The following is a 229,229-nucleotide window of genomic DNA, read 5'->3' as shown; positions in this document are numbered from 1 at the left end:
ACAGTGCCGCTGTCGCGCAAAATCTTCGAGGTGCCGACCGAATATTACAAGGCCGGCATCGTCTTCATGGCATGGCTGAACGGCCACCAGGAGCATTTTTCGATGATCGGCGGCATGCAATCGGCGCGCGGCATCCGTCACTATTCCGATGTCTTTCGCCTTGCCGACCAGGCAGGGTTGCTGGCCGACCCCGAGCTTGCCATTGCCAGAATGACAAGCCTCTGCGCGGTAGCGGGCGTCTGATCGCGAGCGCTACAGCGTCCGATCCAAAGGTTGCTTCGGGTGGCTTGCGATTTGCCTTGTCTGGGCAAATCTGTATGCGGTATGCGTCCGGCAACAGAGAAGCCGATCCGGCGCTCCGCCGGCCAACTGGCATAGCTGCCGTTCTGCATTGGGGTAAGCTGATGACCTTCGACCTTCAGGGCAAGCGCGTTTTCGTGGCCGGACATCGCGGCATGGTCGGCTCGGCCATCTTGCGCAGATTGGCCGACGAGGATTGCGAGGTTATGACCGCCTCGCGCGCCGAGCTCGATCTTCTCGACCAGGCCGGCGTGCGGCGCTGGATGGCCGACCGCAAGCCGGATGCAGTGGTGATGGCGGCGGCCAAGGTCGGCGGTATCCTGGCCAACAACAGGCTTCCCGTCGATTTCCTGCAGGACAATCTCGTCATGCAGAACAATGTCATCGACAGCGCCTTCCGCAACGAGGTGCAGAAGCTGCTGTTTCTCGGCTCATCCTGCATCTATCCCAAATTCGCGGCGCAGCCGATCTCCGAGGACGCCTTGCTGACCGGGCCGCTCGAACCCACCAACGAATGGTATGCGATCGCCAAGATCGCCGGGCTGAAACTGTGCCAGGCCTATCGGCGCCAGTACGGCGTCGACTACATCTCGGCGATGCCGACCAATCTCTACGGTCCGGGCGACAATTTCGACCTCAATTCCAGCCATGTCGTGCCCGCTCTGATGCGCAAGGCGCACGAGGCCAGGCGCGCCGGCCGCAAGAGCCTGGAGGTGTGGGGATCAGGCACGCCGATGCGCGAATTCCTGCATGTCGACGACGCCGCCGACGCGCTGGTCTGGTTGCTGAAGAATTATTCGGGCGACAGCCACATCAATGTCGGCTCGGGAGAAGACATCACCATTGCCGATCTTGCCCGCACCATCGTGTCGGTCGCCGGCGCCGATGCTGCGATAACGTTCGATGCGACGAAGCCGGACGGCACGCCGCGCAAGCTGATGGACGTGTCGCGTCTGTTCGCCACCGGCTGGCGCCCGCGCTACTCGCTGCGCAGCGGATTGGAACAGACCTATGCCTGGTTTCTGGAGCACGTCGAGACCGGCGATCTGCGCCTCGGTGCGGCCTGAGGCCGGTATAGGCCGGCAACGTCAGTCGACGAAAAATACCGACGGCCAATTGAGGGATTGTCTGGATGGTGGGCGTGACAGGGATTGAACCTGTGACCCCTGCAATGTCAATGCAGTGCTCTCCCGCTGAGCTACACGCCCATCCGAAGCCGCGCATACACCATTTTTGGTTCGGCACGTCAATAGCGGGAAAAGCGAAAGAATGGCTGGCTTGCCGGGTCGGTCAAGACGCGACAAAAAACGCGTCAGGCGGCCTGCAGCATCTTTTCGACTTCGTTGACGAGGTCGCGCAGGTGGAACGGCTTCGATAGCACCTTGGCGTCTTTCGGCGCCTTGGAATCAGGGTTCAGCGCGACGGCGGCGAAGCCGGTGATGAACATCACCTTGAGGTCGGGATCGATCTCCGTGGCGCGACGGGCGAGCTCGATGCCATCCATCTCGGGCATGACGATGTCGGTCAAAAGTAGCGAAAAAGGTTCCTCGCGCAGCCGCTCATAGGCACTGGCGCCATTGTCGAAATCGCTGACCTGATAACCGGCGCGCTCCAGCGCCTTGACGAGGAACCGGCGCATGTCGTCATCGTCTTCCGCCAGCAGAATGCGTGCCATCTTGTCCCGTCCGAATCACCCAACCGACAATGCCGTGCGGCAAGCCCGTTAACCATGCTGTATATGAGGAGGTGACGGTAAACATCAAGTGAACGTTGGCCGCACAATCCTGATTTGGCTGGCGCTTCGGCGGCTGGACATGCGGGCGGCGAGGTGGCACTTTCCTATCATGATGCATTGGTATTCCCGGGTTCGTTCAAATTGAAAACGGCAGCCGAGGATTTTTCGGTCGTTCCTCCCTTCGAAATCCGATCGGGCGCCGAACAGCGCGTTCCCTTCCTCTTCAACTCGCCGCATAGCGGCCGCTACTATCCGGAGCGGTTCATGGCGATGGCCAAGCTGGACCGCAACGCCATCCGCCGCTCAGAGGACTGCTATGTCGAGGAATTGTTCGGCGGCGCCGTCGCGCTCGGTGCGCCGATGCTGGCGGCAAACTTCCCGCGCGCCTATCTCGACGTCAACCGGGAGCCGTGGGAACTCGACCCGCGCATGTTCGCCGAACCGGTGCCGTCATTCTGCAACATCCGCTCGGCGCGGGTGGCCGGCGGGCTCGGCACCGTGCCCAAGCTGGTCGGCGAGGGGCTCGACATCTATTCCGGCCGCTTGCCGCTGGCGGAAGCCGTGGCGCGCATCGAAGCGGTCTACAAGCCCTATCACGAGACGCTGAAACGGCTTTTGACCAGAACCCACGCGCGCTTCGGCTACGCCGTGCTGATTGACTGCCACTCGATGCCGGCAAGCATAAGGGTCGGCGACAGCGGATTGCGGCCTGACTTCATCGTCGGCGACCGCTTTGGCATTTCCGCCGCGGCGGCGTTGACCGAGACGGCGATCGGCCTGCTCACCGGCATGGGCTACAGCGTCGCCCACAACAAGCCCTACGCCGGAGGCTTCATTACCGAGCACTATGGCCGCCCCGTGCGCCATCTGCATGCGCTGCAGATCGAGGTCAATCGCGGGCTCTACATGAATGAGCGGACGTTCCAGAGATCGGCTGGTTTCGACGCACTGGCCGACGATCTGGCGCGGTTTTCGGCCGAACTGATGGCGATGCCCGATCACAATTTCATGGATCTGCCGCTGGCCGCCGAATAGCCGCGGAATCGCGGCACTCGCCGCTCATGCGGCAGCGTAAAAAAAGACCGCATCGTTTGCACGACACGGTCGAAGTCTAGGGAGGAAACGCCCAAGGAGGGCATGGACAGGAACCCCTATCCGAGAACAAACGTATTGTGCGCTGCACAAATGTCAAGGCGCGTTCCGGCTTTTTTAATTCACTGTGAAGTGGAAACTGCATTTCCATGACGGCGGCGTTGCATTCGAGCAACAGTTGGCACCATGCGAAAGGCTCCGAACGCCTTTGTTTCGGCATAAATCCGTAGGCAAACGGGTATCTCCAAACATGCTGGAGCGGGAGAATCAGTTGGACATCAGCATCGAGTTCATGCGGCGCATTGCGCGTGCCGCCGCAGCCGAGACCTTGCCGCGCTTCCGCAACCAGGGCGCGGTCACCAACAAGGAGCGCGGCAGCTTCGACCCGGTCACCGAGGCCGACCGCGAGGCCGAGCGCGCCATCCGGGCGCTGATATCAGCGCAATACCCCGATCACGGCATTCTCGGCGAGGAACATGGCAGCGAAAACATCTCCAGCCGGCATGTCTGGGTGATCGATCCGATCGACGGCACGCGCGCCTTCATTTCCGGCCTGCCGGTATGGGGCACGCTGGTCGGACTGACGGTCGACGGCGATGCCGTGGCCGGCATGATGTCGCAGCCCTTCACCGGCGAGTTGTTCTACGCCAATGCTTCCGGCTCGCATTATGAAGGTCCCGGTGGCCCCCGAAAACTCGCAACGCGCAAGACGACGAATCTCACCGAGGCGACGCTGTTCACCACCACGCCGGCGCTGTTCAAGGGAGACGCGCGCCTGCGCTACGACCTGTTCGAGCAACAGGTCCAGCTCGCCCGTTACGGCACCGACTGCTATGCCTTTGCCATGGTGGCGGCGGGCAGCGTCGATATCGTTGCCGATCCCGGATTGAAACCGTACGACATCGTCGCGCTGATCCCGATCATCGAGAAGGCAGGCGGCGTTGTCACCACCTTCGAAGGCGGACCGGCGGAAAAGGGCGGCGACATTTTGGCGGCGGCGACACCGGAACTGCACGCGGCGGCGATGGCGGCGCTGCGCGGCTGAGATTGGGCATACTGCCCAGGCGAGATCGTTGCCATACCTCCTGACAGGATGATGTCAGTTGGCATGCGCTATGAAACGCTGTCAGCCGGGAGGATCATAGATGCCGACGCAGCCAGCAGCCAGCCATTCCGATGCTCCGGCGGACGGGCGGGCCGATTTCGATTTCTTCTTCGGGCGCTGGACCGTCGGCCATCGAAGATTGCAGAAGCGGCTGCAGGGCGACGGCAACTGGGATGTGTTTGGCGGCACGTGTGACGTGCGGCCGATCCTTGGCGGCCTCGGCAATATCGACGACAATTGGATTGAATTGCCCGGCGGGCCCTATCGCGCCGCCACCTTGCGGACCTTCGACCCGGCGGCGAGGCAATGGTCGATCTGGTGGATCGACGGCCGCAATCCGTCGACCATCGATGTTCCGATGCGCGGCACTTTCGTGGCGGGCGTCGGCACGTTCCTGTGCGAAGACGTCTTCGACGGCCAGCCGATCCAGGTTCGCTTCCTGTGGTCGCGGATCACGGACAGGTCGGCACGCTGGGAGCAGGCTTTTTCGCCGGACGGCGGCAAGACATGGGAGACCAACTGGATCATGGATTTTGCCCGCGTGAGCTGAAGCCGGACAGGTATGCGGCTCAGACGTCACCGGTTCCTGGGATGAAGGCATCGAATGCCGCAAGCAGTTGCTCGCGATAGAGGTCGGCTTCCTGGAGGATCTCATGGCGGGCGCCGTCGATCATCACCAGCGAGCCGACGCGCAGACGTCTCGCATAGGCCTCGACTGCCCTGGTCGAGACGACCTGGTCGGCGCCGGCGGCGATCATCAGCAAGGGCACGTGGATCTTGGCCATGAAATCCGGGTCGCTGACGATCAAGGACGCCTCCGTCGCCGCCTTCAGCCAGCGGATCGTCGGTCCGCCGAGCGCCAGCTGCGGATAGGTTTCGTAGATCAGCGTATTGCGCCGATAGCGTTCCGGGTCGCTGGTCAGCTTGTTCATGGCGAAGGGCACCGATTCCTTGGGCCGCGGCCCCCATGCGGCATAGAGTCGGCCAAGGCCGAGAAGGCTGAACAGCGAACAGATGCGGCGGACGGTTTTTACCGAAACCGGCAGGTCCGGCACGGTGAAGAACGGTGCGATCAGCACCATGCGGCGCACGCGGTTCGCCATCGAGGGCGCGGCGAGCAGCGCAATCACCGCGCCGGCCGAGTGGGCCAGTATGTAGTAGGGTCCTCGGCAATCGGGCAGCACGATCTCCTCGAAGAACTGCTCCAGATCACTGGTGTAGTCGAAGAAGCTCCGGACGAAGCCGCGCTGTCGGTCGCCGATCAGCCGGTCGGAAGCGCCCTGGCCGCGCCAGTCGAGGGTTGCCACGCCGAAGCCCCGGTCGGTAAGGTTGCGAATGGTCTCGAAATACTTCTCGATGCACTCGTTGCGGCCGGTCAGGACGACGACGGTGCCCTTCATCGGGCGGGCAACCGCGGCAAACAGCCCATAGCGGATCTTCTTGCCGTCGCGCGTGGTGAAGAAGCCGCCGGCCGTGTTTTCCGGCAGCGGATTGCCCGGAGTTTCGTGGAAGAGAGGGGGCTGGTGGAGAAGATCGGTCATACGGTGTTTGGTTGGTGTCGGTGCCGGCGTGGGCGCAAGTCAGGCATAAACGCCCATGCGCCAAAAGCAAAGGAATTTGGGACGCCGGGGAGGTCGACCGCCAGGCAGCGAACAAGTAAGGCCGGAAGCAGCCTTGGCGTGCTTCCGGCCTCTGTCGACCGGGAGGAAGGGACGTTACACCCGGTTCGGCCTCGTCGTGTCGCCTTCCCGGCGACCTGTTCGTGATCTCGAGAACAGTTTTAGTGCCGCCTGGCTGAACGCTCGCCGAAGCCACGGTTCATCTGCCGTTCATCGGCATCGGGACGTGGGCCGGGACCGGTCCCGTTTGGACGCGGGAAAATCTTGAAATGCCGTCGCCGGCTTCCCAAATTTGTCATGCGGTCGCCAATGTCGGGGCCGCTGGCCCATCCGGAACGCCGTCACGGGTTTCGCACCGGCCATACGCAACCTTGTTGCTCAACAGGAGAACACACCATGCGTCACGTTGATTTTTCCCCGCTCTACCGTTCGACCGTCGGTTTTGACCGGTTGTTCACCATGCTCGATTCGCTTGCGCAGCCGGAAGGCCAGACGTATCCGCCTTACAACATCGAGCGCACGGGCGAGGATGCCTATCGCATCTCGATGGCTGTGGCCGGCTTCTCGGAAGATGAGATTTCGATCGAAGCTCACCGCAATGTGCTGACCGTCAAGGGTGAGCGCAAGGAGGAAGGCAATGGCGAAGGCTCCGAACTGCTCTATCGCGGTATCGCCAGTCGAGCCTTCGAGCGCCGCTTCCAGCTTGCCGATCACGTCGAGGTTGTCGGCGCCGCGCTGAAGAACGGCCTGCTCTTCGTCGACCTCAAGCGCAACATCCCCGAAGAGCTGAAGCCGCGCAAGATCGCGATCACCTCGGCTCCGGCCAAGGCCAAGCAGATCGAGGCCAAGACTGCCGCCTAAGCCAGGCAGCTAAACTCCGGGACGCCAACTCCCCGGGAAGAAAGGGCGGTGCAGCAATGCGCCGCTCTTTTGCTGGTGGGCAAGGCTTGCTATCCGGCGAGCAGGTAGCCGAAACGGTCGACCTCGTCGGGCGTGGTCGCGAAGCTGGTGACAAAGCGATAGAGCGCTTCGTCTTCGCCAATGTAGCCGTCGTAGCTGAGCGGCCTGTGCCAGTCGTGGAAGGCCGCCCCTGCCGCTTGCATTCTTTCGGCCTCGGCCTTTTTCATGACTGCGAAGACCTCGTTCGCCTGCGGCAGCCAGGCCAGCCGGGCCGAAGGGGAATCTTCTATCGCCGCGGCAAGCCGTGCCGCCATCGCATTGGCGTGCCGTGCTGTGTCGAGCCATAGCCCACCCCTGAAATAAGCATCGAATTGCGCGGCGATGAAGCGCGATTTCGAGAACAGCTGGGCCGCGCGCTTGCGCAAAAAGGCCAATTCCTTGGCTCGCTCGAGGTCGAACAGCACGATCGCCTCGGCGCACCAACAGCCATTCTTGGTGCCGCCAAAGGAGAGGATGTCGACACCGTGCTTCCAGGTCATTTCGGCCGGCGTCGTTTCCAGCGCGACGAGCGCATTGGCAAAGCGGGCCCCATCCATGTGCAGCGGCAATCCGTGCTGCTTTGCGATCGCCGAAATCCTGGCGATTTCGTTCAGCGTGTAGACGGTGCCGACTTCGGTCGACTGGGTGATCGAAACGGCAACCGGCCGCCCGGAATGGACGTTTTCGGGTGCGAAACGGTCCACCGCCCGTTCCAGATTGCCGGCATCGATCCTGCCGAGTGCGCCTTCGACTGTATAAAGCCGCGAACCGCCGGTGAAATATTCCGGTGCACCGCATTCGTCCTCGATGACGTGCGATTCGCGATGGCAGAAGGAAATGCCGCCTGGCTTGTTATAGGTAGTCAGCGACAGCGAATTGGCAGCGGTGCCGGTGGCGACGAAAAACACCGCGACCTCGCATTCGAAGATTTCATTGAAGCGCTGGTAAACGGCCTTGTCGAGGGCACCGTCGCCATAGGCGGTGGAGAAGCCGTCGGCATGGCCCGACAGGCCGGCAGCGATACGGGGATGGGCGCCTGCCCAATTGTCGGAAGCGAAAATCATGCGTCTGCCTATGCTGGGGAAATCGATGCGAGCTTGGCCGCTTTCGCATGCCGGCCGCAAGTGGCAGATGCCGAAAATCCGCTAAAGCCAGCGAAACGCATGAGCGTAGATGCAGCGACTGAAGGCTACGCTGACACGGCGTTCCGCGCAATTTTCTGTCGCGAAAGCCTCAAGAATTTTGTGAATCGGTCTTGTGTGCATCCAAAATTTCTGTCATAAAAATTTAGGACAGTAGTGCTGTCTTATTTTGTCGCACAAAACTGGCCGCATTGGCATATGATTGCGCCTCTGCGGCATTGCCGCGAGCGACAGCTAGACAGCCTGGCTCCAGCCTGTACGAATACCATATGCGAACGATGCGGAAAGCCGCACGGTCGGCAAGAATTTCGCAAGACGTGCCGCAAGATTGAAAGGGGAGCCACGCGCTTCCCGACGGAAACCAGCGCCCGAAGGGGACGGAACGGAGGACAGGACGATGACGGACATGACGCCATCTGCGACGAAGGCCGCGCAGACGACAGCGGCAGCCGTCAAAAATCCGTCCCTGACCAATATTCGGCGAACCAGCACCGGCTATGCTGCGCACGGCCTCTATGATCCGCGCAACGAGCATGATGCCTGCGGCGTCGGCTTCATCGTCAACATGAAGGGCGTGAAGTCGCACCAGATCGTCGAGGACGGCCTTGCCGTGCTCGAAAACCTGACGCATCGCGGCGCGGTCGGCGCCGATCCGCTGATGGGGGACGGCGCCGGCGTGCTGGTGCAGCTGCCGGACCGCTTCTTCCGCGAGGAGATGGCCAAGCAAGGGGTCGAACTGCCGAAGCCCGGCCACTACGCCGTCGGCCACGTGTTCATGCCGCGCGACCCGGAGCTGCAGGCGCATATCGAAGGCATCATCGCCGAGGTGGCGCAGCTCGAGGGCCAGCCGCTGCTCGGCTTTCGCGACGTGCCGGTCGACAATTCGTCGCTGTCGAAGGCGCCCGACATAGCCGCTTCCGAGCCGGTGCACCGGCAGGTGTTCCTGGGCCGCGGCGCCGAGATCGAGAACGACGACGATTACGAGCGGCGGCTCTACATCCTGCGCAAGGTCATTTCCGGCCGTATCCACGAAGAGACCAAAGGCGTCGACAACGGCTTCTATGTCGTCTCGATGTCGTCGCGGACCATCGTCTACAAGGGCATGTTCCTGGCCTATCAGGTCGGCGCCTACTACAAGGATCTCACCGACCCGCGTTTCGAGACGGCGCTGATCCTGGTTCACCAGCGCTTCTCGACCAACACGTTCCCGTCGTGGAAGCTGGCGCATCCCTACCGCATGGTCGCCCACAATGGCGAGATCAACACCCTGCGCGGCAACGTCAACTGGATGGCGGCGCGGCAGGCTTCGGTCGATTCCGAACTGTTCGGCAACGACATCTCGAAGCTGTGGCCGATCTCCTATGAAGGGCAGTCGGACACCGCCTGCTTCGACAATGCGCTCGAATTCCTGACGCAGGGCGGCTATTCGCTCGCCCACGCCATGATGATGCTGATCCCGGAAGCCTGGGCCGGCAACAAGCTGATGGGTCAGGACCGCAAGGCCTTCTACGAGTATCACGCAGCCCTGATGGAGCCGTGGGACGGGCCAGCGGCGGTTGCCTTCACCGACGGCCGCCAGATCGGTGCTACGCTCGACCGCAACGGGCTGCGGCCGGCGCGCTACATCGTCACCGATGACGACCGCGTCATCATGGCCTCGGAAGCCGGCGTGCTGCCGGTGCCGGAGGAAAGGATCGTCAAGAAGTGGCGGCTGCAGCCCGGCCGCATGCTGCTGATCGACCTGGACAAGGGCCGCATCGTTTCCGACGAGGAGATCAAGTCGGAGATCGCGACCAGGCATCCCTACAAGAGCTGGCTCGCCAACACACAGCTCATCCTCGAGGATCTGAACCCGGTCGAGCCGCGCGCCCTGCGCAGGGATGTCTCACTGCTCGACCGCCAGCAGGCGTTTGGCTACACCCAGGAGGACACCAAGCTGTTGATGTCGCCGATGGCGACCACCGGCCAGGAAGCCGTCGGCTCGATGGGTACCGACACGCCGATTTCGGCAATGTCGGACAGATCGAAGCTGCTCTACACCTATTTCAAGCAGAATTTCGCACAGGTCACCAATCCGCCGATCGACCCGATCCGCGAGGAGCTGGTGATGAGCCTGGTGTCCTTCATCGGGCCGCGGCCCAACATCTTCGATCTTGTCGGCAATTCGCGCCGCAAGCGGCTCGAAGTGCGCCAACCGATCCTGACGAACGGCGATCTGGAGAAGCTGCGCTCCGTCGGCCACACCGAAGACCGTTTCGACACCAAGACGATCGACATCACTTACGGTTCGAATGAAGGCGCGGCCGGCATGCAGGGCGCCATCGACCGGCTGTGCGAGCGCGCCGAGGCGGCGGTCGCCGGCGGCTACAACATCATCATCCTGTCGGACCGTCAGCTCGGGCCGGATCGCATTGCCATTCCGGCGCTGCTGGCAACGGCGGCCGTGCACCATCATTTGATCCGCAAGGGATTGCGCACCTCGGTTGGGCTCGTCGTGGAATCCGGCGAGCCGCGCGAGGTGCATCATTTCTGCTGTCTCGCCGGCTACGGCGCCGAGGCGATCAATCCCTATCTCGCTTTCGACACGCTGCTCGACATGCACAAGCGTGGCGAATTGCCAGCGGAGGTCGATGCCTACGAAGTCGTCTCCCGTTACATCAAGTCGATCGGCAAGGGCATCCTGAAGGTGATGTCCAAGATGGGCATCTCCACTTACCAGTCCTATTGCGGCGCGCAGATATTCGACGCCATCGGGCTCAAGTCGGACTTCGTGCAGAAGTACTTCACCGGCACGGCGACGCTGATCGAAGGCGTCGGGCTGGACGAGATCGCCGCCGAAACGGTCAGCCGCCACACCGACGGCTTCGGCAACGACCCGGTGCTGCGCAACAGCCTCGAGGTCGGCGGCGAATACATGTTCCGCATGCGCGGCGAGGCCCATATCTGGTCGCCCGACGCCGTGGCGACCTTGCAGCACGCCGTGCGCCAAGGCTCGTGGGAGACGTTCAAGGACTATTCCGCCCAGATCGACAGCGAGACGGCGCAGGCGCAGACCATTCGCGGCCTGTTCAAGATCAAGCTTGCGCAAGAGACCGGGCGTAAGAAGGTCAAGCTCGACGAGGTGATGCCGGCGGCCGATATCGTCAAGCGCTTCTCGACCGGGGCGATGTCCTTCGGCTCGATCTCAAGGGAAGCGCACACGACACTGGCGCGCGCCATGAACGCCATCGGCGGCAAGTCGAACACCGGCGAGGGCGGCGAAGAGGCCGACCGCTATCTGCCACTGCCGGGCGGCGGCAAGAACCCCGAACGCTCGGCAATCAAGCAGGTCGCTTCGGGACGCTTTGGCGTCACGGCGGAATATCTGGTCAATTCCGACATGATGCAGATCAAGGTCGCGCAAGGGGCGAAGCCCGGCGAGGGCGGCCAGCTGCCGGGCCACAAGGTCGATGCGACCATAGCAAAGGTCAGGCACTCGACGCCGGGCGTCGGCCTGATCTCGCCGCCGCCGCATCACGACATCTATTCGATCGAGGATCTGGCGCAGCTCATCTACGACCTGAAGAACGTCAATCCGGCGGCCGACGTATCGGTCAAGCTGGTCTCGGAAGTCGGCGTCGGCACGGTTGCGGCCGGCGTCGCCAAGGCGCGTGCCGACCACATCACCATATCAGGCTATGACGGCGGCACCGGTGCCTCGCCGCTGACCTCGCTCAAGCATGCCGGCAGCCCGTGGGAGATGGGCCTTGCCGAGACGCACCAGACGCTGGTGCTCAACGGCCTCAGGTCGCGCGTCGCGCTGCAGGTCGATGGCGGCCTGCGCACCGGGCGTGACGTCATTATCGGCGCACTGCTCGGCGCCGACGAGTTCGGCTTTTCGACCGCGCCGTTGATCGCGGCCGGCTGCATCATGATGCGCAAGTGCCATCTCAACACCTGCCCCGTCGGCGTCGCGACACAGGACCCGGTGCTGCGCAAGCGCTTCAAGGGCACGCCCGAGCACGTCATCAACTTCTTCTTCTATGTGGCGGAAGAGGTGCGGGCGCTGCTTGCCGAGATGGGCTACACCCATCTCGACCAGATCATCGGCGACACCGACCTTCTGGAAAAGCGCGAGCTGATCCAGCACTGGAAGGCACGCGGGCTCGACTTCAGCAAGATGTTCTACAAGCCCGATGCGCCGCACGAGGCGGTGCACTGGACCGAGCGGCAGAAGCATCCGATCGACGACGTGCTCGACCGCAAGCTGATCGAACTCGCAAAGCCGGCGCTCGAAGCCAGGCAGCCGGTCAGTGTCGAACTGCCGATCCGCAACGTCGACCGTTCGACCGGCGCCATGCTGTCGGGCGAGGTGGCAAAGCGCTTCAAGCACAAGGGCCTGCGCGAGGACACGATCTCGGTCAAGCTCACCGGCACGGCCGGCCAGTCCTTTGGCGCCTTCCTGGCGCGCGGTGTCTCCTTCGAACTGGTGGGCGCTGCCAACGACTATGTCGGCAAGGGCCTGTCGGGTGGCCGCATTGTCATCCGCCCGCCGGAGAACACGAAAATCGTTGCTGCCGAGTCCATTATTGTCGGCAATACCGTGCTCTACGGCGCAACCGAGGGCGAGGCCTATTTCTGCGGCGTTGCCGGCGAGCGTTTTGCCGTGCGCAATTCGGGTGTCGCCGCCGTCGTTGAAGGCGTCGGCGACCATGGTTGCGAATACATGACCGGCGGTATCGTCGTCGTCATCGGCCAGACCGGCCGCAACTTCGCCGCCGGCATGTCGGGCGGCGTCGCCTATGTGCTCGACGAGGCGGGTGATTTCGCCGAACGCTGCAACATGGCGATGGTCGAGCTGGAGCCGGTTCCGGAAGAGGACGACCTGATGGAAAAGCTGCTCCACCATGGCGGCGATCTCGACCATAAGGGCCGTGTCGACGTATCCGGCGATATGACCAGCCATGACGAGGAGCGGCTCTATCAGCTGATCTCCAACCACGTCCACTACACCGGCTCGGTACGAGGTCGCGAAATCCTCGACGACTGGGCGACTTTCCGGCCGAAATTCCGGAAGATCATGCCGGTCGAATACCGCCGCGCGCTGATCGAGATGGAGCGGATGCGCATGAACGTGGCGGCGGAATAGATTTGGAAATTGCCGGGAGGCCATGCGTCCTGGCAACCATCTTCATCAACAATCCTGACCTCGGACTGAAGGTTGCCACGGCTGCCTTATGAGGTTAACGGGTGCGTCGCCAGGCGTGCCTTCCGGACAGCAGGGACTGGACTATGGGCAAGGTAACAGGGTTTCTCGAGATCGACCGGCAGGTGCACAAGTACCAGCCGGCTTCCGACCGCATCCGGCATTTCCGCGAGTTCACGCTGCCGATGTCGGACAAGGAGGTCGAGAAACAGGCCGCGCGGTGCATGGATTGCGGCATTCCGTATTGCCATGGACCGACCGGCTGCCCGATCCACAACCAGATCCCGGACTGGAACGACCTCGTCTACAATGGCGACTGGGAAAACGCGATCCGCAACCTGCATTCGACCAACAATTTTCCGGAATTTACCGGCCGCATCTGCCCCGCACCTTGCGAGGAAGCCTGCACGCTGAACCTCGAGGATATTCCGGTCGCCATCAAGACGATCGAGCAGGCGATTGCCGACAAAGCCTATGAAACCGGCCATATCCGGCCCTATCCGCCGGAACGGAAGACCGGCAAGCGCGTCGCGATCATCGGCTCGGGGCCGGCAGGCATGGCGGCTGCCCAGCAACTCGGCCGCGCAGGCCATGACGTTCACGTCTATGAGCGCGAGAGCCGGCCGGGCGGGCTGATGCGCTACGGCATCCCCGATTTCAAGATCGAGAAGCATTATATCGACCGGCGCATCGAGCAGATGCAGGGCGAAGGTGTCAGCTTCCATTGCGGCGTCAATGTCGGCGTCGACAAGCCGGTCGCCGAACTGCTCGCCGAATATGATGCCGTGCTCTATTGCGGCGGTTCCGAAACGCCGCGCCCGGCCAACATCCCGGGCGACGATCTCGACGGCGTGCACGACGCCATGCCGTATCTGGTGCAGCAGAACAAGCGTATCGGCGGCGAGCCGATCCAGTCGGTGGCATGGCCGTCGCGCCCGATCGTCGCCGGCGGCCAGCATGTCGTCGTCGTCGGCGGCGGCGACACTGCCTCAGACTGCGTCGGCACCGCCTTCCGCCAGGGCGCGGTGCGCGTCACCCAGCTCGACATCCGGCCGCAGCCGCCGGAAAAGGAAGACAAGCTGTCGGTCTGGCCCTACTGGGCGACCAAGATGCGCACGTCATCGTCGCAGGCCGAAGGCGCCGAGCGCGAATTCCAGGTGGCGACGCTTGAATTCATCGGCGAGGACGGCCAGCTGACCGGGGTCAAATGCTGCGAGGTCGACGAAAAGCGCAAGCCAATCGCCGGCACCGAATTCGTCATCCGCGCCGATCTCGCGTTCATCGCCATCGGCTTTGCCGGGCCAGCCGCTCGCGGGCCGGTCTCGGAACTCGACGGGCAGATGAAGATCGTCACCGACAGCCGCCGTTCGAAGAATGTCGAGGCCAATGACCGGGACTACAGGACCAGCGTCGAAAGGCTCTATGCGGCGGGCGACGTGCGGCGCGGCCAGTCGCTGGTCGTCTGGGCGATCCGCGAGGGCCGCCAGGCGGCGCGCGCCATCGACGAGGCGCTGATGGGATCGAGCGTGCTGCCGCGCTGAGCCAGTTCCGAAGAGGTTCTGTTTACTGGCGGATCGCCGTCGTCGTATCGGATGCGGCCGCCGTCGCAGGTTGTGTCTTGGGCGGCCAGGAGAAGTCATCGGCGCGGCCCGGTGAGGCGTCGGGCGCCTTGCCCTCGACGATCAGCCTTTCGCCCGGCAAATTCTTGTCAGCTTTTGCCGGCGGGGCGGCGCCGAGAAGTTCCGAGCCGCCGTCCAGCGCCGGATCGCTGAGCAGCATCGGCGCGGTGCGATCGACAGCTATCGGTGCGGCAGCAGGTGACGGCGCCTCGACGGGAGCGCCGGCCGGGGCAGACGCTGTCACCACGCTTCCCGGCGCGGCCAGCCCAAGGATCTTCATCAGCGGCTTTTCGGTATAGAAGGCGAGCTTGCGCTTGCCGGCCTTCGACATGTTGATGCCGTCGTCGGAGCGCAGGCGCACCGATTGGCCGTTGATGTCCGGTCCGCTGGTGATGAAGGCGCCGTTCTCGTCGACGAACCCGTCCCAGACGTCGACGAATTCGCCGCCGTGGCTTTCGGCGGACGAGCGGAAGATGTCGTTGAAGGCCAGCATGTCGGAGGTCATTTTCGAGACCCGGAAGGCCGGCATGCCAACCCACAGATACGGCACCTTGGTTGCTGCGATGGCCTTGCCGAACGCTTCGGTCCGGCGCTCGTATTCCTTGGTCCAGTTTTCGGATCGCGGCTGCTCGCGCACATCGCCGACGCGCATCTGCTGCCGGTCGTTGGATCCGAGCATGACGACAACGGCTGCCGGTTTTTCGGCGGCGATCAGCGACTTGACCTGGCCTGGCCAGTTGTAGACATCGTCACGCACGAAGCCGGACGATCCGTTGGCACGGACGACGATCCTGACGCCGGTGTTCTCGGCAAAGGCGGCGTCGAGCCCCTCAGCCAGCCCAGACGCCATGAAATCGCCGACCACCAGAACGACGCGTGCATCCGGCGCCTTCTCGGCCACCGGGGTTGTCGGCTCGGCCGGCGGCGGCCGGCGAACTGACCGGGGCTTTCTCAGCTTGGGCCTGGGCTTTGTTCTCTGGAATTCTCTCTGGAATTCGGGCGGCGGCTGCTCAAACCGCTCGCTTCTGCGCGGAAACAACAGGTCGCGCAGCGACCAGCCACGACTTTCCGGCTCCTGCGCCATGGCCGAGGTATGAAAGGCACTGGCTGCGCCGACTGCCAGAACGGCGATCGCCAGAACCAGGATCGGCACGCGACGAACGATTAACCGGATGCGCGCAGCCGAAACCAATCACCCTCTCCATCCCGCAACCGGCTCTAGTTCTGCCTGAGCCATTTGAGCACTTCCTTGCTCGGATACCCGTCCTGGGTCAAGCCAGCCTTTGCCTGGAAGGCCATGATGGCGGTTTTCGATCCGTCACCGATCTTGCCGTCGAACTTGCCGTCGTAATAGCCGTGCTCGGAAAGTCGCTTCTGAAGCTCCTGCCTTTCCTCGAAGGAGAGCTTGGTAAACGGGCGCTTCCAGTCCTGCACAAGCCCGCCATAGCCGGCGATTTCGTCGGCAAGAAGGCCCACGGCGAGCGCATATTTGTCGGCATTGTTGTAACGCTTGATGACGGAGAAATTCTTGATCATCAGGAAGGCTGGCCCGCCGCGGCCGCCGGGCAGCTTCAAAGTCGCCTTGTCCGCACCGTTCTTGAACGGCTTGCCGTTGGCACGGGTGACGCCCAGCGCCTGCCATTGCGACAGCGACTTCGAGCCTCCGGGCAGCTTCTTGCCGTCCGGAAGGCTGACCTCATAACCCCAGGTCTTGCCTGCCTGCCAGCCGTTCTTCCTCAGCAAATTGGCGGCTGTCGCCAGAGCGTCGGGAATCGAATTCCAGATGTCGCGCTTGCCGTTGCCGTCCATATCGACCGCATAGGACTGGTAGCTGGTGGGGATGAACTGGGTATGGCCCATCGCGCCGGCCCATGAGCCGCTGAGATGGCTTTCGTCGATGTCGCCGGTCTGCAGGATCTTCAGCGCCGCGATCAGTTGGGTGCGGGCAAATTTCGCTCGCTTCGGGTCGGCATAACCAAGCGTCGCCAGCGAACGCACCACATTGCGCATGATATCATCGCGCTTGAGGGTTTCGCCGTAATTAGATTCCATAGACCAGATGGCCAGCAGGATGTAGCGGTCGACGCCGTATCTTGCCTCGATCCTGTCCAGCCAAGGCTTCCATTTCCTTGCCATCTGCTGGCCGACGGCGACCGACTGGTCATGGACGCGGTTGTCGAAATAATCCCAAGCGGGTGCGGTGAATTCGGGTTGAGTACGGGCCTTTTCCAGCACCACCGGGTCAGCATCGTTGATGCCCTTGAATGCCTGGTCGTAGACGGAGCCGGAAACGCCGCTCGCCACGGCGGTAGCACGGAAGCTGGCGACCCATTGGCGGAAGCCGGCATCGGCAAAAGCCGACCCGCTGGGCATGAGCAAGGCAAGCGAGAGGCTGGCGGCCGTCAGGACGCTGGTGAAGCGCCTTGCGGCGTTGCGAACGGACATCTTTTCCTCCTTCTTCATCTCAGGAAGACTATTCATCGCCGAACCCGGTTAGCATTTGGTTTACCATAGGTGCCGTCCGGGGTGAAAAGATGCGTCAATGCTTTACCAGCTGAGATTTCTGACCCGCCGTTCAGTAATCCTCGATTTCGGCATGAAAATGTCTCGAATCGGGATTGCCGAACAGGCATGCAAATGGATAATTGGCACATGAAGAGAGTTCGCAAGGCAGTGTTCCCGGTTGCCGGTCTCGGCACGCGCTTTCTCCCCGCCACCAAGGCCATTCCCAAGGAAATGCTGACGGTCGTCGACAGGCCGGTCATCCAGTATGTGGTCGATGAGGCGCGCGAAGCCGGGATCGAGCATTTCATCTTTGTGACCGGCCGCAACAAGACGGTCATCGAGGATCACTTCGATGTCCAATTCGAGCTCTACGACACGCTTGCGCAGCGCGGCAAGGACGACCAGCTCGCCCGCCTGCAGCGGCTGCAGCCGGCGCCGGGGCAGACCAGCTTCACCCGCCAGCAGGTACCGCTCGGCCTTGGTCACGCCGTCTGGTGCGCGCGCGAGCTCGTCGGCGACGAGCCCTTTGCGCTGCTGTTGCCCGACATGATCATGCAGTCGGAAAAAAGCTGCATGAAGGACATGGTCGAGCTTTACGCCGAGACCGGCAACAACATCGTCGCCGTGCAGGAATGCGATCCGGCCGAGGCGCACAAATACGGCATTGTCGGCCGCGGCGAGGCCGCGCATCACGGTTTCCGCATCTCCGGCATGGTGGAAAAGCCGAAGACCGGCACGGCGCCGTCGAACCTCTACATCAACGGGCGCTATATCCTGCAGCCGGAGATATTCAAGATACTCGAAGGTCAGGAAAAAGGCGCCGGCAACGAGATCCAGCTCACCGATGCAATGCTGAAGCTGCAGAAGCAACAGCCCTTCTACGGCTACCACTACCGCGGGCGAACGTTCGACTGCGGCTCGCCCGAAGGCTTCGTCGAGGCCAACGTTGCCTTCGCACTGTGGCGCAGAGACATGAATGCCAGCATGGCCGGTGTCATTCGCACGCTTCTCGACGAACTCGCGCCGTCAGAACGCCGCGGCGTAGCCTTGTAGTTTCAACACCGGTTGCCGCGCTGATCGGCTAAAGCGCGCCGCGTTCGACCGGCCTCATGCGACGCGCTTTAGGTTCTTGTTTTACGCAAGTCGTTATCGCAAAACCGCTGCAAACTTTTGCGCGACATGCATTTAGCGCTGCAACTTCAAGCCGACGAAGATACTGTTGGCCGTGTAGTCGCGCCCAACCAGGTTGCTGGTCAGTTTTTCAGTCCTGGCGCGGGTGGTGAGCCCGGTGTAGCGGTTCAGCCACCACGTCAGCCCAGCCTCGGCGCTCAGCGTCAAATCATGATCGTCGGAGCCGGTATAGTCGCGCCATTCAAGGCCGAGAGCGGCATTTCCGGTCAGGTTGGCGCGGATCTGCCGCTCGCCGGTGAGGCTGCCGGAATAGAGCATGTCGCCGCTTTCGCCCGCATTCGTCGTGTTCTCGGCGGTCGTCTGTGCGGTGAGCCCGATCGTGGTGCCGCGTTCCGGCGACCATTTGAGATCGGCATTGACCGTCGCGCCCGAAATAGCCGGCAGGGCATCGTCGTCGATAGCTTCGCGCAGCCAGCCGACCGAGAACTCGCCGGTAAGCTTCTCGCGGAGATCGAGCTCGACGCCGGCCCGTGCGCCAAGCCTGGTCGAGGAGCGCTGGAAGCCGTTTGGATCGACGCGCAAATCATAAGCGCGCCGGCCGATCTCGATTTCGGTGAACGGGGTGATGGCAGGCGAGATCTCGTAACCGGTACGCAAAATGGCCGTGTAGAGCGTCGAGTCGCGGCCCTTCTGCGACAGCGATCCGCCCGACGAAAGCTTGGCGTCGCCAAAGATGTCGTGCTCGACCGCGCCGGTCAGCGCGAAGCGCATCTTGCCGGCATCCTTCTCGACGGCGAGACTGCCGTTCACGGTCTGGCGCACCGGCTGGCCAACGGCGCCGACGACCGCGTCCGGCGCCGAGGCCGATTCGGGCAAGGCCTCATAGCCCAGCTTGGCGATGGCGCGCAGATCATTGTCGAGATCGATGTTGAGTGTGCCGTCGACGCGGCCTTGCGCCTCGTGAATGTCATAGCCGGACAAGGTTTCGCGGAAGATGCCATAGCCCTCAACCGTCGCCGAATTCTCCCGCCAGTCGGAGACGGCGTTGAAGCGCAGCGTCGTTTCCGACAGCAAGGCCGGCTTGCCGAGGCTGCTCGAATCGGCGTTTGTCGAAGACGTCAGGCCTTGCTCGAGCGTCGGCCGGATCACGAAGGAGCCGAGCTTGATGCCGGTGGCGGCGAACGGGTCGTCCTCGTTCTTCTTGTCCTGGCCTTCGATGGCTTCGGTGCGCTCGGCGCCGGGGTCGAGCTTGAGCCTCTCGGCGGAATCGATGGTGACGGCACGGCGGTTGACCGTATCCTGCTCGTCTATGGCGGCGGTATCGGTGTCATCGGTCGCCGCCGCGGCTGCAGTCGCGGTTCTCTTGCGCTTCTGGCTGTCAGCGGTCTCGTCTTCGGCGTTGGCCGCATTGGCGGCGCGTTGCGTCGCGCTTGGCCGCCGTCGGGGGGGCGGAGCAGGGTTGTCGGGAAATGGGTCGCCGCTGGCCGCTGGTTGATCGAAAGTGCCGCCGGTTGTGGCCGCCTCGCCCGTGCCGTCGTCAGGCAACGCCCCTTGGCTGGCCGGGCGATAGGTAGGCAGCGGCGTATTGTCGTTGGCGGTTGCAGCAGCCTGCGCGGCTTGGGTTCCGGCTATGCTCGATTGCCTGATCTTGTACTGCTGGTCGTCCAGGATTGTCGATTCCGAAACCTCGCCGCGCAGCTCGGTTTCCTGGGCGCAAAGCAGTGCCGGCCGCGACAACGCAAAGACACTGGTTGCCAGCAGCAAAGCGCAGACCGCCTTGCCCTTTCGTCCCATTTTGTTTTGAGGCTGAAACCCGGACATCGGCACCACTGCTTGCGCGGCGCACGCGCGCCATACTTACGAAACCGTAAATGGGGATGGTTAACGGAGCGTTGAGGCATGGCCCGTCAGGAGGTTCGGGACGGCAATTCCGTTGGACAGGCGCGCGCCGAAGCGCTAATCGCATCGTCCATGGACGTGAAATCCCCAGACAGGAAGCGGCATGACGGGCAGGCCGCGATTGCCTCGGCGCTGAGAACCGTGGCGACGGAGCAGGCCGGCGTCGCGGCACTGGCAGACGCTCTCGAAAACGGGCTGGCCGAGCCGTTCGCACGAGCCGTCGGCATGGTGTCGCAGATCGATGGCCGCGTCATCGTCACCGGGGTCGGCAAAAGCGGCCATATCGGCTCGAAGATCGCCGCAACGCTCGCCTCGACCGGCACGCCGGCCTTCTTCGTTCACCCTGCCGAAGCCAATCACGGCGACCTCGGCATGATCGCCAGGAACGACGCCATCATCGCGCTGTCGTGGTCGGGGGAAAGCCTCGAGCTCAAGGGCATCATCGCCTATTCGAGGCGCTTCTCGATCCCGCTGGTCGCGGTCACCGCGGGCGAAAAATCGGCGCTGGCGCGCGCGGCCGACGTGGTGCTTCTGCTGCCGCGAGCACCGGAAGCCTGTCCGCACGGGCTTGCGCCGACGACCTCGACGCTGCTGCAAATGGTGATGGGCGATGCGCTGGCCATAGCGCTGCTCGAGGCACGCGGCTTCACCCCGGACCATTTCCGCACGTTCCATCCCGGCGGCCAGCTCGGAGCCAACCTGACGCAGATCCGCGAGATCATGCATGTCGGCGACAGGCTGCCGCTGGTATCGTCAGGTACCGGCATGCGCGAGGCAATCCTCGAATTGTCGCGCAAGGGGTTTGGCTGCGTGGCCGTGACTGCCGCGGACGGCAAGCTGATCGGCATCATCACCGATGGCGACATCAGGCGCCATATCGGCAGCGATCTCCTGGCAATGAGCGTCGATCAGGTGATGACCAGAGAGCCGAAAATGGCCGCGCCCGACACGCTTGTTGCGACGGCGCTGCAGACGATCAACGACTCGGCTATCACCAGCCTGATGGTGGTCGAAGGCAGGCGGCCGATCGGGCTCGTCCATCTGCACGACCTGCTGCGCATCGGTGCTGCCTAGCGGGCTTCTAGACCGCCTCGACCGTCAGTTCCAGGTCGGTATCAGCGGCGCCCGTCACGCGCACTTGCGTGCCGGCCGGCAGGTCAGGGCCGGAGACGCGCCACAACGTGTCGCCCAGCTTTACGCGGCCGCGCCCGTCCTTGATCGGCTCGGCAAGGGTCGCCGTCCGGCCGACCATCTGTGCGCCGCGACGGTTGAGCAGGGGCTGGTCGGTTTCATCATGGCGCCCGCCCACCAGCCGCTTGCCGACATAGGCCGAGACCAGCGACAGCGCGAGGAAGGCGAGGACCTGGACTTGCCAGGTCCAGAAACCGGCATCCCAGATGAGCAGTGAGACGACGCCGATCAACAGCGCGGCAATGCCGATCCACAGCATGAAAATGCCCGGCGCGATGACCTCCATTACCAGCAGGACGAAGCCGAGGACCATCCAGCTCCACGGGCCGAGTTCGGAAACAATGCGGTCGAGCATGGCTGTGGCCTCAGGTTTCGCTCGGACGAACGACCGGCGGGCGGGCAGCCTGTCGTGCGGCACCGGCGGTGCCTTCGCTTCGGAAAACTTCCTTGGCGATTTCGCCAATACCGCCGAGCGTGCCGATCAGCGATGAGGCCTCCATCGGCATCAGCACGAGCTTGCTATTTGTCGCTGAGCCGATCTTGGTCAGCGCTTCGGTGTATTTCAGCGCGACGAAGTAGTTGAGCGCCTGCACGTCGCCTTTGGAAATCGCCTCCGACACCACCTGCGTGGCGCGTGCTTCAGCCTCGGCCGAGCGCTCGCGCGCCTCGGCGTCGCGGAAGGCGGCTTCCTTGCGCCCTTCGGCCTCCAGGATCTGCGATTGCTTGAGGCCTTCGGCGGCGAGGATCTGCGCGCGCTTATTGCGCTCGGCCATCATCTGTCGGCCCATCGATTCGACGAGATTGGCCGGCGGGTTGATGTCCTTGATCTCGACACGAGTGATCTTGATGCCCCAGGGATGCGCCGCCTCGTCAACGACGCGCAGCAGGCGCTCGTTGATGGCGTCGCGGTTCGACAAAAGTTCGTCGAGGTCCATCGAGCCCATCACGGTGCGGATGTTGGTCATCGTGAGATTGAGAATCGCATTCTGCAGGCCGGAGACCTGGTAGGCGGCCTGCGCCGCGTTGAGCACCTGATAGAAGGCGATGCCATCGACGGCAACGGTGGCATTGTCGCGGGTGATGATCTCCTGCGTCGGAACGTCGAGCACCTGCTCCATCATGTTCATCTTGGCGCCGACACGGTCGACGAAAGGCACGATCAGGTTGAGGCCTGGGTTCAATGTCTTGGTGTAACGGCCAAAACGTTCGACGGTATAATTATAGCCTTGCGGAATTGTTCGGAAGCCCTTGATAAGCACCAGCACGACAAGGGCGACAAGAACAAGAAGCGCGATATCAAAACCACTGAAACCCATTTGGCTCTCCCCTCAAAGGCCGGCCATGTTGGATATTCCACGCGACCGATTCCCATCAAACACTTAAGTGTGTTTCAGCAATGTTACAATCAGGTGATCACGGATTGCGGGTGCATAGACGGGTGATCTGTTCAGGCCCAGCCGGACAGCTCGCGCCGCACCATCGCCTCGATCACCGCCATGCCCTCGGCACTGTCGTTGAGGCAAGGGATGTGTGCGAACTTTTCGCCGCCGGCATGATGGAAGGTCTCGGACGCTTCCCTGCCGATCTCGTCCAGCGTCTCGATGCAGTCGACGGAAAATCCTGGATTGACGATGGCGACCGATTTCACGCCTTCGCGCCCTAGTCTTTCGACCGTCTTGTCGGTGTAGGGCTGCAGCCACTCCTGCGCGCCGAAGCGCGACTGGAAGGTGGTAATCAGCTTGTTTTCATCCCAGCCGAGCTTTTCGCGCAGCAGTCGGGTCGTCTCGAGGCAATGGGCGTGGTAGGGGTCGCCCTTGTCGGAATAGGGTTTCGGAATGCCGTGATAGGAAGCGATGACAATTTCCGGTTCGAAGTCGAGGCTCGCCAGATGCTTTTCGATCGAACGGGTGAGCGCCTCGATATAGGCCGGCTCGTTGTAATAGGGTGGCACGCTGCGAATGGCCGGGGCGCGGCGCATCTTCATCAGGGCGCGAAACAGCTGGTCGTTGGCAGTCGCAGTCGTCGTCGCCGAATATTGCGGATAGAGCGGGAAAGACAGGATGCGGTCGCAGCCTTGCTCGACCAGTCTCTCGGCCACGCTCTCGGTCGAAGGGTTGCCGTAGCGCATCGCCCAGTCGACGACGACATTGGGTAGCTCGCCGAGCGCGAGCCCGAGCTTCTCGGCCTGGGCGCGGGTGTAGGTTCGCAGCGGCGACTCGTTGCGCTCCCGGTTCCATATCCTGGCATAGTTGGCCCCTGATTTCTTCGGCCGGGTGGTGAGGACCACGCCGTAGAGGATCGGATACCAGATCGCCTTGTTGAGCTCGATGACGCGCGGATCGGACAGGAACTCCCGGAGGTAGCGCCACATCGGCTTGAAGCCGGTGCCGTCCGGGGTGCCGAGATTGATCAGCATGACACCGACCTTGCCGGTCCTGACCAGAGGGCGCCCTGCCGACGGCGAGGCGGCAGTCTTCTCGGCTTTGATTTCAGCAGGGTTGGCAAGCGCCATGAGGTTCTCCAACACCGCGAACCAACGGTGCCGCGGCGAAAGTAGCGATGCCGCGCTGGTTTTCAAATGCTGCGTCTGGCCGCACCTTATTCCAGAAATGCAACACCCGCCCGGTCTGCCGGGCGGGTGCATTGCGTTCCTGCGGCCGGATTACTTCGAGGCCGCCGGGATCGTCAAGGTTGCGCCGACCGGAAGGCGGCGTGGCTCGTAGGCTTTGTTGGCATCGGAGATTATTTTCCATTTGGTGCCGTCGCCATAAGCCTTCACCGCGAGATCCCAATAGGTATCGCCGGCGACGATCACATGGCTGCTTTCGGCCGGTGCCGGCTCAGCCGGAACAGGGGTCGCCGGAGCCGGTGTGGCCGGAGCCGCAGGTGCCGCCGGCTGGGCCGGCTCGGCGGGTGCGGGTGCCGGCGCTGTTTCAGCCGGGACGGCCGGCGGCGTCTTGGAAATGTCGCCGGAGCCGGCCGGCATTTCGGGCATTGCCGGCTCAACGGGCTTTGCCGGCGCAGCCTCGGCAGGTTTTGGCGGTTCGGCAGGGTTGGCAGGTTCTGCGGCCGGGGCTACGGTCGCGGCGATCTCGGTGATGCGGCCGTCGAGCTTCGGCGTATAGGGCCGGTGCGCGCCTAGGTAGTCGGCGACGACCTGTTCCAGCCCCGGGCCGTAATCATAGGCGTTCTTGGCCTTCTCGGCGAACACCTTGTAGCCGTCGCCGCCCTGGCGGACATAGTTGTTGGTGGCGACCAGGTAATCCTTGTCCGGCTTAATCGGCGTCCAGGCGCCGCCTTCCATGACCTCGACCGATTTGACGCGTCCGTTAGGCGGCGCCGATTTGTCGAACGCATATTTCAGGCCGGCAACTTGCGGGAAGCGCCCGGCGCCGTCCTCGACCTGGCTGAGGCCGCTTTCGAGGCCGGCAACCAAATCCTTGCCGGAGATCTGGAAGGTCGCCAGAGTATTCTGAAACGGCAGGACGGTGAGAACCTCGCCCATGGTGACGGTGCCCTGGTCGATGGAGGCGCGCAAGCCGCCGCCATTCGAGATGACGATCTCGACACCTTGGCCCTTGACCCGGTCGAGGACGGCGTCGGAGACCAGATTGCCCATCTCGCATTCGCGGGCGCGGCAGTTTTCGCGACTGCCGTCGATCGCCTTGGTGGTCTCGGCGACTTCCTTGTTCTTCAAGGCCTCGATCGGCGCGCCGAGTTCCTTGATGCGGGCAAGCACGGCGGGGTCGGGCGTGATCGATTTGTCGAGATGGATGGGATCGCCGCTTGCCTCCTTGACGACGCCGTTGTCGTCGAACACGACCTTGAATTCGCCGAGATATTTCGAATAGGACGCCGCCTGCACGACCGGCACTTTGTAACCGTCCGGATTGTCGACCATCGTCGGATATGGGCCTTCCGCCTTGGGGTCGGTGTTGGACAGCAGCGAATGGCTGTGGCCGCCGACCACCACGTCGACGCCCGGGATCTTGGCGATCACGTCGCGCTCGCGCTTGTAGCCGATATGGGTGACCGCGATGATCTTGTTGACGCCCTCTCGCTTCAGTTTCTCGACCTCAGCGGTGATCGACTTGACGTCGTCTTCGATGGCAATATTCGGGCCAGGGGTGGCAAGCTCCGGCGTGTCGTTGGTGACCGCGCCGACGATGCCGATCTTCTGGCCGCCGACCTCGACCACGATCGACGGCTTGACGCGGTCGCCGAGCTTGGATTGCGCATTGGCCTTCACATTGGCGCCGAGCACCGGAAACTCGATCATGTCGAGAAACGGCGCCAGCGCCGACTCGCCATCGTCGAACTCATGGTTGCCGAGAGCCTCGGCATCGAATTTCATCTGGTTGAGGAATTCGCCTTCGGTCTTGCCTTTGTAGGTCGTGTAGAAGAGCGAGCCCTGGAAATTGTCGCCGGCGCTGAGCAGCAGCACGTTCTGGCCTTCCAGCTTCTTGCGCTCCTGCGCGATCGCGGTGACCAGGCGGCCGGCGCCGCCGACGCATTCGCCCTTGGTCTCCTCCTCGGCCGAGCAGGTCGATTCGTACTTGTTGTTGCTCTCGATGCGGCTATGCCAGTCGTTAATGTGCAGGATGTTGAGCGTGTAGTCGGCAAAGGATACCCCTGCCGACAGGCCAAGCGCCGATGCCGACAGCGCGGCGATGGCAGCAATCTTCTTCATTCTCGTCTCCCGGATAACTTGAGTACAGCGCCGCGCGTCATTTGGGACGCGCAAAGGACGCTGTACCAATTTTTATTTTGCGCATGATCCTTTCCGAAAATCGACTCCGATTTTCGGGGTCATGCGCAGAGGCGTTTAACGCTCTTGTTTGACTGGGATGTAACAGCCCTCTTGGGCTATGTTCACATCGCGTTTCAGTCGATGCAAGCGGAAATCGGCATCAGCTTTGCCGGCGCAAGAAGACGGCGGCTTGAAACCGCCGTCCTTGTGCAAAGTAAATTCGGAATCGGATTTCAGGTGCGCCTGGTCAGCACAAAATTCTGCCCGCTCGCGCTGGTGCAATTGAGCTGGCTGGTGGAGACCATCAGGCAGTTGAAGCTGATCGGCGTCTGGCGGATCAGCGAAGTGCCATGAATCTCGACCGAGGTGCCGCCGGTCATGGTGTAGCTGCCATCGGCAAGCTTCTGGCCGGTGTCGGTTGCGACGGTCGCGAAGCTGCCGCCCTTGAAGGTGGACAAGCCCGTGCCCTGCGCGTCGATCCAGGAGCCTTCAACCCCCTTGGCCGTGATCACCGGCGGCTCGCCTGGGCCGGTTGTCGTGCAGGCCGCCAACGCGACCGTAGCGGCCGCGGCAATGCCAGCCGAAAGCAGTCTTTGCGCAATCGTCATCTTCAAGATCCTCTCCTCTCGCATCGGCCCGAAAATCGATCCGATTTTCGGAAAGCACGATGCGCACATTCAAAGTGCTAGAGCGTACTTTGTGCGTGCAAATGGACGCACGTGGCTCTAGGCCGCCCCTCTTCAATCGCCCGATTTCCGGGCGATTGCAAGCTGGCCGAGTGTCGAGGCAACGCTGCTATCGAACGAGGATGTTGCGGAATTGCCACGGGTCTTTGGTATCGAGATCCTCGGGAAACAGACCAGGCCGATTGTCGAGCGGTGTCCAGTCGGTATAATAGCTCCTGACCGGCCCGAGATAGGGGCCCTGCACGTCGAGGCAGCGCTTGTAATCCATCTCGTCGGCCTCGACGATGCCGGCCTCGGGATTTTCCAGCGCCCAGACCATGCCGGCCAGCACCGCCGACGTGACCTGCATGCCGGTGGCGTTCTGATAGGGCGCCAGCTTGCGCGCCTCGGCCAGCGACAGCTGCGAGCCGTACCAGTAGGCGTTCTTGGCGTGGCCGTAGAGCAGCACGCCGAGTTCGTCGACGCCATCGACCAGTTCATTTTCGTCGAGCACGTGATGCACGGGCTGAGCCTTGCCGGCGACACCGAACATCTCGTGCAGCGACAGCACTGCGTCGTTGCAGGGATGATAGGCGTAATGGCAGGTCGGCCGGTATTGCACCTTGCCCTTCTTGCCGCGCAAGGTGAAAAAATCGGCGATCGAGATCGCTTCGTTGTGTGTCACCAGGAAACCGTATTGCGGGCCGGGCGTCGGACACCATGTGCGCACGCGTGTATTGGCGCCGGGCTGCTCCAGATAGATCGCGGCCTTCGAACCGTTCTTGTGGCTTTTGGCGTTCTTCGGCATCCACGCCTCATGCGTGCCCCAGCCGAGCTCGGCCGGCTGCAGCCCTTCCGAAATGAAGCCTTCGACCGACCAGGTGTTCCAGAACACGTTCATCGGCTTGGGCTTCTTGGTGCGCTGGGTGTCGCGCTCGGCGATATGGATGCCCTTGACGCCGGCCTTCTTCATCAGCCTGGCCCAGCCTTCGCGATCGTGCTGCGCGGGTTCCGAGAAGTCGAGGCCAAGATCTGTGGCGAGGTTGACCAGTGCCTGCTTGACGAACCATGAGACCATGCCGGGATTGGCGCCGCAGCACGAGATCGCAGTGGTGCCGCCCGGGTTCTTCGCGATTTCAGTACGTACGGTCTCGCGCAGCGCATAGTTGGTGCGTGAGGCGTTGTCGGCCTTCTCGTCGAAATAAAAGCCGAGCCAGGGTTCGACCACCGTGTCGATATAGAGGACGCCAAGCTTGCGGCAGAGCTTCATCAGCTCAAGCGAGGAAGTGTCGACCGACAGGTTGACGCAAAAGCCCTGGCCGCCGCCATTGGTCAAAAGCGGTGTCAGCAGCTTCTTGTAGTTGTTTTTGGTCACCGCATCCTGCATGAAGGTGATGCCGCGCTCGTCGAGCAATTTGCGGTCGGTGTCGCGCGGGTCGATGACCGTCATGCGCGACTTGTCGAATTTGAAATGGCGCTCGATCAGCGGCAGCGTTCCCCGTCCGATCGAGCCGAAGCCGATCATCACTACAGGGCCGGTGATCTCACCGTAAACGGGCCAGTTTTCATTCGCCATTTATCGATTACTCCCTCAAAAAACGCTTCGGAACAGCGGCTTGGCCGCGGCGCGACAAACCATAGATCATTGTCACAATAAAGCGAAAAGCGGACGGCCGGCCTCACGCCGCGCCATCCCGGCTACGGCTCGACCAGTCTTGCGAATGCAGGCTTGAAGAGGTCATGTGCCTCGGAGACCGGCAGTTCCAGCAGATCGTCGGCGCAGGCCTCGGCTCCGCCTCAGCTGCTATCGACAGTACCAGGATCGCGGCCATGAACGTGACCGGCCTGCCAAGATGCTGGATCATTGTGCCCCCAAGCCACAAGTTACAGTTGTCTTCCGCCGACAGTCACGGTCGGCTGTCAGGCCCTTATAGTCAAGGTGTGCCCCGTTCAGTGCCAGACGCTGCTCAGCGAAAAGACGCTGCCAGCGCCGCCCCGATGCGGATGGCGCATCCGCGCGTTTCAGCGGATTTTTGCCCTCGGCCCGGCTGTGGAGGCTCGAACCACCAGTTCTACCGGCAGAACGACCTGGCGGGGGGCTTCATTGTCAATAACCATTCGGGCGGCAAGCCTGCCTTTTCCGATCACGTCTTGCGCCACAGTGGTCATCGGAGGCGTGGTGCGTGCGGATTCAGCAGTGCCATCGAAGCCAACGACCGATACGTGGCCCGGCACGCCGATGCCGCGGCGAACCGCCTCGTCCAGTATTGTGATCGCCTGCCAATCCGACATGGTCAGGATCGCGGTTGCTTCAGGCGCCCTGTCGAACACCACTGCTCCGGCAGATGGCTCGCCTGGGATCGTCTCGAGGATCGGGACATCGTCGATCGACAAATTCGCCTCCGCCAAACCCTGTTTGAAACCGTCGAGCCTTTCATCGTCGAGCGGGAAGCCGGCCAGAAGCGGGCGCGTTGCCTGTCCGGGCATGTGGACAATCGGTGGGCCGGGAGTCCGTCGCGCCGAAAGGATGGCAAAATGCCGGTGCCCCAGCCCGGTCAAATGCCGGACGGCAGCTACCGCGCCGCTCCAGCCGTCGATCTTTATCGAATTGATGTCGGGACCCGCGTCGCTTTCGAGAATGACGAAGGGCAGACGCCGTCTCTGGACCGAAATTATGAGACCAATATCGGCGCTGTGACCAAGGATCTTCAACGCCACACATGCCACCAATCCGTTGTGGACCCCACACGCCCGGTTTCATGTCGTCTGGCAGGTGCTGAGCTACACCGGTGTGGCGCTGATTGCGCTCGGACTTATCTGGATCGAGGGACAACTCGAAGCCGAGCGGCTCGATCTCGCCGGGGGATTGGCCGCGGCTATGTATGGAGCATTCTTCGCGGCCATGCTCTCGCGGCCGATCTATGGCGGCGTGCTGTATGACGAGAACGGCTATCCGCCGTTCCGGCCGCCGTTTGGACCGGCGGGCTGGCGGTGGGATGTCAACGTCACCGTCTTTACCGCGATGTCCGCGATCCTGCTGCTGGGCCTGGCTGCGATTTAGGGCAATTCCAGGAAAGGTGTGAAACGGTTTTCCGTCCGGGATTGCGCAGAAACAAAGAGATAGAGCGGTTCGGCGTTTCCGTGAGACGATGAACTGCTCTAGGACAGCGCCAGCGCCCTGAGCCACGCGACCAGCCGGTTACGGTCGGCGGTCATCCCCTTGTAGTCGAGCTGTGCCTCGTCCAGCGCCAGAAGTTGTTCGGCCAAGGACGCCGCGAGCGCCGCGCGGTCGGGGTGGCGTTCCAGCACGGCGAGCGGGTCGAGATGGATGCGGATGGTGAAGAGTACGTCGCCCGAAACGGGGAGCTTTCTCAGCGTTTGCCGCTCGACGCGGATAAAGGCATGGGCGTCGATGTCGCCATCCGGGAATCTCGACGGGCGACTGCTGGCGCGGTCGATGCGTTCGAGGTTGGAGAGCGGGTGGTAGAGTGCGTCGCCCGCCTGGATCGACCAGTTGTAGCGCTCGACGGCTTGGCCCTGGAGTCCGTCGAACATGCGGTTGATGAGCTCGGCCGGGCGTGTGCCTGGACCGAAACCCGGTACCGGTGCGTGGATCTGCTGCAGCGGCTTGCCGAATTTTTCGATCAGCGACCATGACGAGGGGAAGCAGAGCGAGCCGGCGGCCAGACGCCAGCCGCTGTCGTCGCGGCGCATCAGGATCAAATCCTCCTGGACGAGCAGCGAGGCGGCGATAAGCGGCGCATCGCTGAAAGAAGCTGGGGTGCCCGAGCCCTCGAGATTGTCGGTGCCGTCGATCACCTCGATCGCATTGTCGGTACGCCTGTGGGTCTCCGGAAAGTTCGCCGCCAGATGCGCACCGAGCAGATCGAGCACTTCGCGCTGGGCGTCGCGCGTTGCTTGCTCCTCGACAAAGACCTTGTCGGGAATTTCCGCGTAAAGCCGGCGTTTCTCGGCAAGGTAGGGCAGCAGATATTCGTCGACCTCGATCCAGCTATCGAGATTGAGCGGCTTCAGCCCGATGGTGAACAGTTTCGACGAGCCGTCATAGGGTGTGTGGGTCGGCGGGCGGAAACTCATGCCTCTTTGTAGGCTTCCAGTGCGGCGGCGGCCATTCTCGCCGTGAATTCGGTGATTTCGTAATCGGCGGCACCTGCCTTGGCGAAGGGATCGTCCGCCAGTCTGGCATCGAGCACCTCGCGTGGACCGCGCGCGATGATGATGCCGCCGGTCCTTGGCCGCTTTGGCCCGGAGGCGACAAAGATACCTTGCGCATAGCAGGCCTTCAGCCACTCGACATGCGCTTGCTGCAAGCGGTCGATCTCGGTCAGCGGCACCTTGTAGTTCAGCGAAACCACGAACATTGTTGTCTCCCGATGCTTCAGCCCAGCCGCGCCGGGATCAATCCGCGCAGCGAGTTGCCGACGAACAGCGCCTTGGCCGATTTCAGTTCGTTCCACGTGTAGACCGCTTCACCGGCGCGGCCTTGATCCAGCAGTTCGCCGCGCAGGACGCCAGGCAGCAGGCCGCAATCGAGCCGCGGCGTGGCCAGCACGCCGTCGCCGAAATCGGCAAAGACGTTGGTGATCGTGCCCTCGCAGATTTCGCCGCGCTCATTGGCGAGCAGCACCTCGTCGGCGCGGCTGGCGAGATATTCGGCGCGGGCGCGCGTATAGGGTTGTCGGCGGCTGGTCTTGTGACGCAGCAGCGTGTCGCTCGAATCAAGCCGCACCCGTGCCAGTTGAAGTGTCCAGACCTTGTCTGCGGCGAGCGGCTCGTAAGGCTGCGCCGAAACCGCGACTTCGCCCTTGCGCGACAGGACGAGGCGTGTGCGCAACGCGATCTGTTGGTGGCCGACCGCATTCATCAGCGCTTCGCCGACCCTTTGCGGATCGCAGGCGAAACCGAGTTCGCTTGCCGAGCCGTAGAGCCGCGCGAGATGGCGGTCGAAACGGAGGAAACTCGAGCCGGGTTCCCAGCGCATTGTTTCGATCAGTTCGAAATCGGCAGTGTTCCCGTCGCGAAACGGGCTTTCAGCAGACACTCCTGGTACTCCTCTTCGGCTGTCGAATCGAAGACGACGCCACCGCCGACATTGTAGACCGCCTCGCCATTGGCAAAGAGCGAGATGGTGCGGATCGCCACGGAAAAACGCATCCGGCCGCCGGGCGCGATCCAGCCTATGGCGCCGCAATAGACATCGCGCGGGCCACTTTCCAGCTCGCGCAGAATTTCCATAGCGCGGATCTTCGGTGCGCCGGTAATCGAGCCGCAGGGGAACAGCGCGGCGAAAATCTGGCGGATGGCGAGGCCGGGCAAGAGTTTCGCCCGCACGCGGCTCACCATCTGGTGGACGGTCGGGTAGCTCTCGATGCGGAAAAGCTCCGGCACATCGAGCGTGCCAACCTCGCTGATCAGTGAAATGTCGTTGCGCAGGAGATCGACAATCATCCGGTTCTCGGCCTGGTTCTTCTCGTCGTTGCGCAAGAACGCTTTCAGGCGATCGTCCTCGGCTTTTGTTGCCCCGCGCGGCGCGGTGCCCTTCATCGGATGCGTCTCGATCATGCCTTCCGCGTCCACCTCGAAGAACAGTTCGGGCGAACGCGACAAGACGATCGGATCGCCGAGCGCGACCAGGGCCCCATACTTCACCGGCTGGCGTTCGGTCAGCGCGTTGAAGGCGACCAGCGGATCGCCCGACCATTGCGCATGGACCGGAAAGGTCAGATTGCCCTGGTAGCAGTCGCCCTTGCGGATGTGGTCATGCAGCCTGGCAAAGCGTTTGGCGTAGTCGTCCGAAGACCAGGCTGCCTTGGCGTCGAAGATTGGGCCGTTGCTAGCCGGCAGATCGCCTGGCGCGACCGTCTCCTCGACCGGCGCATCGAACACGCCGAGGCAGAAAAGCGGGGCGCGGCGGCCGGCCGGCAGTAGCGGAACGAGCTTGGGTTCGAGCAGGTAACCGGCCTCGTAGGAGAAATAACCGGCCAGCCATTTGCCGCCGTCATGTGCAGCCTGCGCGGCTTCCAGCGCCGGCAAAAAATCCGCCTCGCCATGCGCTGCGATTATCTCGGCCGGCCAGTCGAAAACGAGCTGCCGCGCGGTCTCGTCGTTCCTGAAAATTGCAAAGGGCAGGGGCATAAGGCTCGGATGCTGCGGTCGCCAGCGATCGATCTATATGGGGGCTCGACCGTGCGCAATCGAGGGAACGGCGTCTCAAGACGCAAAGGCGCGGCGGCAAAAACAAAAGCGGCGCCAGAGAGCGCCGCCTTGTTCCAGATGCCGCCTGCGGTGGATCAGGTGTTGCTGGCTTCTCCCGCGGTCGGGAAGCGGCGCGCAAATTCCTTTTCGTCGCCGGCGGCAAGCAGTTTCGCCTGCTCAATCCAGCGTTCACGTTCGATACGGCCGTCGAAATTCAACGTCGCCTCGATCCGCTTGACGTCGTCGGGCGTCCAGGCGGCGATCTGGGCATAGGTCGTGACCCCAAGCCCTTTGAGCAGCCGCTCGTTGGTCGGGCCGATGCCGATCAGGCGACGCAGATCGTTGGCGTTGCCTGCTGCCGCGGCTGTTGCCTTGCCGGTCGCGGCTTTCTTTGCCGCTGGCGCGGTCTTGCTTGCCGCCGGCGCAGCCTTGCTTGCCACTGGCACAGTCTTGGGCGCGGTGGTCGCTTTCGATGCGGCCGGTTTCGGCGTTGCCGGTTTAGCGGCAGTTGCGCGCGGCGCAGCCGCGGCTTTGGCCGTTGCAGATTTCTTCGGCGCCGGTTTGGCCGGTGCGGATGTCGACATCAGCCTTGACGGCGCCTGCATCGCGGCTTTGGTCGCGCCGGTCTTGGCGGCTGGCGCCTTGGCTGTTGCCGCCTTCGCGGTTGGCGCCTGGTTGGTTTTCGCCTCGCCCAGCCGGCGTTCGAGATCGGCGCGGGCGCGGCCGCATGCATCCAACTCACCGGTCAGACGGTCGCTATCGGCCCGCAATCTGTCGCGTTCGCTGCGCGTGCGGTCTAGATCGCCGCGCAAACTGTCGAGTTCGCCACGCAGGCGTCCCCAAATGAACCAGCCAACCAACACACCTACCAGGAACGCCAGGAGCATGTAGAAAAAAGTGCCCATTGTCTTTCTCTCTCCAGTCCGATCCGTCCGCCCTGGCCTGTAGAGCCATGACCTCGGCGAAGGACCATTCGATGGTGGTTCCGCAATTTGCAGAACAGCCGGCTTCGATCGAGCCGTCGGCGACCGGTTTGCCCCTGGCCAACAGCCGTTGTCGCATCCGCCGACACGCCATGACCGGTCGGGATTTTCCGACCTGACCCATTCATGCCCGGCTGAGCTTGAGGGCGGACGCTATCATACAGCTTACGGGAATCTAACGGAAAACTTCCATGGAAAGTTATTTAAGAACAAATATCCAAGACAAGAATAGAACCATCGCCAATATGCATTGCAGCTAAACTGTTCTGGAAAACCCGGTCACCCGGTGTTGCGCATCACCCAGTGTTGCGCATCAATTGTCCAGTGCTTCCAGCTCGTCGATCAGTCCGCTGATCACGCCAAGCCCGATCTGCCAGAAGGCAGGGTCGGCCGCGTCGAGGCCGAACGGCGCCAGAAGCTCGGAATGATGCTTGGTGCCGCCGGCGCGCAGCATGGCAAAATATTTCTCCTGAAAGCCGCGCTCGGCGTTCTGGTAGACCGCGTAGAGCGAGTTCACCAGGCAATCGCCGAATGCGTAGGCATAGACGTAGAAAGGCGAGTGGATGAAGTGCGGGATATAGGTCCAGAAAATCTCGTATCCTTCGCGCAGCTTGATCGCCGGCCCGAGGCTTTCCGCCTGCACTTCCAACCAGAACTGGCCGAGCTTGTCGGAGGTCAGTTCGCCGCTCCTGCGCTCGGCATGCACTTTGCGCTCGAACTCGTAGAAGGCGATCTGGCGCACGACCGTGTTGATCATGTCCTCGACCTTCTGGGCGAGCATGGCCTTGCGTTCGCGCTTGTCGGTGGTCTGCTCGAGCAGCGAGCGGAAGGTCAGCATTTCGCCGAACACCGATGCGGTTTCGGCCAGCGTCAGCGGCGTCGATGCCATCAAGGCGCCCTGGCCGCCGGCCAGCACCTGGTGCACGCCGTGGCCGAGCTCGTGCGCCAGCGTCATCACGTCGCGCGGCTTGCCCATGTAGTTGAGCAGCACATAGGGATGCGCCGAAGGCACGGTCGGATGCGCGAAGGCGCCAGGCGACTTGCCGGGTCTCACCGGTGCATCGATCCAGTTGCGGTCGAAGAAAGTTCTGGCGATCTCCGCCATGTCGGGCGAAAAGCGCTGGTAGGCGGAAAGCACGGTGTTCTTGGCCTCGTCCCAGCCGATGACCGCCTGCGGGGTCTCCGGCAGGGGCGCATTGCGGTCCCAGTGGTTCATCACCTCCATGCCGAGCCAGCGCGCCTTCATCGCGTAATAGCGATGCGACAGGCGTGGATAGGCGTCGCGAACCGCGGCGGCGAGTGCATCCACCACGCTGCTTTCGACGCGGTTGGCGAGGTGGCGGGAATCGGCAATGTCCTCGAAGCCGCGCCAGCGGTCGGAAATCTCCTTGTCCTTGGCCAGCGTGTTGGTGACCAGCGTGAAGACGCGCAAATTCTTGCGGAAGGTCGTGGCCAGCGCCTCGGATGCCCGGCGGCGCACCTCGCCGTCGGCATCCTGAAGGCGATTGAGTGCCGGCTCCAGCGTCAGCTCCTCGCCGTCGACGTCGAAGCGCAAATCGGTCATCGTCTCGTCGAACAGGCGGTTCCAGGCCCCGCGCCCGGTGATCGATTTTTCATGGAAGAGCTGCTCGATGCGGTCTTCGAGCTGATAGGGCTTGTCCTTGCGCAGATCGAGCACCCAGGGCCGGTAATGGGCGAAGGCCGGATCGGCGGCGAGTGCGGTTTCGATCGCGCTATCGTCGATGAGATTCAGCTCGAGCGCGAAAAACAGCAGGTGCGCGCTGGCATCGGTCATCTTTTCCTGGATGTCGCCATAGAGCTTGGCGCGCTGCGGATCCGACGTGTTGCCGGCATAGACAAGCCCGGCATAGGAGACGATGCGGCCGATCAGCTCCTCCAGCGCTTCATAGGCCTGAAGCGCCTCGCCAAGCCTGCCGGCGCTGCCACGCCCGGCCTCGGCGGCGAGCGTGCCTTTCCAACGGCTCTCGAAGGCGAAGGCATCGACGGCGGCCTTGGCGATGTCGCGCTTCAACTCGGGCGCTTCCATGCCCGAATAGAGATCGGCCAGATTCCATTCCGGCAGGTCGCCAAGCTCCGCCACGCCCTGACCGGGCGCCGCCGCCAGCTTTCGAGCAAAAACCATGCGCATTGCCGATCCTTCCAGACACAAAAATTCGAGGAAACGAGAAGCCGGTCAAATCCTAAGGAATTCATTCACCGGGTTTTTTGAAAGCTTATTTAGAACCCTGTGCCAAGATGATCCATAGGGCGCATTCTCGGGCGGGCACGGTCGGATCAGTCATGGCAGCTTCCATACTCATAGTCGATGACGATCCCGTGCAGCGCAGGCTGCTCGAGGCGGCGGTGACGAAATTCGGCCACACCGCGATCGTCGCCGATGGCGGCGAGGCGGGTCTCGAGTTTGTCGACGGACCCAATGCGCGCGACGTGTCGGTGGTCATCCTAGACCTTATGATGCCCGGGCTCGACGGCATCGGCGTGCTGAAGGCGATGCGCGAGCGTGGCATCCACATTCCCGTCATCGTGCAGACCGCGCAGGGCGGCATCGAAACCGTCGTTTCGGCAATGCGTCACGGCGCCTTCGACTTCGTCGTCAAGCCGGCCTCTCCCGACAGGCTGCAGGCGTCGATCGGCAACGCCCTCAAGGTCGAAGCGCTCGAAGGCGAAGTGAAGCGCTCGTCACGACAGCGTGGCGGCCATCTGACATTCAAGGACATGATCACCCACAGTCCGGCGATGGATCGGGTGATCCGGCTCGGCCGCAAGGCGGCGGCGTCCAACATTCCGATCCTGATCGAAGGTGAATCCGGCGTCGGCAAGGAACTGGTGGCGCGCGCCGTCCAGGGCAGCGGCGACCGCCGCTCGAAACCCTTCGTCACCGTCAATTGCGGCGCCATCCCCGACAATCTGGTCGAATCGATCCTGTTCGGGCACGAGAAGGGCTCGTTCACCGGCGCCACCGAAAAACATACCGGCAAGTTCGTCGAAGCGCACACCGGCACGCTGTTCCTTGACGAAATCGGCGACCTGCCGCTCGACGTGCAGGTCAAGCTGTTGCGCGCCGTACAGGACGGCGAGGTCGATCCGGTCGGCGGGCGCTCGGCCGTCAGGGTCGACATCAGGCTGATCTCGGCAACCCATCGCAACCTGCTGCAGCAGGTCAAGGACGGCAAGTTCCGCGAGGACCTGTTCTATCGGCTGAACGTCTATCCAATCTTCGTGCCGCCATTGCGCGACCGTCGCGACGACATCCCCTATCTGGTGGAGCATTTCATGGAGAAGGTGGCGCCCGCCGATCCGCGCCACCGCCTGCGAGGCATCTCGGCTGCGGCGCTTGCCATGCTGCAGGCCTATGACTGGCCGGGCAACATAAGGCAGCTCGAAAACGCCGTCTTCCGGGCTTCGGTGCTCGCCGACGGCGACATGCTGACCGAAGAAGAATTCCCGCAGATCCGGACGCAAATCGAGGGCACGGTCAATCTCGATTCGGGTATTGCCTTGCCAGCTCCAGGGTGGCCAGCTTCAGGGGGGCCAACTCCAGGGTGGCCAGCTTCCGGAGTGGCTTCGGGCAGCCAGCCGCGCGACAACATATCCGCCGCTGGCGGCATCGCAGCCGCCGACGCCGATGCACCAGCCAAGCCTCGTTTCGGCACGCTGCGGGCGCTCGACGAGCGCGGCAATGTGCGTGCGCTGGCCGACGTCGAACTCGAAATGATCAAGCTCGCCATCGATCACTACAACGGCCAGATGAGCGAAGTCGCCCGCCGCCTCGGCATCGGCCGGTCGACGCTCTACCGCAAGCTCAAGGAATACGGCATCGACCCGGAAACCGGCCGCGTCGAACGGCTCGCTTCCTGAGTCACAGGGCCAGGCCGGTTCTCATCCGGACATCATTCCACGCAACTGCGCGTCGAAATGATGTGTTCGCCACAGTGTTCACGTATTAAGGCGGACGGTAACAGATCGTGTTTCGAGCTGGCGCCAAAACATGATCTAAACCAGCGGTTTACCAAGATATCCTGCGCAATATTTTTGGCGGGATATCGCCACCGTGTTACCGCATTTCGGCTTCAATAAGCGATGATTAACCATTAGGATCGATATTCGGATGCACACACCACGCATCCGTTTGGTCAAATCCGGGGACAAAACGGCAGCCTGCAAGGCCTTTTGATTTGAACAGAATCGAACGACACAAAAACGGGCGGCATTATCACATGAGCGTCTGGCCGAGATGGCTGGCAGCGGTGATTGTTGCCGTCGGGTTCCTTGCAGCGGCGGCAACCGGCGCCAGCGCCGAGACACGTTCGCTGAAGCTCTATCATCTCCACACGCATGAAAAGGCGGAGATCGTCTATAAGCGCAACGGGCGCTACGACCAGGCGGGCTTGCGAAAGATCAACATCATCCTGCGCGACTGGCGTCGCAACGAGCCGACCAAGATGGATCCGCGCCTGCTGGACCTGGTCTGGGAGGCCTATCGGGAGAGCGGCGCCACCGATTACATCCAGGTCGTCTGCGGCTATCGTTCGCCGGCCACGAATTCGATGCTGCGCAGCCGCAGCAGGGGCGTCGCCGAGAAGAGCCAGCACATGCTCGGCAGGGCGATGGATTTCTATATTCCCGGCGTGCCGCTGAAGAAGCTGCGCGACGTCGGCCTCAGGATGCAGGGCGGCGGCGTCGGCTACTATCCCAGCTCCGGCTCGCCCTTCGTGCATATGGATGTCGGCAATGTACGCCACTGGCCCGGCATCAGCCGCCAGGAACTGGCGCGCGTGTTCCCCAACGGCAAGACGCTGCATGTGCCGAGCGACGGCAAGCCGCTGCCTGGCTATCAACAGGCCCTCGCCTCCTACAAAGCCCGCAAGGGCGCCGGCGCGCCGGCCATCGAACTCGCCAGCGCAAGCGGCGGTGCCAAAAAATCCCGTGGGTTCCTGGCAGCCCTCTTCGGCGGTGGCGACGACGAGGCGGACGACAGCGCCGACGTGGCGATGGCCGAGCCGGCGCCAAAGCCCCGTAACGTGAAGCCGGCGCCGTCCGCCAAGAGCAGCAACCTGCCTGGCATTGCCATCGTGGCGCCTCAGGATGCCAAGCGCGCTCAGATTCCGGAAGTCGCCGATGCTCCGGCGCCTGCGCCTGAACCGGAGAACGACACGCCGGAGACGATCATCGCGGCATTGCCTGCGCGCAGCATCCCGCTGCCGGATTTTGCTCCGCGCCCGAAGACGGACGTCGGCGCCCAGCCGCCTGAGAACGTTCCGTTCGGCGTGGCGGATGCGGCTGGATCGACTGAACAGGCGGTGGCGACCGCGCAAGCGCCGGCAAGTGTGGCGCCGGCAAATGTTCCGTTCGGCATAGCAGACCCGTCTGCTGCGGCCGGCCCGGCGCAGGTCGCTGCAAACAACATTCCCGTGCCGAGCTGGCGGCCCGATCATTCGCTGCCGGCCGATCTTTCGCCGGCGGGTCTTGCGCCGCAGGACAAGCAAGTGTTGCTGGCGCTGGCGAGTGCGGCCGAGCGGAGCAACACCGCCACCGACGCATTCTCGGTATTGCCGTCGGCGCGGCCCGACAGTTCAGAGCCCGACGAGGTCAAGGCCGTTCTGGAAAGGGTCAGCGCGACCGACGAATACAAGGTCGCGTCGCTTTCCGAGCAAGCATCGGTGTTCGAGGAACCGGCGAGCGACGACGGGGCATCGAGCGACGGGGCATCGCCGCGCGAGGCCATCGTTGCCCGCCGGGCAGGCTCCGATCCGGCGGCCGTCATCGGAGCGGGCGTGAAGACCACACGCAAGGAACCCAGGGCCACCGCCCGCGACCTGAAGCCCGGCCCCAAGCCGGTGGTGGTCGCCGCCGCGCCGCAGGCCGCCCGTTGGGCGCTGCACAGCGGTGAGTATGTCGCAACCGTTTCAGATGCGACAACGGCGCCGCGCTACGCCTACGACTTCGTCCGTACGGCACCGAGCGAGGTCTATACGATAGGCTTCCAACCGGGCAACGAGATGGCCGACGCAAACCGGTTCACCGGCAAAGCCGTCAAGTTCATGTCGGTTGCCCGCTTCAAGACCGAGTAGGCCGCGCTGGGCAAATATCGTAAAGGCTGCGCTGGCACCCCGCGCGGCCTCCACCGCCGGCACTGGCTTCCTTCATCCAGGGATGCTAACCACTGGTCGGCATTCTCCCGCTTCGTCTAATGGTAGGACAGCGCCCTTTGAAGGCGTGAATCGTGGTTCGAGCCCATGAGCGGGAACCAGCCTGCGAACCAGATCGGCCAGATCGGCGGCGACTTTTGATGCAGAAGATGCTAGCGCCCGAGCTTGCTTGCCGCGCGCGCCAAGGCTTCGATCTCGTCCCATTTGCCGGCCTTGACCAGCTCGTCCGGCGCCACCCAGGAACCGCCGACGCAGATGACGTTGGGCAGGCTGAGGTAGTCGGCGGCGTTCTTGCCGGTGATACCGCCGGTCGGGCAGAATTTCACGTCGGCAAGCGGCGAGGCGAAAGCCTTGAGCGAGGCAATGCCGCCCGACTGTTCGGCCGGGAAGAATTTCAGAAAGCGCAGACCGGCTTCGCGGGCGGCCATGACCTCTCCCGGCGTGATGGCACCGGGCAGCAACGGCACGTCGCTGTCCTTGGCTGCCGCGAGAAGCTCGCGGGTGATGCCGGGGCTGACGATGAACTTCGAGCCGGCGGCCGCCGCCTCGCCGAACTGCCGGGCGTCCAGGATGGTGCCGGCGCCGACGACGGCGTCTTCGACCTCGCCTGCCACCCGGCGGATCGCCTCCAGCGCGTCGGCGGTGCGCAGCGTGATCTCGATCACCGGCAGGCCACCGCTGGCCAGCGCCCGGGCCAGCGGCACCGCGTCGGCGGGATTGGCGATCTTCAGCACCGGTATGACCGGCTGGCCGTTGAGGAGCGACAGGAGCTTTTCGGTCGTGCTGGGCATTCGTCGTCTCTCCTCTGTTGATCAAGTCGACCGGTTAGCAGAAGGCGGTTTTTCTGTCCACGAAACGCGGCGTGTCGCGATGTCACGCGTGGTGTTCGAAACCTTCCGCGATCAGACCGCACCCGGCTCTGCCTTGATCCGGCTGTCGTGAGCGTTTAGTGGCTTGGTGATGACACTGCCCAGCCAAGCCTTCCGCGTTGCCGCGCTTTACCGCTTCGCCCGGCTCGACACCTTCGAGGCGCTGCGCGCGCCGCTCGCCGCCTTCTGCTGCGCACGCGGCATCAAAGGCACGCTGCTGTTGGCGCGTGAGGGCATCAACGGCACGGTCGCCGGCAGTGAAACGGCAATCGCCGCGCTCATCGATCATTTCGAATCCATCGACGGTCTCGCCGGCCTCGAGATCAAATACAGCAGCGCCGCAACGATGCCGTTCCACCGCATGAAGGTGCGGTTGAAGCGCGAGATCGTCACCGTGGGCGTGGAGAATATCGATCCGGCGGCAGGTGCAGGCACCTATGTCGCGCCGGCCGACTGGAATGCACTGATCTCGGATACGGGTACCATCGTCATCGACACGCGCAACGCCTACGAGGTGTCGCTCGGCACCTTCAAGGGCGCTGTCGATCCCGCCACCAACAGCTTCCGCGAATTCCCGGCCTGGGTCGAGCGGCATCGGCACGAGCTCGACGGGCGCAAGGTCGCCATGTTCTGCACCGGCGGCATACGCTGCGAGAAGGCGACGGCCTATGTGAAGTCGCTCGGTTTGGAGGATGTGTTCCACCTCAAGGGCGGCATTCTGAAATATCTCGAGGACGTGCCCGCCGAACAGAGCCTCTGGCAAGGCGAATGCTTCGTCTTCGACGAGCGCGTTTCGGTATCGCACGGGCTGGTCGAAGGCGAGGCCGAACTCTGCCGCGCCTGTCGGCATCCGCTAGCCGCGGAAGACCGGCTGTCGCCGCAATATGCTACCGGCGTTTCATGCCCGCATTGCTTCGATGCCCGCTCGGACGAAGATCGCGCCCGCTACGCCGAGCGCCAGCACCAGGTCGAGCTGGCGCAAGCACGCGGCGACCGCCACATCGGAAGTTAGCTTCACGTTAAGCAACTTAACGTCAAGCAACAGAGAAGCGGTCGATGACCCACAGCCATGTCCCGTCGCTCTGCCGGCGCGCGACCTCGGTGGTGATGGTGCCGTCGGGAAGCCGGGTCGAGGTGAGCGCCAGGTCGCCATTGACGACAGCCGGGCGCTGATCTCCGGACTGAAATTTTCGGCCGGTTGCGGTGATCTCCGCGAACAGCCCCCGGATGGCTTCGCGGCCGAACGTCAGTTGTCCGCCACCGCTGTCGATGACGGCATGCTGCTCGAAAAGCGCTGCCATGCCGTCAATGTCTCCGACCCATTGCCGTGAAATCAACAGGCGCTCCAGTTCCTGGGGGTCGCGTGCCGGCTGGCGGTCTGTCTCATCGGTCATGCCAGGCTCCTCCCAAGCGACATGCCGCGACATTAGTCGGGGGCGGTTTCGACACGTCCAATGTCCACAGCGCCGCGCGTTTTTTGACGCGGATGGAGGCTGCAGCACTATAATTTCCGCGTGAAATCCCAGCAGATGTCGGTGCAACGTCATGCGTGGCAGCGGGCAAAAGGATGCACCGCGTCATTGTAATGTCAAACTGCGGGACCTAGGTCTTCGACGTGCAAACCCTGCCCGCGCGCCTTTGGCCGGGCCAATTCTGGAGGCATTGATGTTCGATCCCAAGAAGCTCCTCGACGATCTGCTCGGCTCGCAAGTTCCCGGCACCGGATCAACCGTCCGCGACAAGGCCGGGCAGGCGGTGCAGATGGCCAAGGACAATCCGCTTGCCGCCGGTGCGCTGGCTGCGGTGCTGCTCGGAACCGGCCCCGGCCGCCAGGTCACCGGTGCGGCGGTGAAGCTTGGTGGGTTGGCTGCGATCGGCGGCCTCGCCTACAAGGCCTACCAGAACTACAAGAACGGCAACGCGCCGGCCGAGACGCAAGCTGCAGGCGAACCGGAATTGCTGCCGCCGCCGGCCGATACCGCCTTCCATCCGTCGCAAGCGCCGCAGGGCGAAGACGAATTCACGCTGACGCTGGTCAGGGCGATGATCTCGGCGGCGAAGGCCGACGGTCACGTCGATGACGAAGAGCGGCAGAAGATCGCCGGCAAGCTCAGCCTCGCCGGCGTCGGCGCCGAAGCGGAGAAATTCCTGATGTCGGAACTGGAGGCGCCGCTCGATCTGGATGTGCTGATCGCCGGGGCCAAGACCGATGCGCAAAAGCTGGAACTCTACACCGCCTCGCGTCTTGCCATCGATCCGGACACGCGGGCCGAACGCGGCTATCTCGACCTGCTTGCCGGCCGTCTCGGCCTGCCGGATGCGCTGGTCGACCATGTCGAGGCGACGGTGACGGCGGCGAAGGTGCCGGCAGCGGGCAGCACGGCCAAGCCGGTCGCAGGCTCGCGCTGGTAGCTCGAAGAGGAAGCCTCGGAGCTCAGCGCCGTTGGCGTTAGCTTCTCGTTAATCCGGTGAGCGCATGATTTCAGTCAGTCGGATCGGCTTTCCTCCTCCCATGCCCGGTTCGGATCAGGGGCGGTCGCCAACGGCCGCCCTTTTTGTGAGCACAGGCTTTGGGCCGGCTTGCCATGGTTCCCGTCATTTGCGATGCCTCATCCCTTTCAGGGAGTACAGCCATGACCGACTATAAAACCGCCATCGTCACCGGCGCCGGCACGGGCATCGGCAAAAGCGTCGCCACGGCGCTGCTCAAGGCCGGCTGGGATACGGTCTTCTGCGGTCGCCGCAAGCCGGTGCTGGAGGATGCGATCGCCGCGGCCGGGCCGACGCAGGCCAAGGCATTGGCCTTCGCCTGCGACATCAGCAAGGCCGATCAGGTCGACGATCTGTTCGAGACGGTGGCGGCGGCTTTCGGGCGCGTCGACCTGCTCTTCAACAATGCCGGCACGAGCTACAAATCGACATTGATCGACGACATCCCGGTCGACGTGTGGAACGACATCGTCGGGGTCAATCTCACCGGCTCGTTCCTGTGTGCTCGCGCCGCGTTCGGCGCCATGCGCAGGCAGCAGCCGATGGGCGGCCGCATCATCAACAACGGCTCGGTGTCGGCCTATGCGCCACGGCCGGGCTCGGTGCCCTATACGGCGACCAAGCACGCCATCACCGGGCTGACCAAGACGCTGGCGCTGGACGGCAGGCCCTTCGACATTGCTTGCGGTCAGATCGACATCGGCAACGCGCTGACCGACATGGCGCAGGCGATGACGGTCGGCGTGCCGCAAGCCAACGGCACCATTGCCGCCGAAGCGGTGATGGATGTCGAGCGCGTCGCCGATGCGGTCCTCCATATGGCCAGCCTGCCGCTCGACGCCAACGTGCTGTTCATGACCGTGATGGCGACGAAGATGCCGTTTGTCGGGCGAGGCTAAATTAATCTCAACCCGGTCCTAAATCAGGGCCGGGTGACCGGAAGCGGCACGCCGGGAAGATAGAGCGAAATCGGGCGGATTTCGTAGACGGCGGTCGGATTGACGCGGCGAAGGTCGCGCGCAATGTCGATAGCGGCGTCACGGTTGGCGCAGTCGACGACATAGAGCCCCAGCAATTGTTCCTTGGTCTCGGCAAAGGGGCCGTCGATAACCATTCCGGTGCCTGGCCCGCGCAAGGTGCAGGCGTCTTGTGTCGCGCCGAGCCGGGCCGCCGGCCCAAGGGTGCCTTGCCGGTAGAGCCGATCGTTGATCTGGAGAAGATCGGTCATCAGCGCCGCATCCTGCTCAGGCGTCAGTGCCGTGATCGCTGCTTCCTCGTGATAGGCAAGAATGGCATAGAACATCTGGCGTCTCCTTTCGTCGTCCTCACTTCGCCAGGAACGCCTCGATCCGCTCCAGCGCGCGCAGGATGTTCTCTTCGGAATTCGCGTAGGACAGCCTGACATAGCCTTCGCCGAGAATGCCGAAATCGGGGCCGCCGATCAGCGCCACGCCGGCATCCTCGAGCAGCGCCGAGGCGAGCTTCTTGGCCTTCCAGCCGGTCTTGGAAACATTGGGGAAGGCATAGAAGGCGCCTTTCGGCGTAATGCAGGAAACGCCGGGCAAGGCATTCAACCCCTCGACCACGACCTTCCTGCGGCGGTCGAAGGCGCGCATCATCTTGTCGACATCGTCCTGCGGGCCGTCGATGGCGGCAATGCCGGCATACTGGCTCGGCGCGTTGACACAGGACCAGCAATTGACCGCTAGCTTGCGCACCTTGTCGTAGAGATGCGCGCCCTTGTCGCCATTCGGCCAGATCGACCAGCCCATGCGCCAACCGGTCATCGCCCAGGTCTTCGACCAGCCGTTGAGCACGATCAGCCGGTCGCGGATTTCGGGGAAGGCGAGCAGCGAGCAGTGCGTCTCGCCGTCATAGGTCATCACGTCGTAGATCTCGTCGGAGAGGATGGCGACGTCCGGGTGCGCTTGCAGCCCCTTGACCAGCTTCTCGATCTCGGCGCGCGGCGTGACGCCGCCGGTCGGATTGGCCGGCGAGTTGAGAATCAGCAGCCTGGTCTTCGGCGTGATCAGCGCCAGCGTCTCCTCGGCCGAAAAGGCAAAGCCGTTCTCCTCGCGCATCGGCACCGGGATGGGGGCAGCGCCGGTGAACTCGATCATCGAGCGGTAGATCGGAAAGCCGGGATCGGGATAGAGGATTTCGGCACCCGGCTCGCCGAACATCAGGATCGCCGCGAACATGGTCGGCTTGCCGCCGGGCAGGATCATCACCGCTTCCGGCGAGACTTCGACGCCGGTAGTGGCCAGCGTGCGGCGGACCACCGCTTCGCGGGTCGCCAGCAGGCCGTTGGCCGGCGTATAGCCGTGATGGCCGTCGCGCAGCGCCTTGATCGCGGCCTCGACGATGTGCTGCGGCGTCTTGAAGTCGGGCTGGCCGATGCCGAGATTGACAATGTCGCGGCCCTGATGGGCAAGTGCCGTGGCGCGCGCCAGCACTGCGAACGCATTTTCCTCGCCGAGGCGGTCGAAGGCCGAAATCGTGTGGAGCATTTTTCCTGTCCGTGTGGTTCTTTCAGCGAGCGTGCGTTTTTGTGAGCGTCCGCCCGCAAAAGTCAAACGGATTGGAGTTTTCGGTGTCGGAAAATCTCAAGAATTGGCAACCGCGCCCGCGGCCCGAACGCAAGGTGCTGGAGGGGCGAACTGTCAGGCTGGAGCCGCTCAACGCCGAAAAGCACGGCGACGGCCTGTTTGAGGCCTCGTCGGTGGCCGATGTCGACGGCCGCTTTGCCTGGCTGCCAGACTACCCGCCGGAGAGCCGTGCCGCCTTCCAGCCATGGCTGGACAAGGCGGAAGCCAGCGAAGACCCGCTGTTCTTCACGGTCATCGACAAGGCCAGCGGCAAGGTCGCCGGGCGCCAGACGCTGATGCGCATCGACGCCACCTATGGCGTCATTGAGATCGGCAACATCTATTGGGGCCGGCTGATCTCGCGAAAGCCGGCGGCGACGGAAGCGCAGTTCCTGTTCATGAAGTATGTCTTCGACGAGCTTGGCTACCGCCGCTACGAATGGAAATGCAATAACCGTAACGAGCCGTCGAAGCGCGCGGCGGAACGTTTCGGCTTCAAGTTCGAAGGCATTTTCCGTCAGCATCTTGTGGTCAAGGGCGAAAACCGCGATACCGCGTGGTATTCGATCATCGACAGGGAATGGCCTGATCTGCGCAGAGCCTATGAGGCGTGGCTGGATCCGGCTAATTTCGACAGCGATGGCCAGCAGAGGCGGCGGCTCGAGGATTTTCGCGCTGAGTTCGGCGCCTGACCATGATCCCGAAAAGTGGAATTCGATTTTTCGGGTAAGATCATGGTTAAAAAGATAGAGCCTCCATCCCGATTCTGCCGGGATGGATCAGGCTCTAGCAGGAGCTCATAGATGGCGCATACCCACGACCATGCTGTGCAGGGCCACGACCAAAGTCACCGTGCCGGGCATGTGCATGGCTCGACCGACAAGAAGCGCGTGCTGATCGCGGCCTGCCTGACCGCCGGCTTCATGGTCGTCGAAGCGCTTGGCGGTCTCTTGACGGGATCGCTGGCGCTGCTGGCGGATGCCGGCCACATGCTTGCCGATTGCATTGCGCTCGGCCTTGCCTGGTATGCCTTCCATCTCGCGGGCCGGCCGGCAACCGTGCGCCTCACCTATGGTTTCGGCCGGGTCAAGACATTGGTCGCCTACACCAACGGCATCGCCATCTTCGCCATCGCGCTGTGGATCATCTACGAGGCCTGGGGGCGTTTGCTGACGCCTGAGCCCGTGCTCGGCGGGCCGATGCTGGTCGTTGCCATCGCCGGCCTTGCGGTCAATATCGGCTCTTTCTTCGTGCTGCATGGCGGCGACCGCGATAGCCTGAACATGCGTGGCGCCATCCTGCACGTGCTCGGCGATCTGCTTGGCTCGGCGGCGGCGATCGTGGCGGCGCTGGTGATCCTGGCGACGGGCTGGACACCTATCGATCCGATCCTGTCGGTGCTTGTCGCGCTGCTGATCCTGTCCACGGCCTGGTCGCTGATGCGCGAAGCCGCCCACGTCCTGCTCGAAGGCGTGCCGGCAAGCCTCGACCGCGACCTGATCGCCAGGGACATCGAGGCGACAGTCAAGGGCGTGCGCGAGGTGCATCACATGCATGTCTGGTCGATCGACGGTTCCAGCAACATGGCGACGTTGCATGCCTGCCTCAATGACGGCGTCGACGCGCATATGGCGGTCAGCGCGATCAAGAAGCGGCTTACGGCGGAACATGGCATAGCCCATGCCACGGTCGAACCGGAATTCGGCCGATGTGCGGACAGCCATGAGCATGATGACGAGCACGAGCATGCGCATGACACGGCACCGCACCGCGGCCATTATCACTGACTTCGGGAGTTCTGGGCATTGGCAACGATCGACATGAACTCTCGCCACCCTGGCGCCGCGTGATGGACCGCGACACCCGCAATGCGGCGATCGGCGCCGCCTGGGTTTTGCTGCTGTTCGGCATCGCAGCCTATTATCTTCCAGCAGTGATGCTGGCGGTCGGCAAGGTCTCGACGGTGCTTGCCGGTGTCGTCGCGGCGATCTTCATGGTGGCAATCTTCGTCGTGTTTTGGCTGCGTAGCCGCAGCCAGCGCAAAAAGGGAAAGTGACATGCGCATTCTGATTACCGGCGCGGCAGGCATGGTCGGCCGCAAACTCATCGCCAGGTTGGCCAAGGACGGGACGCTCGGCGGCCGCAAGATCGCCGCGCTCGATCTTCACGATATCGTGCCGCCGCAAGCGCCGGTGCTCGAAGGTGTCAGCATTACCCTCCACACCGGCGACCTTGCCGCACCGGGAGCGACCGCAAATCTGGTCGCGCCGCGCCCCGACGTGATCTTCCATCTCGCCGGCGTGGTGTCGGGTGAGGCGGAGGCCAATTTCGATCTCGGCTATCGCGTCAATCTCGACGGCACAAGGGCGCTGTTCGATGCCATCCGCTTGGCCGCCTATACGCCACGCGTCGTCTTCACCTCGTCGATCGCCGTGTTCGGCGCACCGTTTCCCGAGATCATTCCGGACGAGTTCCACCCGACGCCGCTGACCTCGTACGGCACGCAGAAGCTGATCGGCGAGGCGCTGCTTGCCGACTATACGCGCCGCGGTTTCTTCGACGGCATCGGCATCAGGCTGCCGACCATCTGCGTCAGGCCGGGAAAGCCGAACAAGGCGGCCTCAGGGTTCTTCTCCGGTATCATCCGCGAGCCGCTGAGCGGCCATGAAGCGATCCTGCCGGTGCCGCGCTCGGTCGTCCACACACACGCCAGCCCGCGTTCGGCGGTGAATTTCCTGATCCATGCGGCTCAGATCGAGGGCAGTGCCGTCGGCCCGCGCCGCAACCTGACGATGCCGGGCGTCGCCGTCACCGTCGGCGAGCAGATCGAGGCGCTGGAACGTGTCGCCGGCGCCAAGGCGGTGAAACTGATCCGCGAGGAGCCCGACGAGACGATCTGGGCGATCGTGAAGGGCTGGCCGACGCGCTTCGAGGCGCGGCGCTCGAGGGAGCTTGGCTTTGCCGCCGAAACGAGCTTCGACGAGATCATCCGCGTCCATATCGAGGACGAGTTGGGGGGCAATATCCCTAGTTAAAGCGCCCCGATCGGACGCAACGAGGTCAGGCGCCAGTCAGGCTGGCCGAGAGCAGCAGCAGGCCGAACAGGAAGACGAAGGCGGCGCCGCCGATCTCGACGAAGGAATGGATGCGGTTGCCCATGCGGCCGTCGCCGGCGAAATACACCGCCCAGTTCTTCGCGGTCACCGCAAGCGTCGCCAAGGCCGAGACGGTGATTGCGGTGCCGAGCGCGATGGCCAGCACCGAAAGGATGCCGCCGAACCACAGCCCGTTCAGCAAGGCGAAGCTCAGCACGATCAGCGCGCCTGAACAGGGGCGGATACCGACGGCAGCCACCGCCGACCAGGCCGTGCGCCAATCGAAGCGATCACCGGAAAGCAGCGCCGGGTCGGGCGCATGCGAGTGCCCGCAGGTCTCGCAGACCTCGCCCGCCGCATGGCTGTGGTGATCGTGCGCAGCATGGGCGTGGTGGTGGTCGTGGGCGCCGTGATCGTGATGGTCATGCGCATGATCGTGGTGGTCATGTGCATGAAGCGCGTGGGAATGTGCCGCATGGGCATGCGCGGAATGCGCATGGCCGGCATGTGAATGGCCGGCATGGGCAGCCGAGAGGCTGTAGCCCGGATTTGCGCCGAACAGGCGAAGGATGGCCGGGCCTGCCTTGCGCCAAAGCAGCCAGGCGCCGAACAGAGTGACGAAGACATAGCTCATGATTTCGAGGAACCATGCGGCGTCTGTCATCGAGACAGCAGTGCCGCGCAGCAAGAAATAGGCGACCAGCATCACCACGATCGCGGTCAGCGCCTGCAGCAGGGCCGAGACGAAGGACAGCATGATGCCGCGCCGGAGCGCCACTTCATTGGCCACCATGTAGGACGAGATCACCGCCTTGCCGTGACCGGGGCCGGCGGCGTGGAAAATGCCATAGGCAAAGGACAGGCCGATGAGCAGCCACAACTTGCTACCGTCCTGGCGCATCGCCTTCATTGCGCCGGCAAGCGCATGATAGAATTCCTGCTGGCGCAGATTGATCCACATCAGGATGTGGGCGAACGGGCCGGTGGCGGTTGGAGCCATGCCGTCATTGGTGCCGATGCCGAGCGAGCTCTGGGCGTGGGCGGAGCCGAGGAAGTGCGTCATCACAAAGGCGACGGCCAGAAGGCCGATGGCCAAACGCAGGGACGGTTTCGTCACTGGATCTATCCTTCCGGCTGACAGGTCAGTTCGAGCTTGGTGGCGAAGATCTTGCTCATGTCGGTGCCCGTCGGATCATTGAAGAAGGCATCGGTCAGGGTCTTCTGGTTCTCGGCGATCGCCTCGTCCGGGTTTGGGCGGACAACCTTGCTGGTGCAGGTCGGCGGCAACCCATCGACCTGCAGATTAGCATCCTCGGTGAAATCGATCGCGGTGTAGAAGGTCGGGTCGTAGACGCCGATATCTATCTTGCCGCTCAGTTTGATCGGCACCTTCGGTTCAGATTCAAACAGGATGATCAACTGGTCATTGTCGAAATTGGCCATCAAATGCGGCGGCGGAGTCATTGCCACGTCCTTGCCGTCGACGGTGACGAGCTGGAAATAGTTGAATTCGGCAAGCGAGGCATGGACGGTATCGGCGACATCCTTCAGCTCCTTGTCGTCGAGTTTCAGGTCGGAATTCTTGTCGAACTCCATCATCACCGTGCTCGAAAACAAATCATCGAAGCGCCAGACATGGCGCAATGCCTTCACAGTTTGGTGATCCGGGCCGAGGACCACTTCGAGGCGGGCTTCAGCGAAGACGTGGGGATGCACCTCAGCCGGTCCGACGGCGGCAAACGTCGCGGTCAAGGCCGAAGCCAGCATCATTGCTTGCCGTTTCAGGTGCATTCTCGGTCGCGATTCAATCGGCTTCGGTGAATTGCCGACAGTTACCAGAAAGCGGGCGAAAATGGGACCGCAACGCGGCTGAAAGCTCATGCGTTGTCCAGCGCCTTGAACCACTGCACCAGGAAGTCGACGAAAACGCGAACTTTTGCAGGCAGATAGCGCCGGTGCGGATAGACGGCAAAAATGCCGCCGCCGGGCAGAATGCGGTCATCCAGCGCAGTCACCAGCTTGCCGCTTTCGATGTCGGGCGCGGCGATGAAATCCGGCAGGATGGAAAATCCCAATCCAGCCACGGCGGCCGCCCTCGCCGCCATCGGGCTGTTGACCTCGATCGGGCCAGAGACCGAAACACTCACCGTATCGGCACCGTCGCCCTTGAACGGCCAATTGGTCAGCCAGCGGCCGTTGGTGTCGATGATGCAGGGCACGCGGGCAAGGTCTTGCGCCCTGACCGGCATGCCGTGCTTGGCGATCAGTTCGGGAGACGCGCAAAGCCGTACCGAAAATGGCGCCAGGCGCCTGGCGATCAGCGAGGAATTTTCCAGCCGCGAAATTCGCACCGCCAGATCGAAGCCCTCCTCGACCAGATCGACGAAACGGTCGTCGAGATGGATGTCGAGGACGATGTCGGGATGCTGCTTGGCGAAATCGATCAGCGACTGGCCGATCGGCGCGTCGGCAAACGTACGCGGCGCCGACAGCTTGATCCTGCCGCGCACGTCGCCGGAGGATTCGCGCACCGCATCGGCAAGGCTGTCGACCTCGCGCACGATCTCCGAGGCGCGCCGGTAGTAGGTGTGGCCGGCCTCGGTCAGGGAGAACTGCCTGGTGGTCCGATTGAGCAGCAGCGCGCCGAGTTCGTCCTCCAGCTCGCGCACATATTTCGACAATAGCGCCTTGGAGCGGCCGATCTTGCGCGCCGCCGCCGAAAATCCTTCGGCCTCGACCACGTCGATGAAGGCGCGCATGCGGGTCAGCGTATCCATGTCATGCGCCTCCTTGGTGGGCCGAAAGGATGCGGGCGGCCAGCGCAATCAGCTGCCGGTCGCTGTTCTTCGGGCCGAGCAGCGAAAGACCGAACGGCGCCCCGCCGGTCTTGCCGAGCGGCAGCGTGATTTGCGGAAAACCGGACAGGCCGGAAAGGCAGAGCAGTCTCAGCGCCCGCTCGCGATAGGTCTGCAAATCGTCGAATGATGCGGCCTTGAGCGGCGCGGCACCGGGAACGGTCGGAAGCACAAGAACGCCGTCCTCGCCAAGCAGATCGGCAAGCTCGAGGCGAAACGAAACGCGACGTTCCGTTTCGTGCTGCGCGGTTGCCGCGTCGACAGTCGCGCCGTGCTCGAAACGCTCCTTGACACCGGGTCCCAGCATGCGGTCGCCGCCGGCGATCCAGGCGCCGTGACTTTGCCAGGCTTCATAGCCTTGCAGCTTGCGGAAGCACCAATAGAGATCGTCGGTCGAATGCGACAGCGGCCCGACGCTGCGCTGTGCGCCCAGCACCGAAGCGACACTGCGGAGCATGGCGCGATATTCGTCGGCCTCGTGCGGGCCGAGCACGAGGCCGTCCAGCGCAGCGAGAGTGACGGGGCGTCTCAGTTCGTGGGAATGCGGATCGTCGCCGAGCAGCACCGTGCCGACCTTTTCGTAGATGACTATGTCGCTTGCGAACCAGCCGAACGTGTCCAGCGAAGGCGCCAGCGGCATGGTGCCGTCGAGCGGGATGCGGCCATGCGTCGTCCTGAGGCCGACCAGGCCGCAGAAGCTTGCCGGCGCACGGATCGAGCCGCCGGTGTCGGAGCCGGTGGCGATGTCGGCCAGCCCGCCGGCAACCGCCGCGGCGGAACCGGAGGACGAGCCGCCGGTGACGCGGTCGGGTGCTGCCGGATTGATCGGCGACGGGAAATGCGCGTTCAGCCCCAGCAGGGAAAACGCCAGTTCATCAGTCTGCGTCTTGCCGACGAAGCGGGCGCCCGAATCAAGCAGCGCCTGGACGGCCGGCGCGGTGGCCATGGCCGGTGAAGCGTCCCGGTACTTCTGCGGATTGCCGCAGCCGGTGCGGTAGCCGGCGACGTCGAAGATGTCCTTTACGGCAAGCCGCAAGCCGGCAAGCGGGCCGGATTTCGCATTGGCTACAGGGGTTTGATCAAGGTCGAGAAAAGCGTTCAGCGGGCCGCGAGTGCCTGTCATGCGTTCGATATCCGGATGTGCTTGCCGCAGCATTGTTCTTCTGGTTGCCGCAGCATTGTTCGATGCCACAAATTTTACAACCTGCCATACGATTTTTATTGATTGTGAAATCTTTCGATCTTATATCGCGCTTGCCCAAAGTCGCACGTGCCTGTGGGTGTCCGCCGATCCTCGAATGGTGAGGGTAATCGGTAAGGTAACTGGAGCCAACCCCTCCAGTCGGTTTAGCGGCCAACCGCCAACCGAGGACACCTTGAAGCAACGACGGTGCGGGCCTTTCTGGTGTTCTGCCGGTCGTCCAAAGACCGGGGTTACTGAAGAGGCACACCTTCATTGCCGGCAGTGCGGACGGGTCTCCCATCCAAGCCAAGGCAGACAAAGCGAACCGAGGCCGGGCAAGGCCAAGGTTCACCGCCGCGAGACGGCGCTTCATGGTTCCGGGGTCTCCACCGGCTGGTTCCATGGATTTCCGTCCCGCCTTTGTCCACCGCGTGTTCGCGAGGCCGAGAGCCCGCGTCCGCAAGCCTTTGTGCGCGCCGAAAGGCGCTGATGGAGAGACCCGATGGCTACCCAGCGCATCCTTGACTTTCTCGCCACCCGACGTCCGAACGGCCCGTGCCTAGTCGTCGACCTCGATGTCGTGCGTGACAATTTCCGCGCCTTCGAGAAGGCGCTTCCCGATTCCAAGATCTACTATGCGGTGAAAGCAAATCCGGCGCCGGAAATCCTGCGCCTGCTTGCTGCGATGGGCTCGTCCTTCGACACCGCTTCCGTTGCCGAAGTCGAGATGGCGATGGACGCCGGTGCGCCGGCGGACCGCATCTCCTTCGGCAACACCATCAAGAAGGAGCGCGACATCCAGCGCGCCTACCAACTCGGCATCAAGCTGTTTGCGGTGGACTGCGTCGAAGAAGTCGAGAAGATCGCTCGCGTCGCTCCCGGCACCCGTGTGTTCTGCCGCGTCCTGACCGACGGCGAGGGCGCCGAATGGCCGCTGTCGCGCAAGTTCGGCTGTGTGCCGGCGATGGCGGTCGACGTGCTGCGCCATGCCAGGGCGCTCGGCCTCGACGCCCATGGCGTGTCGTTCCATGTCGGCTCGCAGCAGACCGACCTGACCGCCTGGGACCGTGCGCTGGCCGACGCCAAGAAGGTGTTCGCGACGCTGGCCGACGAAGGCATCGTGCTGAAGATGGTCAATATGGGCGGCGGCTTCCCGACCCGCTATCTCAGGGATGTGCCGGTGGCGCAGGCCTACGGCCAGGCGATCTTCTCGGCGCTCAGGAAGCATTTCGGCAACGCCATCCCAGAGACGATTATCGAGCCGGGCCGCGGCATGGTCGGCAATGCCGGGGTGATCAAGTCGGAGGTCGTGCTGATCTCGAAGAAGGCCGATAACGACAATGTGCGCTGGGTGTTCCTCGACATCGGCAAGTTCGGCGGTCTCGCCGAGACGATGGACGAGGCGATCCGCTATCCGATCGTCACCGCGCATGACGGCAGCGAGACCGCGCCTTGCGTGCTCGCCGGACCGACCTGCGATTCGGCCGACGTGATGTACGAAAAGACGCCGTACCCGCTGCCCTTGTCGCTGACCATCGGCGACGAGGTGCTGATCGAGGGCACCGGCGCCTACACGACGACCTACGCCTCGGTCGCCTTCAACGGCTTCGAGCCTCTCCGATCCTACGTGATCTGAGGGCTCGCAAGAGTTGCTCAGATCATCCCCGGTGGGCGCCTGTCGCCCGCCCCGGGCTCGCCTGTGGAACAATCCGCTTGTGAAGGATCGCGGAAATGAACATTGCAGATCTCATCGTTGAAGGCGTGGGAATCTCCCCCCTCGAGGGGGAGATGGCCGCGAGGCGGCCAGAGGGGGTCGGTTCGACTGGACTCGGCCTCCTGCCGGAGATGGAGGCCGGCGCTTCACGCGCGACAACCCCCTCTGTCGCCTTCGGCGACATCTCCCCCTCGAGGGGGGAGATTGCGGTCGTCGCCGAAACCGCCGCCGACGTCCCGGCGCGCGAGGCTTTGCTCGATCGCGCCATGGGGCCGAAGCGCCGGAAGAAGTCGTCGGAAAAGCTACGGCGCGGCCGCCGGCCTTCCGAGGGCCTGGCCTTTGTCGCGCGCGACGCGTCGGGCACTGTTGCCGGCACGGTGCGGCTGTGGGACGTGGTGCTGGGCGAGGGCGGCAAGGCAGCGCTGCTGCTCGGCCCGCTTGCGGTCGACCCGGCGCTGAAAAATGCCGGCATCGGCTCGGCGCTGATGCGCCATGCGGTCACTGAGGCCGAGCGGCTTGGCCATGCGGCGATCCTGCTGGTCGGCGACGCGCCCTATTACGAGCGCTTCGGGTTTTCGGCCGCAAAGACCGGCTCGCTGGCCATGCCGGGGCCTTACGAGCGGCACCGCCTGCTGGCGCGGGAACTGGTCGTCGGCGCGCTCGACGGCGCGCAAGGCACGCTGAAGGCGGCAGGGCGCAAACTGAAGGCACAGAGGCTGCCCCTCGCTGCGTGACGGATCAGAAACAAGCCGCCCATTGCACGGCGGCTTGTTTTCATCCCTGACCGGAGTGGATCAGCCGATCAGCTGGCTCAGCGCCATGGCGACGCTCATGTCGCCTTCGACCTTTATCTTGCCGGACATGAAGGCCATGGTCGGGTTGAGGTCGCCTGATATCAGCGAGTCCAGATCGTCGAGCGACAGCTTTATGGTGCAATCGGCCGGCGCATCGGTGGTCGAGACATCGGCGCCGTCGATGACGATGACGCCGTCGCTGCCGGTGTCGAATTTCACCGAGCGATCGAACCCGGCACTCGCCACGCGCGACCTGATGTTGTCGGCAATCTCCTGAACGCTCATGGCGGTTCTCCTCGTCTGCTTGCGTTTGTCGCGCGCCGGCGCTTCGATCCGGCCGAAAGCCGCTTGCCTGGTTTTACAGCCACGGCCGCCGGCGCATATAGCTTCGGGTTGACGTTTACGTCAACGCAGTTCCCCGAGGTGAAGATGGGCTTTATCGCCGCAGCATCACGCGGGCATGGTTGCCGGTGCTGTCCTTCGCCAAATTCAGGGATGCGGTGCTGGTGCCGAGCATGAACGTGCAATCGGCGGCCGAGACCTTCCAGCGCGCCGGCGCCGAGGAATTGGCGGTGGTCGAGGATTTCACCGACCGCGAGGTGGTCGGTCTGCTGACCGAAGGCCACCTGATGCGGCGCTATGCCGAAGAACTCGACAAGGCGCGGCGCGATCTGTCGGGCGAGGGGTAGCCGCGTCCTGTCCCGATAGCGATGCGACACACATGTCGGCTGCTGCGTAAGGAGGGCACGTCAACGGCCCGCTAATCGCCGGCTCCGAAATCCGATTGCGCGGACTGTCTTCCTCCTTGTGGAAGAGTGTCTTGAAGAAAAGAGCGTCGGGAACCGCCTTGATCACTTTTGCGATCACGGCGGTCGCGAGCACGGCAAACGCTAGGCGACCGAGAAGCACGCTCGTGACATCGGCGCCAAGTGTGACAACGACCAACGTATCCTCAATGAGGCTATGGGCAAAACCCATGAACACGCAGGCAAGGAATATCTGACGCGGCTCCGCGCTAGGCGTGCGCGCCTCGCGGATCAGCAGTCCTGCGCCATAGGAAATCCCGAGAAACAGGCCAACAGCGGCGAAAGGTACCGTCTGCTTTTCGATGCCGGCGAGCCGAAAGAGCGGTGCAAGCCCTCTGTTCATCCACTCCAAAATGCCCGACATCTTGAGAAGCTCGATCACCCAGCTCAGCGCAAGCAGAACAACGAGCATGATGCCCAGGGTTTTGAGCGTACCCAGGAGAAAGCCGCCCCAGTCGGTGCTTTCATTCGTCGGCATCCACGCCGGCTTCACCGGTCCTGACAGCCATCCGGTCACGGTGAATATCTGATGCAGAAGGACAGCAAAGACCAAACCCCCGCCAATACGAAGCGCCGCGGTGACCAGGAAGCTCGGCCCGGCCCTCTGAATGATCCGTTGCTCGATCGGAATGGCATGTGCAAACAGCAAGAGAGCCGAAAGAACCGTCATGTCGGCAGTGCTGAGCGCCGAAACCGGAACCAAGGTGAATACGATCACAAGCGCGCCCCAGATCCCGACCAGCAATCCCGTCAGCCAGGCAAAGGCGAGTTCAGGTGGCAACCCCACCTGCAACATGAGCGGGGAGAAGAACGGAGAAATCGCCTGGATGACGCCAAGGTCCTGCAGCAGCCGCGTGGCAATCGCAACCGGAACGATCACGCGAACCAGTTCCCAATAGATTTCAAGCGTCTCCAATGTCTTGCGATAGAAGGCGACGCAAATTGCCATCATGCTGCTCCATCATCCCTGGAGCCATCTGAGTAGCGTGAGACGCTTCGCATTTGTGGTCAAAGTTGGCGATTCTGTGCAATAAAATTGCAACGCACCGACGATGAGCGCGACCGACATGGACAAGATCGACAGAAGGCTTCTCAACCTGCTCCAGGATGATGCCTCACGAACTAACGCCAAACTGGCGGGATTAGTCGGGCTTTCCCCTTCGAGCTGCCTGCGCCGCATACGACGACTGAAGAAGAGCGGTGTCATCAGCCGCGTTGTCGCGCTTCTCGCACCGGCAAAGGCTGGCCGGGGCTTGAAGGCGATCGTCGCCGTCGAACTGGAGCGTCATGGCGAGCAGTTTATGCGGGACTTTCTCGAGTTGGCCGCTCAGGAACCGGCCGTCACTCAGGCCTACAGTGTGAGCGGCGAAACCGACGCCGTCCTCATGCTCCGCCTGACGGATATGGAAGAGTTCGATGCGCTGTGCGAGCGACTGTTCCGAGACCGAAGCAACGTCGCGCGATACCACACGATGTTCGTGATCCGAACGGCCAAAGAAGTGACCGCAATTCCACTGTAGTGTTCGGGTTGCGATAGACCTGCCAGGCCGTGAATTCAGCGGCCCGGCGGAGAAACTCTACGAACATTTCAATATGCCGAAAGGGGGTAGTGCAGGCAGCTTGGAGGCAACGCCTCGCGCACGCGAGGACAATCGCCAGCGCCGAATGTCGGAATTGGGCGCCAGCTCGACGCATTTCATGGCGCCTCCCTCACGCCCAGGCATGAAGCTGTCCTTGTTGGCTCAAGGAGAATTTGCATGCGTGGTCATTGCTTATGTGGCGCTATTGCCTTTGAAGTCGATGGCCCGGCACAGGCCTGCGTGGTCTGTCATTGTGAAAGTTGTCGGCGGCAATGTTCTGCGCCGATGACCTCCTATATTGGCGTCTTGAACGGCCAATGGCGATGGCTGGGCAAGCTACCGAAGGTATTCAACTCTTCTCCCGGTGTGGAAAGAACATTTTGCGATCACTGTGGCACGCCGCTGTCCTTCCGCTCAAAGAATATGTCTGATGTCATGCATTTTTTTGCGGCAGCGATGGAGGAGCCAGAAAAATTTGCACCTACGCTGCATGTCGCTTTTGAGGAGAAGCTCCCTTGGTTGAAATTCGCCGACAACCTGCCGACTCGTTTTGGGCCTGACTATACGAAAGACTAGGATCTGCTCGCATCGAGACAAACGGTGGAAGCTGCGGACAGCATCCGGAAGCGAGATGATGCCTCCGTCCATCCAAACGGCGGTCGAACATTATCGATCGCGGCTGCTCTCGACCTGCTTGAGCGGCAGCAGGTAGGCGATGATCTGCTGATCGCCGAGTGCTGGATCAAAGCCAATAATGTCGGAGGCGAAAAGGTCGTGGGCGGGGCGGGAGCGATCGTAGTTGCGCGACATCTCGAGCCCAGACTATCCGGCTCTATAGTGGAGCGTTACGGCGACCCAGCAGCAGAGCGATGCCCAACGCCGGAAGCGTCGCCGTCGCGACGGCGAAGAAGACGAATTGCAGCCCGGCCGACCCAGCGACCAAGCCGAGCGCCGGACTGCCGAAGCCGAGCGCCACGTCGAGGAAGACGGTGTAGAGTCCCATGGCCAGGCCGCGGCTGCGTGGTGGAAGATGGCTTACGGCCTCGGCACCGAAACCGGGATAGACCAGCGAGTAGCCGAGGCCAGTCAGGCCCGCTCCGATGGCGGCGAGAACGGGCCCGGGCGCAAGCCAGATCAGCATCAGCCCTGCAGCCTCGACCGCCACGAAGATCACGGCGACGCGCGCGCCCCCTAACCTGTCAGGCAGGTGGCCGAAGCACAGCCTTGCCGCGATCAGCGACGCGGCATAAGCGGTGAAGGGAAGCCAGACCGGCTGCCAGCCGCGTTCGGCAAAGAGCAGCGCGCCAAAGGACAGGATTGCGCCATAGCCAAGGCTGCTGAAAGCAGCTCCGACGCCGGGAAGCCAGACCGCTTGCGCCACGCTCGTCCATGACTGTCGCGCGGCGCTCGCGGCGAGGCTGGTGCCACGCATAGGCAGGATGGCAAGCAGCGTCGCAAGTGGCAGGCCGACCGTCGCGAGTGCGATCGCGGCGAAGCCGCTCGTCGCGTAAAGCGCAGATCCGATCGGCGCGCCTAGCGCGAGCGCCGCGAACATCGCCGTGCCCACCCAGGCTATGACCTTTCCGGAGTTCTGTCCGCCCGCAAGGGAGAGGCCCCAGGCGAGGCCGCCTGTGATGATGAAGCTCTCAGACGCGCCCAGTACCGCCCGGCCGGCGAAGAGCGCCGATGCGGACGCTACCGGCCGGTCGAGCAATGCCAGCGAGCCGAGGTAAATGAACCCCGCCAGGACAGCGGCAATGAGGCCGACGACGACGGCCCGCTTGCCGCCGCGCCCATCGGCATAATTTCCGGCTCCAATGCGCGACAGCATCGAGGCGACGAACTGGCTACCCGTCACCAGCCCGACTGCGAAGGGGCCGAAGCCGAGCTGCTGGTGAAGATGCAGCGGCAGGACGGGTAGTGCCAAGCCGATCAGGAGGAAGCCGGCGAAGACAGCCGCCATGATTGGCACCAGTTCCGCCATCGCGCCATTTCGGTCAGAAGTCCGGGCCATTGTGGCCACCGATAACACGTTGACAGCCGGGCTGTTCCGATCAGTAACGTTCGTAGGTCACGCGCCAGCCTTCGGCCGGATTGTCCGGCGTCAAGGTTGCGGACCAGGGAGGACTCGATCGTGATGACGAAGGTCTTGTCCTGGTCGTTGATGGCGACCGGCCCGTAATAGGCTTCGTAGCCATTCGCCGTGTAAGGCGTGTCCGGCGCCTTAGCGTCGGGGTTCTGGGCCTGCACCGAGAGGGTGCCGGCCTCGGTGAAGATGACCTGGCCGGAATATGTCACGGGCTTGAGGTTTCCCTCGGCACCGGCCTCGAGCGACCTCATGCGCCATGCGCCAATGATCGGGGACTCTTGGGAGAAAGCCGGCGTGGCGACCGAAAGCGCAAGCGCAAGGGCAGCGATCTTCAATCTCATCGTCATATGTCGTTGTCCTTTTTCTGGTTTGTGGGTGCGGACAGGCCGTCCGCCCAATCTTCGCTTACACCGAAAGCATGACCTTGATGGCGCGCCGCTCGTCCATGGCGCGGTAGCCTTCAGCGACCTCGGCCAACGGCAGCTTGAGGTCGAAGACCTTGCCGGGCTTGATCCTGCCCTTGAGCACACGGTCCATGAGGTCGGGCAGGAAGCGGCGCACCGGCGCGGGGCCGCCCAGCATGCGCTTCTGGCCGAAGAAGAGATTCTGGCCATCGAAGCTCACGCCATGCGGCACGCCGACATAGCCGATGGTGCCGCCGGGGCGAGAGCAGGCCAGCGCCTGGTCGAAGGATTCCGCCGTGCCAACGCATTCCAGCACCGAGTCCGCGCCGACGTCCTTAGTGAGCCCTTTGATCCGGGCCACACCTTCCTCGCCGCGCTCAGCGACGATGTCGGTCGCGCCGAATTCGCGGGCGAGTTTTTGGCGGCTGGCGTGCCGGCTCATGGCGATGATGCGCTCGGCGCCCATCTCCTTGGCCGCAAGCACGCCCATCAGGCCGACCGCACCGTCGCCGACCACCACCACCGTCGATCCTTCTCGGACCTCGGCTGCGTCGGCCGCATACCAGCCGGTGCCGAGCACATCGGACACAGCCAGCAGGTCGGGGATGAGTTCGGCCGGCGGCACCTCGGCGGTGGCGACCAGTGTGCCATCCGCCAACGGCACGCGGGCGTAAGGCGCCTGCGCGCCCGACATGAACTCGCGCTGCACACAGGACGACTGGAAGCCGAAGCGGCAATGCGGGCAGGTATTGTCGGAGAGGCAGAACGAGCCGACGACGAACTGGCCGGGACGGACCGTGCGCACCTCTGCGCCGACCTCGACGACGATGCCACAATATTCGTGGCCCATATGCATCGGGCCGTTGACCGGCTGCAGCCCGCGATAGGGCCACAGGTCCGAGCCGCAGATGCAGCTCGCCGAGAGCTTGATGATAGCATCCGTCGGGCGAAGGATCCTTGGGTCTTCGACTTCCTCGCAGCGGATGTCGCCGGGCTTATGAAGAACGGTTGCGAGCATTTTGCTTTCCTTTCGTTCAATCGATGTCAGGCGCCGTAGTCGGCGTCGCTGACGTGTTCCAGCCAGTCCACCACCTTGCCGTCTTTGACCTCCTGGAGGGCAATGTGGATCATGGCCGTCTCGGGTGAGGCACCGTGCCAATGCTTCTCGCCGGGTGCGAACCAGACAACGTCACCGAGACGGACCTCCTCGACCGGCCCGCCCTCGCTCTGAACGAGGCCGAGGCCGGAGACGACGATCAACGTCTGTCCAAGCGGATGCGTGTGCCAGGCGGTGCGGGCGCCCGGCTCGAACGTCACCTGCGCGCCCTGCACGCGCGCGGCGTCGAACGGGTTGAACAGCGGATCGATCCGGACCGTGCCGGTGAACCAGTCGGAAGGCCCCTTGCCAGACGGCCTGGTGCCTGCGCGAAGAATATCCATGGTGATCTCCTGTCAGATGCGTTCGATGCGAAGCGGGAACTTGCCGCTTACGCGTAGGGCCTCTTCGGCCGCGTCGAAGCGGCCGAGCCTGATCAGCCCGGGATGGCGGTAGTCGGTGTAGAACATGGCGAGATTGCCCCAGGGCATGAAGTAGCAAAGGTCGTATGGCCGCTCGTTGCCGAACGGGCCGCTGCCCTCCTCGGTCAGCTTGCGCGGCAGATAGGCAATCTTCTCGTTATGCGCGTAGTCGTCGATGGTGAGATTGAGCGGCAGCATGGTGAAGAAGTCGCGCGCCGACGGATTGTCGTAGAGCGTGGCGGTCATGGTCCGGCCATTGAAAATCATCTTGATCTTCATGTCGGTGGGCTCCTGGCTGCCCTGCTGGCTGCGGGCGGCCCGCGGCAGGACCGTTGCCGCGAGCGCGCCGCCGAGCAACGCGCGGCGGCTGAGGTCCGGACGGTCGATCGTCATGGCTGCCGTCATGGCTGCGACCTCCGGGCCAAATGCGATGCTGCAAAGGCGGCGAGCGCCGATCCACAGAGCAGCACCGCGCCGAAAGTGAATGCACCCCACCAGCCGACCGTATCGAAGAGCGTGCCGCCGATGGCGGCGCCGCCGGTGATGGCGAGCTGGATGACGGCTACCTGCAACCCGCCGCCGGCCTCCGCGTCGTCCGGCAACGTGCGGCAGAGCCAGGTGCCCCAGCCAACGGGCGCGGCCGTGCCGAAGAAGCCCCAGGCAACGAGCAGCGGCGCTGTAGGAATCGGCAGCGTACCGAAGGCGATGAGCGCTACGGCCAACGCGGCCATGACCAGCGGGATGACGACGAGGATGCTAAACAGGCGCGTGCGCAAAAGCCGGCCTATGCAGAGGGTGCCGAGCACCCCGGCCAGCCCCATCGCCAGCAGGATCGCCGAAAGCGCGGCGATGTCGAGCCTAGTGACGCTCTCGAGGAAGGGCCGCAGATAGGTGAAGAGCGCGAACTGGCCCATGAACAGCATCATGATCGACGCCATGCCGGTGGCGACAGGAAGACGGCCGAGGAGCGCCAGCGGATTGCCTGGACGCTTCCTCCGGCGCGGGGGCAGCGCCGGCAGGCTAGTCCACTGCCAGACCAGCGCCAGGAGCCCAAGCGGCACGACGAGGAAGAAAGCGCCGCGCCAGCCGACATAGGCGCCAAGAAAACTGCCCAGCGGCGCGGCGATGGTGGCCGCAATGGCATTGCCAGCGTTTAGCATGGCGAGACCCTTCGGAACCATGTCTTGCGGCACGAGGCGCATGACGATCGCGGTCGACATCGACCAGAACCCGCCGATCGCGATGCCGAGCAGCGCCCGGCCGACCATGAGGAACGCGTAGTTCGGCGCGAAGGTGACAGCGAGCCCGGACACGATCAGGAGAAGGGTGAAGCCGGTCACGACCAGTCGGCGGTCGATCCGGCGCGTGAGGCCGGCGACCAGCAGGCTGGTCACGACGGCGAAAGCGCCCGAAATCGAGATCGCCTGTCCCGTGCGGCCCGCGGTGATGCCGAGATCGGCCGCGAGCGGCGACAGCAGGCTGACCGGCATGAATTCCGATGCGATGAGCACGGAAACACACAGAGCCATCGACAGCACCGCGCCCCATGCGGCGCGGTCTTCGACAAGCCTTGTGTCGTAGGTCGTTTCCATAATTGGCATCCTTGCTAGGCGACCGGGCGGATCAGCCGCCAATCCCCGTCGCGATGCCAGAAGATATTGCAGAGGAACCCATTCTATTAGACTAAGTAATTCGCATGGACTTATCTGCTCATGATATAAATGTCCGACGGGAGGTGCCCTATGCAGCGCGATGGGATGAAGGATCTGCTCTGGTTCGTGGCGGTCGCCCGGGAGCGCAGCTTCACCAAGGCGGCGGCCAAGCTCGGAACCTCGCAGTCGACCCTGAGCTCGACAATCAAGGAGCTTGAAGGTCGTCTTGGCGTCCGCCTGCTGACACGTACGACGCGGAGCGTCGCTCCGACCGAGGCCGGCGAGCGACTTTTCCAATCTCTTGTTCCCCGCTTCGAGGAAATCGAAGCCGACCTTGCAAGCCTGGTGGCCTTTCGCGACAAGCCCTCTGGAACGGTCCGCATCACGCTGTCCGACCATGCGCTCCAGACGACCGTCTGGCCGAAGCTGCAGCCCTTGCTCAGCGACTATCCTGACGTGTGCGTCGAGCTCTACAGCGACAACGGCATGAAGAACATTGTGGAGGAGCGTTTCGATGCAGGCGTGCGGCTTGGTGAGAGCATCGACAGGGATATGATAGCAGTGCGCATCGGGCCGGATTGGAGGCTCGTGGCCGTGGCTTCGCCGGAGTACTTTTCCCGCCATCCGGTTCCGACCGCACCGCAGGATCTGGTCGATCATGACTGCATTAATATGCGGCAGGCGACGTTCGGCGGATTATATGCCTGGGAATTCGCCAGGGATGGCCGCGACCTTCGTGTGCGGGTGGAAGGCCAACTCACCTTCAATTCGTCCATTCCCATGATCGAGGCTGCGATAAGCGGTTTCGGAATCGCCTATGTCCCGGAAAACCTCGTCAGCCACCACATCGCCAAGGGATGCCTTAGGCTCGTGCTTGACGACTGGAGTCCGCCATTTGCGGGCTATCACCTCTACTACCCGAGCAGGCGACAGCTCTCGCCTGCGATGGCGGTGATCGTTGAGGCGCTCCGCCATCGCATCTGACCCCAAGACTGCGCCTATGGATCATGAAGCTGACATTGGTAAATGGTAGGTTCTGACCCAAGCCATTTGACTTCTACGCTGCGGGCGGCTGCTTTCGTGAAGAGTTTCGGGCGCCGGCAGGCGTACGAAACTCTTCACGAAAGGAACCCGCGGGCCACAGTCGACGGCTATGGGGATTTCGAATTGCGGCCGATGTCGGCGATAACTCAACCGCCGCTGGGAAGCGCGGGGGTGGATGCGGACAGGCCGCTTCGTTGTGCCTCCGCGCGGTTTAGCCGGCCGTGCACGTGGCTCGTCGCGACTCCGTCGGTTGCGATAGTCACCATGGACACGCGTGGGTCCGTTGCCGGAGGCTGGATGCCTGAGGCCTGAATCTGGATGATGTCATGCCGGATCATGGGGCGGTCTCCCGGTTCGGCGCTCTTGAGGCGGGCGGTCCGCGTGGCTGTCTCCACCGTTCGAACGTCTCGATGATGATCATGCGTCCGCCGCAGCAGGGGCATGGCGGGCGGAAGTCGTCCGGTTCGCCCGGTGTGTCGTCATCGGGCGGCGCGGCGACATTTAGGAGTTGGCGGGCGAGCGCGAGGCTGGCCTTGCGGGCAGAGCCGGCGAGCAAGCCGTAGTGCCGAATGCGATGGAAGCCGCGCGGCAGCACATGGAGCAGGAAGCGGCGGATGAACTCCTCGGCAGCAAGCGTCATTACCTGCTGCATGTCAGCGCCGTCGCGACGGTAGTCCTTGTAGCGGAAGGTGACGCCGGCCTCATCGAAGCCGATCAGGCGGCGGTTCGAGATTGCCACGCGGTGGGTGTAGCGCGACAGATAGGCGAGCACCGCCTCCGGCCCGGCGAACGGCGCCTTGGCGTAGACCACCCAACACTTCTTCCGAACAGGAGCAAGGTGGTGCAGGAATGCGCGTCGATCGGACAGGTGCACCAGCGATCCGAAGAAGGCGAGCCGCCCGGCGTCGTGCAGAGCGACCAGCCGGGCGAGGAAGAGCCGTCGGAACAGTTTGCCGAGCACGCGCACCGGGAGCAGGAAGGCCGGCCGCGAGGAGACCCATCGGCTTCCGCCCAGTGCGATGCCGCCGCCCGGCACGATCATGTGCACGTGCGGATGGTGGGTCATCGCCGATCCCCAGGTGTGGAGCACGGCGGTGATGCCGATGCGCGCGCCGAGGTGTTTTGGATCGGCTGCGATCGTCAGCATCGTCTCCGACGCCGCCTTGAACAGAAGGTCGTAGACGAGGGCCTTGTTGTGGAACCCGATGTCGGCGACCTCAGCGGGCAGCGTGAACACGACGTGGAAGTAGCCGACCGGCAGCAGGTCGGCCTCGCGCTCGGCAAGCCATGTCCGCGCCGCCTTGCCCTGGCACTTCGGGCAGTGCCGGTTGCGGCAGGAGTTGTAGGCGATGCGCCATTGGCCGCAGTCCTTGCAGGCCTCAACGTGACCGCCGAGCGCTGCGGTGCGGCAGTTCTCGATCGCCGACATGACCTTGAGCTGAAGAAGGCTCAGGTGACCTGTCTGGGCGGCCCGATACGCAGACCCGGCTGCGCGGAAGATGTCGGCGACCTCGATGGAAGCGCGCACGGCTCAGCCGTCCGGCGAGATCTCTGCTGGCCTGAACAGGCCGAGCTTGTCGAGCGGGCTCGTGACCGTGCGAACCGTCCGGGTCGCGACCTTGGCGTAGAGGGCCGTGTTGTTCAGCTTGGCGTGCCCGAGGAGGACCTGGATAATCCGGATGTCGGTGCCGTCCTCTAGCAGGTGGGTCGCGAAGCTGTGACGCAGCGTGTGCGGCCCGACCCGTTTTGCAATGTCGGGGGCCCGGGCCGCCTCGACGACGATCCGATAGAGCTGCCGGGTGCTGATCGGCTTCATCGCGTGCTGCCCGGGGAACAGCCAGCCGTCGCGGTGCATCACGCCCTGCCGCCGCCCGACCTTCCACCACTCACGCAGAAGCGTCAGCAGGTCCTCCGAGAGCATCGCGTTGCGATAGCGCCCGCCCTTGCCGCGTTCGACACGCAGCAGCATGCGCTCACTGTCGACGTCGGCAACCTTCAGCATCGACACCTCGGCGACGCGCAGGCCCGCGCCATAGGCGACTGACAATGCGGCCTGGTGCTTGAGACACGTGGTGGCGTTGAGCAGCCGGGCCACCTCGTCGCGGCTGAGCACCACGGGCAGGTTGCGCGGATGCGCCAGCCGGACAAGCCTGCGCGCCAGATCCGGGCGGTCGAGCGTGTGGGTGAAGAAGAAGCGCAGTGCCGACACGATGCTGTTCATCGTCGGCACGGGGACGCCGTCCTCCTGCTGCTCGATCTGGAACCGGCGCAGGTCGTCGGCGGTCGTCGTGTCCGGTGAGCGCCCGAGGAATGTCGCCAGGCGTCCGATGTCGCGGAGGTAGTTGCGCTGCGTCTCGCGTGAGAAACGCCGCAGGTTCATGTCGTCGATCAACCGCTGGCGCAGCGGGCTGACGAGTGTGTCGAGATGGGAGTGCTGCATGGTCGGGCTCCTTATTGAAGAAGCCCGTCATGCTCTGCCGCTGCCGTGCGACGCTCAATGCAGGCGCGATGCTCGGCCTGTGCCCCCTACCTCAGCCGCAGGCGCCCTCCCGCGCAGCGGGTTCGTTCACCGCCTCAAAGCAGACGTGTAGCTCGCTCGCCTCTATGTCTGTGATTGACACAGAAGCAGTCATCGAAAAGGAGCCAAACTCGCAGGCTGAACTGGCCAAGAATTCTCGTGGATAGCCGAGGTTTTTCTCGAGCCCAGGCCATGTCTTGGTCGTCATCGGATAGGACAGGGCAGGACAGGGTTGTCCAGTTATCCCCCGGCAAGACGCGGCAGCAGGAAAATCTCCGCGCCTTCCGGCAGTTCCTTCGACCAGGTATCGCGATAGATCGTCCCGTCGATGGCGACGGCGATGCCGCGATCGATGTACGGCTCGAGGCCGGGATACTGTTCAGCCAGTTTCCTGAACAGCTCCCTTATGTCCTTCGCCTCGATTTCGACCTTGCTCTTGCCTCCGGCGATCGCGCCGAGCGACCCCCAGAGCGTTACTTCGACCATCAGCCTCCCCGTTCCGCCTCGAGCGCCGCCAGGATGCGCGGCGGCGACATCGGAATATGCGTCATGCGCACGCCCGCGGCGTTTGACACCGCATTGGCGATCGCCGCCAGCGGCGGCACGATCGAGGTCTCGCCGACGCCGCGCACCCCGTAAGGATGGTTAGGATTGGGGATCTCGAGAATCTGTGTGTCGATCATCGGCAGGTCCGAGCAGACCGGGATCCGGTAATCCAGGAAGCCAGGGTTCTGCAGCCGCCCGTCCTTGCCGTAGATATACTCCTCGTTGAGCGCCCAGCCGATGCCTTGTGCGGCACCGCCCTGGTACTGCCCCTCGACATAGGTCGGATGCACCGCCTTGCCGGCGTCCTGAACGACGGTGTAGCGCAGCACCCTGGTGGAGCCTGTCTCGGGATCCACCTCGATATCGCAGATATGGGTGGCGAAGGAGACGCCGGCGCCGTCGGCGACGAGCTCACTGTGGCCTGCGATCGGTCCCCCCGTCTTCCCTGACGCGGCTGCGATCTCCTTCAGCGACAATGCTGCAAGGTTGCCGTATTTCTCGCCCTTGGCAATCGCGTGACCTTTTTCCCAGACCACGTCGTCGACGGGAATGTCCCACATCTGTGCGGCGCGTTCCCGCAACACCTTGATGGCGTTGCGAGCGGCCGAGATCGTCGCCATGGAGGAGGAGAAGGTGCCGCGGCTGCCGTCCGTCATATCGTTGTAGCCGAGGCTGGAGGTATCGGCGACCACCGCCTTGATTTGCTCATAGGGGATGCCGAGCTCCTCCGCCGCGACCAGCGACAGCGACGCGCGGGAACCACCCACATCGACAGTGCCGACGGCAAGGGAGACCGAGCCGTCCATGCCGATGTTGAGGTCGGTGCAGGTCTGGCCACCGAAATTGAACCAGAAGCCGCAGGCCATTCCGCGGCCCTGGTTCTTGCCGAGCGGCGCCTTCATGTGCGGATGGTTCTTCACCGCCTCCAGCGTCGGCCCGATGCCGATCGGGCCGTATACCGGTCCATAGGACGATCTGGTGCCTTCCTGCGCCGCGTTCCTGATCCGGAACTCGACCGGGTCCATGCCGATCTCCTTGGCCAGCTCATCGACCGCACTTTCCACCGCAAACGCCGCCATTGGAGCCGACGGCGCGCGATAGGCCGCGGTCTTGGGCCGGTTGACCAGCACTTCGTAGCCGACCGTCCTGACGTTCTCGAGCTTGTAGCAGGCAAAGGCGGTCATGGCGCCGATCTCGGCCCACGTGCCGGCATAGGGGCCGCAGCTATAGCGCAGCGTCGCCTCGGCCGCCGTGATCGTGCCGTCCTTGCGGGCGCCGATCCGAACATCGATCGAGGTGGCGCTGGTCGGGCCGGAGGCGCGGAACACCTCGTCGCGCGTCATGACCAGCTTGACCGGCCGCCCGGCCTTGCGTGACAGCGCCAGTGCCACCGGCTCGGCCCAGACATGGGTCTTGCCGCCGAAACCGCCGCCGATCTCCGAGGAGGTGACGCGCAGCTTCGAGGCTTCCATGCCAAGCAGTTGGGCGCAGTGCTGGCGGTAGACAAAATGGCCTTGCGTACAGACCCACAGGTCGGCGGTGCCGTCGGAGCTGACATTGGCCACGCAGGCATGCGGCTCGATATACCCCTGGTGCGTCTGCTCGGTCTTGAAGGAGCGTTCGACGACGAAATCGGCCTGGCCGAAACCTTCATGGATGTCGCCATGGCCATACTGGGTGCGCTTGGTGACGTTGGACGGCTTGACGGCCTTTTGCTCGAGGCCCTCGGTGAAGATGGCGTCGTTGACCAGAGGTGCGGAGTGCTTCATCGCCTCGTCGACGTCGGTGACATGCGGCAGCACCTCGTAGTCGACCTCGATCAGCTTCAGTGCCTGCCTCGCCGTGCGGGCATCGACCGCAGCCACCGCGGCCACGGCATGGCCGTCATAGAGCGCTTTCTTGCGCGCCATGCAGTTGTCGAGGATGTCGTACATGGCGGCATCGCCGTCGGTGAGGTCGGGCAGGTCGGCCGCGGTGATCACGGCCTTGACGCCGGCGAGCTTCTCCGCCTTCGACGTGTCGATCTTCCTGATCGTGGCATGCGCATGGGGGCTTCTGAGAACGCGCCCGACCAGTTGCCCGGCCATGTTGAAGTCGGCGCCATAGCGTGCGCGGCCCGTCACCTTGTCGACGCCGTCGGGACGGATGGGACGCGTGCCGACAGAGGTGAAATTGCGTCCGGAGTAACGCGGATCGAAATTCATCGTCATGCTCCCTTCATCACGCTGGCGGCGTCCTGAACGGCACGCACGATCTTGTCATAGCCGGTGCAGCGGCAGAGGTTCCCGGCGAGGCCGAAGCGGATCTCCTCCTCGGTCGGATCGGGGTTCTTGGCCAAAAGGTCCTTCGCCGCTATCAAGAAGCCCGGCGTGCAGATGCCGCATTGGAGTGCGGCGTGTTCCAGGAATTTCTGCTGCAGGGGATGCAGCCTGTCGCCATGCGCCATGCCCTCGATGGTCTCGACGTGCCGGCCCTCGGCCTCCGCGCCGAGCACCAGGCACGAGCACACCAGCCGATCGTCGAGGATGATGCTGCAGGCCCCGCAGTCGCCGGTGCCGCAGCCTTCCTTGGCGCCCGTCAGCCCCAGGCGATCGCGCAGGACATCAAGCAGCGTCTCGTCCGGCTGGCAAAGGAACTCGACATTGTCGCCGTTGATTGTCGTTGATACTGCCACACCAGCCATCATTTGCCTCCTGCGCGTGCATAGGCGGTCGTGGCGGCCCGCCTGGCCAGCACACCCGCAACTTTCCGTCTGAATTCGATGGTGCCCCGCTTGTCGTCGATGGGGCGGCAGGCCCCTGAGCAGACCTTGGCGAGCCTCTCCAGCGTGGCTTCGTCCAGCTTGGAGCCGATGAGAACCTCGGCGGCCTCCTCGACCAGAATCACCGTCGGCGCCACGGCGCCCAACGCCAGACGGGCGGATTTGACGCGACCTTGCTCATCGAGCGTCAAGTTCACGCCGGCGCTTACCACCGCGATGTCCATCTCTGTGCGCGGAATGAAACGCAGATAGGCATCGCCCGAACGCGGCAGACGGCTGTCGAGCAGGATTGCCTCGATGATCTCGCCCTTGGCCAGCGACGTCTTGCCCGGCCCAGTCGGCACCGCTTCCACGGCAATCGTGCGCCTGGCTCCCGGGCCGACGACCACAGCCTTGGCGCCAGCGGCCACCAGCGCCGGCACGCTGTCGGCGGCCGGCGAGGCGTTGCACAGATTGCCGACGATGGTGCAGCGTCCCTGCACCTGCTTCGAGCCGATCAGCTTGGCCGCTTCGACGACGCCAGGCCATGCCTTCTGCAGGGCCGCGTTCTCGCCCAGCAATGCGCAGGGGACCGCCGCGCCGATGCTGAAGCCCTCGGCTGTTTCCCTGATCTCGCCAAGCCCGTCGATCGCCTTGATGTCGACGATCAGGTCGGGTTCGATAAAGCCGCCTTTCATTCGCACCAAGAGGTCGCTGCCTCCGGCGAGGATGGCGGCCGTGCCGACTGATCCGGCCAACTGGCCAACGGCATCTTCCATTGAAAGCGGACGTATGTAGCGCATCGTCTCCCCTTAGTGGTCATAGTCACATCAACTGATATAACCGTCTCTTCACAATGGCCATCCTGTTCGTGCATTCGCGGATTAGGCCAGGCGCCGCAATTTCATTTTGCTCGTCCACTGGACGCACCGCCAGCCACTAATGCTCGATCGGTCCCTTCGGCATGACCAGCGCCGTGCCAGCAGTCGTCGGGCGCTCGATCATGCGGCGGACGCGCGCAGTCCAGCACCGCGCCGACCCATCCGTAAGTCATCCGTAAGTGCGCTCCCTCTACGTCCTGTTTCGAACCAGGCGACATGTCTGCGCGGTATAGAGGGGAACGAATATGAGCACGCTTCTTGCACCAATTGTGATCGGCCCCGTGTCGGTCTTGAATACCTCGGTACGTATCGATGGGCCGCTTCCCGGGTCGAGCATTTCCCTCTTGGTAAACGGCATACCTGTCCCTGCCGTAGATGCCGGCGCCACAACCACCACTTTTGTACCAATCACCGCAGGCTCCCTCAACGTGGGGGATGCGCTGACCGCACGCTGGACACTCGGCGCCGAAACCAGTGACCCAAGCCCGGTCCCGATCGTCGTGCTCGGGTATCCCTCGACGCTTGGCCCATTGGTGTATTTGAGCCAGGTGCACGAGTGCGTCGACTGGGTGCTGATAGGCGCAGCCTATCCTGGCGCCACGGTCGAGATTTTCAACGGCGGCGTATCGATTGGCAGCGATACCGCACGCGGAAATGTCGTACCCGTGCGCATACGCGGGCCGATCCAGGCCAATGATGTCCTTAACGCGATGCAGTCCGTTCAGACGCCCGGCGGACTAGTGAAGAGCAGTCAGACCCCGAGCTTGCCCGCCGAACCGACGCCGTATCGGGAAAATACCATGCCGGCACCGGCGGTCGGCCCAGTTCCTGGCTGTGCGCAAGCAGTACCCGTCAGGGGGTTGGCTCAAGGCGCCACCACCAAAGTCCACTTCAATGGCGACGTGCTGGAATATCCTTTCGTTGGTGCAAACCTGCTAGCGCTGCTCGGCCGCACCGCGCATAATCCGGACGTCTTCAGCGCCACGCAGCACTTCGAGCGCTGCAATGCATCAAGTCCGTCGTCTGCCCCTCCGGTGATCGTCGACGAAACCTTGCCGGTTCGAAAGCCCGTAATCGGGACCGCACAGTATTCCTGCCCGGCAGCCCGTGCTTTGCCTATTTCCAACCTCGAGCCCGGCGCGACATTGACGATCCAACTTGTCGATCCGACTTCGGGTGCAGCTACCGTGCTCGGGAGAATCGGAGTCGGCGAGGATGTGAGTTCCGGCCAATACTGGATTCCCGACGTGTCGGCCCTGATCCCGGCCTCGCCGCCGTTTCCATCGCTCGTCGTCATCCAGGAGCTATGCGGCAAGACAGCCACATCGGATAAGTTGCTGGTGGTAGGGTCTTACCAGGGCAGCATATTTCCGCCGACCGTCATGGAGCCTGCATTTGAATGTGCAAGCGGCGCTTTCGTCAACAGCGTCGACGCTGCGGTCGTACGTTTATACTCGGATGCGCCTGATTCTCCTGTAATCAGCAAGCCCGTATTCAGTTTTGGCGGCGCCGTCTGGGTCGAGACATTTCGGCCATTGCGCGCCGGCGAGCACATTCACGCCGAGCTGGAGCTTACTTGTCAGCCCCCCGCGCTTAGGGTCGGGCCCCCGATCAAAGTATCCGATCTGACCCCACTCAAGACGCCGGATATTCAACAGCCCGTGCGGGTCTTCCAGCGGTTAATTGGCGTATCGGGCGTAATCCCCGGGGCGCGCGTGCATGTGTTCGTGAACGGGAAGTGGCGGGCCAGCGATATGCCACTTGGTTGGACGACGTTCTTCTTTGCGATTTACGTGGGCGAGCTCAAGGTGGAAGACCAAATTACGGTGATGCAGACATTGTGCACGAAGATGTCTCCGCTCACCAGAGTTCCCGTCAATGTCACCCTCGGGGAAATGTTGCTCTCCGCGGCTCCCCCGTCCCTGATAGCGGGCCGGCCGGCGACGATAACCATCAAAGCAGTCGACGCCGACAACAAGTACCAATCGGTTGGCGGGACCATATCGCAAGGGGGCACGGTGGTCGGGGCCACCAACACACCGTTCACGCTATCTCCGCCGACCGGCCAAGCATCGGTCAGCTTGCAAGTTGCAGCCGTTGGCTACAAGACCGAGACCATCAGTATTCCCCTTACCGCGGCGCCGGTCGTCAAGCCGGCGATGCTGACGATAGCAACGGGTCTCTGGTTCAACGCCAGCAAGAAAGAAATCACTGAAATCACCTGGCACCTGCAGGGGCCATCCGGCAGCTTTTCAAAGACCGAAAAGCCGAACGCAGAGCCGGCGTTGGTTCAGTTCGCGTTGCCCAAGCCGGCCGGCGGCGGGTTCACGCCGTTCACTCTCAGCTGCGAGGTCACATTCCAGTTCCAGGATTTCAATTTCATCTCAGGCGTATCTGGGACGAGGTCGAGTGACTTTATCGAGGGAGGCCTCATAAAGCCGTCTCCATCAACCGTCGAGATGCATTGGAGCGGTACCGACCTGACGATCAACTTCCTGGTAAAGTGGATACAGCAGGGCGATTATTTCGTCATAGAGCTCATGTAGTCGAATCGCCAGCGGAAGGGCGTCAGGGTGGCTGGAGCGGTTCATCGTTTCACGGAAACGGCGAACCGCTCTGTCTCTTCCGGACGGAAAACCGTTTCACACTTTTCCTGGAATTGCGCTGGAGCGGGATGCGTTCAAATTGAACGGTGCATCCCGCTTTATCTATTTGTTTTAACCACATTTCTGCGACGTCAAGTGATTCCCTTGGCTGCAAAATGCTTTAATGCTCGATCGGTCCCTTCGGCATGACCAGCGCCGTGCCGGCAGTCGTCGGGCGCTCGATCATGCGGCGGACGCGCGGTGGCTCGTTGCCGCTGTGCAGCGCCCTTATACGCTCGCCGATGACCGCGTCGGCGTAGGTGGCGCGCCGATTGTGGCGGATATATTCTACCCAGGTCGGCGTGTGGTAGTGCTCGATCCATATCGACGGATTTTCGAGATCGCGCGCCAATGTCCAGTTGCGGGCGCCGTCACGGCGGCGGACGCGGCCGCGCTCGGCCATGGTGGCGAGGAATTCCGGTACGTCCTCGTTGCGGATGACATATTCGATCATGATGGCGATGGGACCGCTGCGCGGCTTGAGATCAAGCGCCAGATGCGGCTCCTGAAAACGGTTGAGCGGGTCGAGGTTGAGCACCGCCTGCTGCGGCAGCGGCAGCAGCAGGCCGATTGCGCCTCCCGCCAGCATGGCGACGCTGGCCGCCATCAGGGCGACTTCGGCGCCATGCGCGTCGGCAACGACACCCCAGACCCAGCTGCCGAGCGCGATGCCGCCGAAGGTCGCGGTCTGATAGACCGAAAGCACGCGGCCGACCACCCAGCGCGGCGTCGACATCTGCACGGTGACGTTGAAGTGCGAAAGCGCCGTCACCCAGCAGGCGCCGCCGAGCAGCAGGCCGAGCGACGTCTGCCAGGCATGATTGCTGACGGCGGCGTTGAAGGCGCAGACGGCGAAGCCGGCGAATGCCATGCGCACCATGGTTTCGCTGGACAGCAGCTGCCGCAGCCTGACGCTGATCAGCGCGCCGCCGACGGCCCCGATGCCGAAGGCGCCGAGCATGATGCCGTAGCTCAAGGCATCACCCTTGACGACGTCACGCGCGACCAGCGGCAGCAATGCCAGGACCGCGCCGGCGCTGAAGCCGAAAGCCGAGCTCCTGACCAGCACCTTGCCGATGTTAGGCGACATGGCGACGTAGCGCAGGCCGGCGCCCATTGCGGCGCCCAGCGTCTCGCGCGGCAAGGTCGATGCCGGCAGTTCCGGCTTCCAGCGGGCCAGCACGACGATGAGGCCGACATAGCTCAGCGTGTTGACGGCGAAGGCCGCGGCGGCACCTGCTGCGGCAACGATGATGCCACCGATCGCCGGGCCGACGCTGCGCGTCAGGTTGAAGCCCATCGAGTTGAGCGCGATCGCCGCCGGCACCTTGGTGCGAGGCACCATGTCGCCGACCGAAGCCTGCCAGGACGGGCTGTTGAGCGCGGTGCCGCTGTCGATCAGGAAGGTGAAGGCGAGCAGCGTCCACGGTGTCATCAGGTCGAGATAGGTGAAGACGGTGAGAAGAGCCGAAACAACCAGCATGAAGATCTGCGCGATCAGCATGATTTTGCGCCGGTTGAAGCTGTCGGCGATGGCGCCGGCCAGCAGCGCGAAGAGCATGATTGGCAAGGTGGTCGAGGCCTGGACCAATGCCACCTGGTAGGACGAGGTGGCGATCGTCGTCATCATCCAGGCGGCGCCAACGCCCTGGATGAGGCCACCGAAATTGGAGACGAGGCTGGCGGACCACACCGCCCGGAAGATGCCGTGCCGGAACGGCGCCAGCGCCGAGGCGCTTTCGCTTTCCGGTGTGTCGTCGTTCATAAATGCTTTCCCGGGCTCAAATGCGTTTGTTCTTCCGATCCATCGGCCCCGCAAGCCGTGGGTTCAAAAAATAGAACATCATTTCGCAAAGGGCGAACGCATTCTGGAAAAACATCATGGTCCAACAACAAGATAGCGATCGCGGAGCCGGTCAGCGCACGCCACTGCGTGCGCCGATTCAGATGCTGGCATGAAGGTAATTCGGCCCTTCAGGCTCCACAGCTCGGACTTGATCAAACTGCGGTCCGTACGTAGGAAAATTGCCAGAAGGAAATTACCGAGGGACTGAAATGAAAGCGCGAGCTCTCAAGGTGATGTCGATTGCCATTCTCATAGTGGCTATACCTCACGTATTTTTTAGACCGCTTGCGAGCATGAGCGACCTGGCTTTAATACAAATATTTACATGTGCTATTTTGTACACATATCTTGTGTTGAACATACTTGGTGACAAATTGTACGAAAAGAACGTAGTATTGTATATTATCGCTTGTCTAATAACTACATTTTACCCATATGAGAACGTATTTTTGATAGCCGGCAGCATATATGGATTTATTGTCCTATTTATTTTTCCTATATCTCTCCTTTTTATACTGAGATCCGTCCGAATCGAACTACGATGATGGTGCACTTTTTGCTGCCCAACCGACAGGCTCTGCGTTCGGATTGATCGCATGCCTCGCCTTGCCCGCATTGTCGTTCGCCGTCTGCCGCACCACGTCACGCAACGGGGTTACGGGCGCACCAAGGTGTTTTCGCGTACGAAGACTACGCACTCTGCAAGAGCCTGCTGGTGGAGCATTGCCCACTAGCCGATCTGATTCCGGAATAGTGGCGGACCATCAAGCTTTGGTGATTGCCGCGCCCCCCAAGGAACGGCTGATTCGGCTACAATCCAACTGCAGACGAATCTGACATCAACGCGATTTGACGGAAACGAATTCAATGAATTGGCGGTGAGCGATGGGCTTTACGGCCGCGAAACCGGGTCGGATCGCAACTGTGCCGTATCGGCGGCTCGCCGATTGCGATAAGCTCCCGGTGCCGGGACGGATGGGCGTCCGCCGGTTTGGGGTGACGCCGGTTGCTTGCCACTGCGCGGCAGAGCGCGGATTTCGCGAGACTGGTTTCGGGGGATGGGGAAATAGTGAGCGATTCATTTCAGGAAGTGACGTCCGTCTCGTGGTTCGGGCGGATCAAACGCGCGGTCGGCGGGGTCGTCTTCGGGCTGCTCCTGATCGTGCTGATGGTGATCGGCCTGTTCTGGAACGAGGGCCGGGCCGTGCAGACGGCGCGCTCGCTGGCCGAGGGATCGGGCGCGGTGGTCTCGGTCGGCGCCGACAGCGTCGATGCCGCCAATGACGGCAAGCTCGTCCATGTCACCGGGGCGGTGACGGCGAGCAGCGGCCTTGCCGATCCGGACTTCGGCATTTCGGCGCAGGGGTTGCGGCTGTCGCGCGGCGCCGAGATGTACCAGTGGAAAGAAGAGGAGAAATCCGAGACGACGAAGAAGCTGGGCGGCGGCGAGGAGACGGTGACGACCTACAGCTATTCGAAGGTGTGGGACGACAGCCAGATCAATTCGTCGGAGTTCAAGAAGCCGGACGGCCACGAGAATCCGCCGATGGAGATCCACAGCAAGCAATTCCAGATTCCGGACGGCAAGCTTGGTGCTTTCACGCTCGACCGGCCCGTGCTGGACCTGATCGGCGGCGACAAGACGTTCTCACTGTCTGCCGATCAGTCGGCCGCCATAGACGCCGCCTATACCGGCACCAAGCGGGTCAACATCGTCGACGGAAAAATCTATCTCGGTTTCAACACCACGTCGCCGGCGCTGGGCGACTACCGCATCGGCTACGAACTGGCGCCGCTCGGCGTGGTCAGCGTCGTCGCGCGCCGGACGGGGGGCGGCTTCGAGCCATACCAGACAATCGCCGGCGACCAGTTGCTGATGGTCGACACCGGCAATGTTCCGGCGGAAAAGATGTTCGCCGAAGCGGTCAGCGCGAACACGCTGATCACCTGGCTGCTGCGCGCCGCCGGCGTGCTGCTCCTGGCCATCGGCTTTGCCCTGCTGCTCGGGCCGATCGGCGTCATCCTCGACGTCATTCCTTTGCTCGGCAGCATGGCGCGGATGGGTACCGGCATCATCGCGTTCTTCCTGGCGATCCTGGTCGGGGCGACGACGATGGCCATCGCCTGGTTCTGGTACCGGCCGGTGCTGGCGGCGGGCATCCTGGCAGCGGGCGTCATCGCAGCGGCGGCGGTCTATTACCTCGGCCGCTCGCGCAGGCCGGCTCCGCCGGTTGCGGCGCCGAGCGCGGCCACATGATTTGCAGGCGCCGGCGGTTCTAGCGGTTCATCGTTTCACGGAAACGACGAACCGCCCTATTTCCTGGAATTGCTTCTAGCGGTCCTCGAAGCCGGTCAGCACGCCGACGGCGTTGATGCCGATCTCCTCGACCGCGTAGCCGCCTTCCATGACGAACAGCGTCGGCAGGCCGAGCCTGGCGATGCGGCGGCCGATCCTGGGATAGTCGGGGGTCTTCAGCTTGAACTGGCTGATCGGGTCCTTCTCGAAAGTGTCGACGCCGAGTGAAACCACGACGACGTCAGGAGCATAAGCCGAAAGCCTCGTGCAAGCGTCCTCGAGTGAGGCGTTCCACACGTCCCAGCCGGTGCCGAAGGGCATCGGGTAATTGTCGTTGAAGCCTTCGCCGTCGCCCTCGCCGCGTTCGTCGGCATGGCCGAGGAAGAAGGGATATTCGGTCATCGGATCGCCATGCAGGTTCAGCACCTGAACGTCACCGCGGCGATAGAAGATCTCCTGGGTGCCGTTGCCGTGGTGATAATCGACGTCGAGGATCGAAACGCGCCCGGCGCCATGGTCGCGGAACCATTGCGCGGCGACGGCGGCGTTGTTGATGAAGCAATAGCCGCCCATGAAGGCCGCCCCTGCATGGTGCCCCGGCGGGCGGCAGAGGGCGAAGGCGGAAGGCTCACCGGCCTTGACCAGCGCGGCGGCGGTCAGCGCGACATCATAGGACGACTTGATCGCATCCCATGTGCCTTTGACGAACGTCGCGCCACCGTCGAAGGAGTAGAAGCCGAGCAGCGCATCGATGCCTTTCGGGCGCACGTCGCCGCGCAGGCCGCGCGTCGGCCAGGTGAAGGGAATGGCCGAACCGCTGCGGCCCGATGCTTCCCAGAGCGGCCACACGGTCGGCAGGAAATCGATGTAGTCGCTGGCATGCACCTTCCTGGCGGCGGCGAGGTCGTGGCTTTCCGGCGGCAGGATCGGACCGAGCTTCTCGCTCTCCACCCGCGCCCTGATGAACTCGGCGCGCGACGGCTTTTCAAAGGCCGGCACGATGGCGCCGGCGATCAATTCGACATTGCCGGAATGGCCGGCATGGAAAGGCGAAAAAACAGTCTTCATGAAATTGTTCCGTGGTGAGACGCGGCGACCCTAACCGTCCTGCACTGCCTTTCACAAGGCGCTGGGCCAACCAGCCATGGCTTGCTGGCCCGGCAGCCGGTCGTCTAGCCTGCCGGCAGCGCAACCGACCCGCGGGTAATCATGAGTTCAAATGCCGACCTGATCGTCACCAATGCCCGTGTGCTGACCATGGATGAAGGCAATCCGGCTGCCGAGGCGGTGGCGATAAAGGACGGCAATATCCTGGCGGTTGGCGATCGCCGGACCATAGAGGCGCTGAAAGGGCCGGCCACGAAGATCATCGATGCGCAAGGCGGTTCGGTGGTGCCGGGCTTCATCGAAGCGCATATGCATCTTTTCGGCGGCGCGGCCGAACTCGACAATCTGCACCTTCAGGGCGTGCATGGCTTCGATGCGCTGAGCGACGCGATCCGCGCCTATGCTGCGGCACGGCCGAACGCCAAATTGCTGCTTGGGGCCGGCGTCGACTACACTATCCTCTCCAAGGAAGAGCCGGTCACCCGCCATCATCTCGACCGCATCATCGCCGACCGGCCGTTCGCGATGTCGGCTTCCGATCACCACACGATGTGGGCCAACACCAAGGCGCTGAAGCTGGCCGGCATCCTGCACGGCAAGCAACTCGGCCCCGGCAACGAGATCGTCATGGGCGCCGACGGCCTCGCGGCCGGCGAATTGCGTGAGGGCGAGGCGTTTGGGCCGATCCTCGAGCTTTCCGGGCAGAACCGCGTGCGGCTCGGCCTTGCGACAGGCGGCGAGCCCGAGCCGTACCCTTCCGCAGCCGAAGTCGCGGCCGATCGCGACCTGATGCATCGCGGGCTGGAATGGTGCGCCCGCCACGGCATCACCTCGATCCAGAACATGGACGGCAATCTCTACCAGCTCGAACTGCTTGCCGGTTTGGAGCAGGTAGGGCGGCTGCTCTGCCGCACCAAGATACCTTTTCATTTCAAGAACTTCATGACGCTCGACAAGCTGGAAAAGGCATCGAGCATGGCCAACTCCTACCGATCGGAATGGCTGTCGTCCGGCATGGTCAAGATGTTTTACGACGGCGTGCTGGAAGGCTGGACCGCGGTCATGGTCGACGACTATGCCGACCGGCCGGGCTGGCGCGGTGAGCCGCTGTTCACGCCGGAGCATCTTGCCGAGGTGGCGGTGGAGGCCGACCGGCGCGGGCTGCAGGTCGCCGTGCATTCGATCGGCGACGGCGCTGTGCGCGCGGTTCTGGACGGTTACGAGGCGGCGCGGCGGAAGAACGGCAGGCGCGACAGCCGTCACCGGGTCGAGCACATCGAGGTGACTACCGCCGCCGACGTGCCGCGCTTTGCCGAACTCGGCGTCATCGCCTCGATGCAGCCGCCGCACCCGCCCGGCGCCATGGATTTCCCGCTGGAGCCGACGCTTTCACGCATCGGCCGTGAAAGATGGCCGCTGAGCTATGCCTGGCGGACGCTGAAGCAGGCGGGCGCGCATGTCGTCTTCGCTTCCGACTGGCCGGTGTCGCGGATCGAGCCGATCCTGGGCATTCAGGCGGCGATGCTGCGCAAACCTTGGGCAGACGGCGTTCCCGACCAGAGTTTCTCGCTGTTGGAAGCGCTTGCGGGCTATACAGTCGAAGGCGCTTATGCCGAATTCATGGAGCACCGCAAGGGCCGGCTGAAACCAGGCTATCTGGCCGATCTGGTGGTGCTGTCGGCCGATATCGAAGCAACTGAACCGGGTTTGCTGCACAAGGTGCATCCGGTCAGCACCATCTGCGGCGGCAAGATCACTTGCCAGGGTTGATGGTGGCGCTGACCATGGCACGGAGCTTGCGTTCTGAACCGAGGCCCAGATGCATGGTTGCCAAGCCGACCGGCATATGCTGACAATCGAATGGGAACTGGATCCGCCATCAAGAGCGGACATGAAAATGGGGTAATGCGTGCCGGATCAACCGGGTAAGAGTGCAATCGAGGTCCGCAGCGTCCGCAAGGTGTTCGGTACCGGGGACGCACAAGTCGCCGCTCTCGACACGGTTTCGGTGTCGATCCGCGAGAACGAGTTCTTCACGCTGCTGGGGCCGTCCGGTTGCGGAAAGACGACGCTGCTCAGGCTGATCGCCGGCTTCGATTTTCCCAGCGAAGGCGAAATCCTGCTGTACGGCCACGACATCGCGCCGCTGCCGCCGTTCAAGCGGCCGGTCAACACCGTCTTCCAGTCCTATGCGCTGTTCCCGCACATGACGGTGGCCGAGAATATCGGCTTCGGCCTGGAGATGCTGGGCAAGCCGAAAGCCGAAATCAAGGCGCGCGTCGCCGAGATGCTGAAGCTGGTCAAGATGGAGGCGCTGAGTGGCCGCCGCACCAGCCAGATCTCCGGCGGCCAGCAGCAGCGCGTCGCACTGGCGCGCGCGCTGGCGCCGCAGCCAAAAGTGCTGTTGCTCGACGAGCCATTGTCGGCGCTCGACTACAAGCTGCGCAAGGAGATGCAGATCGAACTGAAACGGCTGCAGCACCAGACCGGCATCACCTTCATCTTCGTCACCCACGACCAGGAAGAAGCGCTGACCATGTCGGACCGCATCGCCGTGATGTCGGCCGGCAAGATCCTGCAGGTCGGCACGCCCTGGGACATCTATGACAAGCCGGCCGAGCGCTTCGTCGCCGACTTCATCGGCGAAACCAATTTCCTGACTGCGGCCATCACCGGCATCGGCAACGGCAAGGCGCGCGCGACCCTCAAATCCGGCGCAACGATCGACGCGACCGTGGCTGACGGCTTCCAGCCGAAGGATAATGCTACCGTGGTGGTCAGGCCGGAACACGCCAAGCTGACCGGCGGCAAGGGCGATCTTTCCGGAACCGTCGAAAACATCGTCTATTTCGGCACCGACACGCATATTCATGTCCAACTGGACAGCGGCGAAGCCTTCACCGTGCGCCAGCAGAACACGCGCAGCGCAGGCTGCGGTTTCGAGCGGGGCGACAAGGTCGGTGTCTCGATCGGCAACGACGCCGCGCAAGTGCTGAGGGATTGATGACGAGCGCGGAAGAAGTCGCCAAGGCGGCCGAGCGACGCGACATCCGCGACCGCTGGCTGCTGTCCGCGCCGGCCCTGCTGATCATCTTCCTGGCAGCGACCGGGCCGTTGCTGATTGTGCTGGTCTATTCGTTCCTGACGCCCGGCCCCTATGGCGACGTGAAGTGGCAATTCTCGCCCGAGGCCTGGACATCGGTGTTCATGGAACGCGACATCTTCGACGACACGCTTTCCATTGCTGCCGCCCATGTCACTATCTTCTGGCGCTCGATCAAGCTTGCCATCGTGACCACGATCGCCACTTTGGCGCTTGGTTTTCCTACCGCCTATTTCATGGCGACGCGCAGCGAGAAGACGCGCGATCTTTGGCTGTTCCTGATCACCATACCGTTCTGGACCAACTTGCTGATCCGCACCTTCGCGGTGCTGCAGATCATCCGCAACGAGGGGTTGATCAACACGGTGCTGCTCAAGCTCGGCATCATCTCGGCGCCGATCCAGATATTGTTCACCGATACGGCGATCCTGATCGGCATGGCCTATGTCTACCTGCCGCTGATGGTGCTGCCGATCTACGCCAGCATGGAAAAACTCGATTTCCGGCTGGTCGAAGCCGGCTACGATCTTTATGCGACACGCTTCCAGGTGCTCAGGCGTATCATTTTCCCGCTGGTCAAGCCGGGCGTCATCGCCGGCTCCATCCTGGTGTTCATTCCGGCGCTCGGCGCCTATGTCACACCGGTCCTGTTGGGCGGCGGTAAGACCATGATGCTTTCCAACCTGATCGAGCTGCAGTTCGGGCAAGGCCGCAACTGGCCGCTTGGCTCGGCCCTGTCGATCGCGGTCATGATCATCGTCATGGTGGCGCTGCTCGCCTATGTGCGTAACACCGGCCGGTCGGAGATGCGTCATGGCTAGCAGCTTCGCAATCAAGCATCAGCCGGGATTCACCGCGATCGCCGCGACCTGCTTCGTCGTGCTCTATCTGCCCATCGTCGTGCTGGTCGTCTATGCCTTCAACGCCGCGACCTCGACGTCGGAATGGGGCGGCTTCTCGCTCAAATGGTTCCAGTCGGCGTGGCAGAACACGCAAGTCATCGACGCCACCTTGCGCTCCTTTCAGATCGGCGCCATCGCGGCGATCCTGGCCACCGTCTTCGCCACCATGGCGGCGCTCGCCACCACGCGCACGCCGCCCTATCCCGGCCTGACCTTCAAATATGCCGCCATTAACCAGCCTCTGATGGTGCCGGAGATCGTCACCGGCGTGGCGCTGCTGATCTTCTTTTCGCGCATAAAGATATTCACCGGCTATTCGGGGCTTGGCTATCTGATCGCGGCGCATACGGCCTTTTGCATTCCCTTTGCCTATCTGCCGATCCGGGCGCGGCTGGAGAACATGGACCTGACGCTGGAACGGGCCGCCGCCGATCTCTATGCGACGCCGTGGAAAACGTTCCGCCGCATCACCTTGCCGCTGCTTTGGCCCGGCATTCTGGCCGGACTGATGCTGGCCTTCGTTATCTCGCTCGACGATGTCGTCATCACCGAGTTCGTGAAATCTGGCGGCCAGGACACGCTGCCGACCTACATGCTTGGCCAGATACGTCGAGGTATAACGCCGGAGATCAACGCGATATCGACCGTGTTCCTGCTCTTGTCGGTCGCCATCGTGACGTTGTTTTTCTTCATCAGCAGGAAACGAGACTGAAAATCGAAAATGGGAGCTAAAACATGAACTGGAAGACATCAGCGACCGCCATCGGGCTGGCGCTGCTCGCCTCGACGAGCCTTGCTCGCGCCGACGGTGAACTCAACATCTACAATTGGGGCAACTACACCAGCCCCGACGTGATCAAGAAGTTCGAGCAGAAATACAACGTCAAGGTGACCATCACCGATTACGATTCGAACGATACGGCGCTGGCCAAGGTTCGCCAGGGCGGCACCGGCTTCGACATCGCGGTGCCTTCGCAAACCTTCGTGCCGATCTGGATCAAGGAAGGCCTCGTTCAGGAGACCGATCCCGGCAAGATGGAGAATTTCAAGAACGTGGCGCCGGAATGGGCCAATCCCGATTTCGATCCCGGCCGCAAATATTCCGTGCCATGGGCCTGGGGCACGGTGGGCATCGTGGTGAACACCGATGTCTACAAGGGGCCGTCAGACAGTTGGGGCATTATCTTCAACACACCCGACGAACTGAAGGGCAAGGTCAACGTCGTGCCGGAAATGAACGACGTCATGTTCGCGGCGACCAAATATGTCGGCGCCGCGCAATGCGCCAGCGATAAGGAAACGCTGAAGAAGGTGCGTGACACTCTGGTTGCTGCCAAGCCGAACTGGATCGCGATGGAATACAATACCATCGAGAAAATGGGCGCCGGCGATTTCAAGGCGACCAGCGACTGGAACGGCTCGGCCTTTCGCCAGCGGCTGGCGAACCCCAAGATCCACTATTTCTATCCCAAGGAAGGTTTTGGCCTCTGGAGCGACAATGTCATGGTCCTGAAGGACGCCAAGAATGTCGAGAACGCCAAGCTGTTCCAGAACTTCATCATGGATCCGGAAAATGCCGCCGGCCTATCCGCCTTCCACCGCTACGCCAACGGCATTGCCGGTTCCGACAAGTACATGCCGGCCGATATGAAGGATGCGCCGGAAGTCATCATCCCGGAGGACGTCAAGGCGCATGGCGAGCTGCAAAAATTGTGTTCCGAGGAAGTGCAGGCCATCTACAGCAAGATCTGGACCGAACTGCAGAAGTGACCGCATCGTGATGGACCCGGCGGCAGGCGCCGGCCGGGTCCGTTTTGTCCGCATTTTTTTAACGTCGCCTATCGGTGGCGACACTGAAAGCCGTGCACGCCATCGCCGCGGCGCTCGCCTAGAACGCCAAAGACCCGGAAGGAAGCGGCTATGGCCGGCAAGACCGCGTTCGAGACTAGGTATGGCTTTGCCCGCAAGGAGGTGCTGCTCGGCAATTGGCGGGAAAGCCCGTTCAGCCGGTGGTCGTTCCAGAATGTCGGCGAGCTGGTGCCGAGCGCTGCCGTGGCGGCACAGCCGGGCAGCAGCGAGGCGCCGGAGCAGGATTTCGGCGGGCTACTTGGCGAAAAGGTCGCTCTTGCAGGCGGCGCAGAGACTGTCGCGGCGTTTCTCGCGCGCTCCGATACCGACGCGCTGACGATCATGAAACGCGGCAAATTCGTCGGCGACTGGTTCGCGCCGCATATGGAGTTTGGGGCGCGCCACATCGTCTTTTCGATCAGCAAGTCGCTGACCGCCATTGTTGCCGCCATATTGGAAGGCGAGGGGATTTTCGATCCGCAGGCTCCGGTAAGCCGCTATCTGCCCGAAGCCGCCGGCTCGGCCTATGGCGATGCGCGTGTGCGGCACGTGCTCGACATGAGTGTCAGCCTCGATTTCGAAGAGGCCTATCTCGATCCGGAAAGCGCCTTCGCCCGCTACCGCCGCGCCATGCTGTGGAATCCGGGCGGGGGCACCGAGAGCCTGGCCACTTTCCTCATGACGCTGCAGGGCCTGGCCGAGCCGCATGGCCGGACGTTCCGCTACCGTTCGCCCAATTCCGACCTGCTCGGCATCCTGCTCGAACGTGCGTCTGGCCGGCGCTTCGCCGATCTGATGCACGAAAAATTATGGGCGCCGCTCGGCGCCGTCAGCGACGCCTCGGTGACAGTCGACATGGAAGGTACGGCGCGCACCGCCGGCGGCATTTCGGTGACACCGCGCGACCTCGCGCGCGTCGGCGAGATGATGCGGCAAGGCGGTACGGCCAATGGCCGCCGTGTCGTGCCGGAAGCCTGGGTGCGCGACACGACCGAAACTGGCGGTGACGCCGAGGCCTGGCGGCGCGGCACGATGGCGTTCCTGTTTCCGCGTGGCCGCTACCGCAACAAATGGTACCAGACGGGCGCGGCAAGCGGCGCCGTCTGCGGCATCGGCATCCACGGCCAGTGGCTTTACGTCAATCCGAAGGCCGAAATTGTAATCGCAAAGATGTCGTCGCAGCCGGTACCGGTCGACGATCCGCTCGATCTGGATATGATTTCTTTCTTCGAGGCGCTGAGCCGGATGGTCTGATCCATCCAGACAGCCCGACCTTTCCTGTGGACCTCTCGCCGGGTTGAAAATGGCGCGGTTGGCGCGGCAGTGCTCTGCGCCTATGGTCGCTGCTCGTTTCGACTAGCGACAGGTACGACATGGCAGCCGACATCAAGCGCATCGCAACCATCATAGCCGCCGAAATCGGCGCGCGGCCCGAACAGGCTGCGGCGGCGATCGGCTTGCTCGACGACGGTGCGACCGTGCCGTTCGTGGCGCGCTACCGCAAGGAGGTCACCGGCGGCCTCGACGACACGCAGCTGCGCGACCTCGCTGAGCGGCTCGCCTATCTGCGCGAACTCGACGCGCGCCGCGACACCATCCTTGGTTCGATCCGCGAGCAGGGCAAGCTGACCGAGGAGCTCGAAGCAAAGATCGCTGCGGCCGGCACCAAGGCCGAACTCGAAGACATCTACCTGCCTTACAAGCCGAAGCGCCGGACCAAGGCCGAGATCGCACGCGAGCGCGGGCTCGGGCCTCTGGCGGAAGCTATTCTCGCCGACCGTACGGCTGTACCCGCCGAGCTGGCGCTGGCCTACATCAGCGAAAACGTGGCCGACGCCAAGGCAGCGCTCGAGGGTGCGCGCGACATCCTGTCCGAACAGTTCGCCGAGAATGCCGATCTGGTCGGCAGATTGCGGACCTACATGAAGGAACGCGCCTTCCTGCGCTCGCGCGTCGTCGACGGCAAACAGGAGGCCGGCGCGAAATTTTCCGACTATTTCGACCATGTCGAGCGCTGGACCAACGTGCCGAGCCATCGTGCGCTGGCCATGTTGCGCGGCCGCAACGAGGAGGTTCTGTCGCTCGACATCGAAGTCGATGCCGATGACGCCTCTCCGGTGAAACCGGTTGAGCGGATGATCGCCGACGCCTACGCCATCGGCCGCCAGTTGCCGGGAGACCGCTGGCTGATGGAGGTCGCCGGCTGGACCTGGCGCATAAAGCTGTCGCTGCACCTGACGCTCGATCTGATGCGCGATCTGCGCGAGCGGGCCGAAGAAGAAGCCATCCATGTCTTCGCCCGCAATCTCAAGGATTTGCTGCTTGCCGCGCCTGCCGGCTCGCGGCCGACGATGGGGCTCGATCCGGGCATTCGCACCGGCGTCAAGGTGGCGGTGGTGGACGGCACCGGCAAGCTGCTGGCGACGACAACGGTCTATCCGTTCCCGCCGAAGAACGATGTGCGCGGCGCGCAGGCCGAACTGGCCAAGCTCATCCGGCTGCACAAGGTCGAGCTGATTTCGATCGGCAACGGCACTGGCAGCCGCGAGACCGAAAGGCTGGTGGCCGACATGCTGGCTGACATGCCTGCCGGGTCCGGGCCGAAGCCGCTCAAGGTGATCGTCAGCGAAGCCGGCGCCTCGGTCTATTCTGCCTCGGCAACGGCGGCGGCGGAATTTCCCGGCCTCGATGTGTCGCTGCGCGGGGCAGTGTCGATCGCGCGGCGCCTGCAGGATCCGCTCGCCGAACTGGTCAAGATCGAGCCCAAGTCGATCGGCGTCGGCCAGTACCAGCACGACGTCGATCAGTACCGCCTCGGCCGCTCGCTGGAAGCGGTGGTCGAGGATGCGGTCAACGCCGTCGGCGTCGATCTCAACACGGCCTCAGCGCCGCTTCTGGGGCGGGTTTCGGGTCTCGGCGCATCGCTGGCCGAGGCGATCGTTGCGCACCGGGACGCGACCGGCCCGTTCGCCAGCCGTCGCGAACTGTTGAAGGTCTCCCGCCTTGGACCCCGCGCGTTCGAGCAATGCGCCGGCTTCCTGCGCATTCCCGACGGCAGCGAGCCGCTCGATGCCTCCGCCGTGCATCCGGAAGCCTATGGCGTGGCCAAGAAGATCGTCGCGGCCTGCGGGCGCGACGTTCGCTCGCTGATGGGCGACAGCGCCGCACTCAAGGCGCTCGATCCGCGCGTCTTCGTCGATGAGCGCTTCGGCCTCCCGACGGTGCGCGATATCCTGGCGGAGCTAGAAAAGCCCGGCCGCGATCCGCGCCCCGGCTTCAAGACCGCGACTTTTGCCGATGGCATCGACGACATCAAGGATCTGAAGCCCGGCATGCAGCTTGAAGGCACTGTCACCAATGTCGCCGCCTTCGGCGCCTTCGTCGATATCGGCGTGCACCAGGACGGACTGGTGCACGTCTCGCAACTGGCCGATCGGTTCATCAAGGACGCGCATGAGGTGGTCAAGGCCGGCGACGTGGTCAAGGTGCGTGTCGTCGACGTCGATATCAAGCGCAAGCGCATCGGTCTGTCGATGCGCAAGGATGGCGACGGTGGCGCACCGAAGCCGCGCGACAATGGCAGCAGGCCGGTGCCGCGCGCGCCCGCGCCCCAACGCCAGCCGGAGCGGCCGGTGCAGCAGGGCGCGTTCGGCGCCGCTTTGGCCGATGCGTTGAAGCGGAAGTAATTTCGCGAGCCGGGCTGCGCCGCCAGGTCAGGCGGCGGCGCTCGACATTGATGATCCATCACCAATGCTCATGGATCGGCGAAGCTATTTCGTTTGATTTTTTCAGGACGGGAGCCGATAAGCCGCGCGTTTCAAGATTTCTGTTTCGATGCATGTCGTTATCTCCAAGCTGCCGAACACCCTCGGGTCAGGCCCGCGGGCAAGCTTTGGGCGACATGCATGAGTTTGGGAGACCGAGAGCCATGGCCGCCGACAAGAACGCATTCGTCTGGGATGATCCTTTCCTGATCGAGGCCCAGCTTTCGGAGGACGAGCGCATGGTGCGCGATGGCGCCGCGGCGTTTGCCGCCGACAAGCTCGCTCCGAAGATCGAGGAAGCCTACCTCGAGGAAAAGACCGACGCCGGGATCTTTCGCGAAATGGGCGAGGCCGGTCTGCTCGGCATCACCATCCCGGAAGAATATGGCGGGCTCGGCGCCAACTACGTCACCTACGGGCTGGTCGCGCGGGAAGTGGAGCGGATCGACTCGGGCTATCGCTCGATGATGAGCGTGCAGTCGTCGCTGGTAATGTATCCGATCCATGCCTATGGCTCGGAAGAACAGCGCAAGAAATACCTGCCGAAGCTGGCGTCGGGCGAATGGATCGGCTGCTTTGGCCTGACCGAACCTGACGCCGGTTCCGACCCGGGCGGCATGAAAACGCGGGCCGAAAAGACCGCGAGCGGCTACAGGATCTCCGGCTCGAAGATGTGGATTTCGAACGCGCCGATCGCAGACGTGTTCGTCGTCTGGGCAAAGTTGTCCGACGAAAGTGGGGGCGCGCATGACAACCAGATTCGCGGCTTTGTCCTGGAAAAGGGCATGAACGGGCTATCGGCGCCGAAGATCGGCGGCAAGCTGTCGCTGCGAGCCTCGATTACCGGCGAAGTGGTGATGGAAGGCGTCGAGGTAGGCGAGGACGCGCTGCTGCCCAATGTCTCGGGTCTCAAGGGACCGTTCGGCTGCCTCAACCGGGCGCGCTACGGAATTTCCTGGGGCGCCATGGGCGCGGCTGAGGATTGCTGGCACCGCGCCCGCCAGTATGGCCTCGACCGTAAGCAGTTCGGCAAGCCGCTGGCCGGCACGCAGCTTTTCCAGAAGAAGCTCGCCGACATGCAGACCGAGATCGCGCTCGGCCTGCAGGGCAGCCTGCGCGTCGGGCGGCTGATGGATGAAGGCAAGATGGCGCCGGAGATGATCTCGCTCGTCAAGCGCAACAATTGCGGCAAGGCGCTCGACATCGCCCGCCAGGCCCGCGACATGCATGGCGGCAATGGCATCCAGATCGGTTACCACGTCATGCGCCACGCCCAGAACCTGGAAACCGTCAACACCTATGAGGGCACGCATGACGTGCATGCGCTGATCCTCGGACGGGCGCAGACCGGATTGCAGGCGTTCTTTTAGGTTCAGGTGTTCTCCGCTTCCAGGATGCCCGTGCCTGGTATCTCCGCTCGCAAAGCGGGAGATCGGCAATTTTCGTCGACGATGCCACATTTTGTTCTTGCTTTGTGCCGGCAGCTATGCTACTAATTTCGGTATGGTGCTAATTGGCTCCAACGACCCGTCCGCCGAGGCGGGTTTTTCTTTTCAGCTCTTTTCGACGAAGCATCGCGTGTGCTGCCGATCATCGATATCGGCGGGAAGCGCCCGGTGCTGACCCGCCGGACTTCGGCTCTGCAGCGTTGCAACGTTTTGCCGCCACACTGCGGAATCCCGGGGTCGGCGCTCCGTTTCGTGAGCTATGCAAGCTGCTTGATTTAGGTGCAGCGCAACATCTCTGCTTGGAGAATGGTCAGCATTCGTGTCAGGGTTCAGCGAACTCCTTTTGAAACGCCGACTTCAGGGGCACCATGGCAATTCTGGCAGCCGTCTATCACCTGACCCATTACAAATACGACCGGCCGGTCGTATTAGGCCCGCAAGTCATAAGGTTGCAGCCTGCGCCGCATTCCCGCACCAAGGTGCTCAGCCATTCGCTGAAGGTCGGGCCGGCAAATCACTTCGTCAATCTGCAGCAGGACCCCTACGGCAATTTCCTGGCCCGCTTCGTCTTTCCCGAGCCGGTGACGGAACTGAAGATCGAGGTCGATCTCGTTGCCGACATGACGGTCTACAATCCGTTCGATTTCTTCGTCGAACCGTCGGCCGAGACGTTTCCATTCGAATACCCCGAAGAGATCCGGGACGATCTGACCATCTACCGAACGCCGGAACCGGCGGGGCCGCTGTTGGAGGCATTCCTGAAAACCATCGCGCGCCACCCGACCAACACCGTCAATTTTGTCGTCGACCTCAATGCGCGGCTGCAGCGCGAGATCGCCTATATCGTGCGCATGGAAACCGGCGTCTTCTCGCCCGAGGAAACGCTGGCCGCCGGCAAGGGCTCGTGCCGCGATTCCAGCTGGCTCCTGGTGCAGATACTGAGGAACCTCGGCATCGCCGCGCGTTTCGTCTCCGGCTACCTGATCCAGCTCAAACCCGACCTCGTTGCGCTCGACGGGCCGCCTGGCACGGCGACCGATTTCACCGACCTCCATGCCTGGTGCGAGGTGTATCTGCCGGGCGCCGGCTGGATCGGCTTCGACCCGACCTCCGGCCTGCTCACCGGCGAAAGCCATGTGCCGCTCGCGGCAACGCCGCATTTCCGCAATGCCGCGCCGATCTCCGGCATGGCGAGCTTCGCCAATGTCGAATTCGGCTTCGACATGCGGGTAGACCGCATCGCCGAGCATCCGCGCATTACCAAGCCGTTCTCCGACGAGAGCTGGCAGGCGCTGGACGCGCTGGGGGTCCAGGTCGATGCTGCGCTCCAGGCCGGCGATGTGCGGCTGACCATGGGCGGCGAGCCGACCTTCGTCTCGATCGACGATTTCGAGGCTGCAGAGTGGAACACCGCCGCCGTCGGGCCGACCAAACGCGAAAAGGCTGATGCGCTGATCCGCCGGCTGCGCGAACGCTTCGCGCCGGGCGGCTTCCTGCATTACGGGCAAGGCAAGTGGTACCCCGGCGAAAGCCTGCCGCGCTGGACCTTCTCGCTCTACTGGCGCACCGACGGCGAGCCGGTGTGGAGCGACCCGTCGCTGATCGCGCATGAAAAGAGCGAGGCGGATGTCGGACCGAAGCAGGCCGAAGGCCTGCTGACGGCGATCGCCGACGAACTCGGCATCGACAAGACGATGGTCAGCGAAGCCTATGAGGATCCGGCCGAATGGCTGCTCAAGGAAGGCAAGCTGCCTGACAACGTCGATCCTTCCAATTCGAAGCTGGAGGACCCTGAGGAGCGCAGCCGCATGGCGCGGGTGTTCGAACGCGGGCTGACCAAGCCGTCGGGCTATGTGCTGCCCGTCCAGCGCTGGAACAGCCAGGCTTCCGGACCGCGCTGGCGCTCGGAGAAATGGAAGACGCGGCGCGGCAGGCTGTTCCTGGTGCCCGGCGATTCGCCGGTCGGCTATCGCCTGCCGCTCGGCACGCTGCCCTATGTGCCGCCGGCGCAGTTCCCCTACATAGTCCCGGTCGATCCATCGCTGCCGCGCGGACCACTGCCGGCGCGTGAGGCGATCTTGCCCGGTTCTGCTTCGTCGCCCGCTGCGGCCGAACTGGAGGGCGCCGACGAGATGGCGCGACGCCAGCAGGCGGTATCCTTTACGGCCGTTACCGGCCAGCAGGACCGCGTCGAACAGGAGATCACCGAGATCGGCGGCGCCGTGCGCACGGCCCTTTCGGTCGAGCCGCGCGACGGACGGCTTTGTGTGTTCATGCCGCCGGTCGAGGCGCTGGAGGACTATCTCGAACTGGTGGCGGCGGCGGAGAACGCGGCAAAGGCGATCGGCCTGCCTGTGCATATCGAGGGCTACGGCCCGCCGCACGATCCGCGCCTCAACGTCATCCGTGTCGCACCCGATCCCGGCGTCATCGAGGTCAATATCCACCCCGCCGCGAATTGGCAGGATTGCGTGGCGACGACCACGGCGATCTACGAAGAGGCGCGGCAGACGCGGCTTGGCGCCGACAAGTTCATGATCGACGGCCGCCACACCGGCACCGGCGGCGGCAACCACGTCGTCGTCGGCGGCGCGACACCCAATGACAGTCCGTTCCTGCGCCGCCCCGACGTGTTGAAGAGCCTGGTGCTGCAATGGCAGCGACATCCGTCGCTGTCCTACCTTTTCTCCGGCCTGTTCATCGGCCCTACCAGCCAGGCGCCGCGCTTCGACGAGGCGCGCCACGATTCGCTCTACGAACTCGAAATCGCGATGGCGCAGGTGCCACATCCGGACAAGGGCGCGGCACCCCTGCCGTGGCTGGTCGACCGGCTGTTCCGCAACCTTCTGACCGACGTGACCGGCAATACGCATCGCTCGGAAATCTGCATCGACAAGCTGTTTTCGCCGGACGGGCCGACGGGCCGGCTTGGGCTGGTCGAATTCCGCGGCTTCGAGATGCCGCCCAACGCGCGCATGAGCCTGGCGCAGCAATTGCTGGTGCGCGCCATCATCGCCCGGGCCTGGAAGAACCCGCTCGACGGCCGCTTCGTGCGCTGGGGCACCTCGCTGCACGACCGTTTCATGCTGCCGCATTATGTCTGGGCGGATTTTCTCGACGTGCTGGACGACCTCAAGCTGAACGGCTTTGCGTTCCGTCCGGAATGGTTCGACGCCCAGCTCGAATTCCGCTTCCCGTTCTGCGGCGAGGTCCAGCATGCCGGCGTCAAGCTGGAGCTCAGGCAGGCGCTCGAGCCGTGGCACGTGATGGGCGAGCAAGGCGTGATCGGCGGCACCGTACGCTTTGTCGATTCCTCCGTCGAAAGGCTGCAGGTGAAGACCGAGGGACTCAACCCGGAGCGTCACGCCGTCGTCTGCAACGGCCGCGTCGTGCCGATGAAGGTGACCGACAACCGCGAGATCGCGGTGGCCGGCGTGCGCTTCAAGGCCTGGCAGCCGGCGTCGGGCCTGCATCCGGCGCTACCGGTCAACACTCCGCTGGTCTTCGACATCTATGACCGCTGGTCGGGCCGCGCGGTCGGCGGCTGCGCCTACCATGTGGCACATCCCGGCGGGCGCAGCTATGACACCTTCCCGGTCAATGGCAACGAAGCGGAGGCGCGGCGGCTCGCCCGCTTCGAGCCACGTGGCCATACGCCGTCCAGCTATGTGCTGCGCAACCAAGAAGCCTCTGAAGATTTCCCGATGACCCTTGACCTTCGGCGGCCGCAAAGACTCTGATCAGCCATGGCGAAGGGGAATCACAAAAGGCTGCGCAGCAAGCCGCAAACCCACAGTCTGCTGGAGCACTATCAGCCGATCGACGGCGTCGTCGACGAGATGGTCGATGCGTCGGGCAATCCGCGGCCGGCGTGGCGGCACTTCATCGAGGCGCTGGAGGACCTGGGTCCGGAAAAGCTTGCCCAGCGCTTCGCCCGCGCCGACCAGTACCTGCGCGATGCCGGCGTCTATTACCGCGTCTACGACAAGGCCGGCGCCAATGAGCGGGAATGGCCGCTAGCGCATGTGCCGCTGCTGATCGAGGAGCAGGAATGGGCTGACATCAGCGCCGGCCTGGTCCAGCGCGCCGATCTGTTCGAGGAGACCATCGCCGACATTTACGGGCCGAACCGGCTGGTCGAGAAAGGCATTCTGCCGGCCGGATTGATCGCGGCCAGCCCGGAATATTTGCGGCCGGTCGTCGGCACCAGGCCGGCCAGCGGCCATTTCCTACATTTCTGCGCCTTCGAGCTCGGTCGTGGCCCGGACGGCCGCTGGTGGGTGCTTGGCGACCGCACACAGGCGCCGTCAGGCGCCGGCTTTGCGCTGGAAAACCGCGTCGCCACCACAAGGGCGCTGTCCGACATCTACGGCGAAATGCATGTGCACCGCCTGGCCGGCTTCTTCCGTCGCTTCCGCGACGCGCTGATCGGCATGGCCAAGCAAGCCGGCGGCCGTGTCGCCATCCTGACGCCGGGACCGCTGAACGAAACCTATTACGAACATGCCTATATCGCCCGCTATCTCGGCATCATGCTGCTCGAGGGCGAGGACCTGACCGTCTCGGGCGGCAGGCTGATGGTGCGCACGGTTTCGGGGCTGATGCCCGTGAGCGTCTTGTGGCGGCGGCTCGACGCCGCCTTCGCCGATCCGCTTGAATTGCGGCCGGACTCGCAGATCGGCACGCCGGGGCTGGTCGAGGCGGTTCGGCAAGGGGCGGTTTCGGCCGTCAATGCACTGGGCTCCGGCCTGATGGAGACGCGCGCGCTGCTCGCCTTCCTGCCGAAGATTTCGCGCGCCCTGCGCAACGAGGAACTGCTGCTACCGACGGTCGCGACATGGTGGTGCGGACAGGAGACGGAGCGCGAGCATGTGCTCGCCAATATCGATAGCATGGTGATCGGCCCGGCGCTGTCGACGCGGCTTGCCTTCGAGGACGACGGCTCGACCAAGCTAGGGTCAGCGCTTTCGGTCGAGGAACGGGCCGAACTCGTCGCCAGGATCGAACGGGACGGCGGCGACTTCGTCGGCCAGGAAGCGGTGACGCTGTCGACCACGCCTGTCTATGTCGGCGGTTGGCTGGAGCCGCGGCCGGCAAGCCTGCGCGTCTATCTGGCGCGGACGCCGGAAGGCTGGACGGTGATGCCGGGCGGTTTTGCCCGTGTCGGCTTTTCGCTCGACCCGACGGCCATCGCCATGCAGCGCGGCGGCCAGGCGGCGGATGTCTGGGTGGTCAGCGACAGGCCGGTCGAGCGCGAGACGCTGCTGCCGCAGGAGCACGACAGCTTCACCCGAACCTTGCCGGGCAGCCTGCCGAGCCGCGCGGCTGAGAACCTGACATGGCTCGGCCGCTATATCGAGCGATCGGAAGACACGGTGCGCATCCTGCGCGCCTACCATGTGCGGCTGGCCGAGACATCCGATCCCGAGATGCCGCTGCTCGCCGATATCAGCGACTATCTCGCGCCGTTCGGCATCGACGTCGAGACGGCAATCCCATTGGGGCTCATCGGCACGCTGGACAGCGCCGTTTACAGCGCCGGGCAGATCCGCGACCGCTTCTCGCCCGATGGCTGGCTGGCATTGAAGGATCTATCGAAGACCATCCACCAATTTGCCGCGACAGTGGCGCCGGGCGACGACGCGACAAGGGCAATGACGGTCATCCTGCGCAAGCTGGCCGGGTTTTCCGGCCTGCTGCACGAGAATATGTACCGCTTTGCCGGCTGGCGTTTCCTGGAAATCGGCCGCAGGCTCGAACGCGGCATCCAGATAGCCCGCACGCTCGCCCGGCTGACCAGAGCCCAGGCGCCGGAAGGTGCGCTCGACATGATGCTGGAGATCGGCGACAGCGTCATGACCCACCGTCGGCAATATCCGGTGCAAGCGGGACGGCGCACGGTGGTCGACCTTCTGGCGCTCGATCCGCTCAACCCGCGCTCAATCCTTTTCCAGCTCGAACGGCTGAAGGCCGAAATCGCGCTGCTGCCCGCTGTCGGCGCTGAAGGCCATATGTCGCCGGCGGCCAAGGAAATCCTGCAGCTCAACACGTCGATCGCCATCAAGGAGCCCTCGGACATGACGGCCAACGCCCTCGGCGATCTCGCCAATGAAATCGGCGGGCTCTACAACAGCCTCGCCAAAGCCTATTTCGGGTAGAGACAGCATGCTCTACGACATCAGGCTTCACCTGCGTTACGACTATGATGCGGCGGCCGGCGGTGGCCGCCATCAGGTGCGCGTGCTGCCGCCGACCATCCCTGGCGTGCAACGCGTCATCGCCGCTTCACTGTCTTTTGTGCCGGCGCCCAGCGAACGTTCCGACTTTTCCGACTTTTTCGGCAACAGTGTCACCTCGATCGCCTTTCGTGACGCGCATGATGCGCTCGACATCAGGATGAGCGCGCGTGTGTCGGTATCGCGGCCCGAACCCGGGCTCGACGTATCGCCGGACATACGCCGGCTGAGGGAAGAACTCGGCGCAGTGCACTCGCTGGCGCCGGCTTCGCCGCATCACTTTCTGGCCGCCAGCGATCATGCCGGCATCGACGCGGCAATCACTGCCTATGCGAAAGGCAGTGCCGGCAGTTCGACAGTCGGCACGGCCATGGCTCTGTGCAACCGCATTCACCGCGATTTCACCTATGACGGCGAGGCGACCACCGTGCAGACGCGGGCCAGCGACGCCTTCGGCCTGAAGCGCGGCGTCTGCCAGGATTTTTCCCACATCATGATCGCCGGCCTGCGCGGCCTCGGTATTCCCGCGGGCTATGTCAGCGGGTTCCTGCGCACCATCCCGCCGCGCGGGAAGCCGCGGCTCGAAGGCGCCGACGCCATGCACGCCTGGGTCAAGGTGTGGTGCGGGCGCGATGCCGGCTGGCAGGAATTCGATCCGACCAATGGCATGCGGGCAAGCAACGACCATATCACGGTCGGCTATGGCCGCGACTACTCCGACGTGGCGCCGATCGTCGGCGTGCTGAAAACCACGGGCGGGCAGGTCGGCGAGCAGGCGGTCGACGTCATTCCGGTCGTGCTCGAAAAGGCGTGACGACTCACGTCTTCGTTGCACGGCGACGTCGATAGGCTGTTCTGAAACCAAGAGATCAAGAGGCGTTGGAACCCGCAGCCGGCAAGCGGCTTATCTACGGAAATTCCGTGGAGAGGACATGCTGGACAAATCCGGGTCGTCTGGCCGATCGGCTGTAAGGAAAGCTGCACCAAAAAACGCGGTGCCGCAGAACGGGGCACTGGAGAACGGCGCGCAAGCCTCGGCCGTTCGGGCCTCGCTCAACTATGTCACCGACACTGAACCCGGTATTCGCCGGCTGCGTTCGGGCAAGGGGTTCTCGTACAAAGGACCCGACGGGCGGATTGTCGACGGGGAGGCGCTGGTACGCATCAAGGCGCTCGCCATTCCACCGGCCTGGACGGATGTGTGGATCTCGCCGGATGCCGACGGTCACATCCAGGCGACCGGTCGGGACCAGCGCGGACGCAAACAATACCGCTATCACCCGTACTGGGCGGAGGAGCGTGACGGCGTCAAATATTCGAGCCTGGTCGCCTTCGCCGAAAGCCTGCCCGAACTGCGGCGGCAGATCGACGTCGATTTGCGCCGTCACGGCCTACCGCTGGAACGCGTCGTTGCGGCTATCGTCTGGCTGCTCGACAACACGATGATCCGTGTCGGCAATGCCGCCTATGCCCGCGACAACAAGAGTTTTGGGCTGACCACGCTGCGTGACCGCCATGTCGACATCAAGGGCTCGAGCCTGCGCTTTGCCTTCATCGGCAAATCCGGCAAGGAATGGAGATTGAAGCTTGTCGATCGCCGGATTGCCAAGGTCGTGCGTGGAGCGCAGGACCTGCCGGGCCAAAAACTGTTCCAGTATCTCGACGAGGACGGAAACAGGCATCCGGTGCGCTCAGACGACGTCAACCGCTATATCAGGGAAAATGCCGGAGCGGAGTTCAGCTCCAAGCACTTCAGAACCTGGGGTGGCACCATCCATGCAGCGTCGCTGTTTGCGCAAACCGAACGTCCGGAAAGCCAGGCGCAGCAAAAGAGGGTGATGAACAGTGTCATCGACAAGGTTGCCGATCGGCTTGGCAACACACGCGCGGTTTGTCGCCAATGCTACATCCATCCGGAAGTGTTTCGCGCCTGGTCCGAAGGACGGCTGCTGGACGAAATGGCGGATGCCAACAAAGGCAAGCGCTCGATCGCCGGGCTCGACGACGAGGAGGCCTTGGTCTTGAGATGGCTGAAGGCGAGGGAATGACGCCAGACCGGGGGCGTATTTTTTTTGTCGACGCCATGTCGGCATCGGTCCTAGTGTTTCGTCCTTTGACAGAGAAAAGGACGACCCATGCTCTACGCGATCCTCTGCTATGCCTCTGAAGACGTCGTCTGCTCCTGGAGCAAGGAGCAGGACGACGCAGTCATGGAAAAGCTTATCGGTGTGCAGGAAAAATATGCCCAGGCGGGCCGGCTTGGTCCGGTGGCGCGGCTCTTGCCGACGACCGCGGCGACGACGCTGAGGAAGGTCAAGGGCGAATCGATCGTCATCGACGGCCCGTTTGCCGAAACCAAGGAACAGTTCCTCGGCTTCTACACGCTCGAATGCGCCGATCTCGATGAGGCCGTCGACTTCGCGCGCGAGCTTTCCGAGGTCAATCCGAGCGGCGGCTCCTATGAAATCCGGCCGGTCTCGCTCTTCAATCCCGCCAAGGTTTCCGCATGACCGAACTCGCCTGGATCAGCACGGCAATCAGCACCGCTCGCCCGCAGGCGATGGGGGCATTGCTGCGCTACTTCCGCGACCTCGACGCGGCGGAGGAAGCATTCCAGGACGCCTGCCTGAGGGCACTGAACAACTGGCCGAAAAACGGTCCTCCGCGCGATCCGGCAGCCTGGCTGATTTTCGTCGGCCGCAACAGCGGCATCGATGCGGTGCGCAAGCGCGCCAAGCAGGCGCCGCTGCCGGAGGAGGACCAGATCTCCGATCTGGAGGATGCCGAGAGCGACGTCGCCGAGCGGCTGGACGGGGCGCATTACCGCGACGATATTTTGCGGCTGCTGTTTATCTGCTGCCATCCCGACCTGCCGGCCACACAGCAGATCGCGGTGGCGTTACGCATCGTCTCCGGCCTGACGGTCAAGCAGATCGCCCGCGCCTTCCTCGTCGGTGAAAGCGCCATGGAGCAGCGTATCACGCGCGCCAAGGCGCGTATCGCCGACGCCGGGGTGCCGTTCGAGACGCCGGGAGCGGTCGAGCGCTCCGAACGGCTCGCCGCCGTCGCCGCCATGGTCTACTTGATCTTCAACGAAGGCTATTCCAGCAACAGCGGCGAGGCTTCGGCGCGAGCGCCGCTTTGCGAAGAGGCGATCCGGCTGGCCCGGCTGCTGCTCAGGCTGTTCCAGACCGAGCCGGAGATCATGGGGCTGACGGCGCTGTTGCTGCTGCAGCATGCACGCTCGCCGGCTCGCTTCGACGAGAACGGCGAGATCGTGCTGCTCGAAGACCAGGACCGCAGTCTGTGGAGCCGCAAGATGATCGATGAAGGCCTGGCGCTGGTCGATAAGGCGTTGCGCCATCGCAAGCCCGGTCCCTACCAGGTGCAAGCGGCGATCGCCGCACTGCATGCGCGGGCGGAAAAACCCGAGGATACGGACTGGAACGAGATCGACCTGCTCTACGGGCTGCTCGAGCAGATGCAGCCGTCGCCGGTGGTGACGCTCAACCGCGCCGTCGCGGTCTCCAAGGTGCGTGGACCGGAAGCCGCACTCGCCATGATCGAGCCGCTGGAGGGAAGGCTTTCCGGCTATTTCCATTTCTTCGGCCTCAAGGGCGGACTGCTGATGCAGCTTGGCCGCGGCGAGGAGGCGCGTGTCGCTTTCGACCGCGCCATCGCGCTCGCCAATACGGCCGCCGAGGCAGCGCATATCCGCATGCATATCGACCAGCTGATGAAAGAAAGCGCCGTGCGGGAAACCGCCAAGACGGCACACTGATTCGCTCTATCTGGCTGGTTCAACAGTCGGACGCCGGCTTGGACCATGCCGGGGTGGCGATTTCTCCCTGAAACGCGTAATGCCACGCCATGACAGCGCCTGGTATGCCGACCGGCAGGGAACCGGTATGGCGAAAAGCTTGGACCGACGCCATATGAGCGACGGGATCTGAAAGGGACGAACGAAATGACGATTGCGAAGGAAACGGCCGGGCTTCTGGCGAAACTGGGCGTTGCCGAGGGCGCGCTTACGGGCGGCGACCTCATCGTGCGCAGCCCGGTAACCGGCGAGCAGATCGCCGCGCTGAAGACCATCTCGCCGGCCGATGCGGCAACGACCATCGACAATGCCCACAAAGCTTTCCTGGCGTGGCGGCAGGTGCCAGCTCCCAAGCGTGGCGAACTGGTGCGGCTGCTCGGCGAGGAATTGCGCACACACAAGGCCGAGCTTGGCCGGTTGGTATCGATCGAAGTCGGCAAGATCCCATCCGAAGGTCTTGGCGAAGTGCAGGAGATGATCGACATCTGCGATTTCGCCGTCGGTCTTTCCCGGCAATTGTACGGCCTGACCATCGCCACCGAGCGTCCCGGCCATCGCATGATGGAGACCTGGCATCCGCTGGGCGTCGTCGGCGTCATCTCGGCCTTCAACTTTCCGGTGGCGGTATGGTCGTGGAACGCGGCACTTGCGCTGGTCTGCGGCGACGCGGTGGTGTGGAAACCGTCCGAGAAGACCCCGCTGACGGCGCTCGCCTGCGAAGCGATTTTTGCACGCGCGGTAAAGCGTTTTGGCACGGACGCGCCGCAGGGCCTGGCGCCGGTGCTGATCGGCGACCGTGCCGTCGGCGAGATCCTGGTTGACCATCCGAAGGTGCCGCTGGTCTCGGCCACCGGCTCGACGCGCATGGGCAGGGATGTCGGCCCACGGCTGGCGAAGCGCTTTGCCCGTGCGGTGCTGGAGCTCGGCGGCAACAATGCCGGCATCGTCTGCCCGACGGCCGATCTGGACATGGCGCTCCGCGCTATCGCCTTCGGCGCCATGGGCACGGCCGGCCAGCGCTGCACGACGCTCAGGCGCCTGTTCGTGCATGAGAGCGTCTATGACCAGCTCGTTCCGCGCCTGAAGAAGGCTTATGAGAGCGTCTCGGTCGGTAATCCGCTGGAGACAAGCGCTCTGGTTGGCCCGCTGATCGACAAGGCTGCCTACGAGAATATGCAGAAGGCGCTGGAGGAGGCGGCTTCGCATGGCGGTAAGATAACCGGCGGAATGCGGGTCGAGAACGCTCACCCCGAGGCCCACTATGTGCGTCCGGCGCTGGTCGAAATGCCGCGGCAGGTTTCGCCGGTGACGGAGGAAACCTTCGCGCCCATCCTCTATGTGATGAAATATTCGGACTTCGACATCGTGCTAGAAGAACACAATGCGGTGGGAGCGGGGCTGTCATCCTCGATCTTTACCCGCGACCTGCAGGAATCCGAGCGCTTTCTTAGCGTCGACGGATCGGACTGCGGCATCGCCAACGTCAATATAGGCACGTCAGGGGCCGAGATCGGCGGTGCCTTCGGTGGCGAGAAGGAGACCGGCGGCGGCCGCGAGTCGGGGTCCGATGCCTGGAAGGCCTATATGCGGCGCGCCACCAATACGGTGAATTATTCCAAGGCGCTGCCGCTTGCGCAGGGCGTGTCGTTCGACATCGATTGAAAAGCCAGACCTCCGTCGCGGCGGCGCGAAAGCCGCCACGACGGCGGTCGGCTCGCGGTTCAGCTGGCTTCGGAAGTTACAACACAATTGTCGAAGGCTGCATCGATGATGGCGAGCTTGACCGCCTGGGCGGTCATGTATTCCTGATAGAACTCGCTCGACACCCACATGACCGAGTGACCGCGCTGGCCCAGCCAGCCGATGCTGCCGAGTTCCTCGGCATCGCGCAATTTGCGTGACAGGTGAGTGCGGGAAAGCTTGAGCCAGTTCGCGAAATCCCCGATTGAGACGACACCGGTCGGGATTCGGTCCAGGTCGGCATGATCGGGGTCGACGCCGGACATCAGCCAATCCATGACGATGCCGCCATTGTCGAGCCAGGTGAACAAGGAAAAAGTCTGTCTTGGCTCGCGCACGGCATGCGACGAAAGCAGTCCGTCGGCCACCAGTGGCTGCAGTTTGGCGAGCACATCCGGTTGTGCGACGAATGCAGGCAGTCGAAATCCACCGTCCAGGCTGTCCAGCGTTTTCAGATGAGCCATGACCCAGCCGGCAACCGTCTCCAGAGTGCCCGCGGCCGGCTCAAACGGGCGGACGCGCCCATATTTAATCGGCAGATGCCGGATGAAACCGTAATGCAGCATCTCCTTCAGGAAGGCGTCGGCGGTGTTGCGGCTGGCCACCGAATGCCGGCAGATGTCGTCCATGAACCGTGCGGACGTAAGGCCCTTGCGATGATCGTCCGGCTCTCGATTGAAATACAAGCCAAGGCCGATATGGGCCATCAGCCAACGCTGTTGCGTGGCGAATACGGAAGCCAGCCGCGGGTTCGCTTCATAGGTCTGGAGAAGCGTCCGCGACTGAGCCTGGACATGGCGACGCAGTGCCGGATGGCTGGCAATGTCTTCAGAAACCAGCGCCATCCCCGCCGAGCCCAACCAAATTTGCAACTGGAAAATGCCGATCACAATTTCAGCCTTCGCGGGTCGTGTCCAGAGCCGGCGCATTACGATACGAGCTGAATCCCGCCGGCTAGTGGGCTGAATTCCGCGACTTGATCGCCGAGGCCACTGATCTCGCTGCAGAAGGCTAGCCCGCTCGAACCCGCCAATGATGGCCTCGCCCCGTCCAGCCCGTGCTCCCGCCGATGGCGACGCGGAACCAACACAAGCTTTGCTCGTTGAAGAACGCTGATTTGGACTGAGACTGTGAGGAACTACAAAATGGAGAATGGCCTTTTCGCCACGCCGCCTGCAGCGTTACGGAAAACAGAGTCGGTTTGGCTACGGGCGCTCAAATGGCTGTTGCGCCGGGTGCGCAGCGCCTCCGACAGCTCCGGAACCATGTTGAAGCCAATCCTTTCCGGACCTGAGGATGATAGCGGGCCTACTCCGCCTCGACGCGCTTGAGGCTGATTGCACTGCGATCCTGACGCCAAAAATAACCGGTCGCATGTCTTTTCATCACTGCCGCGGCGGCGACAGCCATGACCGCTTCGAAGGCCTGCGACGGCGATGTGTTCGCCTGATGCAGCGGCGGGAGCGGCAGTGCCGCGTAACGGCGGGAACCATCGGGCATGCTTGGCTATTAGATACAGGCGGCTGCTGGTCTGCCGGGCCAGGAGCTATTGCTATGATCATTAATCCCCCACCGGAAAGCGCGATCCCGGCATCCGTTCCGTCGGTCGATCCAAAAGCCGCCCCGACGCTTCGCAATGCCGAAGCGGAGGTCTTTTATATCGAAGCGATCCGCGAACTTGTCGCGACCGGCATCCCCTTTCTCGTCGCCGGCACCTATGCCGTAAGCGCCTATACCGGGATCATCCGCCAGACCAAGGATCTCGACATTTTCTGCAAGGCCGGCGACTGCCCGCGCATCCTCGCCCATTTCAAGCAGATCGGCTACGCCGTCGTGGTCGAGGACGACCGGTGGCTCGGTAAAGTGTTCAAGGGCACCCATTTTTTCGACGTCATTTTCGCCTCGATGAACGGCACCATGCCTGTCGACGACCAGTGGCTGGAGCACGCCCGTCAGGGCGAATTGCTGGGCAGCCAGGTGCGGATCATCGGGCCCACCGAGCTTATCTGGTCCAAAAGTTTCATCCAGGACCGCGGTCGCCACGATGGTGCCGACATCTCGCACACCATCCTCAAGGCCCACGACCAGATCGACTGGCAAAGGCTGCTTTCCTACATGGAAGTTCATTGGGAAGTTCTGCTGATGCATCTCTTGAACTTCCGATGGATCTATCCGACGGAGCGGGGCCGCGTGCCCGCCTGGCTGCTCGACGAGCTGCTTGACCGGCTGGCCAAGCAGCGCGAATTGCCACCTTCCCGGATGAAAATCTGCCGTGGGCGCATGCTTTCACGAACTGACTATGAGATCGACGTCAACGACTGGGGTTTTGCCGACGTCGGCGGTGAAGGAGAACATAGCAATGGCTGACGAGCTCGAAACTGCTTCGCCGAAGGCGGAAAACGGCAGCGCACTCAAAGTCGCCGCCATTGGCGATCTGCATGTCGGCAAGGAGGACCAGGCCTCGTACCGCGATCTTTTCGGCGAGATGTCGCGTGCAGCCCAGGTTCTCGTGCTGACGGGCGACCTTACCAATCTCGGCAAGCCTCGGGAGGCCGAAATCCTTGCCGAGGAACTGCGTGCCTGCACGATCCCGGTCGTCGCCGTACTTGGCAATCACGACTATGAGTCAGGCGCCGTCGAGCAGGTCACCGACATTCTGCGTCAGGCGGGCGTTCACCTGCTCGACGGCGAGGCGACGGAGATTCACGAGGTCGGGTTCGTTGGGGTCAAGGGTTTCGTTGGCGGTTTTGGATCGCGCATGCTCGGCTCCTTCGGCGAACCGGCGATCAAGTCAATGGTGGCGGAAAGCGTGAACGAAGCGATGCGGCTTGAAAACGCAATGCGGCAGGTCCGCGCCAAACGCACGCTTGTCGTTCTGCACTACGCGCCTGTCGTCGAGACGGTCGAAGGCGAGCCGCTGGAGATCTTCCCGTTTCTCGGTTCGTCACGCCTGGCCGAGACAATAGACCGGTTCCAGGTCAGCGCGGTGGTGCATGGCCATGCGCATCGCGGCGCCTACGAGGGCCGCACACCGGGCGGGGCGACGGTCTATAACGTTGCCATGCATGTCGCCAAGCCGACCGGCCGCCCCTACGCTGTGCTCGAAATCTAATAGGCTAGATGTTGAACGCCCGCTTCGGCGGAATATCGTTTTCATCCGGATTGGGAATGGGGTCCTCGTCGGGGAGCCTGTCGGGGTCCGGCTCACGCACGGGCTTGGGATCGGGGATGGGAGGCGGCGGCACCGGGGTCGGCATTGGCTCGGGTGTGGGAATAGTGGCCATCGTGATCATCTCCTCTTGGCGCAGAACAACGCAATGGGTCAGCTGGTTCCCGCCTTCTGGTCAGCCCATCTCCGGATTCGCCTGTCTGCTGCCCGACTTGCTTGATCGCAGCAGCAGAGCAAGCGGAACGAGCAGGGCGGTTGCCACCGCGCAGTAGCGGAAGACATCGACATAGGCGAGCAGCGTGGCCTGGCGGGCGATCAACTGGCCAAGCCAGCCGATCGCCTGCTGCTTCGCCTCGACCATCGGCGAACCCTGGGCGACGAAATGCTCGGTCGCCTGCCGAAGCGCCTGCTGATAGGCGGGCGACGACTGCACGGTGTGGCCGACCAGATACGATTGATGGATCTGGGAGCTTTGCGCAATGACGGTGTTGGACAGCGAGACGCCGATGCTGCCGCCGATATTGCGTGCAACGTTGATCAGCGCCGATGCCTGGTTGGTCTTCTGCGGGGGCAGGCCGACATAGGCCGCGGTCGAGATGGGAATGAACAGGAACGGCAGCCCGACCATCAGGAAAACACGGGCAAAGGCAAAGAAGCGGAAGCTGGCGTCCGGAGTAAGCGAGGTCATATGCCAGAGGGCCACTGCGACCACCGACATGCCCATCATGATCAGGTATTTGGGCTGCACGATGCTGCCTACAAATCCGGACACCGGCATCAAGATCAGCATGGCGATGCCGCCCGGCATCATCGAAAGGCCCGAGAGCGTCGCGGTGTAGGCAAATGTCGTCTGCTGCAGCTGCGGCACGATCTGGGTGGTGCTGAACAGGATAGCACCGACCGCCATCATGACCAGGAAGGCCGTGCCGAACTGGCGCGTGAACAACAGACGCATGTCGACGACCGGATCGCTGCGACTGAGCTCCCATGGGATAAGCAGCAGGAACGCGATCGCGGAAATCACTGCGAAAGTGGTGATGAAATCCGAGGCGAACCAATCGTAGCGCTGGCCCCGGTCGAGAAAAATCTCCAGGCACCCCAAGGCCGTCGCCACCAGGACGAACCCGATCCCGTCGATCTTCAGGCCGCCCTTCAGCCGTTCCTTGCGTTCGCGTTCGAGTACGTCCGGTTCGACCAACAGCCATTGCACCAGGGCCAGCGACAGGATGCCGAACGGCACGTTGATGAAGAAGATCCAGTGCCAGGAGAAATGGTCGGTCAGCCAGCCGCCGATCGTCGGCCCGACCGTCGGTGCGACGATGACGGCAATGCCGTAAAGCGCGAAGGCCTGCGAGCGCTTTTCAGGCGGAAAGGTGTCGGCAAGGATCGATTGCTCGCTTGGCGCCATGCCGCCGCCGCCGAGGCCCTGAAGGACCCTGAACAGGATGAGCAGTTCCAGGTTGGGTGCCAGTCCGCACAGCAGCGACGCGACGGTGAAGGTCGCAACGCAGAGCATGTAGTAGCGCTTGCGGCCGATGACGCTTGCCAGCCAGCCGCTGACCGGAATGATCACCGAGTTGGCAACGAGATAGGTGGTAATCACCCAGGTGCTTTCGTCCATTCCGGCCGCCAGGCTGCCAGCGATGTTGCGCAGGGCGACATTGGCGATCGAGGTGTCCAGCACCAGCATGAAAGTGGCGATGGAGACGACGACGGCGATGAGCCACGGATTGTGTGTCCCGGCGGCGGATCGGCTTTCGCCCTGATTTCTGGCGGTTTCGCCGTTCATCGCACCTTGACCGTCGGCACCACCGACAGGCCTGGCCCGAGAAGCACATCCGGCGGCTTGTCGAAGACGATCTTGACCGGCACGCGCTGCACCACCTTGACATAATTGCCGGTGGCATTTTCGGCCGGCAGGAGGCTGAAGGCGGTGCCGCTGCCGGCCTGAATACTGTCGACGCGGCCGTGAAAGGACTTGTCCGGGTAGGCGTCGATGTCGATGTCGACCGGCTGTCCCTGCCGCATCAGATCGAGCTGCGTCTCCTTGAAATTGGCCTTCACCCAGACCTCGTCGGGAACGAACATCATCAATACCTGGCCGGGTTGGGCGTAGGTGCCGTTCGCGGCGGAAATGCTCGTTGCCCGCCCGGCTGCGGGTGCTGTGATAGTCGTGCGCGACAGCGTCGTGCGGGCTTGCTCCTGGCTGGCCTTTGCCTGCTCGAGCTGCGCCTCGACGCTCCTGGCCTGTGCCTGCAAGACCGAAACCTGGCTTTTTGCGGAGGCTACATTGGCCTCGGCGCTGTCCAGCGCGGCCTGATCCTGACGCAACGTCGATGCCGCCTGCTGCGCCTGCTGCTGCGTTGCTGTGCCCCTGGCCAGGAGTTCGCGATTGCGTTGATCCTCGGCCTTGGCGAAGTCCAGCGCTGCCTTGGCCTGTGCAACCTGCCTCTGGGCAGCGTTTACCTTTGCGTTTTGAGCCTCGATCTGGGCGGCGACATTGACGATTTCGGCCTCGGCCGCGGCGACGCCGGCGTCGGCCTGCTTCAGGTTTGCCTGATAGTCGCTGTCGTCGATACGCAGGAGGACATCGCCCGCCTGTACATGCTGATTGTCGGTAACCGCCAGCTCGGTAATGCGGCCGGCTATTTGCGCACCGATCGTCACTGTGCGCGCATCTATGAAGGCGTCGTCGGTCGATTCGTACTGGCGAGCGTTCAGCCACCAGATCGCGATGCCTGCCGCGACGAGCAACAGCGCAAGCGCGATGGCTGCGGCCGCATAGGGATGGCGCCTGGGAAAGCCGAGCAGACCGGCCTTTCGTTGCGAGGCATTCCCGTCGGGTTTTTCCTGCCGGGGCTCTGCCGATCGCTTATGAGATTCTCGAACCGGGGCCGGTTGCTCCCGGGTTTCATTTACAGGCTCGACGTCTTGCTCGACGCGTTGAGGCTTCGTGTCCAACGGAATTGCTTTCAAGATTGATATTGCAGCCGCCGAAGCGGACGCAAAGCCAAACGGCAAGCTTCCGCAAAAGTTCCTGTCCGGAAACGGGTTCGGTTAACGGGTCGACATCGAACACAGGCGGGGGCGCGTCGGAATTCGAGCGCCGCTTCGACGGGGCAGGTGATCCGTACGCCTCATGTTGCGGCGGTCCGGCCTTGTCAGCGCTCCATGGCGCGATAATTGCTCATGTAGGCGTGGGCGAATTCACCTGTCGACAGGAGCCGACCATGAAACATCAAACACTCGACCAACTGCAGGCCGTCGCGGAAGTTGAGTCCTTCGCGGCGTATCCGGCGATGACTCGAACCCAGCGGATTGAACGTTGGGCGGAACTTCTCGAACAAAACCCGACGCGATGCCTTGGGGCGCTTCCAGGCACCGAATATATGAACAGGGAAGCGCGCGACAGATCGCGTGGCGCTGGCACGCCGCTCACTGTCGCCTTCGAGGATCCGGTTCTGCGTGCCATGGGCCTCAGCGATGATACCTATGGTGAGGCAAAGCGCTTCTTCGAACTGAGCGACCGGCAGTTGCACCAAATCGTCTGCCATTGCCATGTCGGCGCTACGATGCAAGCGAGATGGGCCGCTGCCAGGGTGCGCGGGATAGTTCGCGGCAACAGATTTGTTGCCTGGATGAAGGGCTTGATCGTGCATTGAGGCGGTACGAGGAACGGCGGAACACGCGTTCTTTCCGCGCCGTGGAGAGCGCTTCCGAATTTGGAAGGGCTCGTGCGCCGTCGGGCCGCGCAGATTGTGAAACTCCTCGACGCTTGGCTGCGCCTTGTCGCGGCCATGCGTCCGTCTTTGATGTGAGAATTTGAGCTGGCCCGCCGCAGGTGAGGGCCTTCGTCTGGCCGGCGGCCGAGCGCCGTCCAGGCCTGCCTGCGCGGCTACTAACGACACAAATGATCCTGCGATCGGGGAAGATCCTGCGACCTGGCTAAACTAGCGATCGATTTCTCCGAACACGATGTCGAGCGAGCCGATGATCGCGGCAACATCGGCGATCATATGGCCTCGGGACAGGAAATCCATCGCCTGCAGGTGGGCGAAGGAAGGTGCGCGGATCTTGCATCGGTAGGGAACGTTGCCCCCGTCCGACACGAGGTAGACGCCGAATTCACCCTTCGGCGCCTCGACGGCGGCATAGACTTCACCGCTCGGCACGCGAATGCCTTCGGTATAAAGTTTGAAGTGGTGGATCGTCGCTTCCATCGAGCGCTTCATCGTGGCACGCGGCGGCGGCGTGATCTTGTGGTTCGGAATCGCGACCGGTCCCTGGCCTTCGGGTGAGCGCAACTTTTCCAGGCATTGCCGCATGATCCGGACCGACTGGCGCATTTCCTCCATGCGTACGAGATAGCGGTCGTAGCAGTCGCCATGCTTGCCGACCGGAATATCGAAATCCATCTCCGAATAGCATTCGTATGGCTGCGCCTTGCGCAGGTCCCAGGACGCGCCCGATCCGCGTACCATCACCCCGGAAAAGCCCCAGGCCCAGGCATCATCGAGGCCGATCACCCCGACATCGACATTGCGCTGCTTGAAGATGCGGTTCTCGGTCAACAGCTCTTCGAGATTGTGGCAGACCTTGAGGAACGGATCGCAGAACTTCCAGATGTCGTCGAGGAGTTCCGGCGGCAGATCCTGATGCACGCCGCCGACCCTGAAATAATTCGCGTGCATGCGGGCGCCGGACGCGCGCTCATAAAAGACCATCAGCTTCTCGCGCTCGGCGAAACCCCAGAGCGGCGGCGTCAACGCGCCGATGTCCATGGCTTGCGTGGTGACGTTGAGGAGGTGCGATAACAGCCGGCCTATTTCGCAGAAAAGCACGCGGATGAGCTGTCCGCGTTTCGTAACCGATATTTCGAGGAGCTTCTCGGCGGCGAGACAGAATGCATGCTCCTGGTTCATCGGCGCGACGTAGTCGAGCCGGTCGAAATAGGGCAAGGCCTGCAGGTAGTTCTTGTACTCGATGAGCTTTTCGGTGCCGCGATGCAGCAGGCCGATGTGGGGATCGGCGCGTTCCACGATCTCGCCGTCGAGTTCGAGCACCAGCCGCAGGACGCCGTGAGCGGAGGGATGTTGTGGCCCGAAATTGATGGTGAAGTTGCGAACTGCAGCCTCGGCCATGACAGTCCTCCGCGATCGGGCGGCCTTCGTTTCCGTGCCGGAGCCGGCTTGTCCGCTTTCAGCCGCTCACGTCGTCGTCTGGATGATCAGCGTCAGCGTGCCGTCGCCGTCGATATTGGCCGCCACGACCTGCGTGGAATTAAGCCCGTTCGCCGCCAGCGCCGATGCCGCCTGCGGCGATGCGTCGATCGAACTTTGCAGGATGCGCAAATCCTCGGCGCTGGTCTGCGTGACGACGGCCTCCGCCTGTGCCTTGATGTCAGGAGGCAGATCCTCCATCGCCACGATTGTCACTGCGGTGAAATTCTGGGCGGAGAAGGCTTGGTCAGGTGTAGCCTGGTCGGGAGTGGTCCCTTCGGGGGTGGCTTGCTCCGGCAGGGTTTGCGGGGCCGTCGGCGGGACAGGGGCAAGCTCTGGTCCCACGGATTGCGCATAGACCGGCGAGGCAAGGGCCAGTGCCGAAAGTGTGGCAATTGTCGTCGATAGGCGCATGGCCGTTCCTTCCGTTTGCTCAGCGGACGATCAATTCGGTGACGACAAAACCATCGTGTCGAAATATGGTTCCGTGACCGAGGTGATGTCTTGCCGAAAGCCGTGATTGTCGCGGAAAGCAGGGCGCGAAATCCGGCGTTGCCTGTCTCAGGCAGCGGTGTGGCTGCGATCGGGCTGCGGCCAGCGCTGCAACGCCTCACGGCCCTGAGCGGTCAGTTCGTAGATCCCGCGATCGGTGCGTGCGAACCAGCGATACACATTGTGCAGCAGGATCTTAGGCGCGTTCGGCAGGTTGGGCTTCAAGTCACGCGGCCGCTTTGGGCCGTCGGCGAGGGCTGCGGCGCATGCCAGCGCCTGCTGGCGATAAGCGGTCATGATCGGCGCACGCGAGCCGCCGCCGGCGACAGGATCGCCCTGCCGACGCCGATGTTCGTCAATTAGCTTCGAGCGGCGCCGGGGATCGCGACGCGGAGCCAATGCCGTCGGGCTGAGCAGCACCTGAACCTCGCCGTTCGGTCGCACGCCAAGCAGGCCAAAGCCGAGCCGACGGCAGAGATTGCGGTATCTCACATCGCTCTCACGGCCCTTGCCACGGGCCGACATGCATGCCGCTAGCCAGACCTCGTCGCTCGCCGCCATACGGTCGATGCCCTGGAGGATGAGCTCGAGATTGAACTTCAGCTTCAGCTCGCAGATGACGACGATCGGTGGAGAGTCGGCATTCAGCGCCAGCAGATCGCAGCCGCCGATCTCGCCCTTGACTATAAATCCCAGGCCTTCGAGGAAGGCCTTGACCGGGCTGTAGAGTGACGTTTCGAGCATGGGCCTTTGTCGGCTGCGAATCATCCCGCCGATCGGCGGTTCAGCGCGATGATCGCTCCTTGCCGTTGAACAGGAGGTAAACGACGGCCGACCAAGTGGTCAGAGCCGTGCCATGGCCGCTTGCCAATTTGGTATGCTGGTATAATGTGTACCTAAGGTAGCATGCTCCGCGTAGCTGCGCTGTGCTGGACATCCGGGCGCCCGAGATATCGTCCATGGCATCGTCATTTGAGCGGCGGCTCCCCTGCGTTTTCTAATCCGCCAACCGGCGGCAATGTGCATACAAGTCAATGGGATGACGATCGGCAGGGCCGTCGTTGGAATTCAGGAGTAACGGACACATGACAACGATTGCGCTGTTTGGTGCGGGCGGCAAAATGGGTTACCGTCTGTCGACCAATTTTCGCGGATCTCCCTATACGATACGCCATGTCGAGGTCAGCGACGCCGGCCGCGAGCGGCTTAAGTCGGGCCTCGGCATCGATGCCGTCAGCGCCGATGAGGCGCTTGATGGCGCCGATGTGGTGATCCTGGCGGTGCCGGACACGCACATCGGCAAGGTCGCGGCGAGTATCGAGAGCAAGCTTGCATCAGGCACCATGGTCGTCGTGCTCGACGCCGCGGCACCTTTCGCCGGGCATTTGCCGAAGCGGCCGGACCTGACCTATTTCGTCACCCACCCGTGCCATCCGCCGATCTTCAACGACGAGACCGACATGGCGGCCAAGAAGGATTATTTCGGCGGCGTCAAGGCCAAGCAGCATATGGTCAGCGCCTTGATGCAGGGACCGGAGGAGGATTTCGCCAAGGGTGAGGCGATCGCAAAAATCATCTGGGCGCCGGTCATGCGCTCGCATCGCGTCACGGTCGATCAGATGGCCCTGCTCGAGCCCGGCCTTTCTGAAACGGTATGCGCCTCGCTGCTCGTCGTCATGAAAGAGGCGGTCGACGAGGTGGTGGCGCGCGGGGTCGACAAGCAGGCGGCGCTCGACTTCCTGCTTGGTCATATGAACGTGCTTGGCGCCGTCATCTTCGGCGAGACCAAAGGCGTGTTCTCCGACGCCTGCAACAAGGCGATAGAGTTCGGCAAGCCGGTGCTGATGCGCGACGACTGGAAGCGGGTGTTCGAGCCGGAGGAGATTGCCGCGAGCATTCAGCGCATCACTTGAGGGCAGCGACGCGTTCTCCGGAACATGTCACCTGAAATTGTCATTGACTCATTATACCAGTTGGCTTAGCTGTTCGATGGATCGGACCGTCAAGCTTCGCAGCAGGATCAGGCGCTGGATGAGTGGAGGATAGGGGGAGCGATCCGTCGAGGTGAAGCCGGCCAAGGGCTTGTGAATCTGACGCGACCCGCCGCCTACGGCCGGCTAACGAAATCGAATGCATATAGCCTTGGGACAAGGCACGGATTTTCAACGGGAGGAATACATGAAACTGACACGCAGAATGACGCTTGCGGCTTTTGCCGGCATGCTGGCGCTTGGCACCGCCGCACCCGCCTATGCGGCGGATTTGATCGCCATCATCACGCCCTCGCATGACAATCCGTTCTTCAAGGCGGAAGCTGTCGGCGCGGAGGCCAAGGCCAAGGAACTCGGTTACGAGGCGTTGGTGCTCGTCCATGACGACGACGCCAACAAGCAGTCCGAATTGATCGACACGGCGATCGGCCGCGGCGCCAAGGCGATCATCCTCGACAATGCCGGCGCCGACGCCACCGTCGCCGCGGTGCAGAAGGCCAAGGACGCGGGCGTTCCTTCCTTCCTGATCGATCGCGAGATCAATGCCACCGGCGTTGCCGTCGCGCAGATCGTCTCCAACAATTATCAGGGCGCCCAGCTCGGCGCACAGGAATTCGTCAAGCTGATGGGCGAGAAGGGTAATTTCGTCGAGCTCGTCGGCAAGGAATCCGACACCAATGCCGGCATCCGCTCCAAGGGTTACCACGACGTCATCGACGACTATCCGGACCTGAAGATGGTGGCGCAGCAGTCGGCCAATTGGAGCCAGACCGAGGCCTATTCAAAGATGGAATCGATCCTCCAGGCCAATCCCGATATCAAGGGCGTGATCTCCGGCAACGACACAATGGCGATGGGCGCTTACGCGGCACTTGCCGCTGCCGGCCGCAAAGACGTCATCGTCGTCGGCTTCGACGGGTCGAACGACGTGCGCGACTCGATCACCTCCGGCGGCATCAAGGCGACAGTCCTGCAGCCGGCCTTCGCGCAGGCGCAGATGGCGGTCGAGCAGGCCAACGACTTCATCAAAAACAAGAAGTCTCCCGCCGAAGAAAAGCAGCTGATGGACTGCGTCCTGGTCAATGGCGACAATGCCGCCAAGCTGGAGACATTCGCGCTCACCAACTGAGCCGGTGTAACATCAGCAGCAAGGGACGAGCCTCCGGTTCGTCCCTTGCTTCCATTTCGCCCTTTCTTCCATTTCTTTGGGTGCTCCTGACTGCCATGCCGAACGAGCCGACATGTTCAACAAGCTGACCCGGCCGATCCTTGTCGCGTCGTTCCTTGCAGCTATAGTCAGCCTGACCGCCTGCAAGATCCTGCCGACGCCGTCAGCGGAAAACGGCGGCACTGGCTCCGCATTCAATCCCGACAAGATGGTCGAGGACATCTGGGCGGCGAAAGTCATACCCTATCTGCAGCAGAAGGCCGGGCCGTTTGCCGAGGTTCACACCTTGGCCAAGACCGATCCCGCCGCTGCCGGCGCCAAATACGGCAACCCGAAGAAGCAGGCGAATTCGCCATGGACCTTCGCGGTTCGGCTCGAGGGCAAGGTCGTTGCAGCCAATACACAGTCACGCGCGGCGACGATGGACATCGATGCTGACGGCGACGGCAAGGCGGACGCGCGGGTGCAGATCGGACCCGCCATGCGCGGAACCGCGCTGCGCGACAGCCTCGACTTCATCCAGTTCAACGATTTCACCAACCAGATCGACTTCGCCCAGTTCGGCAAGGCTTTCAACGCCTATGCCGACAAGACCGTGCTTTCCAAGCTGCCGCGCGAGGCACTCGAGGGCCGCAGCGTCGAGGTACTTGGCGCCTATACGCCGGGCAGTGGCCAGGACCTGCCGCTGGTGACGCCGGCGGAGGCAAAGATCGGGCCGAAGCCATGACCGGCGATCAAGATGTCATCCTGAAGCTGGAGGACGTCTCGAAAGTCTATTCCGGCACCGTCGCGGTCAAGCGGGCGAATTTCGAGGTGCGCAAAGGCGCGGTCAACGTGCTGGTCGGCGAAAACGGAGCCGGCAAATCGACGCTGATGAAGATCATCGCCGGCGTCGAGCAACCGACGCTCGGGCGCATCCTTCTGGACGGCGAGGAGGTTTCATTCTCGTCTTCCGGTGATGCCGTGAGCCGCGGCATCGGCATGGTTTTCCAGGAGCTGAATCTGTTCGGCAATCTGACTGTCGCCGAAAATATTTTCGCCACCCGCGAGATCACCAACCGCTTCCGCAAGATCGACCGCAAGGAGCAGGAGCGCCGCGCGGCGGAGTTCCTTGAACGCCTGGAAGCCGGCATCCGGCCCGACATGCTGGTCGAGGATCTGCGCATCGGCCAGCAGCAGCTGGTCGAGATCGCCAAGGCGGTTTCGCTCGATGCGCGCATCCTGATCATGGATGAACCGACCTCGGCGCTCAGCGCGGCGGAAGTCGAGATACTGTTCAAGGTGATTGCCGACCTCAAGGCACGCGGCGTGGCAGTCGTCTACATCTCGCACCGGCTCGAGGAGCTGATCCGCATCGGCGACACCATCACGGTGCTGCGCGACGGCCGCATCACCGGCCAGGCGGAGATGAAAGACGTCGACACCCAGTGGATCGTGCGGCAGATGATCGGCTCGGACGCCAAGGACTTCGCCAAGGCCGACGGCCATGTGCCGGGCGAGGAAATATTCCGCGCCGAGGACATCTGCCTGCCGCGCGTCACCGGCGGGCTTGCGGTCGATCACGTCTCGCTGTCGCTGCGCGCCGGCGAAATTCTCGGCATCTATGGCCTGATGGGCGCCGGACGCAGCGAGCTGTTCGACTGCATCATGGGCCGCCACGGCCATTCGACGGGCACGATATTCATTGCCGGCAAAAAAGTGCACGAGCGCGACACGACGCGGCGCATCCGGCGCGGCCTGGCGCTGATTCCCGAAGACCGCCAGCGCGAAGGGCTGGTGTCGATCCTCTCCGTCGCCAGCAATCTGACGCTGGCCAGCCTGTCGCGGTTCGTGCGCCTGTTCCACATTCGTGGTGCCGCCGAACGACAGGCGGTGACCCAGACGGTGCGCGAACTGGCCATCAAGGTCGCCGATCCGGCGCAGGAAGTCTCGTCGCTGTCAGGCGGCAACCAGCAGAAGGTGGTGATCGGCAAGGCGCTGCTCACCGGCCCGAAGGTGCTGTTGATGGACGAGCCCAGCCGCGGCATCGACGTCGGCGCCAAGGCCGACGTGTTCCGCACCATGCGCAAGCTGTCACGCGACGGCCTGGGGATTCTGTTTGCCACCTCCGATCTCGACGAAGTGATGGCGTTGTCCGACCGTATCGCAGTGATGAGCAATGGAAAATTGACCGGCATGTTCGATCGCGCCGAGGCGACGGAGGCCGCGCTCGTCGCTGCCTCGGCCTTCGGCCACGGACCGGTCCCGCACGGAGAGCAAGGCGCATGACTGACATCCCAGCCAAGGCGGCGGTCAACTCCATGTCGGGCGGCTCGGTCCTGCTGACGCTGATGAAGGCGAGGACGTTCATCGCGCTGATCGCCGTGCTGTTATTCTTCTCGATAGCCGCCCCCAATTTCCTATCGGCCGCCAATCTTATCCTGATGTCGAAGCACGTGGCGCTGAACGCATTCCTCGCAATGGGCATGACCTTCGTCATCATCACCGGCGGCATCGACCTGTCGGTCGGCTCAATCGTCGGCCTGTGCGGCATGGTGGCCGGCTACCTCGTGCTCAACGGCATCGACCTGCAGGTCGGCTACACCATCTATTTCAACGTCTTCGAGATCGCGCTGATCACGCTTGCCGTCGGCATATTGATCGGCGCCGTCAACGGCTTGCTGATCACCAGGCTTAACGTTGCGCCTTTCATTGCCACGCTCGGCGTGCTCTATGTCGCACGCGGCCTGGCGCTGCTGTCGTCGGATGGCCGTACTTTCCCCAATCTCGTCGGCAAGCCGGAGCTCGGCACCACCGGATTCGGCTTTCTCGGCGCCGGCCGGTTGCTCGGCCTGCCGGTCGCGCTCTGGATTCTGCTCGTCGTTGCGCTAGGGGCGGCCTATCTCGCCAAATACACTCCGCTCGGCCGCCACATCTTCGCGGTCGGCGGCAACGAACGGGCGGCGCGGATTTCGGGCGTCCGCGTCAATATGGTGAAGATGTTCGTCTACATGTTCTCCGGCTTCTGCGCGGCGATCGTCGGGCTGATCATCTCGTCCGAGCTGATGGCCTCGCATCCGGCGACCGGCGAGAGCTTCGAGCTGAACGCCATTGCCGCGGCGGTGCTCGGCGGCACCTCGATGTCGGGCGGTCGCGGTACCATCGGCGGCACCATTGTCGGTGCCTTCGTCATAGGCATCCTTTCGGACGGGCTGGTGATGATGGGGGTGAGCTCGTTCTGGCAGATGGTGATCAAGGGCCTGGTCATCATCGTCGCCGTCGTCGTCGACCAAGCACAGCGCCGGCTGCAGAGCCGGGTGACGCTGATGCAGATGGCAAAGGCCGGCTGAAATGGCGGAGTTGCGGGGAGCGCTGATCGGCTGCGGCTTCTTTGCCCTCAACCAGATGCATGCCTGGCGCGACATAGAGGGCGCCTCGATCGCCGCCATCTGCGACCGTGATCCGGACCGGCTGCGGATCGTCGGCGACCAGTTCGGGGTCGCGCGGCGCTATACCGACGCCGCAGCGTTGTTTGCCGGCGAAAGGCTGGATTTCGTCGACATCGCCACTACCGCACCAAGCCACAGAATGCTGGTGGAGATGGCGGCGCAGCACGGCGTTCCTGCAATCTGCCAAAAACCGTTTGCGCCGACGCTTGCCGACGCCAAGGCGATGGTAAAGGCCTGTGCTGACGCTGGCGTGCCGCTGATGGTGCATGAGAATTTTCGCTGGCAGTCGCCGATCCAGGCGGTGCGTACCGTGCTCGACAGCGGCGAAATCGGCACCCCCTTTTTCGGACGGATCTCGTTCCGCTCTGCCTATGACGTGTTTTCCGGCCAGCCCTATCTGGCGACCGGAAAGCGCTTCATTATCGAGGATCTCGGCATCCATATCCTCGACATCGCCCGCTTTCTGCTGGGCGACGTCTCGACGGTCACTGCGCGAACGGCGCGCATCAATCCCGGCATTGCCGGCGAGGATGTTGCGACGATGCTGATGGACCACGCGAGCGGCGCCACTTCCATGGTCGACTGCAGCTACGCGAGCAAGCTCGCGACAGAGCCGTTCCCCGAGACGCTGATCGAAATCGACGGCAGCGACGGCACGATCCGGCTGGCGCAGGGCTACCGGCTCACCGTCACCGGAAGAAGCGGGACAGTCGTCAGCGATGTCTCGCCACCGCTGCTGGCCTGGGCATCGCGGCCGTGGCACAACATCCAGGAAAGCGTCGTCGCCATTCAAAAGCACTGGGTCGATTGCCTGACCAACGGAACCGAGCCCGCGACCTCGGGCGCGGACAACCTCAAGACATTAGCGCTGGTCGAGGCAGCCTACGCCGGCGCCGCAAGCCGGGAGCCGGTGCAACTCGACGCCTTGCTGAAATGACAGCCGACGCCTTCCTCCTCTACGGCACACGTGCCGTTGAAGCCGAACCGGTCAGGCTGCGCGCCGGCGCGCTGACGGCGGACTTCGTCAATGGCAATCTGCGCACCATCCGGCACGGCGACACCGAAGTTCTGCGTGCCATCGCCTACATCGTCAGGGATCGCGACTGGGGCACCTACGAGCCGACGCTCACCGATTTAATCATCGACCAGGGCGATGACGCTTTCTTCGTCAGCTATTCGGCAAGTTGCCAAGCACCGGACGGCAGCCGGCTCGACTTCCGTGCGACCATCAAGGGCTCGGCCGATGGCCAGCTGATCTTCGACGTGAGCGCTCTTCCCGACAACGATTTCGAGACCAATCGCTGCGGCTTCTGCATCCTGCATCCGATTGCCGGCCTGGCCGGCAGCCCGGTCACGGTCGAGCATACCGATGGCAGCGTGGTCGCGATGCGGCTTCCAGAGCTGATCGATGCCTGGCAGCCTTTCAAGGATCTGCGGGCGATCACCCATGAGGTCCGGCCGGGCGTCACCGCCGAATGCCGTATGCAAGGCGATACTTTCGAGATGGAGGACCAGCGCAACTGGTCGGATGCCTCCTACAAGACCTATGTTCGGCCGCTGGCGCTGCCGCGGCCCTATGTGCTGCCCGCCGGCAAGACCTTCCGTCAGACCATCAGCTTGCGGATAGAGGGTCGCGGGAAAGTGCCGGCGGCTGCGGCAACCGTCGAACCAATTCGCGTCACGCTCGGCAAGGCCGGACCGGGGCTGCCGGATATCGGCGTGATCGTCTATCCGGATGAGGTCGAGGCGGCGCTGGGCAAGCTACCGATGCTGTGCGAGCTTGGTCCGCAGCAATTGATGTTCCACTACGACCCGACGCGCGGCCATGGGCTCGACGCCTTGCGATCCTACGCCCGGCTGGCCGCCGCCTATCCGGTCCGGACAACGCTCGAATGTGTCATTGCCGGCGACGGCGATCTCGACGCCGAGCTTTCAGGCGTCGCCGACAGGGTGCGCCAGGCCGGGCTCAAGCTTTCGGCGATTGCCGTCTCGCCCTCGGTCGACCGGCAGTCGACGCCGCCGGGCAGCGCATGGCCGCAATGCCCGCCGCTCGAAGACGTCTACGCCGCGACGCGGCGCGCCTTTCCCGACAGCCGCCTCGGCGGCGGCATGTTCAGCTATTTCACCGAACTCAATCGCAAGCGTGTGCCGGCCGACCCGCTCGATTTCGTCACGCATTGCACCTGCCCGATCGTGCACGCCGCCGACGATCTCAGCGTCATGCAATCGCTGGAGGCATTGCCTTTCATCACGGCGTCAGTACGAACGATCTTCGGAACAATACCTTATCGGATCGGGCCGTCGACCATTGCCATGCGCCAGAACCCTTATGGCGGCGCGACCAAGGCCAATCCCGACAATCAGCGCATTGCCATGGCCGACCGCGACCCTCGCCATGCCGGGCTGTTCGGGGCCGCATGGACGATCGGCTATGCCGCGCGCGTTGCGCCGGCCGGGCTCGAAATGCTGACGCTCTGCAGCTTCACCGGACCATTCGGCGTGCTGGCCTCGTCGGGCGAACCTGTCAAAGAAGGTACACCCCGGCCGATTTTCCACGCAGTGAAAGGACTTTGCGATCTGGCCGGCCATGCGCATGTGGCGGCGACAACGACCGATGAGACGCGGGTGCTGGCACTGGCCGGCCGCTCCCGGACAGGCAGGATCATCGTCTGGCTGGCGAACCTTACCCCGGCCGACCTTCCAGTCGATGTTTCCGGGCTCGGTTCCGATCAGGATTTTCTGAATATCTGGGATGGACGAACGTCACGCCAGATTCAGCGCGACGCGTCGGGCCGAGACCGTCTTGTGATGACGCCCTACGCAATCGTCCGGATTGGCTGAAGTCACGCCGGGGTTCATGAATCGCCGCAGTTCCGCAGCGGTTGCCCGTAGCCGCAGTACTTCCGCTGCCGACTTGTCACCGGACTTGCTTTCGAAACTCGCCTGGTGCCATTCCAGTTGTCTTGGAAAAAAGACGGCTGAACGAAGCGACGTCCTAATATCCCACCCGATAGCAAATTTCTGAGACGCTCAGTTTCGTTTCCTCAAGCATGGACCTTGCCAACTCCAGCCGCCTTTCCTGGATCCATTTTCCCGGCGTTGTCTGGAGCTCGTCGAAAAACCTGCGAGACAGGGTTCGCGAAGACATCGCCAATTCGGTTGCAAGAAATTTCAAATCGATTTCTGACATCTTGTCTTTCGAGAGCTCGCGCAGCTTTTTCTCGAATGGGCTGGCGTCGTTCGAAATTTTGTCGAGAGGAAATTCGTAGGGACTCTGGAATTTGCGCGGCGGAGGAAGAACCAAAAGTTTTCGAATGATCCGCTCTTCCTTCTCGAAGCCCAGATCGATCAGCAAAGCCCTGGCGAGTTCGAGTCCGGAAAACCCGCCTCCACATGTGTAAAGGCGGTCCTGGCGAATGAGCAGGCGGGAAGCGTCCCATCGCACTTGCGGAAACCGGCGGCTTGCCTCGGCTTTCAGCCACCAGGATATCGTTGCGCGTTTACCGTCCAATAATCCCGAATTGGCGAGCAGATAACACGCGCCGCAATGTGCTGCGATGATTGCGTCCTGCTGTTGCGCGAGCGCGATCAGCGGTTTTGAATGTTCACACTCCTCGTCGAGCGAGCGCAGAAGCTCCGGAATCTCGACACCCGGCATCGCAATGAGAATCAGGACATCCATTTTCCGGGATGGTTGAGCCTTCGTCGGGAAGGAAATTCCTGTGCTTGATGTCGACGGCGCGCCCCTTGAAACGAACTCACAGGAGAGAACCTGTGACCGGCAGACGTCATTCACAAGCTGAAACATTTCCACGAGCGTCGAGACGACGGCCGAATAGAAATTCGACGGCAGCCAGATCACGACGTGGAGGCTCCTGTCAGCCATTGCGGTTCTCCCGGTGTCGTTCTCGCCGAGCGGCAAATCTAGCATAGTCTTTGCAAGAATTGCCAATTCAAGAAGAAGCCAGGCGCCTCCAAGACGGGCCTATGCGGGCCTGCTGACGAAAGCGGGCGGCGGAAATCCACGGCTGGGAAGATGCAAATGCTGAAATCGCTGAATGAAAACAACGCGGCACATACACCGGATTCAGACGGCAACATAAAACTGCGTCGGTCCGGGCTCAGGCTGATCTGTGGTCAGCCAGTAGGCCGAGAACAAGGTTCGACCGCGACGCCGGTCGGGACCTGCACTTGATTTTCAGTTGCCGGAATTCATCACGTAGAGCGCGCGCGAGCGTTCGAGGTGCTTGATCATCGCCTTCTCGGCGCCATCCGCATCCTTGGCTTCGATGTGTCCGACGATCTCTTCGTGCTCGGTCAGCGTGAACTTTTCCTTGCCGGTCCAGATCAGCATTTCGGTGTGGTATTCCTTTAGCCAGCCTAGCATTGCCTCGCTGACGGCGACATAGATCGGGTTACCGGATATTGCCGCGATCTGTGTGTGGAATTTCATGTCGGCGGATATGAAGGCTTCCGAATTGCCACGATGGCTGCGCTGCTCGGCGACCGTTTCCCGCAGCCGCTGCACGTCCTCGGCGGTTGCCTTCTCCGCGGCTTCCCTGACCATGCCGCGCTCGAAGAAGATGCGCGCGTTCTTGAGGTGCTCGAGCGTGTCCTTCGATGACGACAGGATGATCTTGGCTGCGCCGTCGACCTGCTTGATGATCGACTTGGCGGTGAGCTGCAGCACCTTGGCACGCTCACCATGCGAGATCGCGACCAGCCCCATATTGCTCAACGCCTGCATCGCCTCGCGGATCGCCGGCCTGCCGACCTCGAAACGCTCCATCAATTCGCGCTCCGACGGCATGTCGTCACCCGGCAGCAATTCGCCGCTGGTGATCAGGCGCTTCAGTCTCAAGAATACTTCGTCGGAAAGCTTGCGCCGGACGATCGGCTCCGAACGGTTCATCGTCGCGAATCACTCCTTTAACCGGCCTATGCATTTCCGCCGTGAATTCCGGAACGCCAGTTGCGGGCTCGCCCTTACCGCCAAGCCGGATAGGGCTTGCAATGCTTATGTACTCATTATACCAGATTTCGAGGGCCAAGGAACCTTTTTCGAAACCTCCCCGGCAGGCCGCGCGAATATGATTGTTCTTACCTATCGCATCGAAACGCCCGGCAATATCGAGGCGCTGGCGGCCAAGATTGCAAGCGACCAGTCGACCGGAACCTTCGTCGCGCTGGCCGGCGAGACCGAAGAGCTCAAGGCCAGGGTCGCAGCGCGAGTCCTGGCGATACGGCATCTGCCGGACGCGGACCGGCCGTCCCTTCCCGAAACCGGTTCCGGAGCAAGCCCCGAAGCACGCAACGGCCCGGTCAAGCGCGCCGACATCGATATCGCCTTTCCGCTGGACGCCATCGGCACCGACCTGTCGGCGCTGATGACCATCGCCATCGGCGGCACCTTTTCGATCAAGGGCCTGTCCGGCATCCGTGTCGTCGACATGAAGCTACCCGAGGAGTACCGGGGCGCGCATCCGGGCCCGCAATTCGGCGTCACGGGCAGCCGCAGGCTGACCGGTGTCGCGGATCGTCCGATCATCGGGACCATCGTCAAGCCGGCGCTGGGACTCCGCCCGTACGAGACGGCCGCAATGGTGCAAGAGCTGATTGCCGCCGGCGTCGACTTCATCAAGGACGACGAGAAGCTGATGAGCCCGGCCTATTCACCGCTGTCGGAGCGGGTGAGGGCAATCATGCCGCTGATCCTCGACCACGAGCAGAAGACCGGCAAGAAGGTCATGTATGCCTTCGGCATTTCACATGCCGATCCCGACGAGATGATGCGAAACCACGATCTGGTGGCAAAGGCCGGCGGCAATTGCGCGGTGGTCAGCATCAATTCGATCGGCTTTGGTGGCATGGCTTACCTCCGAAAGCGCTCCAGCCTGGTGCTCCATGCCCACCGCAATGGCTGGGACATTCTCACCCGCCATCCCGGCCTCGGCATGGATTTCAAGGTCTGGCAGCAGTTCTGGCGGTTGCTCGGCGTCGACCAGTTCCAGATCAACGGCATCGCCTCGAAATACTGGGAACCCGACTGGTCCTTCGTCGAATCCTTCAAGGCGGTGACCACGCCGATCTTTTCGCCGGCCGATTGCGCATTGCCGGTCGCCGGCTCCGGCCAGTGGGGCGGGCAGGCGCCTGAAACCTTCCAGCGAACCGGCCGGACGGTCGATCTTCTCTATCTCTGCGGCGGTGGCATCGTCAGCCACCCGGACGGGCCGGGCGCCGGCGTGCGCGCCGTGCAGCAGGCCTGGCAGGCGGCGGTCCAAGACATTCCGTTGGCAGATTATGCCTTGAGCCATGTCGAGCTGGCGCGGTCGATCGAGAAGTTCGGCGGCGGCGAGGCGGCCTGACGCCATGCAAAACCGGCTTCTGAGTTACTATGGCGACGACCTGACCGGCTCGACCGACGTTATGGAGGCGCTCGAGCTCGGCGGCGTGCCGACCGTCCTGTTCATGCGCCAGCCGGACGAGGCGCTGCTTTCGCAATTTGCGCATTGCCGCGCCCTCGGGCTGGCCGGCACCAGCCGCAGCGAGACGCCGCAGTGGATGGACACGCATCTGCGAGATGCCTTCGCCTGGCTGAAGACCGTCAACGCCGAGATCTGCCACTACAAGGTCTGCTCGACCTTCGATTCCAGCCCGGCAATCGGCAGCATCGGCCGGGCGATCGAAATCGGCCGCTCGGTTTTCCGGCAAGACGGCGTGCCGCTGGTGGTCGGCGCGCCGCAGCTGAAGCGCTACACCGCCTTCGGTCATCTGTTCGCGGCCTATCGCGAAAAATATTTCCGCATCGACCGCCATCCCGTGATGAGCCGCCATCCGACCACGCCGATGGACGAATCAGACCTGCTGATCCATCTGTCGCGCCAGACCAGCCTCGCCTCGGGCCTGGTCGACCTGGCGACGCTGCAGTCCGCGTCGCGGTCGAAAGCATTCGACCGGCTTGTGGAGAATGGCTCAGGTATCGTGCTTGTCGATGTCGATAGCCTGGAAACCCAGGCAATTGCCGGCAAGGAGATTTGGCGCGCTCGCAAGCCGGGCGGTTATTTCGTCGTCGGCTCTTCAGGCATCGAATATGCCTTGCTGGTCGAATGGGCATCGAACCGGATCGTGGATACCAAATCCGCCTTTTCGCCGCCGGGCGCTGCCGACAGGATTGCCGTGGTCTCGGGGAGCTGCTCGCCGACGACGGAACGACAGATCCGTCATGCTCTGGCCGACGGCTTCGACGGGATCGAGCTCGACCCGGTCGAACTGGTTTCTGAGGCTTCGAACGACGCGATTGCGCGCGCGGTGGCAACCGGCCGCTCCAGCCTACGGGCCGGGCGCAGCGTCATCCTCTACACCGCGCTCGGACCTGCGGCCGACCGCGGTGCAGAAATCGATCTCCGGGAAGGCGCCCGCCATAAGCTCGGCCGCGGCCTTGGCGAGGTTCTCCGCGAACTGACGCTTCAAGAGAAGCTACTGCGCGTGGTCATCGCCGGCGGCGACACGTCGAGCCATGCACTTGGCCAGATGGGCGTCGACGCGCTGACTGTGCGAATGCCGCTGCCGGCATCGCCGGGCTCGCCACTTTGTGTGGCGCATTCAAGCATTAAGGCGATCGATGGGCTGGAAATTGCCCTCAAGGGCGGGCAGGTCGGAACCGACCGCTATTTCTCCACTATTCGCGATGGGGTCGGCGGTTGAGAGCGGGGAATGTCAGGTCAAATCGGTGATGCTCGATCGGGATCGAGGATAGTCAATAGCCGGCAAACCAGAAATCTCAGGCGTTCAGATCAGCGGCAATGCCACTCATCCCGCTATCTGCCCATTGTCCTGCCTGGATGATACTGACGGGCGTAGGCGACACAGGCGTCTACCGTGCTGACACAGAGCGCATCGCGGTTGTTCGGCAGGTTGTTGTCGCCGGCGTAGGCAACCTCGGCAACATGACCGTCAACCATTCGAATTTGCGTGTTGCAATAGCCGCCGGGGGCGACGTTGACGGAACCTCCCAGCGCCGGGACCGGGCCAATGGCCACGGTCGGAACGACAATGTTGAGATTGCCGCGTTGAACGACGCGCTGATAGGTCCAGATCTGGCCGGATTTGCCGACATCGGCAGTGGCGGTCGGAAAGCCGGCGCACATTCGAACGTCCGCCTCGCTAAGGCCGACCATCTCCCTGCGGGCTGCCGCCGCCGTGGCGTCTTCCTTCGCAGTGCTCGACGTGTCGTCGGGCATGACGCAGGAAGACAGGATGGCGGCGCTTGCCGATAGAAGGAGAAAGGCAAGCTTTCGGGTGTGGAAAGATGTCATACCAACTTCGGATTGCACGGGAGCCCCGAATGCCAACCTAGGAAGTGGGCCAATCGAGTCAACCGGCAGAAAATTCACGAAGTCGTTTGGTCCGCCAATCCGCCGCACGCATCTGCTGGAAGAGGTTGAGGCTGCTGCCGTGACCCTCGCGCCCTATCTTCCGCCTGGGCATCGGATTTCCAAATCCGACCCCTCTTCTTGTCAGATGTACTGGCGCACGGTGCTGTGACTTTGGTTCGGCCGACGGTGTGCTAGTTTCCAGCCAATTGCTCCGGAGACGTCATGCCTATCAAGCTGCAAGAAATCGCCCTCGCTCTTCTGCTGTTGGTTGCCGGAGTTGGGGTGGGTCACGCGGAGACGGCCCAGCGGCCGCCGCCCACAGGCGGGGTTCTCTCGCTCCTGCCACCGCCGCAGACTTCCGATCATTCGATCGTCATAGCCGGACGCACGCTCGATTACGAGGCCAAGGCCGGCACGCTGTCATTGCCGTCCGGCAAAGGCGATATCACCGCCGAGATTTTCTACGTCGCCTATGCACTGCATTCCGGGAAAGAAACGGGACCGGATCCGCGGCGCCCGATCACCTTCGTGTTCAATGGCGGTCCGGGAGCAGCTTCCGCTTATCTTCATCTCGGCGCGCTCGGTCCGCGGGTCCTGGCGACGGCGGCCGATGGAAGTTTCCTGCCGCCGCCGCAGAGGCTGTTCGACAACGCCGACACTTGGCTCGACATGACCGACCTGGTCTTTGTGGACCCTGTTGGAACCGGTTACAGCCGTGAAGCGCCCGGCACAGAAGCACACAGCTTCTGGGGCGTCAGCCAGGACGTCGCGTCGATAGGCGCGTTTATCCGGCTCTATCTGGCGCAGACGAACCGTACGGCATCGCCTGTCTTCCTGGCTGGCGAAAGCTATGGCGGCTTTCGAGCAGCATTGCTCGCCAGGAAGCTTCAGGAAGACATCGGCATCAGCCCGAGTGGCGTCGTGCTGATTTCGCCGGCGCTCGAATTCACGCTGGTGCGCCCAGACGAGTTCCAGCCGCTCCACTGGGCGCTGGAACTGCCGTCGCTGGCGGCAGTGCGCCTACACAGCGAAGGCGTTTCCGGCCCGGCCCTGCAGGAGCGGCTGGCAGAAGTCGAACGCTATGCGCTCGGCGATTATCTGGCCGCGCTGGCAGGTGGGCTGGAGCAGGGTGGACGCCTGGCGAGCCAGCGTGTCGCCGCAATCACCGGTCTGCCGCTCGATCTCGTCCAGCGGCACTTTGCACGCATTCCCATAGGGCTGTTCGCCAAGGAGTTTGCACGGGCAAAGGGCAATGTTCTCAGCGCCTATGACGGCAACATCGCGACAGCGGACGTGGCGCCAGAGAGCCTGGGAGTCGAGGGTCCCGATCCGGTGCTCGACCGAAGCGTGCCGGCGCTCACCTCCGCTTTCGTCGGCTATGTGCGTGATGAATTGAACTTCCGCACGGATATCAGCTATCGGCTTCTCAACCGTGAAGTCAGCGGCAATTGGGACTATGGGACGAGCGCGACGCGTCAGGGCTATGCGGGTGTCATGGACGACCTTCAACAGGCGCGCGTGCTAAACCCCAGCCTCGGCGTGCTGATCGTCAACGGCTACAGCGACCTGGTGACGCCGTACATGGGCTCGCGCTACCTGCTTGGTCAAATTCCTTCGCTTGCCGGCGCAAAGCCCATTCGCACCGAGGTGCTGGAGGGCGGGCACATGATGTATCTGAGGCCGGATGGACGGGCGGCACTGAAGCAGGCCGCGTCCGAGCTTTACCGAACGACGCAATGAGACGGTTTGCCCAAAAAAGCGCCGGATACGCTGTTCGCCCTCTCATCAGGCCCTAGTTCCATCGCGATTGATCGGTTACACACCTAGGATGGCGTCTTTCAGCGACGTTCGACAACGGATTAGCCGGCTCTCCAGAATCGCGCCACTGGTGCGGCGTGCTGCCGAGCGGGCCATTCGGAACACCAAGCCACACAGGCTGACAAGCCTTGTTGACCGTTGGAATGCGCTGTCGCTGGCAACGCAGTTCCTGCTCGCGGGCGGCCTATTTTCCCTGTCAGCCATGGTGGTGGTGGGGATTTCCGTCACGAACCATATAGAAACCGTGGTCACGCAGAATTCGGCATCCGCAACGGCTCTTTACGTGGACAGCGTTATCGCGCCGCTGCTTCCGGATATGCGCAAGAGCGAAGTGCTCGACGAGAGCGTCGCCCATGCGCTCGATGAAACGCTGGGACAAGGGGCACTCGGCACAAGGCTCGAATCCTTCAAGCTCTGGCGTCGCGACGGAACCATCCTGTATTCGACCGACAAGACATTGATCGGCAAGCGCTTCGAACCCAGCGACAATCTCCGGGCGGCATTCGCAGGCCAAATGGTCTCGGAGTTCGACAAGCTCGACGATCCGGACAGCGAGGCCGAAAGAGCCAGCGGCTTGCATCTCCTCGAGATCTACAATCCGGTGCTGCAGCCATGGTCGGGGGAAGTGGTGGCCGTTTCGGAATTCTACGAGGTCGCCACTGATTTTGAAAGAAACCTGCATCAGGCGCTCATTCGAACCTGGCTGGACGTTGCCGTCGTCACAGCGGCCTTCTTTCTCGGGCTGTCGGCAATCGTGTTCCGTGGCAGCCGCATGATCAGTTCGCAGAGCCGCTCGTTGAAGCAGCGCATTGCCGAGCTTTCCGATCTGCTTGCGCAAAACAGACTGTTGAGGCTGCGGGTGCAGCGTGCCTCGCAGCGTGCCACCGCACTTAACGAACGCTATCTCAGGCGCATCGGTGCGGACTTGCACGATGGCCCCGCGCAATTGGTTGCTCTCGCGGCGCTGGGGATCGACAGCCCCGTCATTGCCGATCCCGCTACGCCGCAATCGAAGCGTGCACAGGAATTGCTGGCCATCAAAGCACATCTGGACGATGCCATGCGCGAGATCAGGAGCATCAGCAAGGGCCTTGTCCTGCCGCATATCGAGCATGCCGAACTGGGTGAAATTCTCCAGCTAGCCGTACGGGCGCACGAAGAACGAACCGGCGTCAAAGTGAGATTATCGATGACCGGCGGCCATGCGCCGTTGTCGCCGGCGGCCAAGATCTGCATCTTCCGCTTCGTCCAGGAGGCGCTGAACAATGGATTCCGTCATGCCGGAGGTGAAGGTCAGTCGGTCGAGAAACATTTCGACGGCGAGCGCGTTTGTATCGAAGTGGCCGACGCCGGCGCTGGCTTTGACCCGCAAATCGTGCGTCCCGAGAGGCTGGGACTCATTGGGCTGCGCGAGCGGGTGGAAAGCCTCGGGGGCCAGTTTACCGTGACTTCCTCACAGAGTGGCACAGTCGTAAGAATGGCCCTCAACATCGTTGAAATGGGGCAGACATGACAGTAGCCATCAAGCTCGCCATCGTCGACGACCACCCGCTGTTCAGGGAAGGCGTTGTGCGCACGCTCGATCAGATCGGCGGGTTCGAGATCGTCGGTGAAGGAAGCAGCAGAGACGATGCCCTGCGGATAATCGAAGACCAGCGGCCCGACATTCTGCTGATGGACATCTCGGTTCCTGGAGGTGGCCTTGGCGTGATCGGACCGGCCCTTGAGCGGCATCCGGCACTGAAAATTGTGATGCTGACCGTTTCGGAAGAAAACCAGCACGTGATGACCGCGTTGCAGAGCGGGGCAAGGGGCTATGTTCTGAAGGGGGTCGGGTCGAGGACGTTGGCTGCGATCCTGCGCACGGTAGCGTCGGGCGAACGATATGTCTGTCCACAATTGTCGGCGCGCCTGTTGGCCGATCTCTCGGCTCAATCAAAAGAGCCGGCGAAAGCTGACGGACTTGCCGACCTCACCAGCCGCGAAAGGGAGATCCTGACGCTGGTTGCCGCGGGACTGAGCAACAAGCGGATCGGGCTTCGGCTGAACCTGCATGAAAAGACGATAAAGCACCACATGACGCGAATCCTGGCCAAGCTCAACGTCAGCAACAGGACCGAAGCCGCCATGACCTTGCGCGATGCGACTGAGCGCCGGCATCCGCCTGTTCGCGATCATGCTTGAGCCGAAATTGCCGCACAGCGCGGCCATGTGAACTGGCCCTCAGTTGATCATTCCAAGCAACCTGTCCCGATCGGAACGCGTCGCCAGGCGCCGAATGATGGTGCGGCCCTCGGCATCCCGCATTTCATATTGGTCGCTGTCGATGCGCTCGCTGAGGCCGTTCGAATGCACCACGCCAATGCTCGGGCCGCTCACCTCGACCCGGTCTCCTGTGGATGCGTTGACAAAGAGTTTTGGCTTGCTATCGGGGTTTACCGCAGGGGCGGGATCAGGGAGATTGTCGTCCTGCGACTTTGCTTTGCCCTTGCCGGCACCAGCGTTCGAGTTCGAATTGCCGGAGTTTCCACCCGAATTGCCCGAATTGCCGTTCCCATTCCCGTTCCCGTTCCCGCCATTGCCGTTGCCGTTCCCGCCATCTTTGGCCCAGGCAGCCTGCGGGCCGAGCGGCTGCGATGATCCATCGAACACGACGCGATAGGGGCTTACGACGAGAATGAAGGTCAAGACGACTACAGAAATGCCGACACGACGTCCTCGTGAAGATCCGGTCCTTCGTTTCCGGGTCGTCATCAATGAACTTGCCAGTCGCATGTCGGAACTCCCCTTAATCATACGGCTCTGTCGTACTGCCTCCTGTTCGAATTCGTGTGATGCTTAAAACAATGGTTTGCGTCCGGAACGTCAAGGCCCACCAGTCCCACGATGGTAACTGGTGGGTCTCGCTAGCGCAGGAAGGGACTATTTACTGCGCAAGTCTTTTGCCTTCCCGTGGTTGCGTCTCTCCGCGATAGCGCCGAGTTCCCACTGTCAGCCAACAATAAATCCAATGGCCGCGATCCCGAAACACAGGCCAAATAACGGAAAAAGCAGCCAACGCGCCTGGTGAATGCTCGGGTCCATGGCGGCCTCCTGTAACAGTCGGCATCGCAACGGGGCTCCTCGGAACTCAGTTCCTGAAACTCTCGCATTTCGGGCTTTTGCGATAGCAGCCTCGGACCAAAGTTTGGCTGTGCGGGTCCTTGGTCGATAGGCCTACAGACTGAAGTCCCTATGCCAGGAGCCACCCTGCATTCGGCGACCTTTGTGTCCAACTGGCAGCTGCGATCCACCGCCCCCTTCGAATGCTTTGCGTTTCTGGCTCTATGGCAGCAACGCCGTTGGTCTACTGCCGCATCGTTGAAACGCCACCAATACAGACCCATATGCGAATTGCGTCGGATGTCTCCTCCCATTGCGTCCGGCGCGTTCCCCTCTGGAGGTTATAGACCTTCACACTTGGCCGGGCTTAACAGTCCGGCCTTTTCTTTTGGCATTTTGCGCAATCCGCCTGACGGCCCTAATTTGCGAGACACCGGTAAAATCGATTTGCAAATGCATTCATGTGCTCATAACCTGTCACCATGAGCACGATTTCCAAAGTTGCTACGCGAGCGGGCGTGTCGCGCACGACCGTGTCGCATGTCATCAACCATGCGGACCGGGTATCGAAATCGCTGCGTGAACGCGTACAAGCGGCGATCGACGAACTCGGCTACACGCCGAACCCGCAGGCGCAAAGCCTGCGCACCGGCCGCACCAACATCATCGCGATGCTGATCCCGGACATCCGCAACCCGTTCTATCCGGAGCTGGTGAAAACGGCGCAGTCGACGCTCGAAGTGGTCGGCCTCGACATGCTGATCTTCAACACCGACGTGCCGGGCGGACATTCACAGGATCACGGCCGCGAGTATTTGCGCCAGATAGGGCGCAAGCGGGTCGACGGCGTCATCGTTGCCGACTTCGCGCTGCACGGCATGCACAGCGAACTGCTCAGCCTCGATCTGCCCGCCGTCTTCATCGGCCATCTGCCGAACCATGCTGTCGACAGCGTCCAGCTGGACGATTTCGGCGGCGGCTATCTGATGGGCGAGTATCTGGCGAAGAGGGGCCATCGCCGCGTCGCCCATGTCACCGGGCCAGCCTTTTTCAAGGAGGCGATGGCGCGTGCCGCCGGCTTCGAAAAAGGGCTCGCCGACAATGGCGTGCCAATCTCCGCCGATCTGCGGTTCGAGGGAAGCTATCTTGCCCCGTCCGGGCGGGAAGCGGTCACCTGGCTCAGGGAGAAGCACGGCGGAAACCTGCCGTCGGCGATGTTCTTCGCCAATTATCTGATGGCCTCCGGTGCGCTGACCGAATTCTACGACCATGGGATCAATATCCCTCAGGATATCGCCATCGCAGTCTTCGATGACCTGCCTCAACTGGAATATGTCAGGCCGAAGCTGACCCGTGTCGGCAACAGTCCGACAATGCTTGCCAAGCGCGCCACGCAAATGCTGCTCGAACGGCTGGGTGGCAAAGTCGAGGGCGCGCCGCGCACCGAAGTGATCCCATGCGTGTTGAGCCCATTCGACAGCGCGTGACGCCAGATGCCGGCAAAGGGAACGGAGGTCCCTTCGCCAACGTTCGACCGAACAACATCCAAGGGAGGAATTGATGACTGACAAAACGACCCGCGACCGGACATTGGCCAGCCTGAACCGCCGTCGGCTGATCCAGGGCGGCGCCACTTTCGCTGCCGCCGGCCTCACAGGCTTCCCGTTCATCAACAGGATGGCCGTGCGCGCTCAGGAAGCGCCGCTGAAATTCTGGCAGTTCTATGCGCCTGGGGGAGACGTGAAGCCGCAGGTCCAGTGGTTCGAGAAGCTGGTGGCCGACTGGAACGACGGCCACGACCAGAAGGTCGAGCTCGAATATGTCGTCAACAGCGAATACATCTCCGGTTCCAAGCTGGCAACGGCCTTCGCGTCGGGCGAGGGCCCTGACATCTTCCTCATCAGCCCCGGCGATTTCCTGCGTTATTACAATGGCGGCGTACTTGCCGACCTGACGCCGCATATCGAGGATGCCGCCAAAGTCGATTTCCCGGAAAGCGTCATCGCCAACCGCATGGTGGACGGCAAGATCTACGGTGTGCCGATGGAAGTCGAGCCGATGGCCTTCTACTATTCGGTCAAAGCGTTCGAGGATGCAAAGCTCAACGAGAACGACGTGCCGAAGACCTGGGACGAGCTGTTGGCGGTCGCCAAAAAGCTGACGACGCCCAGTCGCTACGGCGTGCTGTTCGAAACGACTCCCGGCTATTACCAGAACTTCACCTGGTATCCGTTCCTGTGGCAGGGCGGCGGCGAATTCCAGGGCAAGGACGGCAAGAGCGCCTTCGATTCGCCGGCCACCGTCCAGGCGCTGAAACTCTGGCAGGATGCCATCAATACCGGCGTGGCGCCGCGTCAGGTGGTCGGCGGCGGCTTCGACATAGTCGCCAATCTCGGGGCAGGGCTGTGCGCCATGCAGAACTGCGGCATCTGGGGCATTTCGGCGATGGACAACAACGCCAAGGACGTGCCCTACGGCATCTTCAAATTGCCGACACCGGCCAATGGCAAATACGTCACCGTCGGCGGTGGCTGGGCCTTTGTCGCCAATGCCGGAGGCAAGAACCCGGATGCTTCCGCCCAGTTCTGCGCCTGGGCGCTGGCCTCAATGGATCCGGCATCGATCGACCGGGTCGTCAACTGGTGCACTGTCGCCAAGAGCGACATGCCGCCGCGCAACAGCGCGCTGAAGGCCGGCGCCGATGTCTTCAGCACCGGCAAGTTCGGCACCTTCGCCAAGGAGATCCATCCGGGGACGCGCGCCGAGCCGCGGGTTCCGCCGGAGGCCTACAAGATCATCTCCGACGCCATCCAGTCGGCACAGCTTGGCGGGGTTGATGCCCAGCAGGCGGCGACGACGGCCAGTCAGCAACTCGATGCGTTCCTCGCTTCCTATTCCGGCGCGCCGATCCTTTAGGCCCTTTCCAGCATGGATCAGATGAAACCGCCAGCCGCGGGCGCGAATTCCGCCCGCGGCCTCACCGCCAAGCAAAGGGAGCGCTGCGCCGCATGGCTGTTCGTCCTGCCCGATGCGGTTGGCCTGCTGGTGTTCGTCGGCGTGCCGATGCTGCTGTCGCTCGCCGTCGGGTTCTTCGAGGTCAACGGCTTCGGCGGCTACAGGTTCGTCGGGTTCGGCAATTACAGGCGCATGTGGGGCGACCCGCTGTTCTGGTCGTCCGTGAAGGTGACGGTAGCTTATGCCGTCATGCTGGTGCCGGCGCTCTACGTCGCCGGACTGGGACTGGCGCTTCTGGTGCAGAAGACCAACCGCTTCAACGCGGTCATGCGCTCGATGTTCTTTGCGCCGCAGATGGTCAGCCTGGTCGTGGTGGCGCTCGTGTGGCAGCTCATGCTGGTCGAAAAGGTCGGCATCGTCAGCCGGCTGGCGCCGCTCGTCGGCCTCGGCGGAATTTCGCTGCTCGGCGATCCAAATCTGGCGCTGTTCACGCTGGTGCTGGTCAGCGTCTGGTTCCTGATGGGTTTCTACATGCTGATCTTCCTCGGCGGGCTCCAGGACATCCCGGCAGAGTACTACGAAGCCGCAAAGATCGACGGTGCCGGGCCGGTGACAAGCTTCTGGTACATTACTTTGCCCTTGCTCAAGCCGACCAGCTTCTTCGTCCTCCTGGTCTCGCTCGTCGCGGCTGTCGCCGGCGGCCAGGTCTTCGACCTGATCTATGTGATGACCAAAGGCGGGCCGGTCAATTCGACCTCGGTGCTGATCATCTACATCTACAAGCAGGCGTTCCAGTTCGGCGCCTTCGGCTATGCGTCGGCAATGGCATCGCTGCTGGTGCTGGCGCTGATGCTGGTCACGGTCTTCTTCTTCGTGCTGACGCGCGGCGGACGTTTCGAGCATGACTGACGGCCGAACTCCTTCCGGCCGTTCGCAGATACGAGCGGCGAGACTTGCCTGGATGCTGGCAACCGCCGCACTTGGCCTGATGACGGTATTCCCGCTTGTCTGGATGCTGGTCATCTCGCTCAAGCCGGCGAGCGACGTCTTCACGCCGAGCCTCATTCCGGAACGCCCGACGCTCGGCAATTTCCTCTATGTGCTGACCGAGGTGCCGTTCCTGCGCTATCTCTTCAATTCGTTCTTCGTGTCGGCGACGGTGACGGTTGCTGCGCTGTTCTTCCATTCGATGGCGGGCTATTCGCTCGCACGGCTGCGTTTTCCGGGCCGCGACATTCTGTTCCTCGCCATGTTCTCGACCTTCCTGGTGTCGCTGCCAGTCATCATCGTGCCGCTGTTCATTTTGACGCGGACGCTGCACATGCTGGACAGCTATGCCGGGCTGATCATTCCGGCGATCTTCAACGCGTTCGGCATCTTTCTGCTCAGGCAATATTACCTGTCGCTGCCCAGGGAACTGGAAGAAGCCGCGATCATGGACGGCGCCGGCTACTGGCGCATCTATTGGAGCATCATCCTGCCGCTCAGCCGGCCGATCCTGTCGGCACTGGCGATCCTGTTCTTCCTCGCCAACTGGAACGCTTTCCTGTGGCCGTTGACGATCACATCGGACCTCAACCTCTGGGTGGTGCAGGTAGCCATTGCGAACTTCAAGAGCCAGTACGCCGCCGCCTGGAATTATGTCATGGCCGCCTCGACCATCGTCGCCGTGCCGATGCTGGTCCTCTTCGTGATCTTCCAGCGCCAGATCATGGAATCCATCAAGACAAGCGGCCTGAAATAACCGCTGAAGCAAGAGGAGAAACACATGGATAATGCCGGCCTGTCGCCGCTTCGCGGGCTCGCCAAATTGCGCGACGCCAAAACCCGCCGGTTCTCAAGCTACGACCGCACCGGCGGCAATGACGACCGGCTGCACATCGAACCCGGCCAGACGGTGGTGATTGCCGAGCATGACGGTGCCGGCATCGTCACGCATATCTGGGCGACGCTCGCCTGCGAGAGCGAGGCGTTCCTGCGCAAGATCGTATTGCGCGCCTATTGGGATGGTGAGGCACATCCGAGCATCGAAACGCCGATCGGCGATTTCTTCGGCATGGGCCATGCCCGCACCCGCAATTTTGCCAGCCTGCCGGTGCAGGCAAGTCCAGAGGATGGCAAGGCCTTCAACTGCTACTTTCCGATGCCGTTTGCCAGCCACATGCGCTTCACCGTCACCAATGAGGCTGAGGACGACCTGCTTTTCTATTACTATGTCGATCTCGAACTGCATGAGGAACTCGAGGAAGGCCTGGGCCGCTTCCACGCCCAATACAGGCAGCAGCGACCTGACGGCATAGACGAGACGGGGCTGGCCAACGAGCAGGTCCTGTTTGGCGGGGAAAACACCGACGGGAACGGCAACTACACCATCCTGGAGGCGGAAGGTCACGGCCACTATGTCGGCGTGCTCTATTCCGTCTATTCGCGGCGGCGTTCCGCACTATGGGACTGGTATGGCGAGGGCGACGACATGATCTTCGTCGACGGCGAGCCGGGCATTTCCGTGCCGGATACAGTGCGCAAGCCCGATCCGCGCATCGGACCGAAGGCCGAACTGATCGACGATCGCGGCGAGACCGGCCCCGCCGCCAACGATGCCTGGCCGCCGACGCTGCACGGCACCGGCACCGAGGACTATTTCAACACGGCATGGTGCCCGACACAGGACTACAGCGCGCCCTATCACGGCATCATCGCCGCCGGCGGGCCGAACTGGACCGAGCCGGTTACGCTCTATCGCTGGCACATAGAGGACCCGGTCATCTTCCACAAACGCATCCGGGTGACCATCGAGCGCGGTCACGCCAATCGCCGCTCGGACGACATTTCGTCGGTCGCCTTCTGGTATCAGGCCGAACCGCACAAACCGTTCGAAGCGCTTGCCGATGTCGAGGACCGCATCCCCACCTATCGCGCGCCTTATCACAATTGGAATGCCGCCTTCGACGAGAAGAGGCGTTAGGCCGGGATGCGTTCGAATTGAACCGTGCATTCCGCGCTATCTGTGTCGGGGCACGACCGTGCCGCAGCGCGCCACCTCAGCTGCGAGGTGGAAGTTGCTGGACAGACCAGGTGTTGCCGTCGGGATCCTCAAAGAAGACAAATCTGCCCCAGGGAAAATCCTTGATATCGCTGACCTCGATACCTTGAGCGGCCAGGTACCGGTGAGCCTCATCGATATCGGGCACGACGAGTTGCAGGCCCCTTATGGATCCCGGGGGGCTGTCGACGAGGCCCTTGCCCATGGCAATCGAACAGGCCGAACCGGGCGGCGTCAATTGCACGAAACGTATCTCGTCGCTTACGGTGTGGTCGTGATCGAGATGAAAGCCGACCTTCCCAACATAAAAGGCAATTGCTCTATCGACGTCCGATACGGGGACCGGGACCAGTTCCAGCTTCCAATCCATGACAGCCCTTTCGCAGCTTGATCGCCAAGTGGTGCCGAACACCGTGGGCGCCATCCCGCCATCTTCCCAATGCCATTGTCGGCGCGGGCCGCTCAGTCAGTCAAGAGATACCCGGGCTGGGGCAACGTGAGGACTGGTCTCATTGCTGAGACGGCGTTCGGAACCGATGAGCACAAGCTCAGTTAGGCGGAGGACAACCACCTTTCGGATCAGCAAGGCCGACTTTAATGATCGGAACGCAGGCGCCGAATACAACTGTGGGAAGGTTGAACGGGCGTCGTTGACGCGCGAAGGGATTGCTTGGAAGCGACGCTCGCCGAAGCTGGCGAGATCGTCGGACGGCGAAGCCGAAGCGCAATTATGCCGTGAATGCCTACGATTCGGCCTGCCTTCTCCTTGCCGCGATCAAAGACGCCAGCACTGTATCCAAGGGATATCCGAGCCGGCGCGACGTTCTGGCGGCGGTGCGCGATATCCGTTTCAGGGGAATCGCCTATCGCGAGCCGGTGCGGTGGGATGAAAAGGGCGACAATCTGGCCGCTGTGACTGCACTCAACGGGGTGGAAAACGGCCGCTTCCGACAGATCGCCGAAATCCAGCAGAAGCAGAGTGTCGAGCAGACCTGACGCCGACAGGCTCTCCGACCGAACCGGTTTCCGCCGCTTTGCCAGGACGATTTTCACAGGATCACGAAACAATAATCTCCGGTCGCCGTTTCGCCCGCAGAACCTTTCGAGGAGGCGACGATGAGCGCAACCGGCTTGGACGTTTTTGACAAAACGCTGCAAATAACAAACATCTGGCTTGACGAGATCATGGCGGATCTTGGTCCGGATCGACACGTGGCCTGGCATACATTGGGCGCCGTTCTGCGAACCCTTCGCGACAGGCTGCAGATCGGACTGGCGGCCAAATTGGGAGCGGAACTGCCGCTGCTCGTGCGCGGCGCCTACTATGATCGCTATCGGCCCGCCGACATGCCCGACAAGACACGCTCGCTCGAGAGGTTCCTGCAACACATCGCCGATGAATTGAAATCGACCCGTCCTGTCGATCCCGAGGATGCGGCACGCTCAGTACTGCGTGTGCTTGCACGGCATATCGACCTTGGCCAGTCGGCAAAGGTGCGGGATGCGCTGCCAAAGGAAATCCAGGTCCTCTGGCCTGAAAGCGTGGGCGTCAAATAGCGGCGATCCTGCTCATGCGGACACGCGACGGACCAACTGCCACGAAACGCTGAAAAGGGTAGGTATTGCGCCCGGTGTTGCCGAGATCAATGAGATCAGATGATCGGCAAGATGGTCGTAGTGGGCAGTTTCGGGGCCGATTGTCGTCAATGCCGGATGACTGAATTCGCCCTCGTCGATATTGCCGCAGCCGATGACTGCAATGTCGCCGGGCACGGAGAGGCCGGCCTCCTCGAATGCGTGCAGGGCGGTCACGGCGGCAAGATCGGATTCGACGAAAAGCGCGGTCGGCCGATCCTTGCGGGCGGCCAGCGCCGTAGCATTGGCAAACGCAGCCTTGCGCGCCTCTGCACCGCCGATCACCAGGTCGTCTCGCAGCGGAAGGCCGCGTGCTTGCAGGAAGCTGCGATAGGCGGCGAGACGGCTCCCGTCCACAGCTTGCTCATGCACCATATAGGCGATACAGCGATGGCCGGCTCGGTAGAGGTAGTCGAGTGCCTCGAAGACGGCCCTGCCGGTATGCTGGCGCACAACCGAGAAGCCTGCCGGCTCGATGGTCGGATGGAAGATCACCGCTGGCCGGCCCGCGGCCGCCAGGCGCGCGGCCAAGACCATCACCTCGGGCTCGGAGAGATGCTGCCAGTCGGCGATAATGCCGTCTGCCAGCCCGCTCTCGATTTCCCTCACGATCCGGTCGGTTCGCTCGAAGGTGTCTCCCGCGGTGATAATTGTCGAAAATCCCCTCAGCGCCGCTGCAGATTGGATATCCTGCGCGATCCGGTCGCTGAACGGCACGCCGAGACGAGGCAGTACAAGGCAGATTCGCTCGGCCTGCTGGCGGCGCAGCTGCCGCGCGGTGCGGTTTTGCACGTAGTTGAGCTCAGCGACGGCCTCGAGGATGCGCTGCCGCGCCTCCTTGCCGACGAACTTCAGGCGCGTGCTGTCGCCGCTGAGCAGGTACGACACGGCAGCGGTCGATACATTGGCGCGCCGGGCGACATCCGCCATGGTCGGCGCCTTTCTGCGATCGGAACTTCTCTCGTGCATTGTTGGATCCGCTGCGCGACGTGACATGATCAGCTGTCGCTCAGCCGGATTTCATTCCAGCTTCCATGTCCGGCGGCAAGGATCTCGGGCCTTGCCTCGCCGGCCTCCTCCATCAGGGCAACGATGCGGCCTCGCAGCCATGCACGCGTCTCTGCGTGATCGGGCGAAGCTATGAGATTGGTTAGCTCGTTCGGATCGCCATCGAGGTCGTAGAGCCTCGCCTCGACATAGAAATCGCTGCCGGAATCCCGCCAGCCGTCTTTTCCCGGTGCCTCGACCTCATATTTCCACCGTCTGGTGCGCAACGCGCGGCCGACATGGTGCTCGCTGATTTGAATGAATATCTCGTCGCGCGGCGGCCGTTCGCCCTGCAGCGCGTCGAGCAGCGAGACGCCCTGCATCGAATTGGGCACTTTCAGGCCGGCCGCGGCGAGCAGGGTCGGCGCGAGATCGACGAGGCTGACTAGGCCTTCATATGTGCCGATGCGCTGGAAGCCGGGGCCGTGGAATAGCGTCGGCACGCGGATCGACGCCTCATGACAGGAACGCTTGTATTCGTTGTTGCGGGTCTTGAAGTGACATCCGTGGTCGGAGGTGAAGAGGATGATCGTGTCGTCAAGCCGGCCAAGGCTGTAGAGCGCCTCGATCAGCCGTCCAAACGCCTCGTCGAGGCGCGCGACCATGCCCAGATAGCCGGGGAAATGTTCTGCTGTCGTGCCGCCAAGTGCGGCGAGATCGCCGGGAATGGCGAGCTTCTTGCGGATCCTGTCCTCGTATCCGAGCGGGGCAGGGTAGTTGTCCGTCTGGTTCTGGTGATGCGGCTCGAGGAAGGACAGGAATAGAAAGAACGGCTCGTCTTCCCTCGATGCGACATAGCGGATTGCAGCGTCGGTTAGGGCATCGACGCGGTATCCCGGCAGCTTCACCGCCTTGCCGTCATTGTCGTGGACGACGGTGTCGAAGGGGCCGGACGTGAACTCCAGGATGTTGGAGGCCAGCCAGTAGCGATAGCCGCCGCGTTGTTCCTGGGTGACCGGCTCGGCGGACCCCAGGTGCCACTTGCCGATGTAGGCGGTGTCATAACCTGCCGCGGTGAAATGATGCGCGAGCGTGCGCTCGCTCTTAGGCAGCGGGATGTCGTTGCGGTAGCAGCCGGTGATGGTCGGGTACCGCCCCGTCTGAAAGACGGAGCGGGCGGGGCCGCAAACGGGCTGGCAGGTAAACGAATTCGCCAAGAACGTGCCGGTCCCGGCGAGGCGGTCGAAATTTGGCGTAAGCTCGAGCGGATTGCCATGGACACCAACGGTATCCCAACGCTGCTGGTCGGTGAAGAAGACGATCACGTTCGGTCGGCGGGACGTCATAGGGTGCAATGCCTCCGAATGGTCATTTCATGCCTGCCAGCATCACGCTGCGGACGAAGTAGCGCTGCGTGAAGAGGAACAGCAGCAGGCTCGGGATGAAGAGAATGATCCCGCCCGTCGCCGTCAGGTTCCACTGGGTGAAGAATTCCTGGTTGAAAAGCGTCAGTCCCGTCGTGATCGGCCGCATTTCGGTGGTGTTGACGGCGACCAGCGGCCAGAGGAATTCGTTCCACTGGAACACGAAGGTGAGGAGGACCAGCGTCGCCAGTGCCGGACGGACCTGCGGCAGCACGATGCGCCAGTAAAGGCCGAGTTCCGAGCAGCCGTCCATCCGTGCAGCGTCAAGCAACTCGTCGGGAATCGGTCGGATGAACTGCCGCATCAGGAAGATTCCGTAGGCGCTCATGGCGAATGGAAGGATAAGGCCCTGATAGGTGTTGAGCCATCCCATCCGCGCGGTGAGCACATAGAGCGGGATCATGCGGATGAAGAATGGGATCATCAGCGTCGACAGCACCGCGACAAACATGACGCGCTTACCGGCGAATTCCATCTTCGCGAAGACGTAGCCGATCAACGGATCGAAGATCAGATGGAGGAAGGTAATCCCGCCGGCGATGATGAAGCTGTTGAGCGTGAAACGCGCGAACGGCGCCTTCTGCCAGATGTCGATGTAATTCGTGAATTGCCACGTCTCGGGGATCAGAATCGGAATGCCGCTGAAGACGTCGGCATCGCTCTGCAGCGACAGCGAAAGCATGTAGAGGAACGGAAAGATCGACAGCGCCACGCAGAAGAGCAGCAGTAGGTAGGACGGGAGCGTTTTTGCGAATGTCATGCCAACCTCAATAGGTGGTTTCGCGGTTGAGCAGGCGGAACTGAACGAAGGTGATGGCCAGGATCAGCAGGAACATCAGGAAAGACAGCGCCGAGGCGTAGCCGATGTTGAGCTCGAAGAAGGCTGCCTCGAACACGTGCAGGCTGAAGAACCGCGTCGCGTCGGCCGGTCCGCCCTTGGTTATCAGGTAGGCCGGCGCCAGCTCCTGCAGCTGGCTGATCGTGCTGACGACCGCGATGAACAGCGTGGTCGGCGTCAACAACGGCCAGGTCAGATAGCGGAATTGCTGCGTCGGCGTGGCGCCGTCGATGGATGCGGCATCATAGAAGTCGGACGGGATCGACTGCAACGCGGAGAGGTAGATCAGCATGGCATAGCCGACATCCTTCCACACCGTGATGGCGATGAGCGTCGGCAGCGCGGTCGAGGTGTCGCCGAGCCAATTCTGGGTCGGCAGCCCAAGCTCGGCAAGGAAGCTGTTCAAGATGCCAGTGTAGGGATCGAGAATTGCCTGCCACATCAACGCGACGATCACGAAGGAGGTGATGTAGGGAAAGAAGATGATTGCGCGGATCAGAGTGCGCCCCGGGATCGGCCGGTTGAGCACGACCGCCAGTCCGAGGCCAATGGCGATGCTGGCCGCAGTGACGCCTATCGCGAAGGCCAGCGTCACGAAGAGCGACTGCCGAACGCGCGCGTCGCCGAGGGCAGCAACGTAGTTGTCCAGTCCGGCGAATCGGCTCTCGCCGATCAGCGGCTGGCCGCTGTACAGGCTCGCCCAAAACTCCAGTCCTATCGGATAGAAGAAATAGACCGAGAAATAGAGGATTGCTGGCGACAGCAGCAGGTAAGCGAGAAGCGTTTGTCTGGTGCGCCGGCTGAAGCGGGCAGCTCGCCGGGTCGGCATCGCACCGACGCGAATGTCCGTATCGGCCGTATCGGTGCTGCCGCTGATAAACATCGGCCTAGTTGTTGGCCAGGATGACGTTGGCCTCGGCCGCGAATTTCGGCATGATCTCGGCTGCTGGCTTCTGATTGTAGATGATATCCTCGAGCGCACTTTGCAGAAGCTTCTCGATTCGCGCGTGCTTGCCGGTGAGGCGCAGCTCGGCGGTGACGTCTTGCGCGTAAGGCAGGCATTTGCTGAAGCTGCCGATGACCGGATCGGCCTGAACCTCGGCGTTTTCGGCCCAGGATTTGCGCGGCATCGTCATGCCCGCTTCCTTGGTAGCCGCTAGTTCCGTGTCGAGCGCGACGAGCCGCTTCAACAACTCCCAGGCCTCCTTCGGGTGCTTGGCGTCCTTAGGGATCATCAAGCTGACGCCGCCCGCGAACGTCGCCTGCACCTTGTGCTTGAGTGATGGCGCAACCGCCCAGTTGAGCTTCGGGTTGCCCGAGCGGATCGGCTTCACGTCCCACGGACCGGTTATGATCATTGCGACCCGGTTGGCCGTGAACAGCTTTTGCGGACCCTCATAGTCAGCACCCGCCGCCGGCTTGGTCGCTGCTTTTTCCTTGTGGATCAGGTCGGCGAGGAACTGGATCGCTTCGATCGCCTCCGGACTGTCGAGATTGACCTTGTTTGTCTTGGGATCGTAATAGCTTACGCCGTTCTGCAGCAGCCACGACGAATAATATCCGATGCTCGGGTTGGGAGCGAAGCCGAAGCGGGCGCCGGTCGTCGTCGCCTTGGCAACCTTCAGGAACTCCTCCCAGGTCGCAGGCGGCGCGTCGAAGCCCGCCTGCTTCAGCATATCGACGTTGTAGACGAGGGTGGCGCAGGTGAGGTGGATCTGGACGCCATAGTACTGGTCGCCGAGTTTGTTGCGCTCGACGGAATAGGCTTGCCAGTCGTCGGGATAGCCGATCGCCTTGCCGTCTTGTTCGATGAAGTCGTTCAGCGGCCGCAGCAGATTCCGCTGGCCGAATTCCTGCACCCAGCCGCCGGGTTCGGCGACGAGATCGGGCGGGCTCTTCGCAGCAAAATCCGCCACCAGCTTGGTGCGCATATCCGGCCACTGGAATTTCTCCCACTGCACCGACCATCCGGGATGATCGGCCTCGAACTTTGCTATTGCATCGGCATAAGCTTGATAGGCGTGGCCGGCGTTCCAATAGAGCGTCAACGTCTCGGCATGGGCCGCAGTCGCGGTCGTCAGGGCCACGCCCAAAACCATGCCGTGCAGGAATCCGACTGACTTGTAGCGGCTCATCTTGGTCTCCTCCCTGGTTTGCCACCCGCTTTCCTCGCAATGGATGGCGTCATATTATTCGATTAATATACCCGCTATACCGCAGTTTTTGTCAAGCTCCGACTGTAATGCAGTGCATAGTTCTGCCCGAACTCGGGCGGAGCTATCTACAGCGCGCGATGGCGAAGTTGCTTCCGGTACCCGGTATGGACGATCGCGGCCTAACCTGGAAAGATCGTGAAACCGCCATCGACGCGGATTACCTGCCCGTTGATGAAGCGCGCGCGCGGACCGGCGAGGAAGGCAACCGCTTCGGCGATCTCTTCAGGCTCCGCATACCGGTTCAGCGATTTCTTGCTCGAATCCATGCGCTGTGGATCGACCACGCGGCTCGCCTGGAACCGTGCCGTCTTGGTGGCGCCGGGGCTCACCGCATTGACGCGTACGCCATCGTCGATCAGTTCCTTGGCGAGGCAGCGCGTATAATGGACGACAGCCGCCTTGAGCGTCGAGTAGACCACCTCGGGCGAGCATCCGATATGCGCTGCCGCCGAGGCGATGTTGATCACCGAGCCCGAGCCACGCTTGACCATCGGCGGAACGAACGCCTGGCAGACCAGCATAGTGCCGATGAGGTTGTTCTCGGTTAGAACCTTGATGTCTTCGTAGTCGATGTCCAGTGCGTTGTTGGGATTGGGCTTTTCGCCCTTGGCGCCGATGTCGCCGCCGGCGCAGTTTACCAAGACGTGCACGTCGCCGAGCTCCGCCTCGATCTTCCTCTTCATTTCCGCGACAGCTTGCTTGTCGCCGATGTTGCCGGTGACCGCGGTGATGCGCGTCCCGTGCTTCTCCAAGCCCCTGGCAGAGTCGCCGAGGTCCGCGAATTCGCCATATTGAGATGGCCGGGCCCAATCGAGGTCGTGGACCGCGACGTTTGCGCCAAGTTCGGCCAAGCGGTCGGCCATCACGCGGCCGAGGCCGCGTCCCGAGCCGGTGACGAAGGCGGTCAGGCCGCTGAGTTCTCGGGCAGTCATGCTGATTTCTCCATTGCAATGAAATCGAATTTCATCATGTTGGCGGCGCTGCGCCGGATCATGTCGAGCTCGTACGAAACGAGCGCACCGTCATCATCGCGCTCCCATGGCGTGCGGTAGTCGGCGTCGTCCGCAAGGCGGTTCAGGCGCGCAGCACTCAGGCAGGCCGCGAATTCGCGGGCGGTCTTCGGCGCATATCCGTTCCACCAGTCGTCGGTGAGACAGCGAACGTGACGGGCCTCCAGCGCGCCGGGCTCAAGCACCGCCGTCAGCGTGTCGTGGTGCTCGCCAAGGATGGCTGCCAGTTCGGCGAAAGGCACGGCGCCGTCGCCGATCGCGCAGCGGACCAGGCGGTAGCCCTCATCCGTGAACTGGACGCGATAGTCCTTGAGGTGAACGTGGCGGACATGGGGCGCGATCCGGCGCGTGAAGGCAAGCGGCGCCTCGCCGACAGGAAAGGTGTTGCCGGTGTCGTAGGTGATGCCGACACCCGGCCCGCCGAGTTCGCAGAACGCAGCCAGTTCGTCGCTGCCGAAGTCCTGATGGTTCTCGATGCCGAGCACGCGTCCCTCGGCCGCCGCACGCGGCCCCCATTCCGTCAAGGCAGCGCGAATCGTTGCGTTGAACTCGCTCCATTTCGGACCCCACGCATTGCGGTCGCCGCACAGGACAGGCGTCAGTGCGATACGGATCGTCGTCGCCTCGAGCAGGCGCGCAGCCCGAAAGGCGTTGTCCAGCGGACCTGCCACCAGAAGTCCGCCGCTCACCACCGGGACGATGTCCAGCGCGGCAAGACGCCTGCGCAGGGCGACGATTTCGGCGTCAGTCAAGTCGGTCAACCAGGGTTCGTAGATCTCGAGCGTGCGTGCGCCCAGTTCCTGCGCCAGCGTGATGAAGCCTTCCAGCCCCACGCCGTCCGGATTGTGCCGCGGCGTGCCGCGGCCCTGCAGGCCGAGATAGTAGGTCAGTCCGTAAGGGTTGAGGCCGAGACGAAACATCAGCTTGGCGGTTCCAATGGAGAGCGGAGAGGCGTCACTAGCGCAGACCGGCATCGACGGTTATGGACTGTTTGGTGATCATGCGGCTGTCGTCGGCCGCCAGGAAGAGCACGGTGCGTGCAATCTCCTCGCCCAGCAGGACGCGGCGAATCAATTGCCGCTGCACCGTCTGGTCGACTGCCTCCTGCGTCTTGAACCACAGCTCGCGCTGCCGCTCGGTCATGACGGCGCCGGGTTCGATCGCATTGACGCGGATGTTATCCGGTCCGAACGACCGCGCCAACGCACGCGTCAGCGCCACCACGGCCCCCTTGGCGGTGGCATAGGCCACCATCTGGTCCGCTCCGAACCGCCAGGCAATGGAGGAGAAGTTTATGATCGAGCCGAAGCCGAGTTCCTTCATATGCGGATGCACTGCCTGGGCGGCGAAGAAGTGATGCCTCAGATTGACGTCGAAGCTGCGGTCCCAATAGTCGGCCGTCAGCGCGTCGATGGGATGGCGCTGATCATTGGCTGCGTTATTCACCAGGACGGCGACCGGACCAAGCCGCGCGCGCACGCCTGCTACCGACGCCTTTAGCGCATCGACGTCGGTCACATCGCAATGGAGAAATAACGGAGCCTGCCCGGCGGCACCAGCGAGCTCGCGCACCAACGCCTCCGCTGGTTCGTCCTGCACATCGAGAAAGGCTATCCGGGCGCCGTTCGCCACGAAGGCGCGGACCACATCGGCGCCAATGCCGGAGGCGCCGCCGGAGATCAGCACGACCCGATCGGTCAAGCTCGGATAAGTCGCGAATTGTACGGACATCGATTACAGAAGCGCCTTGGTTGTTGGATCGAACAGACAGGCGCGCGACATGTCGATGCCGAGCGTTATCGTCTCGCCCATGACGGGAGCGTCATCCGGCTCGAAACGGCCGGTGATCTCCAGGTCACCCAGCCTGAGCACGGCAAGCGTCTCGGCCCCGGTAGGCTCGACCAATTCGACCGGCGCCTGCATGGACGCCACAGCAGGTTTGCGCGACTTCAGATCGGTCGTGAAACGGTAGATGTGTTCCGGCCGGATACCGAGCACGACGTCCTTTGGCGCACCGGCGGGCATCGGCGCGGCAAGGGCGAGGCTGGCGTCGCTGCCGTCAGCGGCGCGTACCGAGATGCTGGTCGAGCCCGTAAGCCGAGCGGGAATGAAATTCATCGCCGGCGATCCCATGAAACCGGCAACGAACATGTTGGTCGGCCGGTCGTAGATCCGCTTCGGCGTGTCGAACTGCTGTACCGAGCCCTGGTTCATCACCGCAATGCGGGATGCAAGCGTCATCGCCTCGACCTGATCGTGGGTGACATACACCGTGGTCTTGCCGACGCGATGGTGAAGCTTCTTGATTTCGGTACGCATGTCGACGCGCAGCTTGGCGTCGAGGTTGGACAAGGGCTCGTCGAACAGAAACAGCTTCGGGTCGCGCACGAGGGCACGCCCCATCGCAACGCGCTGCCGCTGGCCTCCCGAGAGCTGGCCGGGCTTGCGTTTAAGCAGCTGTTCGATCTGCAGGAGTGCGGTAACCCGCTGGACAGCTTCCGCCTGCGCCGCTTTTGGCACGCCGCGGCTCTCCATGCCGAAGGTGATGTTCTGGCGCACCGTCATGGTGGGATAGAGGGCGTATGACTGGAACACCATCGCAATATCGCGGTCCTTGGGTTGCACCGAGTTCACCAGCCGGTCGCCGATCCATATCTCGCCCGACGTGACGGTTTCCAGTCCGGCGATCATGGCGAGCAAGGTTGATTTGCCGCAACCCGACGGGCCGACAAGGGCGACGAATTCTCCGGTCTTAGCCTCGAGATTGATGCCGGCAAGAATCTCGAGCGAGCCGTAGCTCTTGTGAAGGTTGCGGATCATCAACGCGGACATGGGCGACGCCTCATTTTATGGCGCCCTGGGTGAGGCCGCGCACGAAGTATTTTCCACCAAACAGATAGATCAGCAGCGGAGGCAACGCGCCGATCAGCACGGCTGCGCTCATCACATCGTAAGCGCGTGCGGTCGTGCCGCCGGCCGTGAGCGCGACCAGTGCCGCTGTGATCGGCTGCTGCTGGCCCGATGTGAAGACGACGCCGAACAGATACTCGTTCCAGATGCCGGTGAACTGCCAGATGACGGTGACGATTAGGATGGGCGGCGACAGGGGCAGGATGATCTTGCGGAAGATCCGCCAGAAGCCGGCGCCGTCGATGCGTGCCGCCTTGATCAGGTCGTCCGGTATGCTGACGTAGAAATTGCGGCAGAACAGGGTGGTGAACGAGATGCCCTGGACGATGTGGATCAGCACCAGCCCATATGTGGAATTGGTCAGGCCGAGCTTGCCGAGCAGGAACGCCCACGGCATCAGCGAAATCTGGCCGGGCATGAATACGCCGAGCAGCATCAGATTGAAGATCAGTTCAGAGCCCCTGAAGCGCCATTTGGAGAGGATGTAGCCGTTCATGGCGCCGAGAATGGTCGAGATGATGGTGGCGGGGATCGTCATGGCCAGGGAGTTGAAGAAATTGCGCTTCATTCCCTCGCAGGTACCGCTGACGCAGTAGGATCCCCAGGCCTGCGCCCACGCATCGAACCGGAAGCTGCGCGGTACGGAGATGAGGCCGTTGCGGGCAATCTCCGACTGCTCGCGCAATGAGTTGAAGATCACCACCAGCAACGGCACGAGATAAACGACCGCGAAAAGCGTCAGCACGGCATAGACAAGGAAGCGGCTCCAGAAATGCCGGCGCGTGGCAGCGGCTTCTTCCGGATCAAAACGGGCATTAGGCGCAATTTCAGCCATTGCGGCCCTCCGCTCGCCGGCGCCAGACGATCCACAAGGAATACGGCACCAGCACCACCGCGACCGCAGCGAGCATCATCATCGCCGCGGCGGCACCTTCGCCGATTTGGCCGCGCTGGAACATCAGGTCGTAGACATAGATGGCGGGGAAGGTGGTGGACACACCTGGGCCGCCTCGCGTCAACGCCGCCACCAGGTCGAAGGTCTTGATGGCGAATTGTATCTGAATGACCGCCACCGCCAGGAATATCGGGGCGATGGTTGGCAGGATGACCCTGCGATAGGTCCGGAAAACCGACGCGCCGTCGATTTGCGCGGCCTTGACGAGATCCGGATCGACCGACCGCAGACCGGCCAGGAAAAGTGCCATTGCGAAGCCGGACGACTGCCAGATACCGGTTATGATCACCGCATAGATCGCAGTGTTGCGGTTGGCCGTCAGGGCGAAGCTGAAGTCGGTCCAGCCGAGCCCGCGAACGAAGGCCTGGATACCGTCGACAGGATTATAGAGCCAACTCCACACCGTACCGGTGACGATGAAGGACACCGCCAACGGGTAGAGAAAGATGGTGCGCCAAACCGCCTCGCCGCGGACGCGCTGGTCGATCGCGATCGCGAGCAGCAGGCCAACGGCCATCGAGCCAACGATATAGAAGCCGCTGAACAGGAAGAGATTGGTATAGGCGATGTTCCAGCGCCGGTTTGCCCAGAGCGAAGCGTAATTGTCCAGGCCGACGAACCCATAGGTCGGCAACAGCGACGAATTGGACAGCGAGATGTAGAGCGTCCAGAGCGTGAAGACGAAAACATAGATGAAACTCGCCGCTATCGACGGCGCCAGCACCAGAATGGGCACCATCGTGCCAAGGCGCTCGCGCCACGGACGGGCCGCGGCAGCTGCGGCTGGTACAATCAGATCATGGGTGGACATCGGGCTGCTCCGGCGAGGTCTGGCCGGGAGCTTCGCCCCCGGCCATCATCGGCAGCGTCACTTCTGCGCTTCGGCCGCATCCGCCATCGCATTGGCCGCGTCCTGCGCACTCATATCCGGCGTTGCTACAAACTCCGTGATGCTATCCATTATTGCGCCGCGGACCTTTTGCGGAACCGTCATGTTGTGCGCCATCGAACGGACGAGCGTGCCGGCGGCGATCGAGGCTTGCAGATCCTTTTGCGAGAGTTGCTGGCAGGGATTGAAGCCGTTCGAAAGATCGACGTCGAGGCGGGCCGGAATGGACCCTTTGGTCTGATTGAAAATGGTCTGGAATTCGGGCGACAGGATGATGCTGGCAAGCAGCTTCTGTCCCTCGATATAGTCCGGGTCCTTCTGCTTGAAGAACACGACCGAGTCTGAATTCAAGATGAAACCGGGCTTGCCCCAATCGGTCGGCGCCTGAGCGCAGACATAGTCGGTGCCCTCCTTGAAGCCGCCGGCCGTCAGCAGGCCGATCGTCCAGTCGCCCATGATGTGGAAGGCGGCCTCGCCGCGGCCGACGAGATGCGACATGGTATCCCAGTCACGCCCGTTCATGCCGGGGTCCATGTACTTCGAGGTCATGGTGCGAAACTGCTCGAAGGCCTTGACCATGCCGTCGCTGCGCATGGCATCGACGTCGCCCTCGACGAAAGCTTTCTTGTAGAGATCGAGGTCCTGACCGTACACGACCACTTCGAAGACGGTCGAGTCGGTCCAGTCGGCGGTCGAGTGCGAAATGCAGATCTTGCCGCTGGCCACGATCTTGTCGCAGGCGGCGTTGAATTCCGCCCATGTCTTCGGCATCTCGGTGACGCCCGCGTCCTTCATGACCTTCGGCGATGCCCACAGCCAGTTGATGCGGTGGATGTTCATCGGCGCGGCCACCCAATTCCCGGTCGGCTTCATCACCGGCAGCAATTCGGGAGCGACGACTTTCTCCCAATTTTCCGCCTTCGCCAGGTCGTCGAGATTGGCTGTCATGCCCGTCTCGTTCCATTCGGCGATCTCGGGGCCCTTTAGCTGCACAGCGGGAGGTGCGTTGCCGGCGATCACATCAGCACGCAGTTTGGCCAATGTATTGGCCGTATGGCCTGCGATGGAGGTCTGCTGCCAGGTGCCACCCTTGGCGGTAAACATCTCGCCGAGCTTGGCGATAGCCTGGGCGTCCGATCCGGTGGCCCATTGATGCAAGAGGTTGGTCTTCGGCTCCGCGAGGGCTGTTCCGGTAATCAAGGTGAAGGCGGTAGCGGCCGCAAAGGCCGTCCTCAGGTATTTCATCGTTTCACTCCCATATGTGATGCACGGTTCGTATCGACCGCTTGTGGCCCGCGATTTGAGGTCGTGGCCGGCGAGATGCAGTAATCTCCGTTCTTTCCAAGATGACATATTTGGGCTATCAGTCAACGTGCTTTGTGCTCATCATGAACAAACCTTCGCTTAGAAATTGGCTGATCGACAGGCCGTCGGCGTCGCCGGAGAGCCTGATCGTCCGATGCCTGCGCGAGCGCGGCGTGCTTTCTGCGTCGCAAATTACCCGCATTACCGGTTTGGCGCGGTCGACGGTTTCAACCGCGCTCAACGGCTTGAGAAAGTCAGGGATGGTGATCGAATCCTCGGCCCATCATGACGCGGCCAGGGGTATCGGCAGGCCTGCCACGACATTGACGCTCAATCCCGCTGCGGGCACCTGCGTCGGCATCCATCTGGGCCTCGACGAGATGCGGTGTGTCGTCGCTGACGTCTCGCATTCTTTCGTTGCCGAACAAACTATCCCCATGGGTCTGGACTACCAGCCGCAACAGGCGGCCCAGCTCGCCAAGTCAGTAATTGCCCGATGCTACGAAGAGAACGGTCTGCCGATGGCGGGGCTCCTGGGGGTTGGGGTCTCCGTCTCGGGCCCAGTCAGCCGCGAAGGAGTGGTGCTGCGCGCGAGTATCGTTCCGACCTGGGCCGGGGTCAACATCCGCGATGTGTTCGGGCCGGTCCTTGAACAGCCGATCTTCGCCGACAATGAGAGCAACTGCTCGGCCATTGCCGAGCTGATGTGGGGTGCGGCCGTCGGCCAGGACGATTTCGTGCTGTTCAAGGTCGATCTGGGCGTCGGCGGGGCCATTGTCCAGCACGGTCGGCTGGTGAGCGGCATCGCCGGCGGCGCCGGCGAATTCGGGCACATCAGCATCGATCCCGGCGGCGACCTTTGCCGGTGCGGCAATCGAGGATGCCTGGAGCTCTATGCCAGCTTTGCCGGACCGCTCGAGCAGATTTCGCGCATCGTGCGGCGGCCGGTCACGATGGACGACGTGATCATGATGGCCGAGGAGGGCGACGTGAGGGCGCTGCGGATGATCGAGGACACCGCCGAGTTCGCCGGCCGTGGCCTTGGCCTGATCGGTTCGGTTCTCAATCCGCCGCTCATCATCATCAGCGGCCGCATGGCCCTGGCGGGCGACATTCTCCTGGCGCCACTGATCGCATCATATGAACGCCACACGCTCATCAAGTCCCGCGATGTGGCGCCTGCGCTGCGCACGCGGATAATCGTTGGCAAGCACACGGAGAACGACGCATTGCTCGGCGCGGTCGGCCTCGTGCTGCGCCACAACAGCCGGCTTCAGTGACCCGGCTTGCTTCGGGTGGCGCTCTGATTTTGCGAGCTGCTCGCCGAAGCAGCGGAACTGATGTTTGCCTACGCGACACGCACCGTGCGCTGCCTCGGCTTGATCGCGGTGGCGAGCAGCAGGCCGGCGATGATGAAGGCGGCGCCGGCGAGATCGTAGTCGTGCAAGCTTTCGCCAAGGACCAGATAAGCGAGAACGGCGACGAAGGCGGTCTGGAGATAGAGCAGCATGCTGGCGCGCCCCGCACCAAGTGTCTCGACGCTACGGTTGTAGAGATAGTACATCAGAGCGCCGCCGGGGCCGGCAACATAGGCGAGAGCCAGAAGGCCGTTCGCATGCAGCGCCGAACGATCCCCGGAAAACAGTTCCCAGAGATAGAAGGGCAGTGCGGCCAGCGCGCCGGCTCCCAGCAGCAGGACCACCATCGGCAGAAGCTCGATAGCGAATTTGGCGCGACGCAGCAGCACGGTGTAGAGGCCCCAACAAAACGCGCTGCCGACGATCCACAACTCGCCGGGATTGAACTGCAGCTGCATCAGCGCGGCAAGGTCGCCGCGCGCCACGATCACCACCATCCCGGCCAGAGCGACCAGCGCTCCAAGCGCTTTCCAGATACCGAGGGGCTCGCCGAGCACGAAGCGGGCAAGCACCATAGTCATGATCGGCGACAGCGCCATGATGATGCCGGCGGTTGTCGCGTTGGTGTAGTTGAGGCCCGTGTAGATCATGCCCTGACACAAGGTTAGCCCGATAGTGCCGATGACCAGCACCTCGATCACCCGGGATTGGATCAGCACGAGCATCGCCCCGTGATGACGATGGACGATAGGCAGCAGGATCGCGCACGCGAGCGTCAGCCGCCAGAAGCAGAGCGCCCAAGGCGGCATCTCGGGGGCAACCCACTTGGCGGCGATATAGACGCCGGCCGACAGGAGCCAGCAGAGCGTCGCGAGGGAATAGGCGAGCGGAAGTGATGCGCCGGGTGTCGCCTTCGCTACACTTGGATGTGCTATCGGCAGCGATTGGATATCCGTCTCCTCCCACCGCAGACTTTAGCAGATTTGCGGCGTCTTGCTAAGCAGCAACAACAGCTGTTTCACCAGCTGGTGCAATCGGTGGGTCGTTGTGGGTCCCGCCGTTCACGGTCTCCTTCCATTCGAACGCATGTTGGCCCATGAGCAACTCGATACCGAAAAGCGCAAGCCGTACCGATTTCGCGCGATACAAATGTGAGATTTATATTGCGCGACAGATATTCGCGCGGTTGCCACAATCTTCTCGCGCCATATTTCTACCGAGCGCAGATCTGTCGCGAATTCCTGGCCCTCGGATTACGAGCGCCGCTGTTTCGAAGCAATTGGAAGAATAAGCCACTGACTTCCGTTTGCACAAAGAGCGCGACACAAATCCATGCGGAGGACGTCCGATGCATGCCGGCTTCCCAGGAAGCGTACTCGTAGCGGTGTTGGGCACCGTCATGGCAAGCTGCGCTGGCATTCCGGCGCAAAAAACCGGGGCAATATCCGGCTATGGCCCCAACCCCACATTACCGAAACCAAGACCGACGCTGATCCCGACTGTTAACATCGCCGAGGCGAAAGGCTGGCAGAAAGAAGGTATGCCGACCCCGGCGAAGGGGCTGACAGTGAACGCCTTCGCCACCGGCCTCGACCATCCGCGCTGGCTACATGTGCTTCCGAACGGCGACGTGCTGGTTGCTGAAACCAATGCCCCTGCCAAGCATGACGAAGGCTTCAGTCTTAGAAAGGTCTTCATGGACCTGGCTATGAAGCGGGCTGGCGCCGCGACCAAAAGCGCCAACCGCATCACGCTCCTGCGCGACACCGATGGCGACGGCATTGCGGATGTGCGCACGACGTTCGCGGAAGGCCTCAATTCGCCCTTCGGCATGACGCTGTCCAAAGGCAAACTCTTTGTCGCGAATACCGACGCGCTCGTCGCTTTCCCCTACTCCAATGGCCAGACCCGAGTCAGCACGTCGCCGGAAAAGATCATCGACTTGCCGGCCGGGGACCTCAACCATCATTGGACCAAGGACGTGATCGCAACTCCGGATGGACGCAAGCTCTATGTCACCGTTGGTTCCAACAGCAACGTTGGAGAAAACGGCATAGCCGCCGAGAAGAACCGCGCCGCTGTCCTTGAAGTGGATCGGTCTACCCGCCGCACTCGGGTCTTCGCCTCGGGCCTGCGCAACCCGAACGGGCTCTCCTGGAATCCTGAGACTGGCCAGCTTTGGGTCGCCGTGAACGAGCGTGACGAGATCGGCGACGACCTTGTGCCGGATTACATGACCTCGGTTCGTGACGGCGCTTTCTACGGTTGGCCCTACAGCTACTACGGACAGAACGTCGACGAACGCGTCAAGCCGCAGCGCCCCGATCTCGTGGCGGCAGCGATCAAGCCCGATTACGCCCTGGGCTCTCATACCGCCTCGCTGGGACTGACCTTCTCCAAAGGCGCGCAACTCGGTCCGGCCTACGGCAACGGCGCCTTCGTCGGCCAGCACGGCTCGTGGAACAGGAGTGTGCGCAGCGGTTACAAGGTCATCTTCGTGCCGTTCCGTGGGGGCAAACCGAGCGGTCTCCCGAAGGATGTGCTCACCGGCTTCATCGGGCGGAATGGCGAGGCGATGGGCCGTCCGGTCGGCGTCGCTATCGATCAGACTGGCGCACTGCTCGTCGCCGACGACGTCGGTAATGTCATCTGGCGGGTCCGCCGGGCGAACGGCCGTTGAGCGCAGGTGGCCTTTCTGATTCCGATCTCACCAGCCTTCGGCTACAGCGCCACGCCCGATATGGCTGCATTCGGCGGAGACGGATATCCTAAACAATTAGCTAGCAGCACGCCCGAAGATAGTCGTGTCAAACATGCTTGCGCCCGCCTGCCTCGCGGAACCAGCTGTCAGGATAGGGATACCACCAGCCCTGAATCTCCGGTCTGTGGTCGATGATGACCATCTTCGAGCGGCGGAATGCATCCAGACCCTGGCGGCCGAGCTCGCGGCCGAGGCCCGAAGCCTTCCAGCCCCCGAACGGCAACGCGTCATTGTCTATCAGCGGATTGTTGACCCAGACCATGCCGGCCTCGAGCCGCTCCGCGGCCTCATGCGCTTCGGCAAGATCGGTGGTGAAGACCGAGGCGCCGAGACCGAAGGGGCTGTCGTTGGCAAGCTCTATCGCCTCGTTGAAATCCTTGACCCGGCAGATTGCGGCGACCGGCCCGAAACACTCTTCGCGCACGATTGCCATATCGGCGGTGATGCCGGTCAGGATGGTCGGCTCGTAGAACCAGCCTACATTATGTGCCGGCGGAATGCGTCCGCCGGTGATCGCTTTGGCACCGCTGCGGATCGCATCGTCGACCAGCCGGATGACCTTCGCACGCGCGGCCTCGCTGACCAGCGGTCCGATCTCGGTTTTGTCGAGGCCGTTGCCGATACGCAGCGCGCGCGTTTTCTCGGCAAACAGATCGACGAAGCGGTCGTGAACGGCATCAACCACGAAGAACCGTTCGGCCGAAGTGCAGACCTGGCCAGTGAGATGGAAGGCAGCCGTGACGCTGCCGGCAGCCGCCACGTCCAGTGGGGCGTGTTGGCTGATGATCAGGGGATCGCTGCCGCCGGCCTCGATGACGCAAGGCTTCATGCGCTCTGCACATGCGACGGCGACAGCCTTGCCGGCGGCGACCGAACCGGTGAAAGCAACCGCATGCGTGCGGTCCGAGGCGATCAGCGCCTGCGCCGTTGCTGCTCCGCCTGGCATGCAGGAAACCAGGCCCTCCGGCAGGGAGCGAAACACGGTTATATAATCCAGCGTCGACAATGTTGTCGCTTCGGCGGGCTTGATCACGCAGGCATTGCCGGCGGCAAGCGAGGCGGCGACGGTCCAGCACATCAACAGGATCGGAAAATTGTAAGGCATGATGTGCACCGACGTGCCGTAGGGCTCGTAGCGGGCATACTGGAACGAACCGGCCTGCGTCGTGCCGGCGATCTTGCCGGCGTCGTCACGCGCCATTTCGGCGTAATAGCGGAAGATCGGCGCGCAATTGGCGATCTCGCCGATCGCCTCCGGATAGGGTTTGCCCATCTCGTGCACCATCAGCTCGGCGCAGCGCGTGAAGTCGGCCGCTTCGATGGCGTTCGCGACGGCGTGCAGATGCCGGGCACGGCTCTTGGCGTCGAGCTTTTTCCAGGCCGTTTGCGCCTTGGTCGCTGCGGTGAGCACGGCGTCGATCTCGCCGTTGCTGGCTGCGGTGATCGCGCCGACGGTTTCGAGCGTCGCCGGATCGATCACCGGTTTTGCCGCACCGGTCATTGGCCGATAATCCGGATTGACGAAGAAGGTCGGCCGGTCAGGTGAAAAGTCCATTCTGTCCTCCCGTGTGCACGGAAACTTTTTGAGAATTCACCCTGCCGAGACAGGCGGCGTGGTTTTCGAGAACCGAAGCGGAGCGGACATTAAAGTCCGTGAGCATCGGAAGCGGAGAAAACGGCGTCAGGTGTCCGGTAGGGTAGAATTATCGAGAAGGTTCAGCGGATCATGTAAACTTTCTTGATGGTCTCGTGGACGGTGCAGACGCCCTTCCAGTCCTGCGGAAAGAACGCTGCGGTGTCCGGTTCGATCTCGATCACCTCGCCGGATTCGTGGACATAGGTGCAGCGTCCCTCGAGGAAATGGCAGAACTCGTCGCGGGTGACGTGGCAGCGCCATTTGCCCGGCGTGCAGACCCACAGTCCGCATTCGGAGCGGCCCTCCGGCCCCTTGTGCAGCAGCTTGCCGGAAGTGCGGGATTCGCCCTCGATCAGGGTGGGGATGACGCCCCAGTCGACCAGGTCGGTGAGGGCGAGCGGCGATTTCATGATCGGTGTCGGCATGTCGGGAGCTCCAGTGGCCGGCTTTAGGCCAGCATGTAAACGTTGCGGATGGTCTCGTGGACGGTGCATTCGCCGGTCCAACCGGCCGGGAACATGACAACCGTGGCGGCGGATACCTCGATCACCTCGCCGTCGTCCGATCTGTAGGTCGCGCGGCCGGCAACGAAATGGCACAATTCGTCGCGCGGAATCGCCAGCCGCCAGCGACCGGGTGTGCAGACCCAGATGCCGGATTCCGGCTGGTTGTTCGGCCCCTTGTGCACCAGCCTGCCGGTGGAGTGCGAAGCGCCTTCCAGCGCGTCGGGCTGGGTGCCCCAGTCGACGAGGTCGGTGCGGGTCGAGGCTTGCTGGAGGTGTGGGGCTGAGATCACAGCAATTTCTCCAGCAAAGCAGCCGCTTTCTCCGGGCCGTTCTGCGACTGCATCTGGGCCGACGTCTTGGCCAGCTTGGCCTTGATTGCCGGGTCGGTCAGGCAGGTTTCGATCCTGGCGATGAGCTCGGCGTCGCTCCAGTCGTAGCGCGGCATGCCGAAGCCGTGGCCGGTCTCCTCGACCCGCGTCGCATTGTCGTGGCCGTCCCAGACGTAGGGCATGATGATCGCCGGCTTGCCGAAATACAGGCACTCCGTGAACGAGTTGTTGCCGCCATGATGGATCACCGCATCGACCTGCGGGATGACCGAGGGCTGCGGGAACCAGCTCTCGACGATGACGTTTTCGGGCACTTGCGCGTACTGCTCCTTGTAGCCGCCGACATTGACCAGCGCCCGGTAGCGCGTCTTGCCCAACGTTGCGACGATGCGCTTCAGCAGATCGACATCGCCGGCGCCAAGGCTGCCGAAGGAAACATAGAGCAGCGGCCCGTCATTATTCTTCGCAAAAACCGGCACGGTGTAGGGCTTCTCCTGCCGCACGCAGCCTTCCAGATATTGGAATTTTGCCGGGTCGAGCGGATAGCGGCGCATGAACTTCGCCGCCTCGGGATAAAGCAGCAGATTGAGGTACGGCGAGGCCTCGAAAAACTGGCCGATCGGATACGGCGCTTCGTTGTTCGCTTTCAAAAACGCATTGAAGTTGTCATGGATCGGCTTGATGACGGCGTTGAAATGGTCGCGGTAACGCCGATGGCAGGCGTGGTCGTTCTCGCCGCAGCCGGACAGATGTGGCGGGATGTCCTCGTCCTCGATCTCGTTTTCCGAGCAGGAGATGACGCGCACCCAGGGCTTGCCATACTGCTTGATTGCCGGGAACAGGATGACGTTGTCGACGCAGATGACATCAGGCTTGATCGTCGCAAGCACGCCAGGCAGATCCTTCTCAGCCCATTTGGCGCTGTCGACGATCGCCGTCCAGCAATCCTTCACGTAATTGTCGACCTGGTCGTAGGGCGATTTGCGGAAGTTCGGGATGTGGCCGTTGATGAAGTCTTCCCAGAACTTGGCCATCTGTTCCGGCGGCATCGGCTCGGACAGGTTCACCGGATGAGCCTCGAAGCCGTAGCCCTTGTAGACGTCGACGAAACCGGGGTCCGACAGGAACACCGCTCTGTGGCCGCGCGCCTCGATCGCCTGGGCTATGCCGACGGAATTGAGCGCGGGGCCATAGGCGGCCTCCGGAAAGAACGCGATCGTCTTCTGCGTCATGAGAGGTTCTCCTTCGATCAATCTGCGAAAATTCTGACGTCAGCCGCATCCCAGCCGAGCTCGACTGTATCGCCCGACGAGACCGGGCGGCGGTCGGCGGCGTCGGCGGTGACGCGCACCAGGAACGGCTTTGGCGACAGGGCGGTGCGGACGTGCAGCTGCAGATCGAGTCCCTGATAGGCCAGCGCCTCGACCGCGCCGAAGATACGGTTGGCCGTTTCTGCCGATGGGAACAGCCGGATGCGTTCGGGCCGCACTGAAGCTAGCGCCGCAGCGCCGGGCGAAATTGTTGCGGGAACATCGCCGGCGATCCGCACGCCGTTGCTTGCCAGCACGCCGTCGCCGGCGGCTTTGCCCGGTACGAAATTCATGACGCCGATGAAGTCGGCGACGAAACGGTCCCCCGGGTGCTCGTAGACCGCATGGGGTGTATCGCATTGCAGCAGCTTGCCGTCCCTGAGCACTGCCATACGGTCGGCCATGACGAGCGATTCCTCCTGATCATGGGTGACGATGACGAAGGTGATGCCGACCTCGTGCTGCAGCCGCTTCAGCTCCAGTTGCATGGCCCCGCGCAATTTCTTGTCGAGTGCACCAAGCGGTTCGTCGAGCAGAAGCAGCCGTGGTCGCTTGACCAGCGCTCGGGCAAGCGCGACGCGCTGCTTCTGCCCGCCAGACAATTGCTCCGGCTTGCGGTCGGCGAAGGCAACGAGTTCGGTCGTCGCCAAAATGGCGTCGACACGGGAGCGGATTTCCTTTGCAGGCAAGCGTTCCATTTCGAGGCCGTAGGAAACATTCGCCCTGACGCTCATATGCGGAAACAGCGCATAGGACTGGAACATCAGATTGACCGGCCGCTTATTGGGCGGGGTCCTGGCGATGTCACGGCCGTCGAGCAGGATGCGCCCGTCATTGGGCGTCTCAAAGCCGGCCAACATGCGCAGCAGCGTTGTCTTGCCGCAGCCCGAAGGTCCAAGCAAGGCGAAGAACTCGTTCTCGCGGATATCCAGCGAAATGCCGTCGACCGCCGTCACCCGGCCGAACTTCTTCGACACGTTGTCGATCGCCAGCAGCGTGCGGGGCTCGTTCATTGGCCGATCACTCCACGGTTGAGCCGCTGCGACAGGGTCAGCGCGGTGATTGAGACCGCCATGACGATAGTCGCCAATGCATTGATCTCCGGCGTGATGCCGAAGCGAATCATCGAATAGATCTGCATCGGCAGCGTGGTCGAGGCGCGGCCGGCGCCGGCGGTGAAGAAGGCGATGATGAATTCGTCGACCGAAAGGGTGAAGGCGAGCAGCGCGCCGGCGCCGACGGCAGGCAGGATCACCGGCAACGTCACCCGCCGAAATGTCGTGAGCGCGGAAGCACCGAGATCGGCAGAGGCCTCGACGATCGACCAGTCGAAGCTTTTCAGCCGAGCGCGCACCACGGAGCAGACGAAGGCGAGATTGAAGACGACATGGGCGAGGATGATGGTGTGCAGGCCCAAGGTGAGATCAAGCATCGAGAAGAAGCTGAGCAGCGCGATCGCCAGCACGATGTCGGGAATGATCATCGGCGCAAAGATCAGCGCCTCGAGACCTTTGCCGTATTGCCGGCGTATTTCGACGCCGATCGCCAGCAGCGTGCCGAGCAGCGTGGCGATGGCGGTCGAGACAAGTGCCACGATCAGTGTGTTGAGCGCGGCAGAAAGGATTGCGGCGTTTCCGATTAGCAAGACATACCATTTCAGCGAAAAGCCCGACCAGACGGTCGGGAGCCCGCCTTGGTTGAACGACAGCGCCACCAGCACGGCGATCGGGATGTAGAGGAAGGCCAGGACCAGTGAAAGCACGAGCCAGAGCGCGCGCCTCGTGGCGAGGGAGCGCTCAGCCATCGGCGCCTCCTCTCGCTTCCGCGGTACGGCCCGAGGCGCGATCAGCAGCCAGGGCCTGCGCCGTCAGCACCAGCAGCATGATGGCGATCAGCACCATTGCCAGTGCCGCACCGAAGGGCCAGTCATTGGCGGTCAGGAACTGCTCGTAGACGACATTGCCGATCATCTGGAAGCGCCCACCGCCGAGCAGAGCAGGGGTCACGAAATTGCCGATCGACAGCACGAAGACGAAAACAGCACCGGCGGCGATACCCGGCACGGTCAGTGGCAGGATGACCCGGCGAAATGTGGTCACGGCCGACGCGCCGAGATCGCGCGAGGCCTCTGCGAGCTCCGGATTGAGCCGCGACAGCGGCGCGTAGCAGGCCAGGATGACGAAGGGCAGATAGTTGTACACCAGACCGGCGATGACGGCGCCTTCGGTATAAAGCATCGACGGCGGCTCGCCGGTGTAGCCGAACCAGCGCAGCAGTTGTGTAATCAGCCCTTCGCGGTTGAGCAGCACGATCCAGGCATAGGTACGGATCAGGTAGTTGGACCAGAAGGGCAAGACGGCAAAGAACAGAAACACCGGCTGCAGTTGCCGGGGTGCTGCCGCGATCGCATAGGCGGCGGCATAACCGATCACCACCGCGACCAGGGTTGCCGTGCCGGCAATGCGCGCCGAATTGAGGAAGATGCCGGCATAGAGCGGGTCGAACACCAGCCCGAAATTCTCCAGCGTGAAAGTGTAATCGATGCCGCCATAGATGCCGCGCCGGAAGAAGGCGAGCGCCAGCACCAGCGCGCATGGCACGACCATCAAGGCGGTGAGCCAGGCCAGCGCCGGCGTCATCAGCAAGGATGAGCGAAGTCTTGTTTGGGACAAGATTGCGGTACCGCATTCAACGGTCGCGGCGAAAAGCCCCGCCGTCGACCGGGATCTCTGATTTTGATGTCGGTTATTGCGCGGCCTTGATTTCGCTGACGATCTTCGAGTAGTCGCGTTGGGCATCGCCGACATCGCGCAACTGCTCGAACTTGACCAACTCTGCCACCGGCATGCTCATATTGGGAAATTTGGCGAGAAAATCCGCCGGCAGGCTTTCCATAGCCGGCTTGTTCGGTACCTTGTAGTCGATGTTCTGGGCCGCCCAGGCGTGGTTCTTGGCGCCCAGCATGAAGTTGATGAACTGGAAGGCGGCGTCCTTGTTGGCCGATGCCTTCATCACGACCATCGTATCGACCCAGAGATCCGAGCCTTCTTTCGGTATGGTGTACTTAATTTGTGGATTCTCGGCGATCCCGTAATTGCACCAGCCATCCCAGGCCTGAACCATCAGCGCCTCGCCTGAGACCAGCTTTGAATAAAAGGTCGTGTCGTCATAGGCCAGCAAGGTCTTCTTGGCCGAGATTAGCAGGTCCTTGACTTCGCCGAGCTTTGCCGGATCGGTCTCGTTCACCGAATAGCCCTTGGCGAGTTGGCCGGCGGCAAGCAGCCAGCGGTCGGTCGCCAGCATCGTCGTCTTGCCCTTGAGCGCATCGGACGGGGCGAGAAGGTCGTTCCAGCTCACCGGCTCCGCCTTCACCAGATCCGAACGGTAGCAAAGGCCGGTGGTGCCCCAAGTGTAGGGCACGGAAAAATTGTTGCCGGCGTCGTGCGGCAGCTTCGCCGCCTCGGAGTAGAGATTGGCGAGGTTAGGGATCTTGGCATGGTCGATCGCCTCGATCAGGCCGAGCTTGTTCAGCACTTCGGCGAAGGGCGAGGAGACGAAGACCACGTCATAGCCCTTGCCGCCGGACGCGACGAGCTTGCCCATGATCTCCTCGTTAGTGGCGTGAACCACGACTTCACCGGAGACACCGGTCGCCGCCTTGAAAGCTTTCATGGCATCCGGCGCCATGTAGCCGTCCCAGTTGGATATAACGAGGTCGGAGGCAGCCGCCGGCGCTGACAGCGCCAGGCCAAGGCCAAGTGCGATCAAGGATTTCCTTAACGGACGGTGCCGCAGGGTGGTGGTGGTCATGACAGACTCCCATTCTGGTTGATCATCGAACTTAGTCGTCGGACCAGCGCTTGCAGCCGTAGCCGCTTTGATCCTGTTCCCCAGTCTTTTTATTGCCGATTGATCTCACAGTACTATTGCAGAAAAAAGTACGTCAATCCATAATTTGTCAAACTACGGTGAATCCCGGCCGATCGCATCCGCAAGGGCAATCGGCCAAACCTGCGCCGCCAGTCCTTCATGAGAATTACCATGCAAGTTGCAGCCCGACGTCCCCGCACCAACCATCTCGACCTTGCACAGCGCATTCTCGATGTGGCCCGGAAACGCGGCTTTGAACCCGGCGCTCATCTCCCAGAGCAGCAGATCGCTTCGCTCTGCAATGTATCCCGAACTCCGGTGCGGGCCGCGCTGCGTCTGCTCACTGAAAAAGGCGTAGTTCAATGGGAGGCTGAGTCCGGCTATCGCTTGGCCGTAGACCTCACAAGCCAGGCGACCGTCGCCGCCGACCTGCCGAGCGCCGAGGAGGATGAACTTGCCGACATGATCCTGCGAGACCGCTCGGCGCGCCGGCTGGACCAGACGGTCACCGTCGGCGCGCTGATGCGACGGTATAATGCCGAGCGCAGGACGGTACTAAAATCGCTGAAGAAACTGGCCGAGGAAAATCTTCTGGACCGCGCGCCGGGGCAGTCCTGGCTTTTCAGGAGAGTGCCGGACGATCCTGGCGCACAAGGGGAGAGCTATGAATTCCGGCTGTTGCTGGAACCCGCCGCGCTTCTGGTGCCTGGGTTCCGGCTGGATGGGACGCGCGCGGCAGCCTTGCGACAGGGCATGGAAATGCTGCTGGCTCTGCCCGACGCGGCATTCGATTCCAGAGAGTTCCAACGGCTGGACATCGATTTTCATGGAATGATCGCCGGTGGCTCCGCCAACCGCTTCGTCGCCGAGGCGTTGGCCGATCATCTCAGGCTGCGCCGGCTGCCGGGAACGTATGCCGGCGTCAATGTCTTCCGGCTGAAGCAATCATTGCGCGAGCATCTGACCATACTCGACCATCTGGAGAGCCAGCAGTACGAGGTTGCAGCCGATCTGCTTCGGGTCCATCTGCGGCTTTCCCGCAGCCAGCGACCGCAGGCGGCCAGTCGCGGGGCGCCCGCGCTGTTCGGCATGATCAGCCGGCCGGAATAACGAGGATCATGCGCAAAGGCAGCCCGACCATCGCACTGTTTCCGGAAGCGAGCTTCGGTGCTGCGCTGAATTGCGTTGGCATAGCGCAGGCCCTGCGCGCTCGTGGCGCCCGTCCGGTGTTCATCTGCCATGCCGGCTTTTCTGGCGTGTTCGCCGACTATGGCTTTCAGGAATACCAGTTGCCGACTGACGATCCGTTGACCGACAGCGAACGCCAGAGCTACTGGCAGGCCTTCGTGCGCCGTCATCTGCCGCATTTCAGGCTGAGCCCCATCGATCAGCTCGAAACCTACGTTGCCCCGACCTGGCAAGCAATCGTAGACACTGCGGTCAACGCCGAGGCGCCGCTGCGCCAATTGCTGGCGCGGCTGAAGCCGGACGCCGTGGTGCTCGACAACGTCGTCATGTTCCCGGCATTGGCGACAGCCGGTTGCCCGTGGGTGCGCGTCGTCTCCTGCGCCGAAACCGAGCTTCCCGATGCCAATGTGCCACCCTATCTGTCCGGTCTCGCCGCCGACGACCCGAGCCGCGCGGTGTTCGAGGCGCGCTACCTGGCAGCGGTCGCTCCGGCCCATGACCGCTTCAATCGGCTTCGGACCGACGCCGGTCTTGCGCCCTTGCCAACGGGTCTTTTTCTGGAACCTTCGCCCGCCCTCAATCTGCTGCTGACCCCAACGATTGTGCGAAGGCAGCGCGCCGAGCCGCTCGACCCTGCCAGCTTCGTCTATCTCGAAGGCTGCGTCCGCTCGGAAGGGCCGTTCGACGTGCCGGTCTTTCCGCGCAATGGCGGACCGCTGGTTTATGTCAGTTTCGGTAGTCTTGGCGCCATGGATGTCGGCCTGATCCAGCGCATGCTCGCCGTTTTCGACAGGCTGCCGGCCCGCTTCATTGTCAATGCCGGAGGTCTGCGCGACAGCTATCGCGCCGTTCCGGACAATGTCTATCTCGATGCCTGGTTTCCACAGCCTTCGGTCGTGGCGAAATGCGACCTCTTCATTCATCATGGCGGCAACAACAGCTTTTGCGAAGCACTGCGTTTCGGTGTGCCGTCGCTGGTCATGCCCTATTGCTGGGACGGGCATGACAATGCGCAACGTGCCGAGGAAACCGGCGTCGGGCGCCACATCAGCCGCGATGGCTGGACGGAAGACGAATTGGAGCGAAGCATTCTCGGCCTGATGGCCGATGCTGCAATGCGCGCACGCCTCCGGGAGAATGCAGTGCATATGGCGCTGACACCCGGAACGGACGTGGCTGCCGAAGCCATTCTCGCTCTCGCAAGGACCCGACCTGATGCTTGACACCACAACAACGGATGCCTCGACCATGAACGGCACCAACGACCCGAAAGACTGGTTGGCCGCTCACGCTGTCAGCGAGGTCGAGTGCCTGGTGCCCGACATGAACGGCGTGCTGCGCGGCAAGGCCCTGCCAGCGGCCAAGTTCCTCAAGGCGATCGAGGACCGAGCACTCTATCTGCCGAGCAGCGCGTTCCTGGTCAGCATCGACGGCCGCTATTCCGGTTCCGTCGACGAGGGGTTCGCCTACCAGGACCCCGACATGCGGATGGTGCCGGATGTCGCAACAATCTGTCTGGCGCCCGGTGGCGGGCCAGGCAAGGCCTATGTCTTCGCCGATGCGTTCCACATGGACGACCGGCCGTGGATGGCTTCGCCGCGGCACGTGTTGCGGGCCGTGCTCGATCTATATCGCCGGCGCGGCTGGCGGGCGGTGGTGGCGCCGGAGCTTGAATTTTATCTCACCGCGCCCAATCCCGATCCCGACAGGCCGGTGACGGCGCCGGTCGGGCGCAATGGCCGCTCCGAAAGCGTACAGCACCCCTATGACATGGCGGCACTGGAGCAATTCGAGCCGGTGATCCGGCGCCTCTATGACTATGCTGCGGCAGCCGGACTGCCGCTCGACACGCTCATCCATGAATCGGGCACGGCCCAACTGGAGATCAATTTCCTGCATGGCGACGCGCTACCGCTGGCAGACAAGGCATTGCTGTTTAAGCGAATGACGCGCCAGGCCGCGCAGGAAGGTGGCATGCAGGCGACCTTCATGGCCAAACCGATAGCCGCACAAGCCGGCAGCTCAATGCATCTCCACATGTCTGTCGTCGACGAGGCGGGCAACACGCTGTTTGCCGGGCGTGACGGCGCCGACACCGAGATGTTCGGGCATTTCATCGGCGGCCTGCAGAAATACATTCCCGAGGTGATGCCGCTGTTTGCGCCGAACGTGAATTCGTTCCGCCGCATCCGGCCGAACCACAGTGCACCCGCCAACATCGAGTGGTCGCACGACAACCGCTCCTGCGGCCTGCGTGTGCCGGCCGGCGGGCGCACCGCGCGGCGCGTGGAAAATCGGCTGCCCGGCGCCGATGCCAATCCCTATCTGGCGATAGCCGGCTCGCTGCTTTGCGGTTATCTCGGCGTCGAGGAGAAGATCGCTCGTTCGACGGAAGCGTCAGGCAATGCCTATCGCAGCAGGAGCACGCTGCCCAAAACCATGGAAGAGGCGCTCGACCGCTTCGCTGCGTGCGATCCGGTTCGGGCGGTGCTCGGCGAGGAATTCTTCCAGACCTATTTGCGCGTCAAGAGCGTTGAGCTCGACCTGTTCCAGAGCGTCGTCACCTCTTGGGAACGCGACCATCTGCTGCTCAAGGTGTGATGATGGGCTTCAATTCTGGGGGCTTCAACTCCGGCCTGGATATCGGCAAATCCTACTATGTCGCGACGGCCAATCCGGCTCCGGACCATCCGGCGCTGCAGGGCGACGTCGACGCCGATCTGGTGGTGGTCGGCGGCGGCTGTACCGGCCTCTCCGCAGCCTTTCATGCAGCCGAACGCGGCCTGAAGGTGGTGCTGCTCGAAGGCGGCAAGATCGGCTGGGGGGCATCGGGGCGCAATGGCGGCCAGATGATCCCCGGCCTGCGCAAGGGCGCCAAGGGGCTGGTCAAGCTATATGGGCCGGAACGGGGGAGGGCGCTGTTCGATCTCGCCTTCGAGGCGCGGGCCCTCGTGCTCGGTCTGATCGAGCGCCATGCCATCGATTGCGACCTCAGGCTCACCGGCCATCTGGCCGGTGCGGTCAACGGTTCCGACCTGCGCGACCTCGAAGAAGAGGCCGAGTGCCTTTCGACGGTGATGAACTTTCATGATGTCGAGATGCTGTCGGCAGCGCAGGCGCGCGGAATGGTGAACACACCTTATCACGGCGCGATGTACGAGAAGCTCGGTGGCCATATGCATCCGCTGAACTACACGCTCGGTCTTGCTCGCGCCGCGGCTGCGGCGGACGTCACCATCCACGAGAATTCGGTGGCGCTGCGGCTGGAGCGGGAACCTTCCCCCCGGGTTTCGACGGCCAAAGGCTCGGTCCGGGCCAGGCATGTCGTACTGGCCGGCGATGCGCTGCTCCACGGGCTTGAGCCGCGCGTCAACAGCCGCATCATGCCGGTCGGCAACTACATCATCGCCACCGAGCCGCTGGGCGACACGAGCGACGTCATCCCAAGCAATGTGGCCGTCTCCGACACGCGCTTCGTCGTCAATTACTACCGGCTATCGGCGGATGGACGCCTGCTGTTCGGCGGCGGCGAGCGCTATACGCCGTCGCCGCCCGCCGACATTGCCGGCTTCGTGCGGCCGCACATGGAAAACACCTTTCCGCAATTGCGCGGCCGCCGCATCGATCACGCCTGGGGCGGGCTGGTCTCGGTGACGACATCGCGCCTGCCGCATGTCGGTCGCTATGGCGACGTCTATTTTGCGCATGGCTATTCGGGCAAGGGGGTGATCCTGTCGACGCTGTCGGGCAAGCTGCTCGCTGAGGCGCTCACCGGTGATGCTTCGCGGCTCGATCTGTTTTCGACCCTAAGCCCGCTGCCGTTCCCCGGCGGCACGGCGCTGCGCGGCCCGCTCTATGTGCTCGGCATGCTTTGGTACGCAATGCGTGACCGCATCAAACATTGAGCGCAGGCATGCGCAATGAGGCCGAGCGCCGCCACCAAGCGATTAACGGCTGATTTCGCGGCGGCGTCCGACTTGATCGATGCTTGAATATGGTCCGCAGGCAATGGTCGCGAGTCGGTTCGTGCCCTGCTCCCGAAGCCTGAGCGCCGATAGACCTGCCTGCTATTTCCTCAGCTAATAGATCGATATGATTGCAGGATTAACTGTTTCATAGCCCAGGCGCGGCTCCGATTTGTCTTTCGAAATCGCGCTGGAGACAGTTCCGGTTGAACTGCAATCCAATTTTGTTTCCCTGTTTTTCTTGATCGTGCTGCCCGACAGGTCGGCGCCGGCCGACGTTACTTCTGTACTGACCACTCTCTTTTTCTCGTGCGCAACGGCGGCGGTGGATACGGCCATCACAATTGCCGCGCAAACAATCGTCAATCTCATTGTTTCCCCCTTAGAGCACCGCAAAAATGTGGTCGACTGCCTTGAGACGCCGGCGAAGGCGGTATTCGCGCCTGGCCGGCCCATGCAGCTTCCGACTGCACAAGATTGTAACTACATTAGCTGCAGCGCAAGTAACCATTTCGGACTAGGGAACGGGTTCCCCTTCGATCGAAAGCGCTGGGCTGCCGGCGAAAAAGCAGGCGTTTTAGCCGTTCTCGCCGCCGAGCGCCTTCCAATTTTGGGACAGAGGTTGGCTGATGCCCTTAAACTCACGGCTACGCATTGGTTGGATCTATGCAGCGACAAGGCCAACCTTGGCAAAGCCTCTACATAGTCACCTTCGGGCAGCACCAGTCTTGGAATTCACGCCCTCAAGCAAGGCGAGCAGGCCTTTCAGAATTTCGATTGGCGGCGGCGGACAACCTGGAATGTGCAGATCGACAGGCAAGGCCTCGGACACTCCGCGCACCACCGCATAGCTGCCGGCGAAACAGCCGCCATTGCCTGCGCAATCTCCCAGTGCGACCACCCATTTTGGGTTGGGTGTTGCGTCGTAGGTCCGCTTCAATGCCTCGCGCATGTTTTTTGTGACCGGCCCGGTGACGAGCAGTACATCGGCATGGCGCGGTGATGCGACGAACCGGATCCCAAAACGCTCGATGTCATAGAAGGCGTTGTTCAGCGCGTGCATCTCAAGTTCGCAGCCGTTGCAGGAACCAGCATCGACCGCCCGGATCGACAGGCTTCGCCCCAATCGTTTGTGAGCAGCCCCATCGAGCGCGCGTGCGAGTTCGTCGACTGCCGTGCTGCTTGCCAACGGCGGACGCTCGGTGAGAGGGGGGCGTATCAGGCTTTCAAAAAGAAGCTTGCGCATGACAGCGTGCCTTCAGAGATCATGGCCCGAATAAGAGCAGTTGAACGATTTGTTGCACAGCGGAAAGTCGGCAACGATGTTTCCTTCGATCGCCGCTTCAAGGAGCGGCCATTGAAACCATGACGGATCACGGAGGTGACAGCGCTCGACCAAGCCGCCCTTGCCAATGCGCAGCCAGGCCAGAATATCGCCGCGGAAACCTTCGACGAGCGCCATGCCTTCATGCGATCGGTTTGTCTGCGCGAAATCGACGCGGATCGGCCCGTCTGGCAGCTGTCGCAGGACTTGTTCGATCAGGGACAGGCTCTGTTCGACCTCGTGGATACGAATCCATACACGGGCGTTCACATCGCCTTCCTGGAGGAGAGGTACATCGAAGGCGAGTTCGCCATAGGGTGGATAAGCGAGATTGCGTCGGGCATCGAAGTCCCGACCGGAGGCCCGGCCAACGTAGCCTCCGGCGCGATATTGACGAGCGAGTTCCACCTTCAGCCGGCCAGTTGCGACAGTCCGATCCTGCAGCGACGCCGTGTTGTCGTAGAGCTCGACCAGCGCGGGAAACCGCTGCCTGATCTCTGCGATCAGGGACCTGAGCGCTGTCGTGCCCTCATCGCTCAGGAAGCTTGCCACGCCTCCGGGCACGATGCAGTCGCGCATCAAACGATGACCGAAGGCAGCATCGCTTGCCCGCAATACGCGCTCACGCAGCACCCCACAGTGGGCATGCATGAGCGCGAAGGCGGCATCATTGCAGATAGCGCCGATGTCACCCAGATGATTGGCCAGGCGCTCCAACTCGGCCATGAGCGCTCGCAGCCAGACCGCGCGTGGGGGAACCTGGACACCCAGCGCCGCCTCGACGGCGCGGGCAAAAGCGAGGGAGTATGCCACGGTACTGTCGCCAGAGGTTCTGCCCGCCAATTTGGCCGCATGGTCGATGTCGGACCCCGCCATCAGGCCTTCTATACCTTTGTGCGCGTATCCGAGGCGCTGCTCCAGCCGGACGACCGTTTCACCGCTCGCCGTGAACCGGAAATGGCCCGGCTCGATGATGCCGGCATGCACGGGCCCGACCGGGATCTGATGCAGGCTCTCCCCCTCGGCAGGCAGGAAACTGTACGGGAAGGCTGTCGCAGCAGACGTCCGGACGCGGGTACTCAACGGATAGCTGACACCCCAATGGCCATGATCAAGCCACCGTCTCGTATCAGGCGCGCCTTGTGGCAGGAGCCCGAACAGGTCAGCAGCCGCACGTTCGAGCCGCAATGCGGGCGGATGCAGCCGGCCGACCGATGGGTAGCGGCCACTGGGGCATTCCAGGCTGACGACGCCGATGTCCCCGGCGCTTTCATCGAGAAGTGCCATGTGGACGGCGCCTGGCTCACCCCATAGGCCGAGCAAGCTCCAGTGGCCCTCGGCCAGTTGCTCGACGGCAAAGCCCCATTTTTTCGGAGTCACCACGGCGCGCGACCACGGGAAATGATTTTCGACACGTTGGCCAGCAAGGATGAGGTCGATCAGCGCGGGCATGCTCTTTCTCTCTTCTGCTCACCCCAGGATACTTGCGACGTGCTGGAACCATGTGACCAGCGGTGGCGGCAGATAGATGCCGGCGGCAAACACCAACGCCAAGTGGGAATACATCGGAATGTAGGACGCCTCGGCGGGTGCAGTGCTGCCGCGCGGTTCGCCGAAAGCGACGCCGGTCAGTCGAAGCAGCAGGGCGCCGAAAGCGAGCAGAATCCCGAAAACCAAGGGCATCGCCAAAAGAGGGTGTCTTGCAAATGTCGAACTCACGACCAGGAATTCGCTCATGAAGATACCGAGCGGAGGGAGGCCGGCAATGGCAACGACGCCGATGACGAGCGCCCAGCCAAGGGCAGGATGTGTTTCCGTCAGTCCCCGGATTTCGGCGATGTTCTGTGTCCCCTTGACCTGGGCAATGTGGCCGACCGTGAAAAAGATCGCCGACTTGGTCAGGCTGTGCATGACCATGTGCAGCAGCCCGGCAAAATTGGCGAGCGGGCCTCCTATGCCGAAGGCGAACACGATGATGCCCATGTGCTCGATCGAGGAGTACGCGAACAGGCGTTTGATGTCGCGGCGGCGGTAGAGCATGAAGGCCGCGAAGACAAGCGACGTCAGTCCCATCGTGATCATCAATGGCCCAGGTGCGATCGCTTCCGGACTTGCCGCGAGCAATAGCTTGAAGCGCAGCACGGCATAGAGTGCGACGTTTAACAGCAAGCCCGACAGCACTGCGGAAATCGGCGTTGGACCCTCAGCATGCGCGTCTGGCAGCCAGGCATGCAAGGGCGCAAGGCCGACCTTCGTCCCGTAGCCGAGCAGCAGAAAGATGAAGGCGACATTGAGCAGAGCCGGATCGAAGCGCGCGGCGTTAGCGATGAGCACCGTCCAGACCATCGCATTCGTCCCCTCGCCAACAACCGGCTGTGCAGCCATGTAGACGAGGATGGTGCCGAACAGTGCGAGCGCGATGCCGACGCTGCCCAGAATGAAATATTTCCAGGCGGCCTCCAGCGCTTCGTGCGTGCGGTAGATGCCGACCATGAGCACGGTGGTCAGCGTGGCAAGCTCCACCGCCACCCACATCAAGCCAATATTGTTCGACACGAACGCCAGGTTCATGCCGAACATCATGACCTGGTACATTGCGTGATAAAACCGCAAGTTCGGGACTGTTAGCCGCCCGCTCTCCAGTTCGTGGGCAATGTAGGAAGCGCTGAAGACGCTGGTGGTGAAGCCGACGAATGTGTTGAGCACGATGAAGACGATATTGAGATCGTCGACGAGCAGATACTGCCCAGGCTGCGGGCGGTCGGTGACAAGAAGGGACAGTGCGGCGAGCAAGGTCAGCAAGCTCGCAGCGACATTGACGCCCGCCGATATCCGGTATTTCGGCAGCGCCGCCAGAAGTGCGGCCGCGAAGACCGGTATCAGCAAAATGGCGGCCACCGCATCGAGGGAAAACGCGGTCAACGGTGTTCTCCCCTGTAGTCGTCGAGCGCGCCGACATCCACCGAGTCGAACCTCTCGCGAATGCGGAACAGGAAGACTCCGATGACGATGAAGGCGATAAGGATCGAGAAGGCGACACTGATCTCGACGACCAGAGGCATGCCCTTGGCCCCCGTGGCGGCGAGGACCAGACCGTTCTCGAGCGACATGAATCCGACAACTTGGCTGACGGCGTTGCGGCGGGTGACCATCACCAGCAGCCCCAGCAAAATGATGGACAGCGCGAAAGCCAGGTCCTCGCGGGCGAGGGGATCAGCCTCGGGAGTGACGCGCAGCATCAGGACCATGGACAAGGTCACCAGGCCTATCCCCGCAAGCATCGTCGTACCGATGCCGACGGCGGTCTCGACGTCACGATGGATGCCGAGCCGCTGAATGATGCGATGAAGCCCGACAGGAATGACGATCGCCTTGAAGACGAGGGCGATCGCCGCCGTGACGTAGAGATGATGCGCGTCCTGAATGTATGCCTGCCAAGCTACGGACAGGGCCAGCACGATTGCATGAAGCGCAAAAACGTTGATCAGAGCAAAGAGGCGATCCTGATACAGCATCATGAAACTGACCAGCACCAGGCCGCCGGCGAGCAGGTGAGCGATGTCGAAGGTGAGGCCGTTCATCAGAGGCTCCGTGAGACGAACAGCAGGAGCGTGCCGAGCAGGGCCAGCATCAGCGCTGCCCCGAGGAAATCCGGGACGCGGAAGACGCGCATCTTGGCGATGGCAGTCTCAAACACGGCGAGGAGAACGCCACAGACGGCAAGCTTGCCGACATAGGCGACGACACCCGGAGCAAGGGATTCCAGTCCTGCCCCGGCGCTCGCCAGTCCCCAAGGTAGGAAGACGCAGGAAATCAGCGACACATAGAGCAGAAGCTTGAGGAAGGCGGCAAACTCGATCATCGCCAGATGGCGACCGGAATATTCCAGCACCATCGCCTCATGAACCATGGTGAGTTCCAGATGGGTCGATGGGTTGTCCACGGGTATGCGGGCGTTTTCGGCGATCGCCACCATCACGAGGGCGATGAGCGACATCCCGAGCGACACCCGCAAGCCAACCTCCGGTGACCCCATGAAGGCGGCGACCGTTGAGAGTTGCGTAGCACCCGCGACGAGCGCCAGGCTGAACACGATGAGCAGCATGGCGGGTTCGGCCAGCGAAGCGATCATCACCTCGCGGCTCGAGCCGATGCCGCCGAAGCTCGTGCCGACGTCCATGCCTGCCAGCGCCAGGAAGAACCGGGCGCTTCCCAGCAGTGCGACAATGGCTATGAGATCGGCGGTCCAACTGAATGTGAGGCCGGCGGCGAATGTCGGGATGAGCGCCGCGCCGACCCAGGTGGTGGCAAAGATCAGATAGGGCGTCACGCGAAACAGCCAGGATGCGTTGTCCGCCAGAACGACTTCCTTGCGCATCAGCCGCAAGAGATCGCGGTAAGGTTGGATCAGGGAAGGACCCTGGCGGCGCAAGAGCCGTGCCTTCACCTTGCGCACGAATCCGGTCAGGAGCGGCGCCAGCAAAAGCACCAGCGCCATCTGCGCGCCTTGAACGGCCAACTCGAGAATCACGGCCATAGTGCGAGCACCAGGAGCAGGACAATGAGAAAGAGAAAGACGAGGGTCAGGTAGCGCCTGATCGTCAGGAACTGCAGATGGTTGAGGTGGTCGGTCGCAAAGTCGAGGGCCCGGCCGATAGGCAGGTACAGCGTCTCCCAGATCACATCATGCATTTCGACATTCAGACGAGCCGGACCGGTCTCGCCAGGTGCCGGCATTTCGACGGTTTCCCTTGCACGGAATACGAACGTGCCGAAGACGCGGCGGATCGGCTGCGCGAAGCTGACGGCCGTGTACTGCGAGCTCGGGACCACATCCGGGAAGCCACAACCCCAGGCGGGACCCCGACGGAGTGCATGTGATGCAAAGCGATGGATCACATATGCCGCAGCGGATGCGGAAAAGGCGATGAACAGGAACACCAACAGGCCGTTGTAGGAACTGCGGCTCGCTGCAATCGGCACGATAGACAGCCAGGGCTGGGCCATCTGCACAGGCATCCGGCTGCCGATCAGTGGCAGTGTCACCGATGAGAGGCCGTCTATCACAAGACCGGGCAGAATGCCGGCCAGGAGACAAAGGGCAGCGAGAATGAACATTGCCGCCAGCGAGTAGCGGTCGACCTCATGCGCCAGTTCCACCGCGGCCGAGCGTGGCCGGCCGAGGAATGTAATCCCGAACGCCTTTACGAAGCAGGCCGCGGCCAGTGCCGCCGACAGCGCCAGCAGACCGCCAACGGCGGGCACCATGACCTTAAGTCCCCATTGTGGCAGATCGGGGCTCTGCAATATGGCCTGAAAGGCCAGCCATTCGGAGACGAAGCCGTTGAAGGGTGGAAGTGCCGAGATCGCGACGCAACCGACGAGAAAGGCAAAACTTGTAAAGGGCATGCGGTGGATGAGACCGCCCAGCTTCTCCATATCCCGCTCTCCGGTTGCCGTCAGCACGGCGCCCGCGCCGAAAAACAGCAGGCTCTTGAAAAAGGAATGGTTGAGGACGTGGAACAGCGCGGCGGTGAGGGCCAGCGCTGCAGCCGATGGCATGGCGTTCGCCTTGAAAGCGAGCGCGAGACCAAGGCTTACGAAGATGACGCCGATGTTTTCAATGGTGCTATAGGCAAGCAGTCGCTTCAGGTCCTTTTCCATCAGCGCGTAGAGGATGCCGAGAACCGCCGTCAGGCCGCCAAGGAAAAGCACGGCAACGCCCGACCACCATGCCGGCTCATCGAGCAGATCGAAAATAACGCGTATAAAGCCATAGACTGCGACCTTGGTCATCACGCCGCTCATGAGAGCCGAGACTTGGCTTGGCGCGGCCGGATGAGCGAGTGGCAGCCAAACGTGCAGCGGGACAAGTCCAGCCTTGGAGCCGGCGCCCAGCAGCATGAGAACCAGGACGAAAGCAGCGGCGAACGGGGTGGGGTCGGCGGCTCGCATCGCGTCGAATGTGTAGGTTCCATCGGATCCGGCGAGCAGGCCGAACGCAAGCAGCAGCGCGAGTGTGCCGAAGCTCGCCATCACGAGATAGATGTAGCCCGCCCGCGCATTGTCCTGCTCGCGATGGTGCGCCATGACGAGCGCCCAGGAGGCGAGCGACATGAATTCCCAGGAAAGCAGGAAAGTGAAGGCGTCGTCGGCCACCACGACAAGGTTCATTCCGGCTAGGAAAGCCGGGAAGAACGGCAGCACCCGATGCGGCGCAGACTCATGCCTGCCGTAGCCGAGGCCATAAAGGCTGGCCATGGAGCCGCCGAAGTTGACGACGATGAGGAAGAAAGTCGAGAGCGCATCCAAACGGAAATGAGCGCCAATCCATGGCAATCCAAGAGGCAACACCACAGTCGACGGGGTGACGGGATTGTCGGCGATGCGGCTCGCGACAACCATGAGCACGGCCGCCGATATACCTAGCGTCAAGCCGTAGATCAGGCGTGTTCCCGAGTCCGATCTGCGGCTTTCCGCAATCGCAAGCACCGCAGTCCCCAGGAGCGCAGCAACGCCCCACAGGAGGACCGCGGCCGCCGAAATCACGCCACGCTCCTCACGGGGAGTTTGGCATTCGTATCGACCCCGCCAAGAATTTTGGCGGGGTCGAAATCCGCTTTCAGTCGCACGCCGCGCCCGCCGATTTGGCTGGAGGCGCCTTCAGCGATCAATTCCACGCCGGCGAGGTCAAGTGCCCCGATCAGCTTCATGAGAGAATCGACGTTACCCCGAATAATCGACTCGCTGGCTTCCATGCGTTGAATTGTCGGCACGGAAAGACCGGACAATTCGGCAAGCCTGCGCTGGTCGATGCCAAGGAGCGCCCTCGCGGCACGCAACTGTGGAGCAGTTATCACGGTCGCATCCCCCTTCTTGATCAGCTTTGAGATATTATCTCTACGTCTTGCAGCATATATTAAAATGCGGCGCATTCAATTAATGATGCGTGACGCATCTGTCTTGAAGTTGTAGAAAACCTGGCGATACGTCCTGCGCCTCGAACCAAAGCCATGCGACCATTCCCGTCACGGCCAGTCTTGTCGCCAGCCATCTCGGATTGCGCGTGATGGCGCTCGCAATGGGCCTTATCTCGGCCGGCCACTCGATTGGAGCCGCCGCGGGCTACAGACCTTTTCAGGATCCGACCGGCACCTGGACCGTCAATGATGCTCGTACCGGGCGGCCCGCCGAGATGGGCAGCCGAACCATCGTTGGAATGAACCAGCACGATCCCGAGAAACTCGCCGATCTCCTCAACGCCGGACGGAATTTCTGAAGAAAGCGTAGGAGAGCCACCGCTTCGATGGGATGTTGTCTCGAGGCTTGTACGGGAGGGCAATCTAGAGCACCGAAAGGTCATGGCCCTCGCAGCTATCGGATCGCCCTGTCTTGAGAGAAGCGCCCTGCTGCAAAACCGGGTGTCAAAATTGCAAAATCGCGCGACCCGCTACAATGAGACGACTGGCACCGGTACATCTCTATGTATCTGATTTTTCTTTAGAATTTGGTAGCGGGAGAGCGCTACCGCCTTTTACCCCATTCGGAACCCCTGCGATATTTTCTACGGTTTTGGGCGTGAGGGACCTGTCTCGGTGCTGGAACGACCGCTGGGGAACGGAAGTCCGACCCGAAGGCGACGTACGTTTTCCACGACGCGAACGGCAGCTTTGCGCCCTATATCGGCCGTCGGGATCAGTTTTGCTCTTCCTGCAAGCAGACAGACCGTGGCCAGTCGCGTTTGCGCCTGATGTCGGCCGTAGGGGCAAGCTTTGCCGTCGCCCGAAAGTCTGACGTCGGCGAATACGTAGGTCGCGGTTGCACCATGAGCCGACATTCCGTCGAACATCACCTTTTCGGAATTCAAGGCGAACGCCCGTAGCCGATTTTGTAACGTACCTCATCGGAGAAACGGGTGTTGGCTGCTAAGTGTGTATGGTCTTGCCATTGGGCTTTCCTTATAATTCTGCCCAGTGGAACAGGTTCAACATCTCGAACGGAAGCTGGTCGCTATCCTCGCCGCCGACGTGGTGGGGTACAGCCGGCTGATGGGGCTGGACGAGACGGGCACACTCTCGCGGCTCAAGGCGCTCCGGCGCGAATTCATCGAACCCGCGATCGAGGGCTACCATGGCCGCATCGTCAAGCTCATGGGCGACGGCGCTTTGGTCGCGTTCGAGAGCGTCGTCGATGCCGTAGCATGCGCCGTTGAAATCCAACGGGTCACCGCACAGCAGAACCTCGGTCTTCCCGAAGATACCCGGATCGTGTTCCGCATCGGCATCAACCTTGGTGACGTGATCCCCGACAAGGACGACTTCTACGGCGACGGCGTCAACATCGCGGCCCGGCTGGAAGGACTGAGCGATCCTGGCGGCATCGTCATCTCGGGAACGGCCTACGATCAGGCTCACAACAAGCTCGGCCTGACCTTCAAGTCACTCGGCGAACAGCGTCTCAAGAACATTCCAGAGCGGGTCCGCGCCTATCGGGTTCTGCTGGAACAGACCGCAGGAGCCAATAAGTCGCGCTCTCGGCAATGGCCTGTGATCGGCGCCACGGTACTCGTTCTGGCTCTGATAGCGGGGATTGCGGTGATTCTCTGGCCGCAAGCGATTGCCCTGCTGGCCGGTCACGGTTCCACCCCGGTCGGTTCGTCGGTCGGCAAGCCCTCCATCGCCGTGCTACCGTTTACCGATCTTAGCGAGAAGGCAGGCCAGGATTATTTTGCGGAAGGGCTCGCAGACGATCTCATCACCGATCTCTCGAAGATCTCGGGGCTCCTCGTCATCGCACGCAACTCCGCGTTCTCCTTCAAGGATCGATCCCTCGACGTCGACGAGATCGCGGCGCAGTTGAACGTCCGTTACGTGGTCGAGGGCAGCGTCCGGCGGGAGGAAGATCTAGTCCGCATCAATGTCCAGCTCATCGATGCCCAAACGGGGAGCAACATCTGGGCCGAGCGATACGACCGCGACTACTCCAGGATATTTGCACTTCAAGACGAAGTGATCGGGCGTATCGTTGAGGCACTTTCGGTGCGTCTGACGGAAGGCGAACGAGCGCAGATTGCTCGCCTCCCCACGCGAAGCCTGGAGGCATACGATTTCTACACCCGAGCCGAGCAGAAGGTTTATGTGGTCGACAACAGGTCTCTCGGAGAGACCCTGTCCCTGTATCAAAAGGCGATCAAGCTCGATCCTACGTTTGCAGATGCTTACTCGGGCTATGCCCGCGCCACGGTGGACGTGCTCGGCTTCGACTACCAGGTGCTCATGCTCAGCGCCGTCGCTCGCCAGCGCTCCTACGAAGCGGCAGGGCGGGCGCTGGAGCTCAATCCGCAATCTGCGCGCGCCTATGCCGTGCTCGGCATCCTGCAGATGCTGGACGGCGAATGGGACCAGGCGATCGCGTCGGTCCAGAAAGCCGTCGCGCTGGACCCGAACGGCGCGGAGGCGGAGCTCAATCGGGCGATCGTGCTGACCTACGCAGGACAGAACCTGGAGGCGCTGGCAGCGATGGAACGCGTGTTGCGGCTCGATCCCAAGCCGCGCGCTCAGGTCTTCGACTATTACGGCTTCGTGCTCTACATGAACCATCAGTACGAGAAGGCTTTGCAGGCGCTGAGCAAGGTCCAGCCGGGAGAGCGCAGCGACCTTGGTCTCGAAACGCTGGCCATGGCAAATGCGCGGCTTGGCCGCATGGCCGAGGCGCACGATGCGGCTGCAGCAATCCTGAAAGAGATACCCGAACAGAACCTCGCTGGTTATCGTGTCGTTTACGCCCACCATCGGCGGCAAGAGGACCTCGATCACCGGCTGGGCGCCCTTCGCGCCGCGGGGATTCCCGAGCGGAGCTTCGATTTTCGCGGGCGGGAGGAGGACCGCCTGGGCGCCGCCGCGATCCGAGCCCTAACGGGCGATCGGACATGGGTAGGACATCAACACAATGGCGCAGCCTTCGTCATGGAGCTGAGCGCAAATGGAGATGTCGCACTGAGCTCGCAAAGCAGCATCATCACCGGCACGTCCAGCGTGGATGGCGACCTCTTCTGCACGCAATCCACCGCGACCTTGCTCGGCCGCAAGTTCTGCGCCCCGGTCTATCGCAATCCCCTAGGGAGCAGCGATACGCAGGACGAGTACGCTTGGCCGGACTCCGTCACAGTCTGGTATTTCTCGGTGTCTCCGTGACGGGCGCCATTCAACTTGCGGGCTCACGACATCGCGCCGGAGCTAGTTGGCGGCCGCTCTAGCCTCGAATTCCTTCGCCTCCACTGCGGGCCATTCGGCTTCCGCTTTCGCAATGACAGGCGCCGGGTTGGCATCGAAGTCTTCCTCCAGGCCCTCCTTTCCGGAGAACAGGAAGAGCTTGCCATTGACGATGCGGAAGGCTTTCGGGTCAAGGTTCGCGGATGCCTCCTTAACTGACATTCCCCCGGTGCAGAAGCCGCCGAACTGAGGGGCATAGCGCACCGGCTCGGAAACAAAGGCATCCCGGTGTTGGACGCTGGCGAAGTACCACGTCGCCCCGAGCCACTTCCTCGAGATCTTGGGCGAACCCATCGTCGCGCGACCGTCGGTGAAATATGCTACCGGATCATAACCCAGGATGGCGACATTGCCGAAGTATCCGGTGTTCACTCCGTCGCCGGCGTGGGATCCACCGGTGCCGAAGAGGAGGAGGGAGGCGGCGGCTACTCCCGCGCAAAGCAAACTGTCAAACGTTCTGGAACGGTTCTCTGTCATGTTCTCCTCCAGTAGCCTTTCTCGATGTCAGTTGCCGAGGGCGATGCACACCTTGTACGACGACCCCATCGTTTCCTTGGGTTGGCACTTCGCGCCGTGCTTCTTGAGCAAAACCATCACGTCGGTGCTCTGATAGAATGTCGCGCGGCTGAGAGGCGTGTACCCGTATTCCTGGATTGCCTCGACCTGTGCGCCGTGCGAGATCAACAGCTCCGCGATGGCCGTCTGGTTCTCTTCTGCTGCCACATGCAGCGGCGTGATCTTGTGCGTGCTCAACGCGTCGACCTCGGCCCCGTGGTCGAGCAGCAATTTTGCGATGTCCAGGCTTCCTGAGTAGGCTGCCGCATGTAGCGCGGTGAAGCCGCGATCGTTGCGGGCTTCGATGTCCGCCTTGGCCCCGATCAACGCAATGGCGACCTCGGTCTTGCCGGCAAGCGCCGCATCGATCAGCGGGGTCTGACGGCTCTCGTCGCGATCGTTCACATTGGCGCCTTGTGCCAGGAGTTCGGCAACCTTTCCGGCGTCGCCCTCCCGAGCAGCGTCGTTGAGCGGCCCGGCCGTCACCGCACCGACGGCAAAACAAGAAAGGAAAGCAACGACCAGAGCCCGACTGACAAGCCGAAGCCAACCGGTTTCGAAAAGCCTGACCCTGATCGGGAAGGCCCTCGGCAGCAACAATCGCCTGTAGACCGTCATCGTCTAACCCTCCGGGCGCGCTCGCCCGCGGATGGACGTGTATGAGATCAGTCTAATACATTTGGCGCAGCGGAGCCATAGGGTGTCCGGGTTATGCGCGAGTCGAAGTCGCGCGAGGCGCCCTGTGTCACCCCCGGCAGCGGGTTATCCGGGCACCAGCACCACGACCGCTAGAATGGCCATCAGCAGGCAGGCGGCCATGCCGATCATATCGTGCTGCCGGAAGCGCCAGACGGCGTGGCGAGCATTAGGACGCCGATGACGGCGATTTAGAGTGGAACGAGGTTCATCCTTTAAAAGGGCAGCCCACCAGCCTTGCGCTTGTGCGTAGGCGCGAAGTTTAGTGTCAGCTTCTTGATGGGCGCGCTGGCAGCGTCGCTTGGGGAGAACCTGTGTTTTCCGTAGAAAAAGGCGATGTCGAATTGACCCTCCTTCGCGAAAAAGGGGGCCGAATGTCTGGAATGGGTCAAACCCGGGCGCCGCCTAACCCAGGCAATGTCCGCTTATGCGCCTTTAGTTACCCTTCCGTGAAGAGCTTCGTACGCCTGCCGGCGCCCGAAACTCTTATATGGGATGGTCAACTACAAACGGCGTCACGTCGACATTGTCATGTACCTCCGCGGCAATCCGTAGATCCATTCGATGGGTCCGTTTGCGTGACGCGGTTCGCGAACGAACCCAGTCCACCTTATATTCGGTCAGGGCGCATGCACCTGTTCCATGATCCCGCTTGCGGCGGATTCGGACCCAAGAGACGAAACCATTCTTCAGCGGCGGCTGTTTGAGGCCATGAGTTTCGTCGGTTCGTCTACCGAGGATCTGCCAGGCCTGATCGGTCCTGGAGATTGTTAGAATCGATTGGCGTCTACGCTGATGGTTTCGTCAGGAGAGCTCCTTCTATAACGACTCCGGCGTTCACGTATTTCCACAGCGCAACAAGCAGTTTCCGAGCGAGGGCGATGATCGCCGTCTTCTTGTACCGGCCACCATTCTGGATGACTCGCGCCCTGAACCACTGGCTGAGTGCGGAATTGGGTTGATGGCGCACCCAGAGCCACGCAACCTGGACAAGCGTCGACCGGAGCCTAGGATTGCCGGACTTCGAGACTCCCTGCTCGCAATTAATCTGCCCACTTTGCCAGGGCGTTGGCACCAAACCAGCGTAGGCGGCAACCTGTCGTCGATTGTCAAATTTGCGCGACAATCCCTCAGACCACAGGACGGCCGCGAACTCCGGACCTATTCCCTTGAGGCTGAGCAGCAGGGCCGGTGTTGGCTCATCTGCCGCGACGAGCAAGGCGTCGCGTGCCTCTTCAACATCCTTGATCTGCTGGATCAGCAACTCGATGCGATCAAGCTCGCGGCTGATCTGCGCCATGAGCGCTGGCGGCAGTGGACGCCCATCTCCGGTAATGAGCGCGTCGAGGCATCTGCGTCGATCACCTTTCAACGGTTCGTATCCGGACACACCTTGGCTGAACAAAAGGCCCTTTATCCTGTTGACGTGCCTGATCCGCTCGTTCGTCAGCGCCTTCCGCTCCCGCACCAACCGGCGACGGTCTTCCTCCTCCGGCGTTGGCACTCGCAACATCGCGCAAACCCGAGGCTCGCCGCGGTTGTAGGCCAACAACGCTCGAACCAGTGCTTACTATCTCATGCGCGCTGGCCGAACGGCGCTGGTGCCATATTTCAGGCCGGGCGATCCGGCGGTCGCCGGGGCCATCAAGGGATTGGCCGGCAAATATACGTCGGTCCTGCTGGCCAACCATGGGCCGGTCGTGACCGGCAAGGACCTTGAGGGCGCCGTCTTTGCGATCGAGGAACTCGAGGAAACAGCAAAGCTGTACCTTCTGCTGCGCGGTCTCAACCCGCGATATCTATCTGCGGAGCAAGTCGAGGATCTGGCCAGGCAATTCCCGCTCCCGGGCCCTGAGCGCACGACCACCATTAAACAAGGCAGTTTCGTCTGGAGCGGGGTGGTCCAAAACACATTGACAGATTGTAGACAATCTGCAATTTTGAAGATGGAACAAGGAAACAAATAATGCTCTCGCAGGACCTGAGTACCGAGCATTTCCGGCAATCGATGCGGCGCGTGGCGTCGACGGTCTGCGTGATCTCGTGCAGGCACGACGGGCGCCGATATGGCATTACCGTCACGTCGGTCACGCCGCTCAGCTTCGCTCCCATTTCAATCCTTGCCTGCGTCAACCGCAACTCGTCGATCAACATGCCTCTCAAGGAAGAGGGGCATTACTGCATCAACGTGCTTCGAGCCTCACAGGCCGACATCTCCAACTCTTTCAGTGGCGGACGGCCAGCCGAGACGCGATTCGACATCGGCGAGTGGACCGAAAAGGAAGGCGTCCCCTACCTGCCAAGCGCGCAGGCGAACCTGTTCTGCGAGATGGATCGGGCGATCTCCTATGCTACGCACGACATCATCATCGGGCGGGTCGAAGGGGTGGCATTCGCCTCCGATGTCGACCCGCTGATCTATCAGAACGGCGCCTACGCGCTGACTTCACCCATGGTCCTGCAGAAGGCTGGATAGGATTGTTAGCCAACGTCGACAGCCGTCGCCGAGGGATCTTAGGAGCAAATGAATGCAGCTTGGTCTTTTTAACCTGATGACGCTTCGCGATCATCCCGACGGTGCCCAGGGCGTCATGCGCGATACGCGCAAGATGGTGGAGACTGCCGATGAGCTCGGTTTCGATGTCGCGTGGTTCGCCGAACACCATTTCGCCAACTATTCGAGTTCGCCGTCGCCGCTGATGATGTGCTCCTACGCGGCGGGGTGGACCAAAAAGATCAAGCTTGGCCCGGGCGTTATCGTGCTGCCGCTCTACAATCCGCTTCGTCTCGCCCAAGAGATCGCGGTCGCCGACACGCAGACCGAGGGTCGTCTGATCATCGGGCTGGGTACGGGCTATCAGCGCTATGAGTTCGACCGCTACAACGTCGTGCTGGACGATCGGGTCGGCGTCTTCCTCGAGTATTGGGACGTCATCGAAAAGGCGCTTGTCGATGGCGAGGTAGAGTACAAGGGAAAGTACATTTCCCTCCCCAAGACCCATTTCGCGATCAGCACCCAGCAGAAGCCCCTTCCGCCGATCTTTGTGACCTCCTCCCACCCCAAGCTCCTCGAGCGCTTCAAGGAGTGGAAGGCGGTTCCGTTCCTTGCAGCCAGCACGCTCGGATCGCCGGTGCTCTACAAGATGGTCGATGGGCTCAACGACGCCTGGAAGACGATCGGCGAGCAGCTTTCGACCAAGCCGTTGGCGATCATGCAATACCTGGCCATAACCGACAGCCGCCGCGAAGCCTTGGAAGTGGCGGAGCGGGCCAGGTACGTGGGGCGTATGGCGCATTATCTTCGCCAGGCCTCACCGCCGCTGGACGACAACAGCTTTATCAGCAACCGGGCGTTCGAAGGCGAGTACACGCTCGACCAATATGCGGACAACATGGTGGTAGGCGATCCGCACGCCGTTGCCGAGAAGATGGTCGCGGACATCAAACGTCTCAATCCAAGCAACTACACCTGCAACTTCTCCTTCGGCTGCATGCCAATCGAGTTGGCGCATCGCTCGATCGTTCGATTCAAGAACGAAGTCGTGCCGCTGATCGAGAAGGAAGTGGGACCTATCGAAGCTCTCGGCGTGACGCCCGGACTGGCGAGAAAGGCGAGTTGAGCGGCCTCAATTGCTCAGCCAACAAACTACTTGGTCTGCATCAAGAAAAGGGGAATGAAATGAAAATGGTTATAAGGGCTCTGCTGGCTACGGCGGTCGCCACATTCACGCTGGCTGGTCAGGCGCATGCCGACTCCGCGCTCGACACGATCATCAAGAACAAAAAGCTGCGTTGTGGCATCATGCTGGACAGTCCGCCTGCCGGCTTCCGCGACTCGAACAACGAGCCCGACGGCTATGACGTGACGTACTGCAAGGACATGGCAAAGGCGCTTGGCGCAGAGCCGGAAATCATCGAGACGCCTTCGCCGGATCGTATCCCGGCGCTGGTTTCGAACCGCATCGACGTCCTTATCGCCTCGACTACGCCGACCCCGGCACGTGCCTTGACCGTGGCGTTCACCCAGCCATACACCAACAACGTCATGGCAGTCGTGACCCGCAAGGACACCGGCATCGCCAAATACTCCGACCTGGCATCCAAGAAGCTTGGCGGTGTCGTTGGCACCACGCCTGAGCAACTCTTCAAGGATGAGCTGGGCAAGGGCTGGCAGGGCACGGGTGCGACCTACACCGGCTTTGCGAGCGATGCGGAAACCTTCCTGGCTCTGCAGCAGGGCAAGATCGACGCCATCGTGATCAATGTCGCCGTCTTCAACTCGCTATCGCAAAGTGGTCAGTTCCCGGAGTTCGTGATGGCCGGACTTGCCCCCCTCGCCGACTTCGGATCGATTGCGGTCAAACGTGACGACCAGCAATTCCTCAACTGGGCGCGCGTTTTCGTGTTCACTCAGGTTTCGAATGGGCGTTGGGCCGAGGTCTATCACAAGTACTACGGGAACGGTCCGCTGCCGCCGCTGACAGCTGAAGGCATAAACTTCTAACCATTGAGCTCATGCCGGCAGGAAAACCCTGCCGGCATGAACATGGGATGATTGGCATGAACGGCTATCAGTTCTACTGGTCCATAGTCTGGGATTCACTGCCCCTGCTGCTGGCCGGAGCTTGGGTGACGATCCAGATCACCATTCTCGCCTTCATTATCGGCACGCTCATTGCGATGCCCATGGCTGTCGCGCGCCAGCAGGGCGAGGGATGGGCCTACCGGTTTTCGACCTGGTGGGTGGAGCTGTCGCGCAACACGCCTGCTGTCTTTCAGCTCTATCTGTTTTATTTCGGGCTGGGCGCCTTCCACATCAACATCCCGAGCTACGCAGCCGTCCTCATCTCCGTTTCCTTCAACAACGCCGGATACATGACTGAAATCTTCAGGGGTGGCCTCAACGCCATCCCGCGACAGCAGCTGTCGGCTTCGCGCTCACTCGGCATGACCAGCCCGCAGAGCTTCATCCATGTGATCTTTCCACAGATGTTCAAGGTGATCTTCCTCGCCTATGTCACTCAAGGCATCTGGGGAATGCTGAACACCTCGCTTGGCATGCTGGTCGGACTGCAGGAGCTCTCGGGCGCCACGCAGTACGCGCAGTCCGCATCCTTCCGGACATTCGAGTTCTTTCTGGTCACGGCGCTGATCTATTACCTCATCGCCAAAGGGCTGCAGTTCTCGTCCCACCTGGCCTTCCGCCTCATATACAGGAGCTAGGCGTGCAGTTTCAGTTCGCAAACCAAGGCCTCGCCTGGTCGGATGCTTATTTCCTGGCTCAGGGGCTGCTCAACACCGTCAGGCTGGCCGCCGCAGCAACCCTTGTCGGCACCCTTGCCGGGATCGTCCTTGGCTGGTTGCGCACCGTGTCAATGACCGTGAGGATCGCCACGGCCCCCTTCATCGACATCCTGCGCAGCGTGCCGATGATCATCCAGCTGATACTCGCCAACAGCCTTCTATCGATCCTGGGCTTCGGCACTTCACCCTTTTGGTTCGGTACCGTCGCACTTGGTGCCTGGATGTCGGCAGTAACTGCCGAGGTGGTCCGGGCGAGCCTGCTCTCAGTCCCGGTTCAATACCGCAAGAGCGCTCGCTCGCTCGGCATGAACGGCTACCAGGAGCTCTTGTACATATCCATGCCCCTGGCATTCAGGACGGGTCTGGCTCCGTGGATCGGGCTCGTCCTCAGCCTGATCAAGGACAGCGCTCTCGCAGGCGTGGTCGGCTACATCGAATATATGCGTTCCACCCAGATACTCATCACCAGGACACATGAGACCTGGCTGCTGCTGATGGGTGCGGGGCTTTTCTATTTCCTTATCTGCTATCCTGTTTCCCGGTACAGCCGGCACCTCGAAAGAAAGGTCCGCGTATGATCCGCATCAGCAACGTCCAGAAGGCCTTCGGATCGGTGATCGTGCTCAAGGGCATCGATCTCACGGTCGAAAAGGGCGAACTCGTCTGCCTCATTGGCGCAAGCGGGTCGGGAAAATCTACGCTCCTGCAATGCATCAACGGGCTCGAACCGATCCAGGGTGGCGAGATCCTCGTAGACGGCATCAGCGTCCACGATCCGAAGACGGATATCAACAAGCTGCGCAGCAAGCTGGGCATCGTCTTCCAGCAGTACAACGCCTTCCCGCACCTCACGGCGCTGGAAAATGTCGCGCTGGCACCCCGGGTGGTCTCAAAGCGAAGCCGCGCTGTGGCGCGCGCACTTGCGCAGAAGCACCTCGAGCATGTGGGGCTGGGCGACAAGGGCGACAGCTTGCCGTCTCAGCTCTCAGGCGGCCAGCAGCAGCGTCTCGCCATCGCCCGAGCGCTTGCAATGGAGCCGAGCTACATGCTCTTCGACGAGGTCACCTCCGCCCTGGATCCCGAACTTGTCGGCGAAGTGCTTGAGACCATGCGCCTCCTGAAGAGCGAAGGCATGACGATGGTGGTTGTCACGCACGACATCAATTTCGCTCGGGAATCGGCGGACCGCGTGGCCTTTCTCTGCCAGGGCGAAGTCTGCGAAATCGGCACGGCCGAAGAGGTGATCGACAATCCCCGCAAAGAACAGACACAGAAGTTCCTGCGGCGCGAGAATCGTAAGCCTATTGAAATCGTCAGAAGCTCAGTCGCCTAGCGAATTCCATCCAAACGCAGCATCGAAGGGTAACTCATGATCTCGTTCAATCTCACGGGAAAGGCGGCGCTTGTCACCGGGGGCGCGTCGGGCATCGGCCTCGAAACCGCGCGCATGATGGCCAAGGCAGGCGCCAAGGTCGCAATCAACTATCTACCGGCCGACCAGAGGGGCGAGGCTGCTCTCGCTGGGCTCCAAAGAGAGGGGCTCGACGTCATCGGTGCTCCAGGCGATGTCGGCGACGCCGGGCAGGCCAAGGCAATGGTGCTCGAGGCGGTGGCGAAGCTCGGCCGTCTCGATCTGCTTGTCAACAACGCGGGAATACCGGGCGTGAAGGTCCCGGTGCCGATCAACGACCTGGACAGCATAACGGAGGAGCTTTGGGCAAATCTGCTGAACGTCAACCTGATGAGCGTTTTCAGGTGCTCGAAGGCCGCGGCGCCTGCTCTCAAGGTGGCCAAAGGTTCGATCGTGAACACCGCTTCCATCGCCGGCTTCGGCGCCGTGGCCAGCACCATCGCCTATAGCGGCTCCAAGGCCGCGGTCATCAACCTGACGAAGAACCTGGCGCGTGCGCTCGCGCCCGATGTGCGGGTCAACGCGGTGGCGCCCGGCGTCGTCGAAAGTTCGTGGGCGATTGAATGGTCGGAGGAGCGTCGCCAGAGCACCCTCGCCAGCACACCTCTGAAGAAAGTCTGCACCACGGCGGATGTCGCGGAGCTTATCGTCTTCCTCGGTTTCGCCGGCGCGCTGATCACTGGTCAGACGGTGGCGATCGATGGCGGCATCTCGATCTGATCAGCACTGGAGAACGGCATGGAACTCGTGAAGCTAGTCTAAAGTCCGGCAGCATCCTGGAAGAGAAGGAAGGCTATTCGCGGATCGTCGCCCTCGACAACTGGATCTTCATGTCCCTGACCGCAGGACGCGACTACAAGACCGTGTGATGCCTAAGACGGCCGTCGAGCAGGCAAGGCAAGCGATGAAGAACGTCGAAGGCGCGCTTGAGGCGGTCGGCAGCAGCCTTGCGGATGTTGTGCGGCGACGCATCTTCATTCCGCGCCAGGAAGACGTCCCGGAAGTCATGGCCTATATGGGCGAGAAGTTCCGGGACATCTCTCCGGCAAGCTGCGTCAGCTGTGGTCCGTTGGGCGGACCTGAGTATCTCTTCGAAATAGAGCTCACTGCGTATCGTGGTGCTGGCTCCCTTCCGGCGAAGAACCTGGTGGTCTCGCTCTAACGGCAAGTCAGGCGGGACAGAACGTTTTCCACTTATTCCGTAAGGATAGCTTAGTGGCAGGCTTCTCATTAGATTATCGCATTCGTATATAGTCTACATTCCGAATGCCTGTGCAGCCGATCTCCTGCGGTCGCCTTATGAGGATCTTGATGCGACACGCGAATGAAACAGGCGCCATTCTGGCTCCCATGACGCAGATGGAAAGCACGCAGTTCGCTGCGGAGCAAATCCGGAACGCGATCATTGCCGGGCACTTCAAGCCCGGCGACCGGCTCGTCGAGCAACAGCTTACCGACATGTTGAACGTCTCCCGGCATCCGGTCCGGGAAGCATTGCGCCTGCTTGCTCGCGAGGGGTTCGTCGAGATCAAGCGGAACAAGGGAGCATCTGTCAGGGCGGTGGACGCAGACAGCGTCATCGAAGTCTACAATATCCGGATGGCCCTAGGAAAAATTGCCCTGGACCATCTGCTCGCGGAACCAGGTCGCCTAGCTTCGGTTGACCTCAAGCGTCTCGAAAAATTGGCTGAGAATGCCGTCAAGTTTGCTAACCTCGATAGCCAGGTCGAGACCGTTCGCAACGATCTTGAGTTCCAGCAAGCGATCATTGACGCGACGGGATTGCAGCGGACCATCCGCTACTTTTCCGAGCTGACCGCAGATGTGAGGCGCTTCAACCATCAGTTGGGCGTTGTCTATACAGACCGAAAGGGCGACGCCGAGAAGTATGTCGTCAAGCTACTCGAAAGCTTGCGCGACGGAGATCTCCGCACTGCGCATGAGATCTGGCAAGCCAAGTTCTCGAAGGCTCTCGAGCGCTACCTTTCGCTGATTGCCGACAGTGAATCAGATGGGGCGAGCCGCAACAGCGTGAAGACCGGTCGACCCTCACGTCGGTAGCAAGGGACGGCCTCGCACGAAGCATCTTCGCGCGTTGATTGTCCTCCCGATTTCGGCATCTAGGTCATGATGCGGCTCGGGCTTGATCGCCAACATGCACGCGCTTTTGCTTAAACAATGTTGCACCTGATTTCACTAGCAGAATCGACGCAGACGCGTCATTGTGCAATGAATATTGCGAAAGAGTGCAACATGAAACCGACCGCTGAAGCGCCGCGTGACTATGAAGAGCTCATCCGGCTCATCCACGACCGCTACGACGAAATGAGCAAATCCTACCAGAAGATCGCGCTCTATCTCACCCAGAATCCTAACGACGTTGCTGTCAGGTCGGTGAATGCAATTGGGGATAGCAGCGGAGTGCATGCCTCAAGCTTCGTGCGCTTTTCGCAGGGGCGCGGATATGAAGGCTACAAGGAACTACAGGCTCGCTTTCAGAAGCGCCTGTCGACCGCCGCGCCCGGCTTCGAGGCTCGTATCAAGGCGCTGGAAGGCGAATTGGGAGCGCGAACTGATCGTAGCGAAGTCGGATTCATGCGCGACCTCGTGGTTCGCGACATTGCCTCGCTTCAGGACATGCTGACACAGATACCACCCGAGGATCTGGCCAAGGCAGTGACCCTTCTCGAAAAGGCCGACGCGATCTACCTGATCGGGCAGTTGCGATCGACGCCTGTGGTCGAACTTCTCCGCTATATCTTGACGATGCTGGGCAAACGTTGCGTGCTGCTTGATCCCGGCGGCGGACTTGCTACGCATATGGCGCGCATGATCCGCAAGACCGATGTCTTGTTTGCCGTGTCCTTTCGCTTCTACGCCAATGAAGTGGTCAATGTCGTGGAAGAGGCCGCTCGCAGCGAAGTTCCGATAATTGCTATTTCCGACAGCACGCTGTCTCCGCTAGCCAAGAACGCCAGTGTTCTCTTCGCCGTACCGGAGCATGAATATACCTTTTCCCGTTCGCTTGCCGCCCCAATGTGCCTCGCCCAGGCGCTGACGGTTGCACTCGCGGCGCGACTGCAGAACAACGCTGTCAGTCCGCGCATACCCACCGTCACCGGGCAGTAGCGGTTCCCCGACAACAACCCGGGCGTTCCGCGTCCTTGGCATTCCGGTTGCGAACCAAGCGCGCCAGGTGCAGTCGAGCCTGGATGTCGCAATAGAAATTGCGCGTTTCGCACAATGCAAAGATTTCATTGTCGCATCGTTGACACATCGTTCATTGCGGAATATTTATATCTTGCAATTTTCGTTGCAGCCTATCCTTAAACCGGTTCGGGGGTGCCCCGTGCCGTCGTGAAGGGGGGCGAACTGAGTATTCCATGGGAGGAAACTATGAAGCGACTTCTGACCGCATTTCTGACGGCAACCGCTATGGCAAGCGCCTTGGCGGCGGCACATGCTCAAGATGCCAAGAAAGTGTTCTTTTTACTGCCGAATACCACGACAATTCGCTTCACAAGCCGGGACGCGCCGTTCTTTGTCGCGGCAATGAAGGAGAAGGCGCCGAACGCTCAGGTGACCGTGCAGAATGGCGAGGGGGATCCGGCGCGGCAGCAGCGGCTGGTCGAAGACGCCATCACCCAAGGCGCCAGCGTGATCGTGCTCGCGGCGACGGACGCAAACCTCGCCGCTGGCAGTCTTAAGGCGGCAGCTGATGCGAAGGTGCCGGTGGTCCTTTATGATCACGACGCGGTCGGCGGCAAGGCCGAAGCGCACGTCGTCTTCGACTCATTGTCAGTTGGCCAAGCCCAAGGCAAGCGCGCCGCCGAGCTGATCAGCGCAATGAAGAAGTCGCCGGTCAAGGTTGCGCGCGTGAAGGGTAATGAGGGCGAATACGGTACAGGCCAGTATGAAAAGGGCCAGAACGAATTCCTTCAGCCGTTGATCGATTCCGGCAAGGTGAAGGTCGTCTGCGAGCAGTACACGCAGAACTGGGATCCGGCGCTGGCTCAATCTTTCGCCGAAGACTGCCTGACCCGCAATGGCGGTGATGTCGATGTCTTCCTCGGCATGAATGACGGTACCACCGGAGGCTCGGTTGCCGCTCTGATCAGCCAGGGGGCCAAGCCTGGCGACAAGCTGGTGACCGGCGGACAGGACGCGACCGTTGAAGCGTTGCGGTACGTCGCACAGGGATGGCAGGACAACTCCGTGCTCAAGGATCTCAAGGTTGAAGCGACCTATGCGGCGGACGTCGTGGCTTCGATCCTGAATGGCAAAGGAGTGCCAAAGGATCTGATCAACGGCAAAGTGAACAACAAGTTCATGGATGTGCCGGCTGTCTTCCTGCCGGTGAAGAACATCACCTTGGATAATCTCTCGGACGTCGTCACCGCCGGCGTCTGGACCTGGCCAGAAATCTGCAAGGGCATCGAAGACACCGAAGTCTGCAAGAAGAACAACAAATAGCGAGATCGACCGAAGGACAGCGGCGCTCGCTGTCCTTCGGTCACCTGATGGGAGGAGCCTGATGGTCAAAGCGGCAGCAACCCGCGGCGGCGCCGATGTTCGTGCGGCGCATAAATCCACGCCGCTAATTTCGATGCGCAATATCCGTAAGTCGTTCGGGTCGGTCCATGCTCTTCAGGGGGCTTCGGTGGACGTCCACGCCGGCGAGGTGGTCGCCCTGGTCGGCGACAACGGCGCCGGCAAGTCCACGCTCGTCAAGATCATGGCGGGCGTCTTCGGCTTCGACTCTGGAGAGTACACCATCGAAGGCCAACCGGCGAAAATCGGCAATCCTGCCGACGCCACTGCCCTTGGGATCCAGACCGTCTATCAGGATCTAGCGCTCTGCAACAATCTGGACGCCGTGCAGAACCTGTTTCTCGGGCGCGAGCTGACCGGTCCGACATGGTTCGGCCGACGGATCCGGCGTGCGGAGTGCGAAGTTCGTGCCCGCGAGGTGCTGACGCGCATGCGACTCGGCCAGCTGTCACTGACGCGTCCTGTCGGAGCAATGTCTGGCGGCCAGCGACAGAACATAGCCATCGCACGTTCCATTCTGTGGACGCCGAAGGTCGTCATATTCGACGAGCCGACAGCCGCACTCAGCCACTCCGCAGCCGAACAGGTCTCGGCCCTGGTCCGCACGTTGGCCGACGAAGGGCTCGGCATAGTCGTGGTTAGCCACGACATCCACAATTTCGTCGTCAACGCCACCGACCGCATAGAGGTCATGCGCCTGGGCGCGAACGTCGCGAGTTTTAAATCGAGTGAAGTGACAGGCGAGCAAGTGGTCAACGCGATGGTCGGTGGCAACGAGGCAGTCAACCTCGCTGGCTGAGCCCCGCGGGGCGAAAAGTATCAGAAGGATACGTCAAGAATGGCAAACTCGGCCGCCGCTTCCGGTGACGTCAAACGCCGCACCATCGGCGAAGTGCTCAACAGCGACATGCGTGCGCTGCCCGTCATAATCGGGCTGGTGGCGCTGTGGGTGTTCTTCGCGCTCCAGAGCAATGTCTTCCTGACACCGCAGAACCTGTCGAACCTGCTCGTCCAGAGCACGGTTGTGGGCATCATGGCGATCGGTCTGATGTTCGTGCTGCTGGTCAAGGAAATCGACTTGTCGGTCGCAGCGATCAACGGCGTGACATCGGTCCTGATGGCCAAGCTGGTTGTCGACTACGGCGTTTCGCCCTGGCTGGCGGTGACGGTCGCAATCATAATGGGTGCTGCTATCGGCAGCTTTTCGGCGCGCTGGGTCACGTTTGTCGGCGTACCGTCCTTCGTGGTGACGCTGGGGCTCGGACTGGCTCTCAATGGCTTGCAACTCGTGCTTTTGCCTCCGACCGCCCGCTACGGTTTGATGGGAACCGGTATCGACAAGATTGCAGAGACTAAGATTTCGGGGATCACGTCATGGAGCGCGCTGGCGATTGGGCTCGTCGCGTTTGCCGCTCTGGTCCTGTCGGGCATTGCCCGCAGAAAGCGCGCCGGTCTGGAAGCTTCCCTGTTCAGCCGATTTGTGCTGCCGCTCGGCGCGGCCGCGATTTTTGGCGCCATCGTCGTGATGATCCTCAACGCACATCAGGGCATACCAGTCGTGGTTTTGATCTTTGCGATCCTGCTCGGGATAGGCGGGTATATCCTCAAGGAAACCCGGTTCGGCCTCTATCTTTATGCGGTCGGCAACAATGACGAGGCTGCGCGACGGGCCGGCGTCAAGGTTGCGCGCATCAAGATGGCGGCCTTCGCTATTGCCGGCGCTATCGCTGCGCTGGCTGGCGTACTGGGCGCGTCGCGGGCACTAGGCGTTGGCGTCTTCTCCGGTGGCGGAGTAGGGGGCGGCACGCTGCTGCTGGAATCAATTGCCGCCACCGTCATCGGCGGCGTCAGCCTGTTCGGCGGCCGCGGCTCCATTCACGCGGCCCTGTTGGGCGCGCTTGTTATCGGAACAGTCCAGAACGGGCTCAACCTGATGGGCGTCGAGAACTACGTTCGCCTCATCGTGACGGGACTGCTTCTCGTGCTGGCGGTATCGATCGACAAGCTGATCGAAAAGGCCATGGGTCAGCAGAATTTCTGATTTGCTTCAAACCCACTCTGAACGACCGAATTCGATACCTTGGCGGTCGTTCAGTTTCGAAGGTTCGATGACGCGATCTGACCCGAAGCAGACTCGCAGGTGAAGCAGGGCATAGCCGCTTCGCGCCCAAATATAGCCGTTGAGGTCCGTTTGTGCGTCACCTGAAAGCGGACATCCTTATCGGGTCGCAGGACGCCCGCGCCAGTAGCTGACATCTGCGTCAGATATTCTCCGGCGTGACGATTTCAAAAGGTATGGATCGCTGAAGGGTGGCAAATGGTGCTTGCGGTCCAATGACATCGATCATCGTTTGGACAAGAAGGGCCGAGGTCGATTCGAGCGGGTGGCAAAGAGCTGCAGTGATCAGGCCCTCAGACAGTCCCTTTCGAGTTTCGGGTCCAATGTCACGGCATACTACTTTGATACCGGACCGCCGCTCAGGAGACACCTCCCTCAAGGCACGAAGTACACCAGTTATTCCGCCGCCGACGATCAGAATTCCGACAAGATCGTCAGTCGATTTCAGAAGCTCAGTCACCATTCGATAGGCCTCACTGGCTTCCTCGTGGGTCGGACGGCTTTCCTCTACCGCTAGCCGTGGAGCGTGCTCGCGCAAATAGGAACGGAAACTGGCGTCTGACACATCCTGGCATTGATACCGGTGGTTGCCTATGAAAACCGCTATACGACCCGGGCCGTGAGTGGTTTGGGTAATCAGGAAGGCTGCAGTGCGCCCCAGTTTCCAGTTGTCGGTGCCTACATATGCGGCCCTTTCCGGCGCGGACTGATCCGTGATGTAGGAGACAACCGGTTTGCCCATCTCCTTCAGCGAACGGATGGCCTGGCCAATGATGGGATGATCTGCCGCGACCACCGCAACGGCGTCGCATGAATCGCCCAGCGCAATCAGACGGCTCGCGATTGTCTCCGGCGTCAGCAGATCCACGAAGTCGACTATTGGATCGATGACCTCGTCGCGACGCTCGCGACAGGCGGCAATAATCTTCTTCCCGAACAATTGGTAGAGATCACGGGTCGACTGCTGAAGCAGGAAGCCCAATCGGTAGTGTGGAGATATTTTACGAGCCCGATCATCAATGGCTCCGATTCCGTAAAACCCAATTTCCTCCGCTGCGCTTTGTACTCGTTGGACGGTCTTCGGGCGTACTGAAACGGTGCCACTTAGAATTCGATTCACGGTCGCCACCGAAACGCCTGCCGCAGTAGCGAGATCGTGGATTGTCGGTCGCCTCATGAGCTCCATCCCATCTATATCATCATGACTGATATTAAATGATACAAATGTCGCTTTGATACTATTTTCGCCTTCTAGAAATATCAAGCCTCCGATATGAATGCCACCCAATTGAGGGCCGATGTTTTGACGAGCCCAGTTGGGAATAGCTCCGCAGGGAGGCGCTGTTACGATGGATGACCTTCAGTATGGAACGCGCGATAAACGCGGTAACTGGGCTCCGCATCGCCGGGCCGAGCCGGCGCCGATGTGGCATCGTCCGTTCAATGCAAAGAAGGTGGTGGCGTGGATTCCTGAATTTCTTTGGCCGTGGAACGCCTTTCATATTGCCACGTCGATTATTTGGGTGAACTTCCTTATCCCAAGCTGGCAGAGCCTCGCGACCTTGTCAGTTCTCAACTACTTCTGGCTATACGGCCTAAACGCCGCCGGCATATTCTTCTTCTACGGCTTCTTCGAGCTGCGCTATTACTTCCAGCGCAAGCAACAGAACCGCTTCAAATATAATCCAAAATTCCCTTCGGACGCGCCGTCTGACGTGTTTTGGTTTCAAAGCCAGAACATCGACAATTTCACCCGCTCGTTTTTCGCCACGATACCACTATGGACAGTGGTCGAGATCGTGATGCTGTGGGTCTATGCAAACAGCTGGGCGGTCTGGCTGCCATGGACGACGAATTGGCTTTACCTCTCGTTCCTGGTGCTTATCGCGCCGGCCGTGCATGAGGTCTATTTCTTCTTCCTTCACCGGGCAATCCATTGGCCGCCGCTCTACAAATGGGTGCATTCGGTCCACCATAACTCGATCAATCCAAGTCCCTGGTCGTCGCTGTCGATGCACCCAGTCGAAGGCTTCCTCTATCATGCCGAAGCCTGGCTGCACCTGTTGATCCCATCCAACCCGGTCTGCGCCTACTTCACGCTGCACGGAGCGGGATTTGGGGCAGTGAACGGTCATCTCGGTTTCGAGACATTCGAAATCACCGACAAGTTTAAGCTCGATAGCCATTCCTACGTGCACTACCTGCACCACAAGTATTTCGAGGTGAATTACGGCGGCGATGGGCTGGTACCCCTCGATAAGCTGTTCGGAACTTGGCACGACGGCAGCAAGGAAGCCGACGAGGCCATGAAGGCCCGCTTCCGCAAGAAGAAGGAAAAAATGCGGAGCCAGCAGGAAGGCAGCAGCGATCCCGCATCTGGAATGCCGGCGGAATGATGAACCAATCGCTGTTTCGACTGTGCCCGTGAGGAGCGGGCCCGGGACAGCCAGAATTTTAGTTGAAAAGCCCCAAGGGGCAAATGGGAGGAAGACTATGAATCTTTTCAAGACGCTTGTGTCGACAGCGGTGCTAATCGGGTTCAGTACCGGCGCGACGCTCGCCGCCAATATCTTCGTCATCGGCGGCAAACCGGACGATCCGTTCTGGTCGATCGTCAAGCGAGGCGCCGAAGACGCTGGCAAAGTTGTCGAGGCCCAGGGTGGCAAGGTCACTTGGCTCGGGCCGCAGAACTATGACAATCTGGGCGTCGACGCCGCTGAGCTGATCCGCCAAGCCATCGACCAGAAAGCCGATGCCATTGTCGGTCCGGACTGGGTGCCAGAAGCAATGGATCCTGCGTTCAAGGCCGTCAAGGATGCCGGCATTCCCCTGGTCATCTACAATGCTGGCGGGTTGAAGGCGGCCGATCGCCTCGGCGCGCTGAACTACGTCGGCTCTGACGACTACAAGGGTGGCGTCGCGGGCGGCGAGTACCTGGCCAAAGCCGGCAGCAAGAAAGGTGTCTGCATTAACACCCTCCCGGGTGCCGCCAACATCGAAGCTTATTGTGGTGGCTTCAAAGAGGGAATGAAGAATGGCGGCGGCGAGGCCGACGTGTTGCCCTTGCCCGCCACGTCGTTCGGTTCAGCTACAGCTGTTGCGCAGGCTGTGAAGGCCTATTTGTTGCAGCACTCGGACGTGACCGCCGTGTTCACCATCGGTAACGTTGACGCCAACTCCGCCATGAACGGCCTCACCCAGGCCGGAAAAAGTGATAAGGTTCGTCTCTGCGGCATCAACTTCGACGAGACGATCCTGAACAACATCAAGGATGGCAAACAGGCCTGCGCGATTGATCAGCAGGGCTACCTGCAGGGCTACCTCGCCGTGGCGATCCTGAACGGCAATGTAAACTACGGCCTCACGGTGCCCACTCGTGAGATCCTGACTGGACCCGGCATCATCGACAAGGCTTCCGTAGATGCCACCATCGCTGGTGTGAAAGCCGGGACGCGATAGCCCCTTTGTTCAGTGCCGCCCTCGCATGGAGCGGGGGCGGCCATTCCATCTCCCTGCGGCGGCCTCATCGTGGCTGGCCGCCGGCTCGCGGATTACCCAATGGCACATCCCGTGACTTCCACATCGATCCAGGCGGCGGACCCCATGCGGTCCGGACTCGCCCTCGGCCGGCTGGCGCGTCGACCAGAGTCGGGCTCGTTCCTCGGCCTGGTCGCGGTTCTGCTTTTCTTTGGCCTGTTCGGCGGAAGCGGCTTCCTATCGGCAGCCGGTACGGCCAGCTGGTTGAACATCGCGTCCGAGATTGGGATCATCGCCATGCCGATAGGGTTGCTGATGATCGCCGGGGAACTCGACATCTCGGTCGGCGCCGTGATCCCCGCAGCGTCGCTTACCGCTGCCATCATCTCGGGTCACTATGGGCTGCCCGACTGGCTTGGCATAACGGCCGCGCTTGGCCTCGGCCTCGCTGTCGGCCTCCTCAACGGGCTCTTCGTGACGAGAACGACCATCCCGTCACTCATAATCACAATCGGCACCATGTTCCTCACGATGGGCCTGACGCTAGGTCTCACCGTCAAGATCGCCGGCAGCACCGGCGTGTCACTGGTGCCAGACCCGCTTACCAAGGCAATCTTCGGCGACTATCTCGGGGGCATGTTCCAAGTCACGATCCTGTGGTGGGTGCTGTTCGTGATTGGCCTGTTCTGGCTGTTGCACATCTCCCCCCTGGGCAACTGGATCTATGCACTCGGTGGCGACAAGGAAAGCGCGCGCAACGTTGGCATTCCGACCAAACGGCTGACCATCGGTCTGTTCATGCTATCCGGCTTCAGTGCCGCTTTCGTCGGGGTCAGCGAGGTGATGGTCTATCAGAGCGCGCAGGTTCTGGCTGGTCAGTCCTTTATCTTCAATTCCATCATGTGTGTGGTCATTGGGGGCGTTCTGCTCACGGGTGGCTTCGGCTCGATCATTGGCATCGTGTTTGGCACGATTACCTTCTCGATAGTGAACCAGGGCATCTACTTCACCAGCCTGGATCCCAACATCGGAAGCATCATAATCGGCGCGCTTCTTTTGATCGCGGTGCTGACAAACGACACCTTCCGGCAATTGGCACTCAGCTATTCTTCGAAGAGAGGAAAGCAGCCGTGATGGACGTGATCAAATCCGTGCTGCGCCGTCCCGAAGCCGGCTCGATCCTCAGTCTTATTGGCGTGGTGCTGTTCTTCGTTCTATTCGGCGGCGCCAATCTGGGTACGCTCGTTGGAGCGGCGAGTTGGGTCAATTTCGCGGCCAATCTCGGCATCGTCGCCATTCCCGTCGGGCTGCTGATGATCTCAGGTGAACTCGACATTTCCATCGGCGCTCTGATCCCAGTTGGTTCGATGACAACTGCCATACTCACCGGTTACTACGGACTGCCAATAGGGGTAGGGATAGCTGGAGCGCTGGCAGTCGGCGTGGCGGTAGGCCTGGTCAACGGTCTGCTGACGATCCGTACCTCCGTGCCCTCACTGATCATCACGCTGGCCACGCTGGTCGCTATGCAGGGGGTGGTGCTCAGTGCTTCGGTGCTTCTGACCGGCAATGCCAGCGTTGCCCTGACCGCGCCGGACTGGGCGAAATTCCTCTTTGGACAGTTGATCGGCGGCAGTCACCAGATCATCATAATCTGGTGGGTCGCCTTCGCTGCTATCACAGGCTTCGTTCTGCACAAGACCCGTTACGGCAACTGGCTATTTGCCATGGGCGGCGACCGCGTCAGCGCCCGCAATGCCGGCATTCCGACAGACCGCGTGACCATTGCGCTGTTTGTGTTGTCCGCAGTCAGCGCCACCTTTGTCGGCATCTGTCAGGCGATCCTGTTCAATTCCGCCCAGGTCTCCGGTGGCATGAGCTTTATCTTCAACGCCATCGTGTCCGTGGTCGTGGGCGGCGTGCTGCTGACCGGTGGTTTCGGGTCGGTCGTGGGTGTCTTCGTCGGCACCATCACCTTCGCCATCGTCAGCCAGGGCATCTACTTCACCCAGATTGACCGGAACTGGTCGAACCTGATCATCGGCGTGATGCTTCTGGTGGCGGTGATGATGAACCAGTCCTTCCGCGACCTGGCTCTGTATTTCAGGCCGCGGCGCGAGCGAAGCGTGCCGCGGGAGCCAGCAAACCCATGAAAAAAGATCTGCTACCGCAGCCAAGCAATGGGCTCGCATCGATCAACGAGCATCGACCGTCAATTTCCTCGCCTATCAACGGTGTCAGGCCAGCCGGATCGCAGATGGGAGATGAGCCCGCCATGAACGATAAACCTGCCATTCTCGAACTGAGAAACGTCAACAAGTCCTTCGGACCAATCGACGTCCTGCACGATATTTCGCTGACGGTGCGCGCTGGCGAAGTTCTTTGTCTGCTCGGTGACAACGGCGCCGGCAAGTCGACCCTCATCAAAACGCTCGCCGGTGTCCACAAACCCACCAGCGGCCAGATACTGATGGACGGTCAGCCGGTGACCTTCTCTGGACCTCGGGAGGCCCAGGCACAAGGAATCGCCACAGTGCACCAGTTCGGCGGCACCTTCCCGCTGATGAGCATCGGGCGGTCCTTCTTCGTCGGCGTAGAGCCGACCAAAGGCTGGGGACCGTTCAAGATCTACGACCGCAAGCTCGCCAACGAAATCGCGGTGAAAGCGGTACGCGATTTCGGAATCACCCGCATCGATGACGGTGACCGCCTGGTTGGGGGACTGTCCGGCGGCGAGCGCCAGTCGCTCGCCATTGCCCGTGCTGTGTATTTTGGAGCGCGCTTGCTGATCCTGGACGAACCGACCGCAGCGCTCGGCGTCAAGCAGGCCTCGCATGTGCTGCGTATCGTCAACGAGGCGAAGAGGCGCGGCCTGGCGGTGGTCTTCATCACCCATCAGGTCATGCACGCCATGGCCGTCGGCGATCATTTCGCGGTGCTGATCCGCGGCGCCATCGCCGCCGATTTCCGCAAAGGCCAAAGGTCCCGCGAGGAGATCACAGATCTGATGGCAGGCGGCGAGACCATGGCCGACCTCGAAGCCCAGGTCGAGGGTTACATGGCCGAGCATGAAGGCCATCCGCCGTCCCTCCAGGTGCTGGGGGGTCCAGCCGCTCGTTAGATTTCTTAAAGGCGCCAACCAGGCGTGGCTCCATGCCGCTGAGTTGGCCGTTGCCCGTAAATTCGGAAAAGCAAAGCAGGACAGAAATGACAATCCGCATTGCAGTGATCGGCGCCGGTTTGATGGGCGCGGATCATGCCAAGATAATTGCCGAGGAGCTGCCCGGCGCAACCCTTCAATTGGTCTGCGACATGGATGAGCAGCGCGCTCGTTCTGTTGCCGGCGCGTGTGGCGCCATCGATATTGCCACCGACCCCAAGGACGCCATCACGCGGCAAGACGTGGACGCCGTGATCATTGCGAGTCCCGATTTCACGCATGCGCCGCTCTCGATGGCCTGCATTGCCGCCGGCAAGCGCGTCCTATGCGAAAAACCCCTGTCACAAGCGTCGGCTGACTGCATCGCCGTGATGGAGGCCGAACAGAAAGCGGGGGCGAAATTCGTCCAGCTCGGCTTCATGCGGCGTTACGACCGCTCCTATCAGGAAATGAAGCAAGCGCTCGATAATGGTCATCTCGGCCGGGCGCTGATGATGCACAATTTTCACCGCAATGTTGAAACGCCTGCGGCCGACTTCACCGGCGCGATGGCTATCACCAATTCGGCCCCGCACGAATTCGATGTCGTGCGATATGTGCTCGGCACTGAATATGTCTCTATTTCCGCGTTCCAGCCGCGCCGCTCGGACGCGCGTGTCGCACCTGTCTTCATGGTGTTGGAAACCGTGGACGGGCAGCTCGTCAACATCGAGATCAACAACAACGCCGCCTATGGCTATGACGTCCGCGCCGAACTGATCGGCGAGCGCGGAGCGGTGGCAACCAACAACGTTGCCTACACCCGAACGGAGTCAGCGCTTACCCAAAGCACAAGCTACGACGCCGACTGGCGCACCCGCTATTACGATGCCTATCGCCGCCAGAACCGCGACTTCCTTCGCTTCGTCATGACTGGTGAGTTCCCCGCGACCGCCTCGGACTGTTGGGACGGCTACTGCGCCGCCGTCGTTGCCGAGGCCGGCGTGGTAGCGCTGAAGGAAGCCCGTCGTACGCCTGTGCAGATGATTGCAAAGCCGGAGTTCTACGCGTGAAGCTGGGTTTCGTTTCAGACAGTCTCGGCAATCTGCCGTTCGAGGCGGTGCTCAATCATGCCCAGCGCATGGGGGTGTCCGGCATCGAGGTGAACACTTGCGGCTGGTCGACCGCCCCGCATTTCCGGCTTTCGTCCATGCTGGGTAACAGGGAAGCGCAGAAGCGGTTTGCTGCAGCCTTCGAGGAACGCGGCCTGGAGATCATCAGCCTCAACGCAAACGGCAATCCGCTGCACCCGACCGATCCGGCCCAAGGCCAAGGATTGAAAGACACGATCCGCGTCGCCGGAGAGATGGGCATTCGCACCGTCTGCACCATGAGCGGTCTGCCGGCTGGCAGCGCTGGCGACAGCATGCCGAACTGGGTCGTCTCGTCTTGGCCGCCGGAAACGCAGACCATCCTTAGATATCAATGGGAAGATAAGCTGATACCCTTCTGGACCGAGATCGCGGCGCTGGCGAAGGAAAACGGTGTCGATCGCATCGCGCTCGAACTCCACGGCAATCAGTGCGTATACAACGTGCCCTCGCTCCTGAAACTGCGGGAAGCGGTCGGACCTGTCCTAGGCGCCAATCTCGACCCCTCGCACCTGTTCTGGATGGGCGCTGATCCTCTCGCTGCCGCCGACGCGCTAGGCGAGGCCGTCTATCACGTTCACGCCAAGGATACGATGCTCAACCGGCCGGTTCAGGCAACGACCTCGCTGCTTGAGAATGGGAGCCTGATGAACATTCCGGCACGGTCCTGGAGCTACATTACACTTGGGTTCGGGCACGGCGAGGAGTGGTGGCGGCAGTTCTGCTACCGACTCAAGATGGCTGGCTATGACGGCTGGCTTTCCATCGAGCACGAAGACGTCCTTCTGAATTCGCTGGAGGGACTCGAGAAGTCCGTCGCGCTGCTCCAGGGCGTGATGCCGTCCGCTCCCGCAGACTTCAAACCGCAAGATATCTGAGGAGAGAATCAATGCCCTGGGTTGACGCTTGTGCTGCTGATGAAATCGAAGCCGAGGAAGCTAAGCGCTTCGAGAATGGCGACCGTACCTTCGCAATCTTCCGCAACGACGCGGACGAATTCTATTGTACAGACGGGCTTTGCACGCATGAGAAGATCCACCTTGCCGACGGTCTTGTCATGGGGAATACGGTGGAGTGCCCCAAGCATGCTTCCGTTTTCGACTTCACGACCGGCGAAGTAGAGACGCCACCGGCGTGCGAGAACCTCAAGACTTACAAGACAAAGGTCGAGGACGGCCGCGTGTATATCGAGGTCTGACATGTCCGATACCTTTACGCTTGCGGCATGCGCCGAGATGCTCTGGCGCGACCGGCCGATGGAATGGCGCGTCAAGCGCCTCACCGAAATAGGCTTCCAGGTCGGCCTCTGGAACTGGCCCGATCACGACCTCGCAATGCTGGAGAAATCCGGCGCGATCTTCTCGATCATGAACGGCTATCTGCGCGGCAGGCTTGCCGACGACGAGGGTGCCGCCGAACTGTTGAAGACAGCAAAGGAGACGGCGGGGGTTGGCAAGCGCCTCGGCGTCGCGCGGCTCAATTTGCACGGCACTGGGCTCGGCGATGGCGGCATGCCGGTCACGCCTTGCGAAACGATAACCGGCGCGATGTGGCTGAAGGCGCGCGAGACGCTGAACCGTATCGCGGATCTAGCCGAGGCCGAGGGAGTGACCTTCACGCTGGAGAATCTGAACCTTCCGGTCGACCATCCCGGCGTGCCGTTTGGGCGCGCCGAAGACACACTTGCGCTGGTGTCGAGCGTCAACCGACCGGGCCTGCGCCTCAATCTCGATCTCTACCATGCGCAGATCGGCGAAGGGAATCTGATCGCGCTCTGTCGCGCCTGTCTGCCTTGGATCGGCGAGGTCCAGGTGGCCGACGTTCCCGGACGCATGGAGCCCGGCACCGGCGAGATCAATTACCGGGGCATCGCCCGCGCGCTTAAAGACATGGGCTACCGCGGGCCGGTTGGGATGGAGGCGTTTGCCTCCGGTGATCCCGAGGCGGCGCTACTAGCCTTCCGCGAAGCTTTCACCGTCTGAGGAACAAGAATGGTCACCAAGAACACCCGGCCCACCGTCGCAGACATTCGTGCCATGAAGGCGCGCGGCGAGAAGATCTCGATGCTTTATGTCACCACGGAAGAAGAGGCCGCGGCCGCGAACGCGGCGGGGATCCAGATGCTGTCGATCGAGGGGCGCTTTTTCAGTCGTCAAATGCGTGAGGCGGCTGGGCGCTGCTTCGTCCAGGTCGGTCTGCCGTATGGTGGCTGGGGAACCTTTGAGGGCCGACCTCTCGCAACTGCCGAGGATTATCTGCGAGCAGCTTTCCACTTCGCAGCGATGGGAGGTGACTGCTTCTATTGCGCTGCCTCCTATGACATCCAGAAGACATTATGCGATAATCACGTGCCAATCGTCGCACATGTCGGCCTCATTCCTTCCTACATCACCTGGACAGGCTTTCGGGCGGTGGGCAAGACCGGGCAGGAAGCCCTGAAAGTCTGGCAGCAGGTGAAGCAGCTTGAGGCCATCGGCTGCTTCGGCGCCGAGCTTGAAGTTGTCCCTGACAAAGTCGGTGCATTCATCTCGAAGAACACTTCGATGATCATGCTCGGCATGGGGGCCGGGCCGGGAGCCGATGCGCAATATCTGTTCGCCGAGGACGTGCTTGGCCATACCGATGGCCATAAGCCGCGCCATGCCAAGACCTATCGCAATTTCGCGGCCGAGTATGCGCGGCTCCAACAGGAGCGGATTGCGGCGTTCAAGGAATTCGTCGCCGACGTCGGTTCGGGAGCCTACCCGCAGCCGCAGCACAATGTTGCGATCGCGGAGGCGGAATACCGTCAATTCCTGGAGCAGGCGAAAGCCTAAACCAGATCCAGAGACATCCTTCAAATGGGGAGGGACGGGCTCGTCCTCCATCAGCGGGCAAGCGAGACCGGCCTGTTGCCTGGTCTGGCGGCCGTACTGGTGGGTGACGATCCGGCCAGCGCCGTCTATGTCTCCTCAAAGCATCGCCAGACTATTGCCGCGGGGATGGCTTCCTTCGAGCACCGGCTGCCCGTGCGGACCACCGAAGATGACCTCCTCGGGTTGATTGAGAAGCTGAACGGCGATCCCGCAGTGCACGGCATCCTCGTGCAACTCCCGTTGCCGCCGCAGATCGATGCAAGCGCTGTGCTCAATGCCATTGTGCCGAGCAAGGACGTTGATGGATTTCATATCCAAAATGCCGGCAGCTTGGCGACCGGCCAGGAGGCGCTGGTGCCGTGCACACCACTTGGTTGCCTGATGCTCCTGAAGGAAAGGCTCGGCGACCTGTCCGGACTGCATGCCATCATCATCGGCCGCAGCAACATCGTCGGCAAGCCGATGGCCCAGTTGCTGCTGTCCGAAACTGCACCGTCACCATCGCGCACTCGCATACCCGCGATCTGGCGAGCATTTGCCGGTCAGCCGACATCCTGGTGGCAGCAGTGGGAAGGGCAGAGATGATCCGAGGCGATTGGATCAAGCCAGGTGCGGTCGTGATCGATGTCGGCATCAACCGCGTGACGCGAGACGGTAAGCCGCAGCTCGTGGGCGATGTCGCATTCGCAGAGGCGGCCCACGCCGGCGCCATAACGCCGGTCCCTGGCGGCGTCGGCCCCATGACGATCGCCTGCCTGCTTTCCAATACGCTGACGGCGTTCCGCCGCAGCCTTCAGGCGTAAGTCCGCCCAGGAAGAGAGCCAATGTTGAACTTTGCACTTCGCGTCAAATGCCGCTCAACCAGGGGGATTGTCGCGGCGATCTCGACGTTCCTCGCCGACCAAACCTGCAACATTACTGACAGCGCGCAGTTCGACGACGCCGACACCGGCAACTTCTTCATGCGGGTGAGCTTCCGCTCCGAAGGCGGATGGGGGCTGGAAGAACTCCGTTCGGGCTTCAAAGCAATCGCCTCGCAGTTCGGCATGGAGTGGGAATTCTTCGACGAGAGCGTCAAGCGCAGGGTCATCATAATGGTCTCGCGGTTTGGCCATTGCCTCAACGACCTTCTGTATCGCTGGCGTATCGGAGCGCTTCCGATTGACATCGTCGGAGTGATCTCCAATCACATGGACTACCAGAAGGTCGTCGTGAACCACGACATCCCGTTTCACCTCATCAAGGTAACGAAAGAGAACAAGGCCGAGGCAGAGGCACATCAGATGCGCGTGGTCGAGGACGCGGGCGCCGAGTTGGTCGTCCTGGCGCGGTACATGCAGGTTCTCTCGGACGAGATGTGCCAGAAAATGTCTGGCCGGATCATCAACATCCACCATTCCTTCCTGCCCTCGTTCAAAGGCGCCAATCCGTACAAACAGGCCCACGACCGAGGTGTGAAGCTGATCGGGGCTACGTCGCATTACGTGACGGCTGACCTGGACGAAGGACCCATCATCGAGCAGGACACGATCCGCGTGACGCATGCGCAGTCCAGCGAGGACTATGTCAGCCTCGGCCGCGACGTCGAGGCACAGGTGCTCGCCCGGGCAATCCACGCCCATATCCATCGTCGGGTTTTCCTCAACGGGAACAAGACCGTCGTATTCCCCGCGTCGCCTGGATCGTTTGCTTCAGAGCGATTGGGCTGACGTGGCTCGTGAACGCCTTGCCGTCATGGGCTGGATTTCAGGGCTAGCTGGCTACCGATTCTTCGAAGGTCTGGAGGGTTTCGGATGAAATCGCCTGTACTTGCACACAGACCCAAATGTCTTGATGAGATCAAAACTGCGATCGCGAAGCGCGAGCTTCGATTGACCCCCGCTCTCGAGAAGGTAGCTCGGCAAGCACTTGAAAAGCCGGAGATCATTGCATTTGAAAGCGCGGCCGCGATTGCCCGCCGCTGTGGCGTGGGCACTACTGCGCCGACAAGGCTTGCCCGCTGTTTTGGATTCTCCGCTTTTCGCGAGATGAAGAAGTTCTTTCAGGATAGTATGCGCGTTCGGGGCGGGCGTCCTTTGCCGCCAAGCCACGAACGTGGTTGACCAGCCTGAAAATCTTCGACACGCGTGCAGAGCTAGCGTTGGTCGTCAGATTGCTATGCCGACTAATCAAATCGCATTGAGTAGCGCCGGCAGCATGATCGCGTTCCGCTTACGCCGCAGACCGGCTGGAACTCAATGCTAGAAAAGGTCAGGTGGTGACGACGTCCACCCCACCTACGGTCCGCTCTCTAAGGTCACGAGAGCTGCCATTCCGCGTCCAGCCCCAATGAAGTCATTCCGGAACATGCCTCCGAACGGCCGCCATTGGCGCTAACTTCTCGTTCCGGCAGCGGGCAACTCCCCTTCCATCCTGACCACTTGGGTAGCCAGCTACTTGAGTTTTGACCCAGACTCCCCGGAAGGATTGAGGGCCCGCCGACCTTGCGTCGGCGCACCCCCAATGGCCTGTCAGACGGCGTGAGGTTTCAGCCATGGCTGCCCTTCGGCTTCGGCGCTATCGACGACTGCATCGACGAATGCCACACCCTTCAGCCCGTCATAAGCGGTCGGCACGTTCAACCCTATTGCCGCTGCCTTGCGCCCCTCGCGACGGGCGTGGATGGCTTCGGCAAAGCCGCGATAGAGATTGGCGAAGGCCTCCAGATAGCCCTCGGGATGGCCGGGCGGTGTGCGGGTTCGCACCTTCGCTGCCTCACTCAGATCGTCAGCACCCCGCTTGATGGTCTCGGTGCGACCGAACAGCGGTGAGAAAATCAGCTCGTTCGGTTGCTCCTGGAACCAGGTTAACCCGCCCTTTTCGCCGAAGACACGCAGCCGGATCCCGTTCGAGCAGCCGAGTGCGACCTGTGACGACCAAAGCAGCCCTCGCGCGCCCCCTTCGTAGCGCAGCAGCACATGGGCGTTGTCGTCAAGCACGCGTCCCTCGACGAAGGAAGCGAGGTCTGCTGTCAGGGACTCCAGCTTCAGCCCGGTCACGAAGCCAGCCAGATGATAGGCGTGCGTGCCGATGTCGCCGATCGAGCCGCCACGCCCCGATCGCTTCGGGTCGGTGCGCCAGGCGGCCTGGACATTGCCGGCGGTCTCGATGGCCGTCGCCATCCATTCCAGGGGATACTCCACCTGCACGATGCGGATCGCGCCAAGCTTGCCTGCTGCCACGATCTCGCGCGCCTCATGCACCATCGGATACCCCGAATAGGTATAGGTCACGCCCATGAAGCGTCCGGTCTCGCGCACCAGCTGCTCGAGCGCGATCGCGTCTTCGAGTGTGTTAGTCAGCGGCTTTTCGCAGATCACCTCGTAGCCGGCCTCGAGAAAAGCCTTGGCGATCGGAAAATGGGTGTGGTTTGGCGTGCAGATCGCCACCACGTCGATGCGATCCTCGCGATCGTTTTCCGCGGCGATCATGGCCTTGAAGTCGTCATAGGATCGGGCGGGATCGATACCTTGCGTTGCCGCGAAGCGGTGGCCGCGCGCTGCATCCGCGTCGAACGCGCCGGCTACAAGCTGGAAGGCGCCATCGAACCGGGCGGAGATGCGATGGATGTTGCCGATATAGGCGCCTTCGCCGCCGCCGACCATGCCGAGCCGAAGCGGTCGCTGAAAATCAGCAGTCACGAGCGTGCCCCCTGTCGATACCTAAAATGGCATCGTTGATCGTGCGGTCCGCACTGGCCTTGACGAAGTCGTCGAAGGCGCGTTCGGAAACGCGGATGATGTGATCGGCGATGAAGCGGGCTCCCTCGGCCGCGCCGTCCTCTGAATTCTTGAGGCAGCATTCCCACTCGAGCACCGCCCAGCCGTCGAAGTGGTAGCCGGAGAGTTTCGAGAAAATCGCCTTGAAGTCGATCTGTCCGTCGCCTGGGGAGCGGAAGCGGCCGGCGCGCCGGATCCAGGGCTGGAAGCCGCCATAGGCGCCGGTCTTACCGTCCGGCCGGAACTCGGCATCCTTGACGTGGAACATTTTGATGCGCTCGTGATAGTGGTCGATGTAGGCGAGATAATCGATCGCCTGCAGCACGAGATGGCTGGGGTCGTACATGATGTTGCAGCGCGGATGGTTGCCGACGCGCTCCAGGAACATCTCGAAGGTCAGCCCGTCATGCAGGTCTTCGGCAGGATGGATTTCGTAGCACAGGTCCACGCCACTCTCGTCGAAGGCATCAAGGATTGGCCGCCAGCGCCGAGCCTGCTCATCGAAACCGTCGTCGATCAGCCCATCCGTCCATTGCGGATAGGGATAGAGGAACGGCCACAGCAGCGAACCTGAGAAGGTGACATGGCGGTCTATGCCGAAACGCCTCGACGCCTTGGCGGCGAGATGAAGCTGCTCGACTGCCCACGCCTGCCGTGCGGCCGGATTGCCCCGCACCTCGGGTGCGGCGAAGGAATCCGCCGGATGATCGTAGGCGGGATGCAGGGCCACAAGCTGACCTTGCAGATGCGACGCCAGTTCGGTGACAACCAGGCCGTGTTCGGCGAGCTTGCCGGCATAGTCATCGCAATAGGTCTGGCTTTCAGCCGCTTGCTTCAAATCGATGACGCGCTTGTCCCAGGTCGGTATCTGCACGCCCTTGAAGCCCTTGGCCGAGGCCCAGCCGGCCAATCCCTCGATGCTGTTGAACGGTGCTTCGTCGCCCGCGAATTGAGCCAGAAACACAGCTGGCCCCTTAATGGTCCGCATCTTGCTCTCCTTCTGGCGGCAGGGCCGCCGGTTCATCCGTTATCGGAGCCGCCCAGAAGAGTGATGTGGGTCCTCACAGGGCAGCTGCTTTCTTTTCCGTCTCCGCTTCGACGGTTCCAATGGCTTCAGAGCGCCATCGCCTTCTCAGGCACGGCCATGGGACCGGGTGCGGCGCCAAGCACGGTCTGGTCGTAATCCACCACCGCACCCGTCATGAGACCCGCATCGTCCGAAACGAGAAAGTTGACCGCTCGTGCCGCCTCGCGGGGGTCGATCAGGCGTCCGAAGGGCAGGTGTGCAACGGCTTTCGCTTCCCAGTCGGGATCGCCCTTCTCGCTCGCCTGCAATTCCCGCTCGTGGTCGGACGCCATCCAGCCGATATCCAGCTGGTTGACGCGGATGCGGTTCTTCATGACGGAAAATGCCGTGTTGCGGGTCAGTGTCGCCAGTGCCGCCTTGGTGGCGCAGTAGACGTTGATGAAGGGCTGGCCGGCCTGCTGCGAAATCGAGCCGATGTTGCAGATCGCACCCTCGATGCCATGGCCGATCATGTGCCGGATGGCTTCCTGCATGAGGAAATAAGGTCCGCGTACATTCACGGCGAACAGGGCGTCGAACAATTCTGGCGACGTGTCGAGGATCGTGCCTCGGTCCGTCCGCGCGCCTGCATTGACCAGCACGTCGATTCTTCCGAAAACGCGCTCCGCTTCCGCGATCACGCGGCGGCAATCCTCGACATTGCCAAGATCGGCGTTGACATAGTGCACGGGCACGCCCGTGGCGTGCGAAATGTCTGCGGCCACCGCGCGGCCCTTGGTTTCGTTACGACCAAGTGTGACGAGGCCAGCGGCTCCGGCTCGGGCGAGCTGGCGAGCGATAGCCGCGCCCAGTCCTTGCGTCGATCCGGTGACGACGCAGATCTTACCATCCATCCGGTTCATGCCTTGTCCTCCACTGTGTAGCCAGCCGCGGCCATGACGCGCAGCAATTCCTTGTGACCTATTTTCGCCATTTCGAGCGGCGGGCTTTTGACGGGATCCTGCTCGGCTTCAACGACGAACCAGCCTTCGTAGCCGTGGCTCGCCAAGCGCTTGATGATCGCCTCGAAGTCGAGCGAGCCGTCGCCGGGCACGGTGAAGGCTCCCTTGACCACCGCGTCGAGAAAACTTTCCCGGGTGCGGTCGAGCCCGTCCACGACTGCCTGGCGGATATCCTTGGTGTGTACATGCGAAATGCGGGCGTGGTGCTTGTCGACCACCCGCAGCACGTCGCCGCCGGCAAAGGCCATGTGGCCGGCGTCGTAAAGCAGGGCCAGACCCTCGCCGGAATGTTTCATCAGGAAGTCGAGCTCTTCCTCGGTCTCGATCGGCGCGGCCATGTGGTGGTGGTAGGAAATCGGCATGCCCTCGTCCGAACACCATTCGGCGAAGGCAGTCATCTTGCGACCATAGATTCTGATCTCGTCTTCCGAGAGCCGCCGCTTGGTGGAAAGCGGCGCGGAGCGATCACCCTGTATGGTGCCTGCAGTCTCGCCGTAGACGATGCAGGGGGCATCGACGGCCTGGAAGAGCTGCATCTGCTGGGCGATGCGGTCTTTCTCCGCTTCGATATCGCCGTCAAGCAGCAGACCGGAGAACCAGCCGCCGCAGACGCTCATGCCGTGCTGCCTCAGAATGGGCTCGAGAACCGCCGCGTCCATCGGGAAGCGGCGGCCGGTCTCCATGCCGGCGAAGCCGGCCTCACGGGCCTGCCGCAGACACTCCTCCAGCGAAACGTCGTCGCTCAATTCGGCGAGGTCATCGTTCCACCAGGCGATCGGCGCGATGCCGAGCTTGGCTCTCATCTTGATCTCCATCATCATTCCAGCTGCCGCCGCCCACTTTTGGCGCCGCGAAAAAACTGCCGGAACAATGCTCAGGGAGTGTGGCATCGTTCCGGCAGAGGACGCCCCAGGGGGCGTCCGAAAAACCTAGACTCCGATGCGCTGCCGTTTGCGGCCTTCGGCTTGAATCGAATGGGCCTCGCGCACCTCGGCCCGCTCGCTGACCTGCGGCACGCCGACATCCCACCAGGCGTCGCCGGGTGTCCAGGTGTAGCCATCGGAGACGATGGTGATCACGGTGGTGCGATCCGTCCCTTTGGCCCACTCCACAGCCTGGCCGAGATCCGCAAGGCTCTCTACCCGCCGCGTGAGGGCGCCCATGGCCTCGGCGTGCTTGGCGAAGTCGACCGAAAACGGCTCCTTGACCCGGCAATCCTTGATCATGTTGTTGAACGACGCGCCGCCCTTGGCATTCTGCAGCCGGTTGATCACCGCATAACCGCCATTGTCACAGACGATCAGGATCATCTTGTGGCCGGCGAGGACCGATGAGTAGACGTCGGAATTCATCATCATGTAGGTGCCGTCGCCGATCATCACGATTGGCGTGCGGCTCGGATCCGCCATCGCCGCACCCCATCCGGCTGAGATCTCATAGCCCATGCAGGAAAATCCGAACTCGCAGTCGAAGGTGTTCGGCTCTTTCACGCGCCAGTTCTTCATGACTTCCCCGGGAAGCCCGCCTGCCGCGGTGATCAGCAGATCCCGCTCGCCGGCCTTCGCGTTGACCACGCCGACGACCTGCGCGTAAGTCGGAACCGGGTCATTCGTGGGTTTTTGGAATCCGTCGAGCGCGGTGTTCCACTTGGCAAACTCGACCTTGCCTTTTTCGGTCCAGCCGCTTTCGGCTTTCCAGTCACCGAGCGCGGCCTCGACCTCGTTGATGGTTTCCAGCGCATCGCCGACCACGGCGAGAGCCCGGTGCTTCGTGGCATCCCACCGCGCGGCGTTGATCGAGACGAATTTGGCGTCGGGGCTGAACGCACTCCACGATCCCGTCGTGAAGTCCATGAGCCGCGTGCCGACGGCCAGGATCACATCGGCCTCACCCGCAAGCGCGTTCGCCGATGTCGAGCCGACGATGCCAATGGGCCCGACATGGGCAGGATGGTCGTGCGTCACCGTGCCCCTACCGGCGATGGTTTCGGCAAGCGGAATACCGCGCGCCTCGGCGAATTTCGCAACAGCGGCCTCCGCACCGGAGTAACGCACGCCGCCGCCTGAAATGATCAGCGGACGCTTTGCCGCCTTGAGAAGACGCACCGCCTCTTCGAGACGCGCGCGATCCGGCCGGGGGCGCGGAATCGCATGGACCGTGGGTTCGAAGAAGGACTCGGGATAATCCCAGACGACCTCCTGCACGTCTTGGGGAAGGGCGATGAAAGCCGGCCCGCAGTCGGCCGGATCAAGCAGAACCGCGACCGCCTGGGGCAGCGAGGAGATGATCTGTTCGGGATGGACAATACGGTCCCAGTAGCGAGTCACCGCCTTGAACGCGTCGTTGACGTTTACTGTAGGATCGCCGAAGTGCTCGACCTGCTGCATCACCGGATCCGGCCGGCGGCTGACAAAGGTGTCGCCGGCAAGCATCAGTACCGGAAGCCGATTTGAATGGGCGACGCCTGCGGCGGTCACCATGTTCAGAGCGCCCGGGCCGATAGAGGTAGCGGCGATCATGATCTGGCGCCGGCGCTTCGCTTTCGCGAACCCGATCGCAGCCAGTGCCATCGACTGCTCGTTCTGGCCGCGCCATGTTGGCAGGACGTCCTGCGCGGCCTCCAAGGCCTCGGACAGGCAGGTGACATTGCCGTGACCGAAAATGGCGAACACGCCCGCAAACAGCGGAGCCTTGCTGCCGTCGATAACGGTGAATTGATTGCTTAAATAGCGCACGAGCGCCTGCGTCATGGTCAGACGAATGGTCTTCGTCATCGCTTCCTCCCTGGCGAATTTCCGTTGTGCAGACTATTACGAAATAGTCATTGACAAATCAACCTCTTTGCAACGATCATTGCAAAAATATTGTTGCGGAGGAATGCAATGCTGAGAATTGGCGTGCTCGGTTGCGGGCGCATCGGGCGCATGCATGCGGCCAATATCGCTGCACACCCACGAACGAAACTGGCGGCGGTGTATGACGTCAATCGCGCCGCCGCCGACGAAGTGTCAGCCATGCTCGGCCTTCCCGCGTTGGACTCGGCCGACGCCATGTTTGACACGGACGATGTGGACGCCGTGTTGATCGCGACGGCCACCGATACCCATGTCGACTACATTGAGCGGGCAGTGGCGGCCGGAAAGCCAGTGTTGTGCGAGAAGCCCATCGACCTTGACCTGATGCGTGTCGATCGCTGTGCCGCGAACATCCGTGGAAGCAAGCTGCCCATCATGATTGGCTTCGTCCGCCGCTTCGATCCCGGGCATGCTGCGGTGCGGGCGGCTATCCAGAGTGGCGAGCTCGGCGAGCTCCACCAGGTGATCATCACGTCGCGGGATCCTGGCATGGCGCCAGCTGCCTACATACGCGTGTCCGGCGGCATATTTCGCGACATGACAATCCACGATTTTGACATGGCTCGCTTCATGCTCGGTGAAGAGCCCGTTGAGGTCTTTGCGACCGGCAGCCGGCTGGTCGACCCGGACCTGATGGCCGAGACGAATGACTGGGATACGGTGACCGTGGTTTTGCGCACCGCCAGCGGCAAGCAGTGCATCATCAACAACTCACGACGCGCGGTCTATGGATACGATCAGCGCGTCGAGGCTTTCGGATCGGCCGGCATGGCGATTTCCGAGAACCGACGCGCGCATGAGGCCCGTATCTATGCCGATGGGCTGAGCGATCGGGCGCAGCCATACCTTCACTTCTTTATCGAGCGATACAGGGAAGCGTTCAACGCTGAAATCGACGACTTCGTCGACGCCATCGAAAATGGACGCCAGCCGTCGGTCTTATTCGAGGACGGACGCCTTGCGCTGGTCCTCGCCGAAGCAGCGATCAAATCTGTCGCAGAGCGTCGGGTGGTCAGCACCAGCGAGATCGGTGACGGCAATGTATGACAAATACGGACTTTTCATCGACGGTGAATGGCGCGCCGCTTCCGACCGAAGCACGGCGACCGTAGCCAGTCCCGTCACCGAACGCTCACTGGGCGACACTCCAACCGCGACGCTGGACGATACACAATCTGCCTTGGCGGCCGCCGAACGTGGCCTTTCTGCCTGGCGAGCAAAGAGCGCGTTCGAGCGCGCCGACGCGCTTCACGCTATCGCCGACGAAATGGGCCGGCGCAAGGACGAAGCCGCCCGCATGATTACGCTGGAGACGGGCAAGCCCATTGCCCAATCCGAACGCGAGTGGGTTCTGGCGACGGATCAGTTCCGGTGGTACGCCGAGGAGGCTCGGCGTGTTTATGGCCGTATCATCGAGAGCCGTGTCCCCGGAGGTCGCTTCGAAGTGCTGCATGAGCCGATCGGCGTCGTGGCGGCCTTTACGGCATGGAATTTTCCGGCCGCGCTCGTCGCCCGCAAGGTCGCCCCGGCGCTTGCCGCCGGTTGTTCGGCCATCCTTCGGCCTTCGAGCCAGACGCCAGGGGTCGCGATGGTGATGATCGACTGCCTGCGTGCGGGCAGGCTCCCCCCAGGCACGGTCGGTCTTCTCGTCGGGTCCACGGCCACAACCTACGTGCCGCTGATGGCGTCGGCGCTTGTGCGCAAGGTTTCGCTGACCGGGTCTACACGGGTCGGGCAGCAAATGCTGCGCGACGCAGCCGATACGGTGAAGAAGGTGTCGATGGAGCTTGGCGGTAACGCGCCTCTCATCGTCTTCGACGACGCGGATATCGAAAGGGCGCTCAACGTGTCCGTGCCCACGAAGTTCGCCAATGCCGGGCAGGTTTGCGTCACGCCAGACCGCTTTTTCATTCACGAAAAGGTCCATGATGCTTTCGTCGACGGGTTCGTCACGCGGGCGAAGGCCCTGAAGCTGGGTGATGGTCTCGATCCGACGGTGCAGATGGGCCCCTTGATCAATGCCAGGAGGACCGACGAAATCGAACAAATCGTTACCGACGCGGAAAAGGCCGGTGCCAGGATTGCCGCAGGCGGCCGCCGCTCGCCGGCGTTCAACGCCGGTCATTTCTTTGAGCCGACGGTCCTTACCGATGTTGCTGACGACATGACCGTGTTTGCCGAGGAGAATTTTGGTCCGATCGCGGCCATCACCCGTTTCTCGTCCGAAGAGGAGGTCCTGGGTCGGGCAAACGCCTCGAAGATGGGGCTTTCTGCCTATGCCTTCACCCGGGATGCGGGGCGCGCCCGCAGAGTTGTCGCGACGCTCAAGGCCGGAATGGTCGGCATCAACAGCTTTGCGCTAGCGGCTTCCGAGGCGCCGTTCGGCGGGACCAACCATTCCGGCATGGGCCGGGAAGGCGGCGCGGAAGGTATCCGGGACTATCTCGATACCAAGCTGGCTCAAATCGTATTCTAAGGAGCGTTTTTCATGATCAAGAACAGGCTCAAGCAGCTTTGGGCCGATGGGAAGCCGACCATCAATGGCTGGCTTTCGATCGGCAACAGTTTCACCGCCGAGATCATGGCGGCGCAAGGTTACGACTGCATCGGCGTCGACCTCCAACATGGAGCGCTCGATTACAGCGGCCTGCTGCCAATGCTCCAGGCGATGCGTGCCTCCGCTACGGTGCCGCTCGTCAGGGTGCCTTGGCTGGAGCCAGGCATCATCATGAAAGTGCTCGACGCAGGTGCTTACGGCGTCATCTGTCCGATGGTGAATACCGCCGAACAGGCGGCCGAGTTTGTCAGCTACGTGCGCTATCCGCCACTCGGCAGCCGAAGCTTTGGTCCGACACGTGTGAATTTCGCGGCCGGTGCCAATTACGCTTCTGAATCCAATGGCGAGATACTTGCCTTTGCCATGGTTGAGACGGCCGAGGCGATGGACAATCTCGACGCGATCGCTTCGACCCCTGGACTGGACGGGATCTACGTTGGTCCGGCCGACCTGACCCTCGGCATGACCCAGGGCCGCTTGCCGCCTGCCTTCGACCGCGAAGAACCGGAGATGATCGAGGCCATCCAGCATATCGTGGCGGCCTGCAAAAAAGCCGGCATAGCCGCGGCATTGCACTGTGGAACTCCGGCTTACGCGGCGCGTGCGATCGGGTGGGGCTACAACATGACCACCGTCTCCAACGACGTGCGCATGCTGGCCGGTGCGGCGGAAGCGAACGTCAAAAAGTTCAGGGAACTCACGGGCGGATCAAGCGTCAGCGCCGGTTCCAAGGGAGGGTACTGATGCCGCATGTTCTAGTTGCCGGGAAACTCCATCCGGCTGGAATTTCCTTGCTCGAACAGGCCGCCGGCATCACCTACGATTACGTGGAGGAAGTCTCCGAGCCAAGTTATGCCCCGCTGATCGACAAGGCCGACGGGCTGGTGATCCGCACACAGCCTCTCTCGGCGGCGACCGTTGAGATGGGGCACAGGCTCCGGATCGTGTCCCGCCACGGTGTCGGCTACGACTCTGTCGATTTGCCGTCCCTCAACAAGCGTGGGATCACGCTCGCCGTCGTCGGAGACGTCAATTCCATATCTGTCGCCGAGCACGCGATGATGATGCTCCTTGCCTGCGCCAAGCATGCTGTGCGCGGCGACCGGTCAGTTCGCGAGGGTGTGTGGAATTGGCGCAACCGGCTGGAAGCTTCGGAACTGGCCGGCAAGCGCCTGCTGATTCTTGGCTACGGCCGCATCGGCCGGCATCTCGCGAAGATGGCGGCTGCCTTTTCCATGGAAGTCGCCGCCTACGATCCGTATCTCGAAAAAATCGGATGGCCGGAAGGCCCTGCTAAAGCCGTCTCCGATCTGGCGTCGGCCCTTCAATGGGCGGATGCGATTTCCGTCCATGCTCCCAAGGGCGATGCTCCTGTGATCGGCGAGCGCGAGTTCGCCCTTCTGAAGCCGGGAGCCTGGCTCGTGAACACCGCGCGCGGCGGCGTCGTCGACGAAAAGGCACTTCTTGCAGCCCTTGCGTCTGGCAAGGTGGCGGCCGCTGGCCTCGACGTGTTCGACGAGGAACCCCCCGCCGCCGACAATCCGCTTCTGTCCTGCGATCAGGTGATCCTGTCGCCGCATATTGCCGGCCTCACCGCCGAATGCGGTGAACGGATGGCCGTGTCAGCTGTGCGCAATGTGCTCGATTTCTTCGAGAGCAGGATCGACCCGATGCTCGTGGTCAACGGCAAGGAGCTGAACGGCCATTGATAGCATCGCAGCCGCTAAGCAACCACCGGAAGCCGCTACCCAAGGTCTGTCAGTCCGGTGCAACAGGAAACCGTTGCAACAAAGCAGATGCCGCATTTGGGCAATCGCTTGAAAGCGATTCGGCATGAAGTCGCGCAAAAACATATCATATTAAAAACAGTTAGTTAATTGACATCGAAAATATTTGTTGCAAATTATAAAACTCTGCAATAAGCATTGTTGCACAAGAACTTCATATGCAATTTCCGTTGCAAAATGAGGCGAGGCGAGACTCCAAGAGCCGCCGGTCCATGGGAGGATGAACCACGTGTCTTTGCTTGAAGTGCAGGGCGTCGGCAAAAGCTTCGGAGCAATCCGCGCGCTGTCCGACGTCAGCTTTTCGATCGAACCCGGTGAAGTGGCCGGCCTGATGGGGGACAACGGCGCCGGCAAGTCGACAATGGTCAAACTGATTTCGGGAAATTTTCCCCCGACCGAAGGGCAGATCAGAGTCGGCGGCAAGGCCTGCCACTTCCATAAGCCGCTCGATGCTCGCGCCGAGGGGATCGAGGTCGTGTATCAGGATCTCGCGCTGGCGGACAATCTAACCGCCGCGCAGAACGTGTTTCTAGGCCGAGAACTCAAAAAGGGCATCTGGCCTTTCCGAATACTCGATAAGCAGGCGATGATCGATCGCTCCGCGGAGCTGTTCGGCGAACTGAAGTCAGAAACGCGGCCACGCGATCTCGTAAAAAAAATGTCGGGCGGTCAGCGCCAGGCAATTGCGATTTCACGGACCCGTTTGTCCAACGCCAGACTCGTCATTATGGACGAACCGACCGCTGCGATTTCCGTGCGCCAAGTTGCTGAGGTCCTGGAATTGATCCGGCGCATGAAAGCGCGCGGTGTCGCGGTGATCCTGATTAGCCACCGCATGCCAGACGTTTTTGCCGTGTGCGATCGCATCGTCGTTCTACGGCGCGGAACGAAGGTTGCCGACAAACCCACCCTTCAGACATCTCCGGAAGAAATCACCGGACTAATCACGGGAGCGATCCGTGCAGCCTAGTCAACCCGAAGCGATCCAGGAAAGCCACGCCTCGATTGCCGACGTCGTCGGCATCATGGAACAAACTGCGCTTCAGAAGTTGAGAAGTAGCCAGGCCTTCTGGGTCTCGGTCGCGCTCTTCGTCCTTGTCGCGTTTATGGCAGTGTTGGAACCGAGCTTCGGCACAGCCGAAAACGCAACCAACATCACCCGGAATTTCGCGCTGATCGCCATCATGGGCCTGGGCATGACCGTGGTGTTGATTACGGGCGGGATCGATCTTTCCGTTGGGTCAGTCATGGGCCTCGTGGCCATCGTGGCCGGTCTTCTACTGACCTGGCATTATCCTTGGTACGTGGCGTTCGCCTCCGGCCTTCTCGCTGGAGTTGCCTGCGGCGCGTTCAACGGCTTTTTCGTCGCCTATATCGGCATGCCGTCCTTCGTGGTCACACTCGGCATGTTGTCGATCGCTCGTTCACTTGCCGTGGTGCTGTCAGGCAACCAGATGCTCTACCAGTTCGGACCTGACGCGCCGATCGTGAAAGCGATCGGCCAAGCGAAGTGGCCGGTGCACTCGCTGGAGGGATGGGCTCCTTACTGGATACCGCAGTTCTCGTCCCATTTCTGGGTGATGGTGATCATGGCGCTAGCCCTCGGCTGGGTATTCATCTTCACCGCGTGGGCCCGCCATCTGTTCGCGATCGGCGGTAACGAGAATGCGGCACGCATGACGGGCGTGCCCGTCGATCGGATCAAGTTCCAGGCGTATGTTTTCTCGTCCTTCTGCGCCTCGATCGCATCCCTGCTGCTGCTTGGCTATAGCGGTTCGGCGATCAACGCCGTCGGCACCGGGTATGAATTGCGCGTCATCGCCGGCACAGTTATCGGCGGCGCAAACCTGATGGGGGGCTACGGCACAGCCTTCGGCGCGGTCATCGGGTCGGCCTTCCTCGAGGTCATCCGCAACGCCCTATTGATGGCAGGCATCGATTCCAACTGGCAGGGTGCCTTTGTCGGCATCTTCATAATTCTCGCTGTGCTTCTGGGTCTGGGTACTTCCGGCAAATCGCTGAAGTCCTTCTTCACCATCAAGCGTGGCTAGAGCTCTGCCGGCTTATGCCGGTGGAATATCCTGAGGTGAACACAGCAAACGGAGGAACATCGATGAAGAAATATCTTTTGGCGGCGGCGGTTGCCGCGTCCGCCCTGACGGCGGGGCAGGCCTACGCCCAGCAGAAACTCGTATTCGCGCTGGTGCCGAAGAACATGAACAACCCATATTTCGACCAGGCTCGTGATGGCTGCAAGAAAGCAGAGGCCGAGTCCAACGGCGCATTCGAGTGCATGTACATCGGACCCGGCGAGCACGGTGGCGGTGAGGAACAGGTTCAGATCGTGCAGGATCTGGTTGCCAAGAAGGTCGATGGCATCGCCGTTGCACCGGCGAACGCGGCAGCCATGGCCGTCGCTCTGCAAGCCGCGAAGGAAGCTGGTATTCCTGTTCTGACCTGGGACGCGGACGTGCTGCCCGAGAACAAGGACCTGCGCGCCGCCTATGTCGGAACGCACAACTACGAGATTGGCGTGAACCTCGCCAAGATCGTGCAGACGATCAAGCCGAAAGGCGGCACCATCTGCATCCAGTCGGGTGGCGCAGCTGCAGCAAACCATAACGAGCGCATGCAGGGCATCCGCGACACGCTCTCCGGGACCAAGTCAGCCGCTTCGCCCGGCGATCCCTTGACCGGTCAGAACGGCTGGACCGAGGCGCCAGGCTGCCCGCTCTATACAAACGACGACTTTCCGCTTTCGGTACAGCAGTTCCAGGACTACATGGCGAAGATGCCGAACCTTGACGCATTCGTGCCGACCGGCGGCTTCCCGCAATTTGTCCCGGACGCGAACCGTGCTGCGGTCGATCCCTACAAGGACAAGATCGCCAAGAAGGAACTGGCCCTTGTCGTTGCCGATACCTTGCCCACGCAGATTGACCAGATGAAGGAAGGATACTCCCTCGGCCAGGTCGGTCAGCGTCCGTTCGAAATGGGCTACAAGACGATGTTTGCGCTCAAGGACATGAAGGACGGCAAGCCTGCTCCGACCGATCCGACCTACACCGGCCTCGACGTCTGCACGCCGGAGACGGTCGCCACCTGCATCGCGAAGTAATAAAAAAGGGGGCGGGAGACATCCCGCCTTCTATTTCATGGCCGACCTACGGCCGATCCGCAAACGGCCGTCGCTGTCATGCCGGCCCTTCCAGCGCGACCCGCCGTCGTCACGACGAAAACAGATGCCGGAAGGGCCGCCATCGCTTGACGGAACTCCAACGACGTCTCCGGTGCAGCCGCGGCGCTCATGGGCCAACCAAAGGCCGGTTTGGTCTCATCGAACGCCCGCTCGCTCCATGCCGGGGTATTCGGGCGGGAATTCCGAACGGCCCTTGAGGACAACCTAAGTGGTAATGTGAGGCTGTTTTAGCAGAAGCGAGGCGAACGCCTGGGTCGGCTAGACAGAGCGGTTCGGGCACAATCACTGGATCATGAAGCGCGAGCTGAACGGTAGGCTCGCCGCTCCCACGGCCTTCGGGCTGATGGTGACCCGCGCCGGCAACGCTTCGATGGTGACGAATTCGCGGTTGATGTCGGCGCACAACGCCTTGGCGATTTTCCGCGGCGCATAGCTGGACAGGACGACCGTCCTGAACTCAACAAACTGGGTCAGCGCCGAAATCGACGCTTTCAGGCGATTGGAGCATTCCCCCAGCCATTCGCTGTAGGCCTCTCCGAGATCAGGCCACTCCGGGTTGCTGCTCCAGATGATTTGGGACGGGCGCCCGCGCTCGGTCAGTTCGCTCTCCAGGCGCACAAGGCCATGATCGAAGCTTGCGCTGGAGTTTCCCTTGTAGATCTGGTGATTGAGGATAAGCCTGCTTTGTAGTCTCGCGCCGAGATAGAAGAACAAATAGTCGTTCAGCGGCTTTGCGACGCCGAACATGCTCTCGCCGCCGGCTGCCGCGGTGATGTCGTTCTGCACGAAAACCGGCAGCTTGCTCTGCTCTTCGATCTCGCCTTGCAGAGCCTTCAAGGAGGTGCTCGATCCGTTGCGGATTGCAGCCATGGCGTCGACTTCGTCGGGAACAGCCAGCCCGATGCCGGCGACCCGGCCGCGCGCCTCGATCGGCAGGCTCGTCATGGCCTGCCCGATCGCTCCCAGCAAATCGCTGCTTTGCGGAAAGGGATTGGCTTCATCCGCCGGCAGCTGCTTGTGGAAGCGCACGGTGCCGATGAAGTCGATGAGCGCGATGTCGATCCTGCGCCGGCTGAAGCCGACGCCGACCGCATAGGCGCCCTCCGGATTGAGCGAAAGCGGGATGGTGGGCGGCCCGACGCGGCCGCGCTGCGCCTCGCCCTGCGAGACCAGGCCTTCCTGCTCGAGCGAGCGGACGATGACCGAGGCCGTCTGCGCCGACAGGCCGGTCTTCTCGCCGATTTCCATCCGCGAAATGCCTTCGTTCTGAAGCAGCAACGATAGCACCAGCCGCTCATTGTAGCTGCGGACGCTCAACGCATTCAGCCCGCTCGCACGATCCGCGATGCGCAAGGGATTGGGTGGTGCGAATCTCATGTCAGGCAAGGGTCGCCCCGTCGGTAAGAGCGCGTTGCCTGGCAGCGATTTGGTTGCTCATGTCGAGCGGCTCCAGCCGATGGCGTCGACCGCGCGGGCCAGCTCCGTGCCCAGCAATCTGTGGGCTTCGGCATCGATGTGAAACCCGTCCGCTTCGCTGCAGGATACCACCGAGCCGGCATCGAAAAAGTGCAGTTCGAGCGAGTCCGCCAGAACCTCGAACTCGAGCGCCAGCAGGCGCGATTTCTCCGGCGCGCCGGCGAAGATGGACTTCCATTCCTTGACGTCGTCCTGCATCGGCGGCGGCGCCACGATCATGATTTCGGGCGTGGTGCCGCCCGGACCTGGCGCCAGCTCCTTGATGTCGTAAACGAGGCAGCCGATCCCCATCGCCACTTCCGACGGCGGCTTGTTGAAGCGGATCTTCAGGTCGTTAGTGCCGAGCATGATGATGACGAGGTCGAGCGTCGCATGGCTCTGCAGGCAAGGGCGAAGATAGGTTCGGCCGTTCTTGTGTGCTCCCTCGATCGGATCGTCATGGACGGTGGTGCGACCGCTCAATCCTTCCTCGATGACATACCAATCGGCCCCCAGCTGTGCACGCAGTATCCCCGGCCAACGCTCATCGGGACCATAGCGCTCGAGCGGCCCCCTGCCGGGGATCTGGCCGTGCGTGTTGGAGTCGCCGTAGCACAATACTGATCGCATGTTTTTCCCGCCGGGACTGACAGCGCGCCGAAGCCGGCGAGCGCCATTCATGATGGATAGAGGAGCGGTGAAAGGCAAGCAAGGGAATAGTCATTCAACATGACTAACTATTGACAGGCCGAATCCGCTGTGCTTCTAAAGTGCCCGGAGGAGTTCTCAACCGTCATCATCGTCCAGCCCAGGTTGGACCTCGACACGCATGTGTTCGGGGGCGGGAGAATTGCGTGCATCGGTCGGTTTGCGACGACGAGCGTGCATTGGGAGAGCGTCTCGCGGCCGTACGCATTCGTACGGCCGGGGCAACCACAAGGAGGAGAATTCAATGTTAGGATTGCTGAAAACCGTCAGTCTGGGAGTGCTCGTTGTATCAGCGCTTGCCGTAACATCCCTGGCGCATGCGGAAGATGTCAAGCTGATGGACGGCGTCGCGCCGCGCCCCGACGACACGCGCATGACCGCGGCCGGTGCGTTCAAGAAGGACCCGCCCTGGGTCATCGGAATGAGCGACTTCGGCGTCAACGCAAACACCTGGACCGTGCAGGTGGCGCACGAGGCGGAAAATGCCGCAGCAAAGGACAAGCGCATCTCGAAGTTCATCCTGCTCGATGCCGGCTTCGACCAGAAGAAGCAGGTGGCCGATATCGAGGATCTGATCGCGCAACATGTCGACGCGATCATCGTTCAGCCGGTGACCAGCACATCGGCCAACGCCAGCATCGCCAAGGCGGTCGCCGCCGGCATCCCCGTCATTCTTCATACCGGCCGCATCGATTCCGATGCCTACACCACCGAAATCCAGGGCGGCGCCGAACATTTCGGCAAGGTGATGGGCGACTGGCTGGTGAAGACCGTCGGCGACAACGGCAAGATCTGGGTCCTGCGTGGCCTGGCCGGCCATCCGGAAGACACTAACCGCTACAACGGCCTCTTGGAATCGCTCAAGGGCACGCATGTGCAGATCACCGCCGAGGAGCATGGCGACTGGCAGTACGACAAGGCCAAGAAGCTGTGCGAGACACTCTATCTGAACAATCCGCAGGTCGACGGCATCTGGTCGTCCGGCGCCGACATGACACGCGCCTGCGTCGACGTCTTCAAGCAGTTCGGCACGCCCATTCCACCGATTTCGGGCGAGGGCAACAATGGCTATTTCGGCCAGTGGATCACGGACGGATTCAAGTCGATCTCTCCCGAATACAGCCCCGCCCAGGGCGCCGCCGGCGTGCGCGCCGCTGTTGCGCTGCTTGAGGGTCAGCAGCTCTACAAGCGCTATGTCTACAACCCCGACGGCTGGGACAAGGACAAGGCTGCCAAATACTATCGCGACGATTTGACGGCCAATGTCTGGTGGCCGAGCGAACTGCCGGTGGACAAGCTCAAGGAATATTACGGCAAGAAGTGACGGCGCCGTGGCTGGCGGGGAGTGGACAAGCATTCCCCGCAGGCCGTTCCATCTGTCGAATCCGGTTCGTTCGAGGGTTTCGTGACCAATCTTATCGAGATGTCCCACATTTCGAAGGCGTTCGGAGGGAGCAAGGCGCTCCACTCCGTTTCCCTCGATCTGAAGGCGGGCAGCGTCCACGCCCTGATGGGGGAGAACGGCGCCGGGAAATCGACGCTCATGAAGATCCTGGCGGGCGTGCATCAGCCCGATTCCGGCGAAATCTTCATGAACGGGGAAAAGCTCGATCTGAAGTCGCCGCGCGACGCGCTGGATGCCGGCATTTCGACCGTTTTCCAGGAGCACTCGCTGCTGCCCAATCTGTCGATCGCAGAGAACATGTTTCTCGGCCGGGAGCCGACGACCCGGTTCGGCTCGATCGACTATCCCGAGATGAGCAGCCAGACCGCCAAGGCGCTTGGCGAACTCGGCCTCACCCTCGACCCATCACAACTCGTCTCCAACCTGACGATCGCCGAGCGGCAATTCGTCGAGATCGCGCATTGCATCCAGGCGGACGCCAGCGTGCTCATCCTGGACGAGCCGACGGCGGCGCTGAACGCGGCCGACGTCGATGTGCTCAACCGCAACATCCGCCGGCTGCGCGATAAGGGAAAGGCTGTTGTCTACATCTCGCATCGCATGGAGGAGATCTTCGAGCTGTGCGACACGGTCACGGTGCTGAAGGACGGCGCGCTGGTCGGCACCAGGGTGGTATCCGAGATCACCACCGACGAACTCATCGCCATGATGGTCGGACGCGAACTCCAGGACCTTTTTCCCGATCGCACGGGCGACAAGGGCGACGAGATCCTGCGCGTCGAAAACCTCAGGATCACCGAGACATCGCAGCCGCTGTCGCTGACTTTGCACAAGGGTGAGATCGTCGCTTTGGCAGGGCTGGAGGGGCAGGGCCAGCAGCGCTTCCTGAGATCGCTGATCGGCCGCTACCATCCCTTTGCGGGGACGATTTCCATCAACGGCAAAGCGCTCAAGATGCCGCTCTCGACATCATCAGGCGTTCGCCATTTGCAGCAGCTGAAGGTCGGTTTCGTTCCCGAAGACCGCAAGGAAGAGGGGCTCTTTCTCGCCCTGCCGATCGCCCACAACATTGCCATCGGATTGCATTCGAGGCGATCCGAACTTGCGTCGGCGCGATCCTATCGAAGCGTTATCGCCCGCTTGATGGAGGTCATGAACATAAAGGCGGTAGGTCCATCCGCTCCGGTCGCCTCCCTATCGGGCGGCAACCAGCAAAAGGTTCTGCTCGGCCGCTACCTCGCCGCGGATCTCGATCTTCTGCTGGTGGAGGAGCCGACCCGCGGCGTCGACATCGGCGCCAAGTCGGAGATCTACCACCTGCTGCGCGACTTCACCCGCAAGGGCGGCGCGGTGCTGGTGTTGTCGCGCGAGACGATCGAGTTGATTGGGCTCTGCGACCGCATCTACGTCGTCCACCACGACACCATCGTTGCCGAAATGCCGGCGGCGCAGGCGACGGAACACAAGATCCTCGACGCGGCCCTGATGGGCGGCTCCACGCGCCAGCATTAGGGGCTTCCATGTATCATTCGCTGTTCAACATCCTGAGTGGCCGGAACACACGACAGGGCCTGTGGGGCCTGCCGCTGCTGGTCGCCTTGCTCATTTCGCTGTGGCTGACCGTCGAGACGACACAGTTCGCCACGGCCGAAAACCTTTTCAACCTGGTTGCCCAGGCGATGCCGCTGATCATCGCGGCGCTCGGACAGCTCATCGTCGTGCTGATCGGCGGGCTCGACCTGTCCGTCGGCTCGGTCATCAGCTTCACGACGGCGGTGCTGGCGCTGGACCAGCCGGCGATCGTGCTGATCCCGGCGGTCTTTCTGCTGGCCGCGTTCATCGGGTTGATCAACGGCCTGGCGATCACCCGCTTCAACGTCCATCCGATCATCGCGACGCTGTCGACGCAGTATATCGTGCTTGGCATCACGCGCATCTTACGTCCCGTCTCCGGCGGCACCGTGCCGGAAATCGTCATCGCTGCCGTTTCCGGCAGTTTCCTCGGCATTCCCTATCCGGTTTTCTGGGGGATCGTCGTGATCCTGGTGGGCTGGAAACTGCTCTACGGATCGCGGTACGGGCTGCATCTGTTCGCGATCGGTGGCGGCATCGCTTCCGGTGCCGAGAGTGCGGCCCGCAACTTCGGCGTCTCCGACCGTCGCAACATCATCCTCGCCTATGTGGTCTGCTCCTGTTTCGCGGCCGTTGCCGGTGTCTTCCTGGCCGGGCGCATCGTGTCGGGCGATCCGAATGTCGGGCTTCTTTTCGAGCTCGACACCGTCACCGCCGTAGCCCTTGGAGGCACTCAGCTTTCCGGCGGCATCGGCAGCCTGCACGGCACGGTGATCGGCGCGCTGGTGATGGCGCTGCTGGCCAACGGCATGAACCTTGCCAACGTCTCGCCCTTTGTCCAGACCGCGATCAAGGGCGGCATCCTGCTGGCGGTGGTCGGGCTGCAATCCCGCAAGAAAATGGGGCTCTGAGCGATGGCTGCCGTTCTTGCAAGTCCGATCGCCCGGCGCCTGCTGCGCATCCCGCCGTCCTATTTTGTTTTCATCGTGCTTTTGGCCACACTGTGGATCGCGCGGCCGAACATGCTCAACCTCAACATCATGGGCATCTTCATCCGGCAGATCGTTCCGCTTGGCATCCTGGTGCTGGGGCAACTCGTCGTCATGCGGGTGAAGTCGATCGACCTCTCCGGCGGCGGCATCATCCTCTTGATCAACTATTTCATCTCGTCGGGCAGCTTCCCCGGCGCGTCGCTGCCATTCTTCGTCGTGTTGGCGCTCGCCACCGGCCTCGTCATCGGCCTGTTCAACGGCTTCATGATCGGCAACCGGCGGGTATCAGCGGTGATCGTCACGCTGGCGGTCAGCATCATCCTGGTCGGGCTGGTGCAGTTCCTGTCGAGCGGCAATCCACCCGGCGACGTGCCGAAGCTGTTCAACGACCTCTACAACACGAAATTCCTGTCGGTTCCGACGCCGGTTCTGTTCTGGATCCTGCTGACCGCCGCAGTGTCGCTGCTGCTGTCGCAGACGGTGTTTGGCCGCTATGTGGCCTCGGTCGGGGAGAATGCCGAAGCCGCCCATTTTTCCGGCGTGCCGGTTCAGCGCACCGTCATCTTGGCGCATGCGCTCGCCGGCCTGATCGCGGCGATCGCGGCTCTGGTGCAGACCGGTTCGATTGCCGTTGGGAGCGTCCGCGTGGGCCTCGATCTGCCGATCCTGGCCGTCGCGGCAACGATCCTTGGCGGCGTCGTCTTCGGCCGCGGCGACGGCGGCGTCTGGGGGCCATTCTTCGGTGCGCTGTGTTTTGCGCTGCTGTTCGTGGTGATGACGGTGCTCGGCATCGACGAGCCCGGCAAGCTCATCGCCCAGGGCGTCATCATCCTCGGCGCGGCGATCTTCTACGGAGTGCGCGTGCGAACCCCATGACTTGAGACAGCGAAAGGCAACACCGCCCGGCGCTGGCCGAGACCGACAAACCGCGCGTTCAGACAATTGTAAACAGATGGAGAGACATAGATGTCACCGCCAAAAAACATCATGTGCTATGGCGACTCGCTGACCTGGGGCTGGGTTCCGGTCAAGGAGGGGTCACCGACCTACCGCTACCCCTATGACCAGCGCTGGACGGGCGTGATGGCGGCGGCGCTCGGCGAAGGCTATCACATTATCGAAGAAGGCTTGAGCGCGCGCACGACCTGCCTCGACGACCCCAATGACCCGCGCCTGAACGGGGCCAGCTACCTGCCCTCGGCCATCGCCAGCCATCTGCCGCTGGATCTGGTCATCGTGATGCTCGGCACCAACGACACCAAGTCTTATTTCCGCCGGACGCCTTACGAGATCGCCAATGGAATGGCGAAACTGGTCGGGCAGATCCTGACAAGTGCCGGCGGTGTCGGCACGCCCTATCCGGCTCCGAAGGCGCTGGTAATTGCGCCGCCGCCGCTCACCCCGATGCCCGACCCATGGTTCGAGGGCATGTTCGGCGGCGGTCACGAAAAGTCGAGGGATCTGGCCAGGCAGTACAAGGCGATGGCCGATTTCATGAAGATCGACTTCCTCAACGCCGGCGATTTCGTCACCACGGACGGTGTCGACGGCATTCACTTCACCGCCGAAAACAACGCCGATCTCGGGCGCGCGGTCGCCGACAAGGTCAGATCGATTCTTGGGCCAAGCCGCGTCAGCACCGCCGCCTGAAGCTGCAACCCCGCCGGCTTGCGGCACACAGGCCGACGGAGTGTGTCGCACCTTCTCCCGTGATGCACAAAATACGGGGCCGGACGATGAGTTCGACCCCGTATTTAGTTGTGTGCGTCAAGTTCTGCAAAATGGCGTGGCATTGCGGTGACGTCGGCGTGTCCGCCGCGCAGCCCCCGTGTTTAGCGGAG

205 protein-coding genes, 2 tRNA genes and 6 pseudogenes (1 of these 213 running past the window's edge) are annotated in these 229,229 nt (G+C 62.2%); 116 read left to right on the top strand and 97 right to left on the bottom strand.

Annotated elements, in window-relative coordinates; translation table 11 throughout:
* On the top strand, positions 1–243 hold the end of the coding sequence (locus NKJ20_RS01070) for a dihydrodipicolinate synthase family protein (protein WP_352448237.1). It extends 912 nt beyond the left edge of the window; the window shows 243 of its 1,155 coding nt (coding positions 913–1,155); the start codon falls outside the window, past its left edge; its stop codon occupies positions 241–243.
* A 161-nt stretch (positions 244–404) separates the two neighbouring features.
* Complete coding sequence (gene fcl, locus NKJ20_RS01065) at positions 405–1,367, top strand: GDP-L-fucose synthase (RefSeq protein WP_352682500.1); 963 nt, start codon at positions 405–407, stop codon at positions 1,365–1,367.
* Between the two features lie 66 nt (positions 1,368–1,433).
* On the opposite strand, the gene NKJ20_RS01060 is transcribed toward fcl, so the two are convergent.
* A tRNA-Val gene (locus tag NKJ20_RS01060) sits at positions 1,434–1,508 on the bottom strand.
* A gap of 104 nt (positions 1,509–1,612) precedes the next feature.
* Positions 1,613–1,975, bottom strand: coding sequence for a cell cycle two-component system response regulator CpdR (gene cpdR, locus NKJ20_RS01055; protein ID WP_006199474.1), 363 nt, complete (start codon positions 1,973–1,975; stop codon positions 1,613–1,615).
* Between the two features lie 153 nt (positions 1,976–2,128).
* Between cpdR and NKJ20_RS01050 the strand changes: the two genes are divergently transcribed.
* The 3 genes from NKJ20_RS01050 to NKJ20_RS01040 all read left to right on the top strand — a co-directional run bounded on the left by NKJ20_RS01050 (position 2,129) and on the right by NKJ20_RS01040 (position 4,782).
* Positions 2,129–3,070 (top strand): N-formylglutamate amidohydrolase, encoded by a 942-nt coding sequence (locus tag NKJ20_RS01050; RefSeq protein WP_023675377.1) that lies wholly within the window; start codon positions 2,129–2,131, stop codon positions 3,068–3,070.
* 328 nt (positions 3,071–3,398) lie between these two features.
* Complete coding sequence (gene hisN, locus NKJ20_RS01045; RefSeq protein ID WP_352742080.1) at positions 3,399–4,172, top strand: histidinol-phosphatase; 774 nt, start codon at positions 3,399–3,401, stop codon at positions 4,170–4,172.
* Positions 4,173–4,272: 100 nt separating this feature from the next.
* On the top strand, positions 4,273–4,782 hold the full coding sequence (locus NKJ20_RS01040; protein ID WP_352742078.1) for a DUF1579 domain-containing protein: 510 nt from the start codon (positions 4,273–4,275) through the stop codon (positions 4,780–4,782).
* 19 nt (positions 4,783–4,801) lie between these two features.
* On the opposite strand, the gene NKJ20_RS01035 is transcribed toward NKJ20_RS01040, so the two are convergent.
* Positions 4,802–5,773: an alpha/beta fold hydrolase gene (locus NKJ20_RS01035; protein ID WP_352742076.1), complete on the bottom strand. Its 972-nt coding sequence runs from the start codon at positions 5,771–5,773 to the stop codon at positions 4,802–4,804.
* A gap of 474 nt (positions 5,774–6,247) precedes the next feature.
* On the opposite strand from NKJ20_RS01035, the gene NKJ20_RS01030 reads away from it, so the two are divergent.
* Complete coding sequence (locus NKJ20_RS01030; RefSeq protein ID WP_023675381.1) at positions 6,248–6,712, top strand: Hsp20 family protein; 465 nt, start codon at positions 6,248–6,250, stop codon at positions 6,710–6,712.
* 89 nt (positions 6,713–6,801) lie between these two features.
* Here the strand turns inward: NKJ20_RS01030 and NKJ20_RS01025 are convergent, their stop codons facing one another.
* Positions 6,802–7,854 (bottom strand): threonine aldolase family protein, encoded by a 1,053-nt coding sequence (locus NKJ20_RS01025; RefSeq protein ID WP_352742074.1) that lies wholly within the window; start codon positions 7,852–7,854, stop codon positions 6,802–6,804.
* A 475-nt stretch (positions 7,855–8,329) separates the two neighbouring features.
* Between NKJ20_RS01025 and gltB the strand changes: the two genes are divergently transcribed.
* Both gltB and NKJ20_RS01015 read left to right on the top strand, forming a co-directional pair.
* Entirely contained in the window at positions 8,330–13,060 is a 4,731-nt protein-coding gene (gltB, locus tag NKJ20_RS01020) for a glutamate synthase large subunit (RefSeq protein ID WP_352742072.1), read from the top strand.
* 143 nt (positions 13,061–13,203) lie between these two features.
* Positions 13,204–14,658 carry a glutamate synthase subunit beta gene (locus tag NKJ20_RS01015; protein WP_352448228.1) on the top strand — a complete coding sequence of 485 codons (1,455 nt, stop codon included), beginning with the start codon at positions 13,204–13,206 and terminating at the stop codon, positions 14,656–14,658.
* A 22-nt stretch (positions 14,659–14,680) separates the two neighbouring features.
* Here NKJ20_RS01015 and NKJ20_RS01010 read toward each other — a convergent pair whose 3' ends face one another.
* Positions 14,681–15,928 (bottom strand): SGNH/GDSL hydrolase family protein, encoded by a 1,248-nt coding sequence (locus NKJ20_RS01010; RefSeq protein ID WP_352742070.1) that lies wholly within the window; start codon positions 15,926–15,928, stop codon positions 14,681–14,683.
* Positions 15,929–15,954: 26 nt separating this feature from the next.
* The gene (locus NKJ20_RS01005) at positions 15,955–17,181 is read right to left on the bottom strand and encodes a lytic murein transglycosylase (RefSeq protein ID WP_352742068.1); all 1,227 of its coding nucleotides are present in this window, start codon (positions 17,179–17,181) and stop codon (positions 15,955–15,957) included.
* Positions 17,182–17,388: 207 nt separating this feature from the next.
* On the opposite strand from NKJ20_RS01005, the gene galU reads away from it, so the two are divergent.
* Positions 17,389–18,294 carry a UTP--glucose-1-phosphate uridylyltransferase GalU gene (gene galU / locus NKJ20_RS01000; protein WP_352742067.1) on the top strand — a complete coding sequence of 302 codons (906 nt, stop codon included), beginning with the start codon at positions 17,389–17,391 and terminating at the stop codon, positions 18,292–18,294.
* A gap of 132 nt (positions 18,295–18,426) precedes the next feature.
* Here the strand turns inward: galU and NKJ20_RS00995 are convergent, their stop codons facing one another.
* Positions 18,427–20,166, bottom strand: coding sequence for an outer membrane beta-barrel protein (locus tag NKJ20_RS00995; protein ID WP_502894798.1), 1,740 nt, complete (start codon positions 20,164–20,166; stop codon positions 18,427–18,429).
* Between the two features lie 177 nt (positions 20,167–20,343).
* On the opposite strand from NKJ20_RS00995, the gene NKJ20_RS00990 reads away from it, so the two are divergent.
* Positions 20,344–21,345 (top strand): KpsF/GutQ family sugar-phosphate isomerase, encoded by a 1,002-nt coding sequence (locus NKJ20_RS00990; protein WP_023675389.1) that lies wholly within the window; start codon positions 20,344–20,346, stop codon positions 21,343–21,345.
* A gap of 7 nt (positions 21,346–21,352) precedes the next feature.
* On the opposite strand, the gene NKJ20_RS00985 is transcribed toward NKJ20_RS00990, so the two are convergent.
* The 7 genes from NKJ20_RS00985 to NKJ20_RS00955 form a co-directional block, all read right to left on the bottom strand.
* Positions 21,353–21,817 carry an NfeD family protein gene (locus NKJ20_RS00985; RefSeq protein ID WP_023675390.1) on the bottom strand — a complete coding sequence of 155 codons (465 nt, stop codon included), beginning with the start codon at positions 21,815–21,817 and terminating at the stop codon, positions 21,353–21,355.
* 10 nt (positions 21,818–21,827) lie between these two features.
* Entirely contained in the window at positions 21,828–22,778 is a 951-nt protein-coding gene (locus NKJ20_RS00980) for an SPFH domain-containing protein (RefSeq protein ID WP_352448223.1), read from the bottom strand.
* Between the two features lie 131 nt (positions 22,779–22,909).
* Complete coding sequence (hemH, locus tag NKJ20_RS00975) at positions 22,910–23,974, bottom strand: ferrochelatase (RefSeq protein WP_352448222.1); 1,065 nt, start codon at positions 23,972–23,974, stop codon at positions 22,910–22,912.
* Positions 23,975–24,124: 150 nt separating this feature from the next.
* Positions 24,125–26,152, bottom strand: coding sequence for a 5'-nucleotidase C-terminal domain-containing protein (locus tag NKJ20_RS00970; protein ID WP_352742064.1), 2,028 nt, complete (start codon positions 26,150–26,152; stop codon positions 24,125–24,127).
* 293 nt (positions 26,153–26,445) lie between these two features.
* A complete protein-coding gene (gene omp10, locus NKJ20_RS00965) occupies positions 26,446–26,820 on the bottom strand; it encodes an outer membrane lipoprotein Omp10 (RefSeq protein ID WP_023720183.1) in 375 nt (124 codons plus the stop codon).
* A gap of 187 nt (positions 26,821–27,007) precedes the next feature.
* Positions 27,008–28,453, bottom strand: a complete 1,446-nt coding sequence (locus NKJ20_RS00960; RefSeq protein ID WP_352742062.1) for a homospermidine synthase — start codon at positions 28,451–28,453, stop codon at positions 27,008–27,010.
* A 446-nt stretch (positions 28,454–28,899) separates the two neighbouring features.
* A complete protein-coding gene (locus NKJ20_RS00955) occupies positions 28,900–29,595 on the bottom strand; it encodes a substrate-binding domain-containing protein (protein ID WP_352742060.1) in 696 nt (231 codons plus the stop codon).
* Positions 29,596–29,650: 55 nt separating this feature from the next.
* Here NKJ20_RS00955 and NKJ20_RS00950 point away from each other — a divergent pair, with 55 nt between their 5' ends.
* A complete protein-coding gene (locus tag NKJ20_RS00950; protein WP_352742058.1) occupies positions 29,651–29,938 on the top strand; it encodes a hypothetical protein in 288 nt (95 codons plus the stop codon).
* 98 nt (positions 29,939–30,036) lie between these two features.
* Here the strand turns inward: NKJ20_RS00950 and NKJ20_RS00945 are convergent, their stop codons facing one another.
* The 6 genes from NKJ20_RS00945 to NKJ20_RS00920 all read right to left on the bottom strand — a co-directional run bounded on the left by NKJ20_RS00945 (position 30,037) and on the right by NKJ20_RS00920 (position 36,225).
* Positions 30,037–30,975, bottom strand: a complete 939-nt coding sequence (locus NKJ20_RS00945; protein WP_352448217.1) for a heme-dependent oxidative N-demethylase family protein — start codon at positions 30,973–30,975, stop codon at positions 30,037–30,039.
* Positions 30,972–31,259, bottom strand: a complete 288-nt coding sequence (locus NKJ20_RS00940) for a YciI family protein (RefSeq protein WP_352448216.1) — start codon at positions 31,257–31,259, stop codon at positions 30,972–30,974. The genes NKJ20_RS00945 and NKJ20_RS00940 overlap by 4 nt, the downstream gene beginning before the upstream one ends.
* 17 nt (positions 31,260–31,276) lie before the next feature.
* Complete coding sequence (locus NKJ20_RS00935) at positions 31,277–31,939, bottom strand: aminotransferase class IV family protein (RefSeq protein WP_352742056.1); 663 nt, start codon at positions 31,937–31,939, stop codon at positions 31,277–31,279.
* Complete coding sequence (locus NKJ20_RS00930; RefSeq protein WP_352448214.1) at positions 31,888–33,033, bottom strand: aminodeoxychorismate synthase component I; 1,146 nt, start codon at positions 33,031–33,033, stop codon at positions 31,888–31,890. Before NKJ20_RS00930 ends, NKJ20_RS00935 begins: the two co-directional genes overlap by 52 nt.
* Positions 33,034–33,188: 155 nt before the next feature.
* The gene (locus tag NKJ20_RS00925) at positions 33,189–33,998 is read right to left on the bottom strand and encodes a helix-hairpin-helix domain-containing protein (RefSeq protein ID WP_352742054.1); all 810 of its coding nucleotides are present in this window, start codon (positions 33,996–33,998) and stop codon (positions 33,189–33,191) included.
* A 391-nt stretch (positions 33,999–34,389) separates the two neighbouring features.
* Positions 34,390–36,225 carry a M3 family oligoendopeptidase gene (locus NKJ20_RS00920; RefSeq protein ID WP_352742052.1) on the bottom strand — a complete coding sequence of 612 codons (1,836 nt, stop codon included), beginning with the start codon at positions 36,223–36,225 and terminating at the stop codon, positions 34,390–34,392.
* A gap of 152 nt (positions 36,226–36,377) precedes the next feature.
* On the opposite strand from NKJ20_RS00920, the gene NKJ20_RS00915 reads away from it, so the two are divergent.
* The 3 genes from NKJ20_RS00915 to NKJ20_RS00905 all read left to right on the top strand — a co-directional run bounded on the left by NKJ20_RS00915 (position 36,378) and on the right by NKJ20_RS00905 (position 40,347).
* A complete protein-coding gene (locus tag NKJ20_RS00915; RefSeq protein ID WP_352448211.1) occupies positions 36,378–37,955 on the top strand; it encodes a sigma-54-dependent transcriptional regulator in 1,578 nt (525 codons plus the stop codon).
* A 359-nt stretch (positions 37,956–38,314) separates the two neighbouring features.
* A complete protein-coding gene (gene mepK / locus NKJ20_RS00910; RefSeq protein ID WP_352742050.1) occupies positions 38,315–40,168 on the top strand; it encodes a peptidoglycan L,D-endopeptidase MepK in 1,854 nt (617 codons plus the stop codon).
* Positions 40,169–40,273: 105 nt separating this feature from the next.
* Positions 40,274–40,347 (top strand) — tRNA-Gln (locus NKJ20_RS00905).
* A gap of 51 nt (positions 40,348–40,398) precedes the next feature.
* Here the strand turns inward: NKJ20_RS00905 and NKJ20_RS00900 are convergent.
* A complete protein-coding gene (locus tag NKJ20_RS00900; protein WP_352448209.1) occupies positions 40,399–41,037 on the bottom strand; it encodes a 2-dehydro-3-deoxy-phosphogluconate aldolase in 639 nt (212 codons plus the stop codon).
* On the opposite strand from NKJ20_RS00900, the gene NKJ20_RS00895 reads away from it, so the two are divergent.
* On the top strand, positions 41,027–41,188 hold the full coding sequence (locus tag NKJ20_RS00895; RefSeq protein ID WP_352588071.1) for a hypothetical protein: 162 nt from the start codon (positions 41,027–41,029) through the stop codon (positions 41,186–41,188). The genes NKJ20_RS00900 and NKJ20_RS00895 overlap by 11 nt on opposite strands.
* 18 nt (positions 41,189–41,206) lie before the next feature.
* Entirely contained in the window at positions 41,207–42,127 is a 921-nt protein-coding gene (gene trhO / locus NKJ20_RS00890; protein ID WP_502894797.1) for an oxygen-dependent tRNA uridine(34) hydroxylase TrhO, read from the top strand.
* A 22-nt stretch (positions 42,128–42,149) separates the two neighbouring features.
* On the opposite strand, the gene NKJ20_RS00885 is transcribed toward trhO, so the two are convergent.
* Entirely contained in the window at positions 42,150–42,509 is a 360-nt protein-coding gene (locus tag NKJ20_RS00885; protein ID WP_352742046.1) for a YybH family protein, read from the bottom strand.
* A 271-nt stretch (positions 42,510–42,780) separates the two neighbouring features.
* On the opposite strand from NKJ20_RS00885, the gene NKJ20_RS00880 reads away from it, so the two are divergent.
* A complete protein-coding gene (locus tag NKJ20_RS00880; RefSeq protein WP_352488764.1) occupies positions 42,781–43,527 on the top strand; it encodes a tellurite resistance TerB family protein in 747 nt (248 codons plus the stop codon).
* Between the two features lie 221 nt (positions 43,528–43,748).
* Positions 43,749–44,504: an SDR family oxidoreductase gene (locus NKJ20_RS00875; protein WP_352742044.1), complete on the top strand. Its 756-nt coding sequence runs from the start codon at positions 43,749–43,751 to the stop codon at positions 44,502–44,504.
* 23 nt (positions 44,505–44,527) lie between these two features.
* Here NKJ20_RS00875 and NKJ20_RS00870 read toward each other — a convergent pair whose 3' ends face one another.
* Complete coding sequence (locus NKJ20_RS00870) at positions 44,528–44,908, bottom strand: YciI family protein (RefSeq protein WP_352742042.1); 381 nt, start codon at positions 44,906–44,908, stop codon at positions 44,528–44,530.
* 22 nt (positions 44,909–44,930) lie between these two features.
* A complete protein-coding gene (locus NKJ20_RS00865) occupies positions 44,931–46,115 on the bottom strand; it encodes a pyridoxal phosphate-dependent aminotransferase (RefSeq protein ID WP_352465831.1) in 1,185 nt (394 codons plus the stop codon).
* An 83-nt stretch (positions 46,116–46,198) separates the two neighbouring features.
* Here NKJ20_RS00865 and NKJ20_RS00860 point away from each other — a divergent pair, with 83 nt between their 5' ends.
* From NKJ20_RS00860 to denD, 4 genes are all read left to right on the top strand, one after another.
* Positions 46,199–46,885: a GNAT family N-acetyltransferase gene (locus NKJ20_RS00860; RefSeq protein WP_352742040.1), complete on the top strand. Its 687-nt coding sequence runs from the start codon at positions 46,199–46,201 to the stop codon at positions 46,883–46,885.
* A gap of 111 nt (positions 46,886–46,996) precedes the next feature.
* Positions 46,997–47,980 carry a cation diffusion facilitator family transporter gene (locus NKJ20_RS00855; protein WP_352742038.1) on the top strand — a complete coding sequence of 328 codons (984 nt, stop codon included), beginning with the start codon at positions 46,997–46,999 and terminating at the stop codon, positions 47,978–47,980.
* A 62-nt stretch (positions 47,981–48,042) separates the two neighbouring features.
* Complete coding sequence (locus tag NKJ20_RS00850; protein ID WP_352742037.1) at positions 48,043–48,249, top strand: hypothetical protein; 207 nt, start codon at positions 48,043–48,045, stop codon at positions 48,247–48,249.
* 1 nt (position 48,250) lies between these two features.
* Complete coding sequence (gene denD / locus NKJ20_RS00845) at positions 48,251–49,228, top strand: D-erythronate dehydrogenase (RefSeq protein WP_352742035.1); 978 nt, start codon at positions 48,251–48,253, stop codon at positions 49,226–49,228.
* 25 nt (positions 49,229–49,253) lie between these two features.
* Here the strand turns inward: denD and NKJ20_RS00840 are convergent, their stop codons facing one another.
* The 4 genes from NKJ20_RS00840 to NKJ20_RS00825 all read right to left on the bottom strand — a co-directional run bounded on the left by NKJ20_RS00840 (position 49,254) and on the right by NKJ20_RS00825 (position 53,266).
* Entirely contained in the window at positions 49,254–50,414 is a 1,161-nt protein-coding gene (locus tag NKJ20_RS00840; protein WP_352742242.1) for a nickel/cobalt transporter, read from the bottom strand.
* Positions 50,411–51,079, bottom strand: a complete 669-nt coding sequence (locus NKJ20_RS00835; protein ID WP_352742033.1) for a DUF1007 family protein — start codon at positions 51,077–51,079, stop codon at positions 50,411–50,413. Before NKJ20_RS00835 ends, NKJ20_RS00840 begins: the two co-directional genes overlap by 4 nt.
* An 86-nt stretch (positions 51,080–51,165) precedes the next feature.
* Positions 51,166–52,065, bottom strand: a complete 900-nt coding sequence (locus tag NKJ20_RS00830; protein WP_023675422.1) for a LysR family transcriptional regulator — start codon at positions 52,063–52,065, stop codon at positions 51,166–51,168.
* A gap of 1 nt (position 52,066) precedes the next feature.
* Positions 52,067–53,266, bottom strand: coding sequence for an amidase (locus NKJ20_RS00825; RefSeq protein WP_352742031.1), 1,200 nt, complete (start codon positions 53,264–53,266; stop codon positions 52,067–52,069).
* 562 nt (positions 53,267–53,828) lie between these two features.
* Here NKJ20_RS00825 and odc2 point away from each other — a divergent pair.
* Together odc2 and NKJ20_RS00815 are read left to right on the top strand one after the other, a co-directional pair.
* Complete coding sequence (odc2, locus tag NKJ20_RS00820; RefSeq protein WP_352742029.1) at positions 53,829–54,962, top strand: ornithine/lysine decarboxylase; 1,134 nt, start codon at positions 53,829–53,831, stop codon at positions 54,960–54,962.
* Positions 54,963–55,171: 209 nt separating this feature from the next.
* A complete protein-coding gene (locus tag NKJ20_RS00815; RefSeq protein ID WP_352742240.1) occupies positions 55,172–55,774 on the top strand; it encodes a GNAT family N-acetyltransferase in 603 nt (200 codons plus the stop codon).
* A gap of 60 nt (positions 55,775–55,834) precedes the next feature.
* Here the strand turns inward: NKJ20_RS00815 and NKJ20_RS00810 are convergent, their stop codons facing one another.
* The gene (locus tag NKJ20_RS00810; RefSeq protein ID WP_352448193.1) at positions 55,835–56,119 is read right to left on the bottom strand and encodes an SCP2 sterol-binding domain-containing protein; all 285 of its coding nucleotides are present in this window, start codon (positions 56,117–56,119) and stop codon (positions 55,835–55,837) included.
* Between the two features lie 203 nt (positions 56,120–56,322).
* Here NKJ20_RS00810 and NKJ20_RS00805 point away from each other — a divergent pair.
* Positions 56,323–56,523, top strand: a pseudogene (locus NKJ20_RS00805) (chloride channel protein); the annotation flags it as partial.
* Positions 56,524–56,779: 256 nt separating this feature from the next.
* Here the strand turns inward: NKJ20_RS00805 and NKJ20_RS34120 are convergent.
* A pseudogene (locus tag NKJ20_RS34120) lies at positions 56,780–57,052 on the bottom strand (nucleoside recognition domain-containing protein); the annotation flags it as partial.
* Positions 57,053–57,707: 655 nt separating this feature from the next.
* On the opposite strand from NKJ20_RS34120, the gene NKJ20_RS00795 reads away from it, so the two are divergent.
* Together NKJ20_RS00795 and NKJ20_RS00790 are read left to right on the top strand one after the other, a co-directional pair.
* Positions 57,708–58,160: an Lrp/AsnC family transcriptional regulator gene (locus NKJ20_RS00795; RefSeq protein ID WP_352698605.1), complete on the top strand. Its 453-nt coding sequence runs from the start codon at positions 57,708–57,710 to the stop codon at positions 58,158–58,160.
* Between the two features lie 237 nt (positions 58,161–58,397).
* Complete coding sequence (locus NKJ20_RS00790; protein ID WP_352742027.1) at positions 58,398–58,796, top strand: GFA family protein; 399 nt, start codon at positions 58,398–58,400, stop codon at positions 58,794–58,796.
* Between the two features lie 90 nt (positions 58,797–58,886).
* Here the strand turns inward: NKJ20_RS00790 and NKJ20_RS00785 are convergent, their stop codons facing one another.
* From NKJ20_RS00785 to NKJ20_RS00755, 7 genes are read right to left on the bottom strand one after another with little or no spacing between them, the layout of a single operon-like run.
* A complete protein-coding gene (locus tag NKJ20_RS00785) occupies positions 58,887–59,030 on the bottom strand; it encodes a hypothetical protein (RefSeq protein WP_352742025.1) in 144 nt (47 codons plus the stop codon).
* A gap of 22 nt (positions 59,031–59,052) precedes the next feature.
* Entirely contained in the window at positions 59,053–60,183 is a 1,131-nt protein-coding gene (locus NKJ20_RS00780; protein ID WP_352742023.1) for an arabinose transporter, read from the bottom strand.
* Positions 60,153–60,656 (bottom strand): hypothetical protein, encoded by a 504-nt coding sequence (locus NKJ20_RS00775; RefSeq protein WP_352742021.1) that lies wholly within the window; start codon positions 60,654–60,656, stop codon positions 60,153–60,155. The genes NKJ20_RS00780 and NKJ20_RS00775 overlap by 31 nt, the downstream gene beginning before the upstream one ends.
* A 58-nt stretch (positions 60,657–60,714) precedes the next feature.
* Positions 60,715–61,731 carry a zinc-dependent alcohol dehydrogenase family protein gene (locus NKJ20_RS00770; protein WP_023675436.1) on the bottom strand — a complete coding sequence of 339 codons (1,017 nt, stop codon included), beginning with the start codon at positions 61,729–61,731 and terminating at the stop codon, positions 60,715–60,717.
* A gap of 26 nt (positions 61,732–61,757) precedes the next feature.
* A complete protein-coding gene (locus NKJ20_RS00765; protein WP_352742019.1) occupies positions 61,758–62,153 on the bottom strand; it encodes a (R)-mandelonitrile lyase in 396 nt (131 codons plus the stop codon).
* A 12-nt stretch (positions 62,154–62,165) separates the two neighbouring features.
* Positions 62,166–62,624, bottom strand: a complete 459-nt coding sequence (locus tag NKJ20_RS00760) for a cyclophilin-like fold protein (RefSeq protein WP_352742239.1) — start codon at positions 62,622–62,624, stop codon at positions 62,166–62,168.
* 8 nt (positions 62,625–62,632) lie between these two features.
* Positions 62,633–63,823: an MFS transporter gene (locus tag NKJ20_RS00755; protein ID WP_352742017.1), complete on the bottom strand. Its 1,191-nt coding sequence runs from the start codon at positions 63,821–63,823 to the stop codon at positions 62,633–62,635.
* A gap of 150 nt (positions 63,824–63,973) precedes the next feature.
* Between NKJ20_RS00755 and NKJ20_RS00750 the strand changes: the two genes are divergently transcribed.
* Positions 63,974–64,867: a LysR family transcriptional regulator gene (locus tag NKJ20_RS00750; RefSeq protein ID WP_352742015.1), complete on the top strand. Its 894-nt coding sequence runs from the start codon at positions 63,974–63,976 to the stop codon at positions 64,865–64,867.
* A 394-nt stretch (positions 64,868–65,261) separates the two neighbouring features.
* Here NKJ20_RS00750 and NKJ20_RS00745 read toward each other — a convergent pair whose 3' ends face one another.
* From NKJ20_RS00745 to NKJ20_RS00720, 6 genes are all read right to left on the bottom strand, one after another.
* Positions 65,262–66,455 (bottom strand): IS91 family transposase, encoded by a 1,194-nt coding sequence (locus NKJ20_RS00745; protein WP_352742013.1) that lies wholly within the window; start codon positions 66,453–66,455, stop codon positions 65,262–65,264.
* 3 nt (positions 66,456–66,458) lie between these two features.
* Positions 66,459–67,367: a tyrosine-type recombinase/integrase gene (locus NKJ20_RS00740; RefSeq protein ID WP_352742011.1), complete on the bottom strand. Its 909-nt coding sequence runs from the start codon at positions 67,365–67,367 to the stop codon at positions 66,459–66,461.
* Between the two features lie 318 nt (positions 67,368–67,685).
* Positions 67,686–67,931 carry a MoaD/ThiS family protein gene (locus NKJ20_RS00735; RefSeq protein ID WP_023675441.1) on the bottom strand — a complete coding sequence of 82 codons (246 nt, stop codon included), beginning with the start codon at positions 67,929–67,931 and terminating at the stop codon, positions 67,686–67,688.
* On the bottom strand, positions 67,931–70,195 hold the full coding sequence (locus NKJ20_RS00730; RefSeq protein WP_352742237.1) for a xanthine dehydrogenase family protein molybdopterin-binding subunit: 2,265 nt from the start codon (positions 70,193–70,195) through the stop codon (positions 67,931–67,933). Before NKJ20_RS00730 ends, NKJ20_RS00735 begins: the two co-directional genes overlap by 1 nt.
* Before the next feature lie 2 nt (positions 70,196–70,197).
* Positions 70,198–70,674, bottom strand: a complete 477-nt coding sequence (locus NKJ20_RS00725; protein ID WP_352742009.1) for a (2Fe-2S)-binding protein — start codon at positions 70,672–70,674, stop codon at positions 70,198–70,200.
* Positions 70,674–71,534 carry an FAD binding domain-containing protein gene (locus NKJ20_RS00720; RefSeq protein ID WP_352742007.1) on the bottom strand — a complete coding sequence of 287 codons (861 nt, stop codon included), beginning with the start codon at positions 71,532–71,534 and terminating at the stop codon, positions 70,674–70,676. Before NKJ20_RS00720 ends, NKJ20_RS00725 begins: the two co-directional genes overlap by 1 nt.
* Positions 71,535–71,857: 323 nt before the next feature.
* On the opposite strand from NKJ20_RS00720, the gene NKJ20_RS00715 reads away from it, so the two are divergent.
* Positions 71,858–74,158, top strand: coding sequence for a hypothetical protein (locus NKJ20_RS00715; RefSeq protein ID WP_352742005.1), 2,301 nt, complete (start codon positions 71,858–71,860; stop codon positions 74,156–74,158).
* Positions 74,159–74,378: 220 nt separating this feature from the next.
* Here NKJ20_RS00715 and NKJ20_RS00710 read toward each other — a convergent pair whose 3' ends face one another.
* Positions 74,379–76,022 (bottom strand): MFS transporter, encoded by a 1,644-nt coding sequence (locus NKJ20_RS00710; RefSeq protein WP_352742003.1) that lies wholly within the window; start codon positions 76,020–76,022, stop codon positions 74,379–74,381.
* A 1,150-nt stretch (positions 76,023–77,172) separates the two neighbouring features.
* Between NKJ20_RS00710 and NKJ20_RS00705 the strand changes: the two genes are divergently transcribed.
* Positions 77,173–78,360 (top strand): TMEM43 family protein, encoded by a 1,188-nt coding sequence (locus NKJ20_RS00705; RefSeq protein ID WP_352742001.1) that lies wholly within the window; start codon positions 77,173–77,175, stop codon positions 78,358–78,360.
* A 75-nt stretch (positions 78,361–78,435) separates the two neighbouring features.
* On the opposite strand, the gene NKJ20_RS00700 is transcribed toward NKJ20_RS00705, so the two are convergent.
* Positions 78,436–79,467 carry a histone deacetylase family protein gene (locus NKJ20_RS00700; RefSeq protein ID WP_352448177.1) on the bottom strand — a complete coding sequence of 344 codons (1,032 nt, stop codon included), beginning with the start codon at positions 79,465–79,467 and terminating at the stop codon, positions 78,436–78,438.
* Between the two features lie 141 nt (positions 79,468–79,608).
* Between NKJ20_RS00700 and NKJ20_RS00695 the strand changes: the two genes are divergently transcribed.
* The 15 genes from NKJ20_RS00695 to amaB all read left to right on the top strand — a co-directional run bounded on the left by NKJ20_RS00695 (position 79,609) and on the right by amaB (position 102,289).
* Positions 79,609–81,276, top strand: coding sequence for an amidohydrolase (locus NKJ20_RS00695; RefSeq protein ID WP_352741999.1), 1,668 nt, complete (start codon positions 79,609–79,611; stop codon positions 81,274–81,276).
* 139 nt (positions 81,277–81,415) lie between these two features.
* Positions 81,416–82,510 (top strand): ABC transporter ATP-binding protein, encoded by a 1,095-nt coding sequence (locus NKJ20_RS00690; protein WP_352741997.1) that lies wholly within the window; start codon positions 81,416–81,418, stop codon positions 82,508–82,510.
* Positions 82,510–83,430, top strand: a complete 921-nt coding sequence (locus NKJ20_RS00685; protein WP_352681962.1) for an ABC transporter permease — start codon at positions 82,510–82,512, stop codon at positions 83,428–83,430. Before NKJ20_RS00690 ends, NKJ20_RS00685 begins: the two co-directional genes overlap by 1 nt.
* On the top strand, positions 83,423–84,223 hold the full coding sequence (locus tag NKJ20_RS00680; protein WP_352681964.1) for an ABC transporter permease: 801 nt from the start codon (positions 83,423–83,425) through the stop codon (positions 84,221–84,223). The genes NKJ20_RS00685 and NKJ20_RS00680 overlap by 8 nt, the downstream gene beginning before the upstream one ends.
* A gap of 23 nt (positions 84,224–84,246) precedes the next feature.
* Entirely contained in the window at positions 84,247–85,281 is a 1,035-nt protein-coding gene (locus tag NKJ20_RS00675) for an ABC transporter substrate-binding protein (protein ID WP_352741995.1), read from the top strand.
* Positions 85,282–85,431: 150 nt separating this feature from the next.
* Positions 85,432–86,613, top strand: coding sequence for a serine hydrolase domain-containing protein (locus NKJ20_RS00670; RefSeq protein WP_352741993.1), 1,182 nt, complete (start codon positions 85,432–85,434; stop codon positions 86,611–86,613).
* 119 nt (positions 86,614–86,732) lie between these two features.
* A complete protein-coding gene (locus NKJ20_RS00665) occupies positions 86,733–89,045 on the top strand; it encodes a Tex family protein (protein ID WP_352741992.1) in 2,313 nt (770 codons plus the stop codon).
* Between the two features lie 242 nt (positions 89,046–89,287).
* On the top strand, positions 89,288–90,493 hold the full coding sequence (locus NKJ20_RS00660) for an acyl-CoA dehydrogenase (RefSeq protein ID WP_352741990.1): 1,206 nt from the start codon (positions 89,288–89,290) through the stop codon (positions 90,491–90,493).
* A 446-nt stretch (positions 90,494–90,939) separates the two neighbouring features.
* Positions 90,940–94,311, top strand: coding sequence for a transglutaminase family protein (locus NKJ20_RS00655; protein WP_352741989.1), 3,372 nt, complete (start codon positions 90,940–90,942; stop codon positions 94,309–94,311).
* 6 nt (positions 94,312–94,317) lie between these two features.
* Positions 94,318–96,729 (top strand): circularly permuted type 2 ATP-grasp protein, encoded by a 2,412-nt coding sequence (locus tag NKJ20_RS00650; RefSeq protein ID WP_352741988.1) that lies wholly within the window; start codon positions 94,318–94,320, stop codon positions 96,727–96,729.
* 7 nt (positions 96,730–96,736) lie between these two features.
* Positions 96,737–97,621 (top strand): transglutaminase family protein, encoded by an 885-nt coding sequence (locus NKJ20_RS00645; protein ID WP_352448166.1) that lies wholly within the window; start codon positions 96,737–96,739, stop codon positions 97,619–97,621.
* A gap of 118 nt (positions 97,622–97,739) precedes the next feature.
* Positions 97,740–98,855 (top strand): DNA topoisomerase IB, encoded by a 1,116-nt coding sequence (locus NKJ20_RS00640; protein ID WP_352448165.1) that lies wholly within the window; start codon positions 97,740–97,742, stop codon positions 98,853–98,855.
* 87 nt (positions 98,856–98,942) lie between these two features.
* Complete coding sequence (locus NKJ20_RS00635; RefSeq protein ID WP_292663532.1) at positions 98,943–99,317, top strand: YciI family protein; 375 nt, start codon at positions 98,943–98,945, stop codon at positions 99,315–99,317.
* Entirely contained in the window at positions 99,314–100,588 is a 1,275-nt protein-coding gene (locus tag NKJ20_RS00630) for an RNA polymerase sigma factor (RefSeq protein ID WP_352741987.1), read from the top strand. The genes NKJ20_RS00635 and NKJ20_RS00630 overlap by 4 nt, the downstream gene beginning before the upstream one ends.
* 186 nt (positions 100,589–100,774) lie before the next feature.
* Positions 100,775–102,289 carry an L-piperidine-6-carboxylate dehydrogenase gene (gene amaB / locus NKJ20_RS00625; protein WP_352741985.1) on the top strand — a complete coding sequence of 505 codons (1,515 nt, stop codon included), beginning with the start codon at positions 100,775–100,777 and terminating at the stop codon, positions 102,287–102,289.
* Positions 102,290–102,348: 59 nt separating this feature from the next.
* Here the strand turns inward: amaB and NKJ20_RS00620 are convergent, their stop codons facing one another.
* Both NKJ20_RS00620 and NKJ20_RS00615 read right to left on the bottom strand, forming a co-directional pair.
* Positions 102,349–103,212, bottom strand: a complete 864-nt coding sequence (locus tag NKJ20_RS00620; RefSeq protein ID WP_352448417.1) for a hypothetical protein — start codon at positions 103,210–103,212, stop codon at positions 102,349–102,351.
* A 463-nt stretch (positions 103,213–103,675) separates the two neighbouring features.
* Positions 103,676–103,867: a hypothetical protein gene (locus tag NKJ20_RS00615; protein ID WP_352741984.1), complete on the bottom strand. Its 192-nt coding sequence runs from the start codon at positions 103,865–103,867 to the stop codon at positions 103,676–103,678.
* A 54-nt stretch (positions 103,868–103,921) separates the two neighbouring features.
* Here NKJ20_RS00615 and NKJ20_RS00610 point away from each other — a divergent pair, with 54 nt between their 5' ends.
* Both NKJ20_RS00610 and NKJ20_RS00605 read left to right on the top strand, forming a co-directional pair.
* Positions 103,922–104,734, top strand: coding sequence for a nucleotidyltransferase family protein (locus tag NKJ20_RS00610; protein WP_352448162.1), 813 nt, complete (start codon positions 103,922–103,924; stop codon positions 104,732–104,734).
* On the top strand, positions 104,727–105,479 hold the full coding sequence (locus tag NKJ20_RS00605) for a metallophosphoesterase family protein (protein WP_352448161.1): 753 nt from the start codon (positions 104,727–104,729) through the stop codon (positions 105,477–105,479). Before NKJ20_RS00610 ends, NKJ20_RS00605 begins: the two co-directional genes overlap by 8 nt.
* A 4-nt stretch (positions 105,480–105,483) precedes the next feature.
* Here NKJ20_RS00605 and NKJ20_RS00600 read toward each other — a convergent pair whose 3' ends face one another.
* Genes NKJ20_RS00600 through NKJ20_RS00590 form a run of 3 tightly spaced genes read right to left on the bottom strand, consistent with a single transcriptional unit; the run spans position 105,484 to position 108,290 of the window.
* Entirely contained in the window at positions 105,484–105,651 is a 168-nt protein-coding gene (locus tag NKJ20_RS00600) for a hypothetical protein (RefSeq protein WP_352448160.1), read from the bottom strand.
* A gap of 60 nt (positions 105,652–105,711) precedes the next feature.
* Entirely contained in the window at positions 105,712–107,325 is a 1,614-nt protein-coding gene (locus tag NKJ20_RS00595) for a DHA2 family efflux MFS transporter permease subunit (protein WP_352448159.1), read from the bottom strand.
* Complete coding sequence (locus NKJ20_RS00590; protein WP_352741981.1) at positions 107,322–108,290, bottom strand: HlyD family secretion protein; 969 nt, start codon at positions 108,288–108,290, stop codon at positions 107,322–107,324. Before NKJ20_RS00590 ends, NKJ20_RS00595 begins: the two co-directional genes overlap by 4 nt.
* A 476-nt stretch (positions 108,291–108,766) precedes the next feature.
* On the opposite strand from NKJ20_RS00590, the gene NKJ20_RS00585 reads away from it, so the two are divergent.
* A complete protein-coding gene (locus NKJ20_RS00585) occupies positions 108,767–109,198 on the top strand; it encodes a hypothetical protein (protein WP_023675469.1) in 432 nt (143 codons plus the stop codon).
* Positions 109,199–109,486: 288 nt separating this feature from the next.
* On the opposite strand, the gene NKJ20_RS00580 is transcribed toward NKJ20_RS00585, so the two are convergent.
* The 3 genes from NKJ20_RS00580 to NKJ20_RS00570 form a co-directional block, all read right to left on the bottom strand.
* Entirely contained in the window at positions 109,487–110,677 is a 1,191-nt protein-coding gene (locus NKJ20_RS00580; protein ID WP_352702790.1) for an NADH-quinone oxidoreductase subunit D, read from the bottom strand.
* A gap of 66 nt (positions 110,678–110,743) precedes the next feature.
* Positions 110,744–111,169, bottom strand: coding sequence for a hypothetical protein (locus tag NKJ20_RS00575; protein WP_352448156.1), 426 nt, complete (start codon positions 111,167–111,169; stop codon positions 110,744–110,746).
* A 147-nt stretch (positions 111,170–111,316) separates the two neighbouring features.
* Positions 111,317–111,991, bottom strand: coding sequence for a DUF2161 domain-containing phosphodiesterase (locus NKJ20_RS00570; RefSeq protein WP_352741979.1), 675 nt, complete (start codon positions 111,989–111,991; stop codon positions 111,317–111,319).
* Positions 111,992–112,332: 341 nt separating this feature from the next.
* Here NKJ20_RS00570 and NKJ20_RS00565 point away from each other — a divergent pair, with 341 nt between their 5' ends.
* The 7 genes from NKJ20_RS00565 to apnL all read left to right on the top strand — a co-directional run bounded on the left by NKJ20_RS00565 (position 112,333) and on the right by apnL (position 120,675).
* On the top strand, positions 112,333–113,160 hold the full coding sequence (locus NKJ20_RS00565) for a phosphogluconate dehydrogenase C-terminal domain-containing protein (RefSeq protein WP_352568083.1): 828 nt from the start codon (positions 112,333–112,335) through the stop codon (positions 113,158–113,160).
* A 265-nt stretch (positions 113,161–113,425) separates the two neighbouring features.
* The gene (locus tag NKJ20_RS00560; RefSeq protein ID WP_023675475.1) at positions 113,426–114,367 is read left to right on the top strand and encodes a D-ribose ABC transporter substrate-binding protein; all 942 of its coding nucleotides are present in this window, start codon (positions 113,426–113,428) and stop codon (positions 114,365–114,367) included.
* Positions 114,368–114,479: 112 nt separating this feature from the next.
* The gene (locus tag NKJ20_RS00555) at positions 114,480–115,133 is read left to right on the top strand and encodes a DUF2291 family protein (RefSeq protein ID WP_352448153.1); all 654 of its coding nucleotides are present in this window, start codon (positions 114,480–114,482) and stop codon (positions 115,131–115,133) included.
* On the top strand, positions 115,130–116,674 hold the full coding sequence (locus tag NKJ20_RS00550; RefSeq protein ID WP_352741977.1) for a sugar ABC transporter ATP-binding protein: 1,545 nt from the start codon (positions 115,130–115,132) through the stop codon (positions 116,672–116,674). Before NKJ20_RS00555 ends, NKJ20_RS00550 begins: the two co-directional genes overlap by 4 nt.
* Positions 116,671–117,735 (top strand): ABC transporter permease, encoded by a 1,065-nt coding sequence (locus NKJ20_RS00545; protein WP_023675478.1) that lies wholly within the window; start codon positions 116,671–116,673, stop codon positions 117,733–117,735. Before NKJ20_RS00550 ends, NKJ20_RS00545 begins: the two co-directional genes overlap by 4 nt.
* Position 117,736: 1 nt before the next feature.
* Complete coding sequence (locus NKJ20_RS00540) at positions 117,737–118,771, top strand: Gfo/Idh/MocA family protein (RefSeq protein WP_352741975.1); 1,035 nt, start codon at positions 117,737–117,739, stop codon at positions 118,769–118,771.
* Positions 118,768–120,675 (top strand): D-apionate lactonase, encoded by a 1,908-nt coding sequence (apnL, locus tag NKJ20_RS00535; RefSeq protein WP_352741974.1) that lies wholly within the window; start codon positions 118,768–118,770, stop codon positions 120,673–120,675. The genes NKJ20_RS00540 and apnL overlap by 4 nt, the downstream gene beginning before the upstream one ends.
* A gap of 154 nt (positions 120,676–120,829) precedes the next feature.
* Here the strand turns inward: apnL and NKJ20_RS00530 are convergent, their stop codons facing one another.
* Positions 120,830–121,720 carry a GlxA family transcriptional regulator gene (locus tag NKJ20_RS00530; RefSeq protein WP_352741972.1) on the bottom strand — a complete coding sequence of 297 codons (891 nt, stop codon included), beginning with the start codon at positions 121,718–121,720 and terminating at the stop codon, positions 120,830–120,832.
* Between the two features lie 312 nt (positions 121,721–122,032).
* Entirely contained in the window at positions 122,033–122,746 is a 714-nt protein-coding gene (locus tag NKJ20_RS00525; protein ID WP_352741971.1) for a transcriptional regulator NanR, read from the bottom strand.
* 178 nt (positions 122,747–122,924) lie between these two features.
* Between NKJ20_RS00525 and oiaX the strand changes: the two genes are divergently transcribed.
* The gene (gene oiaX, locus NKJ20_RS00520; protein WP_352741969.1) at positions 122,925–124,199 is read left to right on the top strand and encodes a 3-oxo-isoapionate-4-phosphate decarboxylase OiaX; all 1,275 of its coding nucleotides are present in this window, start codon (positions 122,925–122,927) and stop codon (positions 124,197–124,199) included.
* 4 nt (positions 124,200–124,203) lie between these two features.
* Positions 124,204–125,538, top strand: a complete 1,335-nt coding sequence (locus tag NKJ20_RS00515) for a four-carbon acid sugar kinase family protein (RefSeq protein WP_352741967.1) — start codon at positions 124,204–124,206, stop codon at positions 125,536–125,538.
* Between the two features lie 113 nt (positions 125,539–125,651).
* Here the strand turns inward: NKJ20_RS00515 and NKJ20_RS00510 are convergent, their stop codons facing one another.
* Positions 125,652–126,149, bottom strand: coding sequence for a hypothetical protein (locus NKJ20_RS00510; RefSeq protein WP_352741965.1), 498 nt, complete (start codon positions 126,147–126,149; stop codon positions 125,652–125,654).
* A 282-nt stretch (positions 126,150–126,431) separates the two neighbouring features.
* Between NKJ20_RS00510 and NKJ20_RS00505 the strand changes: the two genes are divergently transcribed.
* The 3 genes from NKJ20_RS00505 to NKJ20_RS00495 all read left to right on the top strand — a co-directional run bounded on the left by NKJ20_RS00505 (position 126,432) and on the right by NKJ20_RS00495 (position 130,211).
* On the top strand, positions 126,432–127,949 hold the full coding sequence (locus NKJ20_RS00505; protein WP_352741963.1) for a S10 family peptidase: 1,518 nt from the start codon (positions 126,432–126,434) through the stop codon (positions 127,947–127,949).
* 361 nt (positions 127,950–128,310) lie between these two features.
* On the top strand, positions 128,311–129,540 hold the full coding sequence (locus tag NKJ20_RS00500) for a sensor histidine kinase (protein WP_352448142.1): 1,230 nt from the start codon (positions 128,311–128,313) through the stop codon (positions 129,538–129,540).
* On the top strand, positions 129,537–130,211 hold the full coding sequence (locus NKJ20_RS00495; protein WP_352448141.1) for a LuxR C-terminal-related transcriptional regulator: 675 nt from the start codon (positions 129,537–129,539) through the stop codon (positions 130,209–130,211). Before NKJ20_RS00500 ends, NKJ20_RS00495 begins: the two co-directional genes overlap by 4 nt.
* A 39-nt stretch (positions 130,212–130,250) precedes the next feature.
* Here NKJ20_RS00495 and NKJ20_RS00490 read toward each other — a convergent pair whose 3' ends face one another.
* Positions 130,251–130,715, bottom strand: coding sequence for a hypothetical protein (locus NKJ20_RS00490; RefSeq protein WP_352448140.1), 465 nt, complete (start codon positions 130,713–130,715; stop codon positions 130,251–130,253).
* An 896-nt stretch (positions 130,716–131,611) separates the two neighbouring features.
* On the opposite strand from NKJ20_RS00490, the gene NKJ20_RS00485 reads away from it, so the two are divergent.
* From NKJ20_RS00485 to NKJ20_RS00465, 5 genes are all read left to right on the top strand, one after another.
* Entirely contained in the window at positions 131,612–132,616 is a 1,005-nt protein-coding gene (locus NKJ20_RS00485) for a LacI family DNA-binding transcriptional regulator (RefSeq protein ID WP_352690525.1), read from the top strand.
* A 73-nt stretch (positions 132,617–132,689) separates the two neighbouring features.
* The gene (locus NKJ20_RS00480; RefSeq protein ID WP_352741962.1) at positions 132,690–134,045 is read left to right on the top strand and encodes an ABC transporter substrate-binding protein; all 1,356 of its coding nucleotides are present in this window, start codon (positions 132,690–132,692) and stop codon (positions 134,043–134,045) included.
* A gap of 21 nt (positions 134,046–134,066) precedes the next feature.
* A complete protein-coding gene (locus tag NKJ20_RS00475; protein ID WP_352448137.1) occupies positions 134,067–134,993 on the top strand; it encodes a carbohydrate ABC transporter permease in 927 nt (308 codons plus the stop codon).
* Entirely contained in the window at positions 134,986–135,828 is an 843-nt protein-coding gene (locus tag NKJ20_RS00470) for a carbohydrate ABC transporter permease (protein WP_352448136.1), read from the top strand. Before NKJ20_RS00475 ends, NKJ20_RS00470 begins: the two co-directional genes overlap by 8 nt.
* 24 nt (positions 135,829–135,852) lie before the next feature.
* Complete coding sequence (locus NKJ20_RS00465) at positions 135,853–137,049, top strand: glycoside hydrolase family 172 protein (RefSeq protein ID WP_352741960.1); 1,197 nt, start codon at positions 135,853–135,855, stop codon at positions 137,047–137,049.
* A 76-nt stretch (positions 137,050–137,125) separates the two neighbouring features.
* Here the strand turns inward: NKJ20_RS00465 and NKJ20_RS00460 are convergent, their stop codons facing one another.
* On the bottom strand, positions 137,126–137,551 hold the full coding sequence (locus tag NKJ20_RS00460) for a VOC family protein (protein WP_352469607.1): 426 nt from the start codon (positions 137,549–137,551) through the stop codon (positions 137,126–137,128).
* Between the two features lie 311 nt (positions 137,552–137,862).
* Between NKJ20_RS00460 and NKJ20_RS00455 the strand changes: the two genes are divergently transcribed.
* Both NKJ20_RS00455 and NKJ20_RS00450 read left to right on the top strand, forming a co-directional pair.
* Positions 137,863–138,123 (top strand): hypothetical protein, encoded by a 261-nt coding sequence (locus tag NKJ20_RS00455; RefSeq protein ID WP_352682016.1) that lies wholly within the window; start codon positions 137,863–137,865, stop codon positions 138,121–138,123.
* A 120-nt stretch (positions 138,124–138,243) separates the two neighbouring features.
* The gene (locus NKJ20_RS00450; RefSeq protein WP_352741958.1) at positions 138,244–138,684 is read left to right on the top strand and encodes a DUF2267 domain-containing protein; all 441 of its coding nucleotides are present in this window, start codon (positions 138,244–138,246) and stop codon (positions 138,682–138,684) included.
* Between the two features lie 12 nt (positions 138,685–138,696).
* Here the strand turns inward: NKJ20_RS00450 and NKJ20_RS00445 are convergent, their stop codons facing one another.
* From NKJ20_RS00445 to NKJ20_RS00390, 12 genes are all read right to left on the bottom strand, one after another.
* Complete coding sequence (locus NKJ20_RS00445) at positions 138,697–139,692, bottom strand: LacI family DNA-binding transcriptional regulator (RefSeq protein ID WP_352741956.1); 996 nt, start codon at positions 139,690–139,692, stop codon at positions 138,697–138,699.
* 68 nt (positions 139,693–139,760) lie between these two features.
* Positions 139,761–141,095, bottom strand: coding sequence for a sulfatase family protein (locus NKJ20_RS00440; RefSeq protein ID WP_352741954.1), 1,335 nt, complete (start codon positions 141,093–141,095; stop codon positions 139,761–139,763).
* A 22-nt stretch (positions 141,096–141,117) separates the two neighbouring features.
* A complete protein-coding gene (locus NKJ20_RS00435) occupies positions 141,118–141,933 on the bottom strand; it encodes a carbohydrate ABC transporter permease (RefSeq protein ID WP_352741952.1) in 816 nt (271 codons plus the stop codon).
* A gap of 7 nt (positions 141,934–141,940) precedes the next feature.
* Entirely contained in the window at positions 141,941–142,894 is a 954-nt protein-coding gene (locus tag NKJ20_RS00430; protein ID WP_023675501.1) for a carbohydrate ABC transporter permease, read from the bottom strand.
* A gap of 4 nt (positions 142,895–142,898) precedes the next feature.
* Positions 142,899–144,146, bottom strand: coding sequence for an ABC transporter substrate-binding protein (locus tag NKJ20_RS00425; RefSeq protein ID WP_352741950.1), 1,248 nt, complete (start codon positions 144,144–144,146; stop codon positions 142,899–142,901).
* A 200-nt stretch (positions 144,147–144,346) separates the two neighbouring features.
* A complete protein-coding gene (locus NKJ20_RS00420; protein WP_352741949.1) occupies positions 144,347–145,159 on the bottom strand; it encodes an SDR family NAD(P)-dependent oxidoreductase in 813 nt (270 codons plus the stop codon).
* The gene (locus tag NKJ20_RS00415) at positions 145,156–146,157 is read right to left on the bottom strand and encodes a sugar phosphate isomerase/epimerase family protein (RefSeq protein ID WP_352741948.1); all 1,002 of its coding nucleotides are present in this window, start codon (positions 146,155–146,157) and stop codon (positions 145,156–145,158) included. Before NKJ20_RS00415 ends, NKJ20_RS00420 begins: the two co-directional genes overlap by 4 nt.
* Before the next feature lie 37 nt (positions 146,158–146,194).
* On the bottom strand, positions 146,195–146,968 hold the full coding sequence (locus tag NKJ20_RS00410) for an SDR family NAD(P)-dependent oxidoreductase (protein ID WP_352741946.1): 774 nt from the start codon (positions 146,966–146,968) through the stop codon (positions 146,195–146,197).
* A gap of 3 nt (positions 146,969–146,971) precedes the next feature.
* Entirely contained in the window at positions 146,972–148,069 is a 1,098-nt protein-coding gene (locus NKJ20_RS00405; RefSeq protein WP_352741944.1) for an ABC transporter ATP-binding protein, read from the bottom strand.
* A gap of 10 nt (positions 148,070–148,079) precedes the next feature.
* Entirely contained in the window at positions 148,080–148,982 is a 903-nt protein-coding gene (locus NKJ20_RS00400) for a carbohydrate ABC transporter permease (protein WP_352741943.1), read from the bottom strand.
* The gene (locus NKJ20_RS00395) at positions 148,975–149,913 is read right to left on the bottom strand and encodes a carbohydrate ABC transporter permease (protein ID WP_352466746.1); all 939 of its coding nucleotides are present in this window, start codon (positions 149,911–149,913) and stop codon (positions 148,975–148,977) included. The genes NKJ20_RS00400 and NKJ20_RS00395 overlap by 8 nt, the downstream gene beginning before the upstream one ends.
* 57 nt (positions 149,914–149,970) lie before the next feature.
* Positions 149,971–151,236 (bottom strand): ABC transporter substrate-binding protein, encoded by a 1,266-nt coding sequence (locus NKJ20_RS00390; protein WP_023675509.1) that lies wholly within the window; start codon positions 151,234–151,236, stop codon positions 149,971–149,973.
* Positions 151,237–151,337: 101 nt separating this feature from the next.
* Between NKJ20_RS00390 and NKJ20_RS00385 the strand changes: the two genes are divergently transcribed.
* Positions 151,338–152,576 carry an ROK family transcriptional regulator gene (locus NKJ20_RS00385; RefSeq protein ID WP_352741941.1) on the top strand — a complete coding sequence of 413 codons (1,239 nt, stop codon included), beginning with the start codon at positions 151,338–151,340 and terminating at the stop codon, positions 152,574–152,576.
* Positions 152,577–152,644: 68 nt separating this feature from the next.
* Here the strand turns inward: NKJ20_RS00385 and NKJ20_RS00380 are convergent, their stop codons facing one another.
* Positions 152,645–153,604: a DMT family transporter gene (locus NKJ20_RS00380; RefSeq protein WP_031211408.1), complete on the bottom strand. Its 960-nt coding sequence runs from the start codon at positions 153,602–153,604 to the stop codon at positions 152,645–152,647.
* Positions 153,605–154,002: 398 nt separating this feature from the next.
* Here NKJ20_RS00380 and NKJ20_RS00375 point away from each other — a divergent pair, with 398 nt between their 5' ends.
* Positions 154,003–155,334, top strand: coding sequence for a PQQ-dependent sugar dehydrogenase (locus NKJ20_RS00375; RefSeq protein ID WP_352741939.1), 1,332 nt, complete (start codon positions 154,003–154,005; stop codon positions 155,332–155,334).
* Positions 155,335–155,461: 127 nt separating this feature from the next.
* Here the strand turns inward: NKJ20_RS00375 and NKJ20_RS00370 are convergent, their stop codons facing one another.
* The 8 genes from NKJ20_RS00370 to NKJ20_RS00335 form a co-directional block, all read right to left on the bottom strand.
* Complete coding sequence (locus NKJ20_RS00370) at positions 155,462–156,970, bottom strand: aldehyde dehydrogenase family protein (protein WP_352741937.1); 1,509 nt, start codon at positions 156,968–156,970, stop codon at positions 155,462–155,464.
* A gap of 161 nt (positions 156,971–157,131) precedes the next feature.
* Positions 157,132–157,476: a cupin domain-containing protein gene (locus NKJ20_RS00365; protein ID WP_352452935.1), complete on the bottom strand. Its 345-nt coding sequence runs from the start codon at positions 157,474–157,476 to the stop codon at positions 157,132–157,134.
* 23 nt (positions 157,477–157,499) lie between these two features.
* The gene (locus NKJ20_RS00360; protein WP_352539293.1) at positions 157,500–157,847 is read right to left on the bottom strand and encodes a cupin domain-containing protein; all 348 of its coding nucleotides are present in this window, start codon (positions 157,845–157,847) and stop codon (positions 157,500–157,502) included.
* Complete coding sequence (locus NKJ20_RS00355; RefSeq protein WP_352539292.1) at positions 157,844–159,118, bottom strand: glycosyltransferase; 1,275 nt, start codon at positions 159,116–159,118, stop codon at positions 157,844–157,846. Before NKJ20_RS00355 ends, NKJ20_RS00360 begins: the two co-directional genes overlap by 4 nt.
* A 17-nt stretch (positions 159,119–159,135) precedes the next feature.
* Positions 159,136–160,209: an ABC transporter ATP-binding protein gene (locus NKJ20_RS00350; RefSeq protein WP_352741935.1), complete on the bottom strand. Its 1,074-nt coding sequence runs from the start codon at positions 160,207–160,209 to the stop codon at positions 159,136–159,138.
* Complete coding sequence (locus NKJ20_RS00345; protein ID WP_352741933.1) at positions 160,206–161,000, bottom strand: ABC transporter permease; 795 nt, start codon at positions 160,998–161,000, stop codon at positions 160,206–160,208. The genes NKJ20_RS00350 and NKJ20_RS00345 overlap by 4 nt, the downstream gene beginning before the upstream one ends.
* Complete coding sequence (locus tag NKJ20_RS00340) at positions 160,993–161,835, bottom strand: ABC transporter permease (protein ID WP_352742234.1); 843 nt, start codon at positions 161,833–161,835, stop codon at positions 160,993–160,995. Before NKJ20_RS00340 ends, NKJ20_RS00345 begins: the two co-directional genes overlap by 8 nt.
* 106 nt (positions 161,836–161,941) lie before the next feature.
* Positions 161,942–163,006, bottom strand: a complete 1,065-nt coding sequence (locus NKJ20_RS00335; RefSeq protein ID WP_352741931.1) for a polyamine ABC transporter substrate-binding protein — start codon at positions 163,004–163,006, stop codon at positions 161,942–161,944.
* Between the two features lie 219 nt (positions 163,007–163,225).
* On the opposite strand from NKJ20_RS00335, the pseudogene NKJ20_RS00330 reads away from it, so the two are divergent.
* From NKJ20_RS00330 to NKJ20_RS00305, 6 genes and pseudogenes are all read left to right on the top strand, one after another.
* Positions 163,226–163,390, top strand: a pseudogene (locus NKJ20_RS00330) (GntR family transcriptional regulator); the annotation flags it as partial.
* Between the two features lie 63 nt (positions 163,391–163,453).
* Positions 163,454–164,176, top strand: coding sequence for a GntR family transcriptional regulator (locus NKJ20_RS00325; protein ID WP_352742232.1), 723 nt, complete (start codon positions 163,454–163,456; stop codon positions 164,174–164,176).
* 5 nt (positions 164,177–164,181) lie between these two features.
* A complete protein-coding gene (locus NKJ20_RS00320; RefSeq protein ID WP_352452939.1) occupies positions 164,182–165,477 on the top strand; it encodes a glycosyltransferase in 1,296 nt (431 codons plus the stop codon).
* Complete coding sequence (locus NKJ20_RS00315; protein WP_352741929.1) at positions 165,470–166,855, top strand: glutamine synthetase family protein; 1,386 nt, start codon at positions 165,470–165,472, stop codon at positions 166,853–166,855. The genes NKJ20_RS00320 and NKJ20_RS00315 overlap by 8 nt, the downstream gene beginning before the upstream one ends.
* Entirely contained in the window at positions 166,855–168,159 is a 1,305-nt protein-coding gene (locus NKJ20_RS00310; protein WP_352741927.1) for an NAD(P)/FAD-dependent oxidoreductase, read from the top strand. The genes NKJ20_RS00315 and NKJ20_RS00310 overlap by 1 nt, the downstream gene beginning before the upstream one ends.
* Before the next feature lie 232 nt (positions 168,160–168,391).
* Positions 168,392–168,925 carry a hypothetical protein gene (locus NKJ20_RS00305; protein ID WP_352741925.1) on the top strand — a complete coding sequence of 178 codons (534 nt, stop codon included), beginning with the start codon at positions 168,392–168,394 and terminating at the stop codon, positions 168,923–168,925.
* On the opposite strand, the gene NKJ20_RS00300 is transcribed toward NKJ20_RS00305, so the two are convergent.
* Genes NKJ20_RS00300 through NKJ20_RS00270 form a run of 7 tightly spaced genes read right to left on the bottom strand, consistent with a single transcriptional unit; the run spans position 168,926 to position 176,403 of the window.
* Positions 168,926–169,465, bottom strand: coding sequence for an NADH-quinone oxidoreductase subunit B family protein (locus NKJ20_RS00300; protein WP_352452927.1), 540 nt, complete (start codon positions 169,463–169,465; stop codon positions 168,926–168,928).
* 12 nt (positions 169,466–169,477) lie between these two features.
* Positions 169,478–170,995, bottom strand: coding sequence for a hydrogenase large subunit (locus tag NKJ20_RS00295; protein WP_352741924.1), 1,518 nt, complete (start codon positions 170,993–170,995; stop codon positions 169,478–169,480).
* Between the two features lie 18 nt (positions 170,996–171,013).
* Positions 171,014–172,465: a hydrogenase 4 subunit F gene (locus NKJ20_RS00290; protein ID WP_352452925.1), complete on the bottom strand. Its 1,452-nt coding sequence runs from the start codon at positions 172,463–172,465 to the stop codon at positions 171,014–171,016.
* A complete protein-coding gene (locus NKJ20_RS00285) occupies positions 172,462–173,124 on the bottom strand; it encodes a hydrogenase-4 component E (RefSeq protein WP_023675519.1) in 663 nt (220 codons plus the stop codon). The genes NKJ20_RS00290 and NKJ20_RS00285 overlap by 4 nt, the downstream gene beginning before the upstream one ends.
* Positions 173,124–174,080 (bottom strand): respiratory chain complex I subunit 1 family protein, encoded by a 957-nt coding sequence (locus tag NKJ20_RS00280; protein ID WP_023675520.1) that lies wholly within the window; start codon positions 174,078–174,080, stop codon positions 173,124–173,126. Before NKJ20_RS00280 ends, NKJ20_RS00285 begins: the two co-directional genes overlap by 1 nt.
* Entirely contained in the window at positions 174,071–176,092 is a 2,022-nt protein-coding gene (gene hyfB, locus NKJ20_RS00275) for a hydrogenase 4 subunit B (RefSeq protein WP_502894905.1), read from the bottom strand. Before hyfB ends, NKJ20_RS00280 begins: the two co-directional genes overlap by 10 nt.
* Positions 176,089–176,403 (bottom strand): helix-turn-helix domain-containing protein, encoded by a 315-nt coding sequence (locus NKJ20_RS00270; protein ID WP_352742228.1) that lies wholly within the window; start codon positions 176,401–176,403, stop codon positions 176,089–176,091. The genes hyfB and NKJ20_RS00270 overlap by 4 nt, the downstream gene beginning before the upstream one ends.
* 209 nt (positions 176,404–176,612) lie before the next feature.
* Between NKJ20_RS00270 and NKJ20_RS00265 the strand changes: the two genes are divergently transcribed.
* A complete protein-coding gene (locus tag NKJ20_RS00265) occupies positions 176,613–176,822 on the top strand; it encodes a hypothetical protein (protein WP_352741922.1) in 210 nt (69 codons plus the stop codon).
* Positions 176,823–177,516: 694 nt separating this feature from the next.
* Positions 177,517–179,736 (top strand): adenylate/guanylate cyclase domain-containing protein, encoded by a 2,220-nt coding sequence (locus NKJ20_RS00260; RefSeq protein ID WP_352741921.1) that lies wholly within the window; start codon positions 177,517–177,519, stop codon positions 179,734–179,736.
* 42 nt (positions 179,737–179,778) lie between these two features.
* On the opposite strand, the gene NKJ20_RS00255 is transcribed toward NKJ20_RS00260, so the two are convergent.
* The 3 genes and pseudogenes from NKJ20_RS00255 to NKJ20_RS00245 form a co-directional block, all read right to left on the bottom strand.
* Positions 179,779–180,291 carry a YHS domain-containing (seleno)protein gene (locus NKJ20_RS00255; protein ID WP_352741920.1) on the bottom strand — a complete coding sequence of 171 codons (513 nt, stop codon included), beginning with the start codon at positions 180,289–180,291 and terminating at the stop codon, positions 179,779–179,781.
* A gap of 27 nt (positions 180,292–180,318) precedes the next feature.
* Complete coding sequence (locus NKJ20_RS00250; protein WP_352663153.1) at positions 180,319–180,855, bottom strand: ankyrin repeat domain-containing protein; 537 nt, start codon at positions 180,853–180,855, stop codon at positions 180,319–180,321.
* Positions 180,856–181,852: 997 nt separating this feature from the next.
* Positions 181,853–182,632: pseudogene (locus tag NKJ20_RS00245) on the bottom strand (IS110 family RNA-guided transposase); the annotation flags it as partial.
* Here NKJ20_RS00245 and NKJ20_RS00240 point away from each other — a divergent pair.
* The 14 genes and pseudogenes from NKJ20_RS00240 to NKJ20_RS00175 form a co-directional block, all read left to right on the top strand.
* A pseudogene (locus tag NKJ20_RS00240) lies at positions 182,628–182,921 on the top strand (class II aldolase/adducin family protein); the annotation flags it as partial. The pseudogenes NKJ20_RS00245 and NKJ20_RS00240 overlap by 5 nt on opposite strands.
* A gap of 110 nt (positions 182,922–183,031) precedes the next feature.
* Positions 183,032–183,541, top strand: a complete 510-nt coding sequence (locus tag NKJ20_RS00235; RefSeq protein WP_352741918.1) for a flavin reductase family protein — start codon at positions 183,032–183,034, stop codon at positions 183,539–183,541.
* A 52-nt stretch (positions 183,542–183,593) separates the two neighbouring features.
* Positions 183,594–184,685: an LLM class flavin-dependent oxidoreductase gene (locus tag NKJ20_RS00230; protein ID WP_352741916.1), complete on the top strand. Its 1,092-nt coding sequence runs from the start codon at positions 183,594–183,596 to the stop codon at positions 184,683–184,685.
* Positions 184,682–185,569, top strand: coding sequence for an ABC transporter substrate-binding protein (locus NKJ20_RS00225; protein ID WP_352741914.1), 888 nt, complete (start codon positions 184,682–184,684; stop codon positions 185,567–185,569). The genes NKJ20_RS00230 and NKJ20_RS00225 overlap by 4 nt, the downstream gene beginning before the upstream one ends.
* Positions 185,570–185,625: 56 nt before the next feature.
* On the top strand, positions 185,626–186,288 hold the full coding sequence (locus NKJ20_RS00220) for an amino acid ABC transporter permease (RefSeq protein ID WP_352494528.1): 663 nt from the start codon (positions 185,626–185,628) through the stop codon (positions 186,286–186,288).
* Positions 186,289–186,290: 2 nt separating this feature from the next.
* Positions 186,291–186,947 carry an amino acid ABC transporter permease gene (locus NKJ20_RS00215; RefSeq protein ID WP_023718647.1) on the top strand — a complete coding sequence of 219 codons (657 nt, stop codon included), beginning with the start codon at positions 186,291–186,293 and terminating at the stop codon, positions 186,945–186,947.
* Positions 186,944–187,702, top strand: coding sequence for an amino acid ABC transporter ATP-binding protein (locus tag NKJ20_RS00210; RefSeq protein WP_352589348.1), 759 nt, complete (start codon positions 186,944–186,946; stop codon positions 187,700–187,702). Before NKJ20_RS00215 ends, NKJ20_RS00210 begins: the two co-directional genes overlap by 4 nt.
* Positions 187,703–187,738: 36 nt before the next feature.
* Complete coding sequence (locus NKJ20_RS00205; protein ID WP_352741912.1) at positions 187,739–188,500, top strand: SDR family NAD(P)-dependent oxidoreductase; 762 nt, start codon at positions 187,739–187,741, stop codon at positions 188,498–188,500.
* Between the two features lie 184 nt (positions 188,501–188,684).
* On the top strand, positions 188,685–188,942 hold the full coding sequence (locus tag NKJ20_RS00200; RefSeq protein WP_352741910.1) for a Rid family hydrolase: 258 nt from the start codon (positions 188,685–188,687) through the stop codon (positions 188,940–188,942).
* Positions 188,943–189,091: 149 nt separating this feature from the next.
* Positions 189,092–189,841: a GntR family transcriptional regulator gene (locus NKJ20_RS00195; RefSeq protein WP_051409654.1), complete on the top strand. Its 750-nt coding sequence runs from the start codon at positions 189,092–189,094 to the stop codon at positions 189,839–189,841.
* A gap of 117 nt (positions 189,842–189,958) precedes the next feature.
* Positions 189,959–190,909, top strand: a complete 951-nt coding sequence (locus NKJ20_RS00190; protein WP_352741909.1) for a MurR/RpiR family transcriptional regulator — start codon at positions 189,959–189,961, stop codon at positions 190,907–190,909.
* A gap of 267 nt (positions 190,910–191,176) precedes the next feature.
* Complete coding sequence (locus tag NKJ20_RS00185; protein WP_352741907.1) at positions 191,177–192,253, top strand: ABC transporter substrate-binding protein; 1,077 nt, start codon at positions 191,177–191,179, stop codon at positions 192,251–192,253.
* Between the two features lie 61 nt (positions 192,254–192,314).
* Entirely contained in the window at positions 192,315–193,130 is an 816-nt protein-coding gene (locus NKJ20_RS00180; protein ID WP_023718640.1) for an ATP-binding cassette domain-containing protein, read from the top strand.
* A gap of 39 nt (positions 193,131–193,169) precedes the next feature.
* Positions 193,170–194,372, top strand: coding sequence for a sugar ABC transporter permease (locus NKJ20_RS00175; RefSeq protein WP_352741905.1), 1,203 nt, complete (start codon positions 193,170–193,172; stop codon positions 194,370–194,372).
* Positions 194,373–194,592: 220 nt separating this feature from the next.
* Here NKJ20_RS00175 and NKJ20_RS00170 read toward each other — a convergent pair whose 3' ends face one another.
* Positions 194,593–195,627: a LacI family DNA-binding transcriptional regulator gene (locus NKJ20_RS00170; protein WP_352704986.1), complete on the bottom strand. Its 1,035-nt coding sequence runs from the start codon at positions 195,625–195,627 to the stop codon at positions 194,593–194,595.
* Positions 195,628–195,799: 172 nt separating this feature from the next.
* Here NKJ20_RS00170 and NKJ20_RS00165 point away from each other — a divergent pair, with 172 nt between their 5' ends.
* From NKJ20_RS00165 to NKJ20_RS00105, 13 genes and pseudogenes are all read left to right on the top strand, one after another.
* The gene (locus NKJ20_RS00165) at positions 195,800–196,846 is read left to right on the top strand and encodes a sterol desaturase family protein (RefSeq protein ID WP_352741903.1); all 1,047 of its coding nucleotides are present in this window, start codon (positions 195,800–195,802) and stop codon (positions 196,844–196,846) included.
* A 97-nt stretch (positions 196,847–196,943) separates the two neighbouring features.
* The gene (locus tag NKJ20_RS00160) at positions 196,944–197,909 is read left to right on the top strand and encodes a sugar ABC transporter substrate-binding protein (protein WP_352741901.1); all 966 of its coding nucleotides are present in this window, start codon (positions 196,944–196,946) and stop codon (positions 197,907–197,909) included.
* 144 nt (positions 197,910–198,053) lie between these two features.
* Complete coding sequence (locus NKJ20_RS00155; protein ID WP_352742226.1) at positions 198,054–199,061, top strand: ABC transporter permease; 1,008 nt, start codon at positions 198,054–198,056, stop codon at positions 199,059–199,061.
* A complete protein-coding gene (locus tag NKJ20_RS00150; protein ID WP_352742224.1) occupies positions 199,061–200,080 on the top strand; it encodes an ABC transporter permease in 1,020 nt (339 codons plus the stop codon). The genes NKJ20_RS00155 and NKJ20_RS00150 overlap by 1 nt, the downstream gene beginning before the upstream one ends.
* Before the next feature lie 122 nt (positions 200,081–200,202).
* Entirely contained in the window at positions 200,203–201,048 is an 846-nt protein-coding gene (locus tag NKJ20_RS00145) for an ATP-binding cassette domain-containing protein (protein ID WP_352741899.1), read from the top strand.
* Between the two features lie 86 nt (positions 201,049–201,134).
* Positions 201,135–202,139 (top strand): Gfo/Idh/MocA family oxidoreductase, encoded by a 1,005-nt coding sequence (locus tag NKJ20_RS00140; RefSeq protein WP_352741897.1) that lies wholly within the window; start codon positions 201,135–201,137, stop codon positions 202,137–202,139.
* On the top strand, positions 202,136–203,095 hold the full coding sequence (locus NKJ20_RS00135; protein ID WP_352741895.1) for a sugar phosphate isomerase/epimerase family protein: 960 nt from the start codon (positions 202,136–202,138) through the stop codon (positions 203,093–203,095). Before NKJ20_RS00140 ends, NKJ20_RS00135 begins: the two co-directional genes overlap by 4 nt.
* Positions 203,096–203,106: 11 nt before the next feature.
* The gene (locus NKJ20_RS00130; protein WP_023718630.1) at positions 203,107–203,415 is read left to right on the top strand and encodes a MocE family 2Fe-2S type ferredoxin; all 309 of its coding nucleotides are present in this window, start codon (positions 203,107–203,109) and stop codon (positions 203,413–203,415) included.
* Between the two features lies 1 nt (position 203,416).
* The gene (locus NKJ20_RS00125; RefSeq protein ID WP_352741893.1) at positions 203,417–204,199 is read left to right on the top strand and encodes a TIM barrel protein; all 783 of its coding nucleotides are present in this window, start codon (positions 203,417–203,419) and stop codon (positions 204,197–204,199) included.
* Positions 204,200–204,208: 9 nt separating this feature from the next.
* Positions 204,209–205,033: a 3-methyl-2-oxobutanoate hydroxymethyltransferase gene (locus NKJ20_RS00120; RefSeq protein WP_352741891.1), complete on the top strand. Its 825-nt coding sequence runs from the start codon at positions 204,209–204,211 to the stop codon at positions 205,031–205,033.
* A 66-nt stretch (positions 205,034–205,099) separates the two neighbouring features.
* Positions 205,100–205,875, top strand: a pseudogene (folD, locus tag NKJ20_RS00115) (bifunctional methylenetetrahydrofolate dehydrogenase/methenyltetrahydrofolate cyclohydrolase FolD); the annotation flags it as partial.
* Between the two features lie 21 nt (positions 205,876–205,896).
* Complete coding sequence (purU, locus tag NKJ20_RS00110; protein ID WP_352589372.1) at positions 205,897–206,781, top strand: formyltetrahydrofolate deformylase; 885 nt, start codon at positions 205,897–205,899, stop codon at positions 206,779–206,781.
* An 84-nt stretch (positions 206,782–206,865) separates the two neighbouring features.
* Positions 206,866–207,174, top strand: a complete 309-nt coding sequence (locus NKJ20_RS00105) for a MurR/RpiR family transcriptional regulator (protein ID WP_084642600.1) — start codon at positions 206,866–206,868, stop codon at positions 207,172–207,174.
* 408 nt (positions 207,175–207,582) lie between these two features.
* Here the strand turns inward: NKJ20_RS00105 and NKJ20_RS00100 are convergent, their stop codons facing one another.
* From NKJ20_RS00100 to iolD, 5 genes are all read right to left on the bottom strand, one after another.
* Positions 207,583–208,716: a Gfo/Idh/MocA family protein gene (locus NKJ20_RS00100; RefSeq protein WP_023718623.1), complete on the bottom strand. Its 1,134-nt coding sequence runs from the start codon at positions 208,714–208,716 to the stop codon at positions 207,583–207,585.
* 25 nt (positions 208,717–208,741) lie between these two features.
* Positions 208,742–209,818 carry a sugar phosphate isomerase/epimerase family protein gene (locus NKJ20_RS00095; protein WP_352741888.1) on the bottom strand — a complete coding sequence of 359 codons (1,077 nt, stop codon included), beginning with the start codon at positions 209,816–209,818 and terminating at the stop codon, positions 208,742–208,744.
* A 125-nt stretch (positions 209,819–209,943) separates the two neighbouring features.
* On the bottom strand, positions 209,944–210,759 hold the full coding sequence (locus tag NKJ20_RS00090) for an SDR family oxidoreductase (RefSeq protein WP_352494519.1): 816 nt from the start codon (positions 210,757–210,759) through the stop codon (positions 209,944–209,946).
* Positions 210,756–211,661, bottom strand: coding sequence for a myo-inosose-2 dehydratase (gene iolE, locus NKJ20_RS00085; RefSeq protein ID WP_352741886.1), 906 nt, complete (start codon positions 211,659–211,661; stop codon positions 210,756–210,758). Before iolE ends, NKJ20_RS00090 begins: the two co-directional genes overlap by 4 nt.
* A gap of 126 nt (positions 211,662–211,787) precedes the next feature.
* Positions 211,788–213,608: a 3D-(3,5/4)-trihydroxycyclohexane-1,2-dione acylhydrolase (decyclizing) gene (iolD, locus tag NKJ20_RS00080; RefSeq protein WP_502902793.1), complete on the bottom strand. Its 1,821-nt coding sequence runs from the start codon at positions 213,606–213,608 to the stop codon at positions 211,788–211,790.
* Positions 213,609–213,740: 132 nt separating this feature from the next.
* Between iolD and iolG the strand changes: the two genes are divergently transcribed.
* The 7 genes from iolG to NKJ20_RS00045 all read left to right on the top strand — a co-directional run bounded on the left by iolG (position 213,741) and on the right by NKJ20_RS00045 (position 221,175).
* Positions 213,741–214,760: an inositol 2-dehydrogenase gene (gene iolG / locus NKJ20_RS00075; protein ID WP_352741883.1), complete on the top strand. Its 1,020-nt coding sequence runs from the start codon at positions 213,741–213,743 to the stop codon at positions 214,758–214,760.
* Positions 214,753–216,189: an NAD-dependent succinate-semialdehyde dehydrogenase gene (locus NKJ20_RS00070; protein ID WP_352741881.1), complete on the top strand. Its 1,437-nt coding sequence runs from the start codon at positions 214,753–214,755 to the stop codon at positions 216,187–216,189. Before iolG ends, NKJ20_RS00070 begins: the two co-directional genes overlap by 8 nt.
* Positions 216,190–216,201: 12 nt before the next feature.
* Positions 216,202–217,014 (top strand): HpcH/HpaI aldolase family protein, encoded by an 813-nt coding sequence (locus NKJ20_RS00065; protein WP_352741879.1) that lies wholly within the window; start codon positions 216,202–216,204, stop codon positions 217,012–217,014.
* Positions 217,014–217,979 (top strand): hydroxyacid dehydrogenase, encoded by a 966-nt coding sequence (locus tag NKJ20_RS00060; protein ID WP_031193884.1) that lies wholly within the window; start codon positions 217,014–217,016, stop codon positions 217,977–217,979. Before NKJ20_RS00065 ends, NKJ20_RS00060 begins: the two co-directional genes overlap by 1 nt.
* A gap of 298 nt (positions 217,980–218,277) precedes the next feature.
* Entirely contained in the window at positions 218,278–219,027 is a 750-nt protein-coding gene (locus tag NKJ20_RS00055; protein ID WP_352821219.1) for an ATP-binding cassette domain-containing protein, read from the top strand.
* Between the two features lie 55 nt (positions 219,028–219,082).
* Positions 219,083–220,108: an ABC transporter permease gene (locus NKJ20_RS00050; RefSeq protein WP_502895039.1), complete on the top strand. Its 1,026-nt coding sequence runs from the start codon at positions 219,083–219,085 to the stop codon at positions 220,106–220,108.
* A gap of 62 nt (positions 220,109–220,170) precedes the next feature.
* Complete coding sequence (locus NKJ20_RS00045; RefSeq protein WP_352494514.1) at positions 220,171–221,175, top strand: substrate-binding domain-containing protein; 1,005 nt, start codon at positions 220,171–220,173, stop codon at positions 221,173–221,175.
* A 363-nt stretch (positions 221,176–221,538) separates the two neighbouring features.
* On the opposite strand, the gene NKJ20_RS00035 is transcribed toward NKJ20_RS00045, so the two are convergent.
* Together NKJ20_RS00035 and NKJ20_RS00030 are read right to left on the bottom strand one after the other, a co-directional pair.
* Positions 221,539–222,633, bottom strand: a complete 1,095-nt coding sequence (locus NKJ20_RS00035; protein ID WP_352741874.1) for an ROK family transcriptional regulator — start codon at positions 222,631–222,633, stop codon at positions 221,539–221,541.
* Positions 222,634–222,690: 57 nt separating this feature from the next.
* Positions 222,691–223,341 carry an SGNH/GDSL hydrolase family protein gene (locus NKJ20_RS00030; protein ID WP_023675551.1) on the bottom strand — a complete coding sequence of 217 codons (651 nt, stop codon included), beginning with the start codon at positions 223,339–223,341 and terminating at the stop codon, positions 222,691–222,693.
* Positions 223,342–223,663: 322 nt separating this feature from the next.
* Between NKJ20_RS00030 and NKJ20_RS00025 the strand changes: the two genes are divergently transcribed.
* From NKJ20_RS00025 to NKJ20_RS00005, 5 genes are all read left to right on the top strand, one after another.
* Complete coding sequence (locus tag NKJ20_RS00025; RefSeq protein ID WP_352741872.1) at positions 223,664–224,743, top strand: substrate-binding domain-containing protein; 1,080 nt, start codon at positions 223,664–223,666, stop codon at positions 224,741–224,743.
* Positions 224,744–224,824: 81 nt separating this feature from the next.
* The gene (locus NKJ20_RS00020) at positions 224,825–226,336 is read left to right on the top strand and encodes a sugar ABC transporter ATP-binding protein (protein WP_352494510.1); all 1,512 of its coding nucleotides are present in this window, start codon (positions 224,825–224,827) and stop codon (positions 226,334–226,336) included.
* An 8-nt stretch (positions 226,337–226,344) separates the two neighbouring features.
* On the top strand, positions 226,345–227,307 hold the full coding sequence (locus tag NKJ20_RS00015) for an ABC transporter permease (RefSeq protein ID WP_352644219.1): 963 nt from the start codon (positions 226,345–226,347) through the stop codon (positions 227,305–227,307).
* A 3-nt stretch (positions 227,308–227,310) separates the two neighbouring features.
* Positions 227,311–228,264: an ABC transporter permease gene (locus NKJ20_RS00010; protein WP_352685571.1), complete on the top strand. Its 954-nt coding sequence runs from the start codon at positions 227,311–227,313 to the stop codon at positions 228,262–228,264.
* A 90-nt stretch (positions 228,265–228,354) separates the two neighbouring features.
* A complete protein-coding gene (locus NKJ20_RS00005; RefSeq protein ID WP_352685570.1) occupies positions 228,355–229,038 on the top strand; it encodes an SGNH/GDSL hydrolase family protein in 684 nt (227 codons plus the stop codon).
* The last annotated feature ends 191 nt before the right edge of the window (positions 229,039–229,229 follow it).

It is taken from the genome of Mesorhizobium sp. M0185 (assembly GCF_040322175.1).
Lineage (GTDB): Bacteria > Pseudomonadota > Alphaproteobacteria > Rhizobiales > Rhizobiaceae > Mesorhizobium.
The sequence above is the reverse complement of the archived record's forward strand: the minus strand, read 5'-3'. Positions and strand labels throughout refer to the sequence as shown.

Bases quoted from the DNA above. Each gene is read 5' to 3' on its own strand.
- NKJ20_RS00995 (WP_502894798.1), bottom strand. From the start codon at position 20,166: ATGGGACGAAAGGGCAAGGCGGTCTGCGCTTTGCTGCTGGCAACCAGT.
- NKJ20_RS00230 (WP_352741916.1), top strand. From the start codon at position 183,594: ATGCAGCTTGGTCTTTTTAACCTGATGACGCTTCGCGATCATCCCGAC.
- NKJ20_RS00970 (WP_352742064.1), bottom strand. From the start codon at position 26,152: ATGAAGAAGATTGCTGCCATCGCCGCGCTGTCGGCATCGGCGCTTGGC.
- NKJ20_RS01035 (WP_352742076.1), bottom strand. From the start codon at position 5,773: ATGACCGATCTTCTCCACCAGCCCCCTCTCTTCCACGAAACTCCGGGC.
- NKJ20_RS01030 (WP_023675381.1), top strand. From the start codon at position 6,248: ATGCGTCACGTTGATTTTTCCCCGCTCTACCGTTCGACCGTCGGTTTT.
- iolE (WP_352741886.1), bottom strand. From the start codon at position 211,661: ATGAGAGCCAAGCTCGGCATCGCGCCGATCGCCTGGTGGAACGATGAC.
- NKJ20_RS00355 (WP_352539292.1), bottom strand. From the start codon at position 159,118: ATGACGCAGAAGACGATCGCGTTCTTTCCGGAGGCCGCCTATGGCCCC.
- gltB (WP_352742072.1), top strand. From the start codon at position 8,330: ATGACGGACATGACGCCATCTGCGACGAAGGCCGCGCAGACGACAGCG.
- fcl (WP_352682500.1), top strand. From the start codon at position 405: ATGACCTTCGACCTTCAGGGCAAGCGCGTTTTCGTGGCCGGACATCGC.
- NKJ20_RS00010 (WP_352685571.1), top strand. From the start codon at position 227,311: ATGGCTGCCGTTCTTGCAAGTCCGATCGCCCGGCGCCTGCTGCGCATC.
- NKJ20_RS00600 (WP_352448160.1), bottom strand. From the start codon at position 105,651: ATGGCCACTATTCCCACACCCGAGCCAATGCCGACCCCGGTGCCGCCG.
- NKJ20_RS00310 (WP_352741927.1), top strand. From the start codon at position 166,855: ATGATGGGCTTCAATTCTGGGGGCTTCAACTCCGGCCTGGATATCGGC.
- NKJ20_RS00505 (WP_352741963.1), top strand. From the start codon at position 126,432: ATGCCTATCAAGCTGCAAGAAATCGCCCTCGCTCTTCTGCTGTTGGTT.
- NKJ20_RS00565 (WP_352568083.1), top strand. From the start codon at position 112,333: ATGACAACGATTGCGCTGTTTGGTGCGGGCGGCAAAATGGGTTACCGT.
- NKJ20_RS00130 (WP_023718630.1), top strand. From the start codon at position 203,107: ATGCCCTGGGTTGACGCTTGTGCTGCTGATGAAATCGAAGCCGAGGAA.
- NKJ20_RS00570 (WP_352741979.1), bottom strand. From the start codon at position 111,991: ATGCTCGAAACGTCACTCTACAGCCCGGTCAAGGCCTTCCTCGAAGGC.
- NKJ20_RS00350 (WP_352741935.1), bottom strand. From the start codon at position 160,209: ATGAACGAGCCCCGCACGCTGCTGGCGATCGACAACGTGTCGAAGAAG.
- NKJ20_RS00465 (WP_352741960.1), top strand. From the start codon at position 135,853: ATGGATAATGCCGGCCTGTCGCCGCTTCGCGGGCTCGCCAAATTGCGC.
- NKJ20_RS00885 (WP_352742046.1), bottom strand. From the start codon at position 42,509: ATGACCGATGAGACAGACCGCCAGCCGGCACGCGACCCCCAGGAACTG.
- NKJ20_RS00370 (WP_352741937.1), bottom strand. From the start codon at position 156,970: ATGGACTTTTCACCTGACCGGCCGACCTTCTTCGTCAATCCGGATTAT.
- NKJ20_RS00450 (WP_352741958.1), top strand. From the start codon at position 138,244: ATGAGCGCAACCGGCTTGGACGTTTTTGACAAAACGCTGCAAATAACA.
- NKJ20_RS00175 (WP_352741905.1), top strand. From the start codon at position 193,170: ATGGCAAACTCGGCCGCCGCTTCCGGTGACGTCAAACGCCGCACCATC.
- NKJ20_RS00105 (WP_084642600.1), top strand. From the start codon at position 206,866: ATGAAATCGCCTGTACTTGCACACAGACCCAAATGTCTTGATGAGATC.
- NKJ20_RS00510 (WP_352741965.1), bottom strand. From the start codon at position 126,149: ATGACATCTTTCCACACCCGAAAGCTTGCCTTTCTCCTTCTATCGGCA.
- NKJ20_RS00700 (WP_352448177.1), bottom strand. From the start codon at position 79,467: ATGAAGACTGTTTTTTCGCCTTTCCATGCCGGCCATTCCGGCAATGTC.
- NKJ20_RS00070 (WP_352741881.1), top strand. From the start codon at position 214,753: ATGTATGACAAATACGGACTTTTCATCGACGGTGAATGGCGCGCCGCT.
- NKJ20_RS00875 (WP_352742044.1), top strand. From the start codon at position 43,749: ATGACCGACTATAAAACCGCCATCGTCACCGGCGCCGGCACGGGCATC.
- NKJ20_RS00390 (WP_023675509.1), bottom strand. From the start codon at position 151,236: ATGAAATACCTGAGGACGGCCTTTGCGGCCGCTACCGCCTTCACCTTG.
- NKJ20_RS00205 (WP_352741912.1), top strand. From the start codon at position 187,739: ATGATCTCGTTCAATCTCACGGGAAAGGCGGCGCTTGTCACCGGGGGC.
- NKJ20_RS00095 (WP_352741888.1), bottom strand. From the start codon at position 209,818: ATGCGGACCATTAAGGGGCCAGCTGTGTTTCTGGCTCAATTCGCGGGC.
- NKJ20_RS00165 (WP_352741903.1), top strand. From the start codon at position 195,800: ATGGATGACCTTCAGTATGGAACGCGCGATAAACGCGGTAACTGGGCT.
- iolD (WP_502902793.1), bottom strand. From the start codon at position 213,608: ATGACGCAGGCGCTCGTGCGCTATTTAAGCAATCAATTCACCGTTATC.
- NKJ20_RS00195 (WP_051409654.1), top strand. From the start codon at position 189,092: ATGCGACACGCGAATGAAACAGGCGCCATTCTGGCTCCCATGACGCAG.
- NKJ20_RS00525 (WP_352741971.1), bottom strand. From the start codon at position 122,746: ATGAACCGTTCGGAGCCGATCGTCCGGCGCAAGCTTTCCGACGAAGTA.
- oiaX (WP_352741969.1), top strand. From the start codon at position 122,925: ATGATTGTTCTTACCTATCGCATCGAAACGCCCGGCAATATCGAGGCG.
- NKJ20_RS00160 (WP_352741901.1), top strand. From the start codon at position 196,944: ATGAATCTTTTCAAGACGCTTGTGTCGACAGCGGTGCTAATCGGGTTC.
- NKJ20_RS00825 (WP_352742031.1), bottom strand. From the start codon at position 53,266: ATGACAGGCACTCGCGGCCCGCTGAACGCTTTTCTCGACCTTGATCAA.
- NKJ20_RS00550 (WP_352741977.1), top strand. From the start codon at position 115,130: ATGACCGGCGATCAAGATGTCATCCTGAAGCTGGAGGACGTCTCGAAA.
- NKJ20_RS01005 (WP_352742068.1), bottom strand. From the start codon at position 17,181: ATGTCCGTTCGCAACGCCGCAAGGCGCTTCACCAGCGTCCTGACGGCC.
- NKJ20_RS00735 (WP_023675441.1), bottom strand. From the start codon at position 67,931: ATGGTCGAAGTAACGCTCTGGGGGTCGCTCGGCGCGATCGCCGGAGGC.
- NKJ20_RS00185 (WP_352741907.1), top strand. From the start codon at position 191,177: ATGAAGCGACTTCTGACCGCATTTCTGACGGCAACCGCTATGGCAAGC.
- cpdR (WP_006199474.1), bottom strand. From the start codon at position 1,975: ATGGCACGCATTCTGCTGGCGGAAGACGATGACGACATGCGCCGGTTC.
- NKJ20_RS00680 (WP_352681964.1), top strand. From the start codon at position 83,423: ATGGCTAGCAGCTTCGCAATCAAGCATCAGCCGGGATTCACCGCGATC.
- NKJ20_RS00430 (WP_023675501.1), bottom strand. From the start codon at position 142,894: ATGTTTATCAGCGGCAGCACCGATACGGCCGATACGGACATTCGCGTC.
- NKJ20_RS00005 (WP_352685570.1), top strand. From the start codon at position 228,355: ATGTCACCGCCAAAAAACATCATGTGCTATGGCGACTCGCTGACCTGG.
- NKJ20_RS00665 (WP_352741992.1), top strand. From the start codon at position 86,733: ATGGCAGCCGACATCAAGCGCATCGCAACCATCATAGCCGCCGAAATC.
- NKJ20_RS00670 (WP_352741993.1), top strand. From the start codon at position 85,432: ATGGCCGGCAAGACCGCGTTCGAGACTAGGTATGGCTTTGCCCGCAAG.
- NKJ20_RS00365 (WP_352452935.1), bottom strand. From the start codon at position 157,476: ATGCCGACACCGATCATGAAATCGCCGCTCGCCCTCACCGACCTGGTC.
- NKJ20_RS00200 (WP_352741910.1), top strand. From the start codon at position 188,685: ATGAAGAACGTCGAAGGCGCGCTTGAGGCGGTCGGCAGCAGCCTTGCG.
- NKJ20_RS00725 (WP_352742009.1), bottom strand. From the start codon at position 70,674: ATGGCTGGTGTGGCAGTATCAACGACAATCAACGGCGACAATGTCGAG.
- NKJ20_RS00295 (WP_352741924.1), bottom strand. From the start codon at position 170,995: ATGCCCGCGCTGATCGACCTCATCCTTGCTGGCCAACGTGTCGAAAAT.
- hemH (WP_352448222.1), bottom strand. From the start codon at position 23,974: ATGGCGCTTGCCAACCCTGCTGAAATCAAAGCCGAGAAGACTGCCGCC.
- NKJ20_RS00620 (WP_352448417.1), bottom strand. From the start codon at position 103,212: ATGGCGCTGGTTTCTGAAGACATTGCCAGCCATCCGGCACTGCGTCGC.
- NKJ20_RS00280 (WP_023675520.1), bottom strand. From the start codon at position 174,080: ATGGCCGTGATTCTCGAGTTGGCCGTTCAAGGCGCGCAGATGGCGCTG.
- NKJ20_RS00425 (WP_352741950.1), bottom strand. From the start codon at position 144,146: ATGAGCCGCTACAAGTCAGTCGGATTCCTGCACGGCATGGTTTTGGGC.
- NKJ20_RS00900 (WP_352448209.1), bottom strand. From the start codon at position 41,037: ATGCCCAGCACGACCGAAAAGCTCCTGTCGCTCCTCAACGGCCAGCCG.
- NKJ20_RS00605 (WP_352448161.1), top strand. From the start codon at position 104,727: ATGGCTGACGAGCTCGAAACTGCTTCGCCGAAGGCGGAAAACGGCAGC.
- NKJ20_RS00375 (WP_352741939.1), top strand. From the start codon at position 154,003: ATGCATGCCGGCTTCCCAGGAAGCGTACTCGTAGCGGTGTTGGGCACC.
- NKJ20_RS00265 (WP_352741922.1), top strand. From the start codon at position 176,613: ATGGCGCTCGCAATGGGCCTTATCTCGGCCGGCCACTCGATTGGAGCC.
- NKJ20_RS00785 (WP_352742025.1), bottom strand. From the start codon at position 59,030: ATGTCGCGCAACTACGATCGCTCCCGCCCCGCCCACGACCTTTTCGCC.
- odc2 (WP_352742029.1), top strand. From the start codon at position 53,829: ATGGCTACCCAGCGCATCCTTGACTTTCTCGCCACCCGACGTCCGAAC.
- NKJ20_RS00675 (WP_352741995.1), top strand. From the start codon at position 84,247: ATGAACTGGAAGACATCAGCGACCGCCATCGGGCTGGCGCTGCTCGCC.
- NKJ20_RS00170 (WP_352704986.1), bottom strand. From the start codon at position 195,627: ATGAGGCGACCGACAATCCACGATCTCGCTACTGCGGCAGGCGTTTCG.
- NKJ20_RS00515 (WP_352741967.1), top strand. From the start codon at position 124,204: ATGCAAAACCGGCTTCTGAGTTACTATGGCGACGACCTGACCGGCTCG.
- NKJ20_RS00045 (WP_352494514.1), top strand. From the start codon at position 220,171: ATGAAGAAATATCTTTTGGCGGCGGCGGTTGCCGCGTCCGCCCTGACG.
- NKJ20_RS00835 (WP_352742033.1), bottom strand. From the start codon at position 51,079: ATGCACCTGAAACGGCAAGCAATGATGCTGGCTTCGGCCTTGACCGCG.
- NKJ20_RS00210 (WP_352589348.1), top strand. From the start codon at position 186,944: ATGATCCGCATCAGCAACGTCCAGAAGGCCTTCGGATCGGTGATCGTG.
- NKJ20_RS00545 (WP_023675478.1), top strand. From the start codon at position 116,671: ATGACTGACATCCCAGCCAAGGCGGCGGTCAACTCCATGTCGGGCGGC.
- NKJ20_RS00810 (WP_352448193.1), bottom strand. From the start codon at position 56,119: ATGAGCGTTCAGGAGATTGCCGACAACATCAGGTCGCGCGTGGCGAGT.
- NKJ20_RS00925 (WP_352742054.1), bottom strand. From the start codon at position 33,998: ATGGGCACTTTTTTCTACATGCTCCTGGCGTTCCTGGTAGGTGTGTTG.
- NKJ20_RS00765 (WP_352742019.1), bottom strand. From the start codon at position 62,153: ATGGATATTCTTCGCGCAGGCACCAGGCCGTCTGGCAAGGGGCCTTCC.
- NKJ20_RS00420 (WP_352741949.1), bottom strand. From the start codon at position 145,159: ATGACTGCCCGAGAACTCAGCGGCCTGACCGCCTTCGTCACCGGCTCG.
- NKJ20_RS00830 (WP_023675422.1), bottom strand. From the start codon at position 52,065: ATGGATACGCTGACCCGCATGCGCGCCTTCATCGACGTGGTCGAGGCC.
- NKJ20_RS00340 (WP_352742234.1), bottom strand. From the start codon at position 161,835: ATGACGCCGGCGCTGGCCTGGCTCACCGCCTTGATGGTCGTGCCATGC.
- NKJ20_RS00660 (WP_352741990.1), top strand. From the start codon at position 89,288: ATGGCCGCCGACAAGAACGCATTCGTCTGGGATGATCCTTTCCTGATC.
- NKJ20_RS00655 (WP_352741989.1), top strand. From the start codon at position 90,940: ATGGCAATTCTGGCAGCCGTCTATCACCTGACCCATTACAAATACGAC.
- NKJ20_RS00685 (WP_352681962.1), top strand. From the start codon at position 82,510: ATGACGAGCGCGGAAGAAGTCGCCAAGGCGGCCGAGCGACGCGACATC.
- NKJ20_RS00865 (WP_352465831.1), bottom strand. From the start codon at position 46,115: ATGCTCCACACGATTTCGGCCTTCGACCGCCTCGGCGAGGAAAATGCG.
- NKJ20_RS00460 (WP_352469607.1), bottom strand. From the start codon at position 137,551: ATGGCGCCCACGGTGTTCGGCACCACTTGGCGATCAAGCTGCGAAAGG.
- NKJ20_RS00855 (WP_352742038.1), top strand. From the start codon at position 46,997: ATGGCGCATACCCACGACCATGCTGTGCAGGGCCACGACCAAAGTCAC.
- NKJ20_RS00100 (WP_023718623.1), bottom strand. From the start codon at position 208,716: ATGGTCGGCGGCGGCGAAGGCGCCTATATCGGCAACATCCATCGCATC.
- NKJ20_RS00405 (WP_352741944.1), bottom strand. From the start codon at position 148,069: ATGTCCGCGTTGATGATCCGCAACCTTCACAAGAGCTACGGCTCGCTC.
- NKJ20_RS00985 (WP_023675390.1), bottom strand. From the start codon at position 21,817: ATGCTCGACCGCATTGTTTCCGAACTCGGCCCGTGGAGCTGGATGGTC.
- NKJ20_RS00940 (WP_352448216.1), bottom strand. From the start codon at position 31,259: ATGTTCGTGGTTTCGCTGAACTACAAGGTGCCGCTGACCGAGATCGAC.
- NKJ20_RS00815 (WP_352742240.1), top strand. From the start codon at position 55,172: ATGGAGGCCGGCGCTTCACGCGCGACAACCCCCTCTGTCGCCTTCGGC.
- NKJ20_RS00015 (WP_352644219.1), top strand. From the start codon at position 226,345: ATGTATCATTCGCTGTTCAACATCCTGAGTGGCCGGAACACACGACAG.
- NKJ20_RS00410 (WP_352741946.1), bottom strand. From the start codon at position 146,968: ATGTCCGTACAATTCGCGACTTATCCGAGCTTGACCGATCGGGTCGTG.
- NKJ20_RS00435 (WP_352741952.1), bottom strand. From the start codon at position 141,933: ATGACATTCGCAAAAACGCTCCCGTCCTACCTACTGCTGCTCTTCTGC.
- NKJ20_RS00055 (WP_352821219.1), top strand. From the start codon at position 218,278: ATGAACCACGTGTCTTTGCTTGAAGTGCAGGGCGTCGGCAAAAGCTTC.
- NKJ20_RS00440 (WP_352741954.1), bottom strand. From the start codon at position 141,095: ATGACGTCCCGCCGACCGAACGTGATCGTCTTCTTCACCGACCAGCAG.
- NKJ20_RS00530 (WP_352741972.1), bottom strand. From the start codon at position 121,720: ATGGCTGACAGGAGCCTCCACGTCGTGATCTGGCTGCCGTCGAATTTC.
- NKJ20_RS00850 (WP_352742037.1), top strand. From the start codon at position 48,043: ATGGACCGCGACACCCGCAATGCGGCGATCGGCGCCGCCTGGGTTTTG.
- NKJ20_RS00385 (WP_352741941.1), top strand. From the start codon at position 151,338: ATGACATATTTGGGCTATCAGTCAACGTGCTTTGTGCTCATCATGAAC.
- NKJ20_RS00180 (WP_023718640.1), top strand. From the start codon at position 192,315: ATGGTCAAAGCGGCAGCAACCCGCGGCGGCGCCGATGTTCGTGCGGCG.
- NKJ20_RS00445 (WP_352741956.1), bottom strand. From the start codon at position 139,692: ATGGCGGATGTCGCCCGGCGCGCCAATGTATCGACCGCTGCCGTGTCG.
- NKJ20_RS00610 (WP_352448162.1), top strand. From the start codon at position 103,922: ATGATCATTAATCCCCCACCGGAAAGCGCGATCCCGGCATCCGTTCCG.
- NKJ20_RS00720 (WP_352742007.1), bottom strand. From the start codon at position 71,534: ATGCGCTACATACGTCCGCTTTCAATGGAAGATGCCGTTGGCCAGTTG.
- NKJ20_RS00640 (WP_352448165.1), top strand. From the start codon at position 97,740: ATGCTGGACAAATCCGGGTCGTCTGGCCGATCGGCTGTAAGGAAAGCT.
- NKJ20_RS00920 (WP_352742052.1), bottom strand. From the start codon at position 36,225: ATGCGCATGGTTTTTGCTCGAAAGCTGGCGGCGGCGCCCGGTCAGGGC.
- NKJ20_RS00630 (WP_352741987.1), top strand. From the start codon at position 99,314: ATGACCGAACTCGCCTGGATCAGCACGGCAATCAGCACCGCTCGCCCG.
- NKJ20_RS00145 (WP_352741899.1), top strand. From the start codon at position 200,203: ATGAACGATAAACCTGCCATTCTCGAACTGAGAAACGTCAACAAGTCC.
- NKJ20_RS00090 (WP_352494519.1), bottom strand. From the start codon at position 210,759: ATGAACCGGATGGATGGTAAGATCTGCGTCGTCACCGGATCGACGCAA.
- NKJ20_RS00580 (WP_352702790.1), bottom strand. From the start codon at position 110,677: ATGGCCGAGGCTGCAGTTCGCAACTTCACCATCAATTTCGGGCCACAA.
- NKJ20_RS00475 (WP_352448137.1), top strand. From the start codon at position 134,067: ATGAAACCGCCAGCCGCGGGCGCGAATTCCGCCCGCGGCCTCACCGCC.
- NKJ20_RS01025 (WP_352742074.1), bottom strand. From the start codon at position 7,854: ATGATTTTCGCTTCCGACAATTGGGCAGGCGCCCATCCCCGTATCGCT.
- NKJ20_RS00035 (WP_352741874.1), bottom strand. From the start codon at position 222,633: ATGAGATTCGCACCACCCAATCCCTTGCGCATCGCGGATCGTGCGAGC.
- NKJ20_RS00065 (WP_352741879.1), top strand. From the start codon at position 216,202: ATGATCAAGAACAGGCTCAAGCAGCTTTGGGCCGATGGGAAGCCGACC.
- NKJ20_RS00485 (WP_352690525.1), top strand. From the start codon at position 131,612: ATGAGCACGATTTCCAAAGTTGCTACGCGAGCGGGCGTGTCGCGCACG.
- NKJ20_RS00880 (WP_352488764.1), top strand. From the start codon at position 42,781: ATGTTCGATCCCAAGAAGCTCCTCGACGATCTGCTCGGCTCGCAAGTT.
- NKJ20_RS00930 (WP_352448214.1), bottom strand. From the start codon at position 33,033: ATGCCCCTGCCCTTTGCAATTTTCAGGAACGACGAGACCGCGCGGCAG.
- NKJ20_RS00980 (WP_352448223.1), bottom strand. From the start codon at position 22,778: ATGGGTTTCAGTGGTTTTGATATCGCGCTTCTTGTTCTTGTCGCCCTT.
- NKJ20_RS00750 (WP_352742015.1), top strand. From the start codon at position 63,974: ATGCAGCGCGATGGGATGAAGGATCTGCTCTGGTTCGTGGCGGTCGCC.
- galU (WP_352742067.1), top strand. From the start codon at position 17,389: ATGAAGAGAGTTCGCAAGGCAGTGTTCCCGGTTGCCGGTCTCGGCACG.
- NKJ20_RS00470 (WP_352448136.1), top strand. From the start codon at position 134,986: ATGACTGACGGCCGAACTCCTTCCGGCCGTTCGCAGATACGAGCGGCG.
- NKJ20_RS00795 (WP_352698605.1), top strand. From the start codon at position 57,708: ATGGACAAGATCGACAGAAGGCTTCTCAACCTGCTCCAGGATGATGCC.
- NKJ20_RS00870 (WP_352742042.1), bottom strand. From the start codon at position 44,908: ATGTTCTATGCCATTCTTGCCTATCACGAGGAAGCAGCGATCACGGCA.
- NKJ20_RS00560 (WP_023675475.1), top strand. From the start codon at position 113,426: ATGAAACTGACACGCAGAATGACGCTTGCGGCTTTTGCCGGCATGCTG.
- NKJ20_RS00540 (WP_352741975.1), top strand. From the start codon at position 117,737: ATGGCGGAGTTGCGGGGAGCGCTGATCGGCTGCGGCTTCTTTGCCCTC.
- NKJ20_RS00645 (WP_352448166.1), top strand. From the start codon at position 96,737: ATGCTCTACGACATCAGGCTTCACCTGCGTTACGACTATGATGCGGCG.
- NKJ20_RS00300 (WP_352452927.1), bottom strand. From the start codon at position 169,465: ATGCGCAAGCTTCTTTTTGAAAGCCTGATACGCCCCCCTCTCACCGAG.
- NKJ20_RS00770 (WP_023675436.1), bottom strand. From the start codon at position 61,731: ATGCTCGCAACCGTTCTTCATAAGCCCGGCGACATCCGCTGCGAGGAA.
- NKJ20_RS00635 (WP_292663532.1), top strand. From the start codon at position 98,943: ATGCTCTACGCGATCCTCTGCTATGCCTCTGAAGACGTCGTCTGCTCC.
- NKJ20_RS00140 (WP_352741897.1), top strand. From the start codon at position 201,135: ATGACAATCCGCATTGCAGTGATCGGCGCCGGTTTGATGGGCGCGGAT.
- NKJ20_RS00990 (WP_023675389.1), top strand. From the start codon at position 20,344: ATGGACGTGAAATCCCCAGACAGGAAGCGGCATGACGGGCAGGCCGCG.
- NKJ20_RS00710 (WP_352742003.1), bottom strand. From the start codon at position 76,022: ATGAACGACGACACACCGGAAAGCGAAAGCGCCTCGGCGCTGGCGCCG.
- iolG (WP_352741883.1), top strand. From the start codon at position 213,741: ATGCTGAGAATTGGCGTGCTCGGTTGCGGGCGCATCGGGCGCATGCAT.
- NKJ20_RS00125 (WP_352741893.1), top strand. From the start codon at position 203,417: ATGTCCGATACCTTTACGCTTGCGGCATGCGCCGAGATGCTCTGGCGC.
- purU (WP_352589372.1), top strand. From the start codon at position 205,897: ATGTTGAACTTTGCACTTCGCGTCAAATGCCGCTCAACCAGGGGGATT.
- NKJ20_RS00790 (WP_352742027.1), top strand. From the start codon at position 58,398: ATGCGTGGTCATTGCTTATGTGGCGCTATTGCCTTTGAAGTCGATGGC.
- NKJ20_RS00060 (WP_031193884.1), top strand. From the start codon at position 217,014: ATGCCGCATGTTCTAGTTGCCGGGAAACTCCATCCGGCTGGAATTTCC.
- NKJ20_RS00345 (WP_352741933.1), bottom strand. From the start codon at position 161,000: ATGGCTGAGCGCTCCCTCGCCACGAGGCGCGCGCTCTGGCTCGTGCTT.
- NKJ20_RS00235 (WP_352741918.1), top strand. From the start codon at position 183,032: ATGCTCTCGCAGGACCTGAGTACCGAGCATTTCCGGCAATCGATGCGG.
- NKJ20_RS00555 (WP_352448153.1), top strand. From the start codon at position 114,480: ATGTTCAACAAGCTGACCCGGCCGATCCTTGTCGCGTCGTTCCTTGCA.
- NKJ20_RS00415 (WP_352741948.1), bottom strand. From the start codon at position 146,157: ATGTTTCGTCTCGGCCTCAACCCTTACGGACTGACCTACTATCTCGGC.
- denD (WP_352742035.1), top strand. From the start codon at position 48,251: ATGCGCATTCTGATTACCGGCGCGGCAGGCATGGTCGGCCGCAAACTC.
- NKJ20_RS00220 (WP_352494528.1), top strand. From the start codon at position 185,626: ATGAACGGCTATCAGTTCTACTGGTCCATAGTCTGGGATTCACTGCCC.
- NKJ20_RS00480 (WP_352741962.1), top strand. From the start codon at position 132,690: ATGACTGACAAAACGACCCGCGACCGGACATTGGCCAGCCTGAACCGC.
- NKJ20_RS00775 (WP_352742021.1), bottom strand. From the start codon at position 60,656: ATGACGATGAGATTGAAGATCGCTGCCCTTGCGCTTGCGCTTTCGGTC.
- NKJ20_RS00575 (WP_352448156.1), bottom strand. From the start codon at position 111,169: ATGCGCCTATCGACGACAATTGCCACACTTTCGGCACTGGCCCTTGCC.
- apnL (WP_352741974.1), top strand. From the start codon at position 118,768: ATGACAGCCGACGCCTTCCTCCTCTACGGCACACGTGCCGTTGAAGCC.
- NKJ20_RS00780 (WP_352742023.1), bottom strand. From the start codon at position 60,183: ATGGCGGCTGTCTTCGCCGGCTTCCTCCTGATCGGCTTGGCACTACCC.
- NKJ20_RS00395 (WP_352466746.1), bottom strand. From the start codon at position 149,913: ATGTCCACCCATGATCTGATTGTACCAGCCGCAGCTGCCGCGGCCCGT.
- NKJ20_RS00915 (WP_352448211.1), top strand. From the start codon at position 36,378: ATGGCAGCTTCCATACTCATAGTCGATGACGATCCCGTGCAGCGCAGG.
- NKJ20_RS00945 (WP_352448217.1), bottom strand. From the start codon at position 30,975: ATGAGTTTCCGCCCGCCGACCCACACACCCTATGACGGCTCGTCGAAA.
- mepK (WP_352742050.1), top strand. From the start codon at position 38,315: ATGAGCGTCTGGCCGAGATGGCTGGCAGCGGTGATTGTTGCCGTCGGG.
- NKJ20_RS00715 (WP_352742005.1), top strand. From the start codon at position 71,858: ATGAGCACGCTTCTTGCACCAATTGTGATCGGCCCCGTGTCGGTCTTG.
- NKJ20_RS00255 (WP_352741920.1), bottom strand. From the start codon at position 180,291: ATGACAGAGAACCGTTCCAGAACGTTTGACAGTTTGCTTTGCGCGGGA.
- NKJ20_RS00030 (WP_023675551.1), bottom strand. From the start codon at position 223,341: ATGCGATCAGTATTGTGCTACGGCGACTCCAACACGCACGGCCAGATC.
- NKJ20_RS00495 (WP_352448141.1), top strand. From the start codon at position 129,537: ATGACAGTAGCCATCAAGCTCGCCATCGTCGACGACCACCCGCTGTTC.
- NKJ20_RS00335 (WP_352741931.1), bottom strand. From the start codon at position 163,006: ATGACCACCACCACCCTGCGGCACCGTCCGTTAAGGAAATCCTTGATC.
- NKJ20_RS00595 (WP_352448159.1), bottom strand. From the start codon at position 107,325: ATGAACGGCGAAACCGCCAGAAATCAGGGCGAAAGCCGATCCGCCGCC.
- NKJ20_RS00755 (WP_352742017.1), bottom strand. From the start codon at position 63,823: ATGGAAACGACCTACGACACAAGGCTTGTCGAAGACCGCGCCGCATGG.
- NKJ20_RS00960 (WP_352742062.1), bottom strand. From the start codon at position 28,453: ATGGCGAATGAAAACTGGCCCGTTTACGGTGAGATCACCGGCCCTGTA.
- NKJ20_RS00190 (WP_352741909.1), top strand. From the start codon at position 189,959: ATGTTGCACCTGATTTCACTAGCAGAATCGACGCAGACGCGTCATTGT.
- NKJ20_RS00050 (WP_502895039.1), top strand. From the start codon at position 219,083: ATGGAACAAACTGCGCTTCAGAAGTTGAGAAGTAGCCAGGCCTTCTGG.
- NKJ20_RS00155 (WP_352742226.1), top strand. From the start codon at position 198,054: ATGCGGTCCGGACTCGCCCTCGGCCGGCTGGCGCGTCGACCAGAGTCG.
- NKJ20_RS00150 (WP_352742224.1), top strand. From the start codon at position 199,061: ATGGACGTGATCAAATCCGTGCTGCGCCGTCCCGAAGCCGGCTCGATC.
- amaB (WP_352741985.1), top strand. From the start codon at position 100,775: ATGACGATTGCGAAGGAAACGGCCGGGCTTCTGGCGAAACTGGGCGTT.
- NKJ20_RS00025 (WP_352741872.1), top strand. From the start codon at position 223,664: ATGTTAGGATTGCTGAAAACCGTCAGTCTGGGAGTGCTCGTTGTATCA.
- trhO (WP_502894797.1), top strand. From the start codon at position 41,207: ATGACACTGCCCAGCCAAGCCTTCCGCGTTGCCGCGCTTTACCGCTTC.
- NKJ20_RS00585 (WP_023675469.1), top strand. From the start codon at position 108,767: ATGAAACATCAAACACTCGACCAACTGCAGGCCGTCGCGGAAGTTGAG.
- NKJ20_RS00400 (WP_352741943.1), bottom strand. From the start codon at position 148,982: ATGGCTGAAATTGCGCCTAATGCCCGTTTTGATCCGGAAGAAGCCGCT.
- NKJ20_RS01040 (WP_352742078.1), top strand. From the start codon at position 4,273: ATGCCGACGCAGCCAGCAGCCAGCCATTCCGATGCTCCGGCGGACGGG.
- NKJ20_RS01015 (WP_352448228.1), top strand. From the start codon at position 13,204: ATGGGCAAGGTAACAGGGTTTCTCGAGATCGACCGGCAGGTGCACAAG.
- NKJ20_RS00760 (WP_352742239.1), bottom strand. From the start codon at position 62,624: ATGACGATCGACCGTCCGGACCTCAGCCGCCGCGCGTTGCTCGGCGGC.
- NKJ20_RS00730 (WP_352742237.1), bottom strand. From the start codon at position 70,195: ATGAATTTCGATCCGCGTTACTCCGGACGCAATTTCACCTCTGTCGGC.
- NKJ20_RS00615 (WP_352741984.1), bottom strand. From the start codon at position 103,867: ATGCCCGATGGTTCCCGCCGTTACGCGGCACTGCCGCTCCCGCCGCTG.
- NKJ20_RS00120 (WP_352741891.1), top strand. From the start codon at position 204,209: ATGGTCACCAAGAACACCCGGCCCACCGTCGCAGACATTCGTGCCATG.
- NKJ20_RS00285 (WP_023675519.1), bottom strand. From the start codon at position 173,124: ATGAACGGCCTCACCTTCGACATCGCTCACCTGCTCGCCGGCGGCCTG.
- omp10 (WP_023720183.1), bottom strand. From the start codon at position 26,820: ATGACGATTGCGCAAAGACTGCTTTCGGCTGGCATTGCCGCGGCCGCT.
- NKJ20_RS00650 (WP_352741988.1), top strand. From the start codon at position 94,318: ATGGCGAAGGGGAATCACAAAAGGCTGCGCAGCAAGCCGCAAACCCAC.
- NKJ20_RS00695 (WP_352741999.1), top strand. From the start codon at position 79,609: ATGAGTTCAAATGCCGACCTGATCGTCACCAATGCCCGTGTGCTGACC.
- NKJ20_RS00315 (WP_352741929.1), top strand. From the start codon at position 165,470: ATGCTTGACACCACAACAACGGATGCCTCGACCATGAACGGCACCAAC.
- NKJ20_RS00740 (WP_352742011.1), bottom strand. From the start codon at position 67,367: ATGCAGCACTCCCATCTCGACACACTCGTCAGCCCGCTGCGCCAGCGG.